We start from the raw sequence: 230,686 nt of genomic DNA, 5'->3' as shown, positions 1-230,686 counted from the left end.
GTAGCGTGTCAGGGCCTGTTGCTGCTGATGCAACGTTTGCCGGGCGTCAGTCATGGGGCACCGCCTGCCGGACGCCGGTCTGTCGCTGCAACTGACGAATCGTCTGCAATTCGGCCACCAGTGCCGCGTACGGCGGGAAATTGAAGTCCCGTTCGAGCAAGGTCGGCTGGACACCGAAACGCTCGTAGGCCTGGGCCAGGAGGGACCAGACCACCGGTTTGACCGGGGCGCCATGGCTGTCGATGATCAAGCTGTCGGATTGGTCATAGTGCCCGGCCACGTGCATGGCGACCACGCATCCAGGCTCGAGTCCGGCCAGGAAGGCCTGGGGATCGAAGCCGTGGTTGACCGAGTTGACGTACACATTGTTGACGTCCAGCAACAGGTCACAGTCCGCCTCGCGCAAAACCGCGTTGGTGAATTCCAGCTCGGTCATGTCCTGTTGAGGTGCTGCGTAATAAGAGACGTTTTCCACCGCCAAGCGCCGGCCCAGTACATCCTGGGCCTGGCGGATCCGGGCGGCCACGTGCCGCACCGCTTCTTCGGTGAAAGGCAGCGGCAGCAGATCGTACAAATGGCCCTCATCGCCACAGTAGCTCAGGTGTTCGCTGTAGATTGGCACATTGAAGCGGTCCAGAAAGTCGCGTACCTGGCCGAGGAACGCCAGGTCCAGAGGCGCCGGACCGCCCAGGGACAGCGACAGCCCATGACAAGACAGCGGATAGCGCTCGGCCAACCAATGCAAAGCGGCGCCATGGGCGCCGCCTATTGCGATCCAGTTTTCCGGGGCAACTTCGAGAAAGTCGAAGTCCCCCGCCGGCGCCTCGCGCAGTGCGTCGAGTAATCCTCGTCGCAGGCCAAGTCCGGCGGATGGCCTGGGAAGCAAGGGCGCTTCCTGACGACTGGGTTCATACAAAAGAGGGGATAAACGCTGGGACATGGCACGTCTCCTTGGCAGTCAAGAAACCCATGCCCGGGGAGCGAACCTGCTCCCACAGGCATGGCGCTGTTCAAGCCGTGAATCAGGACTCGATAGCCGCTCCGCACTTGCCTTCGCCGCATTTACCTTCGGCGCTTTTCGCCTGGGTCGACAGGTATTGCTTGGCTTCCGGCAAGGAAATGCCGCCATCGTGGTCAGCGTCGATCTTGTCGAACTCGGCTGCGCGTTCCGGTGCGGCGGCAATGAACTCGTCACGCGAAACCTTGCCGTCGTGATTGGTATCGGTTTTTGCGAACTTGTCTTCGCCGCATTTACCTTCGCCGCACTTGCCTTCGACAGGTTTCTTCGCCGTGTCGGCCGCCGCCAGGGTATAGCCCTGGGCCAGGTCATTCATGGTCAGAGCCGATGCCGCGCTGGAAAGGCCAAGGCCGCCGACCAGGGCCAGACCGAGTGCCAGGGATGAATTGCGCGAGAAGTTAAGCATGGGGTATTCCTCGAAAGATCATTGCGCCAGTCTCCGTTACCGAGGCTCGGCAGCGGCTGGCTGGCGTAGTTAATCTGCGGCGTGTATCCGGGCTGTGTCATCGATGAAGGGGAAGGCAAGTAGATGTATCGGCGCAGCCCCGGTACACACTGCGATACAAGCCAGGGCTCATGCTTGCTAATGCCTAAGTAAATCGATCGGTCAGCCGATACCACGGCATGCGGGATATTCTGCGTTTTAGCTGATGGCTTGTTTATGACCGAAGATGCTGGCAACCACTCCACCGACCTGGCCCCGGGATTGCCAACCCGTAGCTTCACTCGACGCACCTTCCCGGCCATCATGCTCCTGCTGTTTGTCATGTCCGCGCTGGCGATCGGTGTGCTGCTCAACATCACCCGTGCCCAGGATCAGCGGGCGCGGGAACAAAGCCTGTTTTTCGCCCAACGGGCCATCGAGGGCATCCGTACCGGCATCGGTCGCGACCTGAGCGACTACTCCAAGTGGAGCGACGCCTACCGGCATCTGCATGTCGAAATGGACAAGGAATGGGCTTATGACCAGGAAAACGTCGGCAGCAGCGTTTATTCGCTCTACGGCTACCAAGCCGTGTTTGTCCTCTCCCCGACCGGCAAGACCGTTTATTCAGTGATCGACGGAAAAGTGAGCCAGGTCGATGCCGATAGTTGGCTGGTGGGAGATCTGCGTGCACTGCGCAAAAAAGCCAGCGCCCCGGAAAATCGCGATGAGGTCGTTGTCGAGATGGCCCATCACGACGGTGCGCCCGCATTCGTCGCCGCTTCAGCCATCACCACTGGTACGGACAACAGCGTGTCCGAAATTCCCGGCCCGCCCAGCCTGCTGCTGTTCGTGAAAGTCCTCGATCCAGCAGCCTTGCAAGACCTTGCATGGGACTTCGCCCTGCCCGACGCCCATATCGCCAGGACGCCTGGACCGAGCGATACCGCTCAGGTATTGCTGGATGACCGGACGCAGGAGGCCCTGGCCTGGCGACCGCAGACCCCTGGCAACGATTTGCGCAAGGTCCTGCTACCACTGTTGGCCGTGGCGCTGTTGATCCTGGTGATCCTTGCCCTCTCCGTCCTGCGCCACGCCCTGATGATGCTGCGTGCCCAGCAACGCCAATACGACAGCCTGCTGGCCCACCGCAAGGCTTTGGAGCGCAGTGAAGAGCGTTTCCGTGACATTGCCGAAGTGTCATCCGATTGGCTGTGGGAAGTCGATTCGACCGGGACGTTGACCTACCTTTCGGAGCGCTTCGAGCAGGTGACCGGCTTCAGCCCCGGCGATTGGCTGGGCAAACCCCTGCACAGGTTGCTGCACCCCCACGGCGGCTCCATTTCCATCGCCCAATGGTTGCTCGGTGGCGCGAACAACACCTCATCCTCTCCGCTGCTGTGCGAATACACCGCACACAACCAGCGCATACGCACCTGTAAGCTTTCGGTACGCGCCATCGAGGCCGGCGCCCTGGGCTTTCGAGGCACGGCCACCGACATTACCGAGGAGTTGCGTGCACTGGCACAGATCAGGCATCTCTCCCTGCACGATCCTCTGACCGGGCTCGCCAACCGCAACCGGTTGTTTGACTGCCTCAGCGAACACATGGATCCGGTCGACGGCAGGTCGCTGGCCGTGCTGAACCTGGACATGGACCGCTTCAAGCCGGTCAACGACTCCCTGGGACATGCCGTGGGGGACAAGGTACTGAAAGAGGTGGCGCATATTCTCCAGCAGAACGTGCGCGAGACCGATCTGGTGGCGCGCCTGGGGGGTGATGAGTTCGTCATCGTCATGCCGGAGCCGGGCAATGCGCAGGACCTCGACCAGTTGTGTAAACGCCTGATCGCCTGCATGCAGCGTCCCATGCATCTGGACGGGAACACGTTGTACCTGGGCGTGAGCATCGGCGTTGCCTGGTCACATCCCGGAGAAAACCGTGCCGACGAACTGCTGCGCCAGGCCGACATCGCCTTGTATGCGGCCAAGGCCGCCGGCCGCAACACCTGGCGTGTATACGTGGAAGCCATGGGCCACGTGGCCCGGGACCGTCGTCGGTACGAACAGCAACTTCGTACAGCAATGCAGCAGGATCAGCTGGAGCTGCGCTACCTGCCCCGCTTCGATGTGAACGCCGAGCAACTGCATGGTTTCGAAGCCCAGATATTCTGGCAACATCCCGAAAAAGGCGAGTTGATCGGTGCCGATTTCATTCCCGTTGCCGAGACTTCAGGCCAGTTGGAAGAGCTGGGCACATGGATATTGACCAATACCTGTGACGAAGCAGCAAGCTGGCCAATGCCGGTCAGCGTTTCGCTCGCGGTTTCACCCAAGTGGTTCAGCAGCGGCTTCCTGCTCAACCAGGTACAAACGACCCTGGAGGCCAGCGGCCTGGCTCCCCATCGATTGATCCTGGAAGTGGCCGAAGGCATTTTGCTGGTAGACCACAAGACCGTCGCCGCGACCCTGCACGCCCTCAAAGACCTGGGCGTGCGGATCAACATCGATAAGTTCGGCACCAACATTGCCTCCCTTCGCGAGGTCTTGAACCAGCCGTTCGATGGCATCCGCTTCGATCGCAACATCCTTTCGCAACTCGGTCTGGAACACGACCGGGAAGGCGTCCTGGCAATGATCCGCCTGAGTCGCAGCGTCGGCCTGATGGTCACCGCCGAAGGCATCGAGAATGCCCGGCAATTCAGCCAACTGCGCAGCGTGGCTTGCGACCATGTCCAGGGCCCCTACTTTGGCTCCGCCCTGGCTCGAAAGGAAATGGCCTCGTTCTTCACCACGCCCCGCTGGCTATAACCTCACCCATGATGGTCCCCCATCCAGACATCTTCTGCACGACGCCGAGCCTCCGTGGGAGCTAGCCTTGCCCGCGATGGCGGCGGCACAGCCAACGCCACCACAGCCCTGTTCACAAACTCAACCGCCCCCGCTCCTCCTCGGTCAGGCGCTGCCGCGTCTGTTCATCCAGAGGGCCGGCGCCGAGCACTTGCACGGGGCTGGCGGGATCATAGGCCCTGGGCGTTTCGCGGCTGGCTCCGTCGCGGGACGGAGCCAGTTGCTCGGAGCCGAAGCTCACCACTTGCACGGTGAACACCGACGCCTGGCTCTGCCGCGCCGCCGCCTGTTGCTGGCGCGCGACCTCTTCCGCCGCTTGGGTCGCCGAGGACGCCGCCGAACTGGCTGAGGTGATCGCTCCCGTGTTCACCGTGGCGGCCAGCGGCACGCCGGTGGATTTGCCCTGGGTCTGGATGTTGGCGGCGTTCACCACGGTCAGCGCCGCGATGTTCACGTTACCCGACACCCGGATCCCCGCCTCGCCCGCATCGATGGTGCCCAACGGCGCGATCAGGTCGATATCGCCGGGCGTCACCTCGGCAATCGGATTGAGGGTAGCAATACCGGCACCGGTGCTCGGCACCGACGGCGACAGGGTCACGTTGCCCCAGGTGTCGTACAGCCGTTTGGGCGGCGTATAGACCACGGTGGTCTTCGAACCGCGACCGGCGTTGATATCGCCCTGGGCCGACCAGCCCAGGATCGAGCCACCAAAGGTGGTCATGATCCGGCTCTGCCCCAGCAGGATGCTGTTGCGCGCATACAACTGGATATCGCCCTCACCCTGGGTAATGACGCCTGCGGTGGACGGCGGCGCGTTACCCTCGATGCCGAAGGTCTGGCCACCGCCCGGGGTGAGCATCTGAATGCTGCCGCCGAAATCGGTGTGCACACCCGCCCCGCCGAACATCGTAATGTCGCCTTTGTAGGTGATCGCATTGCCCGCCACGTCCTTGTCCGGGAACAACAGCGCGATCGCCTCGCGGCCGCGCAGATAGCTGCCCTGGCGTACGCCGCCGACTTCGTTGTACTCACGCCCACCGGCCTTGAGTTCGGCAAAGTACACATCGCGGGCAAACACCCGCTGCTGTTCGGCCGGCAGCGCGGCGAAATAGGCACGGGCCTGCTCGCTGTCGCCGCTGAAGCCGAAGCGCTGCTCCAGCCAATCCACCAATTCAGCTTCATAGGTCTTGGCGACCTTACCGTTCTGGCTCGCCAGCGGTACACCAGCCAGGGCCTGGTTTGCCGGGTCCAGGTACGCCTTGACGAAGCGCTCGTAATCCGGCCCATTGAGGCCCGCGCCGGCTTGCAGCACCAGGCTCGCGCCGGGGCGCGAATCACCCGGCACCACGGCGCCGAGGCTGGTGATGCTGACCTTGTCCTCCATCAGGATGTTGCGCCCGGCGGTGATCTCCAGCAGGCCGGGGCCGGCAACGTTGAAGTGGCTGTAGAGGATGTCGCGCCCGGCCGAGACGATGGAGATGTCGGTGGGGTTGTTGTGAATGAAGAGATTGCCACCGACGGTGTAATTCCCCGCCTCCAGGTCATCACTGCGCGATCCGCCCAACGGTATCCCGCTGCTGACGATGTCTCGCCCCGCCATCATCCTGACCGTTCCGGCGCCTTCGTATGCAATTCGCCCCGGCCACTTGCCCGTGGGAACGGATGTCATCGTCCGTCCAGTGGTCACCGCCAGCAGGTCACCGTTGAGCGCATAGAAGCGGGCAGGATCGACATTGGCAGCCCATTCGCTGGAGGCGCTGCTGGTGGCGAAAGCAAGCAGCGGCAATTGGTTCCTGCTGAGGACCACGGGATTACCATCGGCCGAAAGATTGCTGACCTGGATACTGATGCCGCCATCGACTGAAGCGACATAGGCTGGACGAAATGGCGTCGCCAAGGCAGACGACGCAGCACCGGAACGACTGACCGACATGTCGCCGCCGTAGATGGAATCGCCGGCGAGGAATTGCAACTCGCTGTTGATGCCCGGAGCAAGCAGCAGGGCTGGGCGATTGTCGCCGCTGTAGCCTGCTTCATATAACACTGACGACTTTCCATAGTAGAGGCTGCCACCGGCCGCCACGGCTCTCAGGATCGATGGGTAGACCACCGCCAGATCCGTTGCGGTACTAGAGGTGTAAGGTGTCAGGTTACCTCCAGACGACCACAAGTCGATCGCGGTATTGGCCGTCCATAGCGTGAACCAGCTCAGTCCCGACCCGTTCCTGTCACCGTCCTTGAAGCGAGAGGCGCTCATCATCGGTGCACGACCGGGGTCGGCAACGTCCATCACGACAAGATCGCCCGAAGTAGCCAGATCGAAGGTGGCATCGCCCGGCATGAGGGTCAGCCCACCGGTAGCCAATCCTCGTGTGGACTTGAAGGAGTCGTAGGCTCGCGTTTCTCCTGGGGACTGTGCGGAGGCAGCATTGCCGTATTGAAGGTCAATACGGCCGATGGCGCCGCTATCGATCTGCGCGTGGCCCCGCAGGTTGATGACCGCACCGTTGAGATGCCCGTTCACGAACAGGCTTTCTGGATTCAAAGCACCGCCCACCCGCAGATTGAGATCACCGCCGCCGGTCAGTTGCAGGCTGCCATCGGCGCCTACGCGACCCGTGCTGCCCACAGCCAACAGCAGCCCCTGGCTGCGGGGGGTGATGTTTGGATTGAAGTCACTGCCGGCGAGCCGGTGCAACACCCCCGCGTCCCCCTTCACCTGTACGTCCAGATCACCGCCGCCCAGGGTCCCGAAGCCAGTGAAACCGGCCATCTGATCAGCGCCCCCTGGCTCTGTCGACGCGGTATAGCTGCCAAAATTGATCCACCAGGCCGTCGGCTGGCCGTTCACCGGATCACCGTTGCCCTGGCGCCAGAGCCAGTTGCCCACATTGGCCGAGTCCTGGCCGATGTCGGCAGGGTTCGGTCGCCCGACAGGGGTGGCGGCGGGCGCGGTCAAGTTGCCGCTCAGATCACCACCGACTTTGAGCAACAGGTTCCCGCCCGCATCCGGATACCAGGCGCGATAGATGCTCTCTGTGCCGCCATCCACGAGTTTTTCGTAGCTGCCATTTTCGTCGTTGAGTACCTTGCCGCTACTGCCCAATGCCTTGGGCTGGTTGTAGGGATCGCCCGGGAACGTCGGCGCCGACGAAGTGCCGGCGGTGTAGATGCCGAACAACGAGTCCATGCGCAGGCTGCCACCGCTGAGCAGTTCCAGGTCGCCGGTGCCGGTGCGGATGACACTCGGGCGGGTACTGCCGGCGACCAGCTTGTAGTCCACGCCGAGGGCCGCACACAGCTCTGGCGCATATTCACAAAGCGCCTGGACCGAATCGAACCCGAAAAACTGGGCAGCCGACGCATCGATCGGGGCCCCTGCCTTGACGTCATAACCGGATCCCGCCAGCGCCTCCACGGCTGCCTCAGTCCACTTGTAGGAAGATTGCTGCGCGCACATGAACGGAAGGTCGGCACAAAATGCATCGACCGAGGCGTAACCGAAGGCGCCTACGATTTCCTGGTCGATGGGTGCGCCAAGCTCGACAGTGATCCCGGCGTTCAGAAGCTCTGCGACCCCTGCTTCAGTCCAGATGAAAACGCCTTTGGCCGGTACCGGCTTACCGAACATGCCGTAATGACTGTCGGCAAAACGCAAATCGCCATTCACCGGTTCCGGCTGGACGATCCGGCTGTCCGCCGCTGCCGTATCGGCCCCGGCCACCAACCGCAGCGACCAGGACTGCGAACCCTCGGCAAGCATCGGAGCGACGGCCCACATCCGCCCCTGGCTGCCGGCGATTTCAGGACGCAGTTGGATCGACTCGACGCCATCGGGCAACTTCACATCGGTACCGGACGGGATCAGCGAACCACGGTTCAGTGCCAGGCTGCGATCCAGCCTGAGAATATTGCTCTGTGCATTGCCCGCGTCCGCCACGTTGGGCAACGCAACGCCCTTCGGCCAGGTGAAGCCGAGCAACGCAGTGGGCCCGTTCAATACACTGCCGGCCCCCAGTTGCGAGCCGGCTTGCAGGGTCTGGGCCTGGTTCAGCAAGGTGCCCGCGGCAAACAGCAGATTGCCCGAGGCATCATGCACGGCGGCCGCCAATACAGTGCCGGCGGGCAGCTCCAGTGGCTGTTCGAGAATCGCCGCCACCGGCAATCGGGTACCCGCCGCCAACGTCACGCCTTTGATCGGCAAGTCGTAGTTCAACGTGGTCCCCGCCGGGAAGGCCGTGCCTTCGGCCAGGGTCACGCCGGCGCCGGGTACGACGATGTCGCCCCCCGTGAAGTCGATGCCGGGCAGCAACACCCAGCCCTTGTCATCCTGCGTGGCCGGTGGTGGTGCGAAACCGTCGTTGATGCTGCCGTAGATGCTCAGGTCGCCCCCGGCGCGCAGGGTCAACGCACCGGCCTCGCCGGAGCCGTACACGGCGGTTTTCTGCGTGTGCGGATTGACGCTCGCATAGCGATAACCGGACAGGTCCAGGTCGCCCTGCACCACCAGATCACCGTCGGCGGTCGCACTGACGATCTCGACACCGGGCCGCAAGTGGAACGCGTCGGCATAACGGGCATTGTTCAGGCCGGCGAGTTTGCGTTGCATCAAATCGTCGTTGTCCAGCGCCGCGTTGATGAAGGCTGTGCTGTCCTGATGCTTGCGGTCCAGGTATGCCTGGTCGATGACCTGATAAGGGCGTCCGCTGGCCGCCGGATCGCTGCCATATTCCGCGTCGCTGTACTGCCACATACCATTGACGGCGATGGACCGCGCGCCCTGAATGTCCAGGTTGCCACTGGCGTCGATGGCAATGTCGCCGTGGGTGGCATCCGGGCCGGCGCGGCGGGCATTGAGCTCCAGGGTGCCACGGGCGCGACCGTCATGCTGGCCGGCTGTCGCCGCAATGCCATGGCGCAGGTCGATGCGGGCGCCATCGGACAAGGTCAGTACACCTGCGCGGGACGTCAGGTCGACGATGGCACGGTTTGGCGAATCGATGATCTTGCCGTAGCTGTCCACCCGAAGGCGATTGCCGTGGGCATCGAGTACCGCGTTGCCGCCCAGGGTCAGGGAACGCCCCGCCGCGAGCCGGATGCTGCCAACCCGCTCGCCACTGGCGTCTACCTTGCCGTTGACCAACAGATTGCCGTTGTCGACCGACACACTGATGGTCGAGGCCTTGAGCCCGTCGCCGATCACCAGGTCGCCCTGTTTAAGCTGGAAACCACGGGAACCGTAGACCTGCCCATCGTTCAACCGTTGGTTCAACGCCGCGAACTGCTCGCTGAGGCTGCCACCGCCGCCCAGACGCTGGGCCTGGATTTCCACGCCGCCAGCCAGGTACGGCATGACGGTGCCGCCGGCGTCATATTCGCCCGAGCTGCTACCCAGGATTCGCCCTTGCAGGTCCACCATCCCCGCCGCCCCATCCAGGGCCACGGCGCTGAGCCGGCCGGCCTGATTGTTGCGGGCCGAGAGGTCGATGCTCGACCCGCTGGCCTGACGAATGTTGCCGTTGCGGCTTTGCAGGATTACCTCGCCACCGGCGCTGTGGCGCGTGACATCGTTGAAGGTGATCCCGCGACCGGCTACGTCGATCGACGCCCCATCGGCCAGGGTCAGGTCATCGGTCGCGCCCAGGGTCAACTTGCCGCTGGGCAACACCACCGCACTGGCCAGGTTGAGGCTGGCACCCTTGAGGGATAACTCGCCACCGAGCCCGGAAACGGTGCCCGGCTTAGCGCTCGTACCCGCTACGTTGATCGCCCCACCCGCGGTGATGCGGTTGATCGAACCGGCCTCACCGGTCAACAACGGAGTAAGAATATTGAGATTGCCGCCGCTGTAGGCGAAACCTGTTTTCGCGTCATAGGCCCCCTGGCTTTGATACACCGCCAGGCTGCCTTTGTGGTTGGCCGTCAGGCGTTCACTGGCGCTGAGGTTGACGTTGGCAAAGCCCAGAGCCAGGCGGTCCAGGGTGGTGAGCGAGCTGGGCTGGGCAAACGCACCGTAGCCGAACTCGATGCGTTGGGCCTGGATGTCCAGGCGACCGGCGCCGGTGCCGGCTCCGCCTGCAATCACCGAACCCGGCGCGCCGACGGCACCGTTCCAGACCAGGTTGGCGGTCCGGATGGTCGCTACGTCGCTGGCACTGCCCGCGCCATAAATGGCCGGGGTACTGAGCATCAGGTTATTCAGGCGTGACTTGCCGGTAGTCGAATCATAGGTGTCGAGGCTGACGGTGCCGTAGAAATTCAGCGCCTGACTGGCCGACAGTTCGAGAGTTTCCAGGGCCGGAGCGCCATATTGAGTGTCGCCGCGCAACAGGCGGTCGAGCACCGTCTGGCTCAGGGTCAGACCGGCAGGCAATACATTGCGCCCCGCTGCATCGCTCAATGCCTGGACCGTGCCGACGTTGATATTGCTCAGAGCCAGGGTCAGGTGACGAGTGCCGTAACGCACCTGGTCGTCCAACGCCAGGCTGCTGCCGGAGGCGGCAACGATGCTGCCTTCGGAGTGAATCCGCGTCACGCCGCTACACGGTGTCAGGCTGCACCCGCCAATATTGACCGATCCTGTAGCACCCGACTGCGGAGCCAACACGTTGAGCACGCCGTTGGAGGCCGCCAGCATGTTGTAATTCTGGTTCTTCACGTTGAGGTTATAGATAAAGCCATCGCGTGCATCGTACGCGGCCTTGCCCTGTCCGATGGTGTTGATGGCTGCGCCTTGCTCCACCAATAGCTCGCCGCCGTCGGCCAAGAGCAATACCTCAGGCGCCGACAGGATCGCACCTTCACGCAACGCAACACTGCGGGACACCCTTTGCGGCGTGATGTAGTTTCCTCCCTGGCCATAGTCAACGTAAAACTGGCCGCCAATCACTTGGCGTGTAGCCTTCAATGCATTGAGGCTTCCCGCATTGAGGGTCACGCCGTCGAAGCCGGCCGTGGCCCCACGCCCATCAGCAACCACTTCCAATGCGCTCCCGGCGCGCCCCACCACCGCAACGGTGCCGCCGTAGCCCCCCGTCTGAGGCGCGAACTTGCCTGTGCCGTTGAAGGAAAACGCCTGATCCCCCGCGCCCTTTGCCAGGTTCAATTTCAACGTCTTGGCGTCCACGGGCAGCATTGCCCGAGGCACGCCCAGGCGAGCGGCATCGGCCAGCACAAACTGGGCGTAGCTGGTTTCGTTGTATTGCGAATAACGGCGCAGCACATCGCCTGAAGTCAGAATGACCTGGCTGGACAAACTGTTGCGCTGCCCGGTGTTGGCCACCGACAACACTCCGGAGGTGGTCCAGGAACCATTGCGCATCTGTTGCGCGCCCGTCGTGGCGCCCTGCCCCGCCAAGCCATTGACCTCGACCCGGAACGCCCCCGGCAGTAAGGCATAGGTGGACGGCATCAGGGTATAAGTGCCGGCAGCCAGCCCAGGCACACCGGCACCGATGGTGATCTGCTGACCTACCCTGGGATCCACCGCCCCCCCTTCGGCTGCAACCGGCGCGTATTGGCTCTGATTGCCCGGCACGATGGCGTAGACCGGATTGCTGGACAGCCCCGGTAATGTGAAACCGCCATTGACGCCAATCTGCACCAACGGGTTGAAACGCGCATCGGTGGAGCCGCCCCGGCCTGAGATAAAACCGGCGCCGAGCAATTCACCGCCGCCCGAGAGGTCGAGTACCGAGCCTTCCTCGGCCGCCACCGACTTGCCGCCGAGAATCACACCGATATTCAGGTCACCGTTGCCGGAGGGCACCGCTCCTTGTCCCAGCAACACAACCTTTTTTCCAGCGTACTGATAACTCTGTCCGTCGACCGTGCCGCCATAAGGCAAGACCAGGCCCAGGCCACTGACCGACGTCAGGCTGCCCGGCAACAGGTCTACCCGAGCCGATATACCCTCCCCGCTGTTTGTACCGACTTCAAGCAACCCCAAGGGTGCTCGGACGACACCACCCTGTTCGATCTTCGCGCTGCCTAATTGCAGGCGACCGAATACGGAATAAGGCACTTGTGGTGTGACCTGGGTGGTACGCCCAATGACCAGGCTACGCGTCGGGTCATAGAGCCTCGTGCTGCTATCGGGTTCAGTTCCCCAACCATATCCCGCCAATATCCGTGCCCCTACCCCGGTTGCCGGATACAGTTGCGCCGCCTGCAAAAGCATGTCCGAGGGCGTCAGTAATTGGGTAGTGAAACCTTCAGGCATATCGTTGCCGGAGAACCCGGCCAGGAAACGCATATCACCCCGGCTGCTTAGCTGGACCTGATCGAAACCTGCCCGCTCAAGCTCCACCGTGCTGCCATCGGCCTGCCTCACGGTGCCTTTGCTGCTGAACATCACATTGCCTTGCACATCGAGCAGATCCGCGTTCACAGAAAACACCGCCTTGTTCGCCAATAGCGATACCCCGCCGCCCTCGACCACCGGCCGGGTGTAAGGATCAAAACTCGGTCGAGTGCTCGCCAGCCCTGTCGCGGTAGAGAGCAACACATGGGGGGCATTGAGCTCGACCCGGGTATTGGCGGGCGCGGTTGCACTCAATCCAAAACTGCGGGCGTACAAGGCAAGGCCTTGGCCGAGGGATATCGAGAGGTCGCCATCCACACTCATCAGGCCGTTGCTTAACAACGACAGGCTGTCGAAACCACCGCCCCGGACTTGATCGATACCCAGCTGGCCGTGACCATAAACCAACGAGTCCGCCGAGGTTTCAGCCGAATCGCTCAGCGAGCTTGCCTGGGCGACTTGCCTCAGAACCAGCTCACGCACGTTCAACACTCGGTCATTGACTGCGCTTCTCAGATAATAGGGGGTTTCCAGTGCTACCGACAGACTGCCCCCAGCCGCCCCGCCGCCCCCGGAACGGGCGCTGAACGCACCGTCCAGATACAGGCCATTGGCCGACGCCAGGGAAATACTGCCGCCATTGCTCGCTACCAACGTGCGACCCTGGCCCGGAACATCCAGCACGGCCTGGCTGCCATCCGCTTGCAGACGGGCACCGTCGCGCACCACCACAAACAGCTCGGAGGCCGACGTCGAGCCTTTCGCGGCATCGATCTGGCCGCCGACGACAATCTGCCCGCCATCGCGCACCAGGCCGTAGGTCTGGCCGCGCATGCCCCGGGCAGTCACGGCCCGGCTGGAGACATCGATCAGCGCCTGCTCGCCCAGCCAGATGGAACGACCGTGACCCTGGGCATTGACCTGATCGCGAACCGTATCATTGACGCTCAACTCGGTGAGGCTGACCCGCCCTCCCCACGCGTTGAGTGTGCCGTTGACGGTCAATTGACCAATACTGCGTAGGTCAATGCCTTGGCCCGGATCGACATTGATCACGCTGCCCTTGCCCAGGCTCAATACCGTGCTGGCCATGTCGGCGGCGCTGGAGTTCGCGGTGCCGGCGGTGAGGCTCAGGCTCGCACCGCGACGCTGGGTCAGCACACCCTTGATCGCGTCTTCCTGGTAGAGCTCCGGCGTCCAGCGCTGCAAGGCAGCGCCTGGCTCCGCGTCGCTATCGGTAACCAACGCCTGCTCACCAACACGGTACACCGGCATCGTCACATCAACCCGGGTCCCGTCGGCCACAGTCAGGCCTTCGTTGCCGGTGATGTCATAGGCCGAGAAACCCTTGTCGAAGAAATCGCCGTCCAGTTGCAGAGTGCCAGGGTCAAGCGGCGCGCTGCTGTTGCCGATCAGCACTTTGCTGGCCGCCAGCTTCAAGGTCCCGCCGCCACTCACGCCGGTACCGCGCAGTTCACCTTCGAGGTTCAAGTCGCCGTTACCGGACGATGCGCCGGTACTCGCGGTCAAGGTCAGGTCACCGCCCTTGCCACCGCGAGTCTTGCCATCGGCCATCACGGCAGCACCGGAGCTGACGTCAATCAGGCTGCCTTGCTGCACATCAATATCGCCACTGCTGCGCACGGACACGGTGCCGCCGTTGATGAACGGCAGGCCTTGGCGGTCGGTGTCGTCGAGCAGCAGATTGCTCCAGCGCCCGGCGGTGTTCAGCTTGACGCCTTCGCCCAATGTAACCATCGCCCGCTGTCCCGTGGCGGGTGAAAGGGTGACGTCTCCCATCTGGAAATTATCGGTTCTGATCTGTTTGAGCACGTTACCCAAGGCAATGCGACCGCTGCGGGCCGTCAGGTCGGCATTCACCTCGACCTGCGGTGCATAAAGCGTGATGTCGCCGCCGTCGGCGACCTTGAGTGCGCCATTGACTTTGATGCCTTCACCCGCCGCCACCTTGACCGCGCCGAGCTGGAAGCCATTGAGCAATTCATTGTCCAGCACCAGCTTGCCTTGCCGGTCGGAGCCAACCGCCGAGGTCAGGTCCAGGCCGGCGGCGATCTTGTCGGAGACTTTGCCGAAGGTGACCTGGTCGAACGTAGGGTTCAAACCACTATTGATCACACCGTTGGTCTTGTCGTAGATCGGCGTGTAGCTGCCCACCCACAATTGAGCCCGACGGGCCACGGCGTTCTGCGACTGCTGATAACCGTCGAGGTTGAGATTCGGCGCCTGGGTCTGGCGTTCGCCCTGGTAGACCTCGCCGACGATCTGGCCTTCCAGCACGGCGTTGCGGGTCGACACCACCAGCTTGCCGGCATCGCGGCCTACGGTGTAGCCCGCCTCGAAACGCTCGCGCGGGGCAATCAGCGGGTTGTAGTAATAATCGGTCTGGCCCCAGCGCTGGCTATGGTCTTCGTAACCTTTGTAGATGCCGGTGTAGAGGATGTCGCCCGGCGCCTTGGACAGCTCATACAGACGGCCATCGGCGCCTTTCAGCCAGGATTGGCGCAAGTAGCCGCTCTGCACATCCAGGGTGCCGCCGGACAGGTTCAGTTGCGCCGCCTGCTGGGTCACCACGTCATTGCCGGTAAACGTCAGGGTACCGCCCTGGGCCGCCCACTCGCCGACGCTATGCCCACGGGTGCCGAGATAACCGCCCACCTCCAACAGACCACCCGCCGTGTACCAGCGGTCAGTGGCGTAGCCGTTGGTGCCCGCCGGGACGTAGACCAGATCGCGCACATCCACCCACACATCATTGCTGGTCAGTTTGCCGCCCTCACGATTCACCGGAGCGTCACGCTGTTCGTTGCCCTGGACGTTGACCTTGATGGAATTGGATTCCATCGCCACCTTGACCCCGATGGCGCCGGACACGTCGATCACCGCGCCATCGCGCACCAGGCTGCGACCGGCGGCGCTGACCGCAACCTGCCCGCCGGTGGCCAGGGTGATGGAACCGTTCTGAAAGTCGACACTGCCACCGCTGACGATCTCGACCCGCGACTGATCGGAGCGGTCGACCACGCTGCTGAGGTTGTTGAACTGGCCGGTGATCAAATTGTTCGGCGTACCGTCCAGACCAGCAGGCCCGGCGTTGCGTTGGCTGTCCAGAGCGCTGCCGCCCGCGGCGTCGAGCAGCACGGCGGTGGCGCTGCCTTGCCCCAGGGTCACGCTGCCGGTGCCGTCGCTGATGGCGTTGAGCAAATGCACGGTGCCGCGGGTGTCTACCGAACTGCTGGCGACGGCCACGCCGTTTTGCTCCACCCGGTGCCCGGTAAGTGTGATGTCGCCAGTACTCGCCTGGATCAGGCCACTGTTGATCACGGTGCCGGCGCTGCTGCCCGGTTTGAGTGACGTCGCGACTTCATTGCCACGGGTGGTCGAACGCAGGTTGCCGCTGGTGCCCTGTCCGCGACGAATGTAGAAGCTGTCGCCGGCCGCGAGGGTGGTCTGGCCCTTGGCGGTGATGATGGAACCGGCGTTCTCCACTTCCGAGCCCAACAGCAAGGCATAGCCACCGCCTGCGGTGGAGGTGGCGGCGCGGTGGGTCTCAATTTGCGCGCCTTGCTGCACTTCGATCTTTCCGGCGGCGTCGGTGAAGGTCGGCTGGGTGCCGGTGGCATCGACGTACAAGCCACGCTGACTGAACTGTTCATCGGAAATATTGGCCGCCACCGCCGCCAGGTTGCGCACGTTGACCTGGCTGCTGCCGCTGAAAATGATGCCGTTGCGGTTGACCAGCATGACCGTGCCATTGCCCTTGATCTGGCCCTGGATCTGGCTGGGTCGGGCTTGAGGGTCATTGACCCGGTTGAGCACGGCCCAGTCCGCTTGCTGCTGGAAATCCACTGTGGTGTTGCGCCCGACGTTAAAGGTTTCCCAGTTGAGAATCGCCTTGTCGGCGGTCTGCTCGATCGTCACCGTGGTCTTGCCACCCGCCTGGGTCTGTTTCGGCCCCTTGGCGTTGAGCCAACCTTGGGTGAGGCTGTTGTCGACCTTGAGTCCTCCCTCGCCCAAGCCGTCTGGCACGACCTGCACCTGCCCGAACGCTGCTTGCCGCCCCGCTGCCTGGGCGGCTTGTTGGGCGGCGATGGCGGCCACGGTGTTGTTGAGGTTGGTCAGCGAACGCTGCAACTGCGCATTGGCCCGTTGCTGTTGGGCCAGCGGTGGCGGCATACCGGGCCGCGCCGTCGTGGGCCGCCCCGCACCGGCGGCCTGGGAGGCCCCCTTGGCGGCAAACCAGGATGAACTGAACGCCGTAGCCGCCTGGGCGTTGCCGGCCACCATCAGCAGCGCAATGGCCTGGGCCAACGGCTTGAGCCGCAGCATCGACAGCTCGCCATCGCGACGGGAAGCATTCAGGTTCATCCGGGGTTTGCAGCGCAGCATCCTACTCATCCTTTCGGTTCGCTCTAAGGGGCGCAACGCAGTGCCATCAAGCTGCCAGCGTTGGTTATAGGGGTTAGGCGGTTGCAGCCGTTCGGGACCGAACGGATGTCATGAAAATTTCATGTGGCTGTGTTGGTACGGGCCATACGCAAAAATCAGCAACGGCTCACACCGTTGCTGATCAGGTACTGCAGGTCGCTCAAGCGTGGGCTTACAGCGGACGACCGATGGCGTTGCAGACGCTGGTGTTGCCGATGCTCAGACCGCTGGAGGCCGTGACGAAGGAGTCACGAATAGCGGTTTTCCAGGCCGAAGGCAGGGGCACGAAACGGTTGGAGGTGATCGCCGAATCGTTGTTAACCAACGCACCGTAGTGGCGGCTGAAGAAGTTGCGCACTTGGGTGGTCTGGGTGGCGTCGGCGTAGCACTGGCTGAAAATCACGTTGGTGAAGCCCAGGATCGGGTAGCCGGTGGTTGGGTAGGCCACGACGCTTGGGTCATTAGGGTTGCTGGTAGCAGCGAAGACCGGTACCCACGCGTTCGGGTTGGCACGGTTGGCGACGGCAGGAACCGCAACAGCGGCGATGGCGGCCGATACGTTGGCGGGGGCTGGGGAAACACCGGCAACGCGGGCTACTTTGGTGGCGTCATCCAGACCGGCCAGCGTCGTTGCAGCATAATCCGGGCTCATGTAAGTGATGCGACCTTGGGCAGCGTTCACGGCAGTCATCACAGCCTGGCTACCAGTGGCCGAGACGGCGCCGGCTGGCAGGCCGCCGCTGTAGCTGGAGGCAAAGTTGGTGGTGATGGCGAAGGTGCCGGTTTCAGCGCATTTGGCGTTCAGAAAACGGGTGAACAGCTCGGTGGTGCCGCTGCTTTCAGCGCGATAGACCACAGTGATCGCGCCCGTACGGCCGGAACCGGTGATCTGGCTCCAGTCGGTCAAACGGCCGGAGAACACGCCGCAGAGTTGGTTGACGCTCAGGTTAACGTTGGCAGTGCCGGTCTTGTTGAACGGAATGGCAACCGAAGTGGCCACCGAAGGCACCTGGATCAGCGGGCCCCAGGCAGCGCCGTGGGCGGTGACGTAGTTGTTCAGCTCAGTGGTGCTGAGCTTCGAATCGCTACCAGCCCAGTGCACGTTCTTGCTGGTGTTGCCAGCCACGAACTTGGTGTAGTCGTTGTTCAGGAAAGCGGCCTTGCCGGCGCCGCTGCCCACGCCGATGTAAGGAGCGAAACCGGCGGTCAGTACGCCGGAAGTCTGGTATAGAGGCTGAGGCAAGGTAGCACCACCGCCGTTGACATCAGCCATGGCAGCCTGAGCGGCGCAGAGGCCGGCGAGGGTCAGGGATACTGCGAGAACGTTGCGCTTAAACATGAAGAATCTCCTTTCATCGTGTTCGTACGTAGGTTGGATGACGCGTTCTTGCCGTCATGGCGCTCGGTCCTGTGCCGCTGGCGGTGGGGTGAGGCCATGGGTTAGAAATTCGCAGTTTCCGGTGACAGATAAAGGAAAAAACCTCGGGAGCATGAGGCTCTTTTTCGGGGGATTTCCTCGGGTGTTCGAGGGCTCTGGGTCGGGCTTGCGGGCGGGTTTTACGCATGTGGGAAACGGACAAATGCTGGAGGCGCCGCAGGACGGTTGCTTGCCTTGAAAAAATGACAGAACAAGGAACCCGAGTTTGGCGCTGACGGGGGTCGGGAGCTGACACACCACCGCAAATATTTTTGAACCACAACGGTTGCGGCGAGGAGCGTGTCATCAAGCGCGGTCAGGTTTATTGCACCAACTGATTGATTTCGATGATCGGCAACAGCACCGCCATGACGATCACCAGGACGACACCGCCCATAATCACGATCATCAGTGGCTCCAGCAGCGCGGTCATGCCCATGGCGCGTCGCTCGATATCCCGGGACAGGGTCTGCGCGGCGCGTTCGAGCATCGGTGGCAGGCAGCCAGTCTTTTCGCCGCTGGCGATCAGATGGATCAACAAGGGTGGAAAAACCTTTTCCACCCGCAGCGCCGCCGCCAGGTTGACCCCCTCGCGGACCTTGGCCGTGGCATCGCTGACGCTCAGGCTCAGGCGGTCGTTGGACAGCGTCTGTCGCGCGGCTTCCAGCGCCCTGAGAAGCGGCACCCCCGCCGCGCCGAGAATCGCCAGGGTGGAAGCAAAGCGCGCCGTGTTGAGCCCCAATACGAAACGCCCGATCAGCGGCAGGCGCAGCACCCGCGCATGCCAGCTCAATCGCGCCTGAGGGTTGCGCAAGTACAGGCGCCAACTCCAGAACCCGCCGGCCAGCACGGCGAAACACAGCCAGCCCCAGGCACGAATGAAATCGCTGGCGGTGAGCATCGCCAACGTCAATCCGGGCAGATCCTGGCGCGCCTGGGAAAATGCACTGACCACCTGCGGCACCACATAGCTGAGCAGGAAAATCACAATGGCGATCGACACCAGTCCCACCACGCCCGGATAAATGAACGCTGTGAGGATCTTGCCCCGCAGGTTGTTGCGCTCCTCGATGTAGTCCGCCAGCCGCTCCATCACCTGGGCCAGGTCACCGGACTCCTCGCCGGCTGCAATCAACGCCCGGTAGATGTCCGGAAAGTCCCGGGGGCGCGCTGCCAGTGCCTCGGCCAGGCGCATGCCGCTGCGCACGTCGGTACGGACCGCGCTCAGGGTCTGGGCGATGTGCTTGCGTTCGGCCTGTTCCACCGTGGCGCTCAAGGCGGCTTCCAGCGGCAGGCTCGCCCCCAGCAGGCTCGCCAATTGCCGGGTGGCCCAGGCCAGGTCGTTATCAGAGAGCCGAGCGGCGAACAGCCCGCCACCTTGGGCTTGAGGCGTGTTGCGCTCCAACTGCACCTGCAACGCCGTCAACCCACGACTGCGTAACAGGCTGAAAACCGCCCCCTGGCTGTCGGCCTCCAGATGCCCGGACTCGATCCTGCCCTGGGCATCCGCCGCCTCGAAACGATAGCGATTCATCAGGCGTCCCGTGTCACGCGCAGAATTTCTTCAGGGGCTGTCACCCCGCCACGCACCCAGCGCTCGCCATCCTCGCGCATGCTGAACATGCCAGCCTGGCGGGCGGCGGCGCGCAGAGCCTGCTCCCCTGCTCCCTGGTGTATCAACGTACGGATGTCATCGTCGATGCAGAACAACTCATGAATGCCGGTGCGTCCGCTATAGCCGGTTTGGTTGCAGGCCGCGCACCCCACCGGTCGCCAGGTGCCGGGCGCTGCCGGATCGGGTTGCTTGCATTGTTGGCATAGCCTGCGTACCAGTCGTTGGGCCAGCACCCCGAGCATCGACGAGGCCAGCAGAAACGGCTCGACGCCCATGTCGATCAAGCGGTTGATGGCCGACACCGCGTCGTTGGTATGCAGCGTCGCCAGTACCAGGTGACCGGTCAGGGAGGCCTGCACCGCGATTTGCGCCGTTTCCAGGTCACGGATCTCGCCGATCATGATGATGTCCGGGTCCTGGCGCAGGATCGCTCGCAGCGCCAGGGCGAAGGTCATGTCGATCCTGGCGTTGACCTGGATCTGGCTGATGCCCGGCAGGTCGTATTCAACCGGGTCTTCGACGGTGAGGATGTTATGAACACTGGCGTCCAGCCGGGCCAGGGCGGCGTAGAGGCTGGTGGTCTTGCCGCTGCCGGTGGGGCCGGTGACCAGCACGATGCCATGGGGTTGGCGGATCAGATGATCGAGCTTGCCCAGCACGGCCGGGTCCATCCCCAGGGTTTCCAATTGCAGGCGCCCGGCCTGTTTGTCCAGCAAGCGCATCACCACCCGCTCGCCATGGCCGGTGGGCACCGTGGACACGCGGATGTCGATGGGCCGGCCGGCCACCCGCAGGGCGATGCGGCCGTCCTGGGGCAGGCGCTTTTCGGCGATGTCGAGCTGGGCCATGATCTTGATCCGCGACACCAGCGCACCGTGCAGGGCCTTGCGCGGTGATACCACGTCCCGCAGCGTGCCATCGACCCGGTAGCGCACCACCGAATGGCTTTCGTAAGGCTCGATGTGGATGTCGCTGGCTTCGTCCCGGGCGGCCTGGGTCAGCAAGGCGTTGATCATGCGGATCACCGGGGCGCCGTCCTGGGTATCGAGCAGGTCGGTGATCTCGGGGATGTCCTGCATCAGGCGATCGAGGTCCACCTCGTTCTCCGCCGCCCCGACGACCGCCGCCGCGCTGCCGGTGTCGGCATAGGCGCTGTTGAGCAAGCCTTCGATATCCTCCTCGCGCACCCGCTCCAGCCGTACATCGCCGAATTGGCGACGCACTTCGCTGATGGACCAGCCGGGCGTGGAAGGACACACCGTCAGCACCGCACCTGTATCTAACTGGCGCAACACCAGACGTTGGGCCTTGGCCCAGGCGTATGGGAGAGTGTTCATGGGCACACCCAGAATTGAGAAACCACACACATCCCCTGTGGGAAGCCAGCTCGCGATGGCGCTCTATCAGCTTGCCTGGAGGCTGACCGGGTGGCCCTCATCGCGAGCAGGCCCGCTCTCACAGGATGGGTGTTCATCGATGCGTACCTGGTTCGGCCGGCACCGCCTTGATCGCCGCCCTCGGGGTTTGCAGCCCGACCGGCGTTGCACCGGGAATCGCCCTGGCCGAGGCCGGCAATTGCGGCGCCTGCATGTCCGGCATGGCCCAGCTGCGGTCCGGTTGCAGCAGGCCCTGGGCGCGTCGCATGAAGTCGTAGCGGTTGAGGGTGATGCCGCGCCCGGCTGCGGTGTCGCGGATGATGTAGGGACGCAGGAACACCATCAGGTTGGTCTTGGTGATCTGCCGCCGCTCATTGCGAAATAACGCGCCGATGCCGGGAATCGTCGACAGCCACGGCACCGCGTCGTTGCTCTGACTGTAGCCGTCCTGCAACAGCCCCCCGAGGACCATGATTTGCCCGTCGTCGAGAAGGATGCTGGTGTCGATGGCGCGCTTGTTGGTTACGATCCCGGTGGTGCTCGAAGCGCGGTTATCGACACTACTGACTTCCTGGTAGATATCGAGCTTGACCGTGCCGCCCTCGGAAATCTGCGGCCGGACGTTGAGCTTCAGGCCGACTTCCTCGCGGGTCACGGTCTGGAACGGGTTGTTGCTGGTGCCCCCGCCGCCGGTGACATAGCTGCCGCTGACGAATGGAATCGTCTGGCCAACGAAAATGCTCGCTGCTTCGTTGTCCAGGGTCAGCAGGTTCGGCGTCGACAGCACATTGGTGCCGCCCTTGCTTTTCAAGGCGCGGGCCAGGACCTTGAGGTCGAGGATCTTGCCGATGCCGGGGATATCCACGGTGCCATTGACGACCCCGAGATTCAGCCCCTGGGGCAACACGTCGATGCTGGTCTTGCCGTTGAGGTTCAGACCCGTACCGCCAAGGTTGACCCCACCGATCACACCACTGCCTCCCAGGTTACCGCTCTGCCATTGCACGCCGAATTCGCTGGCATCGTCCTCGCCGACCTCGACGATCAGGCTTTCGATCACCACCTGGGCCCGGCGTTGGTCCAGCAGGTCGATGACTTCCCGCAGGTTGCGGTACAACGGATCCGGCGCAGAGATCAGCAAGGTATTGGTAGTGGCGTCGGCCTGGATGGTCACGCCGCCGGCGCTGAAGGCCGGGTTCTGCTCGTTTTGCGTCGATGCCGGGGTATACCCGCCGCTGCCCTGGCCGTAGCTGCTGCCAGTGGCTGAAGCAGTGCCGTTGGTGCTGCTGCCGGCCCCATCGCTGCTGGCCTGCCCGCCCTGGCCGTTGGTGCTGGCCCCCATGCCGCTGAGCACCTGGCGCGAGTTGTCGCTGTCCTCGCCCTCGCTTTCCCCGGTCAGCAGCCCGCGCAGAGCCTGGGCCAGCTTGCCGGCCTGGGCGTTGCGCAGGTACACCACATGCAGGTTGCTCGGGTTGTTCTGGGCATTGTCGAGCTTGTAGATCAGGTTGCGCGCCAGCTCGGTGCGCTCGGGGCTGCCGGCGCGGATGATGATGGCGTTGGAGCGCGGATCGCCGATCACGTTGATCTTCTGGGTCTGGTCGCCGCCCTGGGTTTCCAGCAGGTCGGAAACCATCTGCGCGATATCCACGGCGATACCGTTCTGGATCGGCACCACGTCGGTGTCGATGGCGCTCGGGGTGTCGATGCCCTCGATGAGCTGCGCCACCCGCGTCAGGTTCTCGGCGTAGTCGGTGACAACGATGGTGTTATTGCCGGGGTAGGCATTGATCGGGTTGTTCGGTGAAACGATCGGCCGCAACACCGGGATCAGGTTGACCGCGTTCTCGTACTGCAGACGAAAGGTGCGGGTCAGCATGCCGTTACCGGCCGGTTTGTCGGCACTGTAGATCGGTCCGCCCAGCAGCTTGGCGTCGGCTTCGGGCACCACTTGGGCGATGCCACCGACATCCACCACGCTGAAACCCTGCATGCGCAACGCCGCCAACAGCATGTCATAAGCCTGGCGGGCCGGCACCTGGCCTTCGGACACCAGGGTCAGGTTGCCCTTGACCCTGGGGTCCACCAGGAACTGCTGCCCGGTGGAACGGGACAAGGCCCGCACGACGGCCTGGATATCGGCGTCGACAAAATTCAACGTCACAGGTTGTTCCCCCAGCGGGTTGCGCGCCGGTGTGCTATTGCGCGACTCACGCGCACGGGACGTGAGGTCGACCGGCTGCCGGACCGGTGCTTTCTGCTCGCGCTGGGCCTGGGCCCGCTGGCGGTCGAGCAAGGCGTCGCCGCTGCGCTGAGTGCTGCCCAGGGGCATGCCCAGTTCACTGTCCACCAGCAACGGTGGTTGCGAGGCTGGCGGCGTACTGTTGCAAGCGCTCAAGGCGAGCAGTAGCAGCGGCGCGGCCTTGCGCCAATGACGCGGATATCTGGCCTCCTTCATGAAGCTTCCTTAGCGCCTTGCGCCTGGTCCATGCGAACGGTTCCGGACAAAATGCCGGCGGTGTCGGTGTCATCGGAGTTGGCTGGGGCCGTGCGTTGCAAACGGGCCTCGATCACTTTCAGGGAAAATGCTCCGGGGTTGCTCAAGAGCCAGCCCATCACCCCATCGGCGGGGGCGTCGTCGAACGTCAGTTGCCAGGTTTGGGGGTGGGTTTCGGTTAGCTGCAACTGATAATGCTCGCCCAGTCCGCTGGCCTCCAGGGTCTGGCGCAGGGCCACTTCGAGGGACTGGCCCTGGGAGGGGCCGCCGGCATCGCGAAGCAACGCTTCGAGGGCTTCGCTCTGCGAGCGCAGCTTCGGCGTTTCGACTTGCCAATAAGCGATGGTTTTGAGTGGCGGCTGGATCAATGTCAACCAGACCAGGCATCCGCCCAACACCAGTGCCGCCAGCGTCACCGCCCGTCGTTCGCGCACCGCCAGGCCCTGCCAGACGTTTTGGCAGCGGGCCCTCAATAGCACCAGAGATTGCTTATTCATCGTCGGTTTCCGAAGCGTCGTCGGGAGTGTCCTGGGCGGCCGCCCCGGTCGGGGCTACGCGCAGGGCCCAGCCCTGGTCGATGGCAGCGACGTCGATACCGGCCTGGACCAGGGGCGCTTTCCAGTCGCCTTCGGCGGAAGCTTTCTGCACCTCTCCCACAACCGTCAGGCGCAGCTCATCGTGCTCGAACACCAGTGTCTGCAGGTTGCCCGCCATGAACGGCATCGCACTACCGGCCTGTTGCACGAGACTGGCGAAGCGTTGCGTCGGGTCCGTCGCGGCCCCCTCGCGGCGAGCAGTGATTTGTTGTCGTGCCTGTTGCAAGGGGTTGAGGATCACCGGCAACGCCGGAAACGCCTGCTTCACCCGCTGGCTCATCTGCGCTTTCAGACGCTGGCCTTCGGCGGCCTGGCGAGTGGCGTAGAGGTTCAGGCCGACGACCCACACGACCAGGGCCATCGCGCACATCGCCACCGCCCGGCCCCAGCCGCCACGCCCGCTCGTCCCCTGGGTCAGTCCGGCATGCAACCCCCACCCTGGCGCAGACCCGACCCAGCGCTGGGCGGCCGGCACGCCCGTGATGGACGGCCGAGGCGGCTCGCCGACCCAATGCAGTCCTGGCCCCACCTCCATCAGCCATTCGTCCAGCGTTCCCTCCAGCAATGGCTGCACGGTGGCTGACTGCGCCCCATGGCGCACCAGCAGGTGCCCGTCATCGATGCAGGCCGTCGGCCCGGCGAGCGCGGGCAAGGCGTACGGCGCCGGGTAGAGGCCTCGCAACCTCAGGCCGGCCTGGCTGAGCAGCTGGCCGAGTACCTTGAGCGACTCGCGTTCCAACCACGCAATCTGCACCTGCCCATCGTTGTCCCGAGGGCCATGGGCGACCTGCATCTGCTCGCTGGCCCCCAGCATCAGGGCCTGGGCCGCGCACGTCACGGCCGCTGTGACTTTGGCCGTCGGCAATCGTGGCAACGCCAGGCAGGTCAGTACGCTGTCCCGTGGATGAAGGAAACACTCTACCGGGAGGTTCTTCGCGATCTGGCCCAACGCACGGAGGCTGCCGTGTCCTTGCTCGATCACTTGCCCCTGCCGGTCCAGCCAGGCAAACGCCAGCGGACTGTCCAGGTCCAGGCTGCCCAGTGGCGCCAACCCTATCCGCAAGCGCCTCATACGCCCACCCGTGACCAGATCACCTGGGGCAAGCGGTCCTGGCTGCGCTGCAACAAGGCGTCCAGTTCCACCCGTCGATGGCCGCTGCGCGCTTGCCCCCGCAGACGGAACCAGTCACTGGTGATGCCGACCTTCACGGTGGTGGTTTCCAGTTTCGGCATGCGCAGGCGATTGACGAAATCGCCGCGATTGATGAACCAGTGGCCGCCGTCACGCTCGGCCACCAGGGCCTGGGCCTGTTGCAATGACAGACCCGGTACGTAGGCCGCCAGCACCTGGGCGCTGGCGGTGTTGCCGTTGAGCCAGGTGTTGGCTGGCAGAATCGTGACATGGGGAGCCAGCGTTTCCAGCACGCCCGGGGTGACACCTTTGACCGTGCGAAGATCCTGCAAGGTACGCAGCATCGGTCGAGTAGGCGCCAGCGGTTTTGCGGAAGCACCGGGTGAAGTATCACGACCGCTCTCGAAGGCCTGACCGGCCACCGTCGCGTTCGTCCGCTCCGGATCAGGCAAGCGTGGGTAGGCCGCAATGACCCGTTCTACGATGCGCGCCCGCACCGTTGCGGCGATACCCAGTTGCTCGCACAACCGCTCGAAGGCTCGCCCCTGCTCCTGATCCAGCGTTTCATTGGCGACGAGATTGCGCAGGTTGAACTTGCCTTGCTCATCCTCCAGCCGTCCTTCGAACGGCGTGTCGAGCAGGTGCGATCCCTGTATCACGATGGGTTTGGCCCACGGCTGGCCAAAGCGCGTCAGGGGGTCGCGCTGCCGGGCCTCCCATAACAACTGGCGGCTCCATTGCAGCCCGCCTTGCAAGCGTGCGGTGCCCTGGATACGCAGCTGCTCGGCCTCCAGGCTGCGGGTGAACACGGTCTGGCGGGTCAGCATGCCACCGGCGATGACCGCCACCACCGCGGCGATCAGCAGGGCGCTGATGACCGCCATGCCACGCTGCTTCGCGCCGTTGGGCGAATCCGTGCGCATCACGGCCTTTATAACTGCCAGGAACCGATGTCGGCATTGACACCGTCGCCGTCGGGCTGGCCGTCGGCGCCCAGGGAAAACACATCGACTTCGCCATTGGCACCTGGATTCAGGTAGTTGTACGGGCGCCCCCAGGGATCATTGGGCAGGCGCTCCAGGTAAGAGCGCCATGTGCTGTTCTTGGCATCGGCGGGCCGCTCCACCAGCACCTTGAGGCCCTGGTTCATGCTCGGGTAGCTGCCGTGGTCCAGACGATAGAGCTTCAAGGCCTGCATCAGGCCGCCAATGTCCTGCTTCGCCGCCGTCGCCCGTGCCTGGTCGGGCCGGTCGAGCACCTTCGGCACGACCATGGCCGCCAGGATGCCCAGGATGACCACGACCACCATGATCTCGATCAAGGTGAAACCACGCTGCCTTCCAGGGCCTTGAACGCGGGCGTTGTAACGGGCGATCTGCATCTCGACGGTCCTTCGCTGGATTCGATTCGAGGCGCAGTGTTGCAAGAAAATATGTCAGTGATATTGAAATTGCTCAGGAGCTTGCGTCGTCAATCGGTCATGGACGCCGGCTAGCCTTGGAGGCTTGCCTTCATCGACCGAGCCTGTGCAATGTCCCGCCCTGCCCCGCAAACCGGTTTCACCCTGATCGAAGTGTTGGTGGCCCTGGCGATCATCGCGGTGGCCATGTCGGCCGCGGTACGCGTGGCCGCGGTGATGACGCAGAGCAATGGCCTGCTGCGTGACAAGTCCATCGCCCTGCTGGCGGCCCGCAGTCAGCTGGCACAGCTGCGCCTGGAAGCACGCTTCACCCCGGGCACCCGGGTGTTGGACTGCGACCAGGGACGACTGCTGCTGCGCTGCGAGCAGACCCTGCGCCCGGCGCAGAACGGCCGGATGCTGCGGGTCGAACTGACCGTGTCCGACCGTAGCCGCGAAGCGCCACCGCTGGCCCGGCTGGAGACCCTGGTCGGTCGGGAAAAATGAGCGCGGGACACATGAGCGCAAAGCAGCCCGGTCAAGGGCGCGTCAGGGAAGGCAGGCTGACCGAATCCGGCAACCGGACCATGGACAGCCGGGTCTGCTGATTGCCACGTTCGATCACCACCGCCTGCGCCTCGATCGACACCAAACGGATGCCGGGCGCCACCCGTTCGCCCACCAGGAATTCACGGGGCGGCCCGTCATTGAGGCTCAGGATCGCCACGGCTGCACGAGCGCCGGCCATGACGCCACTGACCTTGATGTCCACCGACGCCGGTTGGCTGGAAAACCATCGCAACGCTGGATTGTCGGGGCGCTCGACCAGACGTTGCGCAGTCGCATCCGGTGTGCGGGATTGAGCGGGTGTCGACAATAGCGAAGACCAGGTCGCCACGCCGGCCAGCGCCGCCAACAAGCCCAGCGCTTGCACAATCTGCGCGAGGGACACGCGCTCGATAAAGGTCATGGCCTGGCTCTCCTTGGTGTTGATTCCGATGCTCAGCGTACGCGCCGATTCTCTCCGTTTTATTTCACACGCTTATCATGTTCGCCATGCACGATGGCGGTCGATGCAAAGGAGCGCGCCATGAGTCGAGGCAGGCAACGAGGATTCACCCTGATCGAATTGATGGTGGTACTGGTGATCGTCGGGATTGCCAGCGCCGCCGTGAGCCTGAGCATCAGGCCGGATCCCATGAAGTTGCTGCGCCAGGATGCCGGACGACTGGCACAACTGCTGCAGCTGGCCCAGACCGAAGCCCGTATCGACGGGCGACCAATCACCTGGCGGGCAGATGCCAAGGGATTTGGCTTCAGTCGACGTGCCGACCAGGGCACCGGCCTGGATCACTTCAAGGACGATCCGCAACTGCGCCCGCGTCGGTGGCAGAGTTCCTCCATGGACATTGAAATAATTCCTGGGCCACGGGTTGTGCTGAGTGCCGAATGGATTGCCGAGCCCATACGGATTCGCCTGTCGGACGGTCTCGGCAGCCTCACCGTACAACGCAATGCCGCCGGACGGATAGACATCCAATGAGCAGCCGCCAGAGGGGCTTTACCCTGCTTGAAGTGATGGTGGCGATCCTGCTGATGGCGGTGGTCAGCCTGATCGCCTGGCGCGGGCTGGACAGCATGACCCGGGCCGACAGCCATCTGCAGACCAGCACCGAACAGACCGAAGAGCTGCTGCGGGTACTGAACCAACTGGAGCGCGACGTGGCCCTGCGCGCCAGCACCGAATTGAGCGAACCGATGAAACCCGGCGTCGACGACGAGCCCTCCAGCGCCCCGCCCGCCCTCACCGTGCGCAGCGCCGAGGGTCGGGGGTTTCGCCTGGATGTCATCCGCGTGGCCGCCGTCCGGGAGGGCCAGCTGCAGCGGGTGCGCTGGTGGCTCAAGGGCGATACGCTTTACCGCGCCCAAGGCCCTGCGCGCAGCCAGTACCCACTGCCCGCTCCCGGACCGGGCGTGGCCGTCCTGAGCGGCGTCAACGAAGCCGGGTTACGCTACTGGGATCTGGAGGAAGGCTGGCGCAAGCTCAGCGGCAGCCGCCGGGAAAACCCCGCGGGCATCGAAATCAGCCTGACCCGCCAGACGCCCCAGGGTACCGAGAAATACCGGCAGGTGCTGGGGCCGCTGGAGTAAGCCGGCGTTGCCATCGTTGACCGTTCGCTACGCGAGCCCCCGCTCCCACAGATCAGCTGATAGCGCCATCCACGAGCGCCTGCGCCTCACTCACCAGTTGCTTGAGGTGTTGATCGCCGATGAAGCTTTCAGCGTAGATCTTGTAGATGTCCTCGGTACCGGACGGACGTGCCGCGAACCAGCCGTTTTCGGTCATGACCTTCAGGCCACCGATGGCCTGGTCGTTGCCCGGTGCATGGCTGAGGATGCTCTGGATCGTCTCTCCGGCCAGTTGAGTGGACGCGACCTGATCGGGCGACAGCTTGCTCAACAGCGCTTTCTGCTGCGCACTGGCCTTGGCATCGACACGCACCGAGAACGGTTCGCCCAGCTCATCAGTCAGGGCACGGTAGGCCTGGCTTGGATCACGACCGGTACGGGCGGTCATTTCCGCCGCCAACAGCGCCGGGATCAGACCATCCTTGTCAGTGCTCCAGACACCGCCATCCTTGCGCAGGAACGACGCACCGGCGCTTTCTTCGCCACCAAAACCCAGGGAGCCGTCGAACAGGCCATCGGCAAACCACTTGAAGCCCACCGGCACTTCATAGAGACGGCGTCCCAGACGCCGGGCGACGCGGTCGATCAGGCCGCTGCTGACCACCGTCTTGCCCACGGCCGCATCGGCACGCCATTGCGGACGGTTCTGGAAGAGGTAGTCGATGGCGACGGCCAGGTAGTTGTTCGGAGCCAGCAGACCGCCGGACGGCGTCACGATGCCATGTCGGTCGTGATCCGGATCGCAGGCGAAGGCCACGTCGAAACGCTCCTTCAGACCAATCAGCCCCTGCATGGCATGGCTGGACGACGGGTCCATGCGGATCTGTCCGTCCCAGTCGACGGTCATGAAGCGGAAGGTCGGATCCACCTGAATGTTCACCACAGTCAGGTCCAGACGGTAATGCTCGGCAATCGCCGGCCAGTAGCGCACCCCGGCGCCGCCCAGTGGATCGACACCCAGGCGCAACCCGGCAGCGCGGATGGAGTCGAAATCGATCACGTTGACCAGATCGGCTACATAGGTGTTGAGGTAGTCATGGCGGTGAGTCGTTTCGGCTTTCAACGCCTGCTCATAGCTGATGCGTTTGACGCCGGCCAGCTGGTTGGCCAGCAGTTCGTTGGCCTTGGCTTCGATCCACTTAGTGATATGGGTATCGGCCGGACCGCCGTTGGGGGGGTTGTACTTGTAGCCACCGCTTTGTGGCGGGTTATGGGACGGCGTGATGACGATGCCGTCCGCCAGGCCCGTGGTACGACCCCGGTTGTAGCAAAGAATGGCATGGGAAACCGCAGGCGTCGGGGTGTACTCGTCGCCTTCGGCGATCATGACGGTCACGCCGTTGGCGGCCAGCACTTCCAGGGCGCTCGCGCCCGCCGGGGTCGACAGTGCATGGGTATCGATACCGACGAACAGGGGCCCGTCGATGCCGTGAGCCTGCCGGTACAGGCAGATCGCCTGGCTGATCGCCAGCACATGCCACTCGTTGAATCCCAGGTCGAATGAACTGCCACGGTGACCGGAGGTGCCGAACGCCACGCGCTGGGTGGCAATCGAGGCATCGGGCCGGCCGGTGTAGTAGGCCGTCACCAGTCGCGGGATATCGATCAACAACTCTGCCGGCGCCGGCTTGCCCGCAAATGGACTGACTGTCATGCAAAACCTCTGAATGGAGTGGCTTGGGAAATGGAATGCAGTTTACTGACAGTTCGACCGTGGCGCGATGGGTTCGATCCATCGCCTGCATTACGCTTGCTCCAGCCGCAGGGCCTCGGCCAACGCCCAAAGCGCGACGTCCATGTCATCCGAACCGCTCAAGGCATGAGTCAGTCGCAGGTGCTGACCATACAGGCCCTGGAGACTGAACAGTTCCCCTGGGGCAATGGCGATCCGTTGGGCAAGCAAACGCTGGAAGACCCGCCGTGGATCCACCCGTCGCCGCGAGTACATCCAGATCGTCGCTCCTCCCTGGGGCTCCACCCACTGCACGCTGTCCTCCAGCCGCCCGCGCAGCATTTGTGTCGTGACAGCGGCGCTTTCGCGCAACAGACGTCGCAATACCAACAAGTGTTGATCGATCCGGCCATTGCTGTACAACCGGGCAATGGCTTTCTGACGAATCGGTGACAAGCGAAATGCCCGCAGCAGGAAGTGCCGCTGCAATTGCAGAGTCAACTGCCGCGACAGCACATATCCGTACGGCGCCTCTGGTCCTACAGTCTTTTCGAAGGTGGAATAAACGATCAGGCGGTCCGGGTCGAGCAGGTCGCGAAAAGGCGTAGCCCTCGTTTCGAACGCCAGGTCCGTGTAGCTATCGTTCTCCAGCACCCAGGCTCCATGCTTCTCCAGCAAATATGCGACGGCGCGACGATTGTCTTCGGGAACCAAAGTGCCCCTGGGCATGTTCAACACCGAGGAGAGCACCACCAGGCGCACCGATTCTTTCGCCAGCAACTGCTCCAGCTGTTCGAGATTGATTTCACCGTCCGCCAGCAACGGCAATTCGACAACCTGGACTTCAGCCGCCTGCATCAGGCGAAGGAGCGTCCAGTCGCAGGGTGATTCGATCAGGACCGTGGCGCCCTTGAGCTCCAGGACCGCGATGAGGATTTCCAGCACGCCCCTCAGGTCGGCGCCGATGTATACGTCGTCGGCATTCCAGCAACGGGCCGGCGAGGATGTGTAACGGGCCGCCAGGACGGTGCGCAGCTCCAGCTCGCCCCAGGGTTGCGAAGGCATCTGGGCAGTGCGTGGATACTGGCGCAACAGTTCACGTTCGAGTAACAGCAGCGGGCTGTCCAGCGGCGCCAGCGAAGCCGGCTCGTCCGCACTGAGCACCCGCATCCCCGGCCGCCGGGCATTGACATAAAGCGTCTCGAGCAGGTCGTCCCCTCCGTCCAGGGGGGCGATGCTGGGCACAGGCAGCGCGTAATAACCGGACTTGGCGATGGGATAGACCCGTCCTTCCTTTTCCAGCAGCGAATAAGCGTATTGGATAGTGGAAATCGACACATTCAGGCGATCGGCCAATTGCCGCAACGATGGCAGACGCACCCGGGCATCTGCGCCCAGCTCGTTGATCAACGTTGTCAGGTACCGATAAACCGCCTGATAGGCGAAATCCGTTTCTCGTCCGCCCTTCATGGCTTCAGGCCCGCCAGTGCAACCGCTACCCGTGGTACCGAAACTGAAACGATCGGATGTGAGCTGAGAGAACCCGCCAAGCGTCGCCCCTCAATGCCCGACCGAACGTTCGCACAGGTCGTCGGCTCCCGTCCCGGTGTCGGACTGGGCAACGTCCTGCTGCGGGTCGAATCCCGGCGCGGCTTCCCGCTCCGGCAGCGCGATGCTCGCGTCGTAGAGCCTGCCGAGCATGTCGATGGACAGACCGCTGACGTCCACCATCCACTGAGCCACCTGATCGGCGATAGCGCCGCCTTGCATGGCTTTGTGCAGGTCCGGCATCGCCACCAACATGCCGGGATGACAGCAGCGCAGGAAATGTTCCAGCCCTGCACCTTTTTCGACAAAGGGCGCGAACAGCATGCACACCAGCTGCACTTCGTTGAGCCCCAGCGTCTTGAGCGCTTCGTGGGCTGCCTGTGCACGACGTTCGGCAATGGCCGAAGGCGGCCCGAACAATTCCCGGGCCTGCGCACAGACATGTTCAGGCAGTTGCTTGCGATGCAGGATCATGATGGCTCGCTGCGCGTAGTCGCCATAGCCCGCCTCGTAGCTGCGCCCATGCAGGTGATAGGCCTGCAGGCCATGCAAATGAGCCGACAGCAGCGGACTGAGGTAGTCGTTTTCCGGCGCCGATGCGATGAAATCGTCGGTCCGTACCCGCAGGAATTCGTTGAACAGCGGCCAGTTGGTTTCTTCCGAGCGGCCCACGATCAGGTCATCGATCCCAATGTGCCCGACGCGCCGACAGGCCTGAAAGCCGCCCTCGGGTTTCCAGGCTTGAACCCGATGCGCCCCGTAGAAATGCTGAAAGAGGTCGCCGCCAAGGTTATCGAGCTGCATGAAGAGGCTGTCGAAGGTGCAGGTTTGCTCGGTGACCAGACCGATCTTGCGGGTCGCCCGTCGAAAACCCGCCATGAACTGCTTTTGCTGGCGCAGCGTATCGCTGCTCACCAGCGAATCGACCCCTGCTTCCCAGCGCGCCATGTGGCGATAGAACTCCGCCATTGCCAGATAGCCGTCGTCACCGACCTCCAGGGGACTGTCGGAAGAACGGAGGTGCCCCAGAACCAGCATGTCCATGCGATTGGACTCGTGCCCGTCCACAGACAACGGCTGACGGTGGTTGAAGGGCAGCACTTCACGGTTATCGGCCATCAGCAGTTCGACACGGGGATCATCGTAGACGAACAACGCGCTGTAGCAGCGATGGATGTTTTCCAGGGTCGACTGGCGGGTCTCGCTCAACCGCGGCGTGGCAACACGCAGGTTGAAGGTGACCGGATACCTGCCGGCAATACTCAATTGCGCCGCCCTCAGGGCCGTCAGGACATAGAAATTGTCCCGGCTCCCGTTCTGGACGGTCAGCACCCGATAATCGCCGATCCGTTCGATACCTCCGGCGGCGACTATCAGACGTTGAATCAAAAGCTGCAGCGCCGTACGCTCCGCACGGGAATAGAAACTTAACAGTCGCTGCAGAATCTGTTGATACACATGAATCATTGCCTGCTCATGAATTGCACTCATAACCGTTTACCTGGAAATTCAAATATCGGCCTCGCACCCACCAAAGGTGACTGCGTGACGTGATGGGCGAAAGAAACGGTACCGCTACTGCAAAGAGTATTGGTAATACGCTTGATCTTTGCTTGTTGTAATTATTTGATACATACATCCAGCATTAGCCCATTTCCTTTCAGCGGCTCGCTGAAACCCGCACAGTCATTGACTCTAACCGGTCCGCCGGCACGTCCTAGGACATTTCCGACAACGTCCCACAGACAACGAGTACAGAAAACAAAGAACATGCCGAACTTTGGTTGGACACCTGCCCCACATTGTTTTTCTGATATTCGATAAAAGAACCCGGAACAAGAAACAACCGAAACCTCTTGAACAGATATTGAAGGATGAAGACCTTCCCAAAGCGTGTATTGCACCACGACTTCTTCCTTGAGCTGAAAACCAGCGTTCAATTATCAGGACTTCAATAATGATTAGAAGATACAGATTAATGGCAAAAACCAGCTCAGTTGCGCAACGGCAAACGGAGTCGGTTCGAGCGAGAAGGCAGCACCATCATCCGCAACCGCTCACACCCGTCAGCGTTCGGATAATGGACAGGGATGACCGGTCAGGTCGCAGGGAGCGCAAGAGCCCGGAGCGTTGGCTCTTGCGCGAGACGGGAATCAGGCGGGATCGACAACCTGAAGGGCAACGCGCTCACGGCAAGGACATTCATCCATGTAGCGGTGAGCCTCGACAAATTCCCCGAACGGGAAAACTCGGGTCTTGAGAGGCAACAGTACGCGATCGGCCGTCAATTGGTTGATATCGCGCAGCGCCCGTTGCAACGCTACATGGTCCTGGATAATGCCCAGTTCCGGCTTGCCGGTGAAATTACCAATGCAGTGTACAAAGAACTGGATGTTCTTCTGGAATGCCGCGCAGGCCGGAAATGGCGTCTGGTTGCCGCCTTGCAGGCCGTACAACACCAGGCTGCCCCGCGGCGCCAGCACATCACCGAGCAAAGACATCTGTGGCCCGCCGAGCCCATCGAACACCACGTCGACGCCTCGATTGTCGGTGAGCTTGTTGATTTGCATCAGCAAGTCCTGCTCTTCCGTGACGATGACTTTCTCGGCCCCCAGAGACAACAGATAATCACGCTCTTCGACTGTCTTGGTGGCAGCGATCACCCGCACGCCCAGCGCCTTGCCCAATTGGACAAAGGATGGACCGGCGCAATGGCTGGCGTCGGTCACCAGGGCGAACTGCCCGGGCTTGACCCGTGCCAGATCGACATAGGCGAAATACGCGATCAGCAGCGGCGTGTAGTGCACGGCGGCTTCGATCGGGCTCAGGACGTCGGGGTACCGGGTCAACGCGGTGCGCGGCAACACGATGACCTCACCGTAAACGGGATAATCGTTCGGACTTTCGGCGGGGAAGCTGGCAACTTTGTCGCCTACCGCCAGATCATCGACACCGTCACCCACGGCGGTCACCACGCCAGCCATTTCATGACCCAGGCCGGAGGGCAGCCGTGCCTGTGACGACGCCAGGTTCTGGCGCCAAAGGGTGTCGTACCAACTGATCCCGATCGCTTCTACGCGGACCTGCACTTCTCCTGGCGCAGGAAGAGCCGTCGTCTGCTCTTCGCATTTGAGCACTTCGGCACCACCAAACTTGTGAAAACGGATCGTGCGGGACATCGCAAACCTCGTCAAAGTAACCTCTAATGCCATGAACTCTATCCGGGCTTTTTACCCATGACCATCAGTGGCTATTAATAGTCGACATGCCTGTCATTGATTCCGCAGCCAAAAAACGAACCAGTCCTGTAGGCATCAGCCTAGGAAAATTCAATTAGCCGGTGCAGAGTACCAGCCTTTCCCCGTAAGATTCATGCCGGCCATTGTTCTTAAATGGCCGCTCACGTCAAGCTTGCCGAATCTGCCAGGACCCCAGATGAATCGTAATGACCTGCGTCGTGTCGACCTGAACCTGTTGATCGTGTTCGAAACACTGATGCATGAACGCAGCGTAACCCGCGCCGCCGAAAAGCTGTTCCTTGGCCAGCCAGCCATCAGCGCGGCGTTGTCGCGGCTGCGCAGCCTGTTCGATGACCCGCTGTTCGTACGCACCGGCCGCAGTATGGAGCCTTCGGCGCGGGCCATCGAGATTTTCTCGTTGCTGTCCCCGGCCCTGGATTCGATTTCCACGGCGGTCAGCCGGGCAGCGGAATTCGACCCGGCCACCAGCACTTCGGTGTTTCGCATCGGCCTTTCGGACGATGCCGAGTTCGCCCTGCTGCCCATGCTACTCAAGCGCCTGCGTGCCGAAGCACCCGGCATCGTGCTGGTGGTGCGTCGGGTCAACTACATCCTGATGCCGAGCCTGCTGGCGTCCGGAGAGATTTCCATCGGGGTCAGCTATACCGATGACCTGCCGGCCAATGCCAAGCGCAAGGTACTGCGGCGCAGCTCGCCGAAGGTGCTACGGGCCGACACCGCGCCCGGGCAGTTGACCCTGGACGAATTCTGCGCCCGCCCCCATGCGCTGGTGTCGTTTGCCGGCGACCTGAGCGGTTTCATCGATGAAGAACTGGAAAAGCTCGGCCGCAAGCGCCACGTTGTACTGGCGGTTCCGCAGTTCAACGGCTTGAGCACGCTGCTGTCGGGCACCGACATCATCGCCACTGTGCCGGACTACACCGCCGACGCCCTGACGGCCGCGGGGGGCGTGCGCGCTGAAGATCCGCCCATTCCGGTGCGCAGTTTCGAACTGCACATGGCCTGGCGTGGGTCACAGGATAATGATCCGGGAGAGCGTTGGTTGCGTTCGCGGATTCAGATGTTTTTCGGGGATCCGGATAGTCTTTGAAAAAATTTGCCGAGATGGGGGAGGAATGGAGTGCCCTTCCCGCCCACCACCTTGGCAGACGCCTGCATGACGAGCGCCCAAGTGATGCTTCCTAGAACCACGTCTCCATCTGAATCCCGTACTGCCAGACACCACCGGCATTGAAGTCCGTCTTGCCGAACGAATCCGAAGCGCTGTACCTGTCCAGATCCGAAGACCAATTCATGACACTGGCAAACAGGCGCAATTCAGGGCGCGTGAGCAGGTCTCCCAAATCGGGCTTGAATGTCGGTGCGACGGTGAATTTCCAGAAGTTACCGTCGACCGCGTTGCGTTGCATATAGCCCTTGGGATCAAGGTCCATGGTCTGCCAGCTGATCTCGTAGGCCATCTCGAAATTGCTGTTGATCTCATTGGCTAATCGCACGTTCAGGGTCATCCAGCGATAGTCGTCACCCTTGACGTACCGATCCTTGCTCTGCTCGGCCAGCAGGCTGGGACCGATGCGCCAGCCAGCTGCAATCGGGGTTTCGCCGTAAAGCGCCAGGCGCAGGGCGCGAGCCTCGTCGATGAGTTCGCCGTCCGCCCCCACGTTCTTGACCTCCGCGCCAAGGCCTTGCCCATAGAGCAGCGCCGTCTTGAAGAAGCCCTCCCTGCCGAAAAAGTTGCGTTGATGATTGGCGACCATGCTGTGCAGACCGGAATCCGCCGGTGTAAAACCCGCCTCATTGGCACGGGTAGCGAAATCGTTTTTCTTTGAACCGATCGCGTTGAACATCCACTGCCACTGTCCGTTGTCGAAAAATTGGTTGGAGGTCAGGATGTAGCTCTCCACATCCGCATTGACCCCACCCTCACTGAAGTCCTCGTAATTGCGCCCGACCAGGGAATAATTCGAACGCCAGTCCTTGCTCATCTGCACGTCGTAGATCCCGCCGCCGGTACCGGCCAGATAGACGACGTCCGAGTCCAGCCAATGGATATCGAAATTGTCCCGGTCGAATCGCTTGCCTGCCCAGAGGGTGGCGTTTTCGAACATCGGATTGCCCTTGAAAGCGGCAAGATGATCGAGTTCGGTAAAGACCTGGCGCACGTTCAGGTTGCTTTCTTCTGCCGTCCAGTCGTTGGAGCTTTCCACGCCATCGGCGATGGAAACGGTGAATTTGGATCGGGTGCCGTTCTGCGCATACAGCTCTTTTGACAAGTCGATGCGCATGTAGGTGTCATCTTCGTTGCCAAGCCGGCCGACCGCGCCACCGACGGAACCGGCCGGGGTGGTGTAGGGCCCGCCGCGACCGCCGCCCAGCCCATCGTTGATCAGCAATCCGGAGCGCGCATAGCCCTTGAAGCTGAACCCGTCCGTGAGATGCGAGCCACTGCCCGCTTTTTCAACGCGTTGCTGACTGGCTTCGAGCTTTGCCAACCGTTCATCCACCGTGGGCGTCACCGTGTGGGGCGTGACAGACGCTGTCGGTTGCAAGGCTGGAGTGCTGAGTTTGAGTTGTTGCAGCTCCCTGGCGAGTGCCTGGGCCTGTTGTTCGGCAGCAGCGGCGCGCCGTTCCGCTGCACTGGTGCGAGCTTCGAAAGCGGCCATGCGCTCCTCCAGTGTCGCGGCCTGGGCCGTGACCGTTGAGGTCCCGAGCATGCCTGCGATAAACCAGCCTGATGCTTTCTGCATGTGGATTTTCCCTATCTTGTTTTTATTGTTCTGTCTTGCGAGCGCCCTTTCTTCCTGGGAACCGGGTGTCACATTCCTTCAAAAAAGAGATGCCTGATCGCAAATACGCTGCTACATTTGGCGATGTTAACGTTAACTTTTATAAAAACAAAAATAAAGAGGGCTTTATGAAACGACTCAAATCGCTCCTTCCAGCTGCATTGATCAGCGCGTTTGCAGGGCTTCCCGCCCTGTCCAGCGCAGCCGATCTGACGATCTCCTGCGGTGCGGTGGGTGCAGAGCTGCAACTGTGCAAGGAAGCTGTCGAGGCGTGGTCGAAACAGACCGGCCACAGCGTCGATGTGGTTTCCACCCCTAACTCGGCGACCGAGAGGTTGTCGTTCTACCAGCAGATCCTCAGTGCGCAGTCGAGTGACATCGACGTCATCCAGATCGATATGGTCTGGCCGGGGATGCTGGCCAACCACCTGATGGATTTGCGCGAGGTGCTCCCCGCCAACGCCACCCAGGGCTACTTCCAGGCACAGGTGGATAACGCCACGGTGGATGGACGGCTGGTGACCATGCCCTGGTTCACCGACTCGGGGCTTTTGTATTACCGCAAGGATTTGCTCGATAAATACAACAAGCCGGTGCCGCAGACCTGGGAGGAAATGACGGCCACCGCCAGGGATGTACAACTGGCGGAGCGCAACGCCGGGAATGCCAACGCCTGGGGTTATGTCTTCCAGGGCCGGGCCTACGAGGGCCTGACGTGCAATGCGTTGGAATGGATCAGCAGTCAACCGGGCGGCGGCCTGGTCAGTCCGAAGGGCGACATCGTGGTCAACACCCCGGCATCCAGAGCGGCCTTGACGCTGGCAAAGAGTTGGATCGGGGATATTTCGCCCCGTGGGGTGCTCAATTACACCGAGGAAGAAGGACGGGGAGTCTTCCAGTCCGGAAATGCACTGTTCATGCGCAACTGGCCGTATGCCTGGGCCCTGGTGCAAAGTCCGGACAGTGCGGTAAAGGACAAGGTCGGCGTCGCTCCCCTGCCCCGTGGCGGCGCGACCGGCAGCCATGCATCAACCCTCGGAGGGTGGGGCCTGGCGGTTTCGCGCTACAGCGCCCGGCCAAAGCTTGCCGCAGAGTTGGTGAGCTACCTGACCAGTGCCCAACAGCAGAAACATCGGGCGTTGGTAGGCGCCTATAACCCGGTGATCGAATCGTTGTATCAGGATCCTGAGCTGCTCGCGGCCATGCCGTACTACGCCCAACTGCACAGCATTCTCAACGATGGCGTCATGCGTCCTGCTGCCATCACGGCCGCCCGCTACCCACGGGTCTCCAATGCGTTCTTCGACCAGGTGCACGGAGTGCTCGCCGGCGAGTTGCCCGTCGACCAGGCACTGGCGGAACTGGAAAGTGAACTCACACGGATCAAACGCCGGAACTGGTAACTCTCTAAGGAAGGAAAATCACCATGTCTGTCTCTTCTGCCCATGCGCCCGGCGCCGAACTCCTGCCGCCCCGGGAAACGCCCCTGCAACGTCGCCGAGTACGCGCCGCCTGGCTGTTCCTGGCGCCGATGCTACTGTGTCTGACCCTGGTCGCGGCCTGGCCACTGCTGCGCACGTTCTGGTTCAGCCTGACCGATGCCAGCCTGGCGGACACCACGGGCGGCGCCTTTGTAGGCTTGAGCAATTATCTGTTCTACAGCGGCTCGGGTTGGTCCGGCGTGCTGGTCGATCCGCAATGGTGGAATGCGGTGCGCAACACGTTGCATTTCACCGTAGTGTCCGTGGGACTGGAGATGGTCCTGGGGCTGCTGGTGGCCGTGCTACTGAACATCAAGTTCACCGGACGCTCCCTGGTGCGGGCGTTGATCCTGATTCCCTGGGCAATCCCGACCATTGTCTCGGCGAAGATCTGGTCATGGATGCTCAATGACCAGTTCGGCATCATCAATCATCTGATGCTGGGCCTCGGGCTGATTGACGCGCCTCTAGCCTGGACGGCAGACGCGGACCTGTCGATGTGGGCGGTGATTATCGTCGATGTCTGGAAAACCGTCCCTTTCGTCACGCTGTTAATGCTGGCAGCCCTGCAGATGTTGCCGGGCGATTGCTACGAAGCCGCGAGAGTCGATGGCATCCACCCGTTGAACGTGTTCTGGCGCGTCACCCTGCCATTGCTGCTGCCCGCGTTGCTCGTGGCCGCGATCTTCCGCATTCTCGACGCCCTGCGGGTGTTCGATGTGATCTATGTGCTGACCTCGAACGCCTCGAGCACCATGAGCATGTCGGTCTATGCCCGCCAGCACCTGGTCGAATTCCAGGATGTAGGTTACGGCAGCGCAGCCTCGACGTTGCTGTTTCTGGTCGTAGCCATGATCGCCATGGTGTACCTGTACCTCGGACGCCGTCAGATGGAGGTCCGCTCATGAACCCGCGACTTCTGAAAAAAGCGCTGCTGCGTCTCGGGTTCTGGTGCCTGATCGGGATTCTGTTGTTGTACGCAATCTTCCCGTTCTACTACGCCATCGTGACGTCGCTGAAGTCATCCACTGCCTTGTTCCAGGTGAGCTACTGGATCGACCACCCCGACTTCTCCAACTATGCCGCAGTGCTCAACCAGGCCTCGTTCGTGCGCGCTATCGGTAACTCGCTGGTGGTTTCACTGAGCGTGGTCACGCTGGCGCTGTTCCTCAGCCTGACGGCTGCCTATGCATTGGGCCGGGTGAAGTTTCGCGGACGAGGCACGGTATTGATGCTGGTTCTTGGGGTGTCGATGTTTCCCCAGGTCGCCGTGCTGTCGGGGCTGTTCGAGGTGATACGTGCTCTGGGCCTGTACAACACGTCCTGGGCGCTGATTCTGAGCTACACGATTTTTACCCTGCCTTTTACCGTTTGGATACTGACCACATTCATGGGGCAACTGCCCCACGAACTGGAGGAGGCGGCAATCATGGACGGCGCTTCGTCCTGGGTCACCCTGACCCGCGTGTTGCTGCCGCTGCTCTGGCCGGCACTGGTCACCACAGGCCTGCTGGCCTTCATTGCCGCCTGGAACGAGTTCCTGTTTGCCCTGACCTTCACCCTCACCGACACCCAGCGCACGGTGCCGGTCGCCATCGCGCTGATTTCCGGCGGCAGCTCCCATGAACTGCCCTGGGGACTGTTGATGGCGGCCTCGGTGCTGGTCACCGTCCCGCTGGTCATCCTGGTATTGATCTTCCAACGCCGAATCGTTTCCGGTCTCACTGCCGGCGCATTGAAGGGCTGAGGCCCGACAAAGACAAGGAACACATCATGAGCAAATTGAAGCTGCACAACGTGAATAAACAATTGGGTGACATGCGAATTCTTCGTGACGTCAGCCTGGAAATCGCTGCGGGTGAGTTCGTGGTGTTCGTCGGCCCTTCGGGCTGCGGTAAGTCGACCCTGCTGCGATTGATCGCCGGACTGGACTCGATCTGTGACGGCGACCTGCTGATCGACGGGCGCCGGGCCAATGACCTGGAACCACGTGAGCGTGGCGTCGGCATGGTGTTCCAGTCGTATGCGTTGTACCCGCACATGAGCGTCTACGAAAACATCAGCTTCGGTCTCAAGCTGGCCAAGACCGATAAGACCAGCCTGCGCGAGCGCGTGCTGAAGACCGCGCAAATCCTGCAACTGGACAAACTCCTGCAACGCAAACCCAGGGAGTTGTCGGGTGGACAGCGTCAGCGGGTGGCCATGGGCAGGGCCATGGCAAGGGAGCCGGACATCCTGCTGTTCGATGAACCGCTGTCCAACCTCGATGCCTCGCTGCGGGTACAGATGCGCAACGAGATAGCCCGGCTACACGCCCGGCTGGGCTCGACCGTCATCTACGTCACTCACGATCAGGTTGAGGCGATGACTCTGGCCGACAAAATTGTCGTGCTCAACGGTGGTCGCATCGAACAGATCGGGTCGCCCCGTGAACTCTATGAACACCCGGCCAGCCGCTTTGTCGCCGGTTTCCTGGGCTCGCCCAGGATGAATTTTCATGCAGCGTTCTTGCACGAACCCGGGAAAACCAGCCTGGTTGAAAGCATTGTACTGGGCAAGACCACCCTGCCCTTCGACAGCGCTGGCCTGGCTGCCAACACGCAACTGAGCCTGGGGATTCGCCCGGAACACGTGACACTTGAAGCCGCACCGGAATCCACTGGCGTTGTCGTGGCCGGGGTCGAATACCTCGGAAGTGAAACCTATGTACACGTCGACATCGGCCATGATGAGCCACTGATCTGTCGTTGCGAGGCCAATGCCGGCTGGCAGACAGGCGATCAGGTCAGGCTGCGCCTGGACTTGGACAAACTGCACCTGTTCGACGCCAACGGGGTGGCCTTGAAGCGCCATACCGTTGAAACCCTGCCTGATGGCATTCCCCTGCGCTCGGCAACCGCTGGCGCCCTATGATCCAGGCCCTGAATACCATGAACGCATCCACGTCTCCCACCCCCTGTTCTGCGAATCTCGAACAGGCACAGCGGGCACTTGTCGATAGCCTGTCCCGCGTGATCCACGATTATCGACCCGCCTATCATTTGGCTCCCGTGGCGGGCTGGATGAACGACCCTAACGGCGTGGTGTACTTTCGCGGCGAATATCACGTGTTCTATCAGCATCATCCCTTCGAAGCGAAATGGGGACCGATGTACTGGGGCCACGCCAAGAGTGTCGATCTGGTTCATTGGCAACACCTTCCCATTGCCCTGGCACCGGGCGATGACTTCGACCGCGACGGCTGCTTTTCCGGCAGTGCGGTGGTGTACGAGGACACCCTGGCCCTGATCTACACCGGGCATACCTGGCTGGGGGATGTGGGCGACGAATGCCTGATCCGTCAAGTCCAGTGCCTGGCCACCAGTACGGATGGCGTCCGCTTCGTCAAGCATGGCGCGATCATCGACACCCCGCCCCAGGACTCGATCATGCACTTTCGTGATCCCAAGGTATGGAAGGAGGATGACCATTGGTACCTGATTGCCGGCGCACGCCAGGGCGACAGGCCCCTGCTGCCGCTGTACCGTTCGGCTGATCTGCATGCCTGGGAGTTTCTCGATTACGTCGATCGTGGCAGCGAGGGCGACGGCTATATGTGGGAGTGCCCGGACCTGTTCCGACTGAACGGGCACGATGTGCTGCTGTACTCACCCCAGGGCATGCAACCCCAGGGTTACGAACGACTCAACAAGTACCAGACCGGTTACCGGGTAGGCCGGCTCGACAATGAATGGCACTTCACCGGCGGGCCTTTCATCGAGCTGGATAATGGCCATGACTTTTACGCCGCACAGACATTGGAGGCCGCCGACGGTCGGCGCCTGGTGTGGGCATGGCTCGATATGTGGGAAAGCCCGATGCCGAGCCAGGCACACCACTGGTGCGGCATGCTCGGTTTGCCCCGTGAGCTTGAGTTGCATGCTGATCGTCTGCGCATGTTCCCGGCCCGTGAACTGACTGCCTTGCGCCAGGCGCCACTTCCAGGCACCCCACCGTGGGCCGGTTCAGGCACGCAATGGGTGTCGCACGTCAGGGGCGATGCGTTGGAAATCCATGTGCATCTGGATCTGCGCGGCTGCACCGATGGTCAATTGGGCGTCGCCTTGCGTTGCAGTCCCGACGGTGAAAATACCGAACAAACCCTGCTCTATTACGATGCTTCATTGCGACGTCTGATGCTGGACCGCAGCCGTTCGGGGGCGCAAGTCGACGGTCAGCGCAGCGTGCCGATCGACCCACCGATCGAGCAGTTGCGACTGCGTGTGTTCCTTGATCGTTCGTCCATCGAAGTGTTTGAAGAAGAGGGACGCTTCAGCCTCAGCAGCCGCATCTATCCTCGCTCCGACAGCCTGGGCGTGAAGTTGCTGGCCAGCGGGACGGGTGGGCATGTCGCTATTACCAACGCGTGGCCGCTGGGGTCGAGTTGGCTATGAACGCTATCGCTGGAGTCGCGAGAAGCCAGGACCCTGTGTCATGATTGCGCGTCAACCTGATTGGCCTCACCTCGCATGACTTCAGTCAAAGACGTTGCACAGTTGGCCGGCGTGTCCCTGATGACCGTTTCCAGAGCGCTCAACAGTCCGGAAAAACTGAGCGCCGAAACCCTTCAGCGGGTGCGGCGCGCCATTGATGAGCTGCAATTCGTGCCCAGCCTGTCGGCGCGCAAAATGCGCGGCGATAACCTCCAGGCACGCACCATCGGTGTGTTCGCATTGGATACCGCCACCACCCCCTTCGCTGTCGAGCTGCTGCTGTCAATCGAGCAGACTGCACAACAAGCAGGCTGGAACGTCTTCATCCTCAACCTGTTGAACAACCCGCCTACCGATCAGGACATCGACCTCATGCTGTCGCACCGTCCCGACGGGTTGATCTTCAGTGCAATGGGGTTGCGCCAGGTGAGCATTCCCGAACGTTTGAAGAGCAAGCCGCTGGTGCTCGCCAATTGCCTGGAGGATGACAGTCGCCTGGTCAGCTATGTACCGGATGACGAGACTGGGCAACACCGCGCGGTCCATCACGCGCTGAGCCAAGGCTATCGGCGTCCGCTGTGCATCAATCTGCCAAAACGCAGCCTGGCCTGGAGCCTGCGACAAGCAGGCCTGCAGCGCGCCTGCCAGGCATTCGGGCTATCGACCGAAGCGCTGCTGCAATACGACCTTTCCGATCACGATGCCTACCATGAAACAGCCGCCATTCTTGACCGACACATCATCGAGGGCCGCCCTCAATTCGACATCCTGATCTGTGGTAACGACCGTATCGCCTTTTGCGCCTATCAATTGCTGCTGGGTCGTGGCCTGAAGATTCCCGGCGATGTGGCCGTACTTGGCTACGACAACATGATCGGCATCGCCGAATTGTTCATCCCGCCCCTGACCACGGTACAACTGCCGTATTACGAGATAGGTCGCAAAGCGGCCCGGCACCTGATCGAAACCCTGCAGGTCGCGGGGCCCCAGCCAGTGGACTGCCCACTGGTGGTCAGGGCGTCGCTATAAGCCAGGCGCTGCCGGCTCCGCGCCTCATGCGACGCGGTCCAGTTGCTCGAATCAATATTGCGAGTGAGCAAGCTTGCTCACTCGCAACGGATCGATTTTGCACTGGCAACCGAAGCGCTTGTCAGGCAACCAGATCGTTGGTTGCGAAGGTATTGACCCCCACCAGCTGAATCTCGAAATCTGCGGCCAGATCGCCGTTGACGTTGCCGTAGAGCACGTGGTCAACGAAGCGCAACTGCCCGGCGCCGGTGAAGGCATTCGAGTCGATGAAGCTGAACGCATCGTTCAAGGTGGTCAGGCTATTGGCGTCCAGTGTCGACAGATCGATTTTGTCGCCTTGGAGACTGCTGAAGTCGAGGATGGTATCGCTAGCCGTACCACGACCCAGTTCGTTCAATGCGTTGAACACGAATAGATCGGCGCCATCGCCACCACGCAAGATGTCGGCACCAATGCCACCACTCAAGGTATCGTTACCTGCACCTGCGTCGAGTCGGTCGTTACCTCCCCCGCCCACTAGTACGTTGTTGCCGCCATTACCGGTCAGCACGTTGCTCAGGTAGTTACCCCCGGCATTGATCTGGGCGGTGCCGGTCAGCGTGAGGTTTTCCAGGTTTGCGCCCAGATTCCAGTTCACCGAGGAAAGCACAGTATCGGTTTCACTGGCCTGGGTGCTGGTTTCGCTGACGGTATCCTTGAGATTGTCGACCACGTAAGTGTCATTGCCGGCGCCACCGACCAGCGTATCGACACCACTGCCACCGTTCAGGATGTTGTTGCCGCCATTACCGGTCAGTACATTGTTCAGGTAATTGCCGCCGCCATTGATATGGGCAGTGCCGGTCAGCGTGAGCTTTTCCAGGTTTGCACCCAGATTCCAGCTCACCGAGGAAAGCACAGTATCGGTTTCACTGGCCTGGGTGCTGGTTTCGCTGACGATATCCTTGAGATTATCGACCACATAAGTGTCATTGCCCGCGCCACCGATCAGCGTATCGACACCACTGCCGCCGTTCAGGATGTTGTTGGCGCCATTGCCTGTCAGCACATTGTTGAGGTAGTTTCCGCCGCCGTTGACCTGGGCAGCGCCGGTCAGTGTAAGGTTTTCCAGGTTTGCACCCAGATTCCAGCTCACCGAGGAGAGGACGCTGTCAACTTCACTGGCCACAGTGCTGGTTTCGCTGACGACATCCTTGAGATTGTCAATGACGTACGTGTCGTTGCCCGCGCCACCGATCATCGTATCGGCACCGCTCCCGCCGTTCAGGATATTGTTGGCGCCATTACCGGTCAGCACGTTGTTCAGGTAGTTGCCACCGGCATTGATCTGGCTGCCGCCGAACAGCGTGAGTCTTTCCAGATTGGCTCCCAGGTTCCAGCTCACCGAGGCGAGCACAGTGTCGATTTCACTGGCCTGGGTGCTGGTTTCGCTGACCACGTCCTGGAGGTTGTCCACCACATAGGTGTCGTTACCAGCCCCACCCGTCATGGTGTCCTTGCCAGCCAGCCCATTCAGTAGATTACCCAACGCGTTGCCAATCAAGGTGTCGTCATTGGCCGAGCCGACTGCGTTCTCGATTTTAGCGCCGTAAGCAATCGCCAAACCTTCGTTGAAGGCAGCCTGGGTGCTGAGGTCCGTGAAAGCCTGGCCAATTTTACTGAACTGACCTTCGTTCAAGTTGATGCGTACTGACCCGCTTTGATTGCTTGCATCGATGGTGTCAACGCCGCCAGCATCCCAGATCGTCTCGAAAATCGATTGATCGGCAGTCCAGCTATAGGTGTTATTGCCGGTTTGCCATTGCATATTGGCGCCGTAGAGACGCTGGATAGCCGCAATGTCCAGCAACATCGGCGTGGTCGGCTCGTAGGAGTACGCCGTGTTGTAGCTCATGATCGTGTTGCTGACATCATCGAGCTGGGAAGCAAGTACCGTGGAGTTCGACAGGCCTGGCGAAAACGGATGTTTGAGGCCGAGTGCATGACCGATTTCGTGCATGAAGACCAAATAGTCGTAGGTACCTTTGACGGGACTGGGATCATTCGTTATCGGACCGAGCCAGACATCACCGCCACTGGGGGTATTGGCGGGAAAATAGCCCCAGGCCGCAGTGTCCGAGTCCATGCCCGCGTAACCGCCGAAGCGCAAGTCACCAACATTGGCAAGGGACTCGCCGACTTCCGTGAACTTGACGTTGGCGACCGACGCCCACTTGTCCAGCGCACTCCTGATGCCGGTTTGCTGCGCTGCCGTCAGAACGTAGCCGGCTTCATACTCATCGAAATCACTGTAGGAACTTGCGAAATAAGAGGTCTCGGTCATGAAACTGTAAGTCAAGGACGTAACAGGCGTACCGGCGCTCAACCCAGTGCTCGTCCAATATGTGCCGAAAAGCAAGCTATCGATTTGCGCGTTACCGGTCAACGTTACCGATGATGAAGATGAGTATCCGAGCGGACTAGGCATTTGAAGCTTCCTGTAAGCAATTTGCGGTCTTCCCGATGCGACCGCTACAAAAAAGGGTTATTGTGCATCAGAAACAGCGGCCTTGATATCATTTAGCCACTTATTTCAATGTGAACGTTGTCAATGGGGTGTCACAAGCCATTCATTGACCTTACGAATATCCCCATCCCCCAACCTTCCGCTCCAGCGATGCAGTACGAGCATGCTTGTCACGAACCGGTACTGGGACTGATAAAAATCACGCCTTGCGCGAAACTCTTCCTTGATACTGTCCAGCACATCGACGGCATTCTTGACGCCATAGCCGAAGGCTTTCTCCGTCGCCAATCGTGATTTTTCAGCGGACTCCAGCGCGTGACGTGTCGCCTTGATCCGGCTGAGTTCGGCCGTCATGCCCAGATAAGCGGTGCGGGTTTCCTTGACCACTTGACGCCGCAAGGCTTCCAACTCCTGCTGGGCTACCTCCTTGTCGCTTTCGGAACTCGAAACCCGGGCGCTGGTGGAACCGCCACTGTAGAGCGGCACTTGCAAATCGAGGGAAGCGACGAGGTTGTCCGAGCGAGGCGTCAGCGCGCCTTCGTAACCGATGTCACTGCGTTGCGCCGTCAGGTTCAGGCCCAGCCGGGGCAGATGGCCGGCCTTCGCTTCACCGATCGCGGCGTCGGCGGCGCGGATACTGTGCTCACGGGCATGCAACGCCGGGTTGCTGTCGAGTGCCGTTTGCACCCAATAGTCCGGCGCTTGTGCCGGCAGGGTGAAAGCCGGGCTGTCGCCGATGCGTTTGAAGGGTTCCTGGACGTCGCGCCCTACCAGCTCGGAAATGGCTTCACGGCTGACCTGGACCTTGTTACTGGCTTCAATCTCGTCAGCCTTCAGCGCGTCCACGCGTGCTTCAAGGTCCAGGGTATCGGTCACCATCGCCATCTGGCGGGCATACAGCGCATTGATCCGCTTGAGATTACGCTCGGTCGCAGCCAGCTCGCTGCGTACCAGTGACAGTTCATCTTCGGCAGCGAGCACGGCGAAGTAGCGCTCGGACAGGTCAATGCTGGCCTGTACTTGGGTATCGTCGGACTCGTATTGACCTTTCTGGGTCAGTTCCACGTACTTTTGGTAGCTGCGCCAGACCTGCGGGTCGTAGATCACCTGGCTGAGCACCATGGCCATGCGCTTGCCGTTGTATTGGATGCGGCCCAGGTCATCCTCCCGTCGACTGCGGTTGACACTGCCGGAGGCGCTGAGCTGCGGCAGCAATCGGCCCAGGGCGGCCCTTTCGTTGCCCTCACCGCTACGGGTCATGGCCTGGGCCCGCAGGATGCGCGGGTCGGCCCCTTGCGCCTCCTGATGCAGTTGCCACAGATCGACATAGGGAAGCGCAGAATCGTTGTCAGCCAGGGCACCCAACGGCAGAAGCAGCAGACACACCGCGATCAGGGATTTCATGTCAATCCTCGATCAACGAACGGGCGAATGCGTTGCTGGCAGGCTGCATCAGATACTGCAACAGGGTCCGTTCGCCCGTATTGATCAAGACTTCGACCGGCATGCCGGGCACCAGTGCAAGATTGCCCAAGGCTTGGCGCCCGCTGTCGGTGAGGGCCACGCGGGCCAGGTAGTAGGCCGTGCCGGTGTCTTTGTTGGTCAGGCGGTCGGCGGATATCTGCACCAATTGCCCTTCGATGACAGGTGTGGTGCTGCTCTTGAATGCACTGAAGCGCATCTTCGCCGGCTTGCCCAGTGCAACGCGATCGATGTCCATCGGCGAGACTTGCGCCTCGACGATCAATTCCTCGTTGGCCGGCACGATATCCAGCAGCGCGGTGCCCGGACTGACCACGGCGCCCAGGGTATGCACGGTCATGCCCATGACCATGCCCGACTCGGGTGCGACGATATCGGTGCGCTGGTCGCGGTCCTGCAAGGTGGCCAGACGTTCGCGCAGCTCGTAGACCTTGGTCCGCGCATCGCCCAACAGACCCGCGACTTCACTGGCGAACGCCTTTTTGAGCTGCAGGATCTTCAACTTCGCTTCGTCGACATGGACCCGTGCCTGTGCGATCTCCGATTGGCTTTCGGCAATTTCGGTCCGCAGCCGCGCAAGACTGCGCTCCTGCTCCCGCAGGCGCTGCTTGTCTACGTAGCCTTCGGCAAGCAGTGCCCGCAAATCGACAATTTCTTCTTCATAGGACGCTGCCAGGGTCTGCTTGCTGGCGATGATCGCCTTGAACCCGCGGATCTGTTCTTCGATTTGCCCGATGGTCGTCTCTTGCAGGCCGATTTCGCCCAGCAGCGAAGTCCGTCGGGTCTGGAAAATCCGGGCCTCGCTGTCACGTGCTTCACGTACGCGCGGATCGTTGGGGTCCAGGGTCGGCACGGCCAGCGGCTCGGGCGCCAGGTCCCGTTCAGCCTCAAGCCGGGCCTGCAGTTCGAGCGCGGCGATCAGTTGGCTGCGCATGGCCTCCATTTCCGACCGTGCCTGGGTGTTATCGAGCACCAGCAGCACATCACCGGCCTTGACCTTGTCGCCATCATGCACGCGCAGTTCGCGCACGATGCCGCCTTCAAGATGCTGCACGGTCTTGCGATAGCTTTTAACCGTGACCACGCCCGGGGCCAGTGCCGCGCTGTCGAGCGGCGCCAGCGCTGCCCAACCGCCGAACAGGCCAAAGGTGACCAGCAGCATAAGATAGCCGACGCGCCGAGTCGGTTTGTCATCGATGGGTAATCCGGACATGTCGACAGAGGGGTGCAGATTATTTTGCATAAAGAGACTCGTCCGCCGCCTTCGGTTGAATCGCCGCAGCCTGATGAGGCGCGGGCGAGGCACTCTGCAATCGTGCCAAGACCAGGTCGCGCGGCCCGAACAGACTCAACTCGCCATGATTGAGCACCAACAGCTTATCCACCTGCGCCAATACCCCGGACCGATGGGTGATGACAAACACCGTGGCCCGGCTCTGCCTGAGTTTCTGCAACGCCTGGGCGAGCATTTTTTCTCCGGCATCATCCAGGTTGGAGTTGGGCTCATCGAGCACCACCAGACGCGGTTCGCCGTACAGGGCGCGAGCCAGGCCGATACGTTGCCGCTGGCCGCCGGACAATCCGCCGCCATTGGCGCCGATCACGGTGTCGTAGCCATCGGGCAGTTGCAGCACCAGCTCATGGACACCCGCCATGCGCGCAGCGGCCACCACTGCTGGCGCATTGACCGGGCCGAAGCGTGAAATATTCTGACTGATGGTGCCTTCGAAGAGCTCGATATCCTGGGGCAGATAACCGATGTACTGACCCAGTTCGTCCCGGCGCCACTGGCTGATGTCCGCCCCGTCCAGGCGCACGGTGCCGGCCAGGCCAGGCCAGATTCCCAACAGTGCCCTGGCCAGGGTGGACTTGCCGGCGCCGCTGGAACCGATGATGCCAACCACCTCCCCGGCAGCTACCTGGAAGCCCACGCCACGAATGATCGGTTTGCGGCTGTCCGGCGCCCCCACCGACAACCCCTCGACGCGAATCGCCCCTTCAGGTGCCGGCAACGACATGCGCTCAGGCTCTGCGGCGACCTTCGTCAGCAGCTCGCGCAACCGCGCATATTGCGAGCGTGCCCCCAGGAAGCCTTTCCACACACCGATCAACTGATCGATGGGCGCCAGCGCCCGCCCCAGCAAAATGGAGCCAGCAATCATCAACCCTGGCGAAATCTCATGAGTGATCGTCAGATAGGCGCCCAGGCCCAGCACCAAGGACTGGACGATCTGGCGGAACGTCCTGGATACCGCGGAAATAGTCGCCGCACGGTCACTGGCCAGGCTCTGCAGGGTCAGGACCTGATGAATACGCCCGCTCCAGTGCTGGCGCAGGCTCGCAAGCATGCCCATGGATTCGACCACTTCGGCATTGCGCAAGCTCTTGTTGATGAAGGTCGTGGCGGCCATCTGTTCCCGGTTGGCCGCCTGCAATGGTCCACGCGTCAGCTTCTCGTTGGCAAAGGCCAGCGCCCCCAGCAACAACGCGCTCAAGACCCCTATCCACCCGTACCAGGGATGGAAGATGAACATGACCGCCAGGTAGATCGGAATCCAAGGCGCATCGAAGAACGCGAACAGGCCGTTTCCGGTCAGAAACTGCCTCAAGCTCCCCAGATCGCTCAACGGCTGGCCCGAAGCATTCATGCCGCTGCTGTAGAGGGCCTGCTTGAAACTGGCGTCGAACAGTCGCTGGCCCAATAGCGTATCCAGACGCGTACTGATCCGCACCATGATCCGTGAACGCACCCACTCCAGCCCGCCCATCGTGGTCATCAACAGCAGCATGATCAGCGTCAGCATCGACAACGTCGACAGGCTGGCGCTGCCGACGGCACGGTCATACACCTGGAGCATGTAGAAGGACGGAACCAGCATCAGCAGGTTGACGAAAAAGCTGAAGAAACCAACGGAAAGAAAACTGCCTTTGCACAAGGCAAGGGCGCTTTCCAGCTCGGTTTTGGGGTGGGCTGACATGGTTCATTTACCTGAGGCTGGCTGTAGGCAACCTGAAATCGTGAGGTGCTGCAGCAGGAACGGGCACCGTTGGAGTGACCGTGCGATACGGTTTATCGTCGGCTGTATCGGCAGGGCTGGACGGTTCTGAAGGGAAGGATGAACAATTGTGGTGCGGTTGGAAGAACAGCCAAACGCCCCTTTTTCACGCTGCCTGGCTGACACCGAAGCACTTGACCCCGGTGAGGTTAACACTGATCCAAAACACCCTAATAGGATTGCTCTGAACAAATCCATACAAATTCAAACTATCGATTTCTCCGGCCGGATCCGGACTACCCCATCTCTGCAACCACGGCACGTAATACCTGAACCCATAATAAAGACCCGTCGCATCCCGCTCCTTGCCCGAATACCGCCCCGTCTTGTAACCCGCTTCAACTTCACTTCGCCCGGCAAACCAGGCCGTACTGCCATACGGGTGATAACTTTCCTGGCTGATCACACCCGCGTCGCTATCCAGTTCCAGACAACTGGACCCCAGGTGATCGGTCAGGCTGTAGCGATACTGGTCGTTGGCGATCCCGGCTGGAGGCGCTGTTTCCCAGTGCAATATTTGCATGGCGCTGCGTCCGGCCTGGACACGGATCACATGCAGCACTTCGCCGGAAGCCTCGCGGGAGGTTGGCGGGTGTTGAAGCATCCCCTGCGCTCAATACCCAAAGCCTGGGATCCCACTGCGCAACCAAACGCGCCATTGCATCATAGGCACTGCGGTTGACCCGCTCTTCGGCTTCTGTCGTCTCGACAGAGCGACAAAAGTCGACCCGGCGGATATCCAGCCCCGAGGGTCGACGACCGTCAAGACCGGCGTGTGCTGATGAATGTCGCTATTCACCTGCGGTGCTCTTTTTTCCTGGCTCGCCTCTGCACTTCTCGGTACAGGACAGCCAGACAGGCATTGGGCGAGACGATGGCATTTCCTCGGACACAGGCGGCTGGGGACCTTGGTCATTGTCGGTCTCCTGATGACGCTGCCTGACTTGCCGAGGACTCTTCCAACGTATCGTTCTCATCCTCGGCAATGCTGTACCACCCCAGGTAACGCTGGCGCCGCCAATACCCCATCGCCGTGACCGTCAGGGTCGGGCGCCCAAGAGGATCGTAGAACTGCCGGTCGCAATGACCGAAGCGGCGGAACGATTCGTCGTTGATGTAGCGATGGCCATCGGCGAAGTACGGCCTATAGACGCGCACGGCCAGGCCCTTGTTGTTGTATTCGACCCGCTCGCTGACCCGCCAGCGCTCAGCCGCTGGCGCGGTCACCGGTTGGTCGCCCTCCAGCACCAGGCTGCCGTCGTCGGCGATCTGGTAGGCGATGCCTGGCTCGACCTTCTGCTTGGTCTGCAATGCCCGGCCGAAACCGTCCCAGCACTGCACCACAATGCGGATCTTTCGCTCGGGGTTATCGGGTGGTTCCGGATAGCGGTCGGCTTGCAGGACCACTGCATGTACCGGTTCACGACGCAGCATCCAGCTGAAGGCATCGCGAAAGCACGCGCTGGCCGCGCCCTGCAACGCAGCATCCGGGTCGGCAATGGCTTGATCAGGCAAACGGACTACGGGTTGATAGTCATCCAGTGGCTCGAAACCCACCTCCACACCACGCTCGGTGCCATGGAAGCTGCTGGCTAATAGTTCGCCGAAGCCATCAAAACGGGCCTCCTGGACATTCTGATTCGGGTCGACGATGCGACGAGGCAACACGAACCGGTAGTCCACGTCGGTGACATGGGTGCTGCAATCGTCAGCGGTGGTGATGGCCATCGGTAGGCAATAGTAGGGATCGAAGACGATGTCTGTCGCACCCTGGCGTTCGGTAACACGGGTACGAATCACCCGGTAGAAACCGTCCAGGCCGGCGTAGGTCATGAATCCCTTGCGGGTCGACCACAGTATCCTGTCCGGTTCCTCGGGCAAGAGTGCCTGCATGGGCCGATAACCGAGTCCGGTCAGCTTGTCGGCCAGCTCCTCGGGATCGAGCACGGATTCGTAAGCCCGCAGCGCAGCTTCATCCAGCTCGGCAGACTCCAGGTAATCAGGGAGCGCTTCGAAGCTGGCTTGCCCCACCGGCAAGGTCTGGCCTGTCTGCTGATAACGCTGCACGGACAATTGTGCCAGTACCCGCCTGAAGTCATCCCTGGGCGGCGCATTAAGGCGATCGAACATCGCCTCGAAGGAGATATCTTCGGGTCCCAACATGGTCTTGGACAGTACCAACGCGTTGTCCCGGGACAGGTACGGCAAACCCAGGCGACAGCCCTGCGGATCATCGAGGTGAATAAACCGGGCCCGATGCTCACTCAGGTAGTAGTAACCCTGGGCGTCATCATGGGCGGCTCGCCACCAGGTCCGCTCGTGGGGTTCGCTGAACGGCGGTTCATCGTTGACCGACTTGCGCCGGGCATAATCGACCGTCACTTCGTGGGTCAGCCCGCCATAACGGTCCCACGCCAGGCTGATACGGTGATGACACAGGGGGTCGTCGGGCTGACGCTCATAAGTACAGAGGACGGATTCCAACTCCAGCGGCTGCATCCTGCAATAAGGCTGGTACTCCTCTCTTCCTTGCCACAGGCGTACGGCATAACGATGCTGCTGTATGGAATAGGGGCTTGTGTGCAGAGGATCGCTGGCGTCCGGGCCGAAGACCTCGACACGCAGCGGCAGGCCAGCCAGGGCGTAAGCCATGTCATGCCGTGTCATCTCGTCCGGCTGGCTGATAATGACATCGGGTGCGTCGCCTTGCGGCGCCAGCAACAACGCCGCCCCCAGGGCCGGAGCTGCACTGTCCGAACGATCATAGTCCGGGCCCGAAAGGTCCGGCAGACGGCCGGTGTGGAACCAGATCTTGCGCAGCACAGGCGCGGTAAAGCCGGTGCGCTGCCGTTCATCGCCGGTCACTTCGCTATCGGTCTGCTGCACCAGCCCGAAGCCGCGGAACTCACGCTCCTGACCGTCGTAGAACCCCTGGCGATACTCGAAGCGCTGGGTCAGTCGATTGCCTGTGATCTCATCAAGCTGGACCTGCTCGACAGCCACCGGCATCGGAAATGGCACATAACTGGTGGGCTCCATACCAGCCGCCATCAACACCTGCTTTTCATCCAGCCACTCCTGGGCCGAACTGCGGTAAGTCACCTGGCCCATTGCGCCCATGTTGTTATTGGTCTGCTGCAGCAGATACGGCTTGGCCTGGACAAAATCGCAGCGCCAATGCTGCGGCTTCATATGCGGGACGGTCAGTACCAGGCTGGAACAGCCAAGCCCTTGAAGATCGGCGACGCTGACCTGGCACAAGCGGTCATAGCGCACGCCCGCAGGCCAGGGCAGGATTCGCGGCGAGCTCTCGAAGCCCATGCCGGCGCGATTCATGAAGATCTCGGCATGCTCGCTGGTCAAGTAGATCAAGTCCGCCGCGCCGGAGCCATCCAGGTCCGCCAGCAACACTCGCGCAGCCTCGAAGGACGCCTCGGCATAAGGCAGGCTTGCAAGGCGAAATCCCGGATCGAATCGGCCATGACCACGATTGGGCCAGCAGACGATCTCGTTGTGGCGAATGCGCACCAGGTGCTGCTGACCGCTGCCCAACACATCGCTGAAGGCCACCAGTTCGGTCTGCGCCTGACTCAGCAGGGGAAGACGATCGTTGGGAGCGGACTCGATGTGGTGCGGCGCTTCCCGCCCCGTGGCGAACCCCGTCTGCCGGCGACTGGCATACAAACGCACGCTACGTGGGCCGATCAGTGCCAGGTCAGAAAGGCCGCTCCCCATCAGGTCGGCCAGTTGACTTTGCGGGTGGAAAAACTCACGGGGGAACGCCTCGAAAGTGATGAACTTCGACCAACTGCGGTCCGGGTTCAGGGTAAAGAAACCGCTGACCGCGGGTTGTGCCATGACCCAATCCAGGCGGCCGTCGCCGGTGAGGTCCATCAAGGACTGGCGCACCGCTTTACGACTGTCCATCACCGGGATGCCTTCCAGCCGGCGCCATGAATCGTAGCCCACGTCATCGGCGCTTTTCGCAGGCTCGCCGCGTAGCGGTTCGCGGTAGTACCAGGCCTTGTCACTGCGATACAGCACGCCTGGAATGCCTTCGCCATAGAGATCGACGAGCTGGTATTGCTGTCCGTCATTCAAGCCGGGCATGGCCTCGAACGCGTCATAACGACTGTCGTCGTGGGAGAACGGCGAATAGCTGAACTCAACCGGCGGGCGGGACTCGAGGCGCCCCTGTTCATCCAGCCCCTGGAGGTGTGCAGCAGCCAGCAGGTTGTAGCCCAGTGCCGTGGCCTGGTATTCGAACAGCAAACGTTGGACCAGCAACGGTTCGCTGCCCAACGGCTCGAAGCGATGGAACATCAGGACCTGCCGACAAAGACGCAGGTTGCCCAACAGGAAACCATAGCCATAGGTCGCGAAAGGATCGCTGCGTACCGGCCATACGCCGCTCGCCTCATAGGCTGGAATAGTGTCGAGCGCCGTGCTGCGCTCGCCGTAATCAAAGATCAGATCGAAGTGCCATTGCGCCTGTTCCAACTGATCGGGCGCCCAATGGTAAAGATGCTCGAAAGCCTCGGCATTGCCATAGCGCACGCGACACAGATAGCACTGCGCCCGAAAATCCCGCGGTGTGTCTTCGGGCATTCCGGCGTGATCTTCACCGGCGTATTCGTAGAGGATATGTTCGCCGTGGGCGTTCAGGCTTTCCTCCAGCAGCCACTCGCCGACACGCAGGTGGTCCTCCAGGTCGGTGCTGCGCGAAGAACTGTTGATACCGTACAGATGCAGGCTGCCATCGGCCCCGTGGATAAGCCAGAATCCTGGAAAATCATCCACCGATCGCCAATGCTCGATGCGCTCGAACGAGCCCTCGATGCGGGGAAAGTAACGCGCCACCTGATAGTCGGTTCCAAGGTCCAGGCCACGGTAACTGCGCACCGGTGTCCGGATGATGTCGCCGGCATCGTCGCGCTCTGCCAACCAGACAGTGCCATCAGGTCCGAGCATCACATCGTCGTCGGTGTAATCCGGTACCCCTTTGCTGGTTCGCCGCGCCACGCAACCCAACGACAACACCCAGCCGAGTCCGAACAGGCTGTTGCCTACGCTGCTGCCATAGCTGAGCGTCAAAGGAGGAGCGAAACCCCGTCCGGGAGAGATGGGTAACGGCAGGTCAAAGGACGCCTTGCCGCTGGGACCGACATCCCTCCAGCCTTTGCCGATGCTCTGGATCGCACCGCCCCCCTTGGGCAATGAAGGAGGCGTCACGCTGACACTTTCCGGTTGGTCCATCGCCTGGCTCCGAGCGGATCTGCTGGGAGCAATGTGGGCGTAATCCGCCAGGGCATCTACTGTCAGCTTTCACAGTTTTTTAGTGCTTAACGAAATAAAATCAAAGTGAGCTCAACTCATTTCTCTCCCGAATGGATAGGCCGATACGTCGGCGTCCCTCAAAATTCCGTGTCGCCCACCGGCACCTTCAACCCATCCAGCCACCACGCGGCGAAGCTGAACACATCGGGGGCCTTGAGGATCGTGAAGTGATTGCCCTGCCCGTGCCACACCGTCAGGTTGGCGACCAGGCGGCGCCAGCCTTCGATCGTCGCCGCCTGCTCGCGCTGGTTACCCGACTCATCCAGCGCCGGATCATCCACCACTGCCAGCCGTACGGGTCCGGCGTAGGCTTGTTGCGGTTGATAGGGGGTGCGCAACGCTACGGCAAAGGTCCGTACCGGCCCGTGCATCGCTTGGGGTGAGGATCGTTCGGACAACACCCCGGCACGTACCATTCCGTCGTGCAGCAGACGCAGTTGCGTGACATCGTCTGCCTCAGCGAAGGCCAGCGGGTCAATGCCCAGAGACTTGCCACAGGACAGTTGCAGCGCGTCGATCAGCCTTTGCAACGCAGCGGTGGCGGTATAGGCCTTTCCTGCCAGGCCATCGTCGCCGGGCACCTCGCTGTCAATCAGAGTCAGGGAGGCGACCTCTCGTCCGCCGGAGTGCAGCCGGGCCGCCATGGCGTACGCCACCCAACCTCCAAACGAATGCCCGATCAAATGGACAGGGCCCGCCGGGTACAGTTGCTCGATGGCGCGGACATAACACGCCGCAGCCGCTTCCACCCGGCTATGGGGCACCGCCATGTCGTCGAGGCCACGGGGCTGCAGGCCAAAGATCGGCCATTCGGGCCCCAGGGCCTCGGTCAGATGAATGAACCCCGTGGCGCCGTCACCCGCCCCGGGCACGCAGAAAATCGGCGTATGCCCGAGGTGTCCGCTCTGGATGGTCAAGAGTGGTTGATACACCTGGGGTGGCGGGGGCGCCGCCTCTTGTAATGCCTGGTAGATGGCATGGCCCAGATGCTGAATATGAGGGGACTTCATCATGCTCTGGTGATCGCCCGGTACGTCTATGCAACGCACCCGGTCCGACGACAACTCCTCGACCCAACCCAGCGACGGGCTCAACTGCGCCATCTCGGCGCGGCGCTCCTGAGCACGGAACAGATGCACGGGTTGGTGAATCGGATTGATCCGGTAATGGGTCAATGCATGCCCGTGGGCGACCTCGCGGTCCAGGTAATGCCAGATGTCGGCAGACGTCGCTGCGGCCAACTCGGGTTCCAGCAACTGCTGTTCGCGGCAGCGCTTGAGCAGATCCTCGAAATCCATTCGCGCCATCTCGGCCTCGAGACGCGCCAAATGGGCCAACTCCGCCTGTTCGCCTGCACCCTGCGTCGTCCAGTGGGCCCTGCAGTGCAACAGCAACTGGCGCTGATGGACTTGTTCGTCACGCCAATATGCCGGGGGCTGGCCCGCCAGACGCGGCACATAGCTGTCGATCAGTCCGACAAACGCGACGGTTTCATCCATTCCCAGCAACTGCTGGGCGACTTCATAAGCCAGCACGCCACCGAACGACCAGCCTGCCAGGCGATAAGGTCCATGAGGTTGTACCGTTCGGATAAGGCCTACCAACCGCGCGGCCAGGCACTCCATGGTGCGCAGCAAAGGTTGACCCGATTTGATGCCGGGCAAGCCGTAGATCGGGAACTCACCACCGATGTGCATGCTCAGGGCCGGGAAATACAGGTCCCTGCCGCTGAACTCATGCACCAGGAACAACGGTGTACCCCGCCCTGAGGCGCGCACGGTGATCAATCCGTCCGTCTGCTCAACGGCGCCACTGCGCCGGCTCAGCAACTCGCAGACGGACTCGACGCTGGCATGTTGGAAGAGCTCGGCCAGAGAAATGTCCAGATCCTCACTGCGCATCAGGTTGACCAGTCGGACCGCCAGCAGGGAATGCCCGCCCAGCTCGAAGAAGTTGTCATGGCGCCCTACCCGTTCCAGCTGCAGCACCTCGGCCCACAGTCCGGCAACGCTGGCCTCCAGTGCATTAGCCGGGGCCTGATAGGCCTGGCTGGGCGAGGCTTCCCACGTGGGGTCGGGCAGCGCCCGGCGATCCACCTTGCCATTGTTGTTCAACGGCATCGCGTCCAGCCGCACCCACGCCGAAGGCACCATGTAGTCCGGCAGCCGCGCTTGCAGATAGGAGCGCAGCGCCGCACTGTCCAGTGTCTCGTCATGCACGGTGAAATAGGCCACCAGACGCATCGATGCCTGCGCTTCTTGCCGTGCCACGACCACGGCCTCCTTGATCCCTTCACAGCCGAGGAGACGGTGTTCGATTTCACCCAGTTCAATGCGAAAACCACGGATTTTCACCTGATCGTCATTACGCCCCAGGCATTCAAGCTGTCCCGACGCAAGCCAGCGCACCAGGTCGCCCGTGCGGTACATCTTCGCCGCGGGTGCAGCACTGAACGGGTCGTCGAGGAATTTTTCGGCTGTGAGCTCCGGCCGGTTCAGATACCCCAACGCCACCCCCAGGCCGCCGATGTACAGCTCGCCGGTCACGCCGGTCGGTACCGGTTGCAGGTGCGCATCGAGTACATAGACCCGGGTGTTACCGATGGGTCTGCCAATCGGCACGCTGTCGGCGTACTCCGCCACGTTGCGCACTTCGAAGGTAGCGGCATAGGTGGTGGTTTCGGTCGGGCCGTAGCAATGCACCAGACGCAATGCGGGCGCCTCGGCCAACAATCGGCGGAAAGCCGCCGGGTCACTGCGCTCGCCACCACATAGCAGGATGCGCAAGCCCTTGAGCGCTTGCGGGATCAATTGTACGTACTGGTTGAACAGAGCGGTGGTCACGAACAGGATCGTCGCTCCGCTTCGACTCAACTCATCGCCGAAAGCGACCGGGTCGAGCAATGTCTCATGGTCGATGACGACCACCTGGCCGCCATTGAGCAACGGCCCCCAAACGTCCATGGTACTGGCATCGAACGCGGGGTTAGAGGCGAATGCCACGCGATCCCTGGCATTGAAATCGGCGTAGCCGTTATTCAGCACCAATCGGCCGACGGCCCGGTGCGGCACTACCACGCCCTTGGGGACGCCGGTGGAACCGGAGGTGTACATGATGTACACCGGTGACTCGGAGAACTGCAGCAACTGCGGGTCATGTGCCGGTTGATCTTCAAGGACCAGGGTGTCGAGGTCGATCCGCGGCACCGTATCGGATGCCGCCTCGCTGCGACGAGAGAGTAACGCCACCGCACGGCAGTCCTGCAGCATGAACGCTAGCCGTTCGGACGGAGCATTGATATCCAGCGGCACATAGGCCGCCGCACACTTGCTCACCGCCAGCTGCGCGATCAGTAGGTCCAGGGAGCGTGGCAGCAGGATCGCCACATGATCGCCAGGCTGCACGCCGTGTCCGATCAGATAGTGAGCCAGCCGATTGGCCCGGGCGTTCAGTTCGCCGTAGCTCAGCGACTGCGTCCCGTGCGCCGCCGCCACGACCTGGGGATGATCCGCCGCACGCAGTTCGAACAAACGGTGCACCGTCAGGGCTTGCGGGTATTCATGATCGGTGGCGTTGAACCCGACCAGCAGTGTGTGCCGCTCCTGGTCGTCCAGCAGCGGCACCTGTTCCAGCGCCGCCTGATCGTTATCGACCATCGCCTGCAACAACCGCTCGAAGTAACCAACGTACCGCCGCACCGTCGATTCATCGAACAGCGCCGTGGCGTACTCCAGCGAACCGCCAATGCCACCCTGCCCTTCACTGAGTGTCAGTGTCAGGTCGAACTTGGCGAAGTGGCTCGGCTGTGCCACGGGCTCCAGCGTCAGGTCCCCCAGAGCCAGGGCCGGGCCATCGCTGCTGCGCCAGTTAAGCATGGTCTGAAACAATGGGCTGTGAGCCAGGCTGCGCACCGGCCGGGTGATTTCCACGACTTGCTCGAACGGCAAGTCTTGATGGGCCTGGGCCTCCAGGATGCGCGCCTTGACCCGCGCCAGGAATGCCCCGACGTCCTGCCCTGCGGACGTTTCGATACGCAGCGCCAGGGTATTCACGAACAATCCGATCAACCCTTCGACTTCGGCCCGGGTGCGGTTGGCCACCGGCGAACCGATCACCACTTCGCTCTGCCCCGACAGCCGAGCAAGCAACAACGCCCAGGCACTCAGCATCACCATGTACAAGGTCACGCCATGCCGTTGGCACAACACCTTGAGCCCGGCACTGAGGCGCTCAGGCAGCCAGACCTCGACGGTACTGCCGGCGTAGTCCATTTGCGCAGGTCGTGGACGATCGGTCGGCAGCATCAGCAGGGCCGGTGCGCCATCCAACGCCTGTTGCCAATACGCGCTCTGCTGACGCAAGACTTCACCGCTCAACCAGCGTCGCTGCCACACGGCGTAGTCGGTGTACTGCAACGTCAAGGGTGGCAGCGGATCGGCTTCGCCACGGCTGAAAGCCTGATACAACGCCATCAGCTCGCGAGTCAGTACGCCCATTGACCAGCCGTCAGCGATGATGTGATGCAGGGTCAGCAACAGCACATGATGGTCATCGGCCATGCGTACCAGACGCCCACGGATCAGCGGATCGTCCTGCAAGTCGAAAGGAATCGACGCCTCGCCCTGGACCAGGGCCTGCAAGGTTTCATCGGCCTGCGGATGACCACGCAGGTCTTCAACCCGCAACAGCAGCCCCGCCTCGACCGGCGCGATCAGCACCAGCGCCTCGTCGTTGAGACGGGTGAAGCGGCTGCGCAGGGTGTCATGACGCGCGACGATCCGCGCCAGCGCCCGTTGCAGGGCATCGTCATCGAGCCGACCGCGCAAGCGCAGGCCGATGGGGATGTTGTACGCGGTGTTGGCGCCCTCCATCTGCGCCAGGAACCACAGGCGTTGCTGGGCAAACGACAACGGCAACGATGCCTCACCTGACACTGGGACAATGGTCGGTTGCGAGCTCCGCGCGGCATCGGCCAGCACCTGCGCAACCGCACCAAGCTGCGGGTTGGCAAACAGCTCGCCCAAGGCCAGCTCGACGCCCAGCCGCTGCCGGACCTGAGACACCATGCGCATCGCCAGCAGCGAGTGCCCGCCCAGTTCGAAGAAATGATCCTGACGCCCGACCCGTTCAACTTGCAGCAACTCGCTCCAGATCTGCGCCAGGCAGGTTTCCAACTCGCCCTCGGGCGCCACGTATTGGCGGGTGAAGAACGCGGTAATATCGGGTTTGGGCAAGGCCTTGCGGTCAACCTTGCCATTGGCGGTCAACGGCAGCGCGTCGAGTCTGACGAACGCCGTCGGTACCATGTATTCCGGCAAGCGGGTCTGCAATTGCGCACGCAACTCATCCACCGGTCGCACGTCGACTCGCGCCTGCTCGGTGAAGTAAGCCACCAGCCGTGGCTGTCCGGGTTGATCTTCACGGACCAGCAACACCGTTTCCCGGATGTCCGGTAGTTGATTGAGGCAGTTCTCGATCTCTCCGAGTTCGATGCGTACCCCCCGGATCTTGACCTGGTCGTCGTTACGCCCCAGATATTCCAGGCTACCGTCGGCGCGCCAGCGCGCCAGGTCGCCGGTGCGGTACATCCGCGGGTGCGGCGTCGTGTCGAACGGGTCCTGCAGAAAACGCTCGGCGGTCAGTTCCGGTCGATTCAGGTAACCCCGGGCAACACCGGCACCGCCGATGTAGAGCTCCCCCGGGACTCCGACGGGCACTGGGCGACGTTGTTCGTCCAGCACATAAACCCTGGCGTTGCTCACCGGCCTGCCGATGTGCAAGGCATCGCCCGCCTCGACCTTCCCTGAGGTGGCGACCACCGTGGCCTCGGTCGGACCATAGTTGTTGATCACATCGAATGACTGGTTGCGTGGGAACTGGCGCAAGCGGTCGCCACCGATCAATAACGTGCGCAAGGTCGGGTGCCCGAGGTTCTGGCTGAAGGCGTATTCGGCAATCGGCGTGGGCAGGAAACTCACGTCCAGTGGTTGCGCGCGCCACCAGTCAAGCAGCGCGTCGAGGTTCTCGTTGCCGTCCCGGGGCGGCGCCAGGTGCAAGGTCGCGCCGACGCACAGGGCCGGCCAGATCTCCCAGGCCATGGCGTCGAAGCCGAACCCGGCAAGGCATGAAGTGTGACGACCGGCACACAGATCGAACGCCTCGCAATGCCAGTCCAGCAGATTCGACAGCGTGCGGTGTTCGACCATCACGCCCTTGGGCAATCCGGTAGAGCCCGACGTGTAGATCACGTAAGCCAGGTGCTCGGGCGTCAAGTCGCCGACCTGAGGGTCGCAAGCCAGGCTGAGCGGCCAACTGCGTCGATCCAGATCGATCACCGGCACGGCCTGAGCCGGCAAGCGCTCACGCAAGTCAGGCTGGACCAGGATCGCCACCGGGGCGCTGTCACTGAGCAGATAACCCAGGCGCTCGGTCGGATGGGCCGGATCCACCGGCACATAAGCGGCGCCGGCCTTGAGGATCGCCAGCAACCCGATCAATGTATCGAGCCCACGGCGCGCGACAATCGCCACGCGATCATCGGGCCTCACGCCCAGAGCACGCAGATGATGGGCCAGTGCATTGGCGTGCAGATTCAGTTCGGCATAGGTCAGTTGCTCGCCCAGGAAAACCGCCGCCACGGCCTCGGGCCTCGCGGCCACCTGCGCCTCGAAGCGCTGATGGACCGTCAGCCCACGCGGGTAATCCGCCTGGGTGGCGTTGAAACCGACCAGCAGTTGATCCCGCTCGGTCTGCGACAGGACCGGCAGTTGATCGATCGGCGTATCCGGCGCCTGTTCCAGGGCCACGGACAGATGCTCCAGCGCACACTGCAGATAGGCGCAGATCCGCCGCGCCCCGACGTCGCCGCTCGCCAGCAGCGTCAGGCTGAAGGCCTCACCCAGGTCGTCGACGCTCATGGTCAGTGGATAGTTGGTGCGCTCTTCGGCCCGCAAGACCTCGATACCGTCCCAGGCCGCCAACGTTTCTGCATTCGTCGTGGAGGCACTGTGTCGATAATTGAGCAAGGCACTGAACAGCGGCGTTGGCGCCACCACACCGCTGCAGCGCTGGGCCAGGGCCAGCGGCGCATGCTCATGCCGCATCAGCGTGCTCAAACGGGAATGAGTCGCCATGACGGCCGCACGCACATCCCGCGCGCCCATATCCACCCGCAACGGTAGAGTGTTGATGAACAGGCCCAGCGCCCGATCCCCCGCTTCGGCACCTCGCATGCGGCCCATCAACACGGTGCCGAACACCACCTGCGACTGACCGGTCAGCACGCCCAACACCCGGGCCCAACCCAGGTGAAACAGGCTGGCGGCGCTGACACCAAGCTGCCGCGCCTGGGTCCGCAAGCGTTGGCTCAATGGCAGGCCGAGCGGCAGACTGAACTCTTCAATGCCCGTGCCATCGCCCTGCACGTCCTGCAAGCCAAACGGTAACGTCGGTTCTTCGATATCACCGAGCATGTCGCAAAAGAACGCTTCGTGCTCCACCTCGCCGATGCCCAACCGCGCCTGAGCGACATAGTTGCGAAATGGCACCGGGCGCCCCAACTGCGCACCGCGCCCCGACAGACAAGCCTGCATTTCCTGGCTGACCACTGCCAGTGCATTGTGATCGAGGGCCAGGTGATGGAACAGCAGGATCGCAACAATGCGCTGACCACTCTCGTCCCAGGCATGTACCAGATGTAACAGCGGTGCCCGGGTCACGTCGAGACGGAACCGCCGGGCGTCGAAGCGCTCATGCAACTGCGCGAGCGCATCGCCTGCGCCGACATCCAGGGCCACCCCCTCCAGAGGCAACTGCACCTTGCGCAGCACCACCTGCAACGGCGTATCCAGGCCTTCCCACAACACGGCGGTGCGCAGAATGTCGTGACGATCGATCACCGTCTGCAGGGCCTGAACAAACGCCTGGAAACGCTCGGCATCGGCAAATGCAAATTGTCCCTGGTTGACATAAGGATCGCCCTGCCCGGCGCTGATGTGATGGTAAAGAATGCCTTCCTGCAAGGGCGTCAAGGGATAGATGTCCTGTACATTGGCCGCGCCACCGGGGATGCCTGCGACCAGACGGTCCAGAGTGCCCTGGTCCAGCTCGGCCAGGGGCAGCATCGCCGGGATGATCCGCGTGGTACCGGGAACAATTCCGTTGACAGGCACGTTGGCACGTCCGGTCTCGACCCGTGCGTTTCGCGTCATGGCGGCAAAAGCAGCCAGGGTCGGCTGTTCGAACAAGGTGCTGACATCCGCCGCCAGCCCCTCCTGATGCAAGCGCCCGATCAGGCTGACGGCCAGCAGGGAGTGCCCGCCCAGCTCGAAGAAGTGATCGTGACGGCCGACACGTTCTACGTTGAGGGTCTCGGCCCACAACCGGGCCAGATTGATTTCGGTTTCACCGACAGGGGCTTCATAGCCGCGTGTGATGACCGATGTCAGATCCGGTGACGGCAATGCCTTGCGGTCGAGTTTGCCATTGGGGCTCAGCGGCAGCGCGTCGAGGCGCACGTAGGCCAGCGGCACCATGTGACCCGGCAGGTGTGCCAGCAGGTAGGTGCGCAGCGCCTCAAGGTCGATCGCCTGCCCTGGCAAACAGGGGGTGAACCAGGCCACCAGGCGCTTGTCCCCCGGCACGTCTTCACGGACCAGTACCACCGCCTCGTTCACCGTCTCGTGCTGGACAAGCCGGGCTTCGATCTCCCCCAGCTCGATGCGCAAGCCGCGGATCTTCACCTGATCGTCGTTACGCCCCAGGTATTGCAGGGTACCGTCCGGCAGCCAGCGGCCGATGTCGCCAGTCTTGTACAGGCGCGCATCGGCCCGCTCGCTGAACGGGTCGTCAATGAAGCGTTCGGCGCTCAGTTGCGGTAGGTTGAGGTAACCGCGCGCCACTCCGACACCGCCGATATGTATCTCGCCGGGCACGCCCAGCGGCAGCAACTGACCGTGGCTGTCCAGCACATGCAACTGCATGTTGCGGATTGGCCGGCCAATAGGAATCGATCGGTTCCGATAGGTGTCCAGGTCGTTGTCGACAGTGTGCCAGGCGACCACGTCACTGCACTCGGTCGGCCCATAGCTGTTGATGACCACCGGCCGTGGCAGCGGCAGCTTCTCCAGCATGGAGAGCTGGATCGGCTCGCCGCCCAGGACCACCCGCCTCAGGCAAGTCAGCGCGTCCTGCCGGTCGGCATCCACCAACGCATGGAAGGCGCTGGGGGACATGTTGAGGTGGGTGATACCCGCCTCGGCGATTTGCGCGACGATGGCACCGGGATCGAAGGGCTCTGCGGCAAGGTGTAACGAGGCACCGACCATCAATGGCGCGAGGATGTTTTTCTGAGTCAGGTCGAAGTTATAGGACGAGGCCAGCAACACCGCATCGCCGGCGTGGAAGCCCAGGTCATCGAGGTACCAGTCCAGCAGGTTTCGCAGACCGCGGTGCTCGACCATCACACCTTTGGGCCGTCCCGTGGAGCCGGAGGTGTAGATCACATAGGCCAGATGGGCCGGCGTCAGGTCTGCCACTGGCGGGTTGTGGGCCGGTTCGGTCTGCCAGACGCCGGCGTCCAGGTCGATCAATGGCACCGGCCCGTGGGACAGGAGTTCCCTGGTAGCGGCTTGCGTCAGCACCGCGATCGGTGCGCTGTTTTCCAACATGTAGGTCAGCCGGTCCTCCGGATAGGCGGGGTCCAACGGTACATACCCTCCGCCAGCCTTGAGCACTGCCAGCAGGCCGACCACCATGTCCGCGCTGCGCTCGACACAGATCGCCACCCGTGAGTCCGGCTGCACACCCCGCTTGCGCAGGTAATGGGCCAGACGATTGGCCCGCTCGTTGAGCTCGCGATAGCTCAATGACTGGTGACCCTGCACCACCGCAACGTCATCCGGCGTGCGCTGCACCTGGGCCTCGAACTGCTGGTGGATGGCCGGGGCCTGCGGCTCGATGGCGTCAGCGCGACAGAATTCGTCCAGCAACTTGCGGCGCTCGCTTTGCGGCAGGATCGTCACCCGGTGCAGGGGAGCATCCGGTGCTTGCTCCAACATCCCGACCAGACTCTCCAATGTCTGTTGCACATAACCGCAGAGGCGTTGTGCACCGATGTGCGCCAAGGTCACGATGGTGAAGCTGAACGCCTCGCCCTGATCGTCGACATTCAATGCCAGCGGGTAGTTGGTGCGCTCCTCGCCGCTGAGCATCTGGATACCGCTCCAGGCCGACGACGCCCCGGTCGAGTTCTGTACGCGGGTATGGCGGTAGTTGAGCAAGGCGCTGAACAATGGCGCCGGCGCTTGCACGCCGCTGCAACGCTGGACCAGTGCCAGCGAGGCGTACTCATGCCCCAGCAAAGCGGTCAACTGCGCGTGGGTCGCCTTGACCCCGGCGCGCGCGCCCTGCTCGCCCAGGCTCACGCGCAACGGCAGGGTATTGATGAACAGGCCCAACGCCCGGTCGGCACCCTCGCCGCCCTGCATCCGCCCCACCAGCACTGTGCCGAACACCACGTCGTCTTTGCCGGACACTTTGCCCAATACCAGGGCCCAGACCAAGTGATACAGGCTCGCCGCGCTCACGCCCAACTGACGCGCCTGCGCCCGAAGTCGACGGCTCAGGTGCGCATCGACGTTCTGGCGAACCTCTTCGATGCCGCTGCCGTCGCCCTGCACGTCCTGCAAGCCGAACGGCAAGGTCGGTTCGTCGATATCGCCGAGCATGTCGCGGAAGAACGCCTCGTGCTCCTGCTCGCTGCTGCCCATTCGCGTCTGCGCGACATAGTTCCGGTAAGGCACCGGCACGGGCAACGCCTGGCAAGGCCCCGACAAAATGACCTGCATTTCATCGCGCACCACCTCAAGGGCGGCGTGATCCAGGACGATGTGATGAAACAACAGTATTGCCGCGACCCGCCCTTCACCCGGTTCTCGAGCGTATATCAGACGAATCAACGGGGCCTGGGCAAGATCAAGGCGATAATCGCTTGCGCCTGGACGCGCCTGCAACTGATCGAAAACCGAGCCCGCCGCCGTTTCGGACACCCGCTCCTGCACCGCCAGAGTGGCCTCGCGCCAGACGACCTGCACCGGCGCGCCCAGGCCTTGCCAGAGCACGGCGGTACGCAGAATGTCATGCCTCGCCATGACCTGTCGCAACGCGTTGGCGAAGGCCTCTACTCGCTCGACGCTGTCGAAAATCAGCCGTGATTGCAGCAGATACGGATCTCCCGTTTCCGCGCTCAAATGGTGATAAAGAATCCCCTCCTGCAACGGCGCCAGCGGGTAGATATCCTGCACATTCGCCGCTCCGCCCGGCACCGTGGCGACGATACGGTCGATGGCTTCCTGATCCAACTGGACCAGCGGCAGCATGTCCGGCGTGATGCGGGTGCACTCGGCGGGGATCCGGTTGGCCGGCACCTCGACTTCACGACCGCTGCCCACCGCCGTCGCCAGCGCCGCCAGGGTCGGTTGACTGAACAGCCGTCGCACGTCAGCGCTCAAGCCGATCTGGCGCATGCGCTCGATCAGGCTCACCGCCAGCAACGAGTGCCCGCCCAGTTCGAAGAAATTGTCGTGACGGCCGACCTGCTCGACCTTCAGCACATCCGCCCAGATCCGCGCCAGGGCGATTTCGACAGGGCCTTGCGGTGCCGCGTATTCAGCACTCGGCCAAGCGCTTTGATCCGGCTCGGGCAAGGCTTTGCGGTCAAGCTTGCCGTTGGCGGTCAGGGGCAAGGCCTCCAGCCGCACATACGCCGCTGGCACCAGGACGTCCGGCAAGCGGGCTTGCAGATGAACCCGCAGGTCCTCGATCACCACCGGACTGCGCTCGGTGAACCACGTCAGCAGACGCTCGTCACGCACCAGCACCACCGCGTCCTGCACCCCGTCATGGCTCAGCAACGCCGCTTCGACTTCGCCCAGCTCGACCCGCACGCCGCGCAATTTCACCTGGTCGTCGTTGCGCCCCAGGTACTCGAGCGTGCCGTCGGCCAACCAGCGGGCCAGGTCGCCGGTGCGGTACATCCGCGCCTGAGGTGCTTCGCTGAACGGGTCATCGAGGAAGCGCTCGGCGCTCAGTTCCGGCCGGTTCAGATACCCCCGCGCCACACCCGCGCCGCCCACGTACAGCTCACCGGCCACGCCCACCGGCACCGGATGCCGATGGGCATCCAGCAGATAAACCCTGGCGTTGGCGATGGGCCGGCCGATGTGCAACACCTGCCCGGCTTCGACCCGGCCAGAGGTGGTCACCACCGTGGCTTCGGTCGGTCCATAGTTGTTGATGACGTCGAAGGTCGGGTTGCTCGGCAACTGCCGCAACCGGTCGCCGCCGATCAGCAGCGTGCGCAAGGTCGGGTGGCGCAGCCCCCGGCTGAAGGCGTATTCGGCCACCGGCGTCGGCAGGAACGCCACCTGCAACGGTTGCGCCTGCCACCAGCCCAGCAGTTCATCCAGGTGTTCACTACCGATCGTGGACGGCGGCAGATGCAGCGTTGCGCCGACACACAAGGCCGGCCAGACTTCCCAGGCCATGGCATCGAAGCCGAACCCGGCGACGCTGGCGGTGTGGCTGCCGGCGCGTAAGTCAAAGGCCGCGGCGTGCCAGTGCACCAGGTTTTCCAGGGTCCGATGTTCCACCATCACCCCTTTGGGCTGGCCGGTGGAGCCGGAGGTGTAGATCACGTAGGCCAGGTGCGCCGGCGTCAGGCCGGGCCTTTGCGGGTTGCTGTCGGGCAGGTGCTGCCAGTCAGCACTGTCCAGATCCACCACCGGCACGGCACCCAACAGGTCCCGGGTCGAGGCCTGCGCGAGCACCGCCAGCGGCGCGCTGTCTTGCAGCAGGTAGGCAATGCGTTCCGCAGGGTAAGCTGGATCCACCGGCACATAGCCGGCCCCGGCCTTGAGAATCGCCAGCAGCCCCACCAGCATCTGCGGGCCGCGCCGGACACAGATCGCCACGCGGTCGTCCGCTTGCACGCCCAGGCCGATCAGGTGATGGGCCAGGCGATTGGCCCTGGCATTGAGCTCAGCGTACGTCAGCCGCTGCTCACCGGCCTGTACCGCGATAATCTCTGGCAGGCGGCGCGCCTGTTCTTCGAATCGGACGTGGATTGTCTGTGCCTGGCCGTACTCGACAGCAGAGGCATTGAAACCGCAGAGCAACCGCTGCTGCGCCTGTTCCGACAGGATCGACAGCTGATTCAACGGCTGTTCCGGTGCTGTCTCCAGTGCCGCCACCAGGTTTTCCAGAGTCGTCTGTAACAAATCGATGACCCGCTGCGCACCGACAGTGACACGGGACAATACCGTCGCCTTGAATCCGTCCTCCAAGTCGTCGACGCTCAAGGTCAGCGGGTAATTGGTGCGTCCCTCGAAGGTGAGAATTTCGATGCCTTGCCAGACCTGCCCGAGCGCTTGCCGCGCATGACGGGTGCCGTGCCGATAATTGAGCAGCGCGCTGAACAACGGCTGCGGCGCCGCTACGCCACTGCAGCGCTGGGCCAACGCCAGGGAAGCGTGTTCGTGTCCGAGCAGGGCCGTCAGCCGCCGGTGGGTTCCTTGGATGGCCTCACGTGCCGGCTGTGCGTCCACATCCACCCGCAACGGCAGCGTATTGATGAATACCCCCGGTGTCCGGTCGGCTCCCTCGCCGCCCTGCATCCGACCCAACAGCACCGTGCCGAATACCACCTGCTCCTGGCCGGACGTCGCCGCCAGCAGTTGTGCCCACGCCAGATGGAACAGGCTTGCCGCGCTCACCCCAAGTCCGCGCGCCTGGGCTCGCAGGCGCCAGCTCAAGCCATCCGGCAGGGCCAACGACGACATTTCGATATCGTGCCCCTCACTTTGTACGTCTTGCAAACCGAACGGCAAGGTCGGTTCATCGATCCCGCCGAGCATCTCTCGGAAGAACGCCTCGTGTTCCTCGGCACCGACACCCAGCCGGGCCTGTGCCACATAGTTGCGGTACGGCATCGGGGCCGGCAAGGAATCGGCCTGGCCGAGCAGGCAGGCCTGCATCTCCTCAAGCACCACCGTCAACGCCGTGTTATCCAGGACGATATGGTGGAACAGCAAGATCGCGACCACTCGCTGCCGTGCCGGGTCCTCGGCGTACACTAGGCGCAACAGTGGGGCCTGAGCCAGATCGAGACGGTAATGGCGTGCGTCGAAACGGGCCCGCAGTTGATCAGGAACGTCGCCGTCGGCCGGGTCGACCACCACTGGCTGCACGGTTAACTCCGCATGGCGCCACACCACTTGCTGCGGGCTTGGGAGGTCTTCCCAGACCACACTCGTGCGCAAGATGTCATGGCGAGAGATGACCTGCTGCAAGGCATCGGCGAAGGTGTGCAAGCGCTCGACACTGTCGAAAGCCATGCCGGATTGCAGCAGGTAGGGATCCCCCGACTCCGCACTCAAATGGTGATAAAGAATCCCCTCCTGCAACGGCGCCAGCGGGTAGATATCCTGCACATTCGCCGCTCCGCCGGGCACCGTGGCGACAATGCGATCGATGGTTTCCTGATCCAGCGCCACCAGCGGCAGCATATCCGCAGTGATATGCGTGCACTCGGCGGGGATGCGGTTGGCCGGCACCTCGACTTCACGACCGCTGCCCACCGCCGTCGCCAGCGCCGCCAGGGTCGGTTGACTGAACAGCCGTCGCACGTCAGCGCTCAAGCCGATCTGGCGCATGCGCTCGATCAGGCTCACCGCCAGCAACGAGTGCCCGCCCAGTTCGAAGAAATTGTCGTGACGGCCGACCTGCTCGACCTTCAGCACATCCGCCCAGATCCGCGCCAGGGCGATTTCGACAGGGCCTTGCGGTGCCGCGTATTCAGCACTCGGCCAAGCGCTTTGATCCGGCTCGGGCAAGGCTTTGCGGTCAAGCTTGCCGTTGGCGGTCAGGGGCAAGGCCTCCAGCCGCACATACGCCGCTGGCACCAGGACGTCCGGCAAGCGGGCTTGCAGATGAACCCGCAGGTCCTCGATCACCACCGGACTGCGCTCGGTGAACCACGTCAGCAGACGCTCGTCACGCACCAGCACCACCGCGTCCTGCACCCCGTCATGGCTCAGCAACGCCGCTTCGACTTCGCCCAGCTCGACCCGCACGCCGCGCAATTTCACCTGGTCGTCGTTGCGCCCCAGGTACTCGAGCGTGCCGTCGGCCAACCAGCGGGCCAGGTCGCCGGTGCGGTACATCCGCGCCTGAGGTGCTTCGCTGAACGGGTCATCGAGGAAGCGCTCGGCGCTCAGTTCCGGCCGGTTCAGATACCCCCGCGCCACACCCGCGCCGCCCACGTACAGCTCACCGGCCACGCCCACCGGCACCGGATGCCGATGGGCATCCAGCAGATAAACCCTGGCGTTGGCGATGGGCCGGCCGATGTGCAACACCTGCCCGGCTTCGACCCGGCCAGAGGTGGTCACCACCGTGGCTTCGGTCGGTCCATAGTTGTTGATGACGTCGAAGGTCGGGTTGCTCGGCAACTGCCGCAACCGGTCGCCGCCGATCAGCAGCGTGCGCAAGGTCGGGTGGCGCAGCCCCCGGCTGAAGGCGTATTCGGCCACCGGCGTCGGCAGGAACGCCACCTGCAACGGTTGCGCCTGCCACCAGCCCAGCAGTTCATCCAGGTGTTCACTACCGATCGTGGACGGCGGCAGATGCAGCGTTGCGCCGACACACAAGGCCGGCCAGACTTCCCAGGCCATGGCATCGAAGCCGAACCCGGCGACGCTGGCGGTGTGGCTGCCGGCGCGTAAGTCAAAGGCCGCGGCGTGCCAGTGCACCAGGTTTTCCAGGGTCCGATGTTCCACCATCACCCCTTTGGGCTGGCCGGTGGAGCCGGAGGTGTAGATCACGTAGGCCAGGTGCGCCGGCGTCAGGCCGGGCCTTTGCGGGTTGCTGTCGGGCAGGTGCTGCCAGTCAGCACTGTCCAGATCCACCACCGGCACGGCACCCAACAGGTCCCGGGTCGAGGCCTGCGCGAGCACCGCCAGCGGCGCGCTGTCTTGCAGCAGGTAGGCAATGCGTTCCGCAGGGTAAGCTGGATCCACCGGCACATAGCCGGCCCCGGCCTTGAGAATCGCCAGCAGCCCCACCAGCATCTGCGGGCCGCGCCGGACACAGATCGCCACGCGGTCGTCCGCTTGCACGCCCAGGCCGATCAGGTGATGGGCCAGGCGATTGGCCTGGTGGTTCAGTTCGTCATAGCTGAGGCTGTATTCACCCTGTACCGCCGCCAGCGCCTCGGGGTGCGCCTGGACTTGCGCTTCGAACAAGCGTTGTACCGTCTGCGCTACGGGATAATCGCGGCCAGTGGCGTTGAAACCGGCCAGCACTCGATGGCGCTCACCCAGTGACAGGATCGACACTTCGTGCAGGGGTGTGGCCGGATTGTGCGCCAGTGCTTCCAGCAAATGGTCCAATGCGGTTTGCAGGTAATCGCAGACCCGCGCGCCATCTACCTCGGGCGGTGCCTGAACACTCAACCGGAACCCTTCGCCCAGGTCGTCGACACTGACCACCAGCGGATAGTTGCTGCGCTCTCGGGAGCTGAGCACATGGATGCCGTCCCACTCGATGTCCGCCTTCTGCGGCGCACTGTGGCGGTAATTGAGCAAGCTGTTGAACAACGGCAACGAACCCGCGACGCCGCTGCACCGTTGGGCCAGCGCCAGCGACGCCTGTTCGTGCTCCAGCAACCGGGCCAGGCGTTCATGGGTGGCGCGCACGCCCTGTTCTACCGTCGATGCGCCGACGTCGACGCGCAACGGCAAGGTATTGATGAACATCCCCAGTGCCCGGTCGGCGCCCTCGCCGCCCTGCATCCGCCCCAGCAGCACGGTGCCGAACACCACATCCTGGCGGCCCGATAGCTGCGCCAGCACCTGTGCCCAGGCCTGATGCACCAGGCTGGCGACACTGATCCGCAGCCGTCGTGCCTGCTCCCGCAGACGCTCGCCCAAGCCCGCATCCAGCGTCAGGTGACTGTCGACGACTGCGCTACCATCGCCGTGCACATCTTGCAGACCGAACGCCAGCGTGGGTTCGTCGATATCGCCGAGCATGTCACGAAAGAATGCCTCATGGGCCTGTTCGCGGCCCGCCTGCCGTGCCTGCGCGACATAGTTGCGGTATTGAACCGGCGCGGGCAGCGTTGTGATGTGACCATGGATTGCATCGCTCATCTCGGCCACCAGCACGTCCAGCGCGGTGTGATCGAGCACGATGTGGTGCACCAGCAGCATGCCGACCCAACGGTTCCGCCGTGGGTCTTCGGCGCAGGCAAACTGCATCATCGGTGCCCGACCGAGGTCCAGCCGAGAGTGCCGCGGATCGAAGCGCGCCGGGAGCTGCTGTAGCACGTCACCGTCCGCCGGATCGGTGTCGACACGTTCCAGCACCAGCGGTGCCTCGCGCCAGACCACTTGCACAGGTGCTTCGAAACCTTCCCAGAGCACCGCGGTTCGCAGGATGTCATGGCGAGCGATCACGTTGTTCAAGGCACGGACAAAGACTTCGATCTGCGCCAGGCCGTCGAAGGCGAACTGCACCTGCAACACGTAGGGATCACCGGCGTCAGCGGTGGCCAGGTGATGATAGAGAATCCCCGCCTGCAGAGGCGCCAGGTCATAGATGTCCTGTACGTTGGCGACGCCGCCGGACACGGTTGCCACCACCCGGTCGATGCCGGCCTGGTCCAGGGTTGCCAGGGGCAACATGTCCGGCGTAATGCAGGGACAACCGGGCTCGATGGGATTGACCGGCACTTCCACGGTGCGGGAACGGCCCAGGGTCGCCGCCAGCGCTGCCACGCTCGGCTGACCGAACAACACGCGCACGTCACAGTGCAGGTCCCGCTGACGCATGCGCTCGATCAGCTTCACCGCCAACAGCGAGTGACCGCCCAGTTCAAAGAAGTTGTCGTGCCGGCCGACCCGGGAAACGCCCAGCAGGTTCTGCCAGATATCGGCGATACAGGCCTCGACTTCACCCTGCGGAGCCTCATAGGGGTGCCGGACAAAAGCATCACTGTCCGGGGGGGGCAGGGCCTTGCGATCCAACTTGCCGTTACCGGTCAACGGGAACGTCTCGAGCTTGACGAACGCGCTCGGCACCATGTAGTCGGCGAGCGACACCAGCAGTTGTTCGCGCAATCGGGCAACGCTCGGTTGTACACCGTCATCAGCCCGCCAGTATGCGACCAACCGCGGGTCACCGGGGCTGTCCTCACGGGCAATCACCACGGCTTCGCGGACACCCTGGCAGGCGGCCAACCGCGCCTGGATCTCACCCAGCTCAATGCGAAAACCACGGATCTTCACTTGGTCATCGTTACGCCCCAGGTATTCGAGACTGCCGTCAGGTAGCCGACGCCCCAGATCGCCAGTGCGGTACAGGCGTGCGTCGGCGCGGCCGCTGAACGGATCGGCGATAAAGCGTTCGGCGGTCAATTCCGGCCGGTTCAGGTAACCCCGCGCCACACCGGCGCCACCGACGTACAGCTCGCCGACCACCCCCACCGGCAGCGGCTCGCGTCGGGCATCCAGTACATATAACTGCAAATCGGGGATGCGCACGCCGATAGGGCTGGCGCCGACCCGCTGCGCATCTGCCGCCTCCAGCGGTCGATAGGTCACGTGCACCGTGGTTTCGGTGATGCCATACATATTCACCAGACGCGTACCCGCGTTGGCGATCCGGGCGTACCAGGGTTTGAGCAACCCCGTTTCCAGGGCCTCGCCGCCGAAAATCACCTCTCGCAGGGAATGCTGCAATGGGCTGCGCCCCTGGGCCGCGAGCAATTGTCGGAATGCGCTCGGCGTCTGGTTGAGAATCGTCACGCCGGTGTCGCACAGCAGTGCGTAACACGCGTCCGGCGAACGAACCACCCGCTGCGGCACCATCACCAATGCTCCGCCGAAACTCAGCGCCCCCCAGATTTCCCACACCGAAAAATCGAACGCGAACGAATGGAACAGCGCCCATACATCCTGCCGGTTGAACCCGAACCAGTCTCGGGTGGCCGAGAAAAGTCGCGTGACGTTGCGATGCTCGACCATCACCCCCTTGGGGCGCCCGGTAGAGCCTGAGGTGTAGATCACATACGCCAGGTGGGCCGGGGTCAGCCCGACAACGAGCGGATCGCCGGTGGGCCCGGCCTGCAAGACATCGTCGTCGAGATCAATCTGCGGCACGCCGGAATCGGCGACGCGGTCCCGCGTATCGGCCTGAATCAGCACCGCCACCGGCCGACTGTCCTGCAAGGTGAAGGTAATACGTTCCAGGGGATAAGCCGGGTCGATCGGGACATAACCGGCACCGGCCTTGAGCACACCCAGCAGGCCGATGATCATCTGCGGCCCACGCTCGACACAGATCGCCACCCGATCGTCGGGACGAATCGCCAGGGACAGCAGATGGTGGGCAAGCTGATTGGCGCGACGGTTCAAGTCTCCATAGCTGAAGGTCCGGCCTTCGAAAATCAGGGCGACGGCCTCCGGCCGAGCTTGCGCATGGGCTTCGAATTGCTGATGGATCAACGGTGTTTCGCGCCACGGCATCAACGGTGCATTGACGCCATGCAACAGCTGTTCACGTTCGCTCGCCGGCAGGATGTCCAGGCTGTGCAGCGGCGCATCTGGCGTGGCCTCCAGTGCCTGGGCCAGGCTTTCCAGCGCGGTGTGCAGGTAGCGGGTGATGCGTTCGGCCCCCAGGCTCGCTTCCACCAGTACGGTGAGTCGCACATCCTGCCCAAGGTCATCGACATTGACGGTCAGCGGATAATTGGTACGTTCCCGGGCGCCCAGCACCTGGACACCCGGGGCGATCTCGATCACCTCGGCGACCTCCTCGACCGTGCTGTGACGGTAATTGAGCATGGCACTGAACAACGGCGTCGGCATGGCCACCGCGCTGCAACGCTGGGCCAATGCCAGCGGGGCCTGCTCATGGGCGAGCAAGGCGGTCAGGCGCCGGTGGGTCGCCAGTACGCCGGCTCGGACACTGTCCTCGCCAACATCCACCCGCAGCGGCAGCGTATTGATGAACATCCCCAGGGCTCGTTCACCGCCCTCGCCGGCCTCCATCCGTCCCAACAGGACGGTGCCGAACACCACCGCCGTACGTCCGGACAACTGTCCCAACACCCGGGCGAGCGCCAGGTGCAGGAGGCTGGTGACACTGACGCCGAGCTGACGCGCCTGCGCTCGCAGCCGCCGACTCAGGTCGCCGTCGAGCATCTGCCGGGCCTCTTCGATGTCGTGGCCGTCGCCATGGACGTCCTGTAGACCAAAAGGCAGTGTCGGCTCGTCGATGTCAGCGAGCATGTCGCGAAAGAACGCTTCATGGTTCCGCTCGGCATCCGCCTTGCGGGCCTGGGCCAAGTGATTTCGGTAGGGTACGGCAGGCGCCAGTCGATCCGTCTGCCCGAGCAGGCAGGCCTGGACTTCCCGCCGGACCACGTCGAGGGCGATGTGATCCATGATCAGGTGATGAAACAACATCAGGCCAACGACTCGCCCCTGCACCGGATCGTGGGCATACACCAGGCGCAGCAACGGTGCCTGGCGTAAATCGAGACGGAAATGACGAGCATCGTAACGGGCCAGCAGTTGGCCCAGCGCATCGGCGTCATCGTCGAGTTCGACCTCCTCGCACACCAGCGCAGCCTGACACCAGACCACCTGCATCGGCTCATCCAGGTATTCCCAGGCGAAAGAGGTCCGCAGGATATCGTGGCGCTCGATCACCCAGCGCAGGGCCTGGGCGAATGCACCCAGGTGCTCGCGGCTGGCAAAGGCGAACCGCGCCTGGGATACGTAGGGATCGCCTTCAGGCGCGCGGAGATGGTGATAAAGCATGCCCTCCTGCAGCGGCGACAATGGGTAAATGTCCTGCACATTCGCGGCCCCGCCCGGAACGGTGGCGACGATACGGTCGATAGCGGCCTGGTTCAGGTTCGCCAGCGGCAGCATGTCCGCGGTGATGCGAAAGGCCGGACTCAGCCAGTCGCCACCCTGGCTGGCGACTAGCTCCAGCAGTTGCGCCTTGTGTTCGGCGAGAGCCTCCCAAAGTGCGTCATCCAGTGAATCGTCGCGGCCTTGGACAACCAGGGCCCCATCTTCCTGTTGAAGTCGGATCGCATGGCTGGAAAGAACCGCCATCAGGTCGTGGAATTGCATGGGACAACCTCCTGTAACGACGGGAGAAAGACCGTGCAATGCGGGCCCTCTCCTTCATCCTTGATAGATGTGCACAAAATCCTGGTGGCGAGGTGGCTTGTCCCCTCGCCACAGGTTCAGAGTCGACGCTTGCGATTGAGGTAAGGGATGGTGGTAGCCGGTATGTCCGGCTGTTGCACGTGTGTGGTGGTATGGGTTGCCAACGCCGCGAGCGTCGATTGGCTGAAGAGCGTGCGCGCATCCACGTGCAAGCCGACCTGGCGCATGCGCGCCACCAGGCCAACCGCCAATAGCGAATGCCCGCCGAGTTCAAAGAAGTCGTCGTGCCGGCCGACTCGCTCGACCTCGAGCAGCTCGGCCCAAATCCGCGCCAACGTTGCCTCGACCTCCCCCTCGGGCACCTCATAACGACGGCTGAGCAGCGCGTCGGCAGCCGGTGCCGGCAGGGCCTGGCGGTCCACTTTGTCGTTGGGGGTCAGGGGCAACGCGTCAAGCAGCACATAGGCGCCTGGAACCATGTGCTCCGGCAAACGCTCCAGCAGATGAGCCCGCAAGGCCTCGATGGACGGTGCTTCGCCGCCTTCGCGCACGGTGTAATAAGCCACCAGACGCTCGTCGCGCAGCAGCACCACGGCTTCGCGCAAGGCCGGGTGCTCGATCAGCCGTGCCTCGATTTCCCCCGGTTCCAGGCGTACGCCGCGCAGCTTGACCTGGAAGTCGTTGCGTCCCAGGTATTGCAAGTTGCCGTCGGGAAGATAACGCACCAGATCGCCCGTGCGGTACAAGCGGTCGCCGGCCACGAACGGACTGTCGATAAAGCGCTCGGCCTGCATCTGCGCCAGCCCCAGGTAACCGCGCGCCACGCCGACCCCACCGATGTGCAACTGGCCGCCGACACCGAACGGTACCGGACGGTCGTGGGCGTCGAGTACATAGAGTCGGGTATTGCACAGGGCCTTGCCAATCGGCACCACAGCCTCCGGTACCGGCATGTGCGGTTCCAGGGTCCACCCGGTACTGTCCACCGTGGTTTCGGTCGGGCCATAGACGTTGTGCAAACGAACCCACGGCAGCCGCTCACGCACGCGGCGGGCAACAGCGACGGTGAGCTCACCGCCACCGTTGAGGATGTCGGTGAGACTGGTGCATTGGCTGACGTCATCCTGTTCGATGAACTGTTGCAACAGCGCCGGCACGAACTTGACCACGGTGATGGCCTGCTCACGGATCATTTGGACCACATAGGCCGAATCGCGATTGCCATCGGGACGCGCCAGCACCAGGCGCATGCCGGAGCACAGCGGCCAGAAGATTTCCCAGACCGAGCTGTCGAAGCTGAACGGAGCCTTCTGCAACAAGGCGCCGTGTTCGGTAGGCGGGCTGATCTGCGACCCCCAATGCACCATGTTGCAGGCGCCACGGTGTTCGAGCATCACGCCTTTGGGGACGCCAGTGGACCCGGAGGTGTAGATCATGTAAGCCAGACTCGAACCGCTCAGGCCCGGCACGAACGGTTTGTCGGCCGGGTGTTCCTGCCAGGCGCAACGGTCGAAATCGATCAGCGGCAAATCGGATTCGCCGAGCAGACGCCGGGTTGCCTCGTGCACCAGGACCGCTACCGGAGCGCTGTCGCGCACCATATGGTTCAGGCGCTCCAACGGGTAATCGGGGTCCAGCGGTACATAGGCGCCGCCGGCCTTGAGAATGCCGAGCAGACCGATCACCAACTCCGGGCCGCGCTCGACGCAGATCGCTACCCGCGATTCAGGCCGCACGCCCCGCTCGCACAGGTGCCCGGCCAATCGATTGGCCTGCTCGTCGAGTTCGCGGTAGGTCAGCCGCCGTGAGCCGGCCTGCACCGCAATCGCGTCCGGCTTGCGAGTAACCCAGTCTTCAAACAACCCATGGATAGTCTGCTCGATCGGGCAATCGACCTGAGTGTCGTTGAACTCGACCAATAAGCGCTGGCGTTCGGCATCCGGCAAGATCGACAGACTGTTCACCGGCGCTTGCGGCGCCTGCTCCAACGCATCAACCAGGGCCTGTAATACCGTTTGCATATAACCGCAGATTCGCCCGGCGCCGAGGCCCATCCGGGTCTTGGCGATGAGTCTGAAGTCCGTGCCTGAATCCTCGGCGATCAGGCTGAGCGGATAGTTGGTACGCTCCTCGCTGACCAGGGTCTCGATACCTTGCCAGGCCTGTCGCGCCTCCTCGTCCGGTACTTCGTCGGTGTTATGACGATAATTGAACAAGGCGCTGAACAACGGCGATGGCGCCGCAACGCCACTGCAACGCTGAGCCAGCGCCAGCGAGGCATGTTCATGGGTCAACAGCGCACTCAACCGGGCATGGGTGGCCTGCACGCCGGCGCGCACGCCCTCGCTCACATCCACCCGCAATGGCAGGGTATTGATGAACACCCCCAGCGCCCGGTCCGCGCCCTCGCCGCCCTGCATGCGCCCCATCAACACCGTGCCGAACACGACCCGGTCCTGTCCGGAGGTCGCCGCCAGCACCTGAGCCCACGCCAGATGGAACAGGCTGGCGGCGCTGACGCCCAGCGTCCGGGCATGGTTGCGCAAGCGTAGCGCCAACCCGCCATCCAACGATTGCACCGCTTCGTCGATGCCCCGGCCCTCATCGCGCACATCGCTCAAACCGAACGGCAGGGTCGGTTCGTCGATATCGCCAAGCATTTCGCGAAAGAACTGTTCATGCGTGTGTTCGCTGACGCCCAGGCGCGTCTGGGCCACATAGTTACGATACGGCACCGCCGCCGCAAGCGGCTCGGTCCGCCCCAGCAGGCTGGCCTGCATCTCCTGGCGCATGATCTCCAGTGCCACGTGATCCAGCGCCAGGTGATGGAACAACAGCACCGCAACCACCCGCCGATTTACCGGATCATGGGCGTACACCAGCCGGATCAGCGGCGCCTGGCTGATGTCCAGGCGGTAGTGACGGGCATCGAAGCGTTCATGCAACTGATCGAGAATGGCCCCTTGGGCCGGATCCAACTGCACTTGCTGCACCGGCAATCGGGCCTCACGCCAGACCACCTGCACCGGCGTGGTCAATCCTTCCCAGAGCACGGCGCTGCGCAGGATATCGTGCCGGACCATGACCTGGCGCAGTGCATCGGCGAAGGCTTCGAGGCGCTCGACACTGTCGAATGCCAGACGCGATTGCAGGAGGTACGGATCGCCCAGCTCTGCGGTGACGTGGTGATAGAGAATGCCCTCCTGCAACGGCGCCAGGGGATAGATGTCCTGCACATTGCCCGCCCCACCCGGCACGGTGGCGACGACACGGTCGAGGGTGTCCTGATCCAATTGCACCAGCGGCAACATTTGCGGTGTGATATGGATGCAATCCGCTGCAATCCTGTTGGCCGGCACGACGATCTCTCGCCCGTTGCCGGTCGCAGCCGCCAGGGCCGCGAGGGTCGGCTGGCCGAACAACACCTGTACATCGGCAGCCAAGCCATGCTGGCGCATCCGCTCGGCCAGGCCTACCGCCAGCAGTGAATGACCGCCCAGCTCAAAGAAATGGTCATGACGCCCGACTCGTTCAATCTGCAGTACTTCAGCCCAGAGCCGCGCCAACAGGTTTTCGGTTTCGCCCTGGGGCGCTTCGTACTCCCGGCGAACCAGTGCCTCCGGGCCCGGTGCCGGCAACGCCTGGCGATCGAGTTTGCCGTTGGGTGTCAAAGGCATCGCCGCCAGCCGCACGTAGGCCGTCGGAAGCAACGCGGCTGGCAGGCAGGACTTCATGTGATCATGCAAGGCCGCAATGTCCAGCGGCTCTCGCTCAGTGAACCACGTCAATAGTTGCTCGTTGCGCACCAGGGCCACGGCCTCCCGCACCGCGACATGACGGCCCAGCGCAGCCTCGACTTCCCCCAACTCGATGCGTACGCCACGGACTTTCACCTGGTCGTCGTTGCGGCCCAGGTACTCCAGATGACCATCGAAGCCCCACCGCGCAAGGTCTCCGGTGCGGTACATCCGCGCTTGCGGATCATGGCTGAAGGGGTCCTTGAGAAAACGCTCTTCGGTCAATTGCGCACGGTTCAGATAGCCTCGGGCAACCCCGGCGCCACCGACATACAACTCGCCCGCCACCCCCATCGGCACCGGGCGCTGTCGGTCGTCAAGCAGATGCACCGTCGCATGGGTCACAGGCTTGCCGATATGCGGCAGCCCTGCGACATCGATTTTCCCCGACGTGGCAACGACCGTGGCCTCGGTCGGACCATAGTTGTTCACGACCTCGAATGTCTGCGGGTGAGGAAGAGATCGCAAACGATCGCCACCAATGAGCAACGTGCGCAAGGTCGGATGTTGCAAGTGACGGCTGAAGGCGTACTCGGCCACCGGCGTCGGTAAGAAGCTGATGTCCAGCGGCTGTTGGCACCACCAGTCGAGCAAGGCATCAATGTCTTCCCCGCCCTGGCTTGCGGCTGGCAAATGCAGGGTTGCCCCTGCACACAGCGCGGGCCAGATCTCCCAGGCCATGGCGTCGAAACCGAATCCTGCCAGGCTTGACGTATGGCTGCCGCTGCCCAGGCCGAACGCGTCACAATGCCAGTCCACCAGATGGGACAGTGCGCGGTGCTCGACCATGACCCCTTTCGGCAGACCGGTGGAACCCGAGGTATAGATGACGTAGGCCAGGTGTTCGTCGGTCAAGCCCGCTGGCCGGGTATTGGAGGCAAGCCCCGATGGCCAGGTGCGACGGTCGAGATCGAGCACTGGCACGTCCAGGGCCGGCAGTCGCTCACGCACATCGCGTTGGGTCAGCACCGCTACCGGCACACTGTCGCCGAGCAGGTAGCTCAAGCGTTCGGCGGGATATTCCGGATCGATCGGCACGTATCCGGCACCGGCCTTGAGGATCGCCACCAGCCCGACCAGAGTGTCCAGGCCCCGCCGCGCCACAATCGCTACCCGCTCGTCCGGTCGCACACCGAGCCCGATCAGATGATGGGCCAGGGCATTGGCGCGCCCGTTCAAGTCGCCATAGGTCAGGCTGCATCCAGGCGCGACCGCCGCCACGGCGTCCGGCCGTTGCGCCGCTACCGCCTCGAAACGTTGGTGAATCGTCCGTCCTCCGGAGGACTCACCCTGGGGACCACGCCATTGCCGCAACAGTGAATCTTCCGCAGGCGTGCTCAAGGCAAAATCGGCCACCGGCAGGTCGGCGTTCTCCAGCCCCTGCTCCAGCACCCAAAGCAAACGCTCGGCCAATGCCGCTATTTCCACCGCCTCGAAATACGCCTCGTTGTAGACCAGGTGCAACCAGACCTTGTCGTTATAGCGATTGCTGCGCAGATGGATGGCCAGCGGCATGGCCTCATGTCGATTGGAAACCTTGATCGTGTGGGCCAACGCTTCACCGTAACGGTAGTCATGATCATCCTGTTCGTAGGACACCGACACGTCGAACAGCTGGGCGCGGTCCTCACGCAGCAGGCCCAGTGCCCGATTCATATCGCTGAGGGAAAAGCGCTGGTGGCGGAAGTCCTGTTTCAATTGCCTGCATACTTCACCAACCAGCTCGCCGAACGGGCGTTCGCGCCCCAGGGAGAGACGCACGGCACTGACCTGAGTAAACAACCCCAGGGTTTCCTTGAACCTGGCCCCGGACCGGTTGAGCAGCGGCAACCCGACCACCCATTCGTCACGTTGTCCGGTGCGACTGAAATAAACGTACAGCGCTGCCAGCAACACATGGAATGCCGAAGCGCCGAGGTGCCGGAACGCCTGCTTCATGCGTTCATGCAGCAAAGCGGGAAAGGCATGCACATGGGTACGGCCCGGTGCGGCGTCCCCCGCAAGGCGCTGTCGGTAGCGCGGTATCAATAATGGTTCCGGCAGGACGCAATACTTGTCCAGCCAGTAAGCCCTGTCCCGTTGCGCCCGCGCCGATTGCCGGTAATCGGCTTCCTCGCGGATGAATTCGACATAACCCGGCGCCGACAGCGGCGGTTGCCCGGCCAATAACAACGCACTGTAGATGTCGCCCAGGGACTTGAGCATCTGGCCAAACCCCCAGCCATCCAGGATCAGGTGATGGGCCTGGGTAGCGAGCCAGTGACGGGTCGCATCGAGGCGGATCAGGCTGAAACGGAACAGCGGCTCGCCTTCCAGCCCATACATCTGCTGCATCTGCTCCTGGATCAGCGTCTGCGCCATGGATTCAGGATCAGGATGGGTCGCGAAATCATAGAACGGCATCGATACCGGCAACGACGCTGCAAAACGCTGCCGTGGCAGACCCTCGTTGCCCGGCAGCAACACCGTGCGCAGCGCGTCATGCCTGGCCACCAGACATTCGAGCGCACCTTGCATCACTTGCGCATGCAACGGGCCGGTCAGTTCGACATAACCGCCGATGTTGTACAACGGCGAGTCACCCAGCCGTCGCTGATCGAGCCAGATGTCTCGCTGGGGGGCGGTCAGGGGGAAGCTTTCGGATGGCATGGCAAGGCCATCCACCGCAACAGCGGGTACAGGGTTCATAAGATCCTTCTCATATGATTGCGCGGATTTGCACCCCCCACTCGGGTGCCGTGGTTCCGGACAACCCCATCCCGTGGGGCCCTACTTGGCGTCAAGAGTATCAGGCATCTCTCAAAATTCCTGACCCAATAACTGAAAGTCTTGTAGGAAAAACGCCATCCTCCAGGGTATGTCCCTGATTTCCGCCACGGCGGCGTCAAAGCGCCAACCTGATTTGCGATGGCGTGTCGATCCGATCACCGCTTGTTTACAGATGTGCTGCGCCGCACAAACCGCATCCCGCGAGACGCTGTCTCAATACCCGAGGCAGACGTAGAATGGTGCACCACCTTTCAATACCTGAAGTATCAATCATGAGCCGGATCACACGTGTGTTGAATGTCCGCTCCCTAGCACTCTGCCGGCTTTGCCTGTCACTAACGATGCTGGTGGCCTGTCAGACGCACGGCGATCCACTGTCGATTGAACTGCATATCCTGGATGCTCCCCCCCTCACATTCATCGATGATCCCCGAGGTCATGGAATCGTCGGAGACATTGCCATGCAAGCCATGGCCAAGGCCGGATATGCGGTAAAACTCCACGTGCTCCCCTGGGCAAGGGCGCAAAAGCATGTCAGCGAGGAACGCGATCACCTGATCGCGCCTCTGTCACGCATACCCGTGCGCGAGGACCGCTTTACCTGGATCGCGTCGATCATGCCGATGGAGCGCGCGTTCTTCAGCCTTGACCGGCAGGTGGACAGCTTCGCCCAAGCCAAGAAAACCTACCGCAAGATCGGCGTAGGCCTGGGTAGTGCTCAGGAGGAAATCCTGCGCTCGGAGGGGTTCAGCGACGAGCAGATCCATCCTCTGACCATCGGCGACAATCCGGCCCAGATGCTGTTGATGGGACGTATCGATGCCTGGTTCAACGGCGTTCCGGAAAGTCGATACATCTGGCCGAAAGTGTCCGAACGCCCATTGCTCATGAGCCCTGTTGGCAGCAATGCCGACCTTTACCTGGCCTGCTCGAAGCAGTGCACACCGAAAATGGTCCAGGAGCTGCGCGAAGCCGTTGAAGCCCTGCGCCAGGATGGAACGTTCGAACGCATACAGGCGCTCTATCTGCCCCAATAATCCCTGGGCTCTTAACAGCCTTGATACTCGTTCATGCTGCGTTGAAAACAGCCTGTGGGATGGCAACTGGCTTATATCATTCCGAATGATAGTGATCTTTGCTTCATTCGATTCGTTCCTTCCCTTCCCGCCACGCATTATCCGCCCATTCTCAATACATTGGCGGAGCTATCCATGGAACATTCACTTTCAAAATTGCGCTTTCCCCTCGCACTGTTGGCGGTGCTGGTGATAAGTGCCTGTGGCAAGACTCCCGATAGCGCAGCTTCCATGCCAGCTGCCAAGGTCAGTGTAGCCAAGGTACTGGAACAACCGGTCAATGAATGGGATGAGTTCACCGGGCGCCTGGAGGCACCGGAAACCGTCGAGATTCGTCCACGGGTTTCCGGGCAGATCGATGAAGTAGCCTTTACCGAAGGTGCATTGGTCAAGAAAGGCGACTTGCTGTTCCAGATCGACCCTCGCCCTTTCCAGGCCGAGGTGCGTCGTCTCGAAGCCCAGCTCGCCCAGGCCCGTGCGACCGCCGCCCGTAGTGAAAACGAAGCCCAGCGCGGCGAACGCCTGCGCCAGAGCAATGCCATTTCCGCCGAGCTGGCTGATTCGCGCACCACCGCCGCCCAGGAAGCCCGTGCCGCCGCCGCGGCCATCCAGGCGCAACTGGACCTGGCCAAGCTGAACCTGAGCTTCACCCGGGTCACCTCGCCCATCAGCGGTCGCGTCAGTCGTGCGGAAATCACTGCCGGCAACCTGGTGACCGCTGATACCACGACGCTCACCAGCGTGGTGTCCACCGATAAGGTCTACGCCTACTTCGACGCCGACGAGCGTGTCTTCCTCAAGTACACCCAACTCGCCCGCCAGGGCCAGCGCGGCCAGACCACGCCGGTCTACATGGGCCTGTCCAACGAGGACGGCAACCCGCACCTGGGCCAGATGAACTTCATCGATAACCAGGTCAACCCGCAGACCGGCACCATCCGTGGCCGCGCCGTGTTCGACAACAAGGACGGCGCCTACACCCCTGGCCTGTATGCCCGGCTGAAGCTGGTGGGCAGTGGCACCTACTCCGCCGTGTTGATCAACGACGAAGCCGTGGGCACCGATCTGGGCAAGAAATTCGTGCTGGTGCTGGACGCCGACAACAAGCCCGCGTACCGCGCCGTCGAGCTGGGGCCGAAGATCGAAGGCCTGCGCATCGTGCGTAGTGGCCTGAGCAAAGACGACACAATCATCGTCAAGGGACTGCAACGGGCGCGTCCAGGTGCACCGGTAACCCCTGAAACCGTGCCGATGGCCAGCGAAGAAACCCTCGCGGCCCTGGCACAACAACGCAAAGCACTCGAAGCCAGCAACCTGCCCCAAGTCGCGCCTTCCAAGGCGACAAACGGAGCGGCAGGCAAACTGGCCGCTGCGACCCCACGCGGTTAAGGGACTGAATCCAAGATGAAATTTTCCCAGTTCTTCATTTCACGGCCGATCTTCGCAGCGGTGCTGTCGCTGCTGATCCTGATCGCCGGCGCTATCTCGCTGTTCCAATTGCCGATCAGCGAATACCCGGAAGTCGTGCCGCCGACCGTGGTCGTGCGTGCCAACTTCCCCGGCGCCAACCCCAAGGTCATTGGCGAAACCGTGGCCGCGCCTCTGGAGCAGGCCATCACCGGTGTCGAGAACATGCTGTACATGTCCTCGCAGTCCACCGCCGACGGCAAGATCACCCTGACCATCACCTTTGCCCTGGGCACCGACCTGGACAACGCTCAGGTACAGGTGCAGAACCGGGTCACCCGGACCGAGCCCAAGCTGCCGGAAGAAGTGACCCGGATTGGGATTACGGTGGACAAGGCCTCGCCCGACCTGACCATGGTCGTGCACTTGACCTCGCCTGACAAACGCTACGACATGCTCTACCTGTCCAACTACGCCCTGCTCAACATCAAGGATGAGCTGGCGCGCCTGGGTGGCGTGGGTGATGTGCAGCTGTTCGGCATGGGCGACTACTCCCTGCGGGTCTGGCTGGATCCGAACAAGACCGCTTCGCGCAACCTGACCGCCACCGACGTGGTCAACGCGATCCGCGAACAGAACCGCCAGGTCGCCGCCGGTGCCCTGGGCGCGCCGCCTGCGCCGAGTGCCCAGGCCTTCCAGCTCTCGATCAACACCCAGGGTCGCCTGGTCAATGAAGAAGAGTTCGAGAACATCATCATCCGCTCCGGTGCCAACGGCGAGATCACCCGCCTGAAAGACATCGCACGGGTCGAGCTGGGCTCGAGTCAATACGCCCTGCGCTCGCTGCTGGACAACCAGCCGGCGGTGGCGATCCCGATCTTCCAGCGCCCTGGCTCCAACGCCATCCAGATCTCCAACGACGTTCGCGCCAAGATGGAGGAATTGAAGAAGGGCTTCCCGGCCGGCATGGACTACAGCATCGTCTATGACCCGACGATCTTCGTGCGCGGCTCCATCGAAGCGGTAGTCCATACCCTGTTCGAAGCGCTGATCCTTGTCGTGCTGGTGGTGATCCTGTTCCTGCAAACCTGGCGCGCCTCGATCATCCCGCTGGTCGCCGTACCGGTGTCGTTGATCGGTACGTTTGCCGTGATGCACCTGTTTGGTTTCTCGCTCAATGCCCTGTCGCTATTCGGCCTGGTACTGGCGATCGGTATCGTGGTGGACGACGCCATCGTGGTGGTGGAGAACGTCGAGCGCAACATCGAGCTGGGACTGGTCCCGGTGGAAGCTACCAAAAAGGCGATGGGGGAAGTGACCGGGCCGATCATCGCGACCGCCCTGGTGCTGTGCGCCGTGTTCGTACCGGCGGCATTCATCAGTGGTCTGACCGGACAGTTCTATAAACAGTTTGCGTTGACCATCGCGATTTCCACCGTAATCTCGGCGATCAACTCCCTGACGCTGTCGCCTGCGCTGGCTGCTGTATTGCTCAAAGGCCACGATGCACCCAAGGATCGTTTCTCGCGCTTCCTGGACCGGATCCTCGGTGGCTGGCTGTTCCGTCCGTTCAACCGCTTCTTCGAGCGTGCCAGCCACGGCTATGTAGGCACGGTTGCCCGCGTAATCCGCAGCAGCGGCATCGCCCTGTTCGTCTACGCCGGCCTGATGGTGCTGACGTTCTTCGGCTTCTCGACCACGCCGACCGGCTTCGTGCCCGGCCAGGATAAGCAATACCTGGTGGCCTTCGCCCAACTGCCGGACGCCGCGAGCCTGGACCGCACCGAGGACGTGATCAAACGCATGTCCGACCTGGCTCTCAAGCAACCTGGTGTCGAAAGCGCCGTGGCCTTCCCCGGTCTGTCGATCAACGGTTTCACCAACAGCCCGAACGCCGGCATCGTGTTCGTGACCCTCAAGCCCTTCGATGAACGCAAGGACCCGAGCCAGTCGGCCGGTGCCATCGCCGGAGCCCTGAACGGCCAGTACTCGGAAATCCAGGAAGCCTACATGGCGATCTTCCCACCGCCGCCGGTACAGGGCCTGGGGACCATCGGTGGCTTCCGCCTGCAAATCGAAGACCGGGGCAACCTGGGCTACGACGAGCTGTACAAAGAAACCATGAATATCATCACCAAGAGCCGCAGCGTGCCGGAACTGGCCGGCTTGTTCACCAGCTACACCGTGAACGTGCCTCAGGTCGATGCCGCCATCGACCGTGAAAAAGCCAAGACCCACGGCGTGGCCGTCAGCGATATCTTCGACACCCTGCAGGTCTATCTGGGCTCGCTGTACGCCAACGACTTCAATCGCTTTGGCCGCACCTACCAGGTCAACGTCCAGGCCGAACAACAGTTCCGTCTCGAATCTGACCAGATCGGCCAGCTCAAGGTGCGTAACAACCGTGGCGAAATGATCCCGCTGGCAACCTTCCTCAAGGTCAGTGACACCTCGGGCCCGGACCGCGTGATGCACTACAACGGCTTCATCACCGCCGAGATCAACGGTGCCGCCGCGCCGGGCTACAGCTCCGGCCAGGCCGAGAAAGCCATCGAGAAACTGCTCAAGGAAGAACTGCCCAACGGCATGACTTACGAGTGGACCGACCTGACTTACCAGCAGATTCTCTCGGGCAACACTGCACTGTTCGTATTCCCGCTCTGCGTACTGCTGGCGTTCCTGGTACTCGCGGCACAATACGAAAGCTGGAGCCTGCCGCTGGCGGTGATTCTGATCGTACCGATGACCCTGCTGTCGGCCATTACCGGGGTGATTCTGTCGGGTAGCGACAACAACATCTTTACCCAGATCGGCTTGATCGTATTGGTGGGGCTTGCCTGTAAGAACGCGATTCTGATCGTCGAGTTCGCCAAGGACAAACAGCTGGAAGGCATGAACCCGCTCGCTGCGGTCCTGGAAGCCTGCCGCCTGCGTCTGCGGCCGATCCTGATGACGTCCTTCGCGTTCATCATGGGCGTCGTGCCCCTGGTGTTCTCCAGCGGTGCCGGTGCCGAAATGCGCCACGCCATGGGTGTCGCAGTGTTCTCCGGGATGCTCGGGGTGACGTTCTTCGGCTTGCTGTTGACCCCGGTGTTCTACGTACTGATCCGCAACTTCGTCGAGCGCAGCGAGGCCCGCAAGGCGGCCCGGGCTTTGAAACTGGAGACACAGCAATGAGTTTGAAAGTGTTCATGCCGAGCTTGCTGGTCCTGGCGCTGAGCGCCTGCGCCGTAGGCCCGGACTACAAGGCACCGCAGACGGAGGCGGCGAATATCACCACCGCCACCGACGGCGCCGCCGGCCAGAAGAACTTCGACCGGGCCCGTTTCGAAGGCATCTGGTGGCAGCAATTCGACGACCCGACGCTCAATGCATTGGTCACCCGCTCGCTGGAAGGCAACCGCGAGTTGCGCGTCGCCTTCGCCCGCCTGCGGGCGGCCCGGGCGATTCGCGATGACGCCAGCAATGACGCCATGCCGACCATCACCAGCCGTGCCAGCAGCAACCTGGGCAAAGGTCAGAATCCGATGGGGCAGACCGACGACCGGGTCAATACCGAGCGCTATGACCTGGGCCTGGACATGGCCTGGGAACTGGACCTGTTCGGACGAATTCAGCGCAACCTGGAGGCCACCGATGCCGACCAGCAGGCCGCCGAAGCCGACCTCTATCAGCTTCAGGTGACCATGATTGCCGAACTGGTGGATGCCTACGGTCAACTGCGCGGCGCCCAGCTGCGGGAGAAAATCGCCCTGGCAAACCTTGAGAACCAGCAGGCGTCACGCAAGATCACCGAAAGCCTGCGCGATGCCGGTGTCGGCGATCAGCTCGACGTGGTGCGCGCCGATGCACGCCTGGCCTCGGTGGAAGCCAGCGTGCCGCAATTGCAAGCCGAACAGGTGCGCCAGCGTAACCGTATCGCCACCTTGCTCGGCGAGCGCCCGGACAAGCTGAGCGTCGACCTGAGCCCCAAGGAGTTGCCCGCCATCGCCAAGGCCCTGCCCATCGGCGATCCGGGTGAGCTGCTGCAACGGCGTCCGGATATCCTCAGTGCCGAACGCCAGCTGGCGGCTGCCACGGCGCGCATTGGCGTCGCCAAGGCCGACCTGTTCCCGCGGGTCAGCTTGAGCGGTTTCCTTGGCTTTACCGCCGGACGTGGTTCGCAAATCGGTTCCTCGGCGGCCAACGCCTGGGCGCTGGGCCCGAGCATCACCTGGGCCGCCTTCGATCTGGGCAGCGTACGGGCACGTCTGCGCGGGGCCAACGCCGAGGCGGAAGGCGCCCTGGCGACCTACGAACAGCAAGTGCTGCTGGCCCTGGAAGAGTCGGAAAACGCCTTCAGCGACTACGGCAAGCGCCAGCAACGCCTGATCTCGCTGATCCGCCAGAGCGAATCGAGCCGCGCCGCCGCTGACCTGGCCGAGATCCGCTACCGCGAAGGCACCGTGGACTTCCTTGTGCTGCTCGACGCTCAGCGTGAGCGCTTGGCCGCCGAAGACACCCAGGCTCAGGCCGAAGTGGACCTGTATCGCGGCATCGTAGCGATCTACAAGGCCCTGGGCGGAGGCTGGCAACCGGAGACTGTCGCCAGCAACTGACCGCCCCCGCACCCGAGCTCCTTTGGTTGGCCGCAACCAACCAAATTCCTTGCCCCGCGCCTCATTCGGACGCGGGGCTTTTTTTTGCCTGTTGCACAGGCCAGTGCAAATGCCGCAGGGTTTGACTCACGCCCCGGCCTGACCGAAGCTTGCAGGATTTTCACGCACTCTGGTTATGGATTTCCTGCATGCCCTCGCCTCGCCGCTATCTGCTCCTTTGCCTGTCCGCCCTGCTGGTGATCGGTCTTGTCGCGGTGTGGTTGCGCAGTACCACGCCGCAGATCCCCGAAGCCATCAAGCGTGGCTACAGTGAGGCCCTGGAATATGCACGCAACGGGCAGCCAGGGGCGGCGCGGATGCTCTATCAACAGCTGGGACGCCCGGATCTCTCACCCAAGCGCCGGGTGTGGCTGCACGGCGAACTGCCCAATTACCCGAGCCCACAGGCCCTGAAGCTGGCGGATGCAGACCTGCACAGCGAATCGGCGGATGTTCGCCGGGCAGCCATTGGCAGCATCGTCGGGCTGGTGCCGCCGAACCAGCGCACCCTGCTGCTGGGACCAATGCTCGAGGACAACGAGCCTGAAGTGCGGTTTGCCGCCGTGAATGCACTGCTGGGCCTGTCACCCGATGACCTGGGCTTGTATTTCGGTGCCATGCAGCTGGCCATCGACACTTGGAAACAGGTGCTCCAGGACGGCCCGCTCACCAGTGAATCCCTGTATCAGCTCGCCCGCCTGTACCTGCACAACGCCCAGCTGGACAAGGCCCGACAAGCCCTGGAACAGGCCTTGAAGCTCAAGCCGGATAACCTGCCGGCACTGGTCATGCAGGTCGAAGTGCTGGACAAACTGGGCCAGGGCGATGCCGCGCGCAAATTGCTCGCCCGAGAGTTGCAAGCCCAGCCGGAATCGGCTTATCTGCAACATGCGCTGGGCATGTGGTTGCTGCAGCATGGCCAGACCGAATACGCCGTGCTCGGCTTGGCGAAAGCGGTGGAACTGGAGCCGGAAAACCGTCATTACCGTTATGACCTCGCCACCACTCTTCACGCCGAGAATGAGGTGGAAGCGGCGCAAAAGCAGTTGCAAGAGATCGTCCAGCGCTACCCCGCCGACCGCAAGGCGCGGGTCCTGCTGATCAATTACTGGAAGGAAACCGGTCAGTTGCAGCATGTTCAGGTTCTATTGGCGAAGTTGGAACAACTGAACCCCGACGACCCGGCGTTGCAGCAAGCCTGGTGAGGGTGCAAGCCATGATTCCCTGGCGAGCGATCGCGTGATGTCCGACGGCCGGAAACACCGAATCAAGGCTCGAAGTCGTCGACAGTGTCACACAAGCAAGCAGAGGAAGCGGAACCGCTATCGCCGCCAACGGTCAAGTAATGAGGCGGTTCATTTCAGGCTCTACCCGGCCTACCGCCCATTTCCCTGGTCATGAGAGGGCTCTTTTTGTCTACATCCAACGAGTTGATCAGCGCAAAAGCCGCTACCGGCATTGAAGGGCTGGACGATGTCCTTTCCGGTGGCCTGTCCCGCGGTCATGTGTTCCTGCTTGAAGGGGAACCGGGGACCGGCAAAACCACGGTCGCCTTGCATTTCCTACTGGCGGGCGCCCGGGCCGGCGAGCGATCCTTGTATATCACCCTATCGGAAACCGAACGGGAACTGCGTCAGGGTGCCGCCTCCCACGGTTGGGAGATGGATGACAACATTGTCATTTTCGAGCTGACCCCGCCAGAAAGCCTGCTCAACGCCGAGCACCAGCAAAGCCTGCTGTATTCTTCGGACCTCGAGCTGGGGGAAGCCACCCGGCAGATCTTCGAAGTGGTGGAACGGGTCAAGCCGACCCGGGTGGTGCTCGACAGCCTGTCGGAGATCCGCCTGCTGGCCCAGAGTTCGTTGCGCTATCGCCGCCAGATCCTGGCGATCAAGCATTATTTCGTGCGCTACGACGCCACGGTGCTTTTGCTCGACGACCTGACCACCGAGTCCCTGGACAAGACCGTCCACAGCGTTGCCCACGGGGTGATTCGCCTGGAAGAACTGACCCCCACCTATGGCGCCGAGCGACGCCGGATCCGGGTGGTCAAGTATCGCGGACAGAAGTACCGCGGCGGTTACCATGATTTCACCATCATGACCGACGGCGTGCACGTCTTCCCACGACTGGTGGCCGCCGAACACCGCGGGCAATACAACCGCCATCAACACTCCAGCGGCATCGCACAAATGGACGCCTTGCTGGGCGGCGGTATCGAAACCGGTTCCAGCACCTTGATCCTGGGCCCGGCAGGTACCGGCAAATCGCTGATTGCGCTGATCTTCGCTGCAGCCGCGGTGAATCGTGGCGAGCACGCCGCGCTATTCATCTTCGACGAGGAACTGGGCCTGTTGTACGAGCGGATGAAAAACATCGGCATCGACCTGCAGGCACTCCAGGACACCGGCAGGTTATTGATCGACCAGGTGGACGCCGCCGAACTGTCTCCCGGCGAGTTCTCTCACCGAGTGCGTCGTTGCGTCGATGACGGCAACATCAAGACCGTGGTGATCGACAGCATCAACGGCTATCAGGCAGCCATGCCGGAGGAAAATGCCCTGGTGCTGCATATGCATGAGCTGCTGCTCTACCTCAACCGCAAGGGCGCGGCGACCTTCATGACCGTCGCGCAACACGGCCTGGTGGGCGACATGCAGGCGCCGGTGGACATCACTTACCTGGCCGACACGGTGATCCTGCTGCGTTACTTCGAAGCGCTGGGCAAGGTTCGCCGAGCGATCTCCATCATCAAGAAACGCACCGGCAGCCATGAATCCACCATCCGCGAATACCGCATCGGCAACCAGGGCATGACCATCGGCGAGCCGCTGGAGGCCTTCCAGGGGGTATTGCGCGGTGTGCCAACCTACATGGGAGCGGACAATCCGTTGCTCAAGGACGACATCCAGTGACGTTAGCGGAACCCTTGTCCGAGCGGGCGTTGATCCTCGCCCCGCTGGGAAGGGACAGTCAGATTGCCTTGATGATCCTCAATGAAGCCGGTTTTGCCGGCCTCATCTGCCGTCATCTGGGGCAGTTGTGCGAAGAATTGGAGAAAGGCGCCGGCTTGTTGGTGATTTCCTCGGAGGCCCTGGTGGGGCCGGACCTGGAGACGCTGTTCCTGCAAATCGAACAACAGCCTGCCTGGTCCGACTTGCCCATCGTCCTGTTGACCCATCACGGTGGCCCGGAACAGAACCCGGCGGCACGCATCGGCGTGCAGCTGGGTAACGTGACCTTCCTGGAACGCCCTTTCCACCCCGTGACCCTGGTCAGCCTGGTGACCACCGCACTGCGCGGCCGCCGAAGGCAATACGAAGCCCGGGACCGCCTGATCGACCTCAGCAACAGTGAATTGCGCCTGCAAAATACCCTCGAAACCCTCGAGCAGCAGGTAGAGGAACGTACCGCACAACTGCGCCACAACGAAGAAGCCCTGCGCCAGTCACAGAAAATGGAAGCAGTCGGCCAGCTCACCGGCGGCATCGCCCACGACTTCAACAACATGCTCACTGGCATCATCGGCAGCCTGGAATTGCTGCGCCGGCGCCTGGCGCGCGGTCGTACCGAAGACCTGGACAGCCTGATCGACCTGGGCGTGACTTCCGCCAACCGCGCCGCCGGCCTGACCCATCGCTTGCTGGCTTTCTCTCGCCGGCAATCGCTGGACCCCAAGGCCGTGCAGACGAACACTCTCGTGTTGTCCATGGGTGAGCTGTTGCAACGCAGCCTCAACGAAAGCATCCGGCTCGACATGCAACTGGACGATCAACTGTGGATCGCCGAAGCCGACCCCAACCAACTGGAAAGCGCCCTGCTCAACCTGGTACTCAACGCCCGGGATGCGATGCCCGATGGCGGAAGACTTGTGGTGAAGACCTTCAATCAATATCTGGATACCGGATTCACCGACGCCTACACCAACCTCGAACCCGGCGACTACGTGGTACTGAGCGTGCAGGACACCGGTTGCGGCATGCCGGAAGCCGTCGTCAGTCGCGCCTTCGACCCCTTTTTCACCACCAAACCCATCGGTCAGGGGACAGGGCTGGGCTTGTCGATGATCTACGGATTCAGCAAGCAGTCCCACGGCCATGTGACCATCGACAGCGTTGTCGGCCAAGGCACCACGGTCAACCTGTACCTGCCGCGCTTCCACGGTGAAGAAGTGCAGGAAGCGCCCGTCGACAACCAGCACACACCCCATGCACAGAATGGCGAGACCGTGTTGATCGTCGAAGACGATCCCGCGGTACGGGTGTTGGTCAGCGCGGTGCTGAGCGAGTTGGGTTATACCTTCCTCGAGGCCGCCGACGCCAACGGCGCGATCCCGATCCTGCAATCGGGTCAACGTATCGACCTGTTGATCAGCGACGTGGGACTGCCCGGCATGAACGGCCGGCAACTGGCGGAAATCGGTCGGCAATTGCGCCCGGATCTACGGGTGCTGTTCATCACCGGCTACGCCGAACACGCCGCTGTACGCGGCGGCTTCCTGGACCCGGGCATGCAGATGGTCACCAAGCCGTTCACATTCGATTTGCTGACGGCCAAGGTGCGGGAAATGATCCGGGCCTGAACGGCCCGAGCCTGCCGACATTTCAGGAAATCAGGACAACATTGTCCGCATGATGCTCTGCAGTTGATCCAGCTTGAACGGCTTGCCCAGGATCGGTGCCGCTCGGGTGATCGGACTGTCGGTTTCCTTTATCTCCGCGGCGTACCCGCTGATGAAGATCACTTTCAGGTCGGGGCGCAACCTGACTGCAGGCTCGGCGATCTGCACCCCGGAAATGCCGCCTGGCAGACGAAAATCAGTAATCATCATGTCCAGGTGGGGCTTGCTTGCCAGGATCTCGAAGGCCTTTTCACCGTTCTCGGCCTCCAGCACCCGATACCCTTCGCCCGACAGGTAAGCGGACAACACCGTCATGACCGAGGGGTCGTCCTCGACGATCAATACAACATCTTGCGCATCTTCACTCATGAGAAGCCTTTGTTCGATCAATAGCTGCTGATACGACCATAGGGTCACCCGGAGGTTGCGTCGGACCGACGGTTTTCTGCAAAGGCAGACAAACGCGAAACAGGGCCCCTTCGTTGATGCGACTGTGGACGGTAATGGTGCCTCCATGGGCGGTCACAATCTGTTCGGAAATGAACAGCCCCAATCCCAGGCCGGAGGACACCGCCTTGGATGACACCCGCTCGAACTGCTGGAAGATGCGCCTCTGGTTCTCTTCGCTGATGCCTATGCCATGGTCCTGGACTTCGACGCACGCGTGGCCGGGCGTCTTGTACACCCGCACTTCGATAGGGCTCTTGCCGCCATAGCGCAACGCGTTGGTCAGCAGGTTCGACACCACCTGTTCGATCCGGAATTCATCCCAGTGCCCCTCCACCGAGGGCTCGGCGGTAAAGGTCAGCGTGCATTCGGCCGCCACGATCTGCGGCTGAAAATTGCGCAACAGGTTCTCCACCAGCGTGGTAAGGTTGAAGCGGCTCGGACGGATAGACAGTTTGCCGGTGCGAATCCGGGACACGTCCAGCATGTCTTCGATCAAGCGGATCAAACTCTTGATCTGGCGCTCATCGCGCTCGACCATCGCCCGCACCTTGTCCAGGCTGAACGCCGCGGCGTTATCCCGGGCCAGGTGCATCTTTCGCAGTTGGGTTTCAAGGATCAGGCCGTTGAGGGGCGTTCGCACCTCATGGGCGACGATCGACATGAAATCATCACGCATGCGCACCGCCTGTTCGAGTTCGCTGCGGACAGTCTGCAGCTGTTGCAGCAGCACCTCCTGCTCCCGACGACTCTGTTCCAGAGCGACCACCTGCTCTTTCACCGCCTTCTTTTGGCGATAGAGCTCCACGAATACGTTGACCTTGCTCCTGACCGCATGGGCGTCCAACGGCTTGTGCAGGAAGTCCACCGCGCCGTTTTCATAACCGGTGAAGGCATAGTTGCGTTCACGCCCGGCGGCGCTGACGAAAATGATCGGGATGCTGCGGGTCTTCTCGGTGCCGCGCATCAGCTCGGCGAGTTCGAAGCCGTTCATTTCCGGCATCTGCACATCGATGATGGCCAGGGCGAATTCATGTTGCAGTAGCAGCGACAACGCCTGGTCAGCCGACAGCGCCTTGAAGACCTTGCGGTCAGCGCCTTGAATCAGCGCTTCCAGTGCCAGCAGATTTTCCGGCAGATCGTCGACGATCAGCAGTTTGGCTTGAATCTCTTGTGGCATGTCGTTCATTCCAACCCGGCCAGCAAATGGCTGATGCCTTGTAAAGTGAGGATATGGTCGGGCTCGTGCAGCGCCAGCGCCGCCTCGGGCATGGTCGACACCTGGGCTTCGTCGGGATCCTGGACAACCGTGATTCCCCCCAACGCCTTGACCCTGGCCAGGCCACGGGCGCCGTCATCGTTGGCGCCGGTCAACAACACCGCCAGCAGGTTCGGCCCATAGACGTCGGCGGCGGACTCGAACAGGACGTCGATGGAGGGTCGGGAATGATGCACCGGATCCTCCAGGCTCAACGACAGGCTGCGATCGGCCTCGACCGACAAGTGATAACCGGGCGTGGCAAAGTACAGCGTGCCGGGCTGGATGTCCTGCTTGTCCCGCGCCTCCTCCACCGGTATCGCCAGACGATGGCCGAAGACCGTGGCCAGTTGGCTGTCGCGCTCGTCGGGCAGGTGCAGAACGACCAGCACAGGTATGCCGAACCTCTTGCGCAATTGCCCGAACACCTTGAGCAGCGCCTCGACTCCGCCGGCGGACGCGCCGACGACAATGGCCTCTACCCGCGGCCTGGGTCCGTCCGTCGTCTGGTTCATAACTTGCGATATATCCGTTCCTGTTTGACCAGCGGTTCGAATTGATTGCCGTATGAAGAAAAATCCAGGGTTTCCTTGCTGCCCAATACCAGGAACCCTCGATGACTGAGTGATTCATGGAATAACCCGATGGCGCGATCTTGCAGCTTTTTATTGAAATATATCAATACGTTACGACACGAAATTAATTGAGTTTCAGAAAAGACGCTGTCCGTTGCCAAGCTGTGATCTGCAAAGGTCACGTTCTGGCACAGGGTCTTGTCGAACATGGCGTAATCGTAAGCGGCGGTGTAATAGTCGGCAAACGACCGCCGCCCACCGGCCCGCTGGTAATTCTGGGTATAGGCCCTGACGTTTTCCAGGGAGAAGATGCCCTGCTTGGCTTTCTCCAGCGACCTGGGGTTGATGTCGGTGGCATAGATGAATGTGCGGTCCAGCAGGCCTTCCTCCCGCAACAGGATCGCCATGGAATAGACCTCTTCCCCGGTGCTGCAACCGGCAATCCAGATCTTGATCGACGGATAGGTTTTGAGCAGCGGAACGATTTCTTCGCGGATCGCCAGGAAATGCGACGGGTCGCGGAACATCTCACTGACGGGGATCGTCAGCAGCTGCAATAACTGCATGAACATGCCCGGATCGTGCAATACGCGCTCCTGGAGCGCGGAAATCGTCCGGCATTCGAACTGACTCAATGCGTGCAGGACCCGGCGCTTGATGGAAGCGCCGGAATAATCCCGAAAATCGTAGCTGTACTTGAGGTAGATCGCTTCGATCAATAAACGAAGTTCAATGTCAGTGTCACGTTCCACTAAATTCTTTCCATATTTGGCAACCACACGCGAATCAGCGAAAACAGACGGTCCAGGTCGATCGGCTTGGCCAGGTAATCATTGGAACCCGCCGCCAGGCAACGCTCCTGATCGTCCTTCATGGCCTTGGCCGTCACCGCAATGATAGGCAACTTGCGCCAGCGCGGGTCCTTGCGGATCAACGCAGTGGCTTCGAAACCGTCCATTTCCGGCATCATCACATCCATCAGCACCAGGTCGATGTCGTCGTTCTCATTCAAGCGCTCGATCGCCTCGAAGCCGTTACGGCCGATGACCACGATGGCACCTTTTGCCTCCAGGGCGCTGGTCAGTGCGAAGATATTGCGCACATCGTCGTCCACCAACAGCACCTTGCGCCCTTCGAATACCTTGTCGCGGCTACGGGCAGCCTTGAGCATCCGTTGACGTTCATGGGACAACCGGGATTCGACTTTGTGCAAAAAGAGTGTCACCTCGTCCAGCAACCGCTCCGGAGAACGGGCGCCCTTGATGATGATCGAGCGCGAATATTTGCGCAGCTCGGCCTCTTCATCGCGCGTCAGGTTGCGCCCGGTGTAGACAATCACCGGCGGGAACGAACAGATTTCCTCCGCAGACATACGCTTGAGCAGATCGTTGCCGAGCATGTCCGGCAGCTTGAGGTCGATGATCATGCAGTCGTAGACGTTGTCCCGCAGCAGATCCAGGGCTTGCTGGGCAAAGCCCACCGCAGTGATCTCGATGTCATCGTCGCCGATCAGGCGAGTGATGCTATCGCGCTGCAAGTCATCGTCTTCCACCAGCAGGACGCGCTTGACCTTCTGGGTCAGCTTGGCCTCCAGGCGGGCGAACACGTCCTTGAGCTCTTCACGGGTGGTCGGTTTGACCGCGTAGCCGATGGCGCCCATGTGCAATGCCGCCTCGACGCGGTCCTCGACGGAAATCACATGCACCGGGATGTGCCGGGTCTCGGGCTGTTCCTTGAGCCGCTGCAACACGGTCAGGCCTGAATGATCGGGCAGGCGCATGTCCAGCAGGATTGCATCGGGTTTGAGGTGGGAAGCCAGGTCGAAGCCTTCGTCGGCAGCGTGCGCCACCAGGCACTGATAGCCCAGTTCATGGGCCAGGTCGAACAGGATCCGGGCGAACTTGGGTTCGTCTTCGATCACCAGGATGCAGCGGGTGTCGAAGGGGGCTTTGTCCCTGTCATCAGCGAAGCGGGCCACAATGTCCACATCGGCGATAATGGGCGCGGGAGCCGGCGCCGGCACATAGGACGCCGGAGCGGGTAATGTCGCCGTAGGGGTGAACGTCCTGGGTTCTGCCGGTGCGTTACCGGGGTCGACATAGCGCTCGGGCAAGACCAGCGTGAACACGCTGCCCTGCCCCGGCTCGCTGGAAACAGAGATCGAGCCACCCAGCAATGTGGCCAGGTCCCGGGAGATCGACAATCCCAGGCCGGTGCCTCCGTAACGACGGTTGGTGGTGCCGTCCGCCTGGCGGAATGCCTCGAAGATGATCTGCTGTTGTTCGGCGGAAATGCCGATGCCCGAGTCCCGCACCATGAATGCGATGCCGGAGCCCGGCTGACCGGCCACCGACAGGCAGACCGTACCCTGTTCGGTAAATTTCACCGCATTGGACAGCAGGTTCTTGAGCACCTGTTCCAGGCGCTGGCGGTCGGTGTACAACATGGTGGGCGCGTCCGGAAGCAACTGCACTTCGAAACCAAGGCCTTTATCAGTCGCCAGAGGCTTGAACATATCGCGCAAGCCTTCCACCAGGCGCGGCACGCTGGTGTTCTCCGGCCGGACTTCCAACTTGCCGGCCTCGACCTTGGAAATATCGAGAATATCGTTGATCAGGTTCAGCAGATCATTACCGGCCGAGTAGATCGACTCGGCAAACTTGACTTGCTCCTCGCTGAGATTCTTCTGAGGGTTTTCCGCCAGCAACTTGGACAGGATCAATGAACTGTTGAGCGGCGTACGCAACTCGTGAGACATGTTGGCGAGGAACTCGGACTTGTATTTGCTCGATCGCTGCAACTCTTCGGCGCGTTCCTGCAATTGCAACTGGGCCAGGTTCAGTTCGGTGTTCTTCTGATCCATGGCGTCGCGTTGCTCGGCCAGTTGTTCGTTGGTCTGCTCCAGTTCCTGTTGCTGGACTTCCAGATGCGCCTGGGATTCCTTGAGGATGCGCGACTGTTCTTCCAACTCTTCGTTGGCCGTCTTGAGCTCCTCCTGCTGGACTTGCAACTCCTCGTTCAGTTGCTGGGTTTCGGCGAGCACTTCCTGCAAACGCTGACGATAGCGGGCAGCCTCTATGGACGTACCGATGTTGCCGGCGACCCGCTCAAGCAGCTCGAGATCGCGGTCGGTCAAGGGACGCAGGAAGCCCAGTTCGACGACGCCATTGATCCGGCCGTCGTCGCTGGTGGGGACCACCACTACGCTGTTGGGCGCCCCGCTTCCCAACCCCGAACTGACTCTCAGGTAATCGGCGGGCACCTCGTCCAGGCGGATCAGTCGCCCTTGCTGCACGGCTTGGCCGACGATGCCTTCACCGGCGACGATAACCTGCTCCTTTTCATCGTCCTCTCGGGACATGCCATAAGTGGCGACACGCTTGAGCGTGCCGTTTTCATCACGCGCATAAAGCGCGGCAACGGCCGTGTCCAGGTACCTGGCGCAGAACTGCAGGATGTTGCGCCCCAGCAGGTTCAGGCTCAGCTGGCCCAGGACCTGCTCGGCCAGTTGAGTCTGCCCCGTGCGCAGCCAGGCCTGTTTTTCCAGATGAAGGGCACTCTGCTGCTGGATCTGTAGGCTGGCGCTGTAACTGCTGGACAGCCCCAACAGATCCCGCCGACCGATATAGGCCAGCAATCCGCTGATCGCGGCAACGAACATCAAGTACAGGGTAATGCTCCACAGCGTCGTGGTGCGCACCTTCTCGTTGCGCGCCGTGCGCAGTTGCTGCTCGGTATCGACGATGTCCTCGAAAGTCTTGCGGATCTCATCCGTCAGGCGCTTGCCACGCCCGGCCTTCACCGCGCCACGGTAATCGCCACTGCTGCGTTGCAGGTCGATCATGCTCTGGGCGTAGTTGGCCCATTCGACCTGAAGTGCCTGCACCTTGTGTATGCGATCGGTCTGGACGGGGTTATCGGCTGTCAATTCCAACAATGTATCCAGCGCAACGGCAATGCGCGGCTTGGCCACTTCGTAGGGATCGAGAAAATGCTCGTCACCGCTCAAGAGGTAGCCACGCATGCCGGTTTCAAGGTCCACGCTCAATTTCAGCGCTTCGTTGGCATTATTGATCACCCGGTCGGTATGCCCGACCCATTGGATCACCGACAGCAGGTAAGTGATCAGCACGATGAAAAACACCGCACTGAGGGCACCCATGCCCAGTGGCAGGCTGATGTTGCGGATCAGAAGCTTACGGAAACTTTGCTCGTCAACCGAAGACGAAGGAGTCATGAGAAGGACCTTGGCGAACAGTTGAAAACCATGGAGTGTGCCCGAAAATGACGGGTTGGATCCACATTTCTGACGAGTCAAGGCTGTATTCCCCGACGGCGGCCAGCCAGTAGCAAGGGAAGCGACTATCCTTGTCAGCTCTTGTACTATAGATCCTTTCTTCTACAGCCCCGGGAACTTGTCCCACCTCGCGACTTACTCATGCATAGGGTCTTTTTTCACTCCCGATTTCATTTTTCCGAGAATAACGATTATGTCCACCGCCGCCCCTGTCACTAACACCACTGTTCTGGTAGTCGAAGATGACGACATCGTTCGCATGCTGATCGTCGATGTACTTGAAGAACTGGAGTATCGGGTGCTCGAGGCGGACGGCTGTGAACAGGCGCTGGAGTATCTGCGCAACCTTGACCAGCCCATCGACCTGATGATGACGGATGTCGGCCTGCCGGTGATGGACGGCCGCGAACTTGCCAGACAGGCGCGTTCGGTACGTCCGGGACTGCCGGTTTTGTTCGCCAGCGGCTATGCCGAAAGCATCGATGTACCCGACAGCATGGCGGTCATCGGCAAGCCGTTTTCCATCGACCAGCTACGTGACAAGGTCAAGAGCCTTCTGCCTTGAGCCGGAGTGAGTTCTTGGTCACTATCGGCGCCCCACGCAGCACCTGCGCCTGATTAACCCAAGGAAAACACCTGCTCATGTCCCATCCCTCCGCCCTCAAGGTCCTGGTCATCGGCTACGTCTGGCCCGAACCCCGCTCATCGGCAGCCAGTGGGCACGTCATGCAGATCCTGGAGACATTCCTGAGCGAAGGATGGGATATCACCTTCAGCAGCCCCGCTCGCCCCGGCGAGAACCGTGCCGACCTGGTCGCGCTGGGCATCCATGAGGTGCCGATCGAACTCAACAACAGCAGTTTCGATGCATTCATCCGTGAACTGGCGCCGGATATCGTGTTGTTCGACCAGTTCATGATGGAGGAGCAGTTCGGCTGGCGGGTCGAGAAACACTGTCCCAATGCCCTGCGGCTGCTGGAGACCTCGGACTTGCAGAGCCTGCGCCATGCGCGGCATCAGCGCCTGAAGGACCGTTTGAAGGCCGACGATCATTCTCAGGATTTCAGCGATCTTTTTGCACCAGCGCTGCACCAGGAATTCCAACTGATGGCCGACACCGAGATTGCGAAGCGGGAAATCGCTGCCTTGTACCGCTGCGATTTGAATCTGATGGTGTCCGAGATTGAAATCGAACTGCTGGTGGAGCATTTCGGGCTGCCCCGTAGCCTGCTGCTGTGGTGCCCATTGATGCTGGACCTGCCGGACGCGCCTTCGGTGCCGTTCGACGGACGGGCGCACTTTCTGAGCATCGGCAACTTCCGCCACGCGCCGAATTGGGATGCGGTGCTCTGGATGAAAAACACCATCTGGCCGCTGATCCGCCAGCAACTGCCCGGCGCGCAACTGCACCTGTACGGCGCCTACACCCCTCCAAAAGCGGCAGCGCTGCATAATCCAGCCCAGGGCTTCCACATCATGAACTGGGCCGAAGATGCCTTGCAGGTCATGTCGGCGGCACGCATCTGCCTGGCTCCGTTGCGTTTTGGCGCCGGCATCAAGGGAAAACTGATCGAGGCCATGCTATGCGGCACGCCCAGTGTCACCACGCCCATCGGCGCCGAAGCCATGCATGACACGATGCCGTGGCCCGGAACGATTGCCACCAGCGCCGAGGCCATCGCCAACGCCGCTGTACAGTTGTACAGCGACCCTACGCGCTGGGCCCAGGCTCAGGATGCGGGCCGTGCGCTACTGGCGAACCGTTACCGCAAGCAGGTCCACGGCCCGGCACTGATCGAAAGCGTCCTGGCCTGCCGCGCCAACCTGGCGCAACGGCGTCGGGATAACTTCACTGGCAGCATGTTGCGCCACCACCAACACAAGAGCACCCAATACATGTCCCAGTGGATCGAGGAGAAGAATCGCCACCTCTGATGACAGACCCTGAATCCCGGCAGTTTTCATCGGCGTGGACTTTTTCGGTCGCATGCCGGTCATAGGCAACGGTATAGGCAGCCCCTGCGCCGGGCATGACCGCCGGATGAGCATCCGGGGTGGCACGCGCCTGGCGAAGGGAGCATCATCCAGCGGCAATAACAATAAAAGCGCAGCCTCATGACCCGAACAGCGAGAGTCAACGATCCCTCCTATGAGTTGATGGATGACCATAACGGACAGTCCATCATTTATCGCCAGCACGGCTTTCCTTGCCCGCTGGTGCGCTGGCATTTCCATAAGGAATACGAGCTACACCTGATCGTCGCCAGTTCCGGCAAGGTATTCATCGGCGATTACATCGGCAACTTCTACCCGCAGACGCTGTTCCTCACTGGCCCCAACGTGCCCCACAACTGGATCAGCCAGGTGGCCGAGAACGAAGTGGTGCCCAAGCGCGATATGCTGGTGAACTTCACCGATGAGTTGTTCGACAGCGGCCATCAAGTGTTTGCCGAACTCAAGACCATCGCCCCGCTGCTGGAACGCGCCCGCTATGGCATCGAGTTTCGTTGCAAGCGCACCATCCGCCAGGCCACGATCCTGATGCAGCGAATTGCCGACTCCCAAGGCATGAGCCGCCTGGGTTACTTTTTCATCCTGATGGAGCTGCTGGCCACCACGGATGACTATCAGTTGCTCTCCGGTGCCACCTCCTCACAGATGGCCGATGAGCACAGCGTCGACCGCACCAACCGCGCCGTGGACTACATCTTCGCCCATTACGCCCGCGAGTTGCCTCTGGAAGAAGTCGCCGAGCACCTGGGTATGAAACCCACTTACTTCAGCCGCGTCTTCAAGCAGGCCACCGGCCGCTGTTTCGTCGAATTCGTCAATCGACTGCGCATCAGCAAATCCTGCGAGCTGTTGGCCGATGGCGACAAACCGGTCACCGACGTGTGCTTTGAGTCGGGTTTCAACAATATTTCCAACTTCAATCGCCGATTCCAGCAACTCAAGGGCATGACCCCTTCCCACTACCGACGGCTGGCGGTGCAGCGGCTGACGGAGCAGAACCAGGGCTGAGCGCTCAGTTCCCTCATCAATGAGGGCCTCACTCAGTGCAAAAAAGTATCAGAGCAAGTGCTACGGATGATTTGTCACGCCGTCGATTGAAGGCTGTAATCAGCGCACATTCTTCCTTTCATCCGGAAGACAAAAACAATAACTGTCCTTCCGCAGCCTGCCTGGCTCGGAAAAGGAGTGCGCGATGAAACCTTCGTTAAAAGCTCTGCTTGCTTCCACCTGCATGACCCTCAGCAGCGTCAGTTTCGGCGCGCAGACTCTCACCATTGCCACCGTTAACAACAGCGACATGATTCGCATGCAGAAGCTCTCGAAAACCTTCGAGGCCGAGCATCCGGACATCAAGCTGAACTGGGTGGTGCTCGAAGAAAATGTCCTGCGCCAACGCCTGACTACCGACATCGCCACCCAGGGCGGGCAGTTCGACGTGTTGACCATTGGCATGTACGAAGCTGCACTCTGGGGCGCCAAGGGTTGGCTGGAGCCGATGAAGGATCTGCCTGCCTCCTATGACTTGGACGACGTCTTTCCCTCAGTGCGTGACGGCTTGTCCGTGAAGGGCTCGCTGTACGCCCTGCCGTTCTATGCCGAGAGTTCGATCACCTACTACCGTACCGACCTGTTCAAGAACGCCGGGCTGACCATGCCCGAACGCCCGACCTGGACGCAGATCGGTGAGTTCGCGGAAAAACTCACCGACAAATCCAAGGAACAGTATGGCCTGTGCCTGCGGGGCAAGGCCGGTTGGGGCGAGAACATGGCGCTCATCACCACCCTCGCCAACGGCTATGGCGCTCGCTGGTTCGATGAGAAGTGGCAGCCGCAATTCAACGGCCCCGAGTGGAAAGACGCTCTGAGCTTTTATGTCGACAACATGAAAAAATCCGGCCCACCCGGCGCCTCCAGCAACGGTTTCAACGAAAACCTGGCACTGTTCAACAGCGGCAAATGCGCCATCTGGGTCGACGCCAGCGTCGCCGGCTCATTCGTGACCGACAAGACGCAAAGCAAGGTGGCCGATCACGTCGGGTTCACCTTTGCCCCACACGAGAAAACCGACAAGGGCACCTCGTGGATGTACTCCTGGTCGCTGGCGATCCCTGCCAGCTCCAAAGCCAAGGACGCGGCCAAAGTCTTTACCAGCTGGGCGACATCCAAGGAATACAGTCAATTGGTCGCCAAGACCGACGGCATCGCCAACGTACCACCTGGCACTCGGACCTCGACCTACAGCGAGGAGTACATGAAGGCCGCGCCGTTTGCCAAGGTGACGCTGGAATCGCTGAAAGTCGCCGACCCGAAGGCTCCGACCCTCAAGCCTGTGCCGTACATCGGCATTCAGTTGGTGACCATTCCGGAGTTCCAGGCCATCGGCACCCAAGTGGGCAAGCTCTTTTCGGGCGCACTGACCGGCCAACAGACCGTGGACCAGGCGCTGACCGCCGCGCAGTCCACCACCGAACGCGAGATGAAGCGCGCCGGGTATCCCAAGTAACCCGAGGCTCCCGCTCTCCGCTTTCTGCTTTTTGTGGGAGCGAGCCTGCTCGCGATAGCGGTTACCCAGCCGACATCAATGTTGGATGTGTCGACCGCATCGCGATGCAGGCTCGCTCCCACAGGGGATCTTTTCAAGAGAAGATTTTCGCAAGCGGATTTCACAGGCCCGCACAAAACGGTTCAACGCCATGAATACTTCAACGACAACCGCCAAAGCGCCCATCGAGATAGCCCCACCACCGGCTCGCAAGATCCGCGTGGCCAATCCCGGCTGGTTCCTGGTCAGCCCTTCGGTGGCCCTATTGCTGCTATGGATGATCGTGCCACTGGGCATGACCGTCTATTTCTCGATGATCCGCTACAACCTGCTCTACCCCGGCGAGAATGAATTTGTCGGGCTGGAAAACTTCACTTATTTCCTGACCGATTCGGGCTTCATGCCCGGCGCCACCAATACCCTGTTGCTGGTGGGCAGTGTTCTGTTGATCAGTGTGGTGTTCGGGGTGTTGATCAGCGCGTTGCTGGAGGCCAGCGAGTTTTTCGGGCGCGGCATCGTGCGGGTACTGCTGATCTCGCCGTTTTTCATCATGCCCACCGTCGGGGCTCTGATCTGGAAAAACCTGATCTTCCACCCGGTCTCGGGGATTCTCGCCTCGGTGTGGAAACTGTTCGGCGCCCAGCCGGTGGACTGGCTGGCCCATTATCCACTGCTGTCGATCATCATCATTGTGAGCTGGCAATGGTTGCCCTTCGCGATCCTGATCCTGATGACCGCCATGCAGTCCCTCGACCAGGAACAGAAGGAAGCTGCGCGCCTGGACGGTGCCGGTCCGATCGCGATTTTCTGGCACCTGACCCTGCCGCACCTGGCTCGGCCAATTGCCGTGGTGCTGATGATCGAGACCATTTTCCTGCTGTCGGTGTTCGCCGAGATTTTCACCACCACCAACGGAGGCCCCGGCTACGCCTCCACCAACCTGGCTTACCTGATCTACAACCAGGCACTGGTGCAGTTCGACGTCGGCATGGCATCGGCGGGAGGCCTGATTGCCGTGGTCATTGCCAACATCGCCGCCATCATCCTCGTCCGGATGATCGGCAAAAACCTCACCGACAAGCACTGAGGCCGCCGCCATGACACTTCAACAATCCCGTCGGCTGCAAAGCCTGCTGTTGGGCACGCTGGCCTGGGCCATCGCGTTCCTGATCTTCTTCCCGATCTTCTGGATGGTGCTGACCAGCTTCAAGACCGAAATCGACGCGTTCGCCACACCGCCGCAGTTCATCTTCATGCCGACGCTGGAGAACTACCTGCACATCAACGAGCGCAGCGACTACTTCAGCTTCGCCTGGAACTCGGTGGTGGTTTCCTTCAGCGCCACCGCCCTGTGCCTGCTGATCGCAGTGCCGGCGGCCTACTCCATGGCATTCTACGAAACCCAACGCACCAAAGGCACTCTGCTGTGGATGCTCTCCACCAAGATGTTGCCGCCGGTGGGCGTGCTGATGCCGATCTATCTGCTGGCCAAGAACTTTGGCCTGCTAGATACCCGTATCGCGCTGATCATCATCTATACGCTGATCAACCTGCCCATCGTGGTCTGGATGATTTACACCTACTTCAAGGACATTCCTCGCGACATTCTCGAGGCCGCACGCCTGGATGGCGCCACGCTGTGGCAGGAAATGGTCCGGGTGCTGCTGCCGATTGCCAAGGGCGGCCTGGCGTCCACCGTGCTGCTATCGCTGATCCTGTGCTGGAACGAGGCCTTCTGGTCACTGAACCTGACCTCGTCCAAAGCCGCGCCGCTGACTGCCCTGATCGCGTCCTACTCCAGCCCCGAAGGGCTGTTCTGGGCCAAATTGTCCGCCGTTTCGACCCTGGCTTGCGCGCCGATTCTGATCTTCGGCTGGATCAGCCAGAAACAACTGGTCCGCGGCTTGTCCTTCGGCGCCGTGAAATAACGCGCCCTACCCAATTAACAAAAAGTGGAGGCCCACCCCATGGCCAACCTCAAGATCAAGAATCTGCAAAAAGGCTTCGAAGGTTTTTCCATCATCAAGGGCATCGACCTGGAAGTGAACGACCGCGAGTTCGTGGTGTTCGTCGGTCCGTCGGGCTGCGGTAAATCCACGCTGCTGCGGCTGATCGCGGGCCTGGAGGAAGTCAGCGACGGCACCATCGAACTGGACGGCCGGGACATCACTGAAGTCAGCCCCGCCAAGCGCGACCTGGCGATGGTGTTCCAGACCTACGCCCTCTACCCGCACATGAGCGTGCGCAAGAACATGTCCTTTGCCCTCGACCTGGCCGGCGTGCCCAAGGCCGAGGTCGAGAAGAAGGTCAACGAAGCGGCGCGCATCCTCGAACTGGGACCGATGCTCGAACGCAAGCCCAAGCAGTTGTCCGGTGGTCAGCGTCAGCGGGTGGCGATTGGTCGTGCCATCGTGCGCAACCCGAAAATCTTCCTGTTCGACGAACCGCTGTCCAACCTCGACGCCGCGCTGCGGGTGCAGATGCGCCTGGAGCTGGCGCGGCTGCACAAGGAACTGCAGGCGACCATGATCTACGTGACCCACGATCAGGTCGAAGCCATGACCCTGGCCGACAAGGTGGTGGTGCTCAACGGCGGGCGCATCGAGCAGGTCGGTTCCCCCCTCGAGCTCTACCACCAACCGGCGAACCTGTTTGTCGCGGGTTTTCTCGGCACACCGAAGATGGGCTTTCTCAAGGGCAAGGTCACGGTCGTCAGTGCCCAGGGCTGCGAGGTGCTGCTGGACGCAGGCACTCGCATCCAACTGCCGGTCAACAGTGCCAGCCTGAACGTCGGCGCCGCGGTGACCCTGGGGATCCGTCCGGAACACCTGAACCTGGCACAACCGGGCGAATGCACCTTGCAAGTGACCGCCGACGTCAGCGAGCGGCTGGGCAGTGACACCTTCTGCCACGTCACCACCGCCTCCGGCGAAGCCTTGACCATGCGGGTTCGCGGTGACCTGGCAAGCCGTTTCGGCGAGCAACTGAACCTGCACCTGGATGCCGACCACTGCCATTTATTCGATGCCGATGGCGTAGCGCTCACCCGTGCGCTGCGCGCCGCCGCCTGATTACCGAGACGTGTGATGAAACTCAACCGACAAAACCTGCACAACCTCGATCCACAGGTTGCCCTGCCCGCCTATCCGCTGAACGATATCCGCCAGGGCATCGCCCACATCGGCGTCGGCGGTTTCCATCGGGCTCACCAGGCGTACTACACCGATGCGCTGATGAACACCGGCGAAGGCCTGGACTGGGCCATCTGCGGCGTGGGCCTGCGGGCCGAAGACCGCCGGGCCCGGGATGATCTGGCCGGGCAGGACTACCTGTTCACCCTGTTTGAGCTGGGCGATACCGATGACACCGAAGTCCGGGTCATTGGCGCCATCAGCGACATGCTGCTGGCCGAAGACGGTGCCCGGGCACTGATCGACAAACTGGCCGACCCGCAGATCCGCATCGTCTCGCTGACCATCACCGAGGGTGGTTATTGCATCGATGACAGCAACGGCGAGTTCATGGCCCACCTGCCGCAGATCCAACACGACCTGAACCACCCGGACGATCCGAAGACCGTGTTCGGTTTTCTCTGCGCCGCCCTGGCCAAGCGCCGGGCCAATGGCATCCCGGCGTTCACCCTGATGTCCTGCGACAACCTGCCCCATAACGGCGCGGTGACCCGCAAGGCCTTGCTCGCCTTCGCCGCGTTGCGCGACGCCGACCTGGGGCTGTGGATCGACCGCAACGTCAGTTTCCCCAATGCCATGGTCGACCGCATCACGCCCATGACCAGCGTGGCCCATCGTCTGCAGTTGCACGATGAACACGGGATCGACGACGCCTGGCCAGTGGTCTGCGAGCCGTTCGTGCAATGGGTGCTGGAAGACAAATTCGTCAATGGCCGCCCGGCCTGGGAAAAGGTCGGCGTGCAGTTCACCGACGACGTAACGCCTTACGAGGAAATGAAGATCAAGCTGCTCAACGGCAGCCATCTCGCCCTGACTTACCTCGGGTTCCTCAAAGGCTATCGTTTCGTCCACGAAACCATGAACGACCCGCTGTTCGTGCGTTACATCCGAGCCTACATGGACCTGGACGTGACACCGCAACTGGCACCGGTGCCGGGCATCGACCTGAGCGACTACAAGAACACGCTGATCGAACGGTTCTCCAACCAGGCCATCGCCGACCAGTTGGAACGGGTATGCTCGGACGGCTCGTCGAAGTTCCCCAAATTCACCGTGCCCACCATCAACCGCTTGATTGCCGACGGTGGCCATACCCGGCGCGCGGCGCTGGTGGTGGCGGCCTGGGCGGTGTACCTCAAGGGCGAGGACGAAAATGGCGTGAGCTATTCGATTCCCGACCCGCGCGCCGCGTTCTGCCAGGCGCTGGTGGCCGACGATGCGCTGGTTACCCAGCGGATGCTGGAAGTGGAGGAAATCTTCGGCACGGCCATTCCCCGTTCGGCGGAGTTCGTGGCGGCGTTCGAATGGTGCTGCAACAGCTTGCGCGAGCATGGGGTCACACGCACGCTCGAGCGGGTGTTGGCTGATGCGGACTAGACTGCCTTTTTGTGGCGAGGGCGCTCGCTCCCTCGCCACAGAGCCTTATTCGACTGGTCATTGCGTACCGAGACCCATCACCTGAGGATTTGTATGGCAAACCAACAGCTGTTCCTGGGCATCGATTGCGGCACCCAAGGCACCAAGGCCCTGATCCTTGATGCAGTCACCGGCCAAGTCCTGGGCCAGGGTGCCGCGACCCACACGATAATCAGCGGTCCCAATGGCTGTCGCGAGCAGGACACCGGGCAATGGATCGATGCGTTCATCCAGGCAACTCATCAGGCACTGGCCGCCGCCGGCGTGGACGGTCAGGCCGTTCTCGGCATCGGTGTTTCCGGGCAGCAGCACGGTCTGGTACTGCTCGATGACCAGGATCAGGTCCTGCGTCCGGCCAAGTTGTGGTGCGACACCGAAACCACGCCTGAGAACGACCGTCTCCTGGCACACCTGGGCGGCGAAAGCGGCTCCCTGGAGCGTCTCGGCGTGGTCATCGCCCCCGGCTATACCGTGTCCAAGCTGCTGTGGACCCGTGACGTCCATCCCCAGGTGTTCGCCCGCATCGCCAGCATCCTGTTGCCCCACGACTTCCTGAATCACTGGCTCACCGGCCGTCATTGCAGTGAATACGGCGACGCCTCCGGCACCGGCTATTTCAACGTGCGTACCCGCCAATGGGACCTTGAGTTGTTGCACCACATCGACCCCAACGGCCGACTGCAATCGGCGTTACCGGAGCTCATTGACGCCCACAAACCCGTCGGGCGGATCCTGCCGGCCATTGCCGCACGCCTGGGCATCAATCCCGATGCCGTGGTCGCCAGCGGTGGCGGGGATAACATGATGGGCGCCATTGGCACCGGCAACATTCAGCCCGGCGTGATCACGATGAGCCTCGGCTCTTCCGGCACGGTCTACGCCTACGCCCAGGAGCCGGTGGTCAGCCCGCAGGCCTCGGTAGCCACTTTCTGTTCCTCCAGCGGCGGCTGGCTACCGCTGATCTGCACCATGAACCTGACCAACGCCACCGGCGCGGTGCGCGAGCTGCTGGAACTGGACATCGACGCGTTCAACGCCCTGGTCACCCAGGCTCCGATTGGCGCCGATGGCGTGTGCATGCTCCCGTTTCTCAACGGCGAACGCGTGCCTGCCCTGCCCCATGCCACCGCCAGCCTGTTGGGCTTGACGACCACCAACCTGAACCGGGCCAACTTGTGCCGCGCGGTGGTCGAAGGCACCACCTTCGGCCTGCGCTACGGACTGGACCTGCTGCGCGCCAACGGGCTCGAAGCCCGGAGCATCCGTCTGATCGGCGGCGGCTCGAAGAGCCCGGTCTGGCGGCAGATCGTCGCCGACATTATGGATACCACGGTCATCTGCACCGAGCAGAGCGAAGCCGCTGCGCTCGGCGCGGCCATTCAGGCAGCCTGGTGTCATTCAGGATCACAGCAAAGCCTGAGCGAACTGTGCCAGCGCTGCGTCAAACTCGATCCGACCAGCGAGACGCGGCCGGTCGCCGAGCATGTCGCAGCGTCCCAGCAGGCCTACGAACGTTACCGACAACACGTCGCAACCCTTTGAGAGCAAGTCATTATGTATCTGGTGTGTGGTGAAGCACTGTTTGATGTCTTCAGTGAAGACGAGGCTGGCGGCCCGGTTTCGCAGGTCAGTTTCAAGGCCATTGCCGGCGGCTCGCCGTTCAATGTGGCGGTAGGGCTGCGACGACTGGGGATGGAGTCGGCCTTGTTCGGTGGATTGTCCACCGACTATCTCGGTCGGCGCCTGCATCAGGTTCTGCTCAACGAAGGTGTCAGCACGACATACCTGGTGGACTTCGATGCACCGACGACGCTCGCGATGGTTGCCGTCGGTGCCAACGGCTCACCCCATTACAGTTTTCGTGGCGAAGGCTGCGCGGATCGGCAATTAAGCCTGGAACATCTGCCCTCATTGGGGCCAGAGGTATGCGGCCTGCATTTCGGCTCGTTCTCCCTGGTGGTGCAACCCATTGCCGATACATTGCTGGCGCTGGCGCAACGTGAAAGCGGCAAGCGCCTGATCAGCCTCGACCCGAACGTGCGACTGAACCCACAGCCAGACATCGAGCTATGGCGCGCCCGGATCGCGACGCTGGTGCAATATGCCGATCTGATCAAGGTCAGCGACGAAGACCTCAGCCTGCTCTACCCCGGGCAGGACCCACAAAGCGTGATCAGAAGCTGGCTCCAGCATCGTTGCCAACTGGTGTTCCTGACCCGTGGCGGCCAGGGCGCTACGGTGTTCAGCCAAGGCCATGGCAGCTGGTCGATGCCCGCCCTCGCGGTCGAGGTTGCCGACACCGTAGGCGCAGGCGACACCTTCCAGGCAGCACTGTTGACCTGGCTGGGCGAGAACGAAATGGATTCGGCCGAAGGCCTTCACGCCCTGACCCGGGACCAGATCAGCGCGATGCTCGACTTTGCGATGCGTGCGGCGGCTCTTACATGCAGCAAGACAGGACCGGACCTGCCGTACCGCCAGCAGCTCGTCTGAGGGATAAAATGAGGAAACGGGACGCTGGGTCTGTGCATGAGCCCAGCCCAACGTCAACGTCACTGACCGGCGTGGCTTAGCGTCCGGTCATCCGGTGCTGCTGATGGAAATAATTTCCGGCTCCGTGATGATGCTGAAGCTCGGTGCGTAACTCGGCGATAAGGTCATTGATTGCCCGGCAGCTGGTGAGCTTGTTGGCATCGATATCGGTCTTGAGCAAAGCCACACGGTCCGTTTCATGGTCGTCGAAGACCTTGATGGTCATCGACAGGTCCGGTGACAAGGTGCATTGCGAGCGCTTGGGCAACAAGCTGCTTTCAATGATGCTTCGCATTTCGAGGGCAGATAAAAACATGGCGACTCTCTCCTGTTGAGGCGTCCAACTTATTTTTTCACGGCGACGATACTTCTTCTCCGTTCCTTCCCTGCGGATCTGGGACTACGAAATGTCGTGCCGTTCGTTTTTAGCGTTTCAATCAATAAGTTCTTCAAGTGAACTCTTGGATCATCCCGCAAAAAATATGCCTGCAATTGCCACGTTTCTACTTGATATAAATCAATCACTTGGCGTGTCAACGCGTAGGCTTCCTCGGGCAAAATGCAAGGAAGCGGCGCGTTTCTCTTGCAAACTGCAACAACGCTGATGCGTCGCAAACTAGAGTAGCCCTAATTGCCACTATGGAAACGGGCATCCGTCGGCTGGCATGAAAAAAGCGATGACAGGTCACCTTTCCGGTGACTTTTCCTACAAACCCTGGTCACTTGAGCCCCACTTTATAGAGCGCTCCCTCGTCTTCATCCGTCAGCACATACAGGTAGCCATCCGGCCCCTGGCGGACATCGCGGATTCGCTCCTTGAGTTCGCCCAGCAAACGCTCCTCGTGAACGACCTTGTCGCCCTCGAATTCCAGGCGGATCAGGTTCTTCGAAACCAGTGCCCCGATGAACGCGTTGCGCTGCCAGGGAGTGAAACGATCGTTGTCGTAGAACGCCATGCCACTGAGCCCCGGTGAAACCTGCCAGACATGGTGGGGGCCACGTGTTCCTTCGACAGTCTTGCCCTGAGCTTCGGGAATCGGCGCACCAGAGTAGTTGATGCCATGGGTCGCCAGCGGCCAGCCATAGTTCTGGCCGCGCTCGATGATGTTCAGTTCATCACCGCCCCTGGGGCCGTGTTCGTTCTCCCACAACGTACCATTCCAGGGATTGAGTGCAGCGCCCTGGGGATTGCGAATACCGTAGGCCCAAATCTCCGGCCGGACGTCTTTCTGACCGACGAAGGGGTTATCGTCCGGCACCTTGCCGTCAGGGTAGAGACGCACCACCTTGCCCTGCAGCTTGTCCAGGTCCTGGGCCGTCGGGCGGTCGTTGTTTTCTCCCAGGGTGATGAACAGGTAGCCATCACGGTCAAATACCAATCGCGAGCCGAAGTGGTTGCCCGTGGACAGCTTGGGCTGCTGGCGGAAAATCACGTCGAAATTCTCCAGGCGCTTCAGGTCCTCGGACAATTGCCCCCGCCCTACCGCAGTGCCGGCCTTGCCGTCCTCGCCACCCTCGGCATAGGACAGATACACCGTACGATCCTGGTTGAAATCCGGCGACAGCACCACGTCCAGCAAACCTCCCTGGCCATTGGCCCAGACCTCCGGTACGCCGCCCAACGGTGTCGACACCTGCCCGTCGGGGCTGACCAGGCGAAGGTTGCCCGGCCGCTCGGTCACCAGCATGCCACGCTGCCCCGGCAAGAACGCCAGCGACCAGGGGTGCTCCAGCCCCTTGGCCACGGTGGTCACCTCCACGGTGCCCTCTTCGCTTTTGAATAACTGGGTCGGGGCGGCAAAGGCCGGCATGGCAAGTGTCAGGACAGCGCTGGCGCCGAGCGCCGTCAGGTATGTTTTACGCAACATGCACATTTCCTTCTGTGGTCTACCGATTGTCGTTCGGGCCCCTGGGAGGCGTATTGGACTCAATGGTCGGCCTGGGCGAACCCGGCGCAGGCCCCGAGCGAGGATAACCGTTGCCGATACCACCGTTTTCCAGGGTGGGCGGCCGGGGCACGGGGACTGTCGGGTTGTTGCGAATCGTCGGTACGTTGGGCTGGGTGCCCTGCATGCTGTTGGGGTTCGCCCGGCGTATCGGATTGCTGTAGGGGTTGTTGTTGCCTGGCAGGTTCTGGGCAACGACCACAGCCCCAGGATCTGGCGCGGCGGCGTGGACGGCGCTGGCCAGCAATAGCGTGAAGATGGCGAGCATCAGCCTGTGCATCGGGTACCTCCTGCGTCACGAAATCGCTCCGATATATCGAAAGCACGCTACGCCGCAGGTTCGCGGTTGTTAAGTAAATGTTAGGCAAATTGTCGGACGCAAATGTTACGAGGCATCTCCGGACCAGCCAGCGCTACCCGCCGGCAGCGTTTTCCACGGAAACTTTTGCCAAGGCGCAAAGGTCACCAGAGAGACTCTTCATCGGTAAGGAAAACCCCACCATGGCACGGGCAATCTGGAAAGGCGCAATCAGTTTCGGACTGGTCCACATTCCCGTGGCGCTGGTGTCGGCGACGTCCTCCCAGGGGGTGGATTTCGATTGGCTGGATAAGCGCAGCATGGACCCGGTGGGCTACAAGCGGGTCAACAAGGTCACCGGCAAGGAAGTGACCAAGGAAGACATCGTCAAGGGTGTCGAGTACCAAAAAGGCCAATACGTGCTGCTCAGCGAAGAGGAAATCCGCTCCGCCCACCCCAAGTCCACCCAGACCATCGACATTTTTTCCTTCGTAGACAGCGAAGCGATCCCGCTGCAAAACATTGATACACCTTACTTCCTGGCCCCCGACAAACGCGGCGGCAAGGTCTATGCGCTGCTGCGCGAGACCTTGATAAAGACCAACAAGGTGGCCCTGGCCCATGTCGTACTGCATACCCGCCAACACCTGGCGGCGCTGATGCCGTTGGAGTCGGCCCTGGTGCTGGTGATGCTGCGCTGGCCGGCCGAAGTGCGCGACCTCGACATCCTGGAGTTGGGCGATGAGGTGACTCACCCGACCCTGGCCAAGGGTGAGCTGGAAATGGCCAAGCGCCTGGTCGAGGACATGAGTGGCGATTGGGATCCCCAGCAATACCGGGACAGTTTCGAGGACAAGATCATGGAACTGGTGGAGAAAAAGGCCAACGAGGGCCGCCTCGAAGCCGTGGAAACCGACCCGGGCGAAGAGCAACGCAAGACCGCCGATGTCATCGACCTCACCGAACTGCTCAAGCGCAGCCTGGGCAGCAAAGGCAAGGCGGCCGACAAGCCCGGCGGAAAAAACGCCGAGAAACCCGCCAAGCCTCGTAAATCCGCGCCTGCCAAAAAAGCCACCAAGGCTTCCCGGGGCTAGTCCCCCGGCGCCAGCACTGCAAGGGAAACTGTCATGGTCATGGCCGAAAATGAACACGCCCGATTGCCCGATACCGAACCGGACGAAACAATGGCTCGACCCGACAATAGACTGGACCGGATCGCAGTACCCGCTCGCTTACCTGAACGCCTGTCCCCGCAACTGGCCACGCCCGTGGAGGAACCACCGCCTGGCGAATGGCGTTATGAGGTCAAGTTCGATGGCTATCGACTGCTGGCCCGCATCAGAGGCGGCGAAGTCCGACTGTTCAATCGCAATCATCAGGATTGGACCGAACGCCTCCAATTACACGCCGATGCCCTGGCTGCTCTGAATCTGGGGGATAGCTGGCTGGACGGTGACCTGGTGCTGCTGGACGACACCGGTCAATCCGATCTTGCCGCCCTGCGGCAAGCCTTTGAAATCGGCCGCACCGTGGACATGGTGTACTTCCTGTTCGACGCTCCGTTTCTCAACGGCAAGGACCTGCGAATGCTCGCGGTGGAAGAGCGGCGAGCGGCGCTGAAAAAAGCCCTGGCGAACAACGCAAGCAAGCGCCTGCGGTTCTCCGAAGCGTTTTCCGCCAGCCAGGATGAGATTTTCGAGAGCGCCGCCGCCCTTTCGCTGGACCGCGTGATCGGCAAACGCCTGGGCAGTCCTTATGTATCCCGGCGCAGCACCGATTGGATCAAACTCAAGTGCCGGTTGCGCCAAGCCTTCGTCATTGTCGGTTTCACCCGCCCGAAAGGCACGCGCAGCGGTTTCGGTGCGCTGCTGCTGGCAGTCAACGGACCGGCCGGGCTGGTGTATGCCGGCCGGGTAGGCACAGGGCTCACCCGATCGCAGCTCAAGCAGTTACATGAACAACTCCAGCGCCATGAGCGTGACGCCTCCCCCCTGGGAAAACCACTCAATGCCAGCCAGGGTCGCGGCGTACAGTGGGTCGAGCCGACCCTGGTGTGCGAAGTCGAGTTCGCCGAATGGACCCGCGGCGGCCTGGTGCGCCAGGCGGCTTTCCTCGACCTGTTGACCGATACACCGGCCAGCAAAGTCGTTCGCGAGCAAGCCCTGCCGATAAAGGCCACGGCACCTGAATCCAAACGCGGCGGCAGAAAGCGCTCGGTGGAAGTCAGCGGCGTGAAAATCACCCATCCCGAGCGAGTCATCGACAGTGTCAGTGGGGTCGAGAAAGTAGAATTGGCGCAATACTACGCCGACATCGCATCATGGATTCTGCCCCATCTGAAGCTGCGGCCCGTTGCCTTGCTGCGAGCGCCCGACGGCATCGGCGAAGAGCAGTTCTTCCAGAAACACGCCGACCGCCTGGAAATCCCCCATATCAAGCAACTGGATCCGCAACTGGATCCGGGTCATGCAGCCCTGATGGAAATCGACAGCGCCCAGGCGCTGATCAGCGCGGCGCAGATGGGTACGGTGGAACTGCATACCTGGACCGCGACCCACGACCGGATCGAAACACCCGATCTGTTCGTCCTCGACCTGGACCCCGATCCGTCGCTGCCTTGGAGCGCCATGCTCGACGTGACCCGCATGACACTCTCGCTGCTCGATGAACTGGGGCTGCAAGGGTTCCTCAAGACCAGCGGCGGCAAAGGCATGCACATCATCGTGCCATTGGCACGGAGTGAGGGCTGGGACACCACCAAGGCATTCGCCAAAGCCATTTCCCAGTTCATGACCCGGCAGATGCCACAACGGGTCACGGCGACCATGGGGCCAAAAAACCGCGTCGGAAAAATATTCATTGACTACCTGCGTAACGCCCGGGGCGCCAGCACGGTCGCGGCCTATTCGGTGCGCGCCCGACCGGGCCTGCCCGTGTCAGTGCCCATCGCCCGGGTCGAACTCGATGGGCTGCGCAACGCCCAGCAGTGGGACATCCATACGGCACTCGAGCGGGCCAGGGGTCTGGGCGCCGATCCGTGGTCAGGTTACAACCATCGCCAACGGATCACGGCCAGGATGTGGGAACAACTGGAAGCAGAGAAACCCGGGATTGAAACGTAGCGGCACAGCGGGAACGGTTCAGATCCAGACGAAGATCGCCAACAGCCCGCCGAAGAACGCCCACTTTTGCAGGTAATACAAGGTGCGGTTGCGTTTCTTCAGCGCCTTGCCTTGAAGACGGATCCTGTAGAGTCTGGAAAATGCCCGGTTCAGCCCGCCGGTCTTGTCGCCGGCATCGTTCGGCGCGCCGGCGGCGGCCATCACGGTGCGACTGAACCAGCGATTGAAGGCAGTGGCCCAGCGGTATTTCAACGGTCGTTCCACATCGCAAAACAGGATGATGCGATTGTCCGACGTCGTGTTTTCGGCGTAATGAATGAACGTCTCGTCAAACATCACCGCCTCGCCATCGCGCCAATGGTACTGCTCGCCATCGACATTGATGTAGCAACCGCTGTCGTTAGGGGTTTCCAGGCCCAAGTGATATCGATAGGAGCCGGCATAAGGATCGCGATGACGCACCAGCTTCGAGCCCGGCGGCAACTCGGCGAACATTGCCGCCTTGATCGATCCGATGCCCTGCACCAGCTCGGTGGTGCGGGGACACAGCTTCATGGCCGAGGGATGGCTGTCGCCGTACCACTTCAGATAGAACCGCTTCCAGCCCGTCTTGAAGAACGAGTTGAAACCCACATCGTCGTATTGATTGGAACGTTTGATCTCGCCGGCTTGCAGCAGGCTCAGGCCTTCGGCGCGGATTTCCTCCCAATGTGCCTGCAACGGGCTCAGGTCCGGGAACTGCGCCGGGCTCAGGAAAGGCTTGTTGGGCAATTTCGAACACAGATAAAGCAGGCAGTTGATGGGGGCAAGAAAGGACGAGTGGTCGCTCAACTGGCGCCCGAGCTTGTGCCGTACGCGTCCGCGCAGGTGCACATAGCCAATGGAAAGAATGTAGATCGCAGCAATGATGAGTTTCACGCGATTCGTCACACAACTGGAGTGAAGGGACTGCTCCTTGCCGATCAGGAACCGGAGGACGTTCCTTGGCCAGCCAAGGGGCAAAAAGGGTGGCATCAACAGAGATGGCATTTTAGCCACAGTTTGTAACTGAAAGTTACCCTCAATTGTGAAAAACTGTCATGCCCAGGCAACACCCTATCGTTAACGCGGCCAGATCAGTACAATCGCCGCCCCAATCATGCGCCCCTTTTTCGCCGATTCCGGATAACCCCTTGATTTCTACAGCTAACATCACCATGCAGTTCGGCGCCAAGCCGTTGTTCGAAAACGTTTCTGTCAAGTTCGGCGCGGGCAACCGCTACGGCTTGATCGGCGCCAACGGTTGCGGCAAGTCGACCTTCATGAAAATCCTCGGCGGCGATCTCGAGCCGTCCGGCGGCCAGGTGATGCTCGAGCCGAACGTGCGCCTGGGCAAGCTGCGCCAGGACCAGTTCGCCTACGAACAATTCAGCGTGATCGATACCGTGATCATGGGCCACGAGGAGTTGTGGAAGGTCAAGGCCGAGCGCGATCGCATCTACTCGCTGCCGGAAATGACCGAGGAAGACGGCATGGCCGTGGCCGAGCTGGAAACCGAGTTCGCCGAAATGGACGGCTATACCGCCGAATCCCGTGCCGGTGAGCTGTTGCTGGGCCTGGGCATTCCGCTGGCCCAGCATTTCGGTCCGATGACCGAGGTGGCGCCAGGCTGGAAATTGCGAGTGTTGCTCGCCCAGGCCCTGTTCTCCGATCCGGAAGTGCTGTTGCTCGACGAACCGACCAACCACCTGGACATCAACACCATCCGCTGGCTGGAAAACATCCTCACGGCGCGTAACAGCACCATGATCATCATTTCCCACGACCGGCACTTCCTGAACAGCGTCTGCACCCACATGGCCGACCTGGACTACGGTGAACTGCGCCTGTTCCCGGGCAACTACGACGAGTACATGATCGCGGCGACCCAGTCCCGCGAGCAGTTGCTGTCGGACAACGCCAAGAAGAAAGCCCAGATCGCCGAACTGCAGACCTTCGTCAGCCGCTTCTCGGCCAACGCCTCGAAAGCCAAGCAGGCCACTTCCCGCGCCAAGCAGATTGACAAGATCCAGTTGGCCGAGGTCAAGCCGTCGAGTCGCGTGAGCCCGTTCATCCGTTTCGAGCAGACCAAGAAGCTGCATCGCCAGGCAGTCACCGTTGAACGCATGTCCAAGGGCTTCGACGGCAAGACCCTGTTCAAGAACTTCAGTTTCACCGTCGAAGCCGGCGAGCGTGTGGCGATCATCGGCCCCAACGGTATCGGCAAGACCACCCTGCTGCGCACCCTGATGGGCGAACTGGTGCCGGACAGCGGCTCGGTGAAATGGACCGAAAGCGCGGAGTTGGGCTACTACGCCCAGGACCATGCCCATGACTTCGAAGACGATGTCAGCCTGTTCGAGTGGATGGGCCAATGGACCCAAGGCGAACAGATGATCCGCGGCACCCTGGGCCGCATGCTGTTTTCCAACGACGAGATCCTCAAATCCGTCAAGGTGATCTCCGGCGGTGAACAAGGCCGCATGCTGTTCGGCAAGCTGATCCTGCAGAAGCCGAACGTGCTGGTGATGGACGAACCGACCAACCACCTGGACATGGAATCCATCGAAGCGCTGAACCTGGCGCTGGAGAACTATCCGGGCACGCTGATTTTCGTCAGCCACGACCGGGAATTCGTGTCGTCCCTGGCGACCCGCATCATCGAACTGAGCGCGGACGGCGTGGTGGACTTCAGTGGCACCTATGATGACTACCTGCGTAGTCAGGGTGTGATGTTCTAAGACGATTCAGCGCTGTAATGAAAAGCCCTGTCCAATGTGACAGGGCTTTTTACATCTCAAGTACACAAGTACTTGTGGGAGCGGGTTTGCTCGCGAAAGCGGTGTTTCAGAGTCAGGGTCAGTGTTGGACGTGCCGCCGTCTTCGCGAGCAAGCCCGCTCCCACTCTGGTTCGGAGTACGCCCGGAATCCATACTCACCGCAGCTCCCCACAGGTAATTGATGTGTCTTCAGTGTCTAGCCGCACGTTTAGTTAGCCTGCTTTCTTTTATTGCCACCTCGCGCCATGATGGAGCTCTCTCCCCCGCTGCCCGCGAACGAGCCCCATGTCAAAGCCTCAAGCCGCCCCCAGCTCCCTGTCGATCACCCTGCAAATCATCTCCATCGTGTTCTACACCTTCATCGCTTTCCTCTGCATCGGCCTGCCGATTGCGGTGCTGCCGGGCTATGTCCACGAGCAGTTGGGCTTCAGTGCGGTGGTGGCCGGGTTGACCATTGGCTCACAGTACCTGGCGACGCTGCTCAGCCGGCCCATGGCCGGGCGGCTGTCGGACAGCATAGGAACCAAACGGGCGATCATTTATGGTCTGTCGGGGATTTTGCTCAGTGGTGTGCTGACGTTGATCTCGACCTTGCTGCAAAGCCTGCCTCTGATGAGCCTGATCATCCTGATTGCCGGCCGTTTGTTGCTGGGCGTGGCCCAAGGCTTGATTGGCGTGGGCACCATCAGTTGGTGCATGGGCCAGGTCGGTGTCGAGCACACGGCCCGCTCGATCTCCTGGAACGGCATCGCCTCTTATGGGGCCATCGCCATTGGCGCGCCGCTGGGTGTGATCATGGTGGGTGATCTGGGCTTCGCCAGTCTGGGGATCGCCTTGTCGCTACTGGCGGGGGTTGCGTTGCTGCTGATTCGCAACAAGCCGTCCGTGCCGGTGGTGCGTGGCGAACGCCTGCCGTTCCGGGCGGTGTTCGGTCGTATCGCGCCCTACGGGACGAGCCTGTGCCTGGCGTCGATCGGCTATGGCACTCTCACGACCTTCATTACTTTGTTCTACCTGAGTCGCGGCTGGACCGGCGCGGCCTGGTGCCTGACGGTCTTCGGCGTCTGCTTCATCCTGTCGCGATTGTTGTTCATTTCCAGCATCGGTCGTTTCGGTGGCTTCAACTCGGCCATCGCTTGCATGAGCATCGAAACCCTGGGGTTGGTGCTGCTGTGGCTGGCGCCTTCCACGGCGTTCGCCCTGGTCGGCGCGGGGCTGGCGGGTTTCGGGTTGTCATTGGTCTATCCAGCGTTGGGCGTGGAGGCCATCAAGCAAGTGCCGAATACCAGTCGAGGTGCCGGGCTGAGCGCGTATGCAGTATTTTTCGACCTCGCCCTGGCAATTGCGGGCCCCTTGATGGGCGCGGTGGCGTTGAACCTGGGTTATGCCTGGATTTTCTTCAGCGCAGCGCTGCTGTCGATCCTGGGTTTGGGCTTGACCTTGCTGCTGCGTCAGCGCGCCGGAAAAAACGCTTACTGATCCGCTGTCCGCATGCCGGCGCGGGTCGGCTTACCCAGGGCCTCGCTGAAAAAACGGCCCGCTTCGGAAATCATGGTGCGATGAATGTCCTTGCGGTCGACCCCATCGGCATCGGTGCAAAGTGCGGGCATTGCAGCAATCTGCTCGTCGGTGCACGGCGCCAGGAACACGAAGTGCCCTGCCCCGGCCAACGTTTTGAAGTCCGGCGCGGTGGGCAGCTTGCGGGCCAGGGCAGCGGCGTTCTTGTCGAAAGCCACCAGCTTGTCGCCATCGCCGCTGTACAACAACACCGGCACATGGACATCGGCCAGGGTATGGCGACCGAACTTGAGACTCAACGGGGCCATCAGCAATAAAGCCCGGACCCTGGGATCGGCCACCGGTTGCAGGTCGTCGCGGTCGGCAATCAGTTCGCCCTGGGTATTGCAGGCGTCATGGTCGTCCGGCCGTTCCTGGCAATACCGCCGTAGACGATTGAGGTCCGGCGTGGCCCCGGAAAGGATCAGTGCAGTCTCGCCACCGGCCGAATACCCAATGACGCCCACCTGTCCGGCATTGACGAACGGTGACAGGATCGGATCGTTCAGCGTTGCGGTGATGGCTTCGGAAATCTGGATGGGCCGACCGTAAAGATTGCTCAAGGTGCCCAGCCTGCTGTGATCCTGGACGTTGTCGCCTGGATGGATCACCGCCACCACCACGAACCCCTTGCGCGCCAGGGACGTCGCCAGGTCATGCAGGGCCAAAGGCGTACCGGTGTTGCCGTGGGACAGCATCAGCATCGGAAAGCGGCCGATGGCGATCTGGGCGTCCGGGGCGGCGTCGATCTGGTAGCCCCCCAACTGGCTGGTTTGCTCCCTGGCGGTGGACGGATAGAAAGCAATGGCACGCATCGGCTGATGGTCCAGCGGATCGAGAAAGCTCAGCTCATGGAAGCCGGCACTCCAATGGGGATGCAACGCCGGTGCAGCCTGCACCGTCACCAGGCTACCGAGCAAACCAAGCAGTAATCCTGCACCAAGACGTCTCATTGACTCTTCCACCTTCACCAGCGAACAGGAACGCCCTGTCGCTCGCCACTCTGGCGTGCATGTCTCGCGCCAAGCATGACGCCGGAAACACGAAAACCCTGCACCCGACCCTCCTCGAAGGATCAGAATACAGAGTTTTACGAAGGTTGCCCGCAGGGGCAGGATTTTTTACCCAAGCCTCACGCAGCGGCGAACTGCGCGCCGATCTGTGCCTTGGCGTTGGACAGGGCCTTGGTACGCATGTCATCACCGTAAGCCAGGCCCTCGGCGCGGACGATCTCGATGTCGGTGATGCCAAGGAACCCGAACATATGCGTGAGGTACTGCTCATGACCTACGCCACTCGGCTGGCCGGCGTGCAAGCCTCCGGCCGTCGACACGATCACCAGCTTCTTGCCGCCGCACAAGCCTTGCGGGCCGGCTTCGGAGTAGGTGAACGTCTTGCCGGCCACCGCGATGCGGTCAATCCAGGCCTTGAGCTGGGTCGGAATGGTGAAATTGTACATCGGTGCGGCCAGAACCACCGCATCCGCCGCCAGGAACTCATCCATTGTCGCGGCGCTGAGGTTCGCCTCATGCTGCAAGGCAGCGTCGCGCAGCTCGGCACTGGTACCGGCAGCGACCAGGGTCTGGGCAGAGAAGTGACTGATCGCGTCGGCGGCCAGGTCACGGTAGGTCACGACCACATCAGGGTCGGCAGCTTTCCAGGCCTCGACCACTTCGCGGCTCAATTGGCGGGAAGCGGAATTGTCGCCGAGGATGCTCGAATCGATGTGCAGAAGTTTCATGTGCGTGCTCTCCAATGAGGATCGCTACCAGGCGATCGAATGAGGAGAATCCTACCGATGAAACCAATAGCCGATTAGCCGACATTAATGCGATAGTTCGTTCCACTGACAGGACAATCGAGCCCGCGACATGCAAGACCTCAACGATCTGTACTACTTCGCCAAAGTCGTCGAAGCCGGCGGTTTCGCGGCTGCCGGACGCACGCTGGGCATTCCCAAATCGAGGTTGTCCCGCCGTATCGCCGAGCTGGAGGAGCGCCTGGACGCTCGCTTGCTGCAACGCACCACCCGCCAGTTGAAATTGACCGCCGTCGGTGAACGTTATCTGCGCCACTGCCAGGCGATGCTATTGGAAGCCGAGATGGCCGACGAAGCGGTGGCGAGTATGTCCAGCGCACCGCGCGGACGGCTACGCGTCTCCAGCCCGGTAGGCCTGGCCCATGAAATGCTGGCGGGACTGGTGGCCGAGTTTCTGGAAAAATTTCCCCAGGTCCAACTGGAGATGATTCTGGTCAATCGTCGCGTGGACCTGGTGAGCGAGGGCATCGACGTGGCGTTGCGCGTGCGTGACCTGGGGGACGAGGACCCATTGCTGATGACCCGACGGTTGCGCCAGGCACGATTGATCATGGTCGCCAGCCCGGCATTCGTCGAAGGGCGACGGATCGAGACTCCCGAGGACCTCAAGCAACTGCCCGTGTTGGGGGCGCTGGAAACCGATCGCCTGGTGCATTTGCGCCTGCTCAACGACGATGAGCAAAGTGTCGAAATGGCTCTGGAAGCACGCCTGGGCATCGACGATTTCATCGTTCGCCGCGCCTGCGCCCTCGCCGGCCTGGGCTTTACCCTGTTGCCGAGCATGTATTGCGAAGAGGAATTAAGGGACGGCAGACTGGTTCAATTGTTGCCGGGATGGTCATTGCCCGTCGGCTGGCTCCAGGCAGTCTATCCCCATCGACGTGGCCTGCTGCCGGCCGTGCGTGCCTGGATCGACCACCTCGTGGAAGCGTTCAACCGTTGCGGAGACAGGACACTATGAGTTTGAGCGAAGAGGATGTCGCACGGTTCTGCCTGGGCTTGCCCGGCGCCCGGGAAGATTACAAATGGGGCGGCGTACGGGTGTTTTCCATCGCCGGAAACAAGATGTTCGCCTTGCAGGGCCTGCGCAGCGACTCCCTGGCGTTCAAGGTCGACAAGGATTTGTTCCTCGGGCATTGCGACCGGCCAGGGATACACCCGGCCCCGTACCTGGCACGTGCGCAATGGATCATCATGCACACGCCCTACCCCTTGGGCGCCGAGGAACTGCGCAGCCTGCTGCAACGCTCCCACCAGTTGGTGGTCAGCAAGCTGCCCAAGCGCACGCAAGTGGGCCTGCTGCTGCCCTGACTCAGGTCAGCGTCAGCAGACGGCCGCCCAGCAACAGTTGGTCGATCCAGAAGGTCTGGTGCAGCAGCACGATGAACCAGAACACCACTTGGAACGACACCTTGCGGGTCTTGTGCCGAAATACCTGCTGGGCCAGCAACGCACCGGGCCAGCCGCCCGCCAGTTCCATGGCGTGCAGAACGTTTTCCGGGGTACGCCAGGCCTCGGCGCGGGCCTTGCGCTTGTCATTCCAATAAAGCAGGAAGGTCATCAGGCTGACACCCCCGTAAGCCGCCAGCGGCAGCCACGACGCTTCCTGGAGCAGGAGCAACAGCGAACCCGACAGCGGCAAGGTGCACAGCAGCGCCAGCACGATCAGTTTAAGCCGCAGGTGCGGCACGGCGCCCCCAGCGGGACGCGTGGCGGGTTTATGGATGGCCGGACGGCTCATGGCTGCGCGGTGGTCCAGTCGACCCAACCGAACTGCCAGGTCGCCAGGATCAACAGACCGAATGCGATCCGGTACCACGCGAACACTGCATAGCTGTGACTGGCGATGAACCGCAGCAGCCCCCTGACCGCGATCATGGCAAAAATGAACGCAGTAACGAAGCCGATGGCAAACACCGGGAAATCCGCTGGAACGAACAGCTCGCGGTACTTGTAGCCCGAGTAGACCGCAGCGCCAACCATCGTCGGCATCGCCAGGAAGAACGAGAACTCGGTCGCGGTCTTGCGCGACAGGCCGAACAACAGCCCGCCGATGATGGTCGAGCCGGAGCGGGAAGTACCGGGAATCATGGCCAGGCATTGGGCCAGACCGACCTTCAACGCGTCCTTCCAGGACATATCGTCGACTGTTTCGACGTGCACTTGATGCTGGCGTTTCTCGGCCCAGAGCATCACGAAACCGCCCACCACCAAGGCCGTGGCAACCGTGATCGGGTTGAAGAGGTAATGGTGGATCAAGTCGGAAAGCAGCACGCCCAGGACCACGGCAGGAAAAAAGGCGATCAGCAGGTTTGCGGTGAACCGACGGGCGCCGGGTTGGGTGGGCAGGCCCACCACCACGTCGAAGATCTTGCGCCGGAACTCCCAGACCACCGCCAGGATCGCCCCCAACTGGATGATGATGTTGAACGCCATGGACCGTTCTCCACCAAACTGGAGCAAGTCGGCCACGACGATCTGGTGCCCCGTGCTGGAAATCGGCAAAAACTCCGTCAAGCCTTCAACCACGCCAAGAATCAGTGCCGAAAAGGCAGTCCACAAATCCATTCTTCCCCCAAAAAAGACCTTGCCCTGGCAAGATCCCATCAATATTCAAGTGTCATGCAGCGCAGCACAATAACTGCGGCCTTTCAAAAAAAACCAATGAAAAATCAAAGGAAGGCTCAGGTTTTGCGTCGCGGGGCCGAGATCCTATCAGACAAGCCATGATAACGCCGCCGTGTAATGGCCAAGAGCAGCACGGTCGGCGTGGATGACAAGAATAAGAAACCGGAGTGACAGCGTATGAATAGCTTGCGCAGTGTGTCGATCAGCCGACGCTTGTGGCTCATCCTCGTCGTGGCCATCTTGATGGTATTCACGCTGGGCGCGTTGATGCTCAAGCAGATCCACAGCGACCTTTACCAGGCCAAGGTGCAGAAAACCCAACATGTGGTCCAGACCGCCAGTGGCGTGCTGAACTATTACCATGGCCTGGAAACCGCCGGCACCCTGACCCGCGAAGCCGCCCAGAAGCAGGCCCTCAACGCCGTGCGGGGCCTGCGCTATAACGAAACCGATTACTTCTGGATCAATGACCTGACGCCGGTCATGATCATGCACCCCACCAACCCGAAGCTTGAAGGCCAGAATCTTTCCGCGATCCGCGACCCGAACGGTTTTGCTCTGTTCAACGAGATGGTTTCCATCGCCAAGTCCAAGGGCGCCGGGATGGTGGATTATCTCTGGCCGAAACCGGGCGCCGAGGCACCGGTGGGCAAGACCTCCTACGTCAAACTATTCGAACCCTGGGGCTGGATCATCGGCTCAGGCGTCTACGTGGATGACGTGCAGGCCGAATTCCGCGCCCAACTGATCAAGGCTTCGCTGATCGGCCTGGTCATCGCGTTGATCATGGGCGTGCTGTTGACACTGATCGTACGCAGCATCGTGCGGCCGCTGCAGGAAACGGTGAACGCCATGGCGAATATCGCCAGCGGAGAAAGCGACCTGACCCGGACCCTCGATACCCACGGGCAAGACGAAGTCACGCAATTGGCACGGCACTTCAATGCTTTTACCGCCAAGCTGCGCCAGGTCGTGAGCCAGTTGCAGGCTTCGGCCGGCGCGCTGGGACAGTCGTCCAATGAGTTGGGTAACGATGCCGCCCAGGCCCAGGAACGCAGCCAACAGCAATCGCAACAGATGGAGCTGGTCGCCACCGCGATCAACGAAGTGACCTATGGCGTGCAGGACGTGGCCAAGAATGCCGAACATGCCGCTAGCGAAATGCGCGACGCCGAATCCCAGGCCCAGCAAGGCCAGGTCAACATCGACGGCAGCCTGCAGCAGATCGACCGTCTCTCGCAGACTATCGACCAGGCCGTCGAAGTGATCCGCACCCTGGCGAGCGAAAGTACCCAGATCGGCAGCGTGCTGGAGGTCATCCGCTCCATTGCCGAGCAGACCAACCTGCTGGCCCTCAACGCCGCGATCGAAGCCGCTCGCGCCGGCGAACAGGGTCGTGGCTTCGCGGTGGTGGCCGATGAAGTGCGGTTACTGGCCCAACGCACGCAGAAGTCCACGGCGGAAATCCAGGCGATGATCGAGCGCCTGCAGAATCATTCCGAAGCCGCGGTGAAAGTCATCAGCGACAGCAGTCGAGCCTCGCAACTGACCATTGAACAGGCCGGCCTGGCCGGCGCCAGCCTCAACGCCATCGGCCAGGCCTTGCGCAACCTCAACAGCCTCAACGCTTCCATCGCCAGCGCCACCCTGCAGCAGGCCCATGTGGTGGAAGATATCAACCAGAACGTCACCCAGGCCGCCGGCCTCTCCCACAGCACCGCCCTTGCGGCGGAGCAGTCGAGCCTGGCGAGCGTCCGGCTCAAGGAACTGAGCGAGCAGTTGAATGGGTTGCTCAAGCAGTTCAGGGTCTAGGGCACCCGCCACCTGCTCGCGATAGCGGCGGAACATTCGGCATCGATGCATGCTGGACCACCGTCATCGCGAGCAGGCTCGCTCCCACAGAAGATTTGTAGTGCCTGTCAGCCCTTGGTCCGCGCCAGAATTGAGATTGGAGCTACCCCCACCCTAGCGTTTACAATCCCCGCCCTCTTCCACTCCTCCAAGGAACCGCCATGTCCGGGCTTGAACTGTTTGCCGCAGCCCTCGGCGTGATCGCTGTCTGGCTGACCGTCAAGCAGAACCCCTGGTGCTGGCCGATCGGCCTGGTCATGGTGCTGCTGTACATCTGGATCTTCTTCGATGTGAAGCTGTACTCGGACATGTTGTTGCAAGTGGTCTATGCCGTGCTGCAACTGTATGGCTGGTGGCAATGGACCCGCGCCGGGCAGCACCATGACGGGCGACAGGTCACGCGCCTGGGCGGGCCTTCGGTGTTGCTTGGGCTGATGATTGGCGCCGTGGGCAGCCTCATGCTCGGCGCTGCCATGGCCCACTGGACCGACGCGGCCCAACCCTGGCTCGATGCGGCACTCACCGGCTTCAGTCTGGTGGCCCAGTGGTGGATGGCGCAAAAACGCGTGCAATGCTGGCCGCTATGGATTGTCCTGGACGTGATTTTCGTCGGTTTGTTCGTCTACAAGGGCTTGTACCTGACCGCTGCGCTTTACGCCCTGTTCACCCTGCTGGCTGTGCAAGGCTGGCGGGAATGGCGCGCCGACCCGGCCTTGCGCGCATGAAAGTGGTGGTGCTGACCGGCCCGGAATCCGCTGGCAAGAGCTGGCTGGCGAAGCAGTTGCAGGAACATTTCGGCGGCTTGCGGGTGGATGAGTACGTTCGTCACTTCATGGAACAGAACCCTCGCGAGACCTGCCTGGCGGACATTCCCGACATCGCCTCCGGGCAGTTAGCCTGGGAAGACGCGGCACGCGCCCGACAGCCAGCCCTGCTGGTGCTCGATACCCATCTGCTGAGCAATATCCTCTGGAGCCAGACTCTCTTCGGCGATTGCCCGGACTGGCTGGAACCGGCCCTGCTGGCACGCCATTACGATTTGCACCTGCTGTTGAGCCCCGAGCAGGTGCAATGGACCGGCGACGGCCTGCGCTGCCAACCCGAGCTGAAAGACCGCATGGTTTTCCATGATGCCATCAAGGATTGGCTGGTTCGGCACCAACAGCCATTCCAAGCGATCGAAGGTGACTGGGCGCAACGCCGGGAGCAGGCGTTCAGCGCCGTTCGCCAACTGCTCCAGGCCTGACGACCTCCATGCAGCTTCCAGGGAGATTGCAGGCGGCAGTGTTCCAATCCTGAAACACTCCTGCTGTCTAAAACCCGGATCCAAAGCCGCTTCATCGAATCATCACCGCGCCTGTAAAGTTTTTGGAACACCGACGGGAAAGCTTGGATCCAGAGCCTTCGGGCGACAAGCAGTCGTTTAAATGCTGCCTGCATCGTCTCAGCGATGAAACATGTTCCGCAGCCTTGATTGCTCTGCTCCAATCAACCCCTTGAATTCAATGGGGTTTTCAGTTCCGGCACGACACCTGCTCTTCCTCCCGCAGCGCTGACCAGGGCCAGCGCACCGAGGAAGGAATCGATACCATGGGGATTGTTGACAGGCGTTTGCTCTGTCTGCTGTTGATCGGGTGCGCCGCGAGCACGACGCTCAGTCCGCCGGTACAGGCCGAAAGCAATGGCGTCATTGTCCTCGACCGCGACGTACAGCCCGTCCACATAGGTCGTAATGGCGGTAAAGACCCCTACCCGACCACCGTCAATGCCAATCCCTCCGATCGGATCAAGCAGGCCACCACCAGCACTGAACTGAGCGACGGCGAATTCGCCAGCGTCGCCAGCGGCTCGTCGATCCGCAACGCCGTCAATACCAACACCGGCGTACAGGGCCTGAACGTGGTGACCAATCCCAACGGCATGCCCGGCATGAACGCCGGCCACGGTGGCGGCAGTGGTGGCGCAATCTCCGGCACGATCAACCGCTCGCTGAGTTCCGGCCTGGCCCCGCTGGGTCGGCTAGCCGGAGGCCAGTGACATGAAACCTGCCCTGTTGTTGCTCGCCCTGTTCGGTTCTTGTCCTGTTTTCGCCGACTCGGGCGTGGCGGTGATCAACGATGCCAACCTGCAAGGCTCCGGCAGCCGTTACACCGGCAACTTCAATGTCAACCAGGCGGCCGGCGACCAGACCCAGCAAACCAACGTACGGGCCATTGCCATCGGCACCGAGGCACACGCCAGCACCCGCGTTCATCAACAGTTGGATACGCCGGCGAACACATCCATGAACGCAACCGCCCGCATCGGCGGCCACTCATTCACCAACGGCAACGGGGTGCTGGGCGTCAACCAGTCCGCCGGTGCCAACAACCAGATGGCCAACGTCATGCGGGTGGGCATCAGTGCCCAACCGCAGGGCATGGACGACAGCGCGCTTTCTCAGCAGAACGTGGCGTTGTCATCGAACTCAGGAGCAACTGGCGCCCCAACCGGAAGCCGCCAGGTCGTCACCAGCGACCAGGCATTCACCGGCAGCCGTGGGGTCATCCAGGTGAACCAGAGCGCCGGGGTGGGAAACCGCATGGCGAACACCCTGAGCATACGGGTCGCTGACTGACCCGGAATAAAAACAAGAAACAAAAAACTGACACTTCACCGACGACAAGCAAGGAGAAACACCATGAAACCTGCAACGGCACTCAAACCGATGGTTTTCGCTCTCGCCGCTGTCATGGCAATGGCCGCACAGGCCGGCGGAAACGGTAATGGCAACGGCAACGGCCATGGTCACCATGGTCCTCAAGGGCCGACGCTGGATCAACTGCTGTCCATCAACGCCGGAGCTGGGGCTACGGTGATGGACGAGCAGAACAGCGACGGCAACGTGGTGACCAACCAGGCCACCCGAAACACCGCGCAAGCCACTGACTCACTCAATGGCAGCAACGGCAACATGGGCGCCAACATCGCCGCTGGCGACGGCAACCAGCAAGATAATGCCGCCGCCCTGGCCACCGCCGACGAAAGCTTCATCTTCGGTTCGGCGGTCGCCGCCTCCAGCGCCACGCAAACCAATAACAACAACTACGTCAAGAACAACTCGACCCATAACACCGCCTCGCTCACCAATGCAGGCAACAACGGCTCCGGCAACATCGGCATCAACGTGACCGCCGGCAACTTCAACCAACAGAAAAACAACCTGGCCATCGCTGTATCAGGGGGTCGCATCGCAGAAGCGTCCGCCTCGGCCGATCAATCCTCCACCGGCCTGCAGGTCGACAACAAAGGTGTGCGCACCTATAAGACCGACACCCTCACCAGCACCTACTCCGCCTCCGGCACCTTCAAGGCCAAGGGCACCGGCACCGCCGAAGACGACCATGGCGGTTGGGACAACAGGGGTGGCTACGGCGGCGGCCACGATGACGACAAGTTCAAATTCTCCGCCGTGGGTACTTTCGAACTGGCCGGCAGCAACACTCAGCAAGTGCTGACCCGCGATGGCTGGAAAACCCCTGTGATCAACAACGCCACCATGAGCAATTCCATGAACGGCTTCTCCGGCAACGGCGGGGCCAACGTGTCGGCAGGCGTGGGTAACCAGCAAAGCAACTCGCTGTCCATCGCTGCCGGCTGCAAGGCCTGCATGTAGTCGCGCATGAAACGAAGCCCCGGCAACGGGGCTTCTGTTCCAGGATTTCCATAGGCGTATCCATCATGCGCGCGACTGTCCTGTCCCTGCTGCTGTGCATGGCCTTCATGGCCGAAGCTGCGCAGATACCCGTCGCCGCCTTGCCGGGCGGCATGCTGGTGTACAAACCGGTACAGAGCCTGCGTGAGCGCAAGTTCCGCGACATCGTCGAGCAGAAAACCGATTTCAGTTGCGGTGCCGCCGCCCTCGCCACGGTGCTGCGCCAGGCCTATTGGCTCGATGTCGATGAGGAGCACGTCATCAAGGGCATGCTGGTCAACGCCGACCAGGACCTGGTCCGCACCCAGGGTTTTTCCATGCTCGACATGAAGCGCTACGTGGAAAGCATCGGCATGCGCGCCCGAGGCTACCGGATACCACCGGAAAAGCTGGAAGCCGTGACGATCCCCGTGGTGGTCTTGATGGAGATACGTGGCTACAAGCACTTCGTGGTATTGCAGCGCGCCGACCGGCAATGGGTCTACATCGGCGATCCGGTGCTGGGGCACAAGCGCTACGCCCACGACGACTTCGTCAAAGGCTGGAACGGCATCGTCTTTGCCATCGTCGGTCCCGGCTATGACAAGGCCAATGCGCTGCGCAGCCCTCCGCAACCGTTGACGGCGCGCAACCAGCTGGACGGGTTCAACCCGGTCAAGGATGCGGAACTGATGGATTTCGGCTTCATACAGAGCGACTTCTTTTAATCGCCGACCACTGCCAACGATAAGTACAAAAAGGAGCAGGATGCTCCGGGAGCAGTACATGAAAACTTCATACTGGCTGTCGCTTGCCTGCCTGGTCGCGACGGTCTCGGGCTACGCCCACGGCGGATTCAAACCCATCGAAGTCAAGGACCAGGAGCTTGCCGAGCTGCGTGGTCGTTTTGTCATGCCCGGGCGAGTCATTAGCTTCGGCATTGTCATGAGCAGTACCTGGCGCAACGCCAGCGGCGACCTGATCGGCGCCACCAGCTCCATGCAGATCCAGGCCGCCACCGTCAAACCCGAGTTCTATGTCTCCACCCTCAAGCAGACCGGCAACGGCGACGCCCCGGCCCCAGGCAAAGGGACCGTCATCGGCGGCGCGGGCCTCGGCACCGGCCAGGGTGTGACCCAGAGCGTACGGGCCGCCGGCGACGGTAACACGGCCTATAACAACGTCAGCATCAACGTGAAGGAAGGCAGCCAGGCACCCGCGCTGCCCCCCTCCCAGGGTCAACTACTGACCAAGGGCCAGACCATCACCGGCAGTAATGCGGCCGGCAGTGTCGCGGTCACGGCCACCGGCAGCGGTGTACGGATGGCTATCCAGGCGAGCCATAACCAGGGCAGTACCCTGCAGCAAGTGGCCCAGGGTGGCTTGCTGCAAAACACTCGCTTACTGGGCAACAGCAACCTGGTCAATAACCTGACGCAGCTCAACGTGGTGCTGAACAACAACGGCCCGAGTGCCGGAGCGCTGGACTGCAACCTGACCCAGCTGCGTGGTCTTCGCACCCCGGGTTATTGAATGGCGCTGCCTGCGTCCCCTGGCCATAAAGGGATGGACCGTCTTATGTATCGATCCGTATCGTTAAGCGCCGTCATGTGTCTGAGCACATTGTTCCCGGCTCCTGTGCTGCAGGCGGCACAGGATGCGCAAATCGAAGCCTTGAAACAGGAACTGCTCGAACTGAGGCAGCGATACGAGGTCCAGCAGAAGGCCCTGGCGATCCTCGAACAACGGGTACGCCAGGTGGAGGAACAACCCGTCGCTGCGCCCCCCAAGCGCCTGGTCAAGTCGCCGGCCGACATGAAAGGCAACCAGACGACCGGTGGCAGCGGCTACGGGCAATCCCTTGCAGAGGACTCCCAGCCAGCCCAGAGCGTCTCCAATCTTTATGACGAGGCCAGCGGTTTTTTTGGTGGCGGCAAGTTCAGCTTCGAGACCGGTGTGACCTATTCGCGCTATGACACGCGACAACTGATCCTCAACGGTTTCCTGGCCCTGGACTCGATTTTCCTGGGCAACATCAACCTGGACCGGATCAAGGCCGACACCTGGACACTGGACCTGACCGGTCGCTATAACTTCGACAATCGTTGGCAGTTCGACCTGAACGTGCCGGTGGTCTACCGCGAATCCACCTATCAGTCCGGCGGCGCCAACCAGGGCGCTGCCGGGGTGACGAGCGAAGAAACCGTCACCCGCGACCCGACCATCGGCGACGTGAATTTCGGAATCGCCTACAAGTTCATGGACGAATCCGTCGACACTCCCGATGCGGTGGTGACGCTGCGTGTCAAGGCGCCCACCGGCAAGGACCCCTTCGGCATCAAGCTGCGCCAATCCCAGGCCAACACCAACCTGTTCGTGCCCGAGGACCTGCCCACCGGCAACGGTGTCTGGTCGATCACGCCCGGGATCTCTTTGGTCAAGACGTTCGACCCGGCCGTTCTGTTCGGCACCTTGTCCTACACCCACAACTTCGAGGAGTCGTTCGACGACATCAGTTCCACGGTCAACCAGAAGGTGCCGGGCAAAGTGCGGATCGGCGACAGCTTCCAGCTCGGCGCAGGCATCGCCTTTGCCTTGAACGAGAAAATGAGCATGTCGTTCTCGGTATCTGACCTGATCCAGAAGAAAAGCAAGCTCAAGCAGGATGGCGGGGATTGGGAGTCCGTGGTTTCCAGCGACGCCAATGCCGGCTACTTCAACATCGGCATGACTGTAGCCGCCTCCGATAACCTGACCATCGTGCCCAACTTGTCCATCGGGCTGACCGACGATGCACCGGATTTCAGCTTCAGCCTGAAATTCCCGTATTACTTCTGATCGAGAGGTATGCCCCCACAGGGCAATGCACGGGAACCCGGCGTTAGCGGATCTGATGCTTATGCAGCAACCGATAGAAGGTCGGCCTCGACACGCCCAGCACACGGGCTGCGACGCTCAGGTTGTCGCTGTGCCGGTTGAGCACATCGCTCAATGCCTGGCGCTCGGCGCGGGTCTTGTAGTCTTCGAGGGTGCCCATCGGCGCCACGATCGCCGAATGACTGGTCAGGCCCAGGTCCCTGGCTTCGATCTGCCGCCCCTCGGCCAGTACCAGGCCGCGCCGGACACGATTGGCCAGTTCCCGGACGTTACCCGGCCAGTCGTGCATGCCCATCGCCACCAGCGCGTCCTCGCTGAAGCTGCGGGGACGGCGACCGGTTTCCTGGCTGTAGGCATGAGCGAAATGACTGGCCAGCATCGACAAGTCTCCGGGGCGTTCGCGCAAGGGCACCATCACCACTTGCAGCACGTTCAGGCGGTAATACAGATCCTCGCGAAACAACCGGCGCTCGATGGCCGCCTCCAGATCCACATGAGTAGCGGCCAGTACCCGCACATCGACCGCAATCGGCTGGGTGCCACCGACCCGCTCAATGTGCTTTTCCTGCAGGAAACGCAGGAGATTGGCCTGCAATTCCAAAGGCAGATCGCCAATTTCATCCAGGAACAGCGTCCCGCCGTGAGCCGCCTCGATGCGCCCGATCTTGCGCTGATGAGCTCCCGTGAACGCCCCCTTCTCATGACCGAACAATTCAGACTGAATCAGATGCTCTGCAATCGCGCCGCAGTTGATGGCGATGAAGGGTTTGTTGCGCCGCTGGGACTGTAAATGCAGGGTACGCGCCACCAGTTCCTTGCCCGTGCCGCTTTCGCCGCGAATCAGGACCGGTGAGTCGGTGGGGGCCAGTTTGCCCAACAGCTTGCGCAGCTCGCGAATCGGCTTGCTGTCGCCCAGCAACGCATGTTCGGGCTGTTCGATATGAATCGAGCCCTGGCCGCGCAAACGCGCCATGCCAAAGGCTCGCCCCAACGTGACCTGGACCCGTGAGACATCGAACGGCAAGGTATGAAAGTCAAAAAACCATTCGCAGACAAAATCACCCACATTCTTCAGGCGCAACACTTCCTGGTTGAGCACGGCAATCCACTCGGCGCCGCTGCGGCTGATCAATTCCTTGACCGCTTCCGGTCGCTCCAGATGATAAGGCTGCAGTCGCAGAAGACCGACATCGCAGGCACGGTCACCCGCGTGATCGAGGGAACAACTGTCCACCTCCCAGCCCATGCTGCGTAATCCCGGCAACAAGCGATGGCAATCATCGCAGGGATCAACCACGAGCAGACGACGCAACGTACTGGCTTCGATCATGACTGATCCTTGGCGCCAAAAGTTAGGAAATATGATTAGAAACAGGTGTTTGGCGAACCTGCATCTAACAGTAGCAAGAAGTTGACGCGCGCTTGTATCGTTTGATTATGGAAATCGCACTAAACCGGTTATAAGCGAGTGTTTCGTTAGTTACCGTCTCTTGAATTCTTTCATAGAGCTTTCAAACAAAAGCGTTTTTACCGGGTCTGAAAGAAAATCGAAATTTATTCAAAGATTGTGTGACCTGGCCCGGGGTTCGGGACATCAGTACAAGTAACCCGCCGCACGGTACGCCCAACCGACGGCACATCATTTGATTGGGCACTTTTAAGAGAAAACGCCATGAACGCCCCGCTCCGTATCAACGAAGCTCTTTTGATTGCCGACCGCGCATTTAAGCCTTTCCAGTGCGTGGCCTGGGCTCCACAAGACGGTAACGGCGAACTGAGCCTGACCGTCGTCGACCGCACCAATACTCATATTGGCCGCACTCAGATCCCAAGCAGTGCCTATACCGATCCAGCCCAATTGGCCGACCTGTTGAAACAGGCCCGTGCCGAACTGAGCCAGGAAGGTTACACACTGCAATCCTGGTCCATGCCCGAATAACTCGGCGGAACAAGCCTGTCATTGTGCGCAGGCTTGGTACTGGGCCGAAAAGTCATTGTTCCGGCACGATTCGCCTCTATATAGGTAGAGGTTGACAGTTGTGTGTCATCCTTTTCAGGGATTGAATGTTGCCCTCATGCAGTCATCGCCCCTTCGGGCCGGTCGACGCGCAAGGAGAGGCATGCATGCTCGATCACTTCGCCCTTGGGCTGCCGAAGCCGGTAGCCCACGCCGGACAGCTTGACGCAGGCTTTGCCGATAACGGCAAGGTGTCGGTTCAGTTCGGCGGCACCACCTCAAGCCTGGCCACGGACATGACCGTCGATCGCAGCGGACGCATTCTGGTGGCCGCCAAGGTCGAGACTGCCCAAGGTAGCCGCTTCGGGCTTGCCCGCCTCAACCACGACGGCTCGCCGGACAAGGGTTTTGGTACCCTTGGCTGCGTCATTGACGCGTTCGAACAAGGTCATGAAGCGACGGCGGGCAAGGTCATCGAGTTACCCGATGGACACATCCTGCTGTCAGGCCTTCATTACGAAAGTGCCGACCGCACCCTTCCCGCCCTGGCGCTATTGGATCAACGAGGCCGTGCGGTCCCTGGATTCGGCAACATCGGAAAAAAAATCATCCGGCTCTGCGGTGGTCTTTCCCTGGGCCTGCGCGACCCGTGGCTGCCCCCCGGCGTACCGGGCCTGGAAGCCAGCGACATGCGGGTGCAGGCCGATGGCAGGATCCTGCTGTTGGCCAACCATCATTTTCAGTTGTCCGACCATGTCGGCATCCTGATCCGCCTGCTGCCGGATGGCAGCCTGGACAGCAGCTTCAATAGCGGCGGTTTCGTGATGGTCCGGCGGTTGCTGAAAAATACCTGGCTGAGCTGTCTCGCGCTTCAGGCCGACGGCAATATCCTGGTGGGAGGCGCCATCGACCTGCCCCAACAGGGATTGATGGCCCGTTATGACCCCAGCGGCAAGCTCGACGACAGCTTCGGTGACAACGGTTTCCTGTCCATCACCACGCAGGAACGCAGCGTGATGATCAGTCAGATCGTCCAGCATGGAAACGGCGATCTGCAGGCATTCGGCAGCAGCCGTGACCCCATGCAGTGCCTGTCACTCAAGGTACGTCTGGACGGTAAACCGGACCCGGACTTCAACCAGGGCCAATGCCGGCTCATTCAGATCGGACGCAGCGCGAGCCAATGGACCGCCGCGCAGATTCTATCCGATGGAAAACTCGTAACCGCCGGTGCCACCATCGGCGGCATCGAAGCGGATTTCGTCCTGGCACGGCATCTGCCGGAGGGCGACCTCGACCCGTTTTTCGGTCAAGGCAGAGGCTGGACCCGCACACGGCTCGGCTACAGCCTGGACACCGCCACCACACTCGCGGTCCAGGCAGACGGGAAGATATTGCTGGGGGGCTATTCACTCCACGGTACTTACAAGGCCGTCGTGGCACGGTATTGGGCATGAATTGCCAACGTATTTTTTCCTACGCTTGATATTCCCTATTGCTTACGGCAAGTTGCGCGCTTCTAAATAAAAGGAGCAGCCGATGTCCGGTTCAATGGCTGGAGCGTTCGCGCATAACTTTCTTGGGCATTCCCCCCGCTGGTACAAGGCGTGCATCGTCGCGTTCCTGATCCTCAATGCCCTGGCGCTGTGGACACTTGGGCCGGTCGTGGCCGGGTGGATGCTGGTGCTGGAGTTCATCTTCACTCTGGCCATGGCGCTCAAATGCTATCCCTTGATGCCCGGTGGCCTGCTGTTGATCGAAGCCCTGGCCCTGGGCATGACGACCCCCAAGGCGCTGTACGACGAGCTGATCCACAACTTTCCGGTGATCCTGCTGCTGATGTTCATGGTGGCCGGGATTTACTTCATGAAAGACTTGCTGCTCTTTCTATTCTCCCGCCTGCTCCTGGGCGTGCGCTCAAAGGCACTGCTGGCCTTGATGTTCTGCTTCTTGTCGGCATTCCTGTCGGCATTTCTCGACGCACTGACCGTCACGGCGGTCATTATCAGCGCCGCGGTCGGTTTTTATTCGGTATACCACCGTGTGGCTTCAGGCAACGACCCGCGCCAGGACAGCAACGTTGATGAAGACCATGACCTGCCTGTGCTGCACCACGGGGACCTGGAACAGTTCCGCGCTTTTTTGCGCAGCCTGCTGATGCATGGCGCCGTAGGCACCGCGTTGGGTGGTGTGTGCACCTTGGTGGGCGAGCCGCAGAACCTGCTGATCGGCCATGAGATGGGTTGGCATTTCGTCGACTTCTTTCTGAAGGTCGCCCCCGTATCGCTGCCCGTGCTGGTGGCCGGGCTGGTCACTTGCGTGGCTCTGGAGAAACTGCGCTGGTTCGGCTATGGCACGCTGCTGCCGGACAACGTGCGCGTTGTGCTGGCCGACTACGCGGAGCAGGACAATCGCGAGCGCACCTCACGCCAACGCGCCGCGTTAATCGTGCAGGGTATCGCCGCGCTGATCCTGATCGTGGCCCTGGCCCTGCACATCGCCGAAGTAGGCCTGATCGGCCTGATGGTGATCGTACTGATCACTGCATTCACGGGAATCACCGACGAACATCGACTCGGCAACGCATTCAAGGATGCCATGCCATTCACCTCGTTGCTGGTGGTGTTCTTCGCGGTGGTCGCGGTCATTCACGACCAGCAATTGTTCACGCCGCTGATCCAGTGGGTGCTGGCCCTGCCCTCCGACCAGCAGCCAGGGATGCTGTTCATCGCCAACGGCCTGCTGTCCGCCATCAGTGACAACGTGTTCGTGGCCACCATCTATATCACCGAGGTGAAACAGGCCTTCGTTTCCGGTCACATGAGCCGTGAGCAGTTCGAGACCCTGGCGGTGGCCATCAATACCGGCACCAACCTGCCCAGCGTCGCGACCCCCAACGGCCAGGCTGCGTTCCTGTTCCTGCTGACTTCATCGATTGCACCACTGATTCGCCTGTCCTATGGCCGGATGGTCTGGATGGCACTGCCCTACACCGTCGTGATGGGTGGCCTGGGGTGGTTTGCGGTGACTTACTGGCTGTAAAAAACCTGGCCGATGGGGCATCTGTGGCGAGGAAGGCTCCCTCGCCACAAAAGCAGATGTACCTAACGGGGAAGGATGTAGCGTTCGATCGCCAGCGCCGCCCCGTCTTCGGTACTGGTAGCGGTGATGACGTCGGCCTGGCGCTTGATCGCCTCTTCCGCCTGGCCCATGGCAATCGACAGGCCTGCACGATGAAACATCGCCGGGTCGTTACCCCCATCGCCCATGGCCGCCGTCTGCTCCAGCGGCACATTCAGAAACGCCGCCAGGGTTGCCAATGCCTCCCCCTTGTTCGCCTTCAGCGCCGTGACGTCGAGGTAGATCGGCTGCGAACGCGACACTTGGGCCTGCCCCTTGAGCAGCGGATGCAACCGGGCCTCCAGTTCAACCAGCAGATCGGTATTGGCGCTGGTCGCCACGATTTTGTCGATGCGCTCCAGGTACGGCTCGAAGCTCTCGACCTCAACGGGCGGATAGCCCAGGCCACGGGTTTCCACCGGCACCATCGGGCCATTGGCATCGCGCACCAGCCAGTGGCCATCGGCAAACACCCACACCTCGATGCCGGGCTGATCGGCGTAAAGCGCCAGCGTCGTCAGGGCTACTTCGGGTGGCACGTAGTGCACGGCAAGGAAGCTGCCGTCCGGGTGAACCAGCGTCCCGCCATTGAAGGCGGCGGTAGGCAGATCGACACCCAGGGCTTCGATCTGCTGCAACATCGCCCGTGGCGGTCGGCCGGTGGCCAGGCTGAACAACACGCCCGCCTCGCGCAAGGAGCGCACGGCTTCGATAGTGCGTTGGTTGAGACTGTGATCGGGCAGCAAAAGCGTGCCGTCCATGTCGCTGAGCAAAAACCGGATGGGCCGTTTCAACAAATCACTCACCCCAGGCCATGCCAAACGCGACCGTCGCGAGTCAGCAATTCATCGGCGGCAGCGGGTCCATCCTCCCCGGCCTTGTAAGGCTGGACGGTTGCGTCCTGCCGCCAGGCGTCGAGGAACGGTTGCACCGCGCGCCAGCCATTCTCAATATTGTCGGCACGCTGGAACAAGGTCTGATCACCGGTAAGGCAATCGTAGATGAGGGTTTCATACCCCGTTGACGGCTGCATTTCGAAGAAGTCCTTGTAGGCAAAGCCCAACTCTATATTCGCCATGTCGAGGGCTGGTCCCGGCCGTTTGGCCAGCAGGTCGAACCACATGCCTTCATTGGGCTGGATCTGGATTCTCAAGTAGGTAGGTTGCAATTCATCGACTTCGGTGTCGCGGAACTGCGCGTACGGGGCCGGTTTGAAGCAGATGACGATTTCCGTGTCGCGCACGCTCATGCGCTTGCCGGTACGCAGGTAAAAAGGCACCCCGACCCAACGCCAGTTATCGATCATGACCTTGAGGGCAACGTAGGTTTCGGTGGCACTGTCGGGGGCCACATTGGCTTCCTGACGGTAACCGTTCACGGCATTGCCGCCGATCGTACCGGCGGTGTACTGGCCCCGTACCGAATTGGCGCGCGCCTGCTCCACCGTCCAGGGCCGGATCGCCCCAACCACCTTGGCCTTTTCGCCGCGCACCGCGTCGGCGCCGAAGGCAGCCGGGGGCTCCATCGCCACCATGGCCAGCAATTGGAACAGGTGATTGGGCACCATGTCCCGCAAGGCGCCGGTGTGCTCATAAAAACTGCCACGGGTTTCCACGCCGACGGTTTCGGCGGCGGTGATCTGCACGTGGTCGATGTAATGGTTGTTCCAGAACGCTTCGAACAGACTGTTGGAAAAACGACTGACCAGGATGTTCTGTACGGTTTCCTTGCCCAGGTAATGGTCGATCCGATAGATCTGTTTCTCGCTCATGACCTTGAGCAGGCAGGCATTGAGCGCTTCGGCGGTTTGCAGGTCGGAACCGAACGGTTTTTCGATCACGACCCGGCGGAAGGCATCGCCCTGCTCTTGCAGCAGGCCCGCCGCGCCGAGGCGACGGACCACTTCACTGAAAAAGCGCGGCGCGGTGGCCAGATAAAACACCGCATTGGCGGTGCCACTGGCGGCGATTTTTGCCGCCAGTGCCTCGTACGTGCTGTCATCGAGGAAGTCACCCTGCACATAACCGATGCCCTTGGCCAATCTGGCCCACAGCTGCGGATCGAGCGCCTGGGCGGCATCGCCCCCTTTGCTCGCCGCTTGGTTACGGATGAACTCCTCGAGTTTTCTGGCGAAGTCCACGTCGCTGATCGCGTTGTGGTCAACGCCGACGATCTGCAGGCCATCCCCCAGGAGCCCGTCGCGAGTGAGGTGGTAAAGCGCCGGCATCAACAGGCGCTTGACCAGATCACCATGGGCACCGAACAGAAACAACGTGGTCGGCGGCGCGGGCTCTGCCTTGGATTTCCTGCCGATCGCGGTCATTTTTTCGGAGTCTCCACATGGCCGCCGAACCCGAAGCGCATGGCCGACAGCATCTTGTCAGCGTAGGTGCTTTGCTGGCGGGAACGGAAACGGGCGAACAGCGAGCTGGACAGCACGGGTACCGGCACCGCTTGTTCGATGGCGGCTTCGATGGTCCAGCGTCCTTCCCCGCTGTCGGCCACTTCACCGGAAAAGCCGTCCAGCTTCGGATCGCTGGCCAGGGCATCGGCCGTCAAATCCAGCAACCAGGACGACACCACGCTGCCACGTCGCCAGACTTCGGCGATATCCGCCAGGTTCAGGTCGAAACGCTGTTCCGGTGGCAGGCTTTCGCTGGATTTGGTCTTGAGGATGTCGAAGCCCTCGGCGAAGGCCTGCATCATGCCGTACTCGATGCCGTTGTGAATCATTTTCACGAAATGCCCGGAACCGGCCGGACCCGCATGGATGTAACCACGCTCGGCGCGGTCATCGTCGGACTTGCGGTCGCGGGTGCGCGGAATATCGCCCATGCCTGGCGCCAGGCTGTTGAACAGCGGGTCCAGGCGCGTGACCACATCGGCGTTACCGCCGATCATCATGCAATAGCCGCGCTCCAGGCCCCAGACGCCTCCCGAAGTGCCGACGTCGATGTAGTCCAGACCTTTTTCAGACAGCGCCTGGGCGCGACGGATGTCGTCCTTGTAATACGTGTTGCCGCCGTCGATGATCACGTCGCCGGGTTCCAGCAGCTCGCTCAGCGCGTTGATGGTGTCTTCGGTGGGTGCGCCGGCCGGCAGCATGACCCAGACCGCTCGCGGCGCTTGCAAACCAGCCACCAGGGCCGGCAGATCCGCGACGCCCGTAGCGCCAGCCTGGACCAGGTTTTCGACGAACGCGCCATTGCGATCGTAGACGACGGTGGTATGCCCATCGAGCATCAGGCGCCGCGCAATGTTGCCGCCCATGCGGCCCAGTCCAATGATCCCGAGTTGCATGTACTGATGCTCCCTACTACAAATAAAGGTATGTCAAAGGTTTAGCTCACGACTATGAGGAGGTTAGTCCAGAGCATTGCTGCATAGTTTCCGGTTAATTCGTGCAATCACAAGGGATAACGCTTCAAATCCGGTCGAAGACACGGCGACCATGAAAAATAAAAAAGTTCCATTCACGAGCAAAAGAAATCAGAATCGGCGCCGATAGTAGAGGTGTCGACCAAAAACTGGCGACATCTCTATAGTTGATGTACGCCATTTGCGAGGTGAGCAATGGACCCAGTCGTTACCGCACGTCCCCCACAGACCCTTTATGTGACCATTCGTCGCGATGAATTACGCTTGCTCAAAGAAGAGCGTGAACTGCTACTCGACGAGGTGACCCAGCTACGCATGCAGCTGCAGCACGCCTCACTGCCCCACCAGCGCCAGGCACTGGCTCGCTGAGATCCAGCCCAATCCGGAAGTGACGCTGAGCAGAATCGGTGTCACTTCCACGAAACCTTTGCAGGAGGCCAGCCGGCGACACACGGTGACGCGCCCCTGTAAGCCCCCTCGCTACAAGCCCCGCCCTTCACATCCAGGAAAACTCACAAAGTTTTCACACCCTTATCGCGATACTCCTGGCCAGGGTTGGTCGGCGCGCGCCTGCGGGCGGCTTCGCTACCCGGGATTTCTTCGACAGAGGCTGGAGCGCTGATGAGCTTGTTAAAACGCAGCAAAACGACTGCGAAAGGTTTCGATTGGGCCGGATTAGGCTGGCTTTTTCTGTTTTTCTGGTATTTTTCGGGCATTACCCAACTGCTCATCCTGGTAAGCGATACCTCCGGCTTCACCGGATTTCGCCAGGCTTTCATCATGAGCGCCGTGTGGCTGGCACCCATGCTGTTGTTCCCCTCCCGGACCCGCTCGCTCGCCGCTCTGATCGGCGTGGTGCTGTGGGCTTGCTCCATGGCCAGCCTCGGTTACTTCTTCATCTATCAGCAGGAATTCTCCCAGAGCGTCATTTTCATCATGTTCGAGTCGAACGTGGCGGAAGCCGGGGAATACCTGACCCAGTATTTTGCCTGGTGGATGGTGCCGGCATTCCTGGCGCACACCGCGGTCGGTTATCTGCTCTGGACGCGTCTGCGCCCGGTGTACCTGCCCAAGGGCCAGGCCATGGCAATCGCGGCCGTGATCATGGTGGCCGTGGTCGGTTATCCGCTGGTCAAGCAAACCCTGCGCACCGGCACCTGGGCCGGCGGCCTGGAGAAATTCGAGGATCGAATCGAGCCGGCCGTGCCTTGGCAAATGCTGGTGGCCTACCGTCGTTACGGCGAACAACTGAGCAACATGCAGGGCATGCTCCACAGCGCCAGTCAGATCCCGCCACTGCGCAACCTCAAGGACGCCACGGCCAATCAGCCCGCGACCCTGGTGCTGGTCCTCGGTGAGTCCACCAACCGCCAGCGCATGAGCCTGTATGGCTATCCGCGGGCAACCACTCCGGAGCTCGACAAGCTCAAGGACCAGTTGTCGGTGTTCGATAACGTGATCACCCCGCGCCCCTACACCATCGAAGCGCTGCAACAGGTCCTGACGTTTGCCGACGAGCAGAACCCGGACCTGTACCTGACCACGCCTTCACTGGTCAGCATGATGAAACAGGCGGGCTACAAGACGTTCTGGATCACCAACCAGCAGACCATGACCAAGCGCAACACCATGCTCACCACCTTCTCCCAGCAGGCCGACGAGCAGGTGTACCTGAACAACAACCGCAACCAGAACGCCGCGCAGTACGATGGCGATGTCATTGCCCCATTCAACAAGGCCCTGGCCGACAGTGCGCCGCGCAAGCTGATCGTGGTGCACCTGTTGGGTACCCACATGAGTTATCAGTATCGGTATCCGCCGACGTTCAACAAATTCAAGGACCGTCAGGGCGTGCCGGCAGGTGTGCGAGACGACCAGGTCCCGACCTATAACAGCTACGACAATGCGGTGCTGTATAACGACTTCGTGGTATCCAGCCTGATCAAGGACTATGCCAGAACCGACCCCAACGGCTTTTTGCTGTACCTGTCGGACCACGGCGAAGACGTGTTCGACTCGCCGGGCAACGACACCCTGGGTCGCAACGAAGGCAAACCTACCGCGCCGATGTACACCATTCCGTTCATCGCCTGGGCTTCGCCCAAGTGGCGGGAAACCCATGACTGGAACTTCGCTGCCGAACTGTCACGGCCATACAGCAGCTCTCAATTGATTCACACCTGGGCGGACCTGGCAGGCTTGAGCTTCGATGAACTGGACCGTAGCAGGAGCCTGGTCAGTAATGAGTTCATGGCCCGACCGCTGATGATCGGAAATCCTCACCAGCGCCAGCACAAGGCACTGATCGACTTCAGCCTGATTCAGCCCAAGGCCCCTCAGCCTCGGCTCGTACAGCAGTAGGCCAGACAAACGCTGCGGGAGCGGGCTTGCTCGCGAAGACGTCGTAACCGCCGACATTTGCGTCGCTCGACACTCAGCCTTCGCGGGCAAGCCCGCTCCCACAGTACCTCAGGGCTACAGGGATTTGGTCCAGAACAGCATGCGGCCATGCTCCGGGTCGAACATGCCGGCGGAAAAGCCGAACCTGGCATAGCTGGCCTGTGCCACGGCATTGCCTTCCAGCACCTCCAGGGTGATCTTGCAGCAACCTCGCTGGCGCGCAATGTCCTCGACCTTGCGCAACATCTGCTGGCTCAGGCCCAACCCGCGAAAGGCTTTCATCACGGCAACGTCATGAATATTCACCAGCGGACGGCAGGCAAAGGTCGAGAAACCTTCGAAACAATTGACCAGTCCTGCCGGCTCGCCATTGACGAAAGCCAGCACGCTGAAGGCATAGGGGCGCTTGGCCAATTCCTCGGGCAGATGCAGCAGCACTTCGGGCGCCAGCGGCCGTCCGATCCCCATCGGATCCTCGGCATAGCCATTGAGCACATGGCAGATCGCTTCGGCGTGGACCGGATTGGTGTAGCTGGCTTGCAGTACAAGAATGTCCTTGGCTTCTTCCATGAACGTCGATCTCTCTGTGCTGATACCGACGCTTCGGGCCGTCGGCGGATACCGGTCAGACAGGCTGACCAAAACGTTGCAGTTGCATTTCCTGGAGGCGACTGAGGGTACGGCGAAACGGAAATTGCAGATAGCCCTCGGTGTACAGCTGTTCCATCGGCACCCGGGCCGAAAGGTACAGCGGCACTTTGCGATCGTAGCATTCATCGATCAGGGCGATGAAGCGCCTAACTCCGTCATCGTGAACCGACAGCTGTGGCAACTCCCGATCCCCCGCCTCGACCCGCTCGACAGCGTCTTCGGTACCTCGGGCGATTCGTCCCTCGCGCTGTTGGGCACTCAGGCTGGGCACGTCGCTGAGCAGAATAACCCTGAAGCGGTCACACAACGCCATGAAATCCAGGGCCGAAAACGGCTGTTCGCACAGGTCCGCGTACCGACTCCAGAGTACCGTGTCGCTGGCCTGGACCGGTTCAAGCGACCGATGGCCCACTTCTATCGGCCCGCTGCCAAGGGCTTGCCCTGCGGTCAATCGGGCAAAAGTTTCAGCCAGGGGGTCGGGCTGCCCGGCTTCCAACAACCAATAACGTTGTTGCAGCGCACCCGGGTGCTGGCGATGGTCTTGCCACCCGTTCACCGGCACGATTTGCATGTGTTGCTTGATCGCCGTGATGGTCGACAGGAACCGCTCACGGTTGTGGCCATTGGCATAAAGTTCTTCGGGCGGCAGGTTGGAGGTGCTGACGATCACCATGCCCCGCTCGAACATCACCTGGAACAGCCGACCGAGAATCATGGCATCACCGATGTCGGTGACGAACAGTTCGTCGAAACACAGCACCCGCACCTCGGCGCTCAACTCACGGGCCAGGGCCTGCAGGGGATCCGGCGTGCCGGTGAGCTGGAATGAGCGCTGGTGCACCCAGGCCATGAAATGGTGGAAATGCTGACGTCGCGCCGGGACCTTGAGACTTTCATAGAAACGATCCATCAACCAGGTCTTGCCACGTCCTACCGGCCCCCAGAGATAGACGCCCTGGATTGATTTCCGACCCTCGTGCACCGCCTTGTGGCATTGCTCCAGGGCCATGATGGCCAACTCCTGGGCTTCGTCCTGGACGAAACCGTGATGCTCGATGGCATGCTGCCAGGCACTCAGGGGAGAATCGAAAGACATGCGGCCCGGGTCCGAAAAGAGAAGCCGGGAGTATGCCATGTGGAAACCCTGTGGGAGCAAGGCTTGTCCGCGATGACGGCACTGCGGTCGCCTATCAAAAATCCATGCAGACTGACCACCGCCTTCGCGAGCAAGCTCTGGTCCTACACAATTGCGGCTCTAGGCCGAGATATCCAGCCGGCTGATCTTCCCTTGTTCATCGAGCCGGAAGGTGTACCGCAACTCCAGTGGGCTGCCGGGAAAGGTCCCGGAGATCAGGTTGTGTACCAGCACCTTGCCGGTGCGTTGCTGCACGTTCAGGACTTCCACCCGAGGCTGGTAACGTTGGGCGGTGTCCTCCATCCATTGGGCGATGGCCTGGGTGCCTGCCCGGTGTTGGCCCTCATCGAAGACATTGGCGTCCTCGGCGAAAAAACGCACCGCCGCCGAACTGTCACGGGCATTGGCGGCCGCTATATAGCCGGCGATGGCCGGGGCCAGGGAAGAGACGGGATTGGACATGGTACGGCTCCTTGTTTTATCGATCTGGCACCATGCTAAAACAGCGCAATGTCAGTTTTTGTCAGGAGTGAAACGTCCGGTTTCATCCAGTTGCATGAGCTTCATCCAGGCTCGCAACAGATCGCTGCGCCTGCCGGGATAGCGCTCTCCCTGCTCGGTGGCGGACGCAATCCGATCGGTGCGAAAGGTCCGGTAGGCACCGCGCAATTCGCACCAGGCCACCACGACCCGCGCCTCGTTGAAAAAGCCCAGGGCGAGCGGCCAGATCAACCGCTGGCTCGGTGTGTTGTTGACGTCGACGTAATCGATGAACAGCTTCGCCTGGGTACGAATGGCCTGGCGGTACACATTCAATTCCACGGTATTCTGCGGGTAGCCATAACCCGGCGGACCGGGCAGCACCGTCGGGTTCTGCAAGGCATCCCGGACGTCAGGGGCCAGCACGGCGGCGACCTTCGCCAAGGCATCGGCAGCGGCCTTGCCCAGCACCTCGTCGCCACGCTGATCCACGTAGCGCAAGCCCAACACAATGGCCTCGATTTCGTCCGCGGTGAACATCAGGGGCGGCAGGAACAAACCGCTACGCAAGACATAACCGATGCCGGCCTCCCCCTGGATCGGCGCCCCAAGGGCGGTCAGCTCGGCGATATCTCGATAAAGTGTGCGCTCGGACACTTTCAACTCGGCCGCCAATGTCGCGGCGGTAACCGGACAGCGCTTGCCGCGCAAGACTTGCAACAAAGTGAGCAGCCGGGTGGTACGCGACACGATGGACTATCCGGAAGGAAAAAGTTGACGCAGATTAGCAGAGGCCGGTGTCAGAAACTGTCAGGAGCCCGGCGTCCTCTGGCTCCCTACTAATCGTGAGAGTCCCATGCGCAGAATCATTGGTTTGTCCATTCTCCTGATGCTCATGAGCCTGAGCGGCTGTACCCTCTGGCAGCGCCATGATCCGCTGAACATCAATGTGGTGGGCATCGAACCCTTGCCCAGCCAGGAACTGGAGATGCGTTTCGCGGTGAAACTGCGCTTGCAGAACCCCAACGACATCGGCATCGACTATAACGGCGTGGCGCTGGACCTGGAGGTCAATGGACGCACGCTGGCGTCAGGGGTGAGTGATCAGACAGGCTCCATCCCGAGGTTTTCCGAGCAGGTGCTGAGTGTACCAGTCAGCATCTCGGCTTTTTCGGTGCTGCGCCAAACGCTGGGCCTGAGCCAGGCCCAGAGCCTGGACAACCTGCCCTACGTGCTCAAGGGCAAGCTCGCGGGCGGGTTGTTCGGTACCGTGCGCTTCGTCGACCGCGGGACCCTGGACTTGCGGGCCCCCACGACCACTTGGTGACTTACGCGGTAAACCGCACGCCGGGCCTGGCCCGCTCGTCCACCACCAGCTCGAACACATCCGGCCGGGCATAGTGCCCGACCACGTCATAGTCGTAGCGCGCCCGCACCAGATCGTCGGTATCGATTTCAGCCGTCAGCAACCCTGCCCTGTCTTTCAGCGGACCGGCCAACACATCCCCCATGGGGCCGACGATGACACTGCCGCCGGCGATCAACGGACGTTCGGTCGGCCAGTTCGCGATCTCGATCCCCAGCGCCTGGGGCGAGGCCTGGACCTGACAGGCGCTGACCACGAAGCACCGGCCCTCATGGGCAATGTGACGCATGGTCACCTGCCACATATCCCGTTCATCCACCGTCGGCGCACACCACACCTCGACGCCCTTGGCGTACATCGCCGTGCGCAGCAGCGGCATCATGTTTTCCCAGCACACCGCCGCGCCCACACGGCCGACCTGGCTGTCGATCACTGGCAATGTCGAGCCATCGCCCTTGCCCCAGATCAGCCGCTCCGTGCCGGTGGGCATCAGTTTGCGATGCCTGGCCACCAGACCTGCCTCGGGTTCGAAATACAGGGCCGTGCAATAAAGCGTACTGCCAGCCCGCTCGATCACGCCCAGCACCAGGCTCGCCCCGGTGCGCGCCGAGAGCCCGGCCAGCGCTTCGGTCTCGACCCCGGGCACGTCGATGGCATTGGCGAAATAGCGGGCGAACGCCTCGCGTCCCTCCGGCAGCCGATAGCCCAGTTGAGTACCGAAACCTTCTCCCTTGGGATACCCGCCCAGCAGGGCCTCGGGCATGACCACCAATCGGGCACCGGCCTGACGTATTGCCTCCTCATAAGAGAGGATCTGCGCCAGGGTTTCGCCCTTGCCGCCGGGCAAGGAACCGATCTGCAGGGCGGCGACGATGGATTTTGGCATGGGTTGCAACTCCTGATCATTGGGGTGTTGCCGATTTTCGGACGCCGATTGATCATGAATAAAGCCCTGAACACTGCTAAATGATATGAGCTATATGAATATCGAAGACGTCGACCTCAATCTGCTCAAGACCTTCGAAGCCCTGCACGACGAGTCCAGCGCCAGCCGGGCCGCCCTGCGCCTGGGTGTGACACAGTCGGCCATCAGCGCTGCCTTGCGCAGATTGCGAGGTCTGTATGACGATCAATTATTCGTGCGCACCGGCCGCGGCCTGGCCCCGACTTTGCGGGCCAACCAGCTCAAACCGGTCATCAGCGATGCACTGGACAAGTGTCGCCAGAGCCTGGCGATGATCGATCCGGATGCCGGTCGCTACGAAGGTCGCTCGGTCATCGTCGGTCTGTCCGATGACTTCGAGGTGGCTTATGGGCGGCGGCTGATCGAAGAAGTGGCCCGACGTGCGCCCGGATTGCGGTTGATTTTCCGCCAGACCCACAGCCAGATCGTTGGCCGTAACCTGATGGAGCGCACCCTGGACCTGGCGATCACGGCGGGAGGGTTTTCGCAGCGGTTGCTCAGTCGCCAGGTATTGGGGGAAGGCGATTATGCGTGCCTGGTCGACCAGGCCAGCCTGGCAGAGGACCAGGTGACCCTCACGCTAGATGCGTTCGTGGCCCGCGAACATCTGCTGGTCTCATCCGGCGGCTTCATCGGTATCACCGACGAGGGGTTGGCCGGGCTCGGGCTGAGCCGGAAGGTGTGCGCGTCGACCACTCATTTTGCCGCATTGCCGTTTCTGCTCAAGGGCAGCCAGGCGGTAGCGACCATTCCGAGGCATGCCGCCCGGGCCATCGCGGCGCTCAGCGGTCTGGCGTTGTTGCCCTGTCCCATTGCATTACCGCGCTACCCTATCGAACTGGGCTGGCGAACCCCAACCCAAATGGATCCTGCGGTGATCAAGGTTCGCGAGGCTATTGTCGCCACCTTTGCATAGGCCTATTTATTTGCCGCCATCAGACGATTGACTTCACTGCGCACCATATTGGCGAATTCCGGAGGCGACATGCCGTCCAGTTCCGCACGCACCCACTCGGCCCACTTGCCCTTGCGCTTGGAACGCTCACCAAACAAACGGGCAGCCTCACCCTTGGCCTTGCCCAGATTGTTCTGCCACAGTTCGAACAGTCGGGATTTTTCGTCTTCCAGTGCAGCGCGCTCGGCCAGGGGTTTGTCAGCCAGATTGAAGCTCATGGGGAATTACCTGTTGCGTAAATAGGCGACATCTTACACCTTGCAGGGAAACGTCTTAACCCCGATTGAGTTTGGATACTGCGATGATTGCCCAAGGCTGCAACTTTCGCTCAAGCGTCACACTCAATTGTTCATCGCCATCCCCCAGGAGCCATTCGATGCCTCGTAAAAACACCGAGCAAGCAAACGGAGAGCAAATCAAGGATCAAGTGTTCAGCGAACTGAAGGTCCTGATCGAAGAGTCGGAAAAGCTGCTCAAGAGCAGCACAGCGCTGGTCGGCGAAGACGCCGAGAACCTGCGGGGCCAGATCACCCAGAAACTGCAACTGGCCCTGGATTCGCTTGCCAGTGCGCGCGAACGCACCCGCCCCATGGTCGATGCCACCGAAAACTACATTGGCGGCCACCCGTGGCAAACCGTGGCAATTTCCGCCGGCTTCGGGCTGGTGGTGGGCTTATTGCTCGGACGGCGCTGACCCGCCACACCTGAGGAGCAGGGCTCGCTTCCACAAGGACAGCGTTCTTTCAGACACACCACCAACCCTGTGGGAGCGAGCCTGCTCGCGATGAGGCCAGTGCCTCCAACATCACCGATTCAGGCAGAACGCTATCGCGGGTAAGCCCAGATCCTACATCCTGGTTATACGCCCGCAAGCTCCCGCAACTGCGCCATCGTCTGCTCATCCAGTGCAATCCCGCTCTCATTGGATTGACGACGCTCGCGATGCCGACGATCCCCTGGCAGCCGTTGCAGGCCCACCCCCTGCATTTGCCTGACCAGTTCCTGGCTGCGCTCGGCGAAGTCCTGCCCGGCGGCCTTGCTCGGGTCGATCACGATCAGTAACTGGCCGGTCCACGGCGTCTTGGCACCCGGGTGGTTGTTCCAGTCGAATTCGAAGGAAAAATTGCCTCCGGTCAGGGCGGCGGCCAGCAACTCGACCATCATCGATAACGCAGAGCCCTTGTGCCCGCCAAACGGCAAGAGCGCGCCCCCTTCGAGAATCGCCTTCGGATCGCATGTCGGTCGGCCCCGGCTATCCACCCCCATGCCCGGCGGTAACAGCTCGCCCTTGCGGGCAGCGATCTGCACGTCACCGTGGGCAATGGCGCTGGTTGCCAGGTCGAAGACAATCGGCTCGCCACCGGCCCGAGGCGCGGCGAAGGCAATGGGGTTGGTGCCGAACAACGGACGATCCGCGCCATGGGGCACCACGCAAGTCATGCTGTTCACCACGCTCAGCGCCACCAACCCTTCGTAGGCAAACGGCTCGACATCCGGCCAGAGCGCCGCGAAGTGGTGCGAGTTTCGGATAGCCAGTACCGCGATGCCGGCACTACGGGCCTTCGCCACCAACAATGGACGCGCGGCGGCCAGGGCCGGTTGGGCGAAACCGTTACCGGCGTCCACCCGGACGAACCCTGATGCGATGTCCTCGACCACCGGCACTGCCTGGCCATTCACCCAACCGCTCTTGAGCGTCGAGACATAGCCGGGAATGCGAAAGACCCCATGGCTGTGGGCACCGTCGCGCTCAGCGCTGGCGCAATTCTGCGCCAGGGTCCGGGCGACTTCGGCCGAAGTGCCATGCCGCAGGAAAATCTTCTCCAGCAAACTCACCAGGACATCGTAGGACAGGGGGCCGGAAGCGGTGTGATCGGATTGCGCAGACATCTGAAGCTCCAGAGTGATTGTTGGAGGTAGCAACAGCGTTAGAGAAACCAGCCCGGTGATTAACACTGCTTCACGAATACGCTGTCAACCTTCGCGCAGACAGGCCTGAAGGCCCTGCAGCTTGACAGCTCCGGAACCTGGCGTGCGGTAACTATGTACCACCCTTGCCTGTTCACTCCCCCCTAGCCTGACCGCTTTTCATTGGAGTGCCGCCTCGCGGCGCCTTGACCGAGAAGCGACGATGACCACCGAAACCACGCCACTGCTGTTTCCCGAAGTACTGGGGGCCACCCGCCTGGCCGAACTGATCTCACCCGACGGATTGACACAGCAGGACCTCGACTGGCTGCACCACGCCGCGCTGCCCAGCCACACCCTACGCGCCGCGCAGACGCCCCCGATGACTGCCGAAACCCTTCGGTTCGAAGTCGAGGACAAGGCCCCGATCCCACTGGCCGGCTGCTTTGCCCTGTCCGCCCTGCCAGAAGCCGGTACATCGAACGACAAGCCTGCGTTTCTCTACACGCCCTGGCGTGGTATTGAAAAATTCGACAGCCTGGAATCTCTCGAAACGAAGATCAACGAAATGCTGGCGATCCCCGCCGAGCGAGACGCTTTGTTCCAACTGCTTTCAATCTCTCAACGGGCCGAACTGAACGGCGCGACTACCATCGTGCTGACCCGTAAACCAATTGAAGGTGATGTCTTCAGGTCTCAGGTCGAATCCATCGAGCACACTCAAGCCCTCAACGGGCACCTGTTGGTGAAGCAGCTGATCGCACTACCCTCGCTGAACCGGATGCTCGACGAGATACTGAACGAAGTAGCCTCGAACTTCGACCATCGGCATACCCGGGTGGCCATCAGCACTCACGGCAGTCCGGGCGAGTCCAAGACCCATAAAGTAACCAGAATCCTGTCATTGGCCGACGCGATCCTGGTCTACTTTCACCATCAGGGACGCCCCTACGGACATGACGTCGAATTCGTGCACCCTGAAATAACGGCATCGCCCGGTAATTCGCGGGAGTGGGAAAGCCTGCTGAGGGTCACCGCCGCAAGCCTGATTCCCCGGCTTGTCGGCTGCATCGAGACGTACTGGGACGCCAGCGGCCCTTTTCATGCGCCACGCCGGTCGTTTCTTTCCCAGGTGCTCAGCGATGCAATGCGAGCGGACATCCTGATCAAGCGGGAACAACGACAACTGACGGCTACGCAAAGCCGGGAGCTGCTGCGGCTGTTCAGGCCTTCCCGCCCGGACGAACCGCTGCAGTTCATCGAAACGATTCGTCTCTGGGAGTACGCCCCGCTGTACGTAGAGCTTGCGGGCTCATTGATGATCAGCGCCAAAGGGCACTACCTCTATACACCCAGCCAGGGCGTGCAGGTCGTCGAGGATTATCTGGGTTTCAAGCACGCGCTGTTCGATACGCCAGCCAGCACCACGCGAAAGGAAGCGTTGTACGGTCTCATGAGCCTGGAGGAGCGCAACCGTTTCTTGCGCTTCGACGAACCACAAGTGTCGGGGCATCCGGTGGCCTTGCCGGTATTCGAGTCCCTGGCGAACTCAATCATTGCCAAACAGATCAACAATCTCCATTACACCTTGGAAATGTCCCGCCAGGACAAAATGAACGTACATGCCCTCGTCGACAAGGCGTTGGACATACGGACCCTGGTCGACAAAAGCCTCCTGAGGCATCAAACCAGCGGTCATTGGGGCACCCGGCCAGCGCTTCATGGAGACTTGCGCCCATCCAGTCTGATGGCCGATCAGTTGGAAAGAAAAATCAAGACTTATGCCAGCGTCGAGGACGCTTTCAATACACTGTTCGGCCAACTGTCGGTCTCCACTGACCTCTCCCTGCTCAAGGAGTTGAGAGGTTTGCGTTCGAAACTCACCAACGTATTCTCCGTCGGAATACGCGCCGAGGCTGAGCTACGGGAGCTTGACGGCACACTGGCGCCGGCTGCCCACGACCTCATCGGCAGCGTTTTCGCCTACGACCCCGATTACCCGGACCGTGATCAACGTATCGGCGTCAAAGGCTTTCGGCCAGATGTCTACGCCTTGAGACTCAGTTGCATCACTGAAGACCAGACGACGTCCCTTCCTGTCGCCAATTGTTTTTTTCTGACCGAACGCGGAGGCCTGGACACGCCTTATTCAGGCCTGGCGATTCTCTGGACACCTTCGGATGGGCTTCAGGTTTTTCCCTCCGTCGAAATCGCCACCCGGGAAATCAACCGGTACCTGCTCGACTCCAGAAAACGCTTCAGCCTGTTGGTCAACCTGCCCCCTGCTCAACGCAAGCCCCATGGCCGATATCAGCTCGAGGCATTTGAGCTGATCGAGGACAACGTGCTGTTGAACCGGATGAACTCCTTCATCCATTTTTTCGAGGCCGAGCAAGGCTACTTGAGCACATTGAAAAGCGGAGACTGGCAACTGACCGGGCAGGCTCTTGCAAAGAGTCTGAAATCCCTGGTGAACAAAGGCGCTCCCACCAACCTTCCGCGCGCGATACGTATTGCCCAGGCCGACAGATGGCGACAGAAATTGCCCGCCTGGCTCGGCTCGGCCTCTCTTGAAGATCAACGCCTGCACGTTGATCTGCTGGAGCAATACAGGAGCAACGTGAGCGACGGCAAAGACTATCTGGACGGCATCGAGCCGCTGCACACGTATGCGTACAAAAAACTGAAAACACTGCTGAATGCGCGCTTTGCCGAAAACGACCTGGACCCGGCCACACTTCAGATCACGCCGAACCTGGCACTCGCAGGCCCTGCCAGTCCGCTGACCGATTTCGCCTTGAATCACCTCGAGTCAACCCAAAGGACCGGATTCACGGTGTCCTCTACTTCCCGGCAAACATTGCCTGAGCGCCTCAACGAAACGACCGTCAAACAGATGCAACTGTCACTCGATATCGCCACCTCGTATAAGCAACACGTCCAGGAAAAGCTTTCCGGCAAGGGCGTGGACGCCCAATCGAGAAGGCAGCGTTTTCGCCGTCAATTACCTTGGCAACTGTTGCAATACGCCCACGCACGCCATTTGCAACAATACCTGTCCCCTTCCGCATTCGATCTGATCCGCCAGGTACTGGACATGCCGGACGCCATCGCGCGTCAGGCCGTGAGGGGGGCGAATGCGCTGATTCGGCCATTGGAGCTGATCAAAACCGACGGTGCCACGGCCATCAAAGCCCTGGGACTGTACCTGATCGGATCGAGCACCGATGCGAAAGCGCCCCACGTGCTGTACTCGCCTTACCTAGCAGGCCCGGCCCTTACCGAGTTCAAAGACGAAGCGAGCCTTATCGCTGCGCTCAACCTGCCGGGAGCGCTTCAGGATCTGGTGATCAATCGGCTTCCCGCGAACCAGCAAAGTCTATTCAGGAACCTGTTCGCCTCTACAATGGGACAGCGCTCGGAGATCACCCTGGCCTCCAATCCAATTCGGGGAAACCTGTTCGATGCGTTGTTTGACGACAATGTGCAGGTGTTATCGGACTTGTTGACTACGCAAACCGACAGCAAGCGTCAATTCGACTGGGAAACGGTCCTGCATGTATTCAGCTCCGGAGTGAAGTTCGCAGGACGGCACCTGCCGGGCAAACTGGCGTTTTTCGAGACCCTGTGGGAGAGCTACCAGGATTTCAAAGCGTCTGCCGAGGCCTTGCAGCAACATGACTGGAAGACTGGCATGCATGATTTTGTCGCCGGTGCGGCAGAAATGGTGTCGCTGGGCTTTCTCAATCGCGACGACACGTTTGGTCTGCTCGATCCAGTCTCGCCAACCGCCTCCGTAGCGGCCCCCGCCAGTTGGCCGGATATCGCGTCCACCGCCCCGACCCGCACCAATCTGCAAGCCTTCGAGGCTACGGACGTCAGCCTGTGCGACCTGCAGCGAAACCTTATCGACGGCACCTACCGCGCCGCCGGGTCCAGCAAAGCGTATGCCTGCCTGGCCGGTAAAGTCTTCCAGGTGGCGAAAGCCAACCAGGTGTGGCGCATCGTCCATGAGAATGGAGAAGGACCGATACTGAAAAAAGCGCCCGGGGGCCAGGAATGGCTGATTGACCCAAATCGACAAACCATTCGTTACGGCAAGGTGATGTCGACCCTGGCAAACTCATATAGCGACTACAAGGCGACCATCTCGCTCAATATCGAAGCCAAAGGTATGACGCAGATACGCAGAAAATATCCTCACTGTGCCAATGCAATCGTGCAGGCACTGGAGACCGCAAGGTTCTATTCATCGAATGCACTGCATAATCTGGGGCAAGCTCGGCGACAACTGGCACCGGGCTCCAGGCTGGACACTTTCCTGAAGCTTTTCTTCGGCGTCAGTCGTGTCGATGCGAACCTGATCGAAAAAATCAATACCGCGATTGCGCCGATCTGCAAGGCATTGGCCGATCCTTCCTGGGAATCGCAGAACGCCGACCGCATCGTGATCGGAAACCTCAAGGACATAGACGACACGTCGACTGCGTTCGTCCTGGGGGCGAAGGCAGAGGGAAGAATCTATTTGACCCAACTGTTCTTCGAGGTGGGGCTGGATCAATACAAGGAGCTGGTCCCGGAGACGTTCAATGTCGATGCTCATGCCCAGGGAGCGACGCTCATCCATGAAATAACCCACCAGCTTTTCGATACCTACGACATTGTCTACCTGGACGCGGCGCTGCCGTTCTACGACCTCATCTCGACAGACTCCGAGCTGGGCCGACTCAAGCAGGATGACCTGAAAGCCCGTCAACTCCACGGATTGTCGCTGACCACGCCAAGGTCCAAGTTATTCATGGCATGGGATCACATCGCTGGCGAGCTCAAGAGCCTGGAACTGTTGCGGCCCTTCAAAGACATGGCCAGCGAAATCCTCAAGGTCACAGGTGCAAAAACCCTGAGCGAAGCCCGTGATATTTTTCTGGACCCCAATTCAGCGGACAAGCGCATCGACGTCATACTCCGAAACGCCGACTCCATGACGTTGCTCATCTGCATGCTGGGGCGTCAGCTCGACCCGCCCGCTCAGAGCCCTGCCGGGGCGTCTTAGCCCACGCCCTGTGGGCACAGTTGATCTTTTTTTCACGGGAACCGTGAGATGCTTCGACGGCACCCTACCGGCGTGGACGCTTTGTGCCAAAAAAACAGGCTCATTTGGCGTGCAAACGTCATAACGACTGTTCTCGACAGGTCATACCGAAGGTTAGAATGCGGCAAACCAGGAAGAGTCAATGACCGAACGAACACTGTCGGAAGCCGAATACGACGCCATTACCGATGCGGCCGCGCACTGGTGCATGCGCATGCATGCTGCCGACTGCACCGATGCCGAACGACTGGCCTTCAGGCAATGGCACGATGCCGATCCCCTGCACGCCTTCGAATACGAAGCCATGCTGGAAATCTGGGATGTCGCCGATCACCTGCCCCGCGTCGAGCCTGCGCCGCCGCCCCCGATGCCCCGGCCTCGGTCGCGCTGGCGTTCGCTGGCCACCGCCGCCGCGGTGCTGGTGGTGGGCCTGCCACTGGCTGCCTACACAGGCTGGAACCTGGGCTGGCTTGCCAATTCCTATGAGCGATTCGAAGCCGACGCAAGCGTTCGCCGCATCACGTTGGGCGACGGCAGTCAGGTCGAGCTCAACCTGGGCAGCGAGCTGGTGTTCGCCAACTACAAGAATGAGCGGCGGGTTACGTTGAAAAGGGGCGAGGCCTTCTTCGAAGTCAGCCATGATACCCAGCACCCATTCATCGTCCGGGCCGGCCAAGGCCAGGTACGGGTGACCGGTACCCGCTTCAACGTATGGATGTATCAGGATCAGGTACGGGTCACACTGGTGGAAGGCTCGGTACTGGTCGCCAGCAACCAGGCACTGACCCAGAACGGTTCGCGGCTCACACCCGGCATGCAGGCAAGTTACAAAGCCGGCGACTTCCAGGCGCAGGTCCGCGAGATCCCCGCCGACGACAACTCATTGGCGTGGCGCAACGGCAAGCTGGTGCTGAATAACCTCACCCTTACCGACGCCCTGCCATTGATCAACCGCTACCTCGACCATCCCGTCATGCTGGCCGATAACAACACCGGAGCCCTGCGTATCGGCGGTATCTACAACATCAGCGAAGTGAAGAACCTGGTGCCTTCGTTACCAAAGGTGCTACCGGTCTACCTGACGCAGAACAAGGATGGCAATCCGGTCCTCAACACCGTCGGTCAACGACCCGCCAATCAGTGAAGAAGCCGCCGTCTCTCCCAACAGGAGCGAGATGGCGGCTTCCGTGCCGATAAGTCCGGCGCCCTCGGCCTACTGCGTAGCCACCCTTCCCGCCTCATCCCGTTCACGGATAATCAGTGCCTGATAGTACGGATCGGCCTTGATCTGCTGTTCGGTAAAGGGCAACACGCTCCATTGTTTCCTGGAGAACGCTTCGGTCTGGTCTGCCGCATGGGGGGATGCGGGGTCGCTGGAGACGGAAAACGCCAGTAATCCTTGGGCCTGAGGGCCTTTGTCATCAAAGGTGACCACTTGCAGGTAACTGGTACCGCCGACCACTTCCCGCTTGCCATTCGCGCGCGGCACACTCTGGATTGCGTTGTAGATCCCCAGTTCCCCCGGCCCTCCATGGATTGGCGTCTGTCGACCACGACTGCTGGCAACCTGGACGTCCTGCCAGCGACTGTCCACTGACAACCCGGCCGCCTTGACCGCATCCGCCGAAGCGAGCATGGCCTTGCGCAACGCCTCGATAACCGCAGGCTGCTCGATCGCCAGGCCTCGCGGGGTCTGTTGTGGGTCTTGGGGATCGAAAGGTACGCGCCAGAAGTCAGGGACAGCCTGAAAGCCCTCCATGATGTGCTGGAAATGAATGAACCCCAATCCGCTATCCAGGCCAGCCGTACGGTCCCAGGCCTTCAGGCGGGTACACACCTGCGCGAGTGCCGCAGCCTCGGGTCCCGGATCAGCGGAGCAGAACCGGAGCAGGTCCGGCATGACCTGATCAGCCAGATAAACCTGATCGTCCATGACCATGCGCTGCAGGTCCTCTACGCGTACCGGCCCTTTCCTGGCCAGCTTGTCGAGTCGGTCCAACGCAAAACGTGCCCGTGGGCCCAGCGGCTGGCCTTGTTGGCTGATCAAGGGCGAATAGCCTGACAAGGGCTGCGAAGGGTTGGTCATCCAGGCCGAATCGTTGGAATTCTGCACGTAGTCGCGGCGCAACAGCTGTGGCTGCCTTTCGGCGGCATAAATGCCTTGCTGCGCCGCTTCGGGATCGATGTCCCAGGCACACTCGCTGCGCGAGCCATCCAATACGATAAGCTTCGAACCGAGCCGAGGGTCACTGCAGCGAGCCAGCTTGTCAGCATCCACGTTCGGCACCACCGACAAGTTCATGTACAGACTCTGCCCGTGGTCGTCCACCGCCAGGGTATTGACCCAGGGAATGCCCTGGATCTCATGGACGGCCGTTTGCAGGTCCTTGAGCGTGACCGCCCGATTCATGGCGTACCACTGGGCCAGCACCCGGTCGTTCTCCAGGTTCGCGTCCCGCAGGCTGTAGGCGAAGCGTCGATCCCAGTCCAGCCGCCCCGGCCATTGCACGACCGGGCCGAACTGCGAGCCGTAGACCACCCGTGAAATCGTCTTCACCTGCCCATCGGGTTGTTTGATGTCCACCGTGACCGCCTGTTGGCTCATCGGAACGGATTTGCCATCGAGCAAATAGCGGGTCGGGTCCTTGGGGTCGAGTTGCAGACGGTACAGGGTGAAATGCTTGGACGTATCGACCGTGTGGGTCCAGGCCAGGTGCCGGCTGAAACCGATGTTGATCATCGGTAATCCCGGCAAGGCAGCCCCCATGACGTCCAGCTTGCCGGGAATGGTCAGGTGCATCTGATAAAAACGCATGCCCCCCACCCACGGGAAATGTGGGTTCGCCAGCAGCATGCCGCGTCCGTTGAACGAACGCTCGCTGCCGATGGCCAGCCCGTTGCTGCCACGCTCCAGGGCAAAACGCTGCTGCTGCAGCGCTGCGACTGAAAAATCGGCCGGGCCACCAATGCTGGCGGCCGCCTGGGGCGGTTGCGCGCCAGCCAGGGCTTCGGCGAACTGGCCAACGCCCCCTTCCACCAGCAGGCGGCGGGTCAACTTGACCAGGTCCAGCGCCGTGATGGGCCGCACCCAGTCGCTCGCGCATTGCTCGGGCAGCCCTTTGGCCCGGCGCTCGGCCAGGGCCCGGTTGTAACCGGTCGCATAGCCCTCGACCAACTGTTGGACCTGGGGTGTCTGGGCCTGCCAGAAGCCGGAGACCGCCTGCGGGGTGTTGAGCCAGTTGAAGAACACGTCGCTTGCGCTGTTTTTGCGCTGTTCCACCGTGACCTGCTCGGGTCCGAAGTAGCGGGAGCGCTGGCCGTTGACTGTGACGATCTCGTTGGCGAGCAGGCAAAGATTGTCCTGGGCATAGGCATAGCCGATGCCGTAACCCAGGCCGCGTTCATTTTCGGCCCGGATGTGGGGGACGCCAAATTGGGTTCGACGGATCTCCGCGCTGGCCTGGCCTGCATCGCCTTGAGCGTTGGCGACCGAAGTGAGCGCCAGGCCCATTCCTAAACATGCGCCTGCAAGACGCAATTTCGATAACTGCCCGGACTTTCTCACGTTCACTCCTGATCGAAAAAACTGCAAGAACCAGGACCGCTCTCCCGATATGACAACGGGGAAAAACATCGGATCCGGCCTAGCCATCCGCATTCACCGTGCACGACCGGGAATGCGCCTCCCCTGGAAACGAACCGGATGAAAAAAAATTAATAGCCTCGCGGTCGCTGGAACACGGGGCTTTGCCGGCATCCCGGTTTTTTTTCACATCCAGGGCTTCATGATTGATCGCCTTCGTTCGTCCTATACAGGAGAGCGTTTGTGACCTTTTCTGATCAGGCTGGTAAGGAGTTTTGCATGCATGACACGCAACTACCCATGGAGGGTAAAAAACCAGGGCCGACCGGCGTCCCGATGACAGCTGCCCAGCGCGTGTTCGCCAGGCCAGCGGAACGAGGCAACAATGAGCACATCAAGCGTTTGCTCAAGAGTTTCGGGCTCAGGACCAGCCTGATTCGCCTCAAGGTCATCGATACGTTACTCACCGCAGCCGCGCAGAACCGGGGCCTGGGTGTGCGAGGCATCCACAGTCAACTGGCGGGACTGGACATTCCATTGTCCTTTCTCAGCGTGCGCGAAGTCTTGAAGCGACTGTGCAGCGAGGGTGTGCTGACGCTGAACCCCGACAAGAGCTACAGCTTGCATGCCAGGGCAATCGCCGTGCTCGAGGCCGGGGAATGACAGTGCTTCGTACAACGCCTAGGCTCTGTACGAAAGGTCTTGAGACGAAGGTCAGGCAAGGCGAAAACAGCCGAGCAAGCGCAGTGTACTGGAGTACATGAGCATTGCGAGGCTGTTTTCAACGCAGCATGAACGAGTATCAAGGCTTTTCGTACAGAGCCTAAGGCTTGACCTTTCGACGCATCACACCATTGACCACCACCACGACGACCGCCACGGCAATGGCGATGTACTGAAACAGCTGTTCGCTGATCATGCCTTTGTTCTGCATCCAGGACAGGCCCAGCATGATTGCAAGGACGACGAGGACGATCAGAATCGAGTATTTCAAACGTTGCGAATGGGTCATTGCCAGTTCCTGAATGTATCCGTTGTATCCGACTGCTTGCCCGATGCATTCCCGATGGCGGGAACAAGAGGCACAGGCGGGGCCCCATGGTACAGCCGAAGGCGCACCTGTGCGCAACCAGGATATTCGGTCGGTTCAATACGGCCTTTCTACCAGCTATCGGATTAATTCCCTTCGTCGCGGCGACACGTCCGCCATTTACGAGCGTTGTTCGTACGACCTTGGGTCCGGTTTCCTTCGCAAACTGAGGCCAGGGCTTATTTCGACCCTGAAACTCCCCCACGTATTCTCGAAAAGAGGCACCTACCTCCTTATGGAAAATAACGTTGGGAACCATGCAAAACTCGCTGACAACCTTCTCGTCACATCGATTGACAGGTTTTTGCCTGGCTATCGCGCTTTTTGAACTGCTGACCTATTTGGCCAGCGACCTGGTCATGCCCGCCATGCCTGGTGTCACCGAGGAACTGGGTGCCGCCGCGGATCAAATTCCCTATGCGTTCAACCTTTACCTGTTGGGCGGCGTCGTGTTGCCGTGGCTGATCGGCCCGTTATCGGATCACTATGGGCGCCGGCTGTTCATGCTCGCCGGCTGCGCCGGCTTTGCGCTGGCTTGCGCGGCAATCACGCAGGTCAGCCACATGCTCGGATTCAATGCCCTGCGCCTGATCCAGGGCATGGGCCTGGGCTTCGTGATTGCCGTCAGCTATCCCGCCATACAGGAAATGTTCAGCGAATCGGACGCCGTGAGAGTCATGGCGCTGCTGGGTAACCTCGCGCTCCTTTCTCCCCTGCTGGGGCCGTTGCTCGGTGGGGTGCTATTGCAATGGTTGTCTTGGCGCGAACTGTTTCTATTGCTCGCGGGCCTCGGGGCGGTGAGCTGGCTGGCCCTGTGGTGGTTCATGCCGCAAAACGCGGGGACCGGGCAGACGGACGGAAAACCACTGCCCCTCGAACCCTTCGAATTGCGCTCCCTGCTCAAGCGTTATGGCGCATTACTGGGGCACGCAGGATTCATGGCCGCCAGCGTAGCGCTCGGCCTGATGAGTCTGCCGCTGATCGCCTGGATAGGACTGTCGCCCCAGTTGTTGATCCAGGGCCAGGACCTTTCACCGCTCATGTACGGGCTGTGGCAGATGCCGGTCTTCGCCGCGGTGATCCTTGGCAACCTCCTGCTCAACGGGCTGGTGGAACGGGCCGGTGTCCACGGGGTGCTCCGCTATAGCCTCTGGCCCTTGTGCGCCGGCCTGATCGCACTGGTCATTGCCAGTCGGTTCGATCTTGCGCTGCCGATACTGGTCTGCGGTCTGTCGCTGTATGCCCTTGGACTCGGCATGGGCAATGCGGCGCTGTATCGATTGGCGCTGTTCGCCAGCCCCGACAGCAAAGGACTGGTCTCGGCCATGGTCGGGATGATTTCCATTGCGGTGATGAGCGCGACAGGTTCGCTGCTGGCTCTGCTGGGCGCCGGGGCCAGCCTGGAGTCCTTTGCCCTGATGGCCGGCATCGCCGGGCTCAGCTGTCTTGTGGCATTGCGCCTGTTCCTGTCGCAACCGCCGGCCCACGTTTGAAGTTCTCGTCCCTGAGGAACCTTGCCCAGATGATTCATTTTCCCCACGCCGATGCGCTATGCGCACTGCCCCACCCCTACGATCCCGACTCGGTACCTTCCGGACTGTTCGATCGTGCCATGGCGGAGCTAAGCCTGTTTCATTGCCACCATACCCCAGGCTATGAAGCCTGGCTCAACGCCAATGATCTTGACGCCGCAGACCTGGAGCACATGACAGACTGGTCGCGGCTGCCACCTATCTATGCCAACTACTTCAAACAGCGACTGCTGCTCAGCCCAACCGCCGCAGATGCCCTGGAACTTACGTCGTCCGGCACCAGTGGGCAGAAAAGCCGCATGCGCTACGACGAACGCAGCATGGCTGCGGCCCAGGGCATGGTGGCGCGGATCTTCGAGCATTACGGCTGGTCCACCCCGGATACGCCCTGTAACTATCTGCTGCTTGGGCATGAACCCGAACCGGACAATCGACTGGGAACGGCGTACACCGATCAGTTCCTGTGTCGCTTTGCCCCGGTCAATCGCGTTGCCTATGCCTTGCGGCGTACCGGGACAGGGCACGAATTCGATGTGTTCGGCGTTATCCGCGCCTTGCAAGCGTTCGCCGGGCAGGGCTTGCCGGTCAGGATCATCGGCTTCCCGGCCTTGCTTTGGCACGTACTCGAACGCATGCGCGAAACAGGCCTTGCGGACCTGGAGCTCGCGCCTGGCTCCCTGGTATTCCTGGGAGGCGGCTGGAAAAAGCAGGCCGCCCAGGAGATTCCCCGCCATCAGGTCTACGAGCGCATCACCCGGCAGTTGGGGATTGCTCCCCATCGATGCCGTGACGGCTACGGTGCCGTCGAGCATGCAGTGCCTTATGTCGAATGCGAACACCACCGCTTTCATGTGCCGGTCTATTCGAAAGTCTTTGTGCGGCATCCATCGGACTTCAGTGTCCAGCCCCTCGGCGAGGCCGGTCTTCTGTCCTTCGTTTCACCTTACATCTCCTCCAGCCCCGCCCACGCCGTGGTGATGAGCGACCTCGCGACCCTGCATGGCGCCGACTGCGAGTGTGGCTCCAGCACCCAGTGGTTCGAACTCCACGGCCGTGCCGGCACCAGCGCCAGCAGAAGCTGCGCCATGGCTGCCGCCGAATTGATCAAGGAAAACTGACATGTATCTCATCAATGGCCAACTGCACGAGAGCCTGCTCCTCGACCCGGTCCTCGAACGCTTGCAGGCGCAATTGCCCGCCCTGCTGGCCGAGCCCCCCTCCATCGACAGCGTCCTCGACTGCGCCGACGCGTTCACCCAGGCATTGCGCTCGGCGGGGCAGGATTGCTTCCTTGACGAGGACCAGCGTCAGGCATTGATCGCCTTCTGTACGAGAGAGCATCTGAGTCTCAAATTGACGCGAGAACTGGGTGCGGAGCCTCGCTCGATCAGACGAATCGACTACAGCGACGGTCCCTTCGAAAGCTGGCAACCCCTGGGCCTGGTGGTGCATGTCACACCGGGCAACGCACCGCTGCTGGCGTTCTGCGCCGCCCTGGAAAGCCTGTTGGCGGGGAATATCAACTGGCTGCGGCCCAGCACACGGGATGGAGACCTGACGGCCCGGACACTGAAGGCCTTTCTCGATTGCGACCGCAGTGGCCGGCTTGGCGGTCACCTCGCGGTTCTACCCGTGCCTCACCATGAAAGCGGACAGCTTTTCGCGTTGGCCCAAGGCGTCAGCGCCTGGGGCGGCGAAACGGCGCTCAAGGCACTGCGCGAGCAGATCCCGAGCGGCTGCCGCTGGATCGATTGGGGCCACCGCATCAGCTTCGCCTATGTCACGCCTCGCGCCGCCACGCCACAGGCGCTGGATGCGCTGGTGGATGAAGTCTGTCGTCTCGATCAGCAAGCCTGCTCCAGTCCCCAATGGCTCCTGGTAGATCATGACGAGCCCGCTGCGCTGCAGGCACTGGGCAATGCACTGGCCGCTGCGTTCGAACGACGGGCAGGCCAGTGGCCGGCGCTGACCGCCAGCACCGCCGAAGCCTGCGAGATCACTACCCGGACCGCCCTGGCCCGACTGGACCAGAGCTTCGCGGGGCAGACCGGCCAGGTCTGGGTCGGTAGCGGCTGGCGCATTCTCTGGGAACATCACCGCGACCTATCGCCGTCGCCGCTGTTCCGCACGCTGCTGCTGCGGCCCGTCCCCCAGGATTCGCTGATCGAAACCCTGCAGCCGTGGCGCAACGTCCTGCAAAGCTGCGCACTGATCTGCGAAGCGGAACGGGTGCCAGGGTTGGCACATAGCCTGATAGCCGCTGGCGTGACCCGTGTCTCGACAACCGCCGACATCCAGCAAGGCTATGACGGCGAGCCTCACGATGGGGTCTATGCGTTGCAACGGTTGAGCCGTCGGGTGTCGATCGGTCTTGCAGCGGATGTCGCAAGCCTGCGCGTCACCCTGGATACCCAGCCTGCCCCCATGCGGATACCTCTCTCGACGCCGATCATGGACAAAGCCGCCTTCCTGGCGCTGGCCACCCCAGCACAGGCACAGCTTTTTTTCCGCTCCGGTGGCAGCAGCGGTGATCCGGTGTTGTCGCCCTACAGCCATCGGGATTTCGATCGCCACATGCGTGCCGCCGCCGATGGAGTGCGTGCAGCCGGCCTCGACCCGGCGCGGGATAGGGTGATGAACCTGTTCTATGGGGGCAGCCTCTACGGCGGCTTCTTCAGCTTCTCGAAAATACTGGAGCAGATGAACGTCGTGCACTACCCGATGGGGGCTCCCTCGGGCGATGACTTCGAAGAAATCGCAAGGCTGATCGTCAGCCAAGGCATCAACACCCTGGTGGGCATGCCCAGTACAATCCAGCGCCTGTTTTCGAGCCAGCAGTCACTGCTCAAAGACTATGCGGGCGTTCACAAGGTGTTACTGGGTGGCGAACACCTGGGGAAAGGCAGCCGGCAACTGCTCCGGGAGTGTGGGGTCAGCCATATCCGCTCGGCAATCTACGGTACGGTGGACGCAGGCCCCCTCGGCCATGCCTGCACTGCCAGTGACGATGGCGTATTCCATCTGATGACCGACATCCAACACCTGGAGATTGTCGATCTGGACCAGGACAGGCCGGTCAGTCCCGGGGAAACCGGGCGCCTGCTCTTTACTTCCCGCCTGCGCCAGGCCCAACCCCTTCGCCGCTACGAAGTCGGCGATTGCGGCCGCTGGGTAACGCCGCCCTGCCCCTGTGGCCTGGAGTCGCCCCGGTTCGAGCTGCGCGAACGCCACGGACGCCTGATACGCATCGGCACGGAATTCATCAATACCCGCGAGCTGACCGAACGTGCACAAGTGGCTATTCAAATCGTCCTCGACCATGACCGCAGCGGCTGTGAACGCCTGTCGATTCGCGCCGACGGCGATGTCGAAACAGTCCGGCGCGCAGTGTTGAGTCTCAAATCCGTCTTCACATCGGTCGAGGGAGCCTTGTTGGTCCTGGACGTCCAATCCTGTCCGGCCGAACGCTTCGAACATAACAAACACAGCGGCAAAGTCCCGCTGGTGATCGATTCCAGAAGAGCCGGCTGATTGTTCCGTCGCAAACCGTCCAGCGGACTTCATAGCCAGAGAAAATCCTGATGAGTACTTCTTCAACAATCGAACAATGGCTCGGTCATGTCCGGCTGCACTCAAGGTATTACCAGAGGCACTGGAGGCATTTGCCAGCGCAAGGATACGCCTTGCAGGACTTGCCCATGACCGACGTCAACCAATTCTGGGCCGACAGCCATGACCTTGACGCATGGGAAGTACTGACCGCCCCCCTACAGGACGCATTGATCTTTAAAACCGGTGGCACGACAGGCCAGGGAAAGCTGTCGGTCTACACCCAGGATGAATGGCACCAGATGGTCGACTGCTTCGGTCGTGGCCTGTCCACCCAATTGAGTGCAGGCGACCGCATTGCCAATCTGTTTTTTTCGGGCGACCTGTATGCCAGTTTCCTGTTCATTCATGGTGCCCTTCGCCGCGCTGAGGTCCCCATTACCGAGTTTCCATTCACGGGCTCGGTCGATCCCGACACGCTGGCGGACGCGGTCATCGCGCACCATATCAATGTGCTGGCTGGGGTTCCTGCGCATCTGCTGGCCATTGCCAGCCACCTGGAGCAACAGGGGCGAACGCTGCCCGGCATTACCACGATACTGTTTGGTGGAGAACACTTGTTCGAGAGTCAACGACCCCTGCTGCAGCGCGCCTTTCCACAGGCACGCTTCACATCGATCGGTTATGCCAGCGTGGACGCCGGCCTGGTGGGAGCCAGCACCCCGGACTGCGATGCTGGCGAACACCGGGTTTTCGATGAACAGACGCGCGTGGAGATCATCGACGAGCTGAGCGGCGAGGTTATCGAGGCCTGCGATCGGCCCGGTAACCTGGTGGTCAGCAACCTCAGCCGCAGGCTGATGCCCATCGTACGGTATCCGGTCGGGGACCGGGCCTGTTGGCGCGAGCCGGTCGGCACGCCGTGGCGCAAATTCGCCCTGCAAGGCCGCAGCGCGCAGAGCCAGCGCGTGCGGGTGGGGGTGATTTCGCTGTTCCCGCAACAGATCAGCGAGATCATCCGACACGTTGCCGGTGACCTTCAATGGCAACTGATTCTCGAGCACGTCGAAAACAAAGATCGCCTGGTATTCAAATGGGTTTCAACGGCTCCTCGAAAGGCGCACGGGTCGCTTTCTCTTGAACTGAAAGCCACGTTGTCCCGCCAATACCCGGGCATAGAACGTCTTGGCCTGGAGGTCCAGGAATGCAGTGCCCTGGAGCTGGAGCGCCATCCACGCTCGGGCAAGCATCTGCCGATTGTCGACCGGCGCCTCTATGGCCCGGCGGGGCTTGCGCGATGATCGCCCCGGTTATCCGGCCGTTCACACCCGCGGATGCCGTTGGAACAAGTGAATTGTTCCGCCGGGTATATGGCGACCACTACGTTTCGCCGGATGTCTACGTACCGCACATGATCTGCCAACACAACCAGCACCGACATTGGCACTCCATGGTTGCCATGGTGGATGATCGTGTGGTTGGCCACGCCGCGTTGTGCCTGCCTTCAGCCAACCATGGTGATGCAGAGCTGGCCTTGATGGCAGTGGACCCCGCCCTGCAAGGCAACCAGATAGCGATGCGCCTGGGCCGGCAACTGCTGGACCTTTGTGAGGCTCTGGGGCTCGTCAGGCTGTCGATCAAACAAGTCACCAGCCATCCCTATAGCCAGCGTTTGGCACGACGACTCGGTTTCCAGGACACCGGCCTGATGCCCGATCATGTGCCTTCGCCGTTCGACATTGCCCTGACCGAAACCATTGTGGTGGGCTGCCAGATGATCGGTAGCCATCACCGGCCATTACCCGCTATCCAATGGCCCAAGGCATGCCAATGGCTCATGGTTCCGATTGCGTCGCGATTTGGCGTCACCGATGACGATATCCCGACGTCCATGCAACCGCTCCAGCTCAGGCAACTGCCCGGGCGCGTCGACGTCGGAGCCGGTCAGATAAGTCGTCCCCTGGCCAGACAACTGCAACGCCTGCCCGCCCATTGGTCCATCTCGGTACGACTCGGACTTCGTCGCCAGTTTACCGACGATTATCGTCGCCTGATGGCCGCCGGGTTCGTCTTCACCGGCGTGATGCCCGCCGGGAGCGAAGTCGGCTGGCAGGCGCAGTTTCACCGTGGAGCGCTTGCCCGACCGCTGAAACTGCACTCGTCCTCGATGCAACGGCTGCACGACGAATTGCAAGCCCATACTGAAAACTGGAGGGACGCACTGGCAAGCTCGGCAGCCTGATGAGTGAAGCTGCTTTAGCGCAAATACCTTCGAATCTTCGCAAGATCACCGCCGATCAGCTGCATTTTTTGCGACCGACGGCTTCCCTCGCAAGGTCGGTGATCGCAGCCAGGTTCAAGCTGAGCCGATAACACCATCGGGTGGACTTTCCAGCAAATGGACAATCCTCGGCTCGATTCCGTCGGCCCTTACCTCAAGCAGGGCCAGCGTCACCGGTAGTTTGAAACGCCGGCGACCGGCACTGCCGGGGTTGAGATAGAGCCTTTCGCCACGCCATTCGACGCCCGGTTTGTGGGAGTGGCCCGTAATGACCACCCTCACGCCCGGGTCGAGCGATACCGGGACATCGGCGATGTCATGGACCAGCAAGACCTGCCATCCGCACAGGTCGAACTGCAAACAGTCCGCAAGCTGCCCTGCCCAGCCGGCGGCCAGATCGTTGTTGCCGCGCACAACCCGCAGCGCCGCGATGGCGGCCAGCCGTTCCAGAATATCCGGGCTACCGATGTCCCCAGCGTGAATGATCTGCTCACAGCCCTCCAACGCTGCGAGGGCTTCAGGCCGGAGCAAGCCATGGGTATCGGAAATGACACCTACTTTCACGGTGGCTTCCTCTTCATAGTCAACTAACGCATGGTTTTCGGATAAGGTAGGCTGCGTACCGCATAAGACGCAGAATAGTCGCTAAAGGAAGCGTAATGCTCGGAAGCAAACAGTCGGAGCCAATAACGGAAAGCGCCGACAAGGCCTTTTCCCCTCAAGTCGTGAGGGCTGGCGCCGCATTGCGGCTCACGGTCAGCTTCATGTTGGTGGTGGTTCTGACGTTCATCAGTATTGAAGGCTGGCGAACGTGGCGTGATTACCGTGCTGCTTTCGCGTCCGCGCGCGACTCGGTGACGAACCTGGCGCGAGCGACGGCCCAGCACGCCGAAGACACCATCCGACAGGTGGATGTGGTGACCGCTGCTCTCAGCGAGCGCGTGGAAGGCGACGGGCTCCAGAACATGGACATCCCGCGCATTCATAAGCTGCTGGTGCAGCAATCCGCCATCATGCCGCAACTGCATGGACTGTTTATCTACGGTCCCGACGGGCAGTGGCTGGTCACCGACAAGGAAGTGACCCCCGAGACTGCGAACAACGCAGACCGCGATTATTTCCAGTATCACCGTACCCACCAGGACCGAAATGTCCGAATCGGCGAGGTGATCAGGAGCCGATCCACCAACGACCTGATCATTCCCATTTCCCGTCGTCTGAACAATCCCGACGGCTCATTTGCCGGTGTGCTGCTCGGTACGGTCAAGGTCAGCTATTTCGTGGATTATTACGGCGATTTCAAGATCGACGACAAAGGCGCGCTGGTCCTTGCCACACGCAGTGGCACCATCTTGGTCAGACGCCCCTTCGTTGCCTCGGTGGTGGGCAAGAGCCTGGTCAACAGCGTGATTTTCAAGAACTTCCTGCCGAACTCGAACCAGGGTATCGCAGAAGCCCGCGCCGTCATTGACGACACCGAACGCCTGTATGGCTACCGCGCCCTCACGACCTATCCATTGGTGGTGGAAGCCGGCCTGTCCCGCGAATCCATCATCGCACCCTGGCGCCGTGACTTGTTCAAGACCGGCTTCGTGCTGGTCTTCCTGATCCTGGCGCTGGTCAGCTTCGGCCTCATCGTATTGAGCCAGTTGCGCTACCGGATGGCCATGGAAAAGCAGATTCTCGAAGCGCATCAGACCATGCGGGCCATGGCGCTGACCGACAGCCTGACCGGACTGTATAACCGCCGGAAACTGGACATCACCCTGGCCGATGAACTGCGACTGGCCCGGCGCCAGGCTTCGTCGCTGGCGCTGATCATGCTGGATGTCGATTATTTCAAGCGCTTCAACGACAAGTACGGGCACGCCGCTGGCGATGACTGCCTGCGGGCGATTGCCGGTGCGATCCAGCAAGCGGTCAAGCGTCCGGGCGATCTGGCCGTCAGGTATGGCGGCGAAGAGTTCACCGTCCTGCTCCCCAATACCGACAGCGTGGGTGCCGCCAAGGTCGCCCAGACAATACTGGAATCCATCCGGGCACTGAACATCGAACACGGCGACCATCCGTTGGGAATCGTCACCGCCAGCGCGGGCATCACCAGTTGCCGGCCAGCCACCGAGGACGTGACGCCCGCGATGCTGATCAAGGCCGCCGACGCCTTTTTGTACCTGGCCAAGAACACCGGGCGAAACCGCTGGTGCAGTGCCGACGCATCGCCACGCTGACCTGCGGGACGACCTTGCGAACCGCCGTGCATCGGTCCGGCGCATGTAAATCCAAGTCCACAGGTGCCGGGCAGGCGTCTGGCGGCTACAATGCGCGCTTCGACCGTGACCAGCCTGATCAGAAAAATACATGTCCTTGCCCAAACATCACCTGGAATTGCTCAGCCCTGCCCGCGACGTGACCATCGCCCGCGAGGCCATCCTGCATGGCGCCGACGCCGTGTACATCGGTGGCCCGAGTTTCGGCGCCCGTCACAACGCCTGCAACGAGGTGGGCGATATTGCCCGGCTGGTGGAGTTCGCCCATCGTTACCACGCCCGGGTGTTCACTACCCTCAACACCATCCTGCATGACAACGAGCTGGAGCCGGCCCGTCAACTGATCCATCAGCTGTACGATGCCGGCGTCGACGCGCTGATCGTCCAGGACCTGGGGGTGATGGAGCTGGACATCCCGCCGATCGAGCTGCATGCCAGTACCCAGACCGACATCCGTACCCTGGCACGGGCGAAATTCCTCGACCAGGCCGGTTTCTCGCAACTGGTCCTGGCCCGTGAGCTGAACTTGCAGGAAATCCGCGCCATCGCCGACGAAACCGACGCCGCCATCGAGTTCTTCATCCATGGCGCACTGTGCGTGGCGTTCTCCGGACAGTGCAACATCTCCCACGCCCAGAACGGCCGCAGCGCCAACCGTGGCGACTGCTCCCAGGCCTGTCGCCTGCCCTACACCCTCAAGGATGACCAGGGCCGGGTGGTTGCCTACGAAAAGCACCTGTTGTCGATGAAGGACAACAACCAGAGCGCCAACATCCGCGCCCTGGTGGAGGCCGGCGTGCGCTCCTTCAAGATTGAAGGACGTTACAAGGACGTGGGCTATGTGAAAAACATCACTGCCTACTACCGTCAGCGCCTGGACGATGTGCTCGAAGACCGCCCCGACCTGGCCCGGGCATCCAGCGGCCGTACCGCCCACTTCTTCGTACCCGACCCGGACAAGACCTTCCATCGCGGCAGCACCGACTACTTCGTCAGCGAACGCAAGATCGATATCGGCGCCTTTGACTCACCGACCTTTACCGGCGTGCCGGTGGGTGTGGTGGAAAAGGTCGGCAAGCGCGACCTGCAAGTGGTGACGGTCGACCCGTTGTCCAACGGCGATGGCCTCAATGTGCTGGTCAAGCGCGAAGTCGTGGGTTTCCGGGCGAACATCGCCGAACCCAAGGGCGAATTCGAGGAGGACGGCCAGAAGCGCTACCGCTACCGTGTCGAGCCCAACGAAATGCCGGCCGGGATGTACAAGTTGCGCCCCAACCACCCCTTGAGCCGCAACCTGGACCACAACTGGCAGCAAGCGCTGCTCAAGACCTCCGCCGAGCGTCGGGTGGGCCTGGCCTGGATCGCTCGCCTGCGTCAGGAGCGTCTGGAACTGACCGCCACCAGCGAGGAAGGTATCAGCGCCAGCGTCACCCTCGAAGGGCCATTCGGCCTGGCGAACAAGCCGGAACAGGCACTGGACCAGTTGCACGACCTGCTCGGCCAGTTGGGTACCACCGAATACCACGCCACCGACATCGAACTGGACGCGCCCCAAGCGTTCTTCATTCCGAACTCACAGCTCAAGACTCTGCGTCGCGAAGTCATCGAAGCCCTGACCGCTGCCCGCATCAAAGCTCACCCCCGCGGCGGCCGTAAAGCCGAGACCAACCCACCGCCTGTGTACCCGGAGTCGCATCTGTCGTTCCTCGCCAACGTCTACAACCAGAAGGCCCGCGACTTCTACCACCGCCATGGCGTGGAACTGATCGACGCGGCATTCGAGGCCCACGAGGAAACCGGCGAAGTACCGGTGATGATCACCAAGCACTGCCTGCGCTTCTCGTTCAATCTCTGCCCCAAACAGGCCAAGGGTGTCACCGGCGTGCGCACCAAGGTTGCCCCGATGCAACTGATTCAGGGGGACGAAGTGCTCACCTTGAAGTTCGATTGCAAGCCGTGCGAAATGCATGTGATCGGCAAGATCAAGGGTCACATCCTTGACCTGCCGCTGCCGGGCAGCACCACAGAGCCGGTGGTCGGCTACATCAGCCCCGAAGACCTGCTCAAGACCATTCCCCGCGCGCCGCATTGACCGGGCCTGCTCTTGTGGGAGCGGGCTTGCTCGCGAAAGCGGTCGTCCAGTCTATGAAGATGTCGACTGGCGTGGCCTCTTTGCGAGCAAGCCCGCTCCCACAGGGTTCCGGGGCGCCTGTTGGAACTTGACCCTTCACTCAACATTTGCCTTTGTGCGGACTTCCCGAGGGTGCTAGGTTGTAAGTGTTTGTTTCTTTGAACAGACACTTACTCCAATCCTCCGCAAAGGAATGCCTCCTGCAATGGACTTTTCCCTCAAGCACCTGGCCGTGGCCACCCTGATGCTGTCCAGCCTCACCTCGATCACTACGCCAGCGTTCGCCAACATCACCGCGCAACAGAACGCAACCCTCGTCAAATCCTTCGCCGACACATCAGTTACGGATTTCAGGCAATTCCTGGGACGCGTGGCCAAGAGCGATGTGGCCAAGAGCGCCAAGCTGGGCCCGGCCATCGACGCCTTCCTCGACAACAAGCCCCTTTCGGCTGAACAGCAGAACGAAATCCATCGTCTGCTCGGCCTTTATGCACGGGTGAAGTATGGCGCGGCGGCCACTGAAACCCTGCGCGAACTGGTTGCCATCCCGACCTTCCGCAAAGATGGCGTCGCCCAGCACGAGAACCCGGAGTTCCTAAAGATCGCCGACAAGATCAAGGGCCTGGCCCAATCCTTCAACCTGAACTTTCGCAACGTCGACAACCGCGTCTATGAAATTTCCCTCGAAGGCAGCGGCAGCGAAGTCGTGGGCATTCACGCCCATGCCGACGTGGTACCGGTGACACCGGAAAACTGGGTTTTGAAAGACGGCACCCGCCTCGACCCGTTCAAGGTCACTCTCGTGGGCGACCGCATGTATGGCCGGGGTACCGAGGACGACAAGAACGGCATCGTCGTAGCGCTCTATGCGATGAAAATCATCAAGGAAGAAAAGCTGCCCTTGGCGAGAAATTTCAAGCTGCTGGTCGATACCACCGAGGAAACCAGCGGTGACGCTATCCCTTACTACTTCGAACGCAACCCGACGCCCGACTACAACCTGGCGCTGGACGGCGGCTACCCCGTGGTGATCGCCGAAAAGGGCTACGGCACGGTCATGGCCAACTTCGCCCGGCGTACCGCACAGGGCAAGGGTGCCGAAATCACCGGATTGACGGGGGGGCTGGCCACCAACCAGATTCCGTCGACCTCGGTAGCCACCTTTGCCGGTGACAAGCCTGCCGAACTGGCTGCCGAGCTGCTCAAGGCCGGTACCGACTATGCCAAACGCAACGGTGGCAACTTCGAGGTGGCCTCCAAAGTTATCGGCAAGGACGTCCAGTTGACCTTCACCGGCGTTTCCGCCCATTCCTCCGAGCCCGAATCAGGCGTGAATCCGGTCGCCCGGATGCTAGACTTCATCAACGGCCTCGACGGCAAAGTGGCGCTCAAGCACAACCACATCACCGACGCCGCCCGCTACGCCGCCGAGAACTGGGGTCTGGACTACCTGGGCAACACGCTCGGGATCGGTTTTTCCGACACCTTCATGGGTCCGCTGACCGCCTCGCTGACCTACGTCGGGATGGACGATAAGGTCTTCAAGCTTGCGGTGAACCTGCGGGTGCCGGTGGGCAAGCCCACGGAAAAACTCAAGGCAGAAATAGCCGACAAACTGGCGGCCTGGAGCAAGAAGTCCCACGTAACCGTGGCGTTCGATTACTCCATCGACGAGCCGATGTACCGCAATCCCGAGGGTGAATGGGTCAAGGCGCTACTGGCCGTGGCTACCGAGAACCTGGGCATGGAACACAAATTCGGCACGTCTGCGGGCGCCACGTCGGTCCACGACTTGCCCAATGGCGTGCAATTCGGCCTGGCCATGCCTGACGTGAAGTACACCGGTCACAACGATAACGAGTTCAAGACAGTCGAGCAGTTCATGCTGGACTTGCAGATCGTGACCGAGATGATGGGACGGGTCGGGCAGTTGCCGAAGTTGTAGAAGACTGTCCGGTTCACCGTGGCGAGTGTGTCTCCTCGCCACGGGCTTATCCTATTCCTTCACCTGATTGGCGCTTGGATCGATCACCTTTGCGGTGACATCGATCAGCTCCAGCCCCCAATCCCCATGCAGGTACCAATCCTCGCCGATCATCTCGGCCGGATGCATCGTCCGATCGGCGCCGTTGCCGCAGGCCAGGGCGCTCGACGCGCAGTATCGGTCACAGCCCCAGCAGATACGCTCCGGGTGTTTGGGACTCAGGGGAAAGGGCTTGGCCATGGGAACCCCGCTGACAATGGGTGTATCCGCACCCTATCGCGCCCGGTCGGAATCGCCCTTGATTTCGATCAAGAACCCCCGGTGGGAAAACCATCCTCTACCTCGCCAGAATCACGCTGAAAATTGACAATAATCATTATTATTCGCAGCGAAGCTCCCTAGACTCCGGCCAACTCTAACGTTGCCCAGGAAGTCATCATGCGCACGCTCGCTCCCCTGTCCCTCGCCCTGCTCGCTCTTGCACCGTTGGCCCAGGCCAAGGAATACCCCATTGGCGAACCGCAAATGTGTCCCGGCCTCGAAGTCGCAGCGGTGTACCTGCAACCGATTGAAATGGCCCCCGCCGGCATGATGCGCCCTACCGCCGATTCGGATGTTCACCTGGAAGCCGACATCCGCGCCACGGCGGACAACCGGCAGGGCTTTCAGGAAGGCAGCTTCGTGCCCTACCTCAACGTGTCGTTCCAATTGAAGAAACAGGGCAACGACACCCCGATCAAGGGGGATTTCCACGCCATGGTTGCCAACGACGGACCGCACTACGGCGACAACGTGAAACTGCTCGGTCCCGGCAAATACCAATTGACGTTCACCCTCCTGCCCCCCGGCGGCCATGCATCCCTGGGCCGTCATACCGACAAGGAAACCGGCGTGGCGCCGTGGTTCGAACGCTGTGAGCTGCACTACGAATTCGTCTACGCCGGGATTGGCAAAAAAGGCGGGTATTGAGGATGGGACGTGCAATCGGCGCACGGCCCCTGGCCTGGTTGATGCTGGCTGGCCTGGCGTTGCCTTCGGTGGCCCAGGCCGAACTGCCGACCTATGAGCTGAGCATACGTGACGGACATTTCAGCCCCCCGTTGCTGGAAGTGCCGGCGGGCCAACGCTTCAAGATCGTCTTGAAAAACATCGGCCAGGGCCCGGCGGAGTTCGAAAGCACACCCTTGCGGGTGGAAAAGGTGCTGTCCCCCGGCGTCACCACCTTCGTCGTGATCCACCCGTTGCGTCCGGGTCAGTACCCGTTCTTCGACGAATTCAATCCGCAACTGCCCGAGGGCGGCATCCTGGCCCGGTAAGCGGCCAGCAGGAGGCGTTTGCATGACCCAATCGATGTTTATTGTCTGGCGCGAAAGCGTCGAGGCGTTGTTGGTGATCGGGATTCTCCAGGCCTGGGTCAGCCGCCAGCCACAGGGCCGGCAACTGTCCCGCTACGTATGGGGCGGCGCGGTGTCGGGCCTGCTCCTGTCGGCGGTGCTGGCTGGTCTGATCCTGCTGGCGGGCGAAGCCATGAGCGGCTCGGCCAACGAATGGTTCCAGGCCTCGCTGGCGATGATCGCAAGCCTGCTGATCGTGCAGATGGTGGGCTGGATGCACCGCAACGCACGCACCCTCAAACAAGACCTGACACGCGATGCCAGCCATCGCCTGGACCGCCAGGGGGGCCTGGGGCTGTTGCTCCTGGCGCTGCTGGCCGTCAGCCGCGAAGGCAGTGAAACCGTGGTTTTCCTGTATGGCGCCGGTGCCCGCCTGCAGGGGACCTCGTTGGGCCTGTTCGCCATTGGCGCTGTGGCTGGACTGGCAATGGCCTTGCTGACCGTCTCCGTGCTGCACGGCAGTCGCCGGTTCATCTCATGGCCGCGTTTTTTTGCCATCAGCGAAACGATCCTCTTGCTGCTCGGCGCGGCGCTGCTGGTCAGCGGCATCGAGCGGATCGGCGGGCAACTGCTCGCGATGGATTGGCCCGAGACGGTGTATCGCAGCATCGGTGACGCCCTGTGGGACAGCAGCGCGATCCTGGATGACGGCCACGGGTTCGGCGGTTTCCTGGCTGATTTTGCCGGGTATCGGGCGAGTCCCAGCGCGCTGACACTGCTCGTGTGGATCGGCTACTGGCTGGCCGTCATTGGCTGGCTACGCCCGCGCAAGGCGGAACACCTGCCATGCCCCACCTGAATAACTGGCTCCAGCGCCTGGGCGACGGCATGCGGCGCCACGGCGCAACCATTCGCGCCGTGCAATGGGCGGTGGTGCTGTTCTATGCCGTGTTGCTGGTGGTGCCCGCCCTGCTGCCGCTGCCGGACAGCCAGGCACGGATGGTCGATAACCTCACCCTGCTGGCGCAGTTTCTGTTCTGGGGCCTCTGGTGGCCGTTCGTGTTGTTGTCGATCGTGTTGTTCGGACGACTCTGGTGCGGCGTGTTATGCCCCGAAGGGGCCCTGAGCGAATGGGCCAGTCGCTATGGCAAGGGCCTGGGGATGCCAAAAGGCTTGCGCTGGGCCGGTTGGCCGACCCTGGCGTTCTGCCTGACCACGATCTATGGCCAACTCATCAGCGTCTACGATTATGCCCAGGCAGCGTTGCTGATCCTGGGGGGGTCGACCATCGCGGCGGTGATCGTCGGCCTGCTATTCGCCCGTGGCAAGCGGGTCTGGTGTCGTTACTTGTGCCCGGTCAGCGGCGTCTTCGCCCTGCTCGCCCGTCTGGCGCCGGTGCATTTCCAGGTGGATGAACAACGCTGGCTGGCGAATGCCGGCCCTCGCCTTCCGCCCCCCAACTGCGCGCCGCTGTTGGACATCCGCCGTCTGCGCGGCGCCGCCGATTGCCACGCCTGTGGTCGCTGCAGCGGCCAGCGCGATGCCGTTCGCCTGATTGCCCGTTCCAGCAACCAGGAGATTCTTCAATCGACCAGCAGCAGTGTGTCGTCCTGGGACGTCCGCTTGTTGCTGTTCGGCGTCATCGGCCTGGCCATGGGCGCCTTCCAGTGGACCGTCAGCCCCTGGTTCATCGCCCTGAAGCAGGCACTGGCCCAATGGCTGGTGGCCCATGATTGGCTATGGCCCTTGCAGGACGACGCGCCCTGGTGGCTATTGACGCACTATCCTCAGGCCAACGACAGTTTCAGTTGGCTCGACGGTTTGTGCATCCTCGCCTACCTGGGCCTGAGCGCCTTGCTGCTGGGCACTTCTTTGACGCTGCTGATGCGCCTGGCGGCCAGAATCTCGGGCGACCCTGCACAATATTGGCCCTTAGCTATCACCCTGACGCCCCTCGGCGGTGCGGGGCTGTTCCTCGGTTTGTCGGCCACCACGGTGAAGCTGCTGCGTTATGAAGGGCTGCTGCTCGACTGGGTACAGCCCGCCCGGGCCGCGTTGTTGATCGCGGCCATAGGCTGGAGCCTGTGGCTGGGCTGGAAGCGACTGGAGCAGACGGCGCCGACTCGCAGGGTACTCGCCATGGCGTGCCTGGCGCTGGCCTGCGGCCTAGTGGGATATGGTTGGTGGCTGCAGTTCTGGGGGTGGTGATCGATCCCCGCCCCAACACCCTTTCCTGAAGGAGTGAGTGTCAGGGTGAATATCTGTGGGAGCAAGGCTTGCCCGCGATGCCGACACCTCGATCTGTCAGGGACCGCATAATCTTCATCGCGGGCAAGCCTTGCTCCCACAGATCCCACAGATCCCACCCATCAAGCATCCGGCTACACCTTGAACCGCGCCACCGTCTCATGCAGCGAGCCGGCCATCTGCGCCAGGTCCTGGCCGGCCGTGTCGGTATGCCGGGCCCCCAGCAGCACCTGTTCGGACAGGTTGCGGATGCCCACCAGGTTGCGATCCACCTCCCGGGCCACCAAGGCTTGTTGTTCCGTGGCGCTGGCGATCATCAGGTTGCGTTCGTTGATCTGCGAGATCGAACGGGCGATTTCATCCAGGGCATCGCCCGAGCGCTGGGCCACTTGCAAAGTGGTCTGCACCCGTTCGCTGTTGCTTTGCATGGCGGTCACGGCATGGCCGCTGTCCTGACGGATGTTGCCGATCATGTCCTCGATTTCCCGGGTAGAATCCTGGGTACGATGGGCCAGTGCCCGGACTTCGTCGGCCACCACCGCAAAGCCACGCCCGGCATCGCCGGCGCGGGCTGCTTCGATAGCCGCGTTCAAGGCCAGGAGGTTGGTCTGCTCGGCGATGCTGCGAATAACGTCCAGCACCGAACTGATGTCCTCGACCCGTCCGGCCAGTTGCTGAATGCGCGCCGACGTGTCCGTCACGCCATCGGCCAACGCGAAGATGGAAGCGACCGTCTGCTGGACCTGCTCACGGCCACGCTGGGCAGTCTGCTCGGAAACGCGCGATGCCTCGCTGGTGCTCACGGCGTTGCGCGCCACTTCATCCACCGCGGCGGTCATCTGGTTGACCGCCGCCGCGGCCTGCTCGATCTCCATGCCCTGCAGTTGCAAGGTGCTGTTGGTCTGGCTACTCACGGCGCTCAGTTCTTCGGATGAACTGGCCACCCGGTCCACCGATGCCGCGATGTGGCGGACCATGGTATTGAGGCTCTGCTGCATGTCGTGCATGTTGCTCATCACGCTGTCGTTGGCGCCGCCACTCACCGGCACGCGGATGGTCAGGTCACCCTGGGCGATGTGGTTGAGAACCCGCGCCGCGTCGTCGGGCTCGCCGCCCAAGGGACGGGTCACGCTGCGAGTCACCAGGATCGCGACCGTGCTCACCAGGGCCAAGCACGCCAACACCAGCGCCAGCATGTTGCGCCGCGCATCGTTGTAGCGTTCCTGGGCCAGGCGTTCGCGCTCGGCAAACAACCTGCCCTGCATCGCCATCAGCCCTTCGAGGCTTTTGTATACCTCACGCTCCGCCGGGATCACGCCTTGCCGCAGCTGCGTCATTGCCTCATCCGTCGCCCCCTGGCGGATCAACGCCTGCACCTGGACGAACGCGGCCACGTAGGCCTCTCGACGCTTCTTCAGTTCGGCATAGGCCGCCTTGCCCTCGGGCTGGAACAGCAGCGGCTCCAGCGTGGCGAAGGCCTGGGTGATGCGTTGTCGGGTGGTGTCGATGGATTGCTGGACCTGGGCGTTGTTCTTGTCGATCAACAGGTCACGGGTGTTCCTGGCGTTATCGCGCACCCCCGTGGCGATCACCATGATCGGGTCGATCTTCGGCCAGTCCTGGCGAACGATCTGCTCGGCCTGATCGCGCAGCGCCGCCAGGTCGTGCAAGGCGTACAACGCCAGGGCGATCAATGCCAAGGGTGCGATGGCAAAGCCGATCACGATACGTTGGGCAGTGGTGAGTCTGGTCATATCAAATGCTCCCTGTTCAACTACCTGCCGATCCGGCAGCGCATTTGAAAACCTTGGAAAGAAAATGGCCCGGTCAGGCCGAGCCGCTGTGCCTCATCGCGCAGTGATCAACTGCGCAACACGAACGAGGGGAATAATTCGCGCAGGGCGCCCCACAGCTCGGGCTGCAAGGCGTGTGCCGAAACGCTGGAGAGATAGGGATCGAGCATCCGCGCGGTGCGCACCAGTTGCACGGCAAACCGCGTCACGCCGCGCTCGCTCAGGCGCCGGGCCAGGCTCAGCAAGCGCTCAGGGTCGAACAGATGCCAATGAACCGTGGTGCGAACTTCATAATCAACGCCGCTGTCCAGCAGGTGGTCCAGGCTGCGCCAGTTGGCGGCGCCGCTGCCTTCGACCCGGGTCACGTCCAGCGCGTCTTCGGGCAGGGCCTTGATGTCGAAGCCGACCCAGTCGGCGCGACCAACCACCTTGGCGAAGGCCGCCGGCTTGATGCCGGCACTGTGCAAGCCGATGCGAAACCCCATCTGCCGCACCTCCTCCATGGCCGACGCCAGGCCGTCCTGCAAGGTCGGCTCACCACCGCTGAACACCACGGCATCGAGCAGGTCCTGGCGGCGCTGCAAGAACGCCAGCACCCGGCACCAGTCCACCTCTTCGCTGCCACGCGGCGCGATCAACTGCGGGTTATGGCAGTAACGACAACGCCAGGCGCAACCCTGGCAAAACAGTACGCAAGCCAACTGGCCCGGATAATCGAGGGTGGTCAGGGGCACCATGCCCCCGACCCGCAGCACTCGACTCATGGACGCCCGGCCGCGCGTTCGGTGAAGTGCACCCGCTCGCGGTGTTCGGACTGCTTGCCCGGATTGAAAGCCGCCACCGGACGGTGATAGCCCATCACGCGGGTCCAGACTTCGCAACGTTGACGCTGTGCCTGTGGAACGGTGTGTGATGCGTTCATGGATGAAGCTCCTTGCGGTCGATGGATCGAATCAGTGAACGGTGGCCTGGCGCTGTTGTTGCAGCAGCAGGGCCTCGTCACATTTGGGGCAGAACTCATGCTCGCCGGCCAGGTAGCCGTGAACCGGGCAGATGGAGAACGTCGGTGTCACGGTGAGGTACGGCAGCCGGAAACGTCCGAGGGCCTTGCGCACCAGTTGCTTGCACGCTTGCGTGGAGGAAATCTGCTCGGCCATGTACAGGTGCAACACGGTGCCGCCGGTGTATTTGCATTGCAGCTCGTCTTGCAGCTCCAGGGCTTCGAACGGATCGTCGGTGAAGCCCACCGGCAGTTGCGAGGAGTTGGTGTAATACGGAGCGACCGGGCTACCGGCCTGCAAGATGTCCGGGAAGCGCTTGAGGTCCTCCTTGGCGAAACGGTAAGTGGTGCCTTCGGCGGGGGTGGCTTCCAGGTTGTACAGATGGCCGGTTTCTTCCTGGAAACGCAGCAGCGTGGCCCGAACGTGATCCAGCAGCCGGAGGGCAAACGCCCTGCCCTGTTCGGTGTGCAAGCCCTGCTGGTCATCGGTGAAATTGCGCAGCATTTCGTGCAGGCCGTTCACGCCGATGGTGGAGAAGTGATTGCGCAGGGTACCCAGGTAGCGCTTGGTGTAAGGGTACAAGCCGGCATCCATGTGATGCTGGATGACCTTGCGCTTGACCTCCAGACTCTCCTTGGCCAGTTCCATCAGGGTATCGAGGCGTTGCAACAACGCGCTGGTGTTGCCTTTGTACAAATAGCCCAGACGTGCGCAGTTGATCGTCACCACACCCAGGGAGCCGGTCTGTTCCGCCGAGCCGAACAACCCCCCGCCGCGCTTGAGCAGTTCGCGAACGTCCAGTTGCAGACGGCAGCACATCGAGCGCACCTGGTTGGGCTGCATGTCCGAATTGAGGAAATTCTGAAAGTACGGCAAACCGTAGCGGGCGGTCATCTCGAACAGCCGGTCGGCGTTCTCGCTGTCCCACGGAAAGTCATGGGTGATGTTGTAGGTCGGGATCGGAAAGGTGAACACTCGCCCTTTCGCATCGCCGGCTTGCATCACCTCGATGTAGGCGCGATTGAGCAGTTCCATTTCCGCTTGCAGGTCGCCATAGGCGAACGGCATTTCCTCGCCACCGATCACCGGGATCTGCTCACGCAGGTCCTGAGGGCAGACCCAGTCGAACGTAAGGTTGGTGAAGGGGGTCTGGGTGCCCCAGCGTGACGGCACGTTGAGGTTGTAGATGAACTCCTGCAACGACTGGCGGACCTCATCGTAGCTGAGGTTGTCCTTGCGCACGTAAGGGGCCAGATAAGTGTCGAACGAGCTGAACGCCTGGGCGCCGGCCCACTCGTTCTGCAGGGTACCGAGGAAATTCACCATCTGCCCCAGGGCACTGCTCAAGTGCTTGGGCGGCCCGGCCTCGACCCGCCCTGGCACACCGTTGAGGCCTTCATGCAGCAAGGTGCGCAGCGACCAGCCGGCGCAGTAACCGGCGAGCATGTCCAGGTCGTGGATATGCAAGTCGGCCTCGCGGTGGGCCTCGCCGATGGCCTGGCTGTAGACCTCGTCCAGCCAGTAGTTGGCGGTGACCTTGCCCGACACGTTCAGGATCAACCCACCGAGGGAGTAACCCTGGTTGGCGTTGGCCTGCACGCGCCAGTCTTCGCGGTCCAGGTATTCGTTCATCGACGTGGCGACTTCCACCAGGGTACGGCGGTCCCGGCGCAGGCGACCATGTTGCTCGCGATAGACGATATAGGCGCGCATGGACAGGAAATACCCGGCGTCCATCAGAACGCGTTCGACGCGGTCCTGGATCTGCTCGACGTTCAAGCGTGTCTGTCCTTCCAATCGAGCCAACACGGCTTCGAGCAATTGTTCGGCCTCGGCTTCGGCGTATTCGCCAGTGGCCTTGCCAGCGGCGATCAACGCCTGGCGGATCTTGTCCGCGTCGAAGGCAACCACACTGCCGTCGCGCTTGTGCAAGCGGTTACATCCTACTGAGATCAATGTGCTCTGCATTTGGGCTCCAGACACTACATATAGATATATTTAGCTATAAAGACACAATATGCAGTAATGTTAGGCCCGATAGGTTTAATTGAAATTGATTGATGTCAAGAATTGGGGGTGGTCTGAAAGCTAACTCATCAACATTCCCTGTGGGAGCGGGCTTGCTCGCGAAGGCGTCAGATCAGTCAACATCTTCAGCGACTGACCCACCGCCTTCGCGAGCAAGCCCGCTCCCACAGGGTGTTTTGGTGTCTGCCAGGTAAATGCCTAACCCCCACTCATGTTCATGAACCGCACAATCTGCACCTCGCCACCGGGGTTGAAGTCATGGCGCAGCGGTTTGCCGCGCAGCGCTTGTTGCACCGCGTGGATCACCGGCTGGTCATCCAGCGGATAGCGCCGCAGCAAGCCCCGCAGGTCTAGGGAATCTTCCTGACCGAGGCAGAGCAGCAGCCGCCCTTCAACGGTCATGCGCACCCGGTTGCAACTGGCGCAGAAGTTATGGGTATTGGGGGAAATAAAACCGATGCGGGTGTCCGGGTGACGCTCCAGGCGCACATAGCGCGCCGGCCCGCCGCTGGTTTCGGCGCTGTCGAGCAGCCGATAACGGCTGGCGATCGCAGCCTTTACCTCGTCGCTGGAACAGAACGCCTCGCCCCGGGAACGCCCCACCTCCCCCAAGGGCATTTCCTCGATGAAGCTGATGTCGATGCGCTGTTCGACGGCGTATTGCACCAACGCCGGGACTTCATCGAAGTTGCGCCCCTTCATCACCACGCAATTGAGCTTGATCCGCTCGAACCCCGCCGCCTTCGCCGCCTCGATGCCCGCCAGCACCTGATCCAGGTTGCCGTTGCGGGTGATCGCCCGAAAGCGCTCGCCATCGAGACTGTCGAGGCTGATGTTCATGCGCTTGACGCCAGCGTCCACCAGCGGCCGGGCCAGGCGGCCCAACTGCGAACCGTTGCTGGTCATCACCAACTCCCGCAGGCCGGGCAGTGCCGCGATGTCGCGACACAACCCGACGATGCCGGGACGGATCAGCGGCTCGCCACCGGTCAGGCGAATCTTCTTCACCCCCATGCCGACGAACAACCGCGCCAGCCGCTGCAATTCCTCCAGGGTCAACACTTGCTGACGCGGCAGGAAGGTCATGTTTTTCGCCATGCAATACACACAGCGAAAATCACAACGATCGGTCACCGACATCCGCAAATAATCGATCTGGCGCCCAAATCCGTCCTGCAACACCGCGTTCATGAATACCCCCTGTTTGACCCGGTGCTCACTGCACCAGCGGTGAGTCGGCGCCCTGGAGATGAATGCCACGGATGTCCGCCGCACCAATCAGGGTTTGCAGGTACTGCACCAACGCCTTTTGCCACACCCCCTGCTGCAACTGGGTCCGGATCGCCGTCGCTACCGCCTCGTAGGGCAGCGGCTGACCTTCGATACGCTGGTCGATGCTGATCACATGCCAGCCGTAGCGGCTCTCCAGCGGTTTACCCGCCAGGCCTGCTGGCAGGGTGAACAGCTGACGCTCCAGCTCCGGCACGGTCTGGCCCTTGCTGATCTGCCCCAGCGACCCGCCCTGCTCCTTGGAGGGGCACGCCGAGTACTTCTGGGCCAGCTCGGCGAAGCTGCCCGGATGCTGATCCAGGCGTTCCAGCAACAGCTCGGCCTGCACGTGAGCCAGGCTGCGGGCCTCGGCATCGTCCGGCGCGCATTCGAGCAGGATGTGCCGCACCGCCAGCAACGGAGCACTGTGGAAACGCGCCCGGTTGCTCTCGAAGTAGCGCCGGCAGGTGGCCTCGTCGCATTGCGGCACCTGCACCTCCCGTTCGAGCAGCAGCCGGGTGGCCGCTTCCTCTTCGTTTTCACCGGCGGCGACCTGCAACGACAGGCCCAGCTCGGCGATACGTTGCTGCAACAGCTCACGGATCACCAGGGCTCGTGCGGCCTGATAGACCGCCTCCTCGCGGCTTTCGGCCGGGTGGTATTGCAACTCCAGCGCCATCGACTGGGGACTGATAGCGACCCCGTTGACACTGATGATCGGCCACTCCTGCTCGCTGCTGGCGATCAGCTGCGGCGCTTCGTCGACTGCCGCCAGGCCGGCCTGGGCCGGCTCGAACTGCACCGCCCCCGCCGGATCGGCATCGGCAACCGGCGCAGCCGCCGGTGCCGCTTTAGCCGAAGAACCACAACCACCACCGCCGCCGTTACCGCCACCACATCCGCATCCACTTGCCATGATCGTCTCCTCAGAACTTCTGCCGAACGATTTGATAACGACGTCCCAGGTACCAGACCGGCGCGCTGACGATGTGGACCAGACGGGTGAACGGGAACAGCACGAACAGAGTCAGGCCCAACAGCACGTGGAGCTTGTAGACCAGGCCGACCGGCGCTATCGAAGTAGCGGCTTGCACCGGACGCAGCAGTACGGTGTTCTGGGCCCAGTCGGCCAGCATCACCATCACCGAGCCGTCCATGTGCGCCGTGGAGGCGACGATGGTCATCAGGCCGAGCACCAGTTGCACCAGCAGCACGACGAGCACCAGGATGTCCGAGGTGTTGGACGTGGCGCGAACCCGTGGGTCAGTGAGGCGGCGGTTGAGCAGCATCAGCAAACCGATCAGGCCCAGCACACCGAAGAAACCACCGGACAGCATCGCCAGCAATTGCTTGTTCTCGGTGCTCAGCACGTGGTGGTAGATGGCCGAAGGCGTCAGCAGGCCGACGAAGTGGCCCGCCAGTACGAACAACACGCCGACGTGGAGCAGGTTGCTCGCCACACGCATGCCGCCCTTGCTGAGCATCTGGCTGGAGCCGGCCTTCCAGGTGTACTGGGACAGGTCGAACCGCGCCCAGCTGCCAATCAGGCAGATCGCCAGGGCGACGTAGGGATAAACCCCGAACAACAACAGATCCCACTTAGACATTGCCTACCTCCCCGGCAGGCGCAGCGGCCCGCCCTTCATGCTGAAAATCCACCCAATGCAGCGGCACCGCGCTTTCTTCCCGGGCCTTGCCCGGCGCGTTCGGCAACCCGCCGCAGCGGTCCTGCTGCTCGGCCTTCATGAAATCCACCGCCTCTTCTTCCCAGACCCGGTCCAGGGCTTCGAGGGAGTCGTCCCGGGGCTCGGCCTTGACTTGCTCACGCAGTTCGGCGACCGCGCCCTGGGGTTCGGCCCCGGCAATCTGCAACAAGGCCCGGAAGCAACTGGCATAAACGCTTTCGCGCTCCTCCAGGCGCGCCGCGAGCAAGGCCAGCAAGTGCGCGACGTCCGCCAGGCCCTCGCGGGCCTCCAGGTCGTCGCGGGTGGACAGGAATTCCAGGTACAGCGGAATGTAATCGGGCAGTTCCTTGACGCCGATGGCGAAACCGGCCTCCTCGTACTGGGCCATCATGTCCACCATGGCCTGGCCGCGGTCGCGGGACTCGCCATGGACATGTTCGAACAGCAACAGCGACAACGAACGGCCACGGCCAAACAGCGCGCCGTAGTGTTCCTGGCCGTCCATCAGGTCCTTGCTGCAAATCACTTCCAGCAGCTCGAACAACCCTGCTCGTTGATTCGGACTGATTTCCCGCGCCTGGAGAATCGCCTGTTCCAACTCGTCACGACCGGCCACCAGGGTCTCGGTCGGGTAATCGAGCAGCAACGAAATCACCTTGAGAATTCGCATGCTCAGTCCTCCCACAACTGCACGGTCTTGATCACGTCGCGACGGTTGGCCTTCTTGCCGCCGAACATGTTGGTGTCGGAGCTGCCGCTGCAACCACTGCCGAAGCTGAAGCCGCAACCGGAGCGTTCGGCGAACGCGTCGCTCATGGCTTCTTCGCGGTGGGCGCTTGGCACGACGAAGCGGTCCTCGTAGTTGGCGATCGCCAGGTAGCGGTACATCTCGTTCACCTGGTTCACGTCCAGCCCGACATCGGCCAGCACCTTGAGGTCCTGCACACCATCGACCTGTTCGGAACGCTTGTAGGCGCGCATCGCCAGCAAGCGTTTGAGGGCCAGCTTCACCGGTTTCTCGTCGCCGGCAGTCAGCAGGTTGGCCAGGTAGCGCAGCGGGATACGCAGGCTGTCGACGTCCGGGATCACCCCGTTCATGCCTACGGTACCGGCTGCGGCGGCGTTCTGGATCGGCGACAGCGGCGGCACATACCAGACCATCGGCAAGGTGCGGTATTCAGGGTGCAATGGCAGCGCGAGCTTCCAATCCACGGCCATCTTGTAGACCGGCGAGCGTTGCGCCGAGTCGATCACCGACTGCGGCACGCCATCGGCCAGGGCCTGGCGGATCACCGCCGGGTCGTTCGGGTCGAGGAAAATCTCCAGTTGCTTCTCGTACAGGTCCTTTTCATCGGCGGTGCTCGCCACTTCGCTGATACGGTCGGCGTCATACAGCAGCACGCCGAGATAACGGATGCGGCCGACGCAGGTTTCAGCGCAGACCGTCGGCATCCCCGCTTCGATGCGCGGGTAGCAGAAGATGCATTTTTCCGACTTGCCGCTTTTCCAGTTGAAATAGATTTTCTTGTACGGGCAGCCACTGATGCACATGCGCCAGCCACGGCATTTCTCCTGATCGATCAGGACGATGCCGTCCTCTTCGCGCTTGTAGATCGCCCCGCTCGGGCACGATGCCGCGCACGCCGGGTTCAGGCAGTGCTCGCACAGGCGCGGCAGGTACATCATGAAGGTGTTTTCGTACTCGCCGTAGATGTCCGCCTGGATCTTGTCGAAGTTCTTGTCCTTGCGCCGCTTGGCGAATTCAGTGCCGAGGATTTCCTCCCAGTTCGGGCCCCACTCGATCTTTTCCATGCGCTTGCCCGACACCACCGAGCGCGGCCGTGCGACCGGCTGGTGTTCGCCCAGGGGGGCGGTGTGCAGGTGCTGGTAGTCGAAGTCGAACGGTTCGTAATAGTCGTCCAGGCCTGGCAGGTCCGGGTTGGCGAAGATGTTGGCCAAAACACGGAACTTGCCGCCGATGCGCGGGTTGATCGAGCCGTCTGCATTGCGGATCCAGCCACCCTTCCACTTGTCCTGGTTTTCCCATTCCTTGGGGTAGCCGATGCCAGGCTTGGTCTCGACGTTGTTGAACCAGGCGTACTCCATGCCTTCGCGACTGGTCCAGACGTTCTTGCAGGTGATCGAGCAGGTGTGGCAGCCGATGCATTTGTCCAGGTTCAGGACCATGCCGATTTGTGAGCGAATCTTCATATCAATCTCCTCAATCCAGCTCGGTCGGCAGTGGACGTGGCAGGTCATCGCTGCTGGAACCGTCGAGCCAGTCGACCTTGGCCATCTTGCGCACCACGACGAATTCGTCGCGGTTGCACCCGACCGTGCCGTAATAGTTGAAGCCGTAGGCCTGCTGGGCGTAGCCGCCGATCATGTGGGTCGGCTTGAGCACGACGCGGGTGACCGAGTTGTGGTGGCCGCCGCGGGTCTTGGTGGTTTCCGCGCCGGGCACGTTCACGATCCGTTCCTGGGCGTGGTACATCATCACCATGCCTTCCTTGACCCGCTGGCTGACCACCGCACGAGCAGTCAACGCGCCGTTGGCGTTGAAGCACTCGACCCAGTCGTTGTCCTCGATACCGGCGCGCCGGGCGTCGATTTCCGAGAGCCAGATGATCGGGCCGCCACGGCTCAAGGTGAGCATCAGCAAGTTGTCGGTGTAGGTACTGTGGATGCCCCATTTCTGGTGCGGGGTGATCCAGTTCAGGACGATCTCGGTATGGCCATTGGTGCGCTTGCCCTTGACCACCTCGATGGTGCGGGTGTTGACCGGCGGCCGATAGCTCATCAGTTGCTCTCCGAACGCCTGCATCCAGGGGTGATCCTGGTAGAACTGCTGGCGACCGGTGATGGTGCGCCATGGGATGGACTCATGCACGTTGGTGTAGCCGGCGTTGTAGCTCACGTGATCGTCTTCCAGGCCGGACCAGGTCGGGCTGGAAATGATCTTGCGCGGCTGGGCCTGGATGTCGCGGAAGCGAATCGCTTCGTGCTCCTTGGACACCGCCAGGTGGCTGTGGTCGATGCCGGTGAATTCCGACAGCGCCGCCCAGGCTTTCACGGCGACGTGGCCGTTGGTTTCCGGCGCGAGGGACAGGATCACTTCGGCGGCGTCGATGGCGCTGTCGATCTTCGGCCGGCCCTGGCTGATGCCGGAATCGACTTCGCGGTGATTCAGATCACCGAGGAATTTCACTTCGGTGTCGGTGTTCCAGTTGATGCCCTTGCCGCCGTTGCCGAGTTTTTCCAGCAGCGGGCCCAGGGACGTGAACTGCTTGTAGATGTTCGGGTAGTCGCGTTCCACCACTTGCAGGTTGGGTGCGTTTTTGCCCGGCTGCGGTGCCACGCCGGCGGTTTTCCAGTCGGTGCCACCGAAGGGCTGGGCCAGTTCGCCGACGCTGTCGTGCATCAGCGGTACGGTGACCAGGTCTTTCTCGACACCCAGGTGCCCGACGGCCATGGCCGAAAACGCCTTGGCGATGCCCTTGTAGATTTCCCAGTCCGAACGCGACTCCCAGGCCGGGTCGATGGCGGCGGACAGCGGGTGGATGAACGGGTGCATGTCCGAGGTGTTCATGTCGTCTTTTTCGTACCAGGTGGCGGTCGGCAAGACGATGTCGGAATAAACGCAGGTCGAGGACATGCGGAAGTCCAGGGTCGTCACCAGGTCGAGCTTGCCGATGGCGCCCTCTTCCACCCATTCGGCCTCGGTGGGCTTGCAGTGGCCGACCTTGCCGATGTCCTCGTTCATCACGCCGTTTTTGGTACCCAGCAGGTACTTGAGCATGTACTCGTGGCCCTTGCCCGAGGAGCCGAGCAGGTTGGAGCGCCAGATGAACATGTTGCGCGGGAAATTCGCCGGGTTGTCGGGCTGTTCGCAGGCAAAGCGCAGGGAACCGTCCTGCAGCGACTTGACTACATAGTCCTTCGGTTCCAGGCCGGCAGCAGCGGCTTTACGGCAGATGTGCAGCGGGTTGGTGTTGAGTTGCGGCGCGCTGGGCAACCAGCCGGCCCGCTCGGCGCGGATGTTGTAGTCCAGGGCGTGTTCGGGGAACTGCGACTTGTCGGCCAGGGGCGAGAGCACGTCGTGCATGTTCATCTTCTCGTGGCGCCACTGGGAGCTGTGGCCATAGAAGAAGCTGGTGCCGTTCATCTGCCGTGGCGGCCGGTTCCAATCCAGGCCGAAGGCCAGGGGCAGCCAGCCGCACTGCGGACGCAGTTTCTCTTGGCCGACGTAGTGGGCCCAGCCGCCACCGGTCTGGCCGATGCAACCGCAGAGCATGAGCATATTGATCAGCCCGCGGTAGTTCATGTCCATGTGGTACCAGTGGTTCATCGCCGCACCGACGATGATCATCGAACGTCCACGGGTCTTGTCGGCGTTGTCGGCGAACTCGCGGGCGATCTGGATCGCCTTCTCGCGGCTCACGCCCGTGATCTGTTCCTGCCAGGCCGGCGTGCCGGGTACCGAGGCGTCGTTGTAGTCCTTGGCGACGTTGGCGCCCCCCAGGCCACGGTCGATGGCCAGGTTGGCCGCCGACAGGTCGAACACGGTCGCCACTTTCGCCACGCTGCCGTCGGCCAACACCACGCTGTGCACCGGCACCCGGCGGAACTGCACCGCGTCGCCCGCCACGTGCTGGAAATGCTCCTGGGATTCACCGGCAAAGTACGGGAATGCCACTTCGGCCACGTCGCCACCGATCAGGCTCAGCTTGAGATCGACCTCGCGACCTTCGCCGCCTTCACGGGGCAGGATGTTCCACTTGCCCTGCTCGCCCCAGCGATAACCAATGGAGCCCTGGGGGGAAACCAGTTGGCCGTCGGCGTCCAGGGCGATGGTTTTCCATTCCGGGTTGTTGTCCTGGCCAAGGTTGTCGGTCAGGTCGCTGGCGCGCAGGAACCGATCTGGCTGGTAGCCTGAGCCGGGCGCTGCGCCGAGCATCGGCTTGAGCATGACCAGCACCGGCAGGTCGGTGTAGCGCTTGGCGTAGTCGGTGAAGTAGGCGCTGGGCTTGTCCAGGTGGAATTCTTTGAAGATCACATGGTTGAACGCCTGGGCCAGCGCGGCGTCGGTGCCCTGTTTGGGGTTGAGCCACAGGTCGGTGAGCTTGGCGACTTCCGAGTAGTCCGGGGTGATCGCCACGGTCTTGGTGCCCTTGTAGCGCACCTCGGTGAAGAAGTGGGCATCAGGGGTCCGGGTCTGCGGGACGTTGGAACCCCAGGCAATGATGTAGTTGGAGTTATACCAGTCGGCCGATTCCGGCACGTCGGTCTGCTCGCCCCAGACCATCGGCGAGGCCGGCGGCAGGTCGCAGTACCAGTCGTAGAAGCTCAGGCACGCGCCGCCGATCAGCGACAGGTAACGGGCACCGGCGGCATAGCTGACCATGGACATGGCCGGGATCGGCGAGAAGCCCACCACCCGGTCAGGGCCGTGCTGCTTGACGGTGTAGACGTTGGCCGCGGCGATGATCTCGTTGACTTCTTCCCAGCTGGAGCGGATGAAGCCGCCCATGCCGCGCTTGCTCTTGTACGAGTCGGCCTTGGCCTTGTTCTCGACGATGCTGGCCCAGGCTTCCACCGGTGGCAGGCTCTGACGGGCCTGGCGCCACAGCTTGAGCAATGGCTTGCGCACCTTCGGGTACTTGAGCCGGTTGGCGCTGTAGATGTACCAGCTGTAGCTGGCGCCACGAGGGCAACCGCGGGGTTCGTGGTTGGGCAGGTCGTTACGGGTGCGCGGGTAGTCGGTCTGCTGGGTTTCCCAGGTGATCAGGCCGTTCTTGACATAGATTTTCCACGAGCAGGAACCGGTGCAGTTCACCCCGTGGGTGGACCGCACGATCTTGTCGTACTGCCAGCGGGAACGGTAGACGTTCTCCCAGTCCCGGGACTCCTTGCGGGTCTCGCCGTGCCCCTGCGAAAACTCGCCTTGCTTGCGGTTGAAGAACCGCAGTTGATCCAGTAAATGACTCACAGTGTCTTCCTCTCAGGCTTGCTCCGCGGGGTCTTCGCCCCGCCCACGCAATAGTTGATTCGTCTTAGCAGGGTGTGGCCGCGCCTTTGCGGGCGTACCACCACCAAGTCACCAGGATGCAGCTCAGGTAAAAGCCGACGAACATGTAGAAGGCCATCTCCGGGCCGCCGGTCAGGGCCATCGAAGTGCCAAAGGATTTGGGGATGAAGAACGCACCGAAGGCGCCCATGGCCGAGCTGAAACCCAGCACCGCCGCCGACTCCTTGCCGGCGTCCTTGAGCGCCTGCTCGCGCTGCTCGGGCTTCTTACCCAGGGCGGCTTTCTCATGGAGGGTGCGGAAAATCACCGGGATCATGCGAAAGGTGGAACCGTTGCCCACGCCGGTGGTGATGAACAGCAGCATGAACATGCCCAGGAAGCCGTAGAAGCTGCCGCCCTGCCCGCCTTGTGGCAGGAAGTGCATGACACCGAACACCATGACGATCATCAGCACGAAGTTCCACAGGGTGACCTTGGCGCCACCGAGCTTGTCCGCCAGCCAGCCACCCAAGGGCCGGACCAGCGCGCCCACCAGAGGGCCGAGAAAGGCGAATTTCAGGGCGATGACTTCGGGAAACGAAGTCTTGATCAGCAGGGGAAACGCGGCGGAAAAACCGATGAACGAGCCGAAGGTCGCCAGATACAGCCAGCACATCAACCAGTTGTGCTTGCGCTTGAAGATCACCGCCTGCTCGCTGAACGAAGCGCGGGCGCTGGACAGGTCGTTCATGCCGAACCAGGCAATCAGGGTCACGGCCAGGATGAACGGCACCCAGATGAAACCGGCGTTCTGCAGCCACAACGAGCTACCATCGGCCAGTACTTGCGGATGGCCGCCCATAAAGCCGAACACACCGAAGGAGATCACCAGCGGCACGCAGAACTGCATCACCGACACACCCAGGTTGCCCAGGCCGGCATTCAGGCCCAGGGCGGTGCCCTGTTGGGATTTAGGGTAAAAGAAGCTGATGTTGGACATGCTCGAGGCGAAGTTGCCGCCACCGAAACCGCACAGCAGTGCGATCAGCACGAACACGCTATAGGGCGTGGCCGGATCCTGTACCGCGAAGCCCATCCACAATGCTGGCATCAGCAGCGAGGCGGTGCTCAGGGCCGTCCAGCGCCGGCCGCCGAAGATCGGCACCATGAATGAGTAAAAGATTCGCAAGGTGGCCCCGGACAGCCCCGGCAGCGCCGCCAGCCAGAACAACTGGTCGGTGCTGAAACTGAAACCGATGGCGTTCAGGCGCACGATCACCGTGCTCCAGACCATCCACACGGCGAAGGCCAACAGCAGCGCCGGGATCGAGATCCACAGGTTGCGCCGCGCGGTCTGTTTGCCACTGCGGCCCCAGAAGGCCGGGTCTTCCGGGCGCCAGTCATGAATGACCGGGCCTTTGTCAGGCGTTTGCAGAACGGACATGTTCTTCTCCTTGGGCAATGCTGGAAAACGGGGATTGGCTGGCAGGCGGTTGCTTGCCCAGCAGCGGGCGCTTGCGCATTTCGCTGAAATACATCCAGGTCAAGGAGACCCAGACCACGCCGTACAACAACATGAAGCAGGACGAGCGCACGCCGGTGAGGTCCACCAGGGCGCCGAACATGATCGGCAGCACGAAACCGCCCAGGCCGCCGGCCAGGCCGACGATGCCGGACACCGCGCCCATGTTTTTCGGATAGTCGTTGGCGATGTACTTGAAGACCGAGGCCTTGCCGAACGCGAAGGCGATGCCCATCACGAACAACAGCACGGTGAACAGCGTGGCGTTGAGGCCGATATGGAAATCGATGATGCCGTTGACGGTCTGCACTTGCAGTTGGGTCTGGGGGTAGGACAGCAGGAACAGGCAGATCCAACTCACCCACAGCACCCACCAGGTCACACTCTGGGCGCCCCAGCGATCCGACATCCAGCCACCGACCGCCCGCAGCACACCGCCGGGCAGGGAGAAACATGCCGCCAGCAGCGCCGCGCTTTGCAGGCTGAAGCCGTACTCCTGCACGTAGTACTTGGTCATCCACAGCGCCAGGGCCACGTAGCCACCGAACACGATCGAGTAGTACTGGCAGTAGCGCCACACGGCTGGCTCTTTCAAGGCCCTGAGCTGTTCAAGCAGACCGGCGCCACCGCTGCTGCGGTGTTCTTCCTTCTCGGCGGTGAGGAACCAGAACAACAGCGCGGTGATGAACAGAATGGCGCTGAACACCTTCGGCACCAGGTGCCAGGAGCCGAGGGCAATCAAGGCCGGGGCCAGGAACTTGGTCACCGCGGAACCGGCGTTGCCGGCACCGAAGACGCCCATGGCAAAGCCCTGGTTCTGTTTGTCGAACCACTTGGCGACGTAGGCGATGCCGACCGAGAAGGAACCACCGGCCAACCCGACGAACAGGCCCAGCACCAGGAACTGCCAGAACGCGGTCGCCAACGTGATCAGGTAGAGCGGCAGGACGCAGGAGAGCATCAGCAGGAAGAACACGATCCGCCCGCCGAAACGGTCGGTCAGAAGCCCCAGGGGCAAACGCACCAGCGAACCGGTCAATACGGGCGTGGCGGCCAGCAGGCCGAATTGGGTTTCGTTGAGGGCGAGCATCTCCTTGATCGGAACGCCCAGCACGGCAAACATCATCCAGACCATGAAGCACACGGTGAAGGCCAGGGTACTCATCCCCAGTACCAGCCCTTGTTGCACTTGCGCTCGCATTACGCTGCACCCCAGTCAGTTCGATGAGCGCAGACTAGTGATGCCTACCCCGCAAAAACTTGACGTGAGTCAAAGAGCCACTTGGGGGTACTGGCCTATGCTTGGCCCGTCTACCTCCAAGGTGGTAGATCGGGATTCAGATAAAACCCTTTGTTTATCAATATCCTGGGCAATTTGGCCGAAGCTTTTACAGAAACGGAACGGCCGAGAACTCTTTAGAGGTAGTGCGCCAGGATCGGCTGCCATACCCCCAGTCCAGGCGCCCTACCATGTCCGGGTTGCACATTTTCCTGCCGGGTCAGCCGCGATGATGAGCTGGCTGCGCAGCTCCCTGCCCGCGCGCGCGGGGGTGGCGGTGATCCTGATCGCCATTCTGGCCCTGGCCAGTTCTCTGAGTGCCGGGCTGATCGCCTGGTTCAGCCAGGGCGACGCGGCGGCGATCAACACGGCCGGCTCGGTACGCATGGAAACCTACCACCTGAGCTGGAAACTGGCGGCGGGCGATACCGCCGCCATCCCGGCCATCGTCGAGAGCCTGCAGCAACGCCTCAATAGCCCTTCCCTTCGCGCCGTGCTGGAAGACGGTCCGACTACCGCGTTGCATCAGAGCTATCGCGATCTCCTGCAACGCTGGAATGGAGCGCTGCGGCCCGCCGTCGAGCGCGGCGATTCGGCTTTCTTCCAGACCAGCGCGGACGCTTTCGTCGCACAACTGGATCAGTTCGTCACGTTGTTGCAGCGCCAGAGCGAGCACAAACAGGGCTGGCAACAGACGATCCAGGGCATGGCGCTGTTCAGCACCATGATCATCCTGCTGATCGGCCTGTATGAATTGCAGTACAGCGTAGTCACACCGTTGCAGGAGCTGGTGGACGCGACCCAGCGCTTTCGTCGGGGCGAGTTCCAGGTGCGGGTCAATCATCAGTCCGAGGATGAACTGGGCCAGTTGGCGACCAGCTTCAACACCATGGCCGAAACCATCGAGCAATCCCACCGCACCCTGGAAGACCAGGTTCGGCAAAAGACCTTGAACCTGCAACAGGCCAATGCCGCCCTGGAGCTGCTCTACCAAAGCAGCCGCAGCCTGGCGACGCGCCAGGCCAATGCCGAGGGGTTGGATGAATTGATCCGACGCTTCCAGCAACGACTGCCCGGCCTGCGCCTGTCGCTGTGCCTGCAAGGGCAACTCCAGGCACCGGCACGACAACTGCTGGCCTTGCATGGCGCCAACAGCCGCCAGGTGTGCGCCAGTAGCGACTGCGCCACGTGCGAGAAACACCACTCTACCCGGCCACAAACGTTCAGCATCAGCAACCAGGGCAACGAGCTTGGCGAACTCAAGGCGCATTTTGTCGACGGCCACTTGGCGCAACCCTGGGAAACCGAGTTGATTCAGGCCCTGGCCAACCTGATCGGCACATCGCTGTCGCTCAAACGCCAGCGTGAACAGGACCATCGCCTGTTGTTGCTCGACGAGCGCACGATCATTGCCCGGGAGTTGCACGACTCGCTGGCCCAGGCCCTGTCGTACATGAAGCTGCAAGTCAGCCGCATGCAGACCCTGATGCGTCGCGGCGAACCGGTGCAAACCCTGGAGACAGTGACCGGCGAGTTGCGCGAAGGGCTCAACAACGCCTACCGGCAGTTGCGCGAATTGCTGACGACCTTCCGTTTGCAGATCCACGACGACGGTCTGGTCCAGGAGCTCAAGGACACCGCCGAAGAGTTCTCCAACCGTGGGGATTTTCAGGTGCATCTGTTCATCGACACGCTGGCGTTCGAGCTGTCGGCCAGCGAACAGATCCATATCCTGCAAATCACCCGCGAAGCGTTGTCCAACTGCCTGCGCCATGCCCATGCCGAGAACACCTGGCTGGAATTGCGCCAGGAAGGCGAGACGGTGCGGCTGTCGATCGAAGATGATGGCCGGGGCTTCAGCGGCGAGGTCGACCAGCGCGAGCATCACGGCCTGAACATCATGAACGAACGGGCCCGCAGCCTGCGCGGCCAACTGCAGATTCTCTCCCGAACACCCCAGGGCACCCGTATCCAGGTGCATTTCCAACCGGAATTCCTGGGCCAACACTCCGAAGGCATCGCAACATGAACGCCCCCCTGCGCCACACCCTGCTATTGGTCGACGATCACCCGATGATGCGTCGCGGGATCCGCCAGATGCTCGAGCTTGAAGACGATCTGCAGATCGTCGGCGAAGCCAGCCACGGTGAAGAAGCGCTGACGCTGGTCGAACCGCTCAAGCCCGACCTGGTGCTACTGGACAACAACATGCCGCAATTGAACGGCATCGAAACGCTGCGTCGGTTACGCGCGATGAACTACACCGGCAAGGTGTTGCTGTTCACTGTGTCCGATGCCGAGGACGACATCCGCGACGCCCTGCGCCTGGACGCCAACGGATACCTGCTCAAGGACATGGAGCCTGAATTGCTGATCCAGTACATCCGCGACGCCCTCCACGGCGCCCTTGTGATCAGCCCCGGCCTGACCCGCGTCATGGCCCAGGCCCTGCGCTCCCCGCCGCGCCAGGCGGACGTGGAACTGACCGAGCGCGAACGCCAGGTACTCAGGGCCATTGCCAGTGGCTTCAGCAACAAGGTGATCGGGCACAAACTGGGCATTACCGAAGGCACGGTCAAGGTCCACGTCAAGAACCTGCTGCACAAGCTTGGCCTGCGCTCGCGGGTCGAGGCCGCCGTCTGGGCCATGGAGCACCTGCGCAGCGCCGGCTAGCCGGCAGCCCGCGACCGTTAATGTTGGACCTGGACCATGGAGTTCACCTGCACCCGCGCCTGCATCTGCTCCGCCCCGCCACCCCGACGCATGCCCCGCACCGGGCAGGCATCGAGATAGTCCAGGCCGACCGCCAGTTTCAAGTGCCGGTCGGGACGGATCAGGCGGTTGGTCACGTCAAAGCTGTACCAGCCATCGTCCAGCCAGGCTTCGGCCCAGGCATGACTCGCCAGGTGGCTTTCATCCTCGGTACACAGATAACCGGAAACATAGCGCGCCGGAATGCCCAGGCTGCGGGCGCAGGCCAGGAACGCATGGGTGTGGTCCTGGCAAACGCCCGAACCGCCGGCAAACGCCTCGGCGGCCGTGCTGCTGACCGCAGTGGTACCGGGACTGTAGGGCATGCGTGCAACCAGGCCCTCCATCAAGTCCGTCAGCGCCACACGATCACGTCGCCCTGCGCATTGCTCCTGGGCAAAGGCGCTGAGGGCATCGTCCGCCTGGGTGAGACGGCTGGTGCGCAGGAACGGCAGCGGCGACTGATGGTCCGGCTCCATCTCCACCGTTTGATTGATTTGCACCTCGCCGTATGCGGTGAGCACCAGCGCGCCGTGGGGCTCGTCCATGGTCATCACGTGCAGGATGTTGCCGTAGGGATCGAGCTGGCTGCGCACCAGGCGCGGCAGTTCCAGATGCCATTGCAGCACACGCTGGCGCGGACTGTCCTTGGGCGTCAGGCGCAGGAACTGGATGCTGGTGCACACGTCATCGGTGTAACGGTAAGTGGTGTCGTGGCGTATGGACAGTTTCATACGACCTCCAGATAAGACTCGTGAACGGTCTGGCCCAGGTGACGGATCTGGCCAATGAGATCGGTCAGCCACTGATGCAGGCCCGATGCGAGGATCTCGTCGATCCCGGAATAACGCAGGCGTGCGTGCAGCTCGGCGGCCAGGCGCTGGGCCTGGCGGCCGTTATTACCGGGCAGGCTGGCGAGGATGTTATCGAGTTCCTCGATGCAGGCGAGCAACGAGCGCGGGACGTCGGCGCGCAGCAGCAACATCTCCGAGACCTGCTCGGCATTCGGCGCGTTCCGATAGATCTCGTTGAACGCCTCGAACGACGACAGCGCCCGCAGTAATGCGCTCCACTGGTAATAACCGCGGGCCGATTTGTCGCTGACCTCCTCCGACTCTTCGCCGAACATTTCGTAGCGTGCATCCAACAGGCGCAGGGTGTTGTCCGCACGCTCGATAAAGGTGCCCAGGCGAATGAAACAGTAGGCATCGTTGCGCATGATGGTGCCCGACGTCGCGCCACGGAACAGGTGCGAGCGCTCCTTGACCCATTCGCAGAAATGGCTGATGCCATAGCGGCCCAGGCCATTGCTGGCGATATTACGCATCTCCAGCCAGGTGGCGTTGATGTTCTCCCACATGTCGGCGGTGATGCGTCCGCGCACGGCATGAGCATTGGTGCGTGCCGCTCGCAGGCAGCTGTAGATGCTGCCGGGGTTGGTGTCGTCCAGGGCGAAGAAATGCAGCATATGTTCGCTGTTGAGCGCGCCATAACGGGCGTTGTAATCGTCCAGCGTGCCGGCCGCCAGCAGTGACATCGCCAGCTCGGCATGGCCGTCGCTGCGCCCGGCCTGGGGCATCAGCGACAGCGAGTAACTGACTTCGAGCATGCGCGCCAGGTTCTCGGCGCGCTCCAGATAACGGGACATCCAGTAGAGGTCCGAGGCGGTTCTTGAAAGCATGTCTTAGTCCTCCACTACCCAGGTGTCCTTGGTGCCGCCGCCCTGGGACGAGTTCACCACCAACGAGCCTTCACGCAGGGCCACGCGGGTGAGCCCGCCGGGCACCAGTCGGGTTTCCTTGCCGGACAGCACGAATGGACGCAAGTCGATGTGACGCGGGGCGATGCCGTTCTCGACGAAGGTCGGGCATGTGGACAGGCTCAGGGTCGGTTGGGCGATGTAGTCTTGCGGGCGGGCCTTGAGGCGTGCGCGAAAATCCTCGATCTGCGCAGCGGTAGCCGCCGGCCCCACCAGCATGCCGTAGCCGCCGGAGCCCTGGGTTTCCTTGACCACCAGGTCCGGCAGGTTAGCCAGCACATGGGACAGGTCCTGGGGCTTGCGACATTGCCAGGTCGGCACGTTCTTCAGGATGGGTTCTTCGCTGAGGTAGAAGCGGATCATCTCGTCGACATAAGGGTAGATCGACTTGTCGTCGGCCACGCCGGTGCCAATCGCATTCGCCAGCACCACGTTGCCGGCGCGATACACGGCAACCAATCCCGGCACGCCCAACATGGAATCGGGGTTGAAGGACAGCGGATCGAGGAAGGCATCGTCGAGGCGACGATAGATCACGTCCACCTGCTGGGGACCGGCCGTGGTACGCATGTAGACATGGTCGTCGCGCACGAACAGGTCGGCGCCCTCCACCAGCTCCACGCCCATCTCACGGGCCAGGAACGCATGTTCGAAATAGGCGCTATTGAAACGGCCCGGGGTCAGGACCACCGCCGTGGGGTTTTCCAGGGGGCTCGAGCTTTTCAGGGTGTCGAGCAGCAGGTTCGGATAATGGTCGATGGGGGCCACACGCTGGGCCGCGAACAACTCGGGGAACAGGCGCATCATCATCTTGCGGTCTTCGAGCATGTAGCTCACGCCGCTGGGGGTGCGCAGGTTGTCCTCCAACACGTAGTAGCTGCCATCGCCATCGCGCACCAGGTCGACCCCGGCGATATGGGCGTAGATACCCCGGTGCAGGTCAAGGCCCTGCATCGCGATCTGGTAACCCTCGTTGGCCAGCACCTGCTCGGGGGGGATGATCCCTTCCTTGAGGATGTGCTGCCCGTGATAGATGTCATCGAGGAACATATTCAGGGCCTGGACCCGTTGGATGCAGCCTCGCTCGACTGATTGCCATTCACTGGCCTTGATGCTGCGCGGGATGATGTCGAACGGAATCAACCGCTCGGTGCCCTGTTCATCCCCGTACAGGGTGAAAGTGATACCGGCCCGATGGAACAGCAGGTCGGCTTCGCGACGGCGTTGGTCGAGCAACTCGACCGGTGTGTCCGCCAGCCAGCGTGCGAAGGCTTGGTAATGCGGGCGGCAGTCACCCTGGGCATCGTACATTTCATTGAAAAAAGCTCGGGGCATAGCCAACTCCCAGCCGCGTTCTACACGGCATTTCTTATCACTTCGTCATTCCAATAGTCCGGCCTTGCCTTGTTTTGATGAGCTCTGTTTGCTGAACACCTCGATGGATGTCGGTCTCTGTTCTGGCCTTTGCGTCTGGATGACGTGCGCCCCCTGATAGAATCTGCGTGGTCGCTCCTGTACTGGATCAAGCGGTTGGATGGGTGTCGCTGTCGAGTCGTAGCAAAGGCTGTGCCTAAGCGCGATGGATCAAGATTGCGCTGGAAAAACCGTTACGAAGTTGTTTAAAAGCGAAATTTGTTTTTATTTATACGACAAAACACCGTGGGAAAGCTGAAACGCTTATTGCAGCTTTCCCCAGCGACTCCTGGAACGGGTCGAATAGGTGCAAAAAGGCAGGGGACAGGGATTCAGTGCCCTGAAAGGGGGAAATTTATACTCACTGCTCGATGCCGGAGCTGGGTGTCGGCGGGAAGCGACCTTCTAAATAACGCCTGGATCAAGCTCACCGGTCCAGGCCAGCAAGGCCGCCAGGAGGAAAAAACTGCCGCAGGCCGACTCGACCTTCTGCTCCCCGGCGGCGCCGATTCGGTAGCAATGGCCGAGAAACCGCCCCTCTTGAAAATCGTCACTGCGAATAATCGCCGCCAGTTGCGCAGCGGCGTGCTGTCGCAACACATCGCCATCAGGTATCCGTGAGGCCAATCCTTGCAAGGCCAGCGCAGCCATTGCCGCCGCGCAGGGATCGTCCGGCCCCTGGGGCTCGGACAAGCGATTGAGCGGTACCTCCAGGCCACGACTACGCTGCCAATACTGGCATGCCTGCACAGCGTCCTGAGTGTAAGGCGCGCCGTACACCCTGGCGCCGACACCCAGGCCAAGCATCGCCCAGGCCTGGCCCCGGGACCAGTTGCCCGGCCTGTCGTCGGCTCGCCAGTCTCCGCTTTCATGGCAAGCCTGGCTGCTCCAGGCCCCGTCGCGACCGGCACAGGCACGAAAAGAAGCCTGCAATTGCTGTCGTCCGAGACTCAACAGCCGAGGGTCGGCCCGGTGCGCGAACAGCTGCAGCGTGGCCGCCAGCGGGTCGATGCTCAAGCACTGGTCACCCCGCTCGCCGCCGCCCATGTCACGGCCCAGCGCGATGCAGCCCAGCAAGGGGTCGAAGGCCCGAACCAACTGCTGCACGGCCTGTTGCGCCAACTCATCAGCCAAGGCGTCGTCCAGCAGGCAACGGCCCAGCCCTGCGCCGTAATGAAAGATCAGGCTGCGGTGGTGCGTGGCTGTGGCGAGCTTGTCTCGCAGTCGTTCGGTAATCTGCCGGGCCTGCCGACGATCCTCCAGATGCGCGCTTCGATAGGCGCGCAGCCACCACAGCCCGGACCAGAATCCGCCCAGCCAGGAGCCGCCCGCCGAGACTTTCCAATGGCTGTCAGGTCCGGCGCAATACAACGGGAACCCGTCGCCACACGAAGCCTGGATCTGATCCATGCGTATGATCATCGCCGCAATGGCGCGATAGGCCTCGTCGAGCCGCAATGGCGCTTGCCATGCCAGGACAACGCTCATTTGATGGCCCTCAGTCCGGTAATGGCAGGTGTCTTGTGCCGTTGACGCAAGCGAATCAACAGCAGGCTCGACAGACCGCCCAGCACCAGTACGCCAATCAGCAACAGCCACGCATCGGCAAAACCCCAAGGCCCGCGCAGGAACAGACCGAACAACGGCGGCCCCACGGCAAACCCGCCGAAAAAACCCGCCGACAACAGTCCGGCCGCCGACGCCGGGCTGCCAAACCCTGGATCGCGCAACACCATGCTCATGGCGATGGCGTTGGTCGCCACGGCGGTCAGGCCCATGCCCAGGGCGCCCGCCCACAGCGGCCAGTGACGCACGGGCAAGGCCAGCGAGGTCAGCCACAACGCCACGCCGGACAACAGCAGCAGAACCAGCAACAACCAGGATTCATCGGCCATCCGAGCCCCCAACGGGGTGAGCACGATCCGCGCGGCGATGCCCATCACGCCGAAACCGGCAATCAACGCACCGATCCATTGCCCGGTCATGCCTTGCTGGGCGGAGAAGACCCCCACGAACGTCACGAACGACGACAAGACGATGCCTACGCACAGTTGCACGCTCATCAACAGTGCCAGGCATGCATTGGGTCGATTCAAGGCATACCCCAGAGGTTTGCCCGCCCCCTCGCGAGCCGCCACGCGCGGCCCCAACAAGGCCAGCAGCAGCGCCGGCAATAGCAGCGTGGCCAAGGCCCCGCGCCAACCCAGGCTCAGTGCCAGACTGGGCAACAACAATCCGGCGAACAACGCCGAAACCTGTACGCCGGACTGTTTCAGGCCGACCACCGCCGCCTTTTGCCGAGGTTCGACGCGCTCGGCGATCAACAGATTGGTCGCCGGATTGGCCAGCGCCTGAGCAATGCCACACACCGCCAGTGCCAGCACAACCCCGATGAACCCCGGCAAGCTCGCCAACAACCCGTACGCCGCCACCGTGCTCCAGAACAGCAAAGCCAGGGAACGCTGGGTTCCGAGACGATTGACCAGCGGCCCGGCCCATAGCGATAACAAGGCAGCGAAACCGAATGCGCTGGTGATCAGCCAGCCCAGCCAATGGGTCGGCACACCAAGGTCGGCGAGCATCAACGGGCCGAGGGTGCCGACCGCATAGAAAATCAGCATGGGCAGTGCCATGGCCGCGGTGAGCACCAACCGCAGCCATACGCCTCGAGAAGAAATGTGCCCGATCATCGCTCCGCCTCCGTCATCGCGGATGGCCAATCGAAGTCCAGCCCTGCTTCGCCGTGGCTGTCGAGCAATTGCCTGCCCACGGCACTCACCAGTGCATCGTCGGTGCCATCCAGGATATGGGTGGTGCGTGCCAGTCGATAGATGCCCGACAGCGGCGACAGATCGCTCAAGCCTTCGGCGCCCATGATCTGGATCGCCGAATCAGCCGCCTCGCTCAAGGCCTGGGACGCGGCGACCTTGGCGATATTCACCTCGATGCTGTTGGCAACGCCGGCGTCATATTTTTCGGCGGCGTCGTGCAGCAATGCGCGAGCGGCGGCTATGCCCTGGTAAACCCGGAACACCCGTTGACGCACCAGTTGCTTGTCCGCCAGCCGTGCCTGCACGCCTCGGGCAGAGTGAATACGTGCACACATCAGATCAAAACAGCGTTGGGCCAGACCCAGCCAATGCACCGAGCGCAGGACGCGCCCCAACGCCAGGCGCTCCTGCATCAATGCCAGGCCCTGCCCCACCTCGCCCAGGACATGACTGGCCGGGACCTGGACCTGATCGAACGACAGCTCGCCTTGCCCGGAAAAACGCCCGAGAACCGATAAAGGTCGCTCGACGCGAAAGCCGGGCAAGTCGCTGGGCACCAGCAGCATCGATAACCCACGCTCCAAGGGACCTGGCGCGGTACGGGCAATCACTGTAACCAATGCCGCCCGCTCGGCGCGGCAGATGAACCACTTGCGCCCGCTCAATCGCCAGTGACCGTCGACGAGTTCGGCATGGCTGCGCAGGGTCGCCGGGATCGAGCCGATGCTGTCCGGCTCGGACATGCCATAACTGGAAACGATCGCACCCGCTGCCAGCGGAGCGAGAAAGCGCTGGCGGATCTCCTCGCCGGCATGCCGGCTCAACATGTGCAGATCCAGCGTGGCGTCGTCGCCGAAGATCGCTGGCGCATACTCCGACCGCCCCTCCTGCTCGGCCACCGACAGATAGGCCCGCAAGCTGGCAATCCGACCGCCCAGGGCCTGGGGGTAAAAGGTGCCCCACAATCCGGCGGCCCGGGCCTGGGCACTCAACGCAGCGATGCGCTCGGCGGCTTGTACGGGGTCAGCCGCCAGCTCGGTCTCCAGGGGGATGATGCGTTGGTCGACAAAGCGCCGGACCTGGCGCGCCAGCTCAGCCGCGTCCAAAGGGCGGTCAGTCCTCATTGTGCTCAACATGCGATGCCCGCCCCGCTCTCCAGGAACGCCACTTCGGCGGCCAGGGACTTCTTGTCGATTTTGCCGGCCGGGGTCAGCGGTAGCTGTTTATAGAAACGCAGGTACTCGGGCAATTTATTGACTTCCAATCCTTGCTCGCGCAGGTAGTCGGTCAACTCATTCAGGGTGAAGCGCGGCGCTCCCTCGCGCAGGGTCACGCAGATGCACACCCGTTGCCCCAGGTCCTGGTCCGGCACGGCCACGCAGGCGACACTGACCACATCGGGATGACCGGTGGCCAGGGTTTCGATCTGCACCGGGCTGATGTTGGCGCCGCCACGGATAATGATGTCCTTTTTGCGCCCGGCCAGAATCAGGTAGCCGTCGGCGTCGATGTACCCAAGGTCGCCGGTTTTGACCCAGCCTTCAGCGTCTCGATACTGCGCGTCGAGTTCCGGGGCGTTGACGTATTGCATCGGGCTCAGGGGGCCGCGCGCGCGGATTTCGCCGACGCTGCCCTGAGGCACCTCCTGGTCTTGCTCGTCGAAGATCTTGATTGCGCATACCGCCGGGTTCGGCCGGCCGACACTGTAGAAGACCACCTCCAATGCATCGTCCAGGGTGTTGTGGCAATTGACCCCGTCCGCCGAACCGTAAAGGCTGATGAAGCCACAGCCAAAGGCATCGACGCAGCGGCGCACGGTGACTTCGTCGATCAGCGAACCACCGCAGATCAACCCCAGCAGGCTGGATTTGTCGACGTCGGCCAGACGGGCATCGGCGGCGATGCGCTGAAGCATCGTCGGCACCCCGAGGATATGGGTCGGGCGCAGCCGTTCAATGGCCTCGATGGCCGCCGCGACATCGAACTGCGGCAGGACGGCAATCGATCCACCGAGCCACGACAGGCTGCCAAACGTGGCGGTGGAACCGAACGAAGAGCCCAGCGGCACCAGATACAACCCGCGAAAGCTGGCGCCCTCGGGATGAATGCGTTGCAGGAAGCGGCCGCGCCCGCCCACCAGGGCATTGTGCGAGTAGGCCACCAGCTTGGGCTCCGACTCGGTGCCGGACGACACCAGCAGGCGCACCGGTGAATTGGGGCAAACCTGGGGCAGTTGTCCTTCATCGAGCGGCTCGGTCTCGAGCAGGTCCTGCAGGCTCAGCCAGCCGTCCCGGGTGGCCCCTTCGACGATCAATATCCGCAATGACAACAGGGTCGGACGCAGTGCTTCGACGACCTGGCAGAGATCGATCCCGGCGTACTCGGCCGGAACGATGACCGCGCGCGCGTCGCAGCGTCGGACCAGTGCCTGGATGTCCAGGCTGCCGCGCCCCGGCGGAAACGGTGCAACCACCGCGCCCAGCGCGGCGGCGGCGAGGTCGATGGCACAGCAACGCCAGCTATTGGTGAGCTGGTAGGCCACCACATCACCGGGCATGATCCCGGCTGCCCGCAAACCGGCGGCCATACGCAAGGCATAATCATGCAGCTGGCCATAACTCAGGGAGCCTTCGGGAGAGAGCACGGCGGCTTTTTCCGGCTCGCGCTGAGCGTGCTCGCGAAACAATTGATAGACCGAGCGGTTGGGGTAGGTCCCGTCACGTTCCCAGACACTGCGAACCTCAACGGGGACCAGATCAATGATGCCTGCGTTATTCATCGAAAACTCCAGTGGGCGTTGACCGAGGTATAGGCATTCAGGTTTAGGCACGGCTTCAATCGCCTGTCTTGGCTCAGTTGCGACAGGTCTTGTACGACCACACAGGCCGGTATCGCGGCGTCATCCAGCATGCGTTGCCAGGTCTCGGCCGATTGCGCCGATAAGGCTCTGCCCAACGATGCATCCAGCTCTTGGGGATCGGTGCGTGGGTCCAAAGCCAGGATCAGGCTCAGCTGTTCAAGCTGGGTCGGGGTCTGGCAATCGATCGCCAGCCAACCGGACAGGGTCGGGTACACCCCCTTGAGCAGGCTGTCGTGATTCGCCTGTGGGGTCTGCAGTGCGGGGGCACAGAGCAACGTGGCCGCACCGAGCAAGGAACTGTCGACCCGTACCGATTGGCCGCTGAGGGCGCGGTGAACCAGGGCAGCGGTCACGCCTTGGGCAGCGACCGCACCGCCCAGAACATCCAGCACCGTGAACAGCGAACCGCCCGGCGTACCCGAGGCCTGGCCGATCTGCTCGCCGACGCCGGACCACGCCTGAACCACAAAATCAGTGCCCGGCAACGGTTCGCCCGGACGGTCGTGCCCCCAGCCACCGGCATAGGCATACACCAGGCCCGGGTTGATCCGTGCCAGGTCGGCGCGGTCCAGCGCCAGTTCGGCGGCCTTGCCCGGCGCCCAGTTGTGCAGAAACACGTCGGCATGCCGCACCCGTTCGTAGAGTTCGGCGCGACCGGCAGCGGATTTGATATCCAGTTCGCGCACCTGCTTGAGGCGATTGAGCGCATCAAAACGCACCGATACGCCGTCGGCGCAGGGCGGCATGGCCCGTAACGGATCGCCGCCGGGCAATTCGATACGCAGCACCTCGGCGCCCAGCATCGCCAGCAAGTGACCGGCCAATGGCCCCTGGATCCGGCGACAGGACTCAATCACCGTCAGGCCGCTCAACGGCAATTCACCCGGCGTCAGCGCAGGCAATGCCCGACCATCGGCAGCGCCGCGTTCGAAGGCCCAAGGGCCTTGAATCAATTGCCGTGGCAGGTCTGCGTCGGCACGCCGCTCGGCGAGGCTGCGCAGCGGACAAACCGCCATGCCGCTCAAGGCGCACAAGGCACGGATGCGGTCCATGGACAGCCGCGCCAGGGCCTGGCGAAACACCGTCGGCATCGGCGCCACCGCCTTGGCATAGCGCAACAGGAATGCCTTCCAGCCCTGCCCGGCCTGTTCGGCATCGACCCCCACCGCCGCCCAGAAACGGCGCCAGGGCTCGGCGTCAAGGGTCTCCAGTTCGAACACCACGCCGTCGGCGGATACGAAGGGAGGCCGATTCTTCGAACAGGTCGCCCCGGGAAGCAGCCGTTCCGCCTCATCAGCGGCCGTGGCACCGGCCAGGTATTGACCGATGGCCAGCACCCCGGCGGCGCCCACGGAGCTGCTGACGTGCTCGAAACGACCGCCGCGCAGCTGACCGAGGGCGGCGGCCAGCGCGCCTTGAAGGGCCAGGCTGGCACTCAGGGTCGAGACATAATCGAGGCCCAGCCCCTGGGCCTTGCCACTGGCCCGGCCATGCACCGACATCACCCCGCAGGCCGCCTGCACGGTATGTTCCGTGATGCCGTGGGCGCTGCCGTCAGGCCAGCCGTGAACCCTCCCGTCGATGGGCGAAAGGTCTGGATGATGAAAGGAAAAACCCAGCCCGCAGGCCTTTGGGTCACCTTGGAACTCACGATGCTCCAGGCCCAGCGCCGTCGCCTGGTAGCGCAGTGACGCGGCCAGCGCGGCAAAGCCGGCGGGCACCGATTCGACACAGCCGCGCAGGCTGCAACCTTGTAGAAGACGCGACATAAGACCTATACCAGCAGGTTTCCATACCGCCACACGCGGGCCTTTAGTGAGGTACCGCGCGCAGCCCCAGGTCAACGTCGGCCCTCAGCCTCCGGCAACCGCAGGGAGAATGGTGAGGCTGTCACCGGCCTTGAGCGCGGTGCCGAGGTTGTCGGCAAAACGGATGTCATCATCGTTGACATAGATGTTCACGAAACGATGCACCTGACCGTCGCCTATCAGTCGCTCCTTGACGCCCGGATACTGTTTTTCCATGTATTCGATCACTTCAAGAACAGTCTGCCCTTGAACTTCGACGCGTTTCTGATCTTGGGTAAAAGTGCGCAACAAAGTGGGCACTGTGACAAATATCGACATGCAGAACTCCCTGAGCCTTTAATAAGCTCTTTGGCCATGAATATTATTTGAACCGCGCCACCGACAAGTTTCAGTCAACGACGCAAATACGCTCTTCAGTCACTTTGTTATTGATGATGCGATAACTTCGCACCCATTCATCAATATCCGGCAGAGTTGAAACAATGACGTAATGCAGCGAGGCATCACCGGCATAACGCACGTCTTCGGCGCTCGGATAAGCGACACTGGCGGTATGCGAGTGATAGATCACTCTGCACTCTTCGTCTCGTTCGTCCAGCGCTCGCCAAACCGCTAACTGTTGCCTGGGATCGAACGTGAAGAACGTTGGCGAACGGGCGGCGTTGTCCATCGGCACCAAGCGCTCGGCGGTACGAACGCCGGCCGGGGCGACGACAATGCCGCAGGTTTCCAACGGATGATCCCGTCGCGCCTGCTCCAGCATGGCTTCCAGCAGGCCGGCACGAATACTCAACATCCTCGGTCCTCCGTTCAGGCTCAGTAGGCCGGCAACGATGGTTCGACATCCCGGACCCAGGCCAACACCCCACCGTCGAGGTTGCGTACATTGCTGAAACCGCGCGCCTGAAGTTCAAGCAATACCGCCCTGGAACGTGCGCCGGTCTTGCAGTGCAGGACCAGGTTGGCGTGCTTGCCGAAACGGCTTTCGATCAGTTCCGCGGTCTTCGGCCCCTTGGGCATGTGTTGGGCGCCGGGTATCCGCACGATGTCCCATTCGGCGCGTTCACGTACATCGATCAGCAGCACTTGCTCGCCGCTTTGGCGCAACGCCTGCAGTTGCCGGGCGCTGATCGAGGGTATGTCCGAATCCTGCACACCGTGGGGCACGTTCAAGCCGCAGAAAGCCTGATAGTCGCTCAAGGCCGTGATGGGCTGACGGCCCGGGACTCGGCGCAGCGGCATCTGCCGGTAAGACATCTCCAGCGCGTCGTACACCATCAGACGCCCCAGCAAACTCTCGCCAATGCCGGTGATCAGCTTGATCGCTTCAGTGGCCATGATTGCACCGATGGACGCACATAAAATGCCCAGCACCCCGCCTTCGGAACACGAGGGCGCCAGTTCCGGCGGAGGCGGCTCGGGGTACAGGTCGCGGTAGTTGAGGCCGACACCGCCCGGAGCGTTTTCCCAGAACACCGAGGCCTGGCCTTCGAAACGGAAGATCGAGCCCCAAACGTAGGGTTTGTCGGCCAGCACACAGGCATCATTGACCAGGTAACGAGTGGCAAAATTGTCGGTACCATCGAGGATCAGGTCGTACTGGCTGAACAACTGCACGGCGCTTTCCGGTTCCAGCCGCTGTTCATGGCGCTCGACGTTTACATAAGGGTTCAACGCGTTGATGGTTTCGGCGGCGCTGTCGACCTTCAACTGGCCAACCGTGGCCACCCGGTGGATCACCTGGCGTTGCAGATTGGATTCGTCAACACGGTCGAAATCGATGATCCCCAGGGTGCCGATACCGGCCGCAGCCAGGTAAAGCAATGCCGGCGAACCGAGGCCTCCGGCACCGATAACCAATACTTTGCTGCTCTTTAAACGGCGCTGCCCTTCCAGGCCCACATCGGGAATCAACAAGTGTCGACTGTAGCGGGTTATTTCTTCGTTACTTAGACTCGAAACAGGAGCGACAAGCGGAGGAAGTTTCATGTTTAATACCTGTTGCTGAATGTAAGTAATTCTCAGGCAGACCCTTTGATTAATCAATTCGAAGGGCTTTGAATTTCATATGCACAAGGTCCGTTTTCGTATGCATTCAGGAGTTACCAATGCGCGATAACGGCCCTTCGATAGTCAGGATCAGTTGGAAATCCAACCCACAGACAAAAGCCCTCTTTCGAGGGCTTTCACAGGGCACTCGATCCGTCAGGCGAGGAAGGTCGACATGTCCTCGCATACGGCCCTGAAAGCGTCGACAAAATGCTGTGCTTCAAGGTCATTGAGTACCAGTGGCGGCTGGATGCGCATGACCCGGTTGTTGTTGGCCGTGACGAAGGTCAATACACCGTGGTCCTGGGATAACTTGCTGACGAAACGCAAAACGAACATCTCCTCGAAGTTTTTCTCCACCTCACAGATGGCCTCTTCGATATGCCGCTTGGCCTTGCCGGAAAGCATGCGATAGGTGCCTGCGGCGTTGCCTGGGATACGACTGGCGAACTCACGCACGAAAGCCTCGACGCCGCCTTTGAAGCTGTACTCGAACTCAATGGCAATCATCAACCCGACGCCGCGCACTTCACGTATGAACGGGTATGGACTCACCGCCTCCCGCAGGGCCTGCTTCAGTTGCCCACCCACCCGGGCGGCATTGCCGGCCAGATCCTGAGCGGTGATGACGTCGAGCGTTGCCAGCGCCGAAGCCGATGCGAAATTACCGCCGCCGAACGTCGAAGTGTGCAACGCAAACGTGTCGATGCTGCCATAGGCTCGATCCCATAACGCCGCGCTGGACAGCGTCGCGCCAATGGGCACGGCCCCGCCGGACAATGATTTGGACAGCACCAGGATATCCGGCACCACCGCCTCCCACTCACAGGCGAACAACTTGCCGGTGCGGCCCAGGCCGGTCTGGATTTCATCGACGATCAACAGGCAATCGTAGGCACTGCAGAGCGCGCGAACCTGCTTCAGATAACCCTCCGGCGGCACGATCACCCCGCCCTCGCCTTGAATCGGTTCGAGGATAAAGGCGCCGACATCGCCCTGGAGCAAGGCACTTTCCAGCGCGGTCGGATCGCCGAAGGGGATCGAGTCGCAGCGTGCCAGCAAAGGCTTGAAGGGATCGCGGTGTTTGTCCCGGCCCGTGACCGACAAGGCCCCTAGCGTCTTGCCGTGGTAGCCGTTGTCGCAATACAGGATGCGGGGGCGCTGCATGGCCGCCATCGCCAGCTTCAATGCCGCCTCGATCGCCTCGGTGCCCGAGTTGCTGAAGAACACCCGTTCCAGATTGCCGGGCGCCAGCTCGCTCAGGCGCTGGGCCAGCAGGCTGGTCTGCAAGGGCACCGACACGTACTGGACGAACGTCGGGTATTGCTGTTGCAGATACGCCTGTAACGCCTGATTGATGAGCGGATGATTGTGCCCGGTATTGAGGCAGCCGTAGCCGGCGACAAAATCCAGGTAACGGCCGCCGTCCAGGTCCGTCAACCAGCAACCACTGCCGTGGTTGAACACTCGCTCGATGTGGTTGAACCGGTAGAACTCACGCAGCACCGGGTTGATGTGCTGGTCGAAGCAACGCAAGGCTTCGGCACGCAGGGCTGTCGGCTGGTCGGTTTGCTGTTCGACGGGCGCGATGTGCTTCGCCGTCCGATGGAAACGCCGCAGCGCCTGGAAATCCGGCTCGTCCAGGCGTTCGCCATACGACGCCATGGGCGACGGTGAGAAACCGTGCAATTGGGCGATGCGGCCAATTTCCAGTACTCGCTCCTCGGGCAGTTCGCGGCCGATGGAAAACGCCTCGGCACGCCCCTCCAATGCCAGCACCAGGGTTTCCGCCAGGCAGCCATTCATGAATTTCTTTGGGGTCAGCCCCAGGGTTTCGGTGCCGAAGCGTACCTGCGTGCTGGCCGACACCAGGCCACCGTCAATGATCAGGATGTCCTGGCGGTCTTGGCGAAACGGCTGGACATCGCGAGGCAGCGCGGCGTCCACCACCACCGCCCCCGGCATCAACCGGTAAGGATCGATCACCCCACCGCTGGACGTCGCCGCCACATAAAAACGCACCGAGTCGTAGCAACTGTCAATATCCGCCGTCAGCAGCACCTGTCCATGGAATTGTGCCGGCAGCCAGGACAGGCTTTCACGGCCCTGCTCGGCGCTGCCCCGGTGCACCAGGCGCAGGCGGCAGCCGTCGCGGGCCAGGAGTTTGGCGATGACCAAGGCAATCGAGCCAGGATAGCCGACCACCGCCACTTCAGTGTCGGCCGGTGTCACCTCAAGTCGGGCCATGGCCTCCAGCACATTCTGGTAAGCGGCGTAGGCGGTCAGCGAATTCCCGGTGGTCACCGGTACGCCGCTGCGCTCCAGTGTCTGCAGCCCCCGGTTGCCGACAATCGCGGTGAATCCACCCAGTCCCACCAGTTGCGCGCCCTCCTGCTGCAGGCTGTGAACGCCTTCAAGGACCCGGGCGGCAATGGTTCGTGGCTGGCTGAGCATTTGCTCGGCGGTCAGCGGCAGATAATGCAAGATGCCTTCGCACACCGCGCCACTGGCGCTGACGATGCGCCCGAAGTCCGCGAACGGCACCAGATTACGTGACTGCCACAACTGCGCTTGATAGCCGCGATCCTGTTCAATCAGCGTGCGATCCAACAAGTCGATGATTTTCACCTGGCGCTGCAGGGCAATGGAGGTCGGGTGGGCGATGAAGCCGAATTTCATGGGAGTATGTCCTTGGCAAGGGTTCATTGACGGTTCCAGGCGGTTTCGGAGACCAGGCTCAAACCGTCGCCCTCCGAGTTATGGGCCAGCAATACGTCGAAGATGTTCAGTCGTCCGGGTTGCGTCAGGGCCTGGCGCAAAGCGGCTTCGTCGAACGAGACCAGGCGCTCTCGGTGTACGCTGATGGCCCCGATCCGTTCCAGCGGTGCGCTCATTGCCCCGACGCCGGTGACGGCGACTTGCTGGGCGCCGTTGTGCGCATAGCGTTTGTCGAGATACGTCTGGATCAGCGACAGCATGCCGTTGGTCAGGTAGAACAGAGTGACATTGCGCAGGCCCGCCGACGGCGCGTGGGCCAGTCCTTCAGCGAGGCGCGCTTCGATATCCGGCACCAGGGCGCGGGCGCCATCGCCGACGAAGGCCAGGACATTGCCCTCGCTGGTCATGGCGATATAGGGCAAGGCCATCAGCGCATCCCCCATCAACGCCCGCCCATACCACCCGGAAAACCCCGGGTCGGTGCGAGGCACGTTACGCACCGCCGAAATACCGCAACGGCCGACATCGTAGACACCGGTGTAGCGATAATCCTGGCGCTCGATCAGCTCGCGCACCAGGTGACCGAGCCGATGGAAAAAGTAGTTGGCGGTCATGGGCAGGGTCTCGATGTGATCCACCGCGACGGTTTCACTGCGTTGCGCCATTTCTCGCAGCTTGTCGCGCCGCAGCGCGAGCACCGGCGGCTCGACCTGCATCCCACGCTCGATATGGGAGAGGAATTCGTCCAGCGGTACATCCAGCGCCAGGTCGGTGAACGGTGAAAGATGCCGTGGTTCATGATTGACCTGTACCACCCGCAACTGACGCTTGAGCTTGCCTTCGGAAAACGGCGTGGCCGCCTGGTCGACCTTGCTTTTGAGAAAGAACACGCAGTGGTCCCGGGCACCGTTCAACTCGTGTTCGCAATGCATGAACTGGTACACCCGCCGACTGAACCCATAGAGGGACAACGGCCCAAGGTACTCCGGCACTGCCCGCCCCTCGTAGTAAGGACCGACACTGCCGGGTTGGGTAATGCTGTCCGCCAGCCCGATGGCACCCCGTTCGGCCAGGGCATGTATCCGCCGACGTTGCTCGGCGTTGAGCTTGCCGCATTGCCATAACACGTGCACCGGCTCGTGATTGATCAGATGCAGCGCCTGGTCCAGCGCCTTGGCCTGACGTGTGTCGGGGCGCCAGGCTGGCGTGGAAATGATGTCGGGCAGGCGTACCTCCAGCGGCACCTGGGGCCGGGATTCGAGCACCCCCTGGGTCGCCAGGATGAATACCGGCTCGGGCCGCTCGGCGAGCATGGCGAAGGCCTCTTCCAAGCGCGGGCCGATCTCTTCGACCTTTCGGATGAACACTTGGCGCAACCCCCGGGCCTCGATCACCCGACAGCCGTTATTGTCCAGGTCATGGGTGCCCTGGAAGGCAAACCAGACGTTCTCCGGGCTGTCGGCACACACGATCAGCCCCGGGGCACCGAGACGCTTGAGGTTGGCCAGGGTGCCGCGAAACTCATCGATCATGCCTGAAGTCACGGTAATCACGTAGGCGCGGCCAAACAGTTGCCAACCGGCCATGGCGCTGACCGCCAGGCTGTGCTCGTTGCAGCCGCTCAGGCAACGCACGCCGGTGCCGGCGAGGTTTTGCTGCATCGACTGGATCAGCCCCGCCACCATCGACCCGGTGTAGGCATGAAAGTCCCATCGTTGCTGCCAACGGCTGCACATGAAGCGGGTGATTTCCGTCGCCAGACTCACCGACAGCAACGGACCGCTGATGGAACGTGCGAGCAAACGGTTGAAGTGAGCGTGTTCCAAGTGATCGAGGATGATGCGCAGCAAGTCCGCCCGGCGCGCCGCCCGGTCCTGCCCTGCCACTCGCAGATGACGGTTACCGCCGACCCGGTTCATCCATCCGGGCAGCGCCGGCAACGCGCAATACAGCAGCGCCGAATGGGGTGATAGACGTGAACCGGGCGCGGCGGCGATCAATTCGTCAAAAGGGTCTTCGTCCCCGGCCTCGGTTTGCTGACAAAGATCGAGTATGAACAACTCGTTGGACAACGCGGGGGGCTGCCGTTGCAGGCTTTGTCGGGCAGCCTGGGGCGAGTCGAAAGTCAGCACCCACAAATCGGGCAGTGCCGCCGCGGCACATGGGCTGCCCTGTAGATACTGCTGGGCCTGGACCATCAGAGTCTCCAGCACAGCTTCACCGTGGGGCCTGACGCCCAAGGCGCGATGCATCGATTCATTGCCCCTGATGGAGAGCGGCCAGTCGGGATTATTGGCCGGAGGCTGCAAGCAGGCCTGCAAATACTCGACGACAAACGCCACATCCTCGATCAGAGGCTGCGCCTGGGTAATCAAACAGATGCCTAAGGTTGCCTTCATGGACTCCATTCCTATTGGATCGAACTGATTTGAGGGGAGCTGTTGCTTTGAGGGGGAGTTGATGCAGTTGCCGTTGGCTCGGTCAGTCTGCCCAACGAACCACCGGCATACGCCGTGGCCTGGGCAATCGAACTTCGCGCAGCCACCGCCAGGACACACACGCCGAGCATCGCCAGGCACAGCCCGGCAAGCATGGCCGCCGGGCCACTGCGATCGAGCAACGCGCCGGCGCCGATCGGCACCAGGAGACGGGTGAGTACAAACAGGCTGGCCTGGAGACCGTAGTCGTGGGCCTGTTGGAGGCGTCGGGAGAAAAACATCATCAAGCCGAACATCAGGCTCGACACCGCGCCCATGGCCGTGGCCAATAGAAAAGCCGCCGTCACCAGCCATGGCGTCGAGGCCTGGAGCCAGACAGCGCTCGTCAACACCAGCAGCGCCGACAAGGCACCGATCATGAACCATGGCGTCACCCTTGCGGGCCCCAGGTGTTGCACCAGCCTTGCGCCCAGTACGCTCGCCAGGGCACCGACCACTCCGCCGCCGACCCCGGCAATCCAGGCCACCTCTTGCATGGGCATTCCCTGGTCCAGCAATAGCGGCTTGAGGTAAAGCCACGCGGCGCCCAGGAACGGAAAACCGCTGAGCAACAACCCGATCCAGAGAGGTGCGCCGGGCTGCCCGAAAAACCCCGACCAATCGACCGATGACCGCCGGGGTGCTTGAAGACCGTCGTCGTTGACCTCTCCCTCATGCAGTAACCCGAGGAAGACCAGCGCCACCAACAGCCCGGCGGCCATCAACAGAAACGGCGCCTGCCAGCCCCAGCGCGCCTGGACCAATAACATGACGCCGGCGCCCACGATGGCGGCGAGAAACAGCGCGGCCGAACGAATCCCCCCGGCGCGTGATCGCTGTGCCTGTGGCAACAATTTGATGGCCAGGGCATTGACCGGGATATCGGCCCAGGTCGCCAGTACACCGGCGGCGAAAGCCAGGCCGAAGAGGAACAGGCGATTGGCGGTGATCGCCTGCTGGCTAACCAGCACCAGCAGCAGCGTCAGCAGCAGGCACAGCACCAGCGCCCAAAGACGGTAGTGCCCTTGGACTGACCGATAACGCTGCACGGGCAACGCCAACAGGAACTTGAACACCGCCGGCAACCCCGTCAGCTGGAACAGCCCGATGTCGGTGCCGGACCAGCCGTGTTCACGCATGATCAGCGGAAGGCCCAGCAGCAGGTAGATGCCGGGGACCGCGAGGACGAAGTGGAGCCAGCCGAACAACCACTGAAGACGCCACATATGGATGCTGTCTTCGCCTTTCATGAACGGCTCCGACGCGCCACTTGCACCGCGACCGGCGCGACCGCAAAGGCCACCTCGGGGTAAGGGTCGATATCGACGAACCCGGCGCGCGTCAATGCCTCGCTCAGGCCGCCAGAATGGGTAACCTGCCGCCCGAGCATTTGCATCGACAGGTAATAAGGCATGACTCGCCGGGCCAGGTCGGGATCAGACGGGACCTCGGCATGGGCACTGACCAACACGCCGCCAGGGCGCAATGCGGCGTGGATTTTCGCCAGGCTCGCTGCCAGGTCAGGGACAAAATGCAGCACCGAGGAACACCAGATCAGGTCATACCCTTCACCGATGCAATCGCTCGCCAGATCCCCACCACGTACCGCCAGACGCTGCTGGAGACCGGCCTTGCTGATATTTTCCGCCGCCACGCTGACCGTCTGGGGGAAATCGAACACCTCGCCGCTCAACAGCGGGTTGTCCCGGGCCAGGGCAATCGCCACCAATCCTGGCCCTCCTCCCAGGTCCAGGAATCGGCGGGCATGGGCGAACTCGGGGATCCGGGCCATCAAGCGCAACGCCACCTCCACCGTGACGGCCCTTTGCTCCTGGGCCAGTTGCAGACGCGCCGCGGCCGTCCAGTTCTCGATGGTGGTCGCCACGTTCGGCGCCTGCCCACTGGGCTGACCCGCCCGTACCTGATCGCCCAACTGTCCACCGAAATGTCGAAGCCCGCGCAGACGGAACGTCCATGCATCGCCGCAATAGTCCGGCGCCTCGGCGCGCAAGTAGTCGTGGGCCACCGCGGCGTTGTGGTAACGCGGCGGTTGTTGTTGATCACGCACCAGCAACTCCATACTCCACAACGCTTCCAACCAGTAACCGGTGTTAACGGGGTCGAGTTGCAGTTGTCGGGCAATGGTCTGCGCCGTCACGGGCACTTGCAGCAGGTTGAACAGCTTCCATTCCAGGGCAATGCGCAGGACATCGGCACGCACGCCGGCCAGGGTCAGGTCCCAGTAGGGTTGCAGGGGGTGGGGTGTTGCCAGGTCGATTCCGTTCATCATTCGCAGCTCACAGTTCATAACTCATACGCAGGCCGATTTCCCTCGGCGGGCTGTAGACACGGGCGGTGCCGTTCAAATAGCCGACAGCGTCGTAACGCTTGTCAGCGGCGTTCTTTACATAGGCACTGATGCCGTACTGGCCAATGTCGTAACCGGCATTGAGGTTGATCAGGCCGTAGCCGCCCCGTTTGTACTGGTTGGCCGAGTCCAGGTAGGTCTCGCCGACCCCATCCACACCGCCCTGGGCCCACCAACCGTTGGAGGCGTCGTAGCGCAGGCTCAGATGACCGGTGAAGTCGGGGGCATAGGGATTGCGATTGCCCTGGTAATCGCTGTTGCCTTCACTGAAGCGCTCGAAACGGGTCCGGTTCAGGCCCACGGAACCGACCAGCGTCCAGTGGTCGGCCAGCTGGTATTCGGCTTCCAGCTCCAACCCCGTGGAGCGGGCCGACGCCGCGTTGGTGATGTACACCAGGCCCGGCTGGACCAACTGCTGCACCTGCATGTCTCGCACGTCCATCCAATACAGGGCGGCCGAATAACGCAGGCGCTGGTCGTCCAGCCAGCCTTTGGCGCCGACTTCATACGTCTTGGCCTTTTCCGGGTCGTAGCCGGGGTAATCGGCGGCACTGGCGAAGGCGTTGAAACCTCCTGCGCGGAAACCTTCGGCATAGCTGGCGTACAGGTAGGCATCCGGTTGCCACTCGTACTGCAACGACACCTTCGGAGTGAAACGTTGCCACTGCTGGCTCTGACGACTGCCGCCCTGAGGATCGATGTGCACCTTGTCCTGTTCGGCACGGGCACCGAGAGTCAGGGTCCAGCGTTCGGCCAGGGGCATCAGCCATTGACCAAACAGCGCCGTGGTATTACCCCCCAATTGCACGTCCGTGCGGGACAGGCCAACGGGCAGTTTCTGTTCGTAGGAAAGGTCATGGTCGTCGCGATCGGCATAGACGCCGAGCAGCCACTGGCTCTGGCGCCATTGGCCTTCCAGGCGAAATTCTTGGGACATGGTGTTGAAGTGGTAATCGCGACCAACATGAAACAGGTCGGCAGGCTGGAAATCGGTGTCTTGACGCACCCGGTCATAGAAGTCGTTGCGGGCTGTGATCGAACGCAGCTTCAAGCCGGAGTCGAACTCATGCAGCACGTCCACGGACAGGCTGCGACCGCTGGAATGGTTCCAGCTCGAGGTACCGGAGCGCACCTGGCGACGGGATGAATCCGCCGGCCCCCACTGGGACCCACCATCGCGATAATCCTGGCGGCTGTAGCGCAGGTTGACGTCAGTGGCCAGCGTGGGTGTCCAGCGCAACACCATGCGGGCACTGTGACGTTCGCGATCATCGGCCTGCCCGCCGCGCCAATCGTCGTCAATGTAGCCGTCCTGCTCCCGCCACTGTCCGGAAACCCCGGCGAACAGCGTCTGCGGGACCAGCGCAGTACTGGCATCAACGCCCAGGATCCGACTGTCGCGACTGCCGCCACCGGCTTCGACCCGAGCGTATGGCCGGGCATCGGGCTGGCGAGTGTGGATGCTCAGCACGCCGGCTTCGGCGTTGCGGCCATACAGGGTCGACTGCGGTCCCCGCAGGATCTCGATACGTTCCACGCCCAGCAAGTCATGATCGAACCCCTGCCCCATCAGGGTCGGCACACCGTCGACCAACATCAGCATCGAGGAAGAAAACGCCGTCGGGCTGGCGGTCAGGCCGCGCACCACCGGCAGGTTGGTGCCCGACTGGCCAAATGGCTGGAAGGTGAAGCCGGGCGTGGCTCGCGCCAGGTCTTGCAGGTCATGGATCGCGCCCTTGCGCAAGTCCTCGCCCGTCAATACCGACAGGCTGGCGGGTACCGCCTCCTGCGGTTGTTCGATCTTGTTCGCCGTCACGGTGATCGGCGCCAATTCGGTCTGGGCCGCCACCTTCATGGCCACGCCCAGACAACAAGCGACGCTCCACGTGTAAGCGCTGGCTTTCAATACAGACTTGACCATCGCACTCCCCATCAATGAATCCGCGACTGCCTCGTTCTGGCGATGGCAGTTGAGATACAAACATGGTATTGATTAATGCGAATAGTTATCATGTAGTTCATATGGAATCCGGATCAATCCATATGCAAGCCAGAGTCAACCAAGGAGGACCCTAAAAGTGGCGGCCCTACAGAAGATTTCCCAGTCGTATCGAGTGGCGCCAACGCATTCGCGGCTGATCAGCAGCGATGCCTGTGGCTGGACACGCCAGCAACTGCCGGGGGAACTGGGCGAGTGCTACTCAGAGCGCTATTTGGTCGACAATGACCTGATGGTGGTTCGTTCGCGTTATCGCCCCACGCGTCACCTGATCGAGGAAACCGCCAGCCCTCACAATCGTCACATGCTGGTCATCACGTTCGGCATGCAAGGCGATTCCGGCTACAAGGGGGCCGACGGTTCGACGGTGTCATTCCGTGCCGGCTATACCACCATCACCTCGTTCCAATTGAGCCTGGGCGAACGTTGCTACGAAGCCGGGACGACGGTGTCCCAGCTCCGGCTGCTGATCGGTGAAAGCATGCTCAACCGATACATCGGCGAGCAGCGCACCCGCCAGTTACTGGGCAACGGCAATGTGCGCCAATTGGCCTTCCAGAAGACCTCGGCCACCAGCGCCAGCCACGCCACCGCCCTGGCGCGTTACCTCAACCAGGGTGCGACCGGCGCGCTGGACATGCACATCCACACCCTCAGTCTGCTGTCCGAACAACTGAAACTGATAAGCCCGCCCACCCCCTGCATCCAGAATCCGCAATTGAGCGCCAGCGATATCGAAAAACTCGACCGGGCGCGGGACATCATGCTCGAACAAATGGACCAGCCGTTGACCATTCCCTACCTGTGTGCTGCCGTCGGGCTCAATGAATTCAAGCTCAAGGAAGGCCTGCACCACCGCTTCAATTCCACGCCCCATCGCATGCTGCATGAGATGCGCATGCGCAAGGCCTATACCTTGCTGGAAAGCGGATGCCAGGTTGCGCAGGCGGCCTATCAGGTCGGCTACAAGTTTCCGAATAATTTCAGTGCGGCATTTACCCGGTTCTTCGGCAAATCGCCGAAAACGGTATTCGGCAAGCGTCGCTGACATTGCGCGGGCGCCTGGGTGATTCCGGGCGTCAAACCTGATCTGCCGTCTTGGAGTCGCCCAGACTCAAGGCTGAACCGATGGAAAAAAAATGCCCGGATCCAAGGTCCGGGCATTTTTATTGGCGCGATCAGAACGTCACGCTGGCACTCAGCCGTGCGGTACGCGGCTCCCCTACCGCGACCTGCAACTCGCTGCCGGTGGAGGACGGGTAGTATTGCTTGTCGAACAGGTTATCCACGTTCAACTGCAGCGAGGTCTTGTAGCCCAAGACCGGCGACTCCCAGCGCAGGAAGGCGTCGGCCACGGTGTAGCTGCTGAGCCAGAAACTGTTGTCGTTGTTGGCGGCGCGCTCACCGACGTAACGCGCACCGGCACCGGCGTGCCAGGCGCCGAATTCGGCTGGAATGTTCAGGTGGTGAGTGAGGTACAGGCTCGCGGTGTGTTTAGGAGCGTCGGGTAGGCGATGACCCTCGTCGTCCGGATCGTCGAGGATTTCAGTGTGGGTGTAGGCGTAAGTACCGATCAAGTCCCAACGGTCGGCCAGACGTCCGGTGATGTCGAGCTCTAGCCCCTGGGAACCGACCTTACCGGCGGCTTCGGCTATGGTGTTTTCACCTACAAGAGTACTGGTCACTACATTCTTTTTAACGATATCGAACAGAGCAAGATTGATGTTCAAGCCGGGTAGCGGATCGTACTTGGCGCCAATTTCGTAGCTACGGCCTTCCTCTGGATCGAAAGTATTACCGGCATCATCCACATCATCGTTCGGTTTGAACGAGCGACTGTAGTTACCATACAGCGACAGTTCTTCGGTAGCCTTATAGACCAGCCCCAGGAACGGAACAAAGGCATCGCCATTATCGTCGCGGACATTGACGCGTTTGATCATGCCTTGGTTGGCGTATTGATCGTAATGCTGGTAACGCCCTCCAAAGACCAGGATCCAGCGGTCATCCAGATGCCAGTTGTCCTTTAAGTACATCGAGCTGGAGGTCAGCTTGTTGCTCAAGTTACTTTGCGGCTCATTTACCCGGCTTGGCTCCCCTAGACCACCGTAAACCGGTGCCGCAGGGTCGAAGCCTGATTGATAAGCTCCGCGATAGGTTTTGCCACGAAATTGATCGGACACCTGATTATCGACACCAATCAACAGGTCATGACGCTGGCCAAACAGTTCCTGCTTACCCATGAAATCCCAACTGGCGTAGCGGGTTTCATCGTCATAGTGCGCGCCGTTGGCGGCACGCTGGAAAACTCCGTTCGACAGCCGCGGCTGCGCAATCGAAAGACTGTACCGGTCATTGTTCCACCCGTAGGTCACACGAGTTTTCCACGCTTCACTTAATTCATACTCGAACCGGGCGGTGGCCGTCTCACGAATTCCCACACTCTTGGCCCACGGCTCATCGAGGCGCTTGTCGTAGTCAATGTCAGCTGGATGCCCATCAATGAATATCGTCCCACGATCAAACGGATTGGAATATTCGTTGTACTCATAACTCAAATTCAACGAAGCCCGCTCCCCCGTCCAAGCCAGCGAAGGCGCGACCAACGTGCTCTCGTTGACCCCATAGTTGCGCCAGTAGTCCTCATGCCCACGTTCGGCGATCAAGCGATAGGCCAGGCCGGTGTCCCCCAATGGCCCGGTCGTGTCCAAGGCCATGGTGCCGCCGCCTTCGCTGTAGGCCGAGCCGCTTAACGTGGTGCTTTGTGTGTATTCCGGTTTCTTGCTAATGACGTTGACCAGGCCGCCGGGCTCCAACGCGCCGTACAGCATCGAGGCCGGGCCCTTGAGCACTTCGACCCGTTCGGTGGTGGCGCTGAAGTTGCGTCCCAGGTTCGAGCGCACGCCATCGCGCAGGATCGAGCCGTCGTCGTTGGTGCCAAAACCGCGCTTGACCAGCGAATCCCGCGAGCCGCCCAGGGTGTTGCCCTGGCTGACACCGCTGACGAATTTCATCGCATCGTTCAGCGAGCGCACCTGATAGTCATCCAGGGTCTGCTGGGTGACGACATTGATGGACTGCGCCTCTTCCTTGATCGGTACATCGCTCTTGCTCGCCGTGCTGGCTTGCGATGCCGTGTAACCCTCGTCCTGAGTGATGCGAGTGCCCTCGATATCCGTGGTGGGCAGCTCAAGGGAATCCTGCGCCCACAAGGGGCTGGCGATGAGGCAGCAGGACAGCGTGGGCAGCACACGCTTGAAGAATGCGCTGCGGTTAGCGAGAGGGATGGAACGCTTCAAGAAAGGGCACTCATGGGAGGGACGTTAATGAGAGCGAATATACTTTGAGAATAATTCCCAGTAAATCTTTTCATCAAGCCCATCGCCTACCCAACCCTTTGAAACGGGCCGATTTTTGCAAAGTGATATCAAATAGCCCATCCCTGCCTAAAGCTTTGACGCTTTCGGTCGAATGTATTCCATTAAAAGATTTTTCCGCCCAGGAGCGACGGCATGCAGACGTTAAAGGACTTGTACGAGTCTATCGAAATGCGTTTTTTCGATACCCTCACTAAAAAGCTGTCGAGCCTTTTTCTACTGGTCGTGGTCAGCGGGTTGCTGTATTGGGTCGCCCTCAGCGCCCGTGCGGACATCGTGCTGCAGTTGCGCAACGCCCAATTGGATGCTGCCTTGTTGGGACAGATCGAGGGGCGACTCGACAGCCTGACCCACGCGCTGCTGTTCGGTACGTTACTGACAGCGGGCATGATCAGCTTCATGGTCTGGTACTTCCGCCATCTCATCGTGCGCCCGGTCACCGCCATGACCAAGGCTCTTGAGGAAATCGCCAACGGCGAAGGCGACCTGTCCAAGGACTTGCCCCTGGTGACCCACGACGAAATCCGCGTACTGGCAGGCACGTGCAACCGTTTCCTGGCCAAGCAGCGGGAAATCATCAGCAATGTCCAGGCACTGACCGTGCACATCGCCGTTGAATCGGCGCGTTCGCTCAAGAACATCAGCGATTCCAGCGACAGCGCTACCCACCAGGCGCGCTTCGCCAAGGAAGTGATGGACCAGAGCAACAGTGCCGTGGGCCGGATAGAGGAAGTCTCGCGCCAGACCCAGGGCATCTCCAGCACCACCGCCCAGAACCTGAGCATGGCCCGCGATTCCTACGCCGAGTTGCTGGAAGTGACCGGCAACATCAGCGAAATTTCCAGCAGCCTCGGCGAATTCGCCACACTGGTGAGCGCCTTGAACCAGCGCTCCTCCAGCATCAAGTCCATTGTCGGGTTGATCCAGCAGATCTCCGCCCAGACCAACCTTTTGGCGCTCAACGCCGCCATCGAAGCGGCCCGGGCCGGCGAAAGTGGCCGAGGCTTCGCCGTGGTGGCCGACGAGGTGCGGACGCTGGCGCAGAATGTCAGTCGGGCGACGGACGATATTTCCCGCAATATCGACGCCATGCTCGAGGAAGTCAGCTCCACCCACGAGCAGACCACCCAGATCAGCCACAGCGCCCGGGAAACCCAGAAAGTCGTGGAGCGCGCTTCCGGCCATTTCGAAAGCATGATCGGCGACTTCGAATCCACCAACGGCAAGCTGGCCGACATCGCCGAGCATATCCAGCAGTTCGCCGATGCCAACACCGGTATCAACGAGCGGGTCACCCAGATCCACGCCGACAGCCAGTCGATCGATCAGCGCATGCAGCATTCGGCAACGGCCACCCGTGATCTATCGGGCGTCGCCGAACGGGTGCAGGCGCTGTTGGGTCGGTTCGTGCTTGGCCATGGCAAGCTCGACGCGGCCATTACCCGAGCCAGCGAGTGCCGCGACACCCTCCAGGTCCGGTTGCAGGCATTGCTGGATGAAGGGCTCGATTTGTTTGACCAGAATTACCAGTTGATCCCGGGCACCGACCCCAAACAGTACGTGACCCGCTACACCGAGCGCTTTGCCCAGGTCTGCCAGGAAGCGTGCGACACCCTCACCCGCAGCACGCCGGGCGGCAAGGTTTCGTTCATCGTCGATACCAAGGGTTACTGTCCGGTAAACAACAGCTGGGTCTCGAAACCACCCACCGGCGACCGCACCGTGGACTTGCCGGTATGTCGCAACAAACGGATCTTCAACGACCCCATCGGCCTGCGCGCGGCGGGCAACGTCCAGCGCTTCCTGCTCCAGACCTACCTGCGCGATACCGGGGAAATCATGACCGAGATCGACGTACCGTTCTTCTTGAGCGGCCGTCACTGGGGCAACTTGCGTGTGGGCTTCGATGCGGCGGTGTTGTTGGCGGAGTGATCTGCCAACTCAACAGCTGCACTGACTGATCCATCGCCATCGCGAGCAGGCTCGCTCCCACAGGGGGCCAGTCGTGTACGCGATTTTGGGGACACCAAAAAACCAATGTGGGAGCGAGCCTCTGTGGGAGCAA

General features: G+C 61.7%; 152 protein-coding genes and 1 pseudogene (1 of these 153 cut by a window edge). 70 read left to right on the top strand and 83 right to left on the bottom strand.

The window, feature by feature from the left end; translation table 11 throughout:
* The 3 genes from LCU97_RS04410 to LCU97_RS04400 all read right to left on the bottom strand — a co-directional run.
* A protein-coding gene (locus tag LCU97_RS04410) for an HvfC family RiPP maturation protein (RefSeq protein WP_232775669.1) crosses the window boundary here: on the bottom strand, nt 1-54 show its 5' end (the start). The gene continues 693 nt to the left of window position 1, outside the view; the window shows 54 of its 747 coding nt (coding positions 1-54); its start codon is at nt 52-54; its stop codon lies beyond the left edge, outside the window.
* Nucleotides 47-940: an HvfB family MNIO-type RiPP peptide maturase gene (locus tag LCU97_RS04405; RefSeq protein WP_232775668.1), complete on the bottom strand. Its 894-nt coding sequence runs from the start codon at nt 938-940 to the stop codon at nt 47-49. Before LCU97_RS04405 ends, LCU97_RS04410 begins: the two co-directional genes overlap by 8 nt.
* 82 nt (nt 941-1,022) lie before the next feature.
* Complete coding sequence (locus LCU97_RS04400; protein WP_053150604.1) at nt 1,023-1,424, bottom strand: HvfA family oxazolone/thioamide-modified RiPP metallophore; 402 nt, start codon at nt 1,422-1,424, stop codon at nt 1,023-1,025.
* 255 nt (nt 1,425-1,679) lie between these two features.
* On the opposite strand from LCU97_RS04400, the gene LCU97_RS04395 reads away from it, so the two are divergent.
* Entirely contained in the window at nt 1,680-4,253 is a 2,574-nt protein-coding gene (locus tag LCU97_RS04395) for a bifunctional diguanylate cyclase/phosphodiesterase (protein ID WP_232775667.1), read from the top strand.
* 112 nt (nt 4,254-4,365) lie between these two features.
* Here LCU97_RS04395 and LCU97_RS04390 read toward each other — a convergent pair whose 3' ends face one another.
* The 9 genes from LCU97_RS04390 to gspG all read right to left on the bottom strand — a co-directional run bounded on the left by LCU97_RS04390 (nt 4,366) and on the right by gspG (nt 27,054).
* Nucleotides 4,366-17,004: a filamentous hemagglutinin family protein gene (locus LCU97_RS04390; RefSeq protein WP_232775666.1), complete on the bottom strand. Its 12,639-nt coding sequence runs from the start codon at nt 17,002-17,004 to the stop codon at nt 4,366-4,368.
* A 211-nt stretch (nt 17,005-17,215) separates the two neighbouring features.
* Nucleotides 17,216-18,382: a substrate-binding domain-containing protein gene (locus tag LCU97_RS04385; RefSeq protein WP_053150594.1), complete on the bottom strand. Its 1,167-nt coding sequence runs from the start codon at nt 18,380-18,382 to the stop codon at nt 17,216-17,218.
* Nucleotides 18,383-18,782: 400 nt separating this feature from the next.
* The gene (gene gspF, locus LCU97_RS04380; RefSeq protein WP_053150591.1) at nt 18,783-19,994 is read right to left on the bottom strand and encodes a type II secretion system inner membrane protein GspF; all 1,212 of its coding nucleotides are present in this window, start codon (nt 19,992-19,994) and stop codon (nt 18,783-18,785) included.
* On the bottom strand, nt 19,994-21,412 hold the full coding sequence (gene gspE, locus LCU97_RS04375) for a type II secretion system ATPase GspE (protein ID WP_053150588.1): 1,419 nt from the start codon (nt 21,410-21,412) through the stop codon (nt 19,994-19,996). The genes gspF and gspE overlap by 1 nt, the downstream gene beginning before the upstream one ends.
* Nucleotides 21,413-21,545: 133 nt before the next feature.
* Nucleotides 21,546-23,906, bottom strand: a complete 2,361-nt coding sequence (gspD, locus tag LCU97_RS04370) for a type II secretion system secretin GspD (RefSeq protein ID WP_232775665.1) — start codon at nt 23,904-23,906, stop codon at nt 21,546-21,548.
* Nucleotides 23,903-24,442 (bottom strand): type II secretion system protein GspM, encoded by a 540-nt coding sequence (gene gspM, locus LCU97_RS04365; protein ID WP_232775664.1) that lies wholly within the window; start codon nt 24,440-24,442, stop codon nt 23,903-23,905. The genes gspD and gspM overlap by 4 nt, the downstream gene beginning before the upstream one ends.
* The gene (gspL, locus tag LCU97_RS04360; RefSeq protein WP_232775663.1) at nt 24,435-25,613 is read right to left on the bottom strand and encodes a type II secretion system protein GspL; all 1,179 of its coding nucleotides are present in this window, start codon (nt 25,611-25,613) and stop codon (nt 24,435-24,437) included. Before gspL ends, gspM begins: the two co-directional genes overlap by 8 nt.
* A complete protein-coding gene (gspK, locus tag LCU97_RS04355; RefSeq protein WP_232775662.1) occupies nt 25,610-26,596 on the bottom strand; it encodes a type II secretion system minor pseudopilin GspK in 987 nt (328 codons plus the stop codon). Before gspK ends, gspL begins: the two co-directional genes overlap by 4 nt.
* 8 nt (nt 26,597-26,604) lie before the next feature.
* Complete coding sequence (gene gspG, locus LCU97_RS04350; RefSeq protein ID WP_053150573.1) at nt 26,605-27,054, bottom strand: type II secretion system major pseudopilin GspG; 450 nt, start codon at nt 27,052-27,054, stop codon at nt 26,605-26,607.
* Between the two features lie 150 nt (nt 27,055-27,204).
* Here gspG and gspI point away from each other — a divergent pair, with 150 nt between their 5' ends.
* Nucleotides 27,205-27,579 (top strand): type II secretion system minor pseudopilin GspI, encoded by a 375-nt coding sequence (gspI, locus tag LCU97_RS04345; protein ID WP_053150569.1) that lies wholly within the window; start codon nt 27,205-27,207, stop codon nt 27,577-27,579.
* A gap of 31 nt (nt 27,580-27,610) precedes the next feature.
* Here the strand turns inward: gspI and LCU97_RS04340 are convergent, their stop codons facing one another.
* Nucleotides 27,611-28,042 (bottom strand): general secretion pathway protein GspC, encoded by a 432-nt coding sequence (locus LCU97_RS04340; protein ID WP_232775661.1) that lies wholly within the window; start codon nt 28,040-28,042, stop codon nt 27,611-27,613.
* 120 nt (nt 28,043-28,162) lie between these two features.
* Between LCU97_RS04340 and gspH the strand changes: the two genes are divergently transcribed.
* A complete protein-coding gene (gspH, locus tag LCU97_RS04335) occupies nt 28,163-28,615 on the top strand; it encodes a type II secretion system minor pseudopilin GspH (RefSeq protein ID WP_232775660.1) in 453 nt (150 codons plus the stop codon).
* Nucleotides 28,612-29,223: a prepilin-type N-terminal cleavage/methylation domain-containing protein gene (locus LCU97_RS04330; protein WP_232775659.1), complete on the top strand. Its 612-nt coding sequence runs from the start codon at nt 28,612-28,614 to the stop codon at nt 29,221-29,223. Before gspH ends, LCU97_RS04330 begins: the two co-directional genes overlap by 4 nt.
* Before the next feature lie 52 nt (nt 29,224-29,275).
* Here the strand turns inward: LCU97_RS04330 and pgm are convergent, their stop codons facing one another.
* From pgm to LCU97_RS04310, 4 genes are all read right to left on the bottom strand, one after another.
* Nucleotides 29,276-30,916: a phosphoglucomutase (alpha-D-glucose-1,6-bisphosphate-dependent) gene (pgm, locus tag LCU97_RS04325; RefSeq protein ID WP_232775658.1), complete on the bottom strand. Its 1,641-nt coding sequence runs from the start codon at nt 30,914-30,916 to the stop codon at nt 29,276-29,278.
* A 90-nt stretch (nt 30,917-31,006) separates the two neighbouring features.
* Nucleotides 31,007-32,404: an aminotransferase-like domain-containing protein gene (locus tag LCU97_RS04320; protein ID WP_053150554.1), complete on the bottom strand. Its 1,398-nt coding sequence runs from the start codon at nt 32,402-32,404 to the stop codon at nt 31,007-31,009.
* Nucleotides 32,405-32,494: 90 nt separating this feature from the next.
* Entirely contained in the window at nt 32,495-33,973 is a 1,479-nt protein-coding gene (locus LCU97_RS04315; protein WP_232775657.1) for a hypothetical protein, read from the bottom strand.
* A 662-nt stretch (nt 33,974-34,635) separates the two neighbouring features.
* Nucleotides 34,636-35,661: a zinc-dependent alcohol dehydrogenase family protein gene (locus tag LCU97_RS04310; protein ID WP_053150550.1), complete on the bottom strand. Its 1,026-nt coding sequence runs from the start codon at nt 35,659-35,661 to the stop codon at nt 34,636-34,638.
* A 256-nt stretch (nt 35,662-35,917) separates the two neighbouring features.
* Here LCU97_RS04310 and LCU97_RS04305 point away from each other — a divergent pair, with 256 nt between their 5' ends.
* Entirely contained in the window at nt 35,918-36,832 is a 915-nt protein-coding gene (locus tag LCU97_RS04305) for a LysR family transcriptional regulator (protein WP_053150547.1), read from the top strand.
* 91 nt (nt 36,833-36,923) lie between these two features.
* Here LCU97_RS04305 and LCU97_RS04300 read toward each other — a convergent pair whose 3' ends face one another.
* Nucleotides 36,924-38,489: a carbohydrate porin gene (locus LCU97_RS04300; RefSeq protein ID WP_232775656.1), complete on the bottom strand. Its 1,566-nt coding sequence runs from the start codon at nt 38,487-38,489 to the stop codon at nt 36,924-36,926.
* A gap of 167 nt (nt 38,490-38,656) precedes the next feature.
* Here LCU97_RS04300 and LCU97_RS04295 point away from each other — a divergent pair, with 167 nt between their 5' ends.
* From LCU97_RS04295 to LCU97_RS04270, 6 genes are all read left to right on the top strand, one after another.
* Entirely contained in the window at nt 38,657-39,931 is a 1,275-nt protein-coding gene (locus LCU97_RS04295; RefSeq protein WP_053150541.1) for an ABC transporter substrate-binding protein, read from the top strand.
* A 23-nt stretch (nt 39,932-39,954) separates the two neighbouring features.
* Nucleotides 39,955-40,917, top strand: a complete 963-nt coding sequence (locus tag LCU97_RS04290; RefSeq protein ID WP_232775655.1) for a carbohydrate ABC transporter permease — start codon at nt 39,955-39,957, stop codon at nt 40,915-40,917.
* Nucleotides 40,914-41,756 (top strand): carbohydrate ABC transporter permease, encoded by an 843-nt coding sequence (locus LCU97_RS04285; protein WP_053150535.1) that lies wholly within the window; start codon nt 40,914-40,916, stop codon nt 41,754-41,756. The genes LCU97_RS04290 and LCU97_RS04285 overlap by 4 nt, the downstream gene beginning before the upstream one ends.
* A gap of 26 nt (nt 41,757-41,782) precedes the next feature.
* Nucleotides 41,783-42,922, top strand: a complete 1,140-nt coding sequence (locus LCU97_RS04280; protein WP_232775654.1) for an ABC transporter ATP-binding protein — start codon at nt 41,783-41,785, stop codon at nt 42,920-42,922.
* Nucleotides 42,919-44,442, top strand: a complete 1,524-nt coding sequence (locus tag LCU97_RS04275) for a glycoside hydrolase family 32 protein (RefSeq protein WP_232775653.1) — start codon at nt 42,919-42,921, stop codon at nt 44,440-44,442. Before LCU97_RS04280 ends, LCU97_RS04275 begins: the two co-directional genes overlap by 4 nt.
* A 75-nt stretch (nt 44,443-44,517) precedes the next feature.
* The gene (locus LCU97_RS04270; protein WP_053150528.1) at nt 44,518-45,510 is read left to right on the top strand and encodes a LacI family DNA-binding transcriptional regulator; all 993 of its coding nucleotides are present in this window, start codon (nt 44,518-44,520) and stop codon (nt 45,508-45,510) included.
* A 121-nt stretch (nt 45,511-45,631) separates the two neighbouring features.
* Here the strand turns inward: LCU97_RS04270 and LCU97_RS04265 are convergent, their stop codons facing one another.
* The 8 genes and pseudogenes from LCU97_RS04265 to LCU97_RS04230 all read right to left on the bottom strand — a co-directional run bounded on the left by LCU97_RS04265 (nt 45,632) and on the right by LCU97_RS04230 (nt 85,621).
* On the bottom strand, nt 45,632-47,833 hold the full coding sequence (locus LCU97_RS04265) for a M10 family metallopeptidase C-terminal domain-containing protein (RefSeq protein ID WP_232775652.1): 2,202 nt from the start codon (nt 47,831-47,833) through the stop codon (nt 45,632-45,634).
* Nucleotides 47,834-48,097: 264 nt separating this feature from the next.
* Nucleotides 48,098-49,420, bottom strand: coding sequence for a TolC family outer membrane protein (locus tag LCU97_RS04260; protein WP_053150522.1), 1,323 nt, complete (start codon nt 49,418-49,420; stop codon nt 48,098-48,100).
* A 1-nt stretch (nt 49,421) separates the two neighbouring features.
* Nucleotides 49,422-50,741, bottom strand: coding sequence for an HlyD family type I secretion periplasmic adaptor subunit (locus tag LCU97_RS04255; RefSeq protein WP_053150519.1), 1,320 nt, complete (start codon nt 50,739-50,741; stop codon nt 49,422-49,424).
* Nucleotides 50,731-52,476 carry a type I secretion system permease/ATPase gene (locus LCU97_RS04250; protein WP_232775651.1) on the bottom strand — a complete coding sequence of 582 codons (1,746 nt, stop codon included), beginning with the start codon at nt 52,474-52,476 and terminating at the stop codon, nt 50,731-50,733. Before LCU97_RS04250 ends, LCU97_RS04255 begins: the two co-directional genes overlap by 11 nt.
* Nucleotides 52,477-52,726: 250 nt before the next feature.
* Nucleotides 52,727-53,128 (bottom strand): annotated as a pseudogene (locus LCU97_RS04245) (RHS repeat-associated core domain-containing protein); the annotation flags it as partial.
* A gap of 338 nt (nt 53,129-53,466) precedes the next feature.
* Nucleotides 53,467-57,810 carry a SpvB/TcaC N-terminal domain-containing protein gene (locus LCU97_RS04240; RefSeq protein WP_232775650.1) on the bottom strand — a complete coding sequence of 1,448 codons (4,344 nt, stop codon included), beginning with the start codon at nt 57,808-57,810 and terminating at the stop codon, nt 53,467-53,469.
* Nucleotides 57,811-57,968: 158 nt separating this feature from the next.
* Nucleotides 57,969-79,097 (bottom strand): non-ribosomal peptide synthetase, encoded by a 21,129-nt coding sequence (locus LCU97_RS04235; RefSeq protein WP_232775649.1) that lies wholly within the window; start codon nt 79,095-79,097, stop codon nt 57,969-57,971.
* Nucleotides 79,098-79,213: 116 nt separating this feature from the next.
* Nucleotides 79,214-85,621 (bottom strand): non-ribosomal peptide synthetase, encoded by a 6,408-nt coding sequence (locus LCU97_RS04230; protein ID WP_232775648.1) that lies wholly within the window; start codon nt 85,619-85,621, stop codon nt 79,214-79,216.
* A gap of 353 nt (nt 85,622-85,974) precedes the next feature.
* On the opposite strand from LCU97_RS04230, the gene LCU97_RS04225 reads away from it, so the two are divergent.
* The 7 genes from LCU97_RS04225 (at nt 85,975) to LCU97_RS04195 (ending at nt 97,404) form a co-directional block, all read left to right on the top strand.
* Nucleotides 85,975-86,739: a substrate-binding periplasmic protein gene (locus LCU97_RS04225; RefSeq protein WP_232775647.1), complete on the top strand. Its 765-nt coding sequence runs from the start codon at nt 85,975-85,977 to the stop codon at nt 86,737-86,739.
* A 174-nt stretch (nt 86,740-86,913) separates the two neighbouring features.
* Entirely contained in the window at nt 86,914-88,167 is a 1,254-nt protein-coding gene (mexE, locus tag LCU97_RS04220) for a multidrug efflux RND transporter periplasmic adaptor subunit MexE (RefSeq protein ID WP_053151617.1), read from the top strand.
* Between the two features lie 15 nt (nt 88,168-88,182).
* Nucleotides 88,183-91,362, top strand: coding sequence for an efflux RND transporter permease subunit (locus LCU97_RS04215; RefSeq protein ID WP_232775646.1), 3,180 nt, complete (start codon nt 88,183-88,185; stop codon nt 91,360-91,362).
* Nucleotides 91,359-92,783 carry an efflux transporter outer membrane subunit gene (locus tag LCU97_RS04210; protein WP_232775645.1) on the top strand — a complete coding sequence of 475 codons (1,425 nt, stop codon included), beginning with the start codon at nt 91,359-91,361 and terminating at the stop codon, nt 92,781-92,783. Before LCU97_RS04215 ends, LCU97_RS04210 begins: the two co-directional genes overlap by 4 nt.
* A 188-nt stretch (nt 92,784-92,971) precedes the next feature.
* Nucleotides 92,972-94,027, top strand: coding sequence for a tetratricopeptide repeat protein (locus LCU97_RS04205; RefSeq protein ID WP_232775644.1), 1,056 nt, complete (start codon nt 92,972-92,974; stop codon nt 94,025-94,027).
* A 207-nt stretch (nt 94,028-94,234) separates the two neighbouring features.
* Entirely contained in the window at nt 94,235-95,737 is a 1,503-nt protein-coding gene (locus LCU97_RS04200) for an ATPase domain-containing protein (RefSeq protein ID WP_232775643.1), read from the top strand.
* On the top strand, nt 95,734-97,404 hold the full coding sequence (locus LCU97_RS04195; RefSeq protein WP_053151604.1) for a response regulator: 1,671 nt from the start codon (nt 95,734-95,736) through the stop codon (nt 97,402-97,404). Before LCU97_RS04200 ends, LCU97_RS04195 begins: the two co-directional genes overlap by 4 nt.
* Before the next feature lie 30 nt (nt 97,405-97,434).
* Here LCU97_RS04195 and LCU97_RS04190 read toward each other — a convergent pair whose 3' ends face one another.
* Genes LCU97_RS04190 through LCU97_RS04170 form a run of 5 tightly spaced genes read right to left on the bottom strand, consistent with a single transcriptional unit; the run spans nt 97,435 to nt 103,960 of the window.
* Nucleotides 97,435-97,812, bottom strand: a complete 378-nt coding sequence (locus LCU97_RS04190) for a response regulator (protein WP_053151601.1) — start codon at nt 97,810-97,812, stop codon at nt 97,435-97,437.
* Complete coding sequence (locus LCU97_RS04185) at nt 97,805-99,070, bottom strand: hybrid sensor histidine kinase/response regulator (protein WP_232775642.1); 1,266 nt, start codon at nt 99,068-99,070, stop codon at nt 97,805-97,807. Before LCU97_RS04185 ends, LCU97_RS04190 begins: the two co-directional genes overlap by 8 nt.
* Before the next feature lie 5 nt (nt 99,071-99,075).
* Complete coding sequence (locus LCU97_RS04180) at nt 99,076-99,663, bottom strand: chemotaxis protein CheB (protein WP_053151599.1); 588 nt, start codon at nt 99,661-99,663, stop codon at nt 99,076-99,078.
* Nucleotides 99,660-100,475, bottom strand: coding sequence for a CheR family methyltransferase (locus tag LCU97_RS04175; protein WP_053151596.1), 816 nt, complete (start codon nt 100,473-100,475; stop codon nt 99,660-99,662). The genes LCU97_RS04180 and LCU97_RS04175 overlap by 4 nt, the downstream gene beginning before the upstream one ends.
* Nucleotides 100,475-103,960: a response regulator gene (locus tag LCU97_RS04170; RefSeq protein ID WP_053151593.1), complete on the bottom strand. Its 3,486-nt coding sequence runs from the start codon at nt 103,958-103,960 to the stop codon at nt 100,475-100,477. Before LCU97_RS04170 ends, LCU97_RS04175 begins: the two co-directional genes overlap by 1 nt.
* A gap of 253 nt (nt 103,961-104,213) precedes the next feature.
* Between LCU97_RS04170 and LCU97_RS04165 the strand changes: the two genes are divergently transcribed.
* The 10 genes from LCU97_RS04165 (at nt 104,214) to LCU97_RS04120 (ending at nt 115,675) form a co-directional block, all read left to right on the top strand.
* The gene (locus LCU97_RS04165) at nt 104,214-104,585 is read left to right on the top strand and encodes a response regulator (RefSeq protein WP_232775641.1); all 372 of its coding nucleotides are present in this window, start codon (nt 104,214-104,216) and stop codon (nt 104,583-104,585) included.
* A gap of 77 nt (nt 104,586-104,662) precedes the next feature.
* Nucleotides 104,663-105,955, top strand: a complete 1,293-nt coding sequence (locus tag LCU97_RS04160; RefSeq protein WP_232775640.1) for a glycosyltransferase family 4 protein — start codon at nt 104,663-104,665, stop codon at nt 105,953-105,955.
* Nucleotides 105,956-106,135: 180 nt separating this feature from the next.
* A complete protein-coding gene (locus tag LCU97_RS04155; protein WP_232775639.1) occupies nt 106,136-107,041 on the top strand; it encodes a helix-turn-helix domain-containing protein in 906 nt (301 codons plus the stop codon).
* Between the two features lie 184 nt (nt 107,042-107,225).
* Nucleotides 107,226-108,536 carry an ABC transporter substrate-binding protein gene (locus LCU97_RS04150; protein WP_053151581.1) on the top strand — a complete coding sequence of 437 codons (1,311 nt, stop codon included), beginning with the start codon at nt 107,226-107,228 and terminating at the stop codon, nt 108,534-108,536.
* 190 nt (nt 108,537-108,726) lie between these two features.
* Complete coding sequence (locus tag LCU97_RS04145) at nt 108,727-109,662, top strand: carbohydrate ABC transporter permease (protein WP_232775638.1); 936 nt, start codon at nt 108,727-108,729, stop codon at nt 109,660-109,662.
* A gap of 10 nt (nt 109,663-109,672) precedes the next feature.
* Nucleotides 109,673-110,503 (top strand): carbohydrate ABC transporter permease, encoded by an 831-nt coding sequence (locus LCU97_RS04140; protein WP_053151575.1) that lies wholly within the window; start codon nt 109,673-109,675, stop codon nt 110,501-110,503.
* A gap of 39 nt (nt 110,504-110,542) precedes the next feature.
* Nucleotides 110,543-111,646, top strand: a complete 1,104-nt coding sequence (locus LCU97_RS04135) for an ABC transporter ATP-binding protein (protein WP_232775637.1) — start codon at nt 110,543-110,545, stop codon at nt 111,644-111,646.
* A 15-nt stretch (nt 111,647-111,661) separates the two neighbouring features.
* Complete coding sequence (locus LCU97_RS04130; RefSeq protein WP_232775636.1) at nt 111,662-113,143, top strand: mannitol dehydrogenase family protein; 1,482 nt, start codon at nt 111,662-111,664, stop codon at nt 113,141-113,143.
* A 93-nt stretch (nt 113,144-113,236) separates the two neighbouring features.
* Entirely contained in the window at nt 113,237-114,724 is a 1,488-nt protein-coding gene (gene xylB, locus LCU97_RS04125; RefSeq protein WP_232775635.1) for a xylulokinase, read from the top strand.
* A gap of 12 nt (nt 114,725-114,736) precedes the next feature.
* Nucleotides 114,737-115,675, top strand: a complete 939-nt coding sequence (locus LCU97_RS04120) for a carbohydrate kinase family protein (RefSeq protein WP_053151565.1) — start codon at nt 114,737-114,739, stop codon at nt 115,673-115,675.
* Between the two features lie 76 nt (nt 115,676-115,751).
* Here the strand turns inward: LCU97_RS04120 and LCU97_RS04115 are convergent, their stop codons facing one another.
* The 3 genes from LCU97_RS04115 to LCU97_RS04105 form a co-directional block, all read right to left on the bottom strand.
* Nucleotides 115,752-116,030, bottom strand: coding sequence for a DUF1652 domain-containing protein (locus tag LCU97_RS04115; RefSeq protein WP_232775634.1), 279 nt, complete (start codon nt 116,028-116,030; stop codon nt 115,752-115,754).
* Between the two features lie 403 nt (nt 116,031-116,433).
* Nucleotides 116,434-117,582, bottom strand: a complete 1,149-nt coding sequence (locus LCU97_RS04110; RefSeq protein ID WP_232775633.1) for a PQQ-dependent sugar dehydrogenase — start codon at nt 117,580-117,582, stop codon at nt 116,434-116,436.
* Between the two features lie 19 nt (nt 117,583-117,601).
* A complete protein-coding gene (locus LCU97_RS04105) occupies nt 117,602-117,940 on the bottom strand; it encodes a hypothetical protein (protein ID WP_053151555.1) in 339 nt (112 codons plus the stop codon).
* Nucleotides 117,941-118,161: 221 nt separating this feature from the next.
* On the opposite strand from LCU97_RS04105, the gene ku reads away from it, so the two are divergent.
* The gene (ku, locus tag LCU97_RS04100) at nt 118,162-119,052 is read left to right on the top strand and encodes a non-homologous end joining protein Ku (RefSeq protein ID WP_053151552.1); all 891 of its coding nucleotides are present in this window, start codon (nt 118,162-118,164) and stop codon (nt 119,050-119,052) included.
* A 33-nt stretch (nt 119,053-119,085) separates the two neighbouring features.
* A complete protein-coding gene (gene ligD / locus LCU97_RS04095) occupies nt 119,086-121,080 on the top strand; it encodes a DNA ligase D (protein ID WP_232775632.1) in 1,995 nt (664 codons plus the stop codon).
* Between the two features lie 18 nt (nt 121,081-121,098).
* Here ligD and lpxO read toward each other — a convergent pair whose 3' ends face one another.
* Nucleotides 121,099-121,998: a lipid A hydroxylase LpxO gene (gene lpxO, locus LCU97_RS04090; RefSeq protein ID WP_232775631.1), complete on the bottom strand. Its 900-nt coding sequence runs from the start codon at nt 121,996-121,998 to the stop codon at nt 121,099-121,101.
* 254 nt (nt 121,999-122,252) lie between these two features.
* Between lpxO and LCU97_RS04085 the strand changes: the two genes are divergently transcribed.
* Together LCU97_RS04085 and LCU97_RS04080 are read left to right on the top strand one after the other, a co-directional pair.
* Nucleotides 122,253-123,839, top strand: coding sequence for an ABC-F family ATPase (locus LCU97_RS04085; RefSeq protein WP_053151545.1), 1,587 nt, complete (start codon nt 122,253-122,255; stop codon nt 123,837-123,839).
* Between the two features lie 324 nt (nt 123,840-124,163).
* Complete coding sequence (locus LCU97_RS04080) at nt 124,164-125,357, top strand: MFS transporter (protein ID WP_053151541.1); 1,194 nt, start codon at nt 124,164-124,166, stop codon at nt 125,355-125,357.
* Here the strand turns inward: LCU97_RS04080 and LCU97_RS04075 are convergent.
* Together LCU97_RS04075 and LCU97_RS04070 are read right to left on the bottom strand one after the other, a co-directional pair.
* Entirely contained in the window at nt 125,351-126,388 is a 1,038-nt protein-coding gene (locus tag LCU97_RS04075) for an alpha/beta hydrolase family protein (RefSeq protein ID WP_053151539.1), read from the bottom strand. The genes LCU97_RS04080 and LCU97_RS04075 overlap by 7 nt on opposite strands.
* Before the next feature lie 179 nt (nt 126,389-126,567).
* Entirely contained in the window at nt 126,568-127,176 is a 609-nt protein-coding gene (locus tag LCU97_RS04070) for an FMN-dependent NADH-azoreductase (protein ID WP_053151536.1), read from the bottom strand.
* Nucleotides 127,177-127,306: 130 nt separating this feature from the next.
* Between LCU97_RS04070 and LCU97_RS04065 the strand changes: the two genes are divergently transcribed.
* Nucleotides 127,307-128,215: a LysR substrate-binding domain-containing protein gene (locus tag LCU97_RS04065; protein ID WP_053151533.1), complete on the top strand. Its 909-nt coding sequence runs from the start codon at nt 127,307-127,309 to the stop codon at nt 128,213-128,215.
* Nucleotides 128,212-128,565, top strand: a complete 354-nt coding sequence (locus LCU97_RS04060) for an MmcQ/YjbR family DNA-binding protein (protein ID WP_053151531.1) — start codon at nt 128,212-128,214, stop codon at nt 128,563-128,565. The genes LCU97_RS04065 and LCU97_RS04060 overlap by 4 nt, the downstream gene beginning before the upstream one ends.
* Before the next feature lies 1 nt (nt 128,566).
* Here the strand turns inward: LCU97_RS04060 and LCU97_RS04055 are convergent, their stop codons facing one another.
* Nucleotides 128,567-128,995 (bottom strand): DUF1294 domain-containing protein, encoded by a 429-nt coding sequence (locus LCU97_RS04055; protein ID WP_053151528.1) that lies wholly within the window; start codon nt 128,993-128,995, stop codon nt 128,567-128,569.
* Nucleotides 128,992-129,822: an undecaprenyl-diphosphate phosphatase gene (locus tag LCU97_RS04050; protein WP_053151525.1), complete on the bottom strand. Its 831-nt coding sequence runs from the start codon at nt 129,820-129,822 to the stop codon at nt 128,992-128,994. Before LCU97_RS04050 ends, LCU97_RS04055 begins: the two co-directional genes overlap by 4 nt.
* A gap of 237 nt (nt 129,823-130,059) precedes the next feature.
* Here LCU97_RS04050 and LCU97_RS04045 point away from each other — a divergent pair, with 237 nt between their 5' ends.
* The 9 genes from LCU97_RS04045 to LCU97_RS04005 all read left to right on the top strand — a co-directional run bounded on the left by LCU97_RS04045 (nt 130,060) and on the right by LCU97_RS04005 (nt 138,244).
* Nucleotides 130,060-131,694 carry a methyl-accepting chemotaxis protein gene (locus LCU97_RS04045; protein ID WP_053151522.1) on the top strand — a complete coding sequence of 545 codons (1,635 nt, stop codon included), beginning with the start codon at nt 130,060-130,062 and terminating at the stop codon, nt 131,692-131,694.
* Between the two features lie 200 nt (nt 131,695-131,894).
* Nucleotides 131,895-132,458 (top strand): nicotinamide riboside transporter PnuC, encoded by a 564-nt coding sequence (pnuC, locus tag LCU97_RS04040; RefSeq protein WP_053151519.1) that lies wholly within the window; start codon nt 131,895-131,897, stop codon nt 132,456-132,458.
* On the top strand, nt 132,455-132,979 hold the full coding sequence (locus tag LCU97_RS04035; RefSeq protein ID WP_053151516.1) for an AAA family ATPase: 525 nt from the start codon (nt 132,455-132,457) through the stop codon (nt 132,977-132,979). Before pnuC ends, LCU97_RS04035 begins: the two co-directional genes overlap by 4 nt.
* A 344-nt stretch (nt 132,980-133,323) precedes the next feature.
* On the top strand, nt 133,324-133,770 hold the full coding sequence (locus LCU97_RS04030; RefSeq protein WP_232775630.1) for a hypothetical protein: 447 nt from the start codon (nt 133,324-133,326) through the stop codon (nt 133,768-133,770).
* Nucleotide 133,771: 1 nt separating this feature from the next.
* Entirely contained in the window at nt 133,772-134,350 is a 579-nt protein-coding gene (locus tag LCU97_RS04025) for an adhesin (protein WP_232775629.1), read from the top strand.
* A 63-nt stretch (nt 134,351-134,413) separates the two neighbouring features.
* Nucleotides 134,414-135,388: a heme utilization protein gene (locus tag LCU97_RS04020; protein ID WP_232775628.1), complete on the top strand. Its 975-nt coding sequence runs from the start codon at nt 134,414-134,416 to the stop codon at nt 135,386-135,388.
* Nucleotides 135,389-135,453: 65 nt separating this feature from the next.
* Nucleotides 135,454-136,134 carry a C39 family peptidase gene (locus LCU97_RS04015; protein WP_232775627.1) on the top strand — a complete coding sequence of 227 codons (681 nt, stop codon included), beginning with the start codon at nt 135,454-135,456 and terminating at the stop codon, nt 136,132-136,134.
* A 58-nt stretch (nt 136,135-136,192) separates the two neighbouring features.
* On the top strand, nt 136,193-136,939 hold the full coding sequence (locus LCU97_RS04010; RefSeq protein WP_232775626.1) for a hypothetical protein: 747 nt from the start codon (nt 136,193-136,195) through the stop codon (nt 136,937-136,939).
* Nucleotides 136,940-136,984: 45 nt separating this feature from the next.
* The gene (locus tag LCU97_RS04005) at nt 136,985-138,244 is read left to right on the top strand and encodes a hypothetical protein (RefSeq protein ID WP_232775625.1); all 1,260 of its coding nucleotides are present in this window, start codon (nt 136,985-136,987) and stop codon (nt 138,242-138,244) included.
* A 43-nt stretch (nt 138,245-138,287) separates the two neighbouring features.
* Here LCU97_RS04005 and LCU97_RS04000 read toward each other — a convergent pair whose 3' ends face one another.
* Nucleotides 138,288-139,613: a sigma-54 dependent transcriptional regulator gene (locus LCU97_RS04000; RefSeq protein ID WP_053151502.1), complete on the bottom strand. Its 1,326-nt coding sequence runs from the start codon at nt 139,611-139,613 to the stop codon at nt 138,288-138,290.
* A gap of 342 nt (nt 139,614-139,955) precedes the next feature.
* Here LCU97_RS04000 and LCU97_RS03995 point away from each other — a divergent pair, with 342 nt between their 5' ends.
* The 3 genes from LCU97_RS03995 (at nt 139,956) to nhaB (ending at nt 143,282) form a co-directional block, all read left to right on the top strand.
* A complete protein-coding gene (locus tag LCU97_RS03995) occupies nt 139,956-140,222 on the top strand; it encodes a hypothetical protein (RefSeq protein ID WP_053151501.1) in 267 nt (88 codons plus the stop codon).
* Between the two features lie 185 nt (nt 140,223-140,407).
* Nucleotides 140,408-141,697, top strand: a complete 1,290-nt coding sequence (locus LCU97_RS03990; RefSeq protein ID WP_053151498.1) for a delta-60 repeat domain-containing protein — start codon at nt 140,408-140,410, stop codon at nt 141,695-141,697.
* 82 nt (nt 141,698-141,779) lie between these two features.
* Nucleotides 141,780-143,282 (top strand): sodium/proton antiporter NhaB, encoded by a 1,503-nt coding sequence (gene nhaB / locus LCU97_RS03985; RefSeq protein WP_232775624.1) that lies wholly within the window; start codon nt 141,780-141,782, stop codon nt 143,280-143,282.
* 62 nt (nt 143,283-143,344) lie between these two features.
* On the opposite strand, the gene LCU97_RS03980 is transcribed toward nhaB, so the two are convergent.
* The 3 genes from LCU97_RS03980 to gnd are packed head-to-tail and all read right to left on the bottom strand — an operon-like array spanning nt 143,345 to nt 146,660.
* A complete protein-coding gene (locus LCU97_RS03980; protein ID WP_269802834.1) occupies nt 143,345-144,121 on the bottom strand; it encodes an HAD family hydrolase in 777 nt (258 codons plus the stop codon).
* A 41-nt stretch (nt 144,122-144,162) separates the two neighbouring features.
* Entirely contained in the window at nt 144,163-145,683 is a 1,521-nt protein-coding gene (gene zwf / locus LCU97_RS03975; protein WP_232775623.1) for a glucose-6-phosphate dehydrogenase, read from the bottom strand.
* On the bottom strand, nt 145,680-146,660 hold the full coding sequence (gene gnd, locus LCU97_RS03970; RefSeq protein WP_053151488.1) for a phosphogluconate dehydrogenase (NAD(+)-dependent, decarboxylating): 981 nt from the start codon (nt 146,658-146,660) through the stop codon (nt 145,680-145,682). The genes zwf and gnd overlap by 4 nt, the downstream gene beginning before the upstream one ends.
* A 273-nt stretch (nt 146,661-146,933) precedes the next feature.
* Here gnd and LCU97_RS03965 point away from each other — a divergent pair, with 273 nt between their 5' ends.
* Nucleotides 146,934-147,107 carry a DUF6026 family protein gene (locus LCU97_RS03965; protein WP_172679619.1) on the top strand — a complete coding sequence of 58 codons (174 nt, stop codon included), beginning with the start codon at nt 146,934-146,936 and terminating at the stop codon, nt 147,105-147,107.
* Nucleotides 147,108-147,359: 252 nt separating this feature from the next.
* Nucleotides 147,360-149,099, top strand: a complete 1,740-nt coding sequence (locus LCU97_RS03960) for a phosphoethanolamine transferase CptA (RefSeq protein WP_232775622.1) — start codon at nt 147,360-147,362, stop codon at nt 149,097-149,099.
* A 114-nt stretch (nt 149,100-149,213) separates the two neighbouring features.
* Here LCU97_RS03960 and LCU97_RS03955 read toward each other — a convergent pair whose 3' ends face one another.
* The 4 genes from LCU97_RS03955 to LCU97_RS03940 all read right to left on the bottom strand — a co-directional run bounded on the left by LCU97_RS03955 (nt 149,214) and on the right by LCU97_RS03940 (nt 152,154).
* Entirely contained in the window at nt 149,214-149,708 is a 495-nt protein-coding gene (locus LCU97_RS03955) for a GNAT family N-acetyltransferase (protein WP_232775621.1), read from the bottom strand.
* Nucleotides 149,709-149,763: 55 nt separating this feature from the next.
* Nucleotides 149,764-150,885 carry a cell division protein ZapE gene (zapE, locus tag LCU97_RS03950; RefSeq protein WP_053151482.1) on the bottom strand — a complete coding sequence of 374 codons (1,122 nt, stop codon included), beginning with the start codon at nt 150,883-150,885 and terminating at the stop codon, nt 149,764-149,766.
* 159 nt (nt 150,886-151,044) lie between these two features.
* The gene (locus LCU97_RS03945) at nt 151,045-151,386 is read right to left on the bottom strand and encodes a nuclear transport factor 2 family protein (protein ID WP_232775620.1); all 342 of its coding nucleotides are present in this window, start codon (nt 151,384-151,386) and stop codon (nt 151,045-151,047) included.
* Between the two features lie 51 nt (nt 151,387-151,437).
* Nucleotides 151,438-152,154: a helix-turn-helix transcriptional regulator gene (locus LCU97_RS03940; protein ID WP_053151478.1), complete on the bottom strand. Its 717-nt coding sequence runs from the start codon at nt 152,152-152,154 to the stop codon at nt 151,438-151,440.
* Nucleotides 152,155-152,260: 106 nt separating this feature from the next.
* Between LCU97_RS03940 and LCU97_RS03935 the strand changes: the two genes are divergently transcribed.
* Nucleotides 152,261-152,731, top strand: coding sequence for an LEA type 2 family protein (locus tag LCU97_RS03935; RefSeq protein ID WP_232775619.1), 471 nt, complete (start codon nt 152,261-152,263; stop codon nt 152,729-152,731).
* A 1-nt stretch (nt 152,732) separates the two neighbouring features.
* On the opposite strand, the gene LCU97_RS03930 is transcribed toward LCU97_RS03935, so the two are convergent.
* Nucleotides 152,733-153,656, bottom strand: coding sequence for a carbon-nitrogen hydrolase family protein (locus tag LCU97_RS03930; RefSeq protein WP_053151470.1), 924 nt, complete (start codon nt 153,654-153,656; stop codon nt 152,733-152,735).
* Nucleotides 153,657-153,741: 85 nt separating this feature from the next.
* On the opposite strand from LCU97_RS03930, the gene LCU97_RS03925 reads away from it, so the two are divergent.
* Nucleotides 153,742-154,650, top strand: a complete 909-nt coding sequence (locus LCU97_RS03925) for a LysR family transcriptional regulator (protein ID WP_232775618.1) — start codon at nt 153,742-153,744, stop codon at nt 154,648-154,650.
* 2 nt (nt 154,651-154,652) lie between these two features.
* Here LCU97_RS03925 and LCU97_RS03920 read toward each other — a convergent pair whose 3' ends face one another.
* A complete protein-coding gene (locus tag LCU97_RS03920; RefSeq protein ID WP_053151465.1) occupies nt 154,653-154,907 on the bottom strand; it encodes a hypothetical protein in 255 nt (84 codons plus the stop codon).
* 158 nt (nt 154,908-155,065) lie between these two features.
* Here LCU97_RS03920 and LCU97_RS03915 point away from each other — a divergent pair, with 158 nt between their 5' ends.
* Nucleotides 155,066-155,383, top strand: a complete 318-nt coding sequence (locus LCU97_RS03915) for a DUF883 family protein (RefSeq protein ID WP_053151462.1) — start codon at nt 155,066-155,068, stop codon at nt 155,381-155,383.
* Nucleotides 155,384-155,547: 164 nt separating this feature from the next.
* Here LCU97_RS03915 and LCU97_RS03910 read toward each other — a convergent pair whose 3' ends face one another.
* On the bottom strand, nt 155,548-156,579 hold the full coding sequence (locus LCU97_RS03910; protein WP_232775617.1) for an Ldh family oxidoreductase: 1,032 nt from the start codon (nt 156,577-156,579) through the stop codon (nt 155,548-155,550).
* 241 nt (nt 156,580-156,820) lie between these two features.
* On the opposite strand from LCU97_RS03910, the gene LCU97_RS03905 reads away from it, so the two are divergent.
* The gene (locus LCU97_RS03905) at nt 156,821-161,650 is read left to right on the top strand and encodes a dermonecrotic toxin domain-containing protein (RefSeq protein WP_232775616.1); all 4,830 of its coding nucleotides are present in this window, start codon (nt 156,821-156,823) and stop codon (nt 161,648-161,650) included.
* A gap of 181 nt (nt 161,651-161,831) precedes the next feature.
* Nucleotides 161,832-162,833 carry a FecR family protein gene (locus tag LCU97_RS03900; protein WP_053151455.1) on the top strand — a complete coding sequence of 334 codons (1,002 nt, stop codon included), beginning with the start codon at nt 161,832-161,834 and terminating at the stop codon, nt 162,831-162,833.
* Between the two features lie 69 nt (nt 162,834-162,902).
* On the opposite strand, the gene pvdQ is transcribed toward LCU97_RS03900, so the two are convergent.
* A complete protein-coding gene (gene pvdQ, locus LCU97_RS03895) occupies nt 162,903-165,254 on the bottom strand; it encodes a bifunctional acylase PvdQ (protein ID WP_456300293.1) in 2,352 nt (783 codons plus the stop codon).
* Between the two features lie 297 nt (nt 165,255-165,551).
* Here pvdQ and LCU97_RS03890 point away from each other — a divergent pair, with 297 nt between their 5' ends.
* Nucleotides 165,552-165,935 carry a fe2+ zn2+ uptake regulation protein gene (locus LCU97_RS03890; RefSeq protein ID WP_053151443.1) on the top strand — a complete coding sequence of 128 codons (384 nt, stop codon included), beginning with the start codon at nt 165,552-165,554 and terminating at the stop codon, nt 165,933-165,935.
* 160 nt (nt 165,936-166,095) lie between these two features.
* On the opposite strand, the gene LCU97_RS03885 is transcribed toward LCU97_RS03890, so the two are convergent.
* Entirely contained in the window at nt 166,096-166,284 is a 189-nt protein-coding gene (locus LCU97_RS03885; RefSeq protein ID WP_053151440.1) for a hypothetical protein, read from the bottom strand.
* Nucleotides 166,285-166,619: 335 nt separating this feature from the next.
* Between LCU97_RS03885 and LCU97_RS03880 the strand changes: the two genes are divergently transcribed.
* From LCU97_RS03880 to LCU97_RS03860, 5 genes are read left to right on the top strand one after another with little or no spacing between them, the layout of a single operon-like run.
* Nucleotides 166,620-167,855 (top strand): MFS transporter, encoded by a 1,236-nt coding sequence (locus LCU97_RS03880; RefSeq protein WP_232775614.1) that lies wholly within the window; start codon nt 166,620-166,622, stop codon nt 167,853-167,855.
* A 29-nt stretch (nt 167,856-167,884) separates the two neighbouring features.
* Nucleotides 167,885-169,012 carry a LuxE/PaaK family acyltransferase gene (locus tag LCU97_RS03875; RefSeq protein ID WP_232775613.1) on the top strand — a complete coding sequence of 376 codons (1,128 nt, stop codon included), beginning with the start codon at nt 167,885-167,887 and terminating at the stop codon, nt 169,010-169,012.
* 1 nt (nt 169,013) lies between these two features.
* Nucleotides 169,014-171,425 (top strand): acyl-CoA reductase, encoded by a 2,412-nt coding sequence (locus LCU97_RS03870; protein ID WP_232775612.1) that lies wholly within the window; start codon nt 169,014-169,016, stop codon nt 171,423-171,425.
* 50 nt (nt 171,426-171,475) lie between these two features.
* Complete coding sequence (locus LCU97_RS03865) at nt 171,476-172,744, top strand: phenylacetate--CoA ligase family protein (protein WP_232775611.1); 1,269 nt, start codon at nt 171,476-171,478, stop codon at nt 172,742-172,744.
* Entirely contained in the window at nt 172,741-173,685 is a 945-nt protein-coding gene (locus tag LCU97_RS03860) for a GNAT family N-acetyltransferase (RefSeq protein ID WP_232775610.1), read from the top strand. The genes LCU97_RS03865 and LCU97_RS03860 overlap by 4 nt, the downstream gene beginning before the upstream one ends.
* Nucleotides 173,686-173,799: 114 nt before the next feature.
* On the opposite strand, the gene LCU97_RS03855 is transcribed toward LCU97_RS03860, so the two are convergent.
* Nucleotides 173,800-174,288 (bottom strand): metallophosphoesterase family protein, encoded by a 489-nt coding sequence (locus tag LCU97_RS03855; RefSeq protein ID WP_232775609.1) that lies wholly within the window; start codon nt 174,286-174,288, stop codon nt 173,800-173,802.
* Nucleotides 174,289-174,383: 95 nt separating this feature from the next.
* On the opposite strand from LCU97_RS03855, the gene LCU97_RS03850 reads away from it, so the two are divergent.
* From LCU97_RS03850 to LCU97_RS03840, 3 genes are all read left to right on the top strand, one after another.
* Nucleotides 174,384-175,952, top strand: a complete 1,569-nt coding sequence (locus LCU97_RS03850) for a sensor domain-containing diguanylate cyclase (RefSeq protein ID WP_232775608.1) — start codon at nt 174,384-174,386, stop codon at nt 175,950-175,952.
* A 130-nt stretch (nt 175,953-176,082) separates the two neighbouring features.
* Complete coding sequence (locus LCU97_RS03845) at nt 176,083-178,083, top strand: peptidase U32 family protein (protein WP_232775607.1); 2,001 nt, start codon at nt 176,083-176,085, stop codon at nt 178,081-178,083.
* Between the two features lie 244 nt (nt 178,084-178,327).
* Complete coding sequence (locus LCU97_RS03840; RefSeq protein ID WP_232775606.1) at nt 178,328-180,067, top strand: dipeptidase; 1,740 nt, start codon at nt 178,328-178,330, stop codon at nt 180,065-180,067.
* A 51-nt stretch (nt 180,068-180,118) separates the two neighbouring features.
* Here the strand turns inward: LCU97_RS03840 and LCU97_RS03835 are convergent, their stop codons facing one another.
* A complete protein-coding gene (locus tag LCU97_RS03835) occupies nt 180,119-180,346 on the bottom strand; it encodes a DUF3079 domain-containing protein (RefSeq protein WP_232775605.1) in 228 nt (75 codons plus the stop codon).
* Nucleotides 180,347-180,544: 198 nt separating this feature from the next.
* Between LCU97_RS03835 and LCU97_RS03830 the strand changes: the two genes are divergently transcribed.
* From LCU97_RS03830 to LCU97_RS03815, 4 genes are read left to right on the top strand one after another with little or no spacing between them, the layout of a single operon-like run.
* Entirely contained in the window at nt 180,545-181,075 is a 531-nt protein-coding gene (locus tag LCU97_RS03830; protein ID WP_053151409.1) for an iron transporter, read from the top strand.
* A gap of 2 nt (nt 181,076-181,077) precedes the next feature.
* The gene (locus LCU97_RS03825; protein ID WP_232775604.1) at nt 181,078-181,422 is read left to right on the top strand and encodes a cupredoxin domain-containing protein; all 345 of its coding nucleotides are present in this window, start codon (nt 181,078-181,080) and stop codon (nt 181,420-181,422) included.
* Nucleotides 181,423-181,444: 22 nt separating this feature from the next.
* Nucleotides 181,445-182,299 carry an FTR1 family iron permease gene (locus tag LCU97_RS03820; protein ID WP_053151403.1) on the top strand — a complete coding sequence of 285 codons (855 nt, stop codon included), beginning with the start codon at nt 181,445-181,447 and terminating at the stop codon, nt 182,297-182,299.
* On the top strand, nt 182,287-183,648 hold the full coding sequence (locus LCU97_RS03815; protein WP_232775603.1) for a 4Fe-4S binding protein: 1,362 nt from the start codon (nt 182,287-182,289) through the stop codon (nt 183,646-183,648). The genes LCU97_RS03820 and LCU97_RS03815 overlap by 13 nt, the downstream gene beginning before the upstream one ends.
* Nucleotides 183,649-183,821: 173 nt before the next feature.
* Here the strand turns inward: LCU97_RS03815 and LCU97_RS03810 are convergent, their stop codons facing one another.
* From LCU97_RS03810 to LCU97_RS03760, 12 genes are all read right to left on the bottom strand, one after another.
* Complete coding sequence (locus tag LCU97_RS03810) at nt 183,822-185,441, bottom strand: methyl-accepting chemotaxis protein (RefSeq protein ID WP_232775602.1); 1,620 nt, start codon at nt 185,439-185,441, stop codon at nt 183,822-183,824.
* 107 nt (nt 185,442-185,548) lie between these two features.
* The gene (locus tag LCU97_RS03805; protein WP_232775601.1) at nt 185,549-186,244 is read right to left on the bottom strand and encodes an anaerobic ribonucleoside-triphosphate reductase activating protein; all 696 of its coding nucleotides are present in this window, start codon (nt 186,242-186,244) and stop codon (nt 185,549-185,551) included.
* Nucleotides 186,241-186,402, bottom strand: a complete 162-nt coding sequence (nrdD, locus tag LCU97_RS26620; protein ID WP_053151391.1) for an anaerobic ribonucleoside-triphosphate reductase — start codon at nt 186,400-186,402, stop codon at nt 186,241-186,243. Before nrdD ends, LCU97_RS03805 begins: the two co-directional genes overlap by 4 nt.
* Nucleotides 186,403-186,433: 31 nt before the next feature.
* Nucleotides 186,434-188,449 carry a ribonucleoside triphosphate reductase gene (locus tag LCU97_RS03800; protein WP_269802824.1) on the bottom strand — a complete coding sequence of 672 codons (2,016 nt, stop codon included), beginning with the start codon at nt 188,447-188,449 and terminating at the stop codon, nt 186,434-186,436.
* 258 nt (nt 188,450-188,707) lie between these two features.
* Nucleotides 188,708-189,700, bottom strand: a complete 993-nt coding sequence (gene moaA / locus LCU97_RS03795) for a GTP 3',8-cyclase MoaA (protein WP_232775600.1) — start codon at nt 189,698-189,700, stop codon at nt 188,708-188,710.
* Between the two features lie 25 nt (nt 189,701-189,725).
* Entirely contained in the window at nt 189,726-190,694 is a 969-nt protein-coding gene (locus LCU97_RS03790) for a peptidylprolyl isomerase (RefSeq protein ID WP_232775599.1), read from the bottom strand.
* 10 nt (nt 190,695-190,704) lie between these two features.
* Nucleotides 190,705-191,385, bottom strand: coding sequence for a respiratory nitrate reductase subunit gamma (gene narI, locus LCU97_RS03785; protein WP_232775598.1), 681 nt, complete (start codon nt 191,383-191,385; stop codon nt 190,705-190,707).
* Nucleotides 191,378-192,133 (bottom strand): nitrate reductase molybdenum cofactor assembly chaperone, encoded by a 756-nt coding sequence (gene narJ, locus LCU97_RS03780; RefSeq protein ID WP_053151373.1) that lies wholly within the window; start codon nt 192,131-192,133, stop codon nt 191,378-191,380. Before narJ ends, narI begins: the two co-directional genes overlap by 8 nt.
* A gap of 2 nt (nt 192,134-192,135) precedes the next feature.
* Nucleotides 192,136-193,674, bottom strand: a complete 1,539-nt coding sequence (gene narH / locus LCU97_RS03775) for a nitrate reductase subunit beta (protein ID WP_232775597.1) — start codon at nt 193,672-193,674, stop codon at nt 192,136-192,138.
* Between the two features lie 10 nt (nt 193,675-193,684).
* On the bottom strand, nt 193,685-197,452 hold the full coding sequence (locus LCU97_RS03770; RefSeq protein WP_232775596.1) for a nitrate reductase subunit alpha: 3,768 nt from the start codon (nt 197,450-197,452) through the stop codon (nt 193,685-193,687).
* A gap of 64 nt (nt 197,453-197,516) precedes the next feature.
* The gene (locus tag LCU97_RS03765) at nt 197,517-198,914 is read right to left on the bottom strand and encodes a NarK family nitrate/nitrite MFS transporter (protein WP_053151365.1); all 1,398 of its coding nucleotides are present in this window, start codon (nt 198,912-198,914) and stop codon (nt 197,517-197,519) included.
* The gene (locus LCU97_RS03760) at nt 198,892-200,193 is read right to left on the bottom strand and encodes an MFS transporter (RefSeq protein WP_053151355.1); all 1,302 of its coding nucleotides are present in this window, start codon (nt 200,191-200,193) and stop codon (nt 198,892-198,894) included. Before LCU97_RS03760 ends, LCU97_RS03765 begins: the two co-directional genes overlap by 23 nt.
* Before the next feature lie 307 nt (nt 200,194-200,500).
* On the opposite strand from LCU97_RS03760, the gene LCU97_RS03755 reads away from it, so the two are divergent.
* Both LCU97_RS03755 and narL read left to right on the top strand, forming a co-directional pair.
* The gene (locus LCU97_RS03755; protein ID WP_232775595.1) at nt 200,501-202,300 is read left to right on the top strand and encodes a HAMP domain-containing protein; all 1,800 of its coding nucleotides are present in this window, start codon (nt 200,501-200,503) and stop codon (nt 202,298-202,300) included.
* Nucleotides 202,297-202,944 carry a two-component system response regulator NarL gene (narL, locus tag LCU97_RS03750; RefSeq protein WP_053151353.1) on the top strand — a complete coding sequence of 216 codons (648 nt, stop codon included), beginning with the start codon at nt 202,297-202,299 and terminating at the stop codon, nt 202,942-202,944. The genes LCU97_RS03755 and narL overlap by 4 nt, the downstream gene beginning before the upstream one ends.
* Nucleotides 202,945-202,961: 17 nt before the next feature.
* Here narL and LCU97_RS03745 read toward each other — a convergent pair whose 3' ends face one another.
* From LCU97_RS03745 to LCU97_RS03670, 16 genes are all read right to left on the bottom strand, one after another.
* A complete protein-coding gene (locus LCU97_RS03745) occupies nt 202,962-203,756 on the bottom strand; it encodes a transglutaminase family protein (RefSeq protein ID WP_053151352.1) in 795 nt (264 codons plus the stop codon).
* Nucleotides 203,753-204,703 (bottom strand): alpha-E domain-containing protein, encoded by a 951-nt coding sequence (locus LCU97_RS03740; RefSeq protein ID WP_232775594.1) that lies wholly within the window; start codon nt 204,701-204,703, stop codon nt 203,753-203,755. The genes LCU97_RS03745 and LCU97_RS03740 overlap by 4 nt, the downstream gene beginning before the upstream one ends.
* A 3-nt stretch (nt 204,704-204,706) precedes the next feature.
* Nucleotides 204,707-206,116: a circularly permuted type 2 ATP-grasp protein gene (locus tag LCU97_RS03735; RefSeq protein WP_053151348.1), complete on the bottom strand. Its 1,410-nt coding sequence runs from the start codon at nt 206,114-206,116 to the stop codon at nt 204,707-204,709.
* A gap of 483 nt (nt 206,117-206,599) precedes the next feature.
* Nucleotides 206,600-207,682, bottom strand: a complete 1,083-nt coding sequence (locus LCU97_RS03730) for a glucuronyl hydrolase (protein ID WP_232775593.1) — start codon at nt 207,680-207,682, stop codon at nt 206,600-206,602.
* Complete coding sequence (locus LCU97_RS03725) at nt 207,679-208,884, bottom strand: MFS transporter (protein ID WP_232775592.1); 1,206 nt, start codon at nt 208,882-208,884, stop codon at nt 207,679-207,681. Before LCU97_RS03725 ends, LCU97_RS03730 begins: the two co-directional genes overlap by 4 nt.
* Nucleotides 208,881-210,089: an acyl-CoA dehydrogenase family protein gene (locus tag LCU97_RS03720; protein WP_232775591.1), complete on the bottom strand. Its 1,209-nt coding sequence runs from the start codon at nt 210,087-210,089 to the stop codon at nt 208,881-208,883. The genes LCU97_RS03725 and LCU97_RS03720 overlap by 4 nt, the downstream gene beginning before the upstream one ends.
* Before the next feature lie 5 nt (nt 210,090-210,094).
* Nucleotides 210,095-211,744 carry a class I adenylate-forming enzyme family protein gene (locus tag LCU97_RS03715; protein ID WP_232775590.1) on the bottom strand — a complete coding sequence of 550 codons (1,650 nt, stop codon included), beginning with the start codon at nt 211,742-211,744 and terminating at the stop codon, nt 210,095-210,097.
* Entirely contained in the window at nt 211,741-213,594 is a 1,854-nt protein-coding gene (locus LCU97_RS03710; RefSeq protein ID WP_232775589.1) for a CoA transferase, read from the bottom strand. Before LCU97_RS03710 ends, LCU97_RS03715 begins: the two co-directional genes overlap by 4 nt.
* An 84-nt stretch (nt 213,595-213,678) precedes the next feature.
* Nucleotides 213,679-213,951 (bottom strand): MoaD family protein, encoded by a 273-nt coding sequence (locus LCU97_RS03705; protein ID WP_053151332.1) that lies wholly within the window; start codon nt 213,949-213,951, stop codon nt 213,679-213,681.
* A gap of 70 nt (nt 213,952-214,021) precedes the next feature.
* Complete coding sequence (locus tag LCU97_RS03700) at nt 214,022-214,429, bottom strand: Mov34/MPN/PAD-1 family protein (RefSeq protein ID WP_053151330.1); 408 nt, start codon at nt 214,427-214,429, stop codon at nt 214,022-214,024.
* Between the two features lie 20 nt (nt 214,430-214,449).
* Nucleotides 214,450-215,622: a molybdopterin-synthase adenylyltransferase MoeB gene (moeB, locus tag LCU97_RS03695; RefSeq protein WP_232775588.1), complete on the bottom strand. Its 1,173-nt coding sequence runs from the start codon at nt 215,620-215,622 to the stop codon at nt 214,450-214,452.
* 216 nt (nt 215,623-215,838) lie between these two features.
* Nucleotides 215,839-218,361: an aminotransferase class III-fold pyridoxal phosphate-dependent enzyme gene (locus LCU97_RS03690; protein ID WP_232775587.1), complete on the bottom strand. Its 2,523-nt coding sequence runs from the start codon at nt 218,359-218,361 to the stop codon at nt 215,839-215,841.
* Nucleotides 218,362-218,384: 23 nt separating this feature from the next.
* Nucleotides 218,385-220,799, bottom strand: a complete 2,415-nt coding sequence (locus LCU97_RS03685) for a decarboxylase (protein WP_232775586.1) — start codon at nt 220,797-220,799, stop codon at nt 218,385-218,387.
* Between the two features lie 11 nt (nt 220,800-220,810).
* Nucleotides 220,811-222,127, bottom strand: coding sequence for an MFS transporter (locus LCU97_RS03680; RefSeq protein WP_232775585.1), 1,317 nt, complete (start codon nt 222,125-222,127; stop codon nt 220,811-220,813).
* The gene (locus tag LCU97_RS03675; RefSeq protein ID WP_053151628.1) at nt 222,124-223,164 is read right to left on the bottom strand and encodes a methyltransferase; all 1,041 of its coding nucleotides are present in this window, start codon (nt 223,162-223,164) and stop codon (nt 222,124-222,126) included. The genes LCU97_RS03680 and LCU97_RS03675 overlap by 4 nt, the downstream gene beginning before the upstream one ends.
* Before the next feature lie 10 nt (nt 223,165-223,174).
* On the bottom strand, nt 223,175-225,166 hold the full coding sequence (locus LCU97_RS03670; protein ID WP_232775584.1) for a TonB-dependent receptor: 1,992 nt from the start codon (nt 225,164-225,166) through the stop codon (nt 223,175-223,177).
* A gap of 157 nt (nt 225,167-225,323) precedes the next feature.
* Between LCU97_RS03670 and LCU97_RS03665 the strand changes: the two genes are divergently transcribed.
* Entirely contained in the window at nt 225,324-226,292 is a 969-nt protein-coding gene (locus LCU97_RS03665) for a helix-turn-helix domain-containing protein (RefSeq protein ID WP_053151315.1), read from the top strand.
* A 130-nt stretch (nt 226,293-226,422) separates the two neighbouring features.
* On the opposite strand, the gene LCU97_RS03660 is transcribed toward LCU97_RS03665, so the two are convergent.
* On the bottom strand, nt 226,423-228,543 hold the full coding sequence (locus LCU97_RS03660) for a TonB-dependent siderophore receptor (RefSeq protein WP_232775583.1): 2,121 nt from the start codon (nt 228,541-228,543) through the stop codon (nt 226,423-226,425).
* Nucleotides 228,544-228,756: 213 nt separating this feature from the next.
* On the opposite strand from LCU97_RS03660, the gene LCU97_RS03655 reads away from it, so the two are divergent.
* Nucleotides 228,757-230,553 carry a methyl-accepting chemotaxis protein gene (locus LCU97_RS03655; RefSeq protein WP_232775582.1) on the top strand — a complete coding sequence of 599 codons (1,797 nt, stop codon included), beginning with the start codon at nt 228,757-228,759 and terminating at the stop codon, nt 230,551-230,553.
* The last annotated feature ends 133 nt before the right edge of the window (nt 230,554-230,686 follow it).

Origin of the sequence: Pseudomonas uvaldensis, from assembly GCF_021271205.1 — a bacterium.
In the GTDB taxonomy this organism is placed as follows: domain Bacteria; phylum Pseudomonadota; class Gammaproteobacteria; order Pseudomonadales; family Pseudomonadaceae; genus Aquipseudomonas; species Aquipseudomonas uvaldensis.
Note: the sequence above shows the minus strand (reverse complement) of the source record. Positions and strands in the feature narration are given on the sequence as shown.

Coding starts and splice junctions, on each gene's coding strand:
- gspF (WP_053150591.1), bottom strand. CDS start 19,994: ATGAATCGCTATCGTTTCGAGGCGGCGGATGCCCAGGGCAGGATCGAG.
- LCU97_RS03735 (WP_053151348.1), bottom strand. CDS start 206,116: ATGCCCCGAGCTTTTTTCAATGAAATGTACGATGCCCAGGGTGACTGC.
- LCU97_RS03915 (WP_053151462.1), top strand. CDS start 155,066: ATGCCTCGTAAAAACACCGAGCAAGCAAACGGAGAGCAAATCAAGGAT.
- zwf (WP_232775623.1), bottom strand. CDS start 145,683: ATGACCGCGATCGGCAGGAAATCCAAGGCAGAGCCCGCGCCGCCGACC.
- LCU97_RS04315 (WP_232775657.1), bottom strand. CDS start 33,973: ATGAGTGCAATTCATGAGCAGGCAATGATTCATGTGTATCAACAGATT.
- xylB (WP_232775635.1), top strand. CDS start 113,237: ATGGCAAACCAACAGCTGTTCCTGGGCATCGATTGCGGCACCCAAGGC.
- LCU97_RS03730 (WP_232775593.1), bottom strand. CDS start 207,682: ATGAGCGTTGTCCTGGCATGGCAAGCGCCATTGCGGCTCGACGAGGCC.
- gspM (WP_232775664.1), bottom strand. CDS start 24,442: ATGAATAAGCAATCTCTGGTGCTATTGAGGGCCCGCTGCCAAAACGTC.
- LCU97_RS04165 (WP_232775641.1), top strand. CDS start 104,214: ATGTCCACCGCCGCCCCTGTCACTAACACCACTGTTCTGGTAGTCGAA.
- LCU97_RS04310 (WP_053150550.1), bottom strand. CDS start 35,661: ATGTCCCGCACGATCCGTTTTCACAAGTTTGGTGGTGCCGAAGTGCTC.
- LCU97_RS04025 (WP_232775629.1), top strand. CDS start 133,772: ATGAAACCTGCCCTGTTGTTGCTCGCCCTGTTCGGTTCTTGTCCTGTT.
- LCU97_RS04140 (WP_053151575.1), top strand. CDS start 109,673: ATGACACTTCAACAATCCCGTCGGCTGCAAAGCCTGCTGTTGGGCACG.
- LCU97_RS04400 (WP_053150604.1), bottom strand. CDS start 1,424: ATGCTTAACTTCTCGCGCAATTCATCCCTGGCACTCGGTCTGGCCCTG.
- LCU97_RS03965 (WP_172679619.1), top strand. CDS start 146,934: ATGGACCCAGTCGTTACCGCACGTCCCCCACAGACCCTTTATGTGACC.
- LCU97_RS03680 (WP_232775585.1), bottom strand. CDS start 222,127: ATGAAAGGCGAAGACAGCATCCATATGTGGCGTCTTCAGTGGTTGTTC.
- LCU97_RS04160 (WP_232775640.1), top strand. CDS start 104,663: ATGTCCCATCCCTCCGCCCTCAAGGTCCTGGTCATCGGCTACGTCTGG.
- LCU97_RS04215 (WP_232775646.1), top strand. CDS start 88,183: ATGAAATTTTCCCAGTTCTTCATTTCACGGCCGATCTTCGCAGCGGTG.
- LCU97_RS04390 (WP_232775666.1), bottom strand. CDS start 17,004: ATGCTGCGCTGCAAACCCCGGATGAACCTGAATGCTTCCCGTCGCGAT.
- LCU97_RS04405 (WP_232775668.1), bottom strand. CDS start 940: ATGTCCCAGCGTTTATCCCCTCTTTTGTATGAACCCAGTCGTCAGGAA.
- LCU97_RS04065 (WP_053151533.1), top strand. CDS start 127,307: ATGCAAGACCTCAACGATCTGTACTACTTCGCCAAAGTCGTCGAAGCC.
- LCU97_RS04110 (WP_232775633.1), bottom strand. CDS start 117,582: ATGTTGCGTAAAACATACCTGACGGCGCTCGGCGCCAGCGCTGTCCTG.
- LCU97_RS03860 (WP_232775610.1), top strand. CDS start 172,741: ATGATCGCCCCGGTTATCCGGCCGTTCACACCCGCGGATGCCGTTGGA.
- LCU97_RS04305 (WP_053150547.1), top strand. CDS start 35,918: ATGAATCGTAATGACCTGCGTCGTGTCGACCTGAACCTGTTGATCGTG.
- nrdD (WP_053151391.1), bottom strand. CDS start 186,402: ATGAACGCATCACACACCGTTCCACAGGCACAGCGTCAACGTTGCGAA.
- pgm (WP_232775658.1), bottom strand. CDS start 30,916: ATGACAGTCAGTCCATTTGCGGGCAAGCCGGCGCCGGCAGAGTTGTTG.
- LCU97_RS03845 (WP_232775607.1), top strand. CDS start 176,083: ATGTCCTTGCCCAAACATCACCTGGAATTGCTCAGCCCTGCCCGCGAC.
- LCU97_RS03760 (WP_053151355.1), bottom strand. CDS start 200,193: ATGCGAGCGCAAGTGCAACAAGGGCTGGTACTGGGGATGAGTACCCTG.
- LCU97_RS03765 (WP_053151365.1), bottom strand. CDS start 198,914: ATGTCCGTTCTGCAAACGCCTGACAAAGGCCCGGTCATTCATGACTGG.
- LCU97_RS04260 (WP_053150522.1), bottom strand. CDS start 49,420: ATGAAATCCCTGATCGCGGTGTGTCTGCTGCTTCTGCCGTTGGGTGCC.
- LCU97_RS04145 (WP_232775638.1), top strand. CDS start 108,727: ATGAATACTTCAACGACAACCGCCAAAGCGCCCATCGAGATAGCCCCA.
- LCU97_RS04060 (WP_053151531.1), top strand. CDS start 128,212: ATGAGTTTGAGCGAAGAGGATGTCGCACGGTTCTGCCTGGGCTTGCCC.
- LCU97_RS04170 (WP_053151593.1), bottom strand. CDS start 103,960: ATGACTCCTTCGTCTTCGGTTGACGAGCAAAGTTTCCGTAAGCTTCTG.
- LCU97_RS04130 (WP_232775636.1), top strand. CDS start 111,662: ATGAAACTCAACCGACAAAACCTGCACAACCTCGATCCACAGGTTGCC.
- pnuC (WP_053151519.1), top strand. CDS start 131,895: ATGTCCGGGCTTGAACTGTTTGCCGCAGCCCTCGGCGTGATCGCTGTC.
- LCU97_RS04205 (WP_232775644.1), top strand. CDS start 92,972: ATGCCCTCGCCTCGCCGCTATCTGCTCCTTTGCCTGTCCGCCCTGCTG.
- LCU97_RS03935 (WP_232775619.1), top strand. CDS start 152,261: ATGCGCAGAATCATTGGTTTGTCCATTCTCCTGATGCTCATGAGCCTG.
- LCU97_RS03955 (WP_232775621.1), bottom strand. CDS start 149,708: ATGGAAGAAGCCAAGGACATTCTTGTACTGCAAGCCAGCTACACCAAT.
- LCU97_RS03990 (WP_053151498.1), top strand. CDS start 140,408: ATGCTCGATCACTTCGCCCTTGGGCTGCCGAAGCCGGTAGCCCACGCC.
- zapE (WP_053151482.1), bottom strand. CDS start 150,885: ATGTCTTTCGATTCTCCCCTGAGTGCCTGGCAGCATGCCATCGAGCAT.
- LCU97_RS03745 (WP_053151352.1), bottom strand. CDS start 203,756: ATGAAACTGTCCATACGCCACGACACCACTTACCGTTACACCGATGAC.
- LCU97_RS04135 (WP_232775637.1), top strand. CDS start 110,543: ATGGCCAACCTCAAGATCAAGAATCTGCAAAAAGGCTTCGAAGGTTTT.
- gspE (WP_053150588.1), bottom strand. CDS start 21,412: ATGAACACTCTCCCATACGCCTGGGCCAAGGCCCAACGTCTGGTGTTG.
- LCU97_RS03705 (WP_053151332.1), bottom strand. CDS start 213,951: ATGTCGATATTTGTCACAGTGCCCACTTTGTTGCGCACTTTTACCCAA.
- gspD (WP_232775665.1), bottom strand. CDS start 23,906: ATGAAGGAGGCCAGATATCCGCGTCATTGGCGCAAGGCCGCGCCGCTG.
- LCU97_RS04150 (WP_053151581.1), top strand. CDS start 107,226: ATGAAACCTTCGTTAAAAGCTCTGCTTGCTTCCACCTGCATGACCCTC.
- LCU97_RS03885 (WP_053151440.1), bottom strand. CDS start 166,284: ATGACCCATTCGCAACGTTTGAAATACTCGATTCTGATCGTCCTCGTC.
- LCU97_RS04265 (WP_232775652.1), bottom strand. CDS start 47,833: ATGACCGAGACCTCTTATTTCGCAAGTTCCTACAGTGATTTCGATGAG.
- LCU97_RS03960 (WP_232775622.1), top strand. CDS start 147,360: ATGAGCTTGTTAAAACGCAGCAAAACGACTGCGAAAGGTTTCGATTGG.
- ligD (WP_232775632.1), top strand. CDS start 119,086: ATGGTCATGGCCGAAAATGAACACGCCCGATTGCCCGATACCGAACCG.
- narH (WP_232775597.1), bottom strand. CDS start 193,674: ATGAAGATTCGCTCACAAATCGGCATGGTCCTGAACCTGGACAAATGC.
- LCU97_RS04030 (WP_232775630.1), top strand. CDS start 133,324: ATGGGGATTGTTGACAGGCGTTTGCTCTGTCTGCTGTTGATCGGGTGC.
- LCU97_RS03905 (WP_232775616.1), top strand. CDS start 156,821: ATGACCACCGAAACCACGCCACTGCTGTTTCCCGAAGTACTGGGGGCC.
- LCU97_RS03740 (WP_232775594.1), bottom strand. CDS start 204,703: ATGCTTTCAAGAACCGCCTCGGACCTCTACTGGATGTCCCGTTATCTG.
- LCU97_RS04240 (WP_232775650.1), bottom strand. CDS start 57,810: ATGGACCAACCGGAAAGTGTCAGCGTGACGCCTCCTTCATTGCCCAAG.
- LCU97_RS04235 (WP_232775649.1), bottom strand. CDS start 79,097: ATGCAATTCCACGACCTGATGGCGGTTCTTTCCAGCCATGCGATCCGA.
- LCU97_RS03830 (WP_053151409.1), top strand. CDS start 180,545: ATGCGCACGCTCGCTCCCCTGTCCCTCGCCCTGCTCGCTCTTGCACCG.
- LCU97_RS04320 (WP_053150554.1), bottom strand. CDS start 32,404: ATGAAGGGCGGACGAGAAACGGATTTCGCCTATCAGGCGGTTTATCGG.
- LCU97_RS03675 (WP_053151628.1), bottom strand. CDS start 223,164: ATGAACGGAATCGACCTGGCAACACCCCACCCCCTGCAACCCTACTGG.
- LCU97_RS04210 (WP_232775645.1), top strand. CDS start 91,359: ATGAGTTTGAAAGTGTTCATGCCGAGCTTGCTGGTCCTGGCGCTGAGC.
- LCU97_RS03825 (WP_232775604.1), top strand. CDS start 181,078: ATGGGACGTGCAATCGGCGCACGGCCCCTGGCCTGGTTGATGCTGGCT.
- LCU97_RS03655 (WP_232775582.1), top strand. CDS start 228,757: ATGCAGACGTTAAAGGACTTGTACGAGTCTATCGAAATGCGTTTTTTC.
- narI (WP_232775598.1), bottom strand. CDS start 191,385: ATGTCTAAGTGGGATCTGTTGTTGTTCGGGGTTTATCCCTACGTCGCC.
- LCU97_RS03820 (WP_053151403.1), top strand. CDS start 181,445: ATGACCCAATCGATGTTTATTGTCTGGCGCGAAAGCGTCGAGGCGTTG.
- LCU97_RS03800 (WP_269802824.1), bottom strand. CDS start 188,449: ATGCAGAGCACATTGATCTCAGTAGGATGTAACCGCTTGCACAAGCGC.
- LCU97_RS03910 (WP_232775617.1), bottom strand. CDS start 156,579: ATGTCTGCGCAATCCGATCACACCGCTTCCGGCCCCCTGTCCTACGAT.
- nhaB (WP_232775624.1), top strand. CDS start 141,780: ATGTCCGGTTCAATGGCTGGAGCGTTCGCGCATAACTTTCTTGGGCAT.
- LCU97_RS04075 (WP_053151539.1), bottom strand. CDS start 126,388: ATGAGACGTCTTGGTGCAGGATTACTGCTTGGTTTGCTCGGTAGCCTG.
- narL (WP_053151353.1), top strand. CDS start 202,297: ATGAACGCCCCCCTGCGCCACACCCTGCTATTGGTCGACGATCACCCG.
- LCU97_RS04045 (WP_053151522.1), top strand. CDS start 130,060: ATGAATAGCTTGCGCAGTGTGTCGATCAGCCGACGCTTGTGGCTCATC.
- LCU97_RS03720 (WP_232775591.1), bottom strand. CDS start 210,089: ATGAGGACTGACCGCCCTTTGGACGCGGCTGAGCTGGCGCGCCAGGTC.
- LCU97_RS04270 (WP_053150528.1), top strand. CDS start 44,518: ATGACTTCAGTCAAAGACGTTGCACAGTTGGCCGGCGTGTCCCTGATG.
- gspI (WP_053150569.1), top strand. CDS start 27,205: ATGTCCCGCCCTGCCCCGCAAACCGGTTTCACCCTGATCGAAGTGTTG.
- LCU97_RS03945 (WP_232775620.1), bottom strand. CDS start 151,386: ATGTCCAATCCCGTCTCTTCCCTGGCCCCGGCCATCGCCGGCTATATA.
- LCU97_RS03670 (WP_232775584.1), bottom strand. CDS start 225,166: ATGGTCAAGTCTGTATTGAAAGCCAGCGCTTACACGTGGAGCGTCGCT.
- LCU97_RS04020 (WP_232775628.1), top strand. CDS start 134,414: ATGAAACCTGCAACGGCACTCAAACCGATGGTTTTCGCTCTCGCCGCT.
- LCU97_RS04070 (WP_053151536.1), bottom strand. CDS start 127,176: ATGAAACTTCTGCACATCGATTCGAGCATCCTCGGCGACAATTCCGCT.
- gspL (WP_232775663.1), bottom strand. CDS start 25,613: ATGAGGCGCTTGCGGATAGGGTTGGCGCCACTGGGCAGCCTGGACCTG.
- LCU97_RS04230 (WP_232775648.1), bottom strand. CDS start 85,621: ATGAACCCTGTACCCGCTGTTGCGGTGGATGGCCTTGCCATGCCATCC.
- LCU97_RS04285 (WP_053150535.1), top strand. CDS start 40,914: ATGAACCCGCGACTTCTGAAAAAAGCGCTGCTGCGTCTCGGGTTCTGG.
- LCU97_RS03890 (WP_053151443.1), top strand. CDS start 165,552: ATGCATGACACGCAACTACCCATGGAGGGTAAAAAACCAGGGCCGACC.
- LCU97_RS03710 (WP_232775589.1), bottom strand. CDS start 213,594: ATGTCGCGTCTTCTACAAGGTTGCAGCCTGCGCGGCTGTGTCGAATCG.
- LCU97_RS04050 (WP_053151525.1), bottom strand. CDS start 129,822: ATGGATTTGTGGACTGCCTTTTCGGCACTGATTCTTGGCGTGGTTGAA.
- LCU97_RS03875 (WP_232775613.1), top strand. CDS start 167,885: ATGATTCATTTTCCCCACGCCGATGCGCTATGCGCACTGCCCCACCCC.
- LCU97_RS04035 (WP_053151516.1), top strand. CDS start 132,455: ATGAAAGTGGTGGTGCTGACCGGCCCGGAATCCGCTGGCAAGAGCTGG.
- narJ (WP_053151373.1), bottom strand. CDS start 192,133: ATGCGAATTCTCAAGGTGATTTCGTTGCTGCTCGATTACCCGACCGAG.
- gnd (WP_053151488.1), bottom strand. CDS start 146,660: ATGCAACTCGGGATCATTGGACTGGGCCGCATGGGCGGCAACATTGCG.
- LCU97_RS04055 (WP_053151528.1), bottom strand. CDS start 128,995: ATGAGCCGTCCGGCCATCCATAAACCCGCCACGCGTCCCGCTGGGGGC.
- LCU97_RS03725 (WP_232775592.1), bottom strand. CDS start 208,884: ATGATCGGGCACATTTCTTCTCGAGGCGTATGGCTGCGGTTGGTGCTC.
- LCU97_RS03840 (WP_232775606.1), top strand. CDS start 178,328: ATGGACTTTTCCCTCAAGCACCTGGCCGTGGCCACCCTGATGCTGTCC.
- LCU97_RS03880 (WP_232775614.1), top strand. CDS start 166,620: ATGCAAAACTCGCTGACAACCTTCTCGTCACATCGATTGACAGGTTTT.
- LCU97_RS03930 (WP_053151470.1), bottom strand. CDS start 153,656: ATGCCAAAATCCATCGTCGCCGCCCTGCAGATCGGTTCCTTGCCCGGC.
- LCU97_RS03715 (WP_232775590.1), bottom strand. CDS start 211,744: ATGAATAACGCAGGCATCATTGATCTGGTCCCCGTTGAGGTTCGCAGT.
- LCU97_RS04105 (WP_053151555.1), bottom strand. CDS start 117,940: ATGCACAGGCTGATGCTCGCCATCTTCACGCTATTGCTGGCCAGCGCC.
- LCU97_RS03690 (WP_232775587.1), bottom strand. CDS start 218,361: ATGAAATTCGGCTTCATCGCCCACCCGACCTCCATTGCCCTGCAGCGC.
- LCU97_RS03815 (WP_232775603.1), top strand. CDS start 182,287: ATGCCCCACCTGAATAACTGGCTCCAGCGCCTGGGCGACGGCATGCGG.
- LCU97_RS04190 (WP_053151601.1), bottom strand. CDS start 97,812: ATGAGTGAAGATGCGCAAGATGTTGTATTGATCGTCGAGGACGACCCC.
- LCU97_RS04300 (WP_232775656.1), bottom strand. CDS start 38,489: ATGCAGAAAGCATCAGGCTGGTTTATCGCAGGCATGCTCGGGACCTCA.
- LCU97_RS03810 (WP_232775602.1), bottom strand. CDS start 185,441: ATGACCAGACTCACCACTGCCCAACGTATCGTGATCGGCTTTGCCATC.
- LCU97_RS03700 (WP_053151330.1), bottom strand. CDS start 214,429: ATGTTGAGTATTCGTGCCGGCCTGCTGGAAGCCATGCTGGAGCAGGCG.
- LCU97_RS04295 (WP_053150541.1), top strand. CDS start 38,657: ATGAAACGACTCAAATCGCTCCTTCCAGCTGCATTGATCAGCGCGTTT.
- LCU97_RS03925 (WP_232775618.1), top strand. CDS start 153,742: ATGAGCTATATGAATATCGAAGACGTCGACCTCAATCTGCTCAAGACC.
- LCU97_RS04255 (WP_053150519.1), bottom strand. CDS start 50,741: ATGCAAAATAATCTGCACCCCTCTGTCGACATGTCCGGATTACCCATC.
- LCU97_RS04000 (WP_053151502.1), bottom strand. CDS start 139,613: ATGATCGAAGCCAGTACGTTGCGTCGTCTGCTCGTGGTTGATCCCTGC.
- LCU97_RS04080 (WP_053151541.1), top strand. CDS start 124,164: ATGTCAAAGCCTCAAGCCGCCCCCAGCTCCCTGTCGATCACCCTGCAA.
- gspH (WP_232775660.1), top strand. CDS start 28,163: ATGAGTCGAGGCAGGCAACGAGGATTCACCCTGATCGAATTGATGGTG.
- LCU97_RS04290 (WP_232775655.1), top strand. CDS start 39,955: ATGTCTGTCTCTTCTGCCCATGCGCCCGGCGCCGAACTCCTGCCGCCC.
- LCU97_RS04005 (WP_232775625.1), top strand. CDS start 136,985: ATGTATCGATCCGTATCGTTAAGCGCCGTCATGTGTCTGAGCACATTG.
- gspK (WP_232775662.1), bottom strand. CDS start 26,596: ATGCGCACGGATTCGCCCAACGGCGCGAAGCAGCGTGGCATGGCGGTC.
- LCU97_RS04250 (WP_232775651.1), bottom strand. CDS start 52,476: ATGTCAGCCCACCCCAAAACCGAGCTGGAAAGCGCCCTTGCCTTGTGC.
- LCU97_RS03870 (WP_232775612.1), top strand. CDS start 169,014: ATGTATCTCATCAATGGCCAACTGCACGAGAGCCTGCTCCTCGACCCG.
- LCU97_RS04225 (WP_232775647.1), top strand. CDS start 85,975: ATGAGCCGGATCACACGTGTGTTGAATGTCCGCTCCCTAGCACTCTGC.
- LCU97_RS03835 (WP_232775605.1), bottom strand. CDS start 180,346: ATGGCCAAGCCCTTTCCCCTGAGTCCCAAACACCCGGAGCGTATCTGC.
- mexE (WP_053151617.1), top strand. CDS start 86,914: ATGGAACATTCACTTTCAAAATTGCGCTTTCCCCTCGCACTGTTGGCG.
- LCU97_RS04015 (WP_232775627.1), top strand. CDS start 135,454: ATGCGCGCGACTGTCCTGTCCCTGCTGCTGTGCATGGCCTTCATGGCC.
- LCU97_RS03865 (WP_232775611.1), top strand. CDS start 171,476: ATGAGTACTTCTTCAACAATCGAACAATGGCTCGGTCATGTCCGGCTG.
- LCU97_RS04340 (WP_232775661.1), bottom strand. CDS start 28,042: ATGACCTTTATCGAGCGCGTGTCCCTCGCGCAGATTGTGCAAGCGCTG.
- LCU97_RS03900 (WP_053151455.1), top strand. CDS start 161,832: ATGACCGAACGAACACTGTCGGAAGCCGAATACGACGCCATTACCGAT.
- LCU97_RS03980 (WP_269802834.1), bottom strand. CDS start 144,121: ATGGACGGCACGCTTTTGCTGCCCGATCACAGTCTCAACCAACGCACT.
- LCU97_RS04185 (WP_232775642.1), bottom strand. CDS start 99,070: ATGCCACAAGAGATTCAAGCCAAACTGCTGATCGTCGACGATCTGCCG.
- moeB (WP_232775588.1), bottom strand. CDS start 215,622: ATGAAACTTCCTCCGCTTGTCGCTCCTGTTTCGAGTCTAAGTAACGAA.
- LCU97_RS04180 (WP_053151599.1), bottom strand. CDS start 99,663: ATGAACCAGACGACGGACGGACCCAGGCCGCGGGTAGAGGCCATTGTC.
- ku (WP_053151552.1), top strand. CDS start 118,162: ATGGCACGGGCAATCTGGAAAGGCGCAATCAGTTTCGGACTGGTCCAC.
- LCU97_RS03755 (WP_232775595.1), top strand. CDS start 200,501: ATGATGAGCTGGCTGCGCAGCTCCCTGCCCGCGCGCGCGGGGGTGGCG.
- LCU97_RS04115 (WP_232775634.1), bottom strand. CDS start 116,030: ATGTTTTTATCTGCCCTCGAAATGCGAAGCATCATTGAAAGCAGCTTG.
- LCU97_RS04155 (WP_232775639.1), top strand. CDS start 106,136: ATGACCCGAACAGCGAGAGTCAACGATCCCTCCTATGAGTTGATGGAT.
- gspG (WP_053150573.1), bottom strand. CDS start 27,054: ATGCAGATCGCCCGTTACAACGCCCGCGTTCAAGGCCCTGGAAGGCAG.
- LCU97_RS04120 (WP_053151565.1), top strand. CDS start 114,737: ATGTATCTGGTGTGTGGTGAAGCACTGTTTGATGTCTTCAGTGAAGAC.
- LCU97_RS03850 (WP_232775608.1), top strand. CDS start 174,384: ATGCTCGGAAGCAAACAGTCGGAGCCAATAACGGAAAGCGCCGACAAG.
- LCU97_RS04395 (WP_232775667.1), top strand. CDS start 1,680: ATGACCGAAGATGCTGGCAACCACTCCACCGACCTGGCCCCGGGATTG.
- LCU97_RS03790 (WP_232775599.1), bottom strand. CDS start 190,694: ATGGCAAGTGGATGCGGATGTGGTGGCGGTAACGGCGGCGGTGGTGGT.
- moaA (WP_232775600.1), bottom strand. CDS start 189,700: ATGAACGCGGTGTTGCAGGACGGATTTGGGCGCCAGATCGATTATTTG.
- LCU97_RS04010 (WP_232775626.1), top strand. CDS start 136,193: ATGAAAACTTCATACTGGCTGTCGCTTGCCTGCCTGGTCGCGACGGTC.
- LCU97_RS03685 (WP_232775586.1), bottom strand. CDS start 220,799: ATGAAGGCAACCTTAGGCATCTGTTTGATTACCCAGGCGCAGCCTCTG.
- LCU97_RS03995 (WP_053151501.1), top strand. CDS start 139,956: ATGAACGCCCCGCTCCGTATCAACGAAGCTCTTTTGATTGCCGACCGC.
- LCU97_RS03920 (WP_053151465.1), bottom strand. CDS start 154,907: ATGAGCTTCAATCTGGCTGACAAACCCCTGGCCGAGCGCGCTGCACTG.
- LCU97_RS04275 (WP_232775653.1), top strand. CDS start 42,919: ATGATCCAGGCCCTGAATACCATGAACGCATCCACGTCTCCCACCCCC.
- LCU97_RS04330 (WP_232775659.1), top strand. CDS start 28,612: ATGAGCAGCCGCCAGAGGGGCTTTACCCTGCTTGAAGTGATGGTGGCG.
- LCU97_RS03805 (WP_232775601.1), bottom strand. CDS start 186,244: ATGAGTCGAGTGCTGCGGGTCGGGGGCATGGTGCCCCTGACCACCCTC.
- LCU97_RS04385 (WP_053150594.1), bottom strand. CDS start 18,382: ATGTTTAAGCGCAACGTTCTCGCAGTATCCCTGACCCTCGCCGGCCTC.
- LCU97_RS04280 (WP_232775654.1), top strand. CDS start 41,783: ATGAGCAAATTGAAGCTGCACAACGTGAATAAACAATTGGGTGACATG.